At 63.2% G+C, this 220,907-nt stretch carries 223 protein-coding genes and 1 riboswitch (1 of these 224 running past the window's edge); of the genes, 108 read left to right on the forward strand and 115 right to left on the reverse strand.

Going from position 1 to position 220,907, the window contains the following annotated elements:
- Positions 1–102 precede the first annotated feature (102 nt).
- Positions 103–1,440, reverse strand: a complete 1,338-nt coding sequence (gene hslU, locus Q0P52_RS08035) for an ATP-dependent protease ATPase subunit HslU (protein WP_293760368.1) — start codon at positions 1,438–1,440, stop codon at positions 103–105.
- A 51-nt stretch (positions 1,441–1,491) separates the two neighbouring features.
- A complete protein-coding gene (gene hslV / locus Q0P52_RS08040; protein ID WP_293760371.1) occupies positions 1,492–2,049 on the reverse strand; it encodes an ATP-dependent protease subunit HslV in 558 nt (185 codons plus the stop codon).
- 207 nt (positions 2,050–2,256) lie between these two features.
- On the opposite strand from hslV, the gene Q0P52_RS08045 reads away from it, so the two are divergent.
- The 7 genes from Q0P52_RS08045 (at position 2,257) to Q0P52_RS08075 (ending at position 9,382) form a co-directional block, all read left to right on the forward strand.
- Positions 2,257–2,916 (forward strand): energy transducer TonB, encoded by a 660-nt coding sequence (locus Q0P52_RS08045; RefSeq protein WP_293760374.1) that lies wholly within the window; start codon positions 2,257–2,259, stop codon positions 2,914–2,916.
- Positions 2,917–2,918: 2 nt separating this feature from the next.
- Complete coding sequence (locus Q0P52_RS08050) at positions 2,919–3,602, forward strand: MotA/TolQ/ExbB proton channel family protein (RefSeq protein WP_293760377.1); 684 nt, start codon at positions 2,919–2,921, stop codon at positions 3,600–3,602.
- The gene (locus Q0P52_RS08055; protein ID WP_293760380.1) at positions 3,583–3,993 is read left to right on the forward strand and encodes a biopolymer transporter ExbD; all 411 of its coding nucleotides are present in this window, start codon (positions 3,583–3,585) and stop codon (positions 3,991–3,993) included. Before Q0P52_RS08050 ends, Q0P52_RS08055 begins: the two co-directional genes overlap by 20 nt.
- Positions 3,994–4,156: 163 nt before the next feature.
- Positions 4,157–6,343 carry a TonB-dependent siderophore receptor gene (locus Q0P52_RS08060; RefSeq protein WP_293760383.1) on the forward strand — a complete coding sequence of 729 codons (2,187 nt, stop codon included), beginning with the start codon at positions 4,157–4,159 and terminating at the stop codon, positions 6,341–6,343.
- 242 nt (positions 6,344–6,585) lie between these two features.
- Positions 6,586–7,266: a Fe2+-dependent dioxygenase gene (locus tag Q0P52_RS08065; RefSeq protein WP_293760386.1), complete on the forward strand. Its 681-nt coding sequence runs from the start codon at positions 6,586–6,588 to the stop codon at positions 7,264–7,266.
- Positions 7,267–7,397: 131 nt separating this feature from the next.
- Positions 7,398–7,946 carry a PAS domain-containing protein gene (locus Q0P52_RS08070; RefSeq protein WP_293760389.1) on the forward strand — a complete coding sequence of 183 codons (549 nt, stop codon included), beginning with the start codon at positions 7,398–7,400 and terminating at the stop codon, positions 7,944–7,946.
- Complete coding sequence (locus tag Q0P52_RS08075; protein WP_293760392.1) at positions 7,946–9,382, forward strand: methyl-accepting chemotaxis protein; 1,437 nt, start codon at positions 7,946–7,948, stop codon at positions 9,380–9,382. Before Q0P52_RS08070 ends, Q0P52_RS08075 begins: the two co-directional genes overlap by 1 nt.
- A 1,308-nt stretch (positions 9,383–10,690) precedes the next feature.
- Here Q0P52_RS08075 and adh read toward each other — a convergent pair.
- The gene (gene adh / locus Q0P52_RS08080) at positions 10,691–12,196 is read right to left on the reverse strand and encodes an aldehyde dehydrogenase (protein WP_293760395.1); all 1,506 of its coding nucleotides are present in this window, start codon (positions 12,194–12,196) and stop codon (positions 10,691–10,693) included.
- Positions 12,197–12,486: 290 nt separating this feature from the next.
- Between adh and Q0P52_RS08085 the strand changes: the two genes are divergently transcribed.
- Both Q0P52_RS08085 and Q0P52_RS08090 read left to right on the forward strand, forming a co-directional pair.
- Positions 12,487–14,355, forward strand: coding sequence for a sigma-54-dependent Fis family transcriptional regulator (locus Q0P52_RS08085; protein ID WP_293760398.1), 1,869 nt, complete (start codon positions 12,487–12,489; stop codon positions 14,353–14,355).
- 272 nt (positions 14,356–14,627) lie between these two features.
- Complete coding sequence (locus tag Q0P52_RS08090; RefSeq protein ID WP_293760401.1) at positions 14,628–14,972, forward strand: rhodanese-like domain-containing protein; 345 nt, start codon at positions 14,628–14,630, stop codon at positions 14,970–14,972.
- 27 nt (positions 14,973–14,999) lie between these two features.
- Here Q0P52_RS08090 and Q0P52_RS08095 read toward each other — a convergent pair whose 3' ends face one another.
- Complete coding sequence (locus Q0P52_RS08095) at positions 15,000–15,719, reverse strand: 16S rRNA pseudouridine(516) synthase (protein ID WP_293760404.1); 720 nt, start codon at positions 15,717–15,719, stop codon at positions 15,000–15,002.
- A gap of 88 nt (positions 15,720–15,807) precedes the next feature.
- Between Q0P52_RS08095 and Q0P52_RS08100 the strand changes: the two genes are divergently transcribed.
- Positions 15,808–16,785, forward strand: coding sequence for an FUSC family protein (locus Q0P52_RS08100; protein ID WP_293760407.1), 978 nt, complete (start codon positions 15,808–15,810; stop codon positions 16,783–16,785).
- On the opposite strand, the gene Q0P52_RS08105 is transcribed toward Q0P52_RS08100, so the two are convergent.
- The 5 genes from Q0P52_RS08105 to Q0P52_RS08125 form a co-directional block, all read right to left on the reverse strand.
- Positions 16,767–18,653, reverse strand: coding sequence for a diguanylate cyclase (locus Q0P52_RS08105; RefSeq protein WP_293760410.1), 1,887 nt, complete (start codon positions 18,651–18,653; stop codon positions 16,767–16,769). The genes Q0P52_RS08100 and Q0P52_RS08105 overlap by 19 nt on opposite strands.
- Before the next feature lie 411 nt (positions 18,654–19,064).
- Positions 19,065–20,378, reverse strand: a complete 1,314-nt coding sequence (locus Q0P52_RS08110; RefSeq protein WP_293760413.1) for a hypothetical protein — start codon at positions 20,376–20,378, stop codon at positions 19,065–19,067.
- A gap of 71 nt (positions 20,379–20,449) precedes the next feature.
- Positions 20,450–20,995, reverse strand: coding sequence for a YbhB/YbcL family Raf kinase inhibitor-like protein (locus Q0P52_RS08115; protein ID WP_293760416.1), 546 nt, complete (start codon positions 20,993–20,995; stop codon positions 20,450–20,452).
- Positions 20,996–21,103: 108 nt separating this feature from the next.
- Positions 21,104–21,943 (reverse strand): helix-turn-helix transcriptional regulator, encoded by an 840-nt coding sequence (locus Q0P52_RS08120; protein WP_293813696.1) that lies wholly within the window; start codon positions 21,941–21,943, stop codon positions 21,104–21,106.
- 41 nt (positions 21,944–21,984) lie between these two features.
- Positions 21,985–22,887, reverse strand: coding sequence for a diguanylate cyclase (locus Q0P52_RS08125; protein ID WP_293760421.1), 903 nt, complete (start codon positions 22,885–22,887; stop codon positions 21,985–21,987).
- 164 nt (positions 22,888–23,051) lie between these two features.
- On the opposite strand from Q0P52_RS08125, the gene Q0P52_RS08130 reads away from it, so the two are divergent.
- Positions 23,052–23,678 carry a TetR/AcrR family transcriptional regulator gene (locus Q0P52_RS08130; RefSeq protein WP_293760423.1) on the forward strand — a complete coding sequence of 209 codons (627 nt, stop codon included), beginning with the start codon at positions 23,052–23,054 and terminating at the stop codon, positions 23,676–23,678.
- On the opposite strand, the gene Q0P52_RS08135 is transcribed toward Q0P52_RS08130, so the two are convergent.
- Complete coding sequence (locus Q0P52_RS08135) at positions 23,644–24,444, reverse strand: transporter substrate-binding domain-containing protein (RefSeq protein WP_293760426.1); 801 nt, start codon at positions 24,442–24,444, stop codon at positions 23,644–23,646. The genes Q0P52_RS08130 and Q0P52_RS08135 overlap by 35 nt on opposite strands.
- Before the next feature lie 167 nt (positions 24,445–24,611).
- A complete protein-coding gene (locus Q0P52_RS08140; RefSeq protein WP_293760429.1) occupies positions 24,612–26,084 on the reverse strand; it encodes a DEAD/DEAH box helicase in 1,473 nt (490 codons plus the stop codon).
- Positions 26,085–26,302: 218 nt separating this feature from the next.
- Here Q0P52_RS08140 and Q0P52_RS08145 point away from each other — a divergent pair, with 218 nt between their 5' ends.
- Complete coding sequence (locus Q0P52_RS08145) at positions 26,303–27,007, forward strand: MliC family protein (RefSeq protein ID WP_293760432.1); 705 nt, start codon at positions 26,303–26,305, stop codon at positions 27,005–27,007.
- 48 nt (positions 27,008–27,055) lie between these two features.
- Positions 27,056–27,598 (forward strand): YaeQ family protein, encoded by a 543-nt coding sequence (locus Q0P52_RS08150; RefSeq protein WP_293760434.1) that lies wholly within the window; start codon positions 27,056–27,058, stop codon positions 27,596–27,598.
- A gap of 97 nt (positions 27,599–27,695) precedes the next feature.
- Here Q0P52_RS08150 and Q0P52_RS08155 read toward each other — a convergent pair whose 3' ends face one another.
- From Q0P52_RS08155 to Q0P52_RS08170, 4 genes are all read right to left on the reverse strand, one after another.
- The gene (locus Q0P52_RS08155) at positions 27,696–28,325 is read right to left on the reverse strand and encodes an FMN-binding negative transcriptional regulator (protein ID WP_293760437.1); all 630 of its coding nucleotides are present in this window, start codon (positions 28,323–28,325) and stop codon (positions 27,696–27,698) included.
- Between the two features lie 3 nt (positions 28,326–28,328).
- Positions 28,329–28,634, reverse strand: a complete 306-nt coding sequence (locus Q0P52_RS08160; protein WP_293760450.1) for an antibiotic biosynthesis monooxygenase — start codon at positions 28,632–28,634, stop codon at positions 28,329–28,331.
- A 12-nt stretch (positions 28,635–28,646) separates the two neighbouring features.
- Positions 28,647–29,078, reverse strand: coding sequence for a carboxymuconolactone decarboxylase family protein (locus Q0P52_RS08165; protein ID WP_293760452.1), 432 nt, complete (start codon positions 29,076–29,078; stop codon positions 28,647–28,649).
- Between the two features lie 97 nt (positions 29,079–29,175).
- Positions 29,176–29,805 (reverse strand): LysE family translocator, encoded by a 630-nt coding sequence (locus Q0P52_RS08170; RefSeq protein ID WP_293760454.1) that lies wholly within the window; start codon positions 29,803–29,805, stop codon positions 29,176–29,178.
- Positions 29,806–30,082: 277 nt separating this feature from the next.
- Between Q0P52_RS08170 and Q0P52_RS08175 the strand changes: the two genes are divergently transcribed.
- The 3 genes from Q0P52_RS08175 to Q0P52_RS08185 are packed head-to-tail and all read left to right on the forward strand — an operon-like array spanning position 30,083 to position 31,652.
- The gene (locus Q0P52_RS08175) at positions 30,083–30,526 is read left to right on the forward strand and encodes an Lrp/AsnC family transcriptional regulator (protein ID WP_293760456.1); all 444 of its coding nucleotides are present in this window, start codon (positions 30,083–30,085) and stop codon (positions 30,524–30,526) included.
- 58 nt (positions 30,527–30,584) lie between these two features.
- The gene (locus tag Q0P52_RS08180) at positions 30,585–31,133 is read left to right on the forward strand and encodes a GNAT family N-acetyltransferase (RefSeq protein WP_293760458.1); all 549 of its coding nucleotides are present in this window, start codon (positions 30,585–30,587) and stop codon (positions 31,131–31,133) included.
- Between the two features lie 12 nt (positions 31,134–31,145).
- Positions 31,146–31,652, forward strand: a complete 507-nt coding sequence (locus tag Q0P52_RS08185; protein ID WP_293760460.1) for a YgjP-like metallopeptidase domain-containing protein — start codon at positions 31,146–31,148, stop codon at positions 31,650–31,652.
- On the opposite strand, the gene Q0P52_RS08190 is transcribed toward Q0P52_RS08185, so the two are convergent.
- The 3 genes from Q0P52_RS08190 to Q0P52_RS08200 form a co-directional block, all read right to left on the reverse strand.
- Positions 31,653–32,591, reverse strand: a complete 939-nt coding sequence (locus Q0P52_RS08190; RefSeq protein ID WP_293760462.1) for an alpha/beta hydrolase — start codon at positions 32,589–32,591, stop codon at positions 31,653–31,655.
- Between the two features lie 248 nt (positions 32,592–32,839).
- Complete coding sequence (locus Q0P52_RS08195; protein ID WP_293760464.1) at positions 32,840–34,081, reverse strand: MFS transporter; 1,242 nt, start codon at positions 34,079–34,081, stop codon at positions 32,840–32,842.
- A gap of 76 nt (positions 34,082–34,157) precedes the next feature.
- Positions 34,158–35,108 carry an HD domain-containing phosphohydrolase gene (locus Q0P52_RS08200; protein WP_293760466.1) on the reverse strand — a complete coding sequence of 317 codons (951 nt, stop codon included), beginning with the start codon at positions 35,106–35,108 and terminating at the stop codon, positions 34,158–34,160.
- Positions 35,109–35,209: 101 nt separating this feature from the next.
- On the opposite strand from Q0P52_RS08200, the gene Q0P52_RS08205 reads away from it, so the two are divergent.
- The 3 genes from Q0P52_RS08205 (at position 35,210) to Q0P52_RS08215 (ending at position 38,732) form a co-directional block, all read left to right on the forward strand.
- Entirely contained in the window at positions 35,210–36,226 is a 1,017-nt protein-coding gene (locus Q0P52_RS08205; protein WP_293760469.1) for a class I SAM-dependent methyltransferase, read from the forward strand.
- A 181-nt stretch (positions 36,227–36,407) separates the two neighbouring features.
- Entirely contained in the window at positions 36,408–36,602 is a 195-nt protein-coding gene (locus Q0P52_RS08210; RefSeq protein WP_293760471.1) for a Lar family restriction alleviation protein, read from the forward strand.
- Positions 36,603–36,872: 270 nt separating this feature from the next.
- Positions 36,873–38,732: an ABC transporter ATP-binding protein gene (locus Q0P52_RS08215; RefSeq protein ID WP_293760474.1), complete on the forward strand. Its 1,860-nt coding sequence runs from the start codon at positions 36,873–36,875 to the stop codon at positions 38,730–38,732.
- 76 nt (positions 38,733–38,808) lie between these two features.
- On the opposite strand, the gene Q0P52_RS08220 is transcribed toward Q0P52_RS08215, so the two are convergent.
- Entirely contained in the window at positions 38,809–39,024 is a 216-nt protein-coding gene (locus tag Q0P52_RS08220; protein WP_293760477.1) for a DUF465 domain-containing protein, read from the reverse strand.
- A gap of 259 nt (positions 39,025–39,283) precedes the next feature.
- Between Q0P52_RS08220 and Q0P52_RS08225 the strand changes: the two genes are divergently transcribed.
- Positions 39,284–40,348 (forward strand): GGDEF domain-containing protein, encoded by a 1,065-nt coding sequence (locus Q0P52_RS08225; RefSeq protein WP_293760480.1) that lies wholly within the window; start codon positions 39,284–39,286, stop codon positions 40,346–40,348.
- Between the two features lie 58 nt (positions 40,349–40,406).
- On the opposite strand, the gene metH is transcribed toward Q0P52_RS08225, so the two are convergent.
- Complete coding sequence (gene metH / locus Q0P52_RS08230) at positions 40,407–44,120, reverse strand: methionine synthase (RefSeq protein ID WP_293760483.1); 3,714 nt, start codon at positions 44,118–44,120, stop codon at positions 40,407–40,409.
- A 119-nt stretch (positions 44,121–44,239) separates the two neighbouring features.
- On the opposite strand from metH, the gene Q0P52_RS08235 reads away from it, so the two are divergent.
- Entirely contained in the window at positions 44,240–45,004 is a 765-nt protein-coding gene (locus Q0P52_RS08235) for a transporter substrate-binding domain-containing protein (RefSeq protein ID WP_293760486.1), read from the forward strand.
- Positions 45,005–45,229: 225 nt separating this feature from the next.
- Positions 45,230–45,796 (forward strand): YqiA/YcfP family alpha/beta fold hydrolase, encoded by a 567-nt coding sequence (locus Q0P52_RS08240; protein WP_293760489.1) that lies wholly within the window; start codon positions 45,230–45,232, stop codon positions 45,794–45,796.
- Here Q0P52_RS08240 and Q0P52_RS08245 read toward each other — a convergent pair.
- Both Q0P52_RS08245 and Q0P52_RS08250 read right to left on the reverse strand, forming a co-directional pair.
- Complete coding sequence (locus Q0P52_RS08245; protein WP_293760492.1) at positions 45,771–47,168, reverse strand: ATP-binding protein; 1,398 nt, start codon at positions 47,166–47,168, stop codon at positions 45,771–45,773. The two genes, Q0P52_RS08240 and Q0P52_RS08245, sit on opposite strands and share 26 nt — an antisense overlap.
- Positions 47,165–47,704, reverse strand: a complete 540-nt coding sequence (locus Q0P52_RS08250; RefSeq protein WP_293760494.1) for a heme NO-binding domain-containing protein — start codon at positions 47,702–47,704, stop codon at positions 47,165–47,167. Before Q0P52_RS08250 ends, Q0P52_RS08245 begins: the two co-directional genes overlap by 4 nt.
- A gap of 222 nt (positions 47,705–47,926) precedes the next feature.
- Here Q0P52_RS08250 and Q0P52_RS08255 point away from each other — a divergent pair, with 222 nt between their 5' ends.
- Positions 47,927–48,901, forward strand: coding sequence for a quinone oxidoreductase (locus Q0P52_RS08255; protein ID WP_293760497.1), 975 nt, complete (start codon positions 47,927–47,929; stop codon positions 48,899–48,901).
- Between the two features lie 84 nt (positions 48,902–48,985).
- Here Q0P52_RS08255 and Q0P52_RS08260 read toward each other — a convergent pair whose 3' ends face one another.
- Positions 48,986–49,357, reverse strand: a complete 372-nt coding sequence (locus Q0P52_RS08260) for a hypothetical protein (protein WP_293760499.1) — start codon at positions 49,355–49,357, stop codon at positions 48,986–48,988.
- A 66-nt stretch (positions 49,358–49,423) separates the two neighbouring features.
- Positions 49,424–49,636, reverse strand: coding sequence for a hypothetical protein (locus Q0P52_RS08265; RefSeq protein ID WP_293760502.1), 213 nt, complete (start codon positions 49,634–49,636; stop codon positions 49,424–49,426).
- A 207-nt stretch (positions 49,637–49,843) separates the two neighbouring features.
- Between Q0P52_RS08265 and ompR the strand changes: the two genes are divergently transcribed.
- Both ompR and Q0P52_RS08275 read left to right on the forward strand, forming a co-directional pair.
- Positions 49,844–50,569 carry a two-component system response regulator OmpR gene (gene ompR, locus Q0P52_RS08270; RefSeq protein ID WP_293813697.1) on the forward strand — a complete coding sequence of 242 codons (726 nt, stop codon included), beginning with the start codon at positions 49,844–49,846 and terminating at the stop codon, positions 50,567–50,569.
- Positions 50,570–50,575: 6 nt separating this feature from the next.
- Positions 50,576–51,883, forward strand: coding sequence for an ATP-binding protein (locus Q0P52_RS08275; RefSeq protein ID WP_293813698.1), 1,308 nt, complete (start codon positions 50,576–50,578; stop codon positions 51,881–51,883).
- Positions 51,884–51,893: 10 nt separating this feature from the next.
- Here the strand turns inward: Q0P52_RS08275 and Q0P52_RS08280 are convergent, their stop codons facing one another.
- The gene (locus Q0P52_RS08280; protein ID WP_293760511.1) at positions 51,894–52,754 is read right to left on the reverse strand and encodes a DMT family transporter; all 861 of its coding nucleotides are present in this window, start codon (positions 52,752–52,754) and stop codon (positions 51,894–51,896) included.
- A 312-nt stretch (positions 52,755–53,066) separates the two neighbouring features.
- On the opposite strand from Q0P52_RS08280, the gene Q0P52_RS08285 reads away from it, so the two are divergent.
- Positions 53,067–53,474 carry a ribonucleotide reductase subunit alpha gene (locus Q0P52_RS08285; protein ID WP_293760513.1) on the forward strand — a complete coding sequence of 136 codons (408 nt, stop codon included), beginning with the start codon at positions 53,067–53,069 and terminating at the stop codon, positions 53,472–53,474.
- Positions 53,475–53,706: 232 nt separating this feature from the next.
- Here the strand turns inward: Q0P52_RS08285 and Q0P52_RS08290 are convergent, their stop codons facing one another.
- The 7 genes from Q0P52_RS08290 to Q0P52_RS08320 form a co-directional block, all read right to left on the reverse strand.
- The gene (locus tag Q0P52_RS08290; protein WP_293760515.1) at positions 53,707–54,744 is read right to left on the reverse strand and encodes a histone deacetylase family protein; all 1,038 of its coding nucleotides are present in this window, start codon (positions 54,742–54,744) and stop codon (positions 53,707–53,709) included.
- Between the two features lie 81 nt (positions 54,745–54,825).
- Positions 54,826–55,869, reverse strand: a complete 1,044-nt coding sequence (locus tag Q0P52_RS08295) for an extracellular solute-binding protein (RefSeq protein WP_293760518.1) — start codon at positions 55,867–55,869, stop codon at positions 54,826–54,828.
- A 27-nt stretch (positions 55,870–55,896) separates the two neighbouring features.
- Positions 55,897–56,685 (reverse strand): ABC transporter permease, encoded by a 789-nt coding sequence (locus Q0P52_RS08300; protein ID WP_293760521.1) that lies wholly within the window; start codon positions 56,683–56,685, stop codon positions 55,897–55,899.
- Position 56,686: 1 nt separating this feature from the next.
- Positions 56,687–57,574 (reverse strand): ABC transporter permease, encoded by an 888-nt coding sequence (locus Q0P52_RS08305; RefSeq protein ID WP_293760524.1) that lies wholly within the window; start codon positions 57,572–57,574, stop codon positions 56,687–56,689.
- On the reverse strand, positions 57,567–58,649 hold the full coding sequence (locus tag Q0P52_RS08310) for an ABC transporter ATP-binding protein (protein ID WP_293760527.1): 1,083 nt from the start codon (positions 58,647–58,649) through the stop codon (positions 57,567–57,569). The genes Q0P52_RS08305 and Q0P52_RS08310 overlap by 8 nt, the downstream gene beginning before the upstream one ends.
- Before the next feature lie 420 nt (positions 58,650–59,069).
- Positions 59,070–60,116 (reverse strand): AraC family transcriptional regulator, encoded by a 1,047-nt coding sequence (locus tag Q0P52_RS08315; RefSeq protein WP_293760530.1) that lies wholly within the window; start codon positions 60,114–60,116, stop codon positions 59,070–59,072.
- A 104-nt stretch (positions 60,117–60,220) separates the two neighbouring features.
- Positions 60,221–61,126 (reverse strand): DMT family transporter, encoded by a 906-nt coding sequence (locus Q0P52_RS08320; protein WP_293760532.1) that lies wholly within the window; start codon positions 61,124–61,126, stop codon positions 60,221–60,223.
- 119 nt (positions 61,127–61,245) lie between these two features.
- Here Q0P52_RS08320 and Q0P52_RS08325 point away from each other — a divergent pair, with 119 nt between their 5' ends.
- Positions 61,246–61,719 (forward strand): Lrp/AsnC family transcriptional regulator, encoded by a 474-nt coding sequence (locus Q0P52_RS08325; RefSeq protein WP_293760535.1) that lies wholly within the window; start codon positions 61,246–61,248, stop codon positions 61,717–61,719.
- Between the two features lie 280 nt (positions 61,720–61,999).
- On the opposite strand, the gene Q0P52_RS08330 is transcribed toward Q0P52_RS08325, so the two are convergent.
- From Q0P52_RS08330 to Q0P52_RS08340, 3 genes are all read right to left on the reverse strand, one after another.
- Positions 62,000–62,602 (reverse strand): CBS domain-containing protein, encoded by a 603-nt coding sequence (locus tag Q0P52_RS08330; protein ID WP_293760538.1) that lies wholly within the window; start codon positions 62,600–62,602, stop codon positions 62,000–62,002.
- Between the two features lie 256 nt (positions 62,603–62,858).
- Positions 62,859–63,206: an antibiotic biosynthesis monooxygenase gene (locus Q0P52_RS08335; protein WP_293760540.1), complete on the reverse strand. Its 348-nt coding sequence runs from the start codon at positions 63,204–63,206 to the stop codon at positions 62,859–62,861.
- Between the two features lie 11 nt (positions 63,207–63,217).
- Positions 63,218–64,222 (reverse strand): hypothetical protein, encoded by a 1,005-nt coding sequence (locus Q0P52_RS08340; protein ID WP_293760543.1) that lies wholly within the window; start codon positions 64,220–64,222, stop codon positions 63,218–63,220.
- Positions 64,223–64,296: 74 nt separating this feature from the next.
- On the opposite strand from Q0P52_RS08340, the gene Q0P52_RS08345 reads away from it, so the two are divergent.
- Complete coding sequence (locus Q0P52_RS08345) at positions 64,297–64,986, forward strand: helix-turn-helix transcriptional regulator (RefSeq protein ID WP_293760545.1); 690 nt, start codon at positions 64,297–64,299, stop codon at positions 64,984–64,986.
- Positions 64,987–65,145: 159 nt separating this feature from the next.
- Here the strand turns inward: Q0P52_RS08345 and Q0P52_RS08350 are convergent, their stop codons facing one another.
- Positions 65,146–66,534, reverse strand: a complete 1,389-nt coding sequence (locus Q0P52_RS08350; protein ID WP_293760548.1) for an aminopeptidase P family protein — start codon at positions 66,532–66,534, stop codon at positions 65,146–65,148.
- 203 nt (positions 66,535–66,737) lie between these two features.
- Here Q0P52_RS08350 and Q0P52_RS08355 point away from each other — a divergent pair, with 203 nt between their 5' ends.
- Positions 66,738–68,144, forward strand: a complete 1,407-nt coding sequence (locus Q0P52_RS08355) for a CoA transferase (protein WP_293760550.1) — start codon at positions 66,738–66,740, stop codon at positions 68,142–68,144.
- An 8-nt stretch (positions 68,145–68,152) separates the two neighbouring features.
- Here the strand turns inward: Q0P52_RS08355 and Q0P52_RS08360 are convergent, their stop codons facing one another.
- The gene (locus Q0P52_RS08360) at positions 68,153–69,370 is read right to left on the reverse strand and encodes a benzoate/H(+) symporter BenE family transporter (protein ID WP_293760553.1); all 1,218 of its coding nucleotides are present in this window, start codon (positions 69,368–69,370) and stop codon (positions 68,153–68,155) included.
- A gap of 109 nt (positions 69,371–69,479) precedes the next feature.
- Here Q0P52_RS08360 and Q0P52_RS08365 point away from each other — a divergent pair, with 109 nt between their 5' ends.
- From Q0P52_RS08365 to Q0P52_RS08395, 7 genes are all read left to right on the forward strand, one after another.
- A complete protein-coding gene (locus Q0P52_RS08365) occupies positions 69,480–70,910 on the forward strand; it encodes a PLP-dependent aminotransferase family protein (RefSeq protein WP_293760556.1) in 1,431 nt (476 codons plus the stop codon).
- Between the two features lie 5 nt (positions 70,911–70,915).
- Positions 70,916–72,013 (forward strand): NAD(P)/FAD-dependent oxidoreductase, encoded by a 1,098-nt coding sequence (locus Q0P52_RS08370; RefSeq protein ID WP_293760559.1) that lies wholly within the window; start codon positions 70,916–70,918, stop codon positions 72,011–72,013.
- Between the two features lie 41 nt (positions 72,014–72,054).
- Positions 72,055–72,531 (forward strand): DUF4188 domain-containing protein, encoded by a 477-nt coding sequence (locus Q0P52_RS08375; RefSeq protein ID WP_293760562.1) that lies wholly within the window; start codon positions 72,055–72,057, stop codon positions 72,529–72,531.
- Positions 72,528–73,121 (forward strand): MOSC domain-containing protein, encoded by a 594-nt coding sequence (locus Q0P52_RS08380; RefSeq protein ID WP_293760565.1) that lies wholly within the window; start codon positions 72,528–72,530, stop codon positions 73,119–73,121. Before Q0P52_RS08375 ends, Q0P52_RS08380 begins: the two co-directional genes overlap by 4 nt.
- 85 nt (positions 73,122–73,206) lie before the next feature.
- Entirely contained in the window at positions 73,207–73,968 is a 762-nt protein-coding gene (locus Q0P52_RS08385) for a DeoR family transcriptional regulator (protein WP_366062105.1), read from the forward strand.
- A 255-nt stretch (positions 73,969–74,223) separates the two neighbouring features.
- A complete protein-coding gene (locus Q0P52_RS08390; protein ID WP_293760569.1) occupies positions 74,224–74,772 on the forward strand; it encodes a peroxiredoxin in 549 nt (182 codons plus the stop codon).
- A 71-nt stretch (positions 74,773–74,843) separates the two neighbouring features.
- Positions 74,844–75,644 carry a carboxymuconolactone decarboxylase family protein gene (locus tag Q0P52_RS08395; protein ID WP_293760572.1) on the forward strand — a complete coding sequence of 267 codons (801 nt, stop codon included), beginning with the start codon at positions 74,844–74,846 and terminating at the stop codon, positions 75,642–75,644.
- 62 nt (positions 75,645–75,706) lie between these two features.
- Here Q0P52_RS08395 and Q0P52_RS08400 read toward each other — a convergent pair whose 3' ends face one another.
- The 5 genes from Q0P52_RS08400 to glpK form a co-directional block, all read right to left on the reverse strand.
- Entirely contained in the window at positions 75,707–76,591 is an 885-nt protein-coding gene (locus Q0P52_RS08400) for an EamA family transporter (RefSeq protein WP_293760575.1), read from the reverse strand.
- A gap of 44 nt (positions 76,592–76,635) precedes the next feature.
- A complete protein-coding gene (locus Q0P52_RS08405) occupies positions 76,636–77,385 on the reverse strand; it encodes an AraC family transcriptional regulator (RefSeq protein WP_293760578.1) in 750 nt (249 codons plus the stop codon).
- An 84-nt stretch (positions 77,386–77,469) separates the two neighbouring features.
- A complete protein-coding gene (gene glpD, locus Q0P52_RS08410) occupies positions 77,470–78,996 on the reverse strand; it encodes a glycerol-3-phosphate dehydrogenase (protein WP_293760581.1) in 1,527 nt (508 codons plus the stop codon).
- A 237-nt stretch (positions 78,997–79,233) separates the two neighbouring features.
- Positions 79,234–79,938 (reverse strand): MIP/aquaporin family protein, encoded by a 705-nt coding sequence (locus Q0P52_RS08415; protein ID WP_293760583.1) that lies wholly within the window; start codon positions 79,936–79,938, stop codon positions 79,234–79,236.
- Positions 79,939–80,036: 98 nt separating this feature from the next.
- Positions 80,037–81,533 carry a glycerol kinase GlpK gene (gene glpK / locus Q0P52_RS08420; protein ID WP_293760586.1) on the reverse strand — a complete coding sequence of 499 codons (1,497 nt, stop codon included), beginning with the start codon at positions 81,531–81,533 and terminating at the stop codon, positions 80,037–80,039.
- A 586-nt stretch (positions 81,534–82,119) separates the two neighbouring features.
- On the opposite strand from glpK, the gene pyk reads away from it, so the two are divergent.
- The gene (gene pyk, locus Q0P52_RS08425) at positions 82,120–83,529 is read left to right on the forward strand and encodes a pyruvate kinase (protein ID WP_293760589.1); all 1,410 of its coding nucleotides are present in this window, start codon (positions 82,120–82,122) and stop codon (positions 83,527–83,529) included.
- Between the two features lie 387 nt (positions 83,530–83,916).
- Positions 83,917–86,097: a methyl-accepting chemotaxis protein gene (locus tag Q0P52_RS08430; RefSeq protein ID WP_293760591.1), complete on the forward strand. Its 2,181-nt coding sequence runs from the start codon at positions 83,917–83,919 to the stop codon at positions 86,095–86,097.
- Between the two features lie 43 nt (positions 86,098–86,140).
- Here the strand turns inward: Q0P52_RS08430 and Q0P52_RS08435 are convergent, their stop codons facing one another.
- Entirely contained in the window at positions 86,141–86,560 is a 420-nt protein-coding gene (locus Q0P52_RS08435; RefSeq protein ID WP_293760594.1) for a MerR family transcriptional regulator, read from the reverse strand.
- 236 nt (positions 86,561–86,796) lie between these two features.
- Between Q0P52_RS08435 and Q0P52_RS08440 the strand changes: the two genes are divergently transcribed.
- The gene (locus Q0P52_RS08440; protein ID WP_293760596.1) at positions 86,797–88,035 is read left to right on the forward strand and encodes an NADH:flavin oxidoreductase/NADH oxidase family protein; all 1,239 of its coding nucleotides are present in this window, start codon (positions 86,797–86,799) and stop codon (positions 88,033–88,035) included.
- A 31-nt stretch (positions 88,036–88,066) separates the two neighbouring features.
- Here the strand turns inward: Q0P52_RS08440 and Q0P52_RS08445 are convergent, their stop codons facing one another.
- The gene (locus Q0P52_RS08445; protein ID WP_293760598.1) at positions 88,067–88,528 is read right to left on the reverse strand and encodes a GNAT family N-acetyltransferase; all 462 of its coding nucleotides are present in this window, start codon (positions 88,526–88,528) and stop codon (positions 88,067–88,069) included.
- A gap of 51 nt (positions 88,529–88,579) precedes the next feature.
- Positions 88,580–89,497, reverse strand: coding sequence for an alpha/beta fold hydrolase (locus tag Q0P52_RS08450; RefSeq protein WP_293760601.1), 918 nt, complete (start codon positions 89,495–89,497; stop codon positions 88,580–88,582).
- A gap of 135 nt (positions 89,498–89,632) precedes the next feature.
- On the opposite strand from Q0P52_RS08450, the gene Q0P52_RS08455 reads away from it, so the two are divergent.
- The 3 genes from Q0P52_RS08455 (at position 89,633) to Q0P52_RS08465 (ending at position 92,770) form a co-directional block, all read left to right on the forward strand.
- A complete protein-coding gene (locus tag Q0P52_RS08455; RefSeq protein WP_293760604.1) occupies positions 89,633–91,525 on the forward strand; it encodes an NAD(P)-binding protein in 1,893 nt (630 codons plus the stop codon).
- Positions 91,526–91,539: 14 nt separating this feature from the next.
- Positions 91,540–92,046 carry a hypothetical protein gene (locus Q0P52_RS08460; protein ID WP_293760607.1) on the forward strand — a complete coding sequence of 169 codons (507 nt, stop codon included), beginning with the start codon at positions 91,540–91,542 and terminating at the stop codon, positions 92,044–92,046.
- A gap of 409 nt (positions 92,047–92,455) precedes the next feature.
- On the forward strand, positions 92,456–92,770 hold the full coding sequence (locus Q0P52_RS08465) for a hypothetical protein (RefSeq protein ID WP_293760610.1): 315 nt from the start codon (positions 92,456–92,458) through the stop codon (positions 92,768–92,770).
- A gap of 155 nt (positions 92,771–92,925) precedes the next feature.
- Here the strand turns inward: Q0P52_RS08465 and Q0P52_RS08470 are convergent, their stop codons facing one another.
- Positions 92,926–93,327: a very short patch repair endonuclease gene (locus Q0P52_RS08470; protein WP_293760613.1), complete on the reverse strand. Its 402-nt coding sequence runs from the start codon at positions 93,325–93,327 to the stop codon at positions 92,926–92,928.
- A 121-nt stretch (positions 93,328–93,448) separates the two neighbouring features.
- Between Q0P52_RS08470 and Q0P52_RS08475 the strand changes: the two genes are divergently transcribed.
- Positions 93,449–94,606, forward strand: a complete 1,158-nt coding sequence (locus Q0P52_RS08475; protein ID WP_293760616.1) for a DNA cytosine methyltransferase — start codon at positions 93,449–93,451, stop codon at positions 94,604–94,606.
- Positions 94,596–95,522 carry a DUF4928 family protein gene (locus tag Q0P52_RS08480; protein ID WP_293760619.1) on the forward strand — a complete coding sequence of 309 codons (927 nt, stop codon included), beginning with the start codon at positions 94,596–94,598 and terminating at the stop codon, positions 95,520–95,522. Before Q0P52_RS08475 ends, Q0P52_RS08480 begins: the two co-directional genes overlap by 11 nt.
- 83 nt (positions 95,523–95,605) lie before the next feature.
- Here Q0P52_RS08480 and Q0P52_RS08485 read toward each other — a convergent pair whose 3' ends face one another.
- From Q0P52_RS08485 to Q0P52_RS08495, 3 genes are all read right to left on the reverse strand, one after another.
- On the reverse strand, positions 95,606–96,223 hold the full coding sequence (locus tag Q0P52_RS08485; protein ID WP_293760622.1) for a LysE family translocator: 618 nt from the start codon (positions 96,221–96,223) through the stop codon (positions 95,606–95,608).
- Between the two features lie 236 nt (positions 96,224–96,459).
- The gene (locus tag Q0P52_RS08490; protein WP_293813699.1) at positions 96,460–97,260 is read right to left on the reverse strand and encodes an AraC family transcriptional regulator; all 801 of its coding nucleotides are present in this window, start codon (positions 97,258–97,260) and stop codon (positions 96,460–96,462) included.
- Complete coding sequence (locus Q0P52_RS08495; protein WP_293760628.1) at positions 97,257–98,012, reverse strand: alpha/beta fold hydrolase; 756 nt, start codon at positions 98,010–98,012, stop codon at positions 97,257–97,259. Before Q0P52_RS08495 ends, Q0P52_RS08490 begins: the two co-directional genes overlap by 4 nt.
- 98 nt (positions 98,013–98,110) lie before the next feature.
- Here Q0P52_RS08495 and Q0P52_RS08500 point away from each other — a divergent pair, with 98 nt between their 5' ends.
- From Q0P52_RS08500 to Q0P52_RS08510, 3 genes are all read left to right on the forward strand, one after another.
- Positions 98,111–98,683 carry an alpha/beta hydrolase gene (locus tag Q0P52_RS08500; RefSeq protein ID WP_293760631.1) on the forward strand — a complete coding sequence of 191 codons (573 nt, stop codon included), beginning with the start codon at positions 98,111–98,113 and terminating at the stop codon, positions 98,681–98,683.
- Between the two features lie 235 nt (positions 98,684–98,918).
- Positions 98,919–99,461 carry a DUF2059 domain-containing protein gene (locus Q0P52_RS08505; protein WP_293760633.1) on the forward strand — a complete coding sequence of 181 codons (543 nt, stop codon included), beginning with the start codon at positions 98,919–98,921 and terminating at the stop codon, positions 99,459–99,461.
- Positions 99,462–99,526: 65 nt separating this feature from the next.
- Positions 99,527–99,916, forward strand: coding sequence for a VOC family protein (locus tag Q0P52_RS08510; RefSeq protein ID WP_293760636.1), 390 nt, complete (start codon positions 99,527–99,529; stop codon positions 99,914–99,916).
- Positions 99,917–99,968: 52 nt separating this feature from the next.
- Here Q0P52_RS08510 and Q0P52_RS08515 read toward each other — a convergent pair whose 3' ends face one another.
- Positions 99,969–100,544: an XRE family transcriptional regulator gene (locus Q0P52_RS08515; protein ID WP_293760639.1), complete on the reverse strand. Its 576-nt coding sequence runs from the start codon at positions 100,542–100,544 to the stop codon at positions 99,969–99,971.
- 79 nt (positions 100,545–100,623) lie between these two features.
- On the opposite strand from Q0P52_RS08515, the gene Q0P52_RS08520 reads away from it, so the two are divergent.
- Complete coding sequence (locus Q0P52_RS08520) at positions 100,624–101,517, forward strand: DMT family transporter (protein WP_293760642.1); 894 nt, start codon at positions 100,624–100,626, stop codon at positions 101,515–101,517.
- Positions 101,518–101,614: 97 nt separating this feature from the next.
- Here Q0P52_RS08520 and Q0P52_RS08525 read toward each other — a convergent pair whose 3' ends face one another.
- Complete coding sequence (locus Q0P52_RS08525; RefSeq protein ID WP_293760645.1) at positions 101,615–103,105, reverse strand: C69 family dipeptidase; 1,491 nt, start codon at positions 103,103–103,105, stop codon at positions 101,615–101,617.
- A 324-nt stretch (positions 103,106–103,429) separates the two neighbouring features.
- Here Q0P52_RS08525 and Q0P52_RS08530 point away from each other — a divergent pair, with 324 nt between their 5' ends.
- Genes Q0P52_RS08530 through Q0P52_RS08545 form a run of 4 tightly spaced genes read left to right on the forward strand, consistent with a single transcriptional unit; the run spans position 103,430 to position 106,121 of the window.
- A complete protein-coding gene (locus tag Q0P52_RS08530) occupies positions 103,430–104,020 on the forward strand; it encodes a uracil-DNA glycosylase family protein (RefSeq protein WP_293760647.1) in 591 nt (196 codons plus the stop codon).
- Positions 104,017–104,643: a LysE family translocator gene (locus Q0P52_RS08535; RefSeq protein ID WP_293760649.1), complete on the forward strand. Its 627-nt coding sequence runs from the start codon at positions 104,017–104,019 to the stop codon at positions 104,641–104,643. The genes Q0P52_RS08530 and Q0P52_RS08535 overlap by 4 nt, the downstream gene beginning before the upstream one ends.
- Before the next feature lie 32 nt (positions 104,644–104,675).
- Entirely contained in the window at positions 104,676–104,975 is a 300-nt protein-coding gene (locus Q0P52_RS08540) for a superinfection immunity protein (RefSeq protein WP_293760651.1), read from the forward strand.
- Between the two features lie 9 nt (positions 104,976–104,984).
- The gene (locus Q0P52_RS08545) at positions 104,985–106,121 is read left to right on the forward strand and encodes an SLC13 family permease (RefSeq protein WP_293760654.1); all 1,137 of its coding nucleotides are present in this window, start codon (positions 104,985–104,987) and stop codon (positions 106,119–106,121) included.
- A 58-nt stretch (positions 106,122–106,179) separates the two neighbouring features.
- Here Q0P52_RS08545 and hutH read toward each other — a convergent pair whose 3' ends face one another.
- From hutH to hutC, 6 genes are all read right to left on the reverse strand, one after another.
- Positions 106,180–107,712 carry a histidine ammonia-lyase gene (hutH, locus tag Q0P52_RS08550; RefSeq protein WP_293760657.1) on the reverse strand — a complete coding sequence of 511 codons (1,533 nt, stop codon included), beginning with the start codon at positions 107,710–107,712 and terminating at the stop codon, positions 106,180–106,182.
- Positions 107,713–107,820: 108 nt separating this feature from the next.
- Complete coding sequence (gene hutU / locus Q0P52_RS08555; RefSeq protein WP_293760660.1) at positions 107,821–109,491, reverse strand: urocanate hydratase; 1,671 nt, start codon at positions 109,489–109,491, stop codon at positions 107,821–107,823.
- 154 nt (positions 109,492–109,645) lie between these two features.
- Positions 109,646–110,578: a formimidoylglutamase gene (gene hutG, locus Q0P52_RS08560; RefSeq protein WP_293760662.1), complete on the reverse strand. Its 933-nt coding sequence runs from the start codon at positions 110,576–110,578 to the stop codon at positions 109,646–109,648.
- The gene (gene hutI / locus Q0P52_RS08565; protein ID WP_293760665.1) at positions 110,578–111,825 is read right to left on the reverse strand and encodes an imidazolonepropionase; all 1,248 of its coding nucleotides are present in this window, start codon (positions 111,823–111,825) and stop codon (positions 110,578–110,580) included. Before hutI ends, hutG begins: the two co-directional genes overlap by 1 nt.
- A 206-nt stretch (positions 111,826–112,031) precedes the next feature.
- Entirely contained in the window at positions 112,032–112,856 is an 825-nt protein-coding gene (locus Q0P52_RS08570) for an undecaprenyl-diphosphate phosphatase (protein ID WP_293760667.1), read from the reverse strand.
- A 74-nt stretch (positions 112,857–112,930) separates the two neighbouring features.
- Positions 112,931–113,647, reverse strand: a complete 717-nt coding sequence (gene hutC, locus Q0P52_RS08575; RefSeq protein WP_293813700.1) for a histidine utilization repressor — start codon at positions 113,645–113,647, stop codon at positions 112,931–112,933.
- Between the two features lie 121 nt (positions 113,648–113,768).
- Between hutC and Q0P52_RS08580 the strand changes: the two genes are divergently transcribed.
- The 3 genes from Q0P52_RS08580 (at position 113,769) to Q0P52_RS08590 (ending at position 115,810) form a co-directional block, all read left to right on the forward strand.
- Positions 113,769–114,188, forward strand: a complete 420-nt coding sequence (locus tag Q0P52_RS08580; RefSeq protein WP_293813701.1) for an Mpo1-like protein — start codon at positions 113,769–113,771, stop codon at positions 114,186–114,188.
- Positions 114,189–114,283: 95 nt separating this feature from the next.
- On the forward strand, positions 114,284–115,132 hold the full coding sequence (locus Q0P52_RS08585) for a D-hexose-6-phosphate mutarotase (RefSeq protein WP_293760675.1): 849 nt from the start codon (positions 114,284–114,286) through the stop codon (positions 115,130–115,132).
- 99 nt (positions 115,133–115,231) lie between these two features.
- A complete protein-coding gene (locus Q0P52_RS08590; RefSeq protein ID WP_293760678.1) occupies positions 115,232–115,810 on the forward strand; it encodes a hypothetical protein in 579 nt (192 codons plus the stop codon).
- A 91-nt stretch (positions 115,811–115,901) separates the two neighbouring features.
- Here the strand turns inward: Q0P52_RS08590 and Q0P52_RS08595 are convergent, their stop codons facing one another.
- The gene (locus Q0P52_RS08595; RefSeq protein WP_293760681.1) at positions 115,902–116,627 is read right to left on the reverse strand and encodes a 16S rRNA (uracil(1498)-N(3))-methyltransferase; all 726 of its coding nucleotides are present in this window, start codon (positions 116,625–116,627) and stop codon (positions 115,902–115,904) included.
- A 233-nt stretch (positions 116,628–116,860) separates the two neighbouring features.
- Between Q0P52_RS08595 and Q0P52_RS08600 the strand changes: the two genes are divergently transcribed.
- Positions 116,861–117,646 carry an inositol monophosphatase family protein gene (locus Q0P52_RS08600; RefSeq protein WP_293760962.1) on the forward strand — a complete coding sequence of 262 codons (786 nt, stop codon included), beginning with the start codon at positions 116,861–116,863 and terminating at the stop codon, positions 117,644–117,646.
- Between the two features lie 13 nt (positions 117,647–117,659).
- Here Q0P52_RS08600 and Q0P52_RS08605 read toward each other — a convergent pair whose 3' ends face one another.
- The 8 genes from Q0P52_RS08605 to rarD form a co-directional block, all read right to left on the reverse strand.
- Entirely contained in the window at positions 117,660–118,265 is a 606-nt protein-coding gene (locus tag Q0P52_RS08605; RefSeq protein WP_293760684.1) for a hypothetical protein, read from the reverse strand.
- Between the two features lie 65 nt (positions 118,266–118,330).
- The gene (gene gmhA / locus Q0P52_RS08610) at positions 118,331–118,924 is read right to left on the reverse strand and encodes a D-sedoheptulose 7-phosphate isomerase (RefSeq protein WP_293760687.1); all 594 of its coding nucleotides are present in this window, start codon (positions 118,922–118,924) and stop codon (positions 118,331–118,333) included.
- A 105-nt stretch (positions 118,925–119,029) separates the two neighbouring features.
- Entirely contained in the window at positions 119,030–119,920 is an 891-nt protein-coding gene (locus Q0P52_RS08615) for a DMT family transporter (RefSeq protein ID WP_293760689.1), read from the reverse strand.
- 77 nt (positions 119,921–119,997) lie between these two features.
- The gene (locus Q0P52_RS08620; RefSeq protein ID WP_293760692.1) at positions 119,998–120,639 is read right to left on the reverse strand and encodes an alanyl-tRNA editing protein; all 642 of its coding nucleotides are present in this window, start codon (positions 120,637–120,639) and stop codon (positions 119,998–120,000) included.
- Entirely contained in the window at positions 120,636–121,562 is a 927-nt protein-coding gene (locus tag Q0P52_RS08625) for a class I SAM-dependent methyltransferase (protein ID WP_293760695.1), read from the reverse strand. The genes Q0P52_RS08620 and Q0P52_RS08625 overlap by 4 nt, the downstream gene beginning before the upstream one ends.
- A gap of 40 nt (positions 121,563–121,602) precedes the next feature.
- Positions 121,603–122,049, reverse strand: a complete 447-nt coding sequence (locus Q0P52_RS08630) for a GNAT family N-acetyltransferase (RefSeq protein WP_293760697.1) — start codon at positions 122,047–122,049, stop codon at positions 121,603–121,605.
- Positions 122,050–122,286 carry a hypothetical protein gene (locus tag Q0P52_RS08635; protein WP_293760699.1) on the reverse strand — a complete coding sequence of 79 codons (237 nt, stop codon included), beginning with the start codon at positions 122,284–122,286 and terminating at the stop codon, positions 122,050–122,052.
- Positions 122,287–122,470: 184 nt separating this feature from the next.
- On the reverse strand, positions 122,471–123,421 hold the full coding sequence (gene rarD, locus Q0P52_RS08640; protein WP_293813702.1) for an EamA family transporter RarD: 951 nt from the start codon (positions 123,419–123,421) through the stop codon (positions 122,471–122,473).
- Positions 123,422–123,767: 346 nt separating this feature from the next.
- Here rarD and Q0P52_RS08645 point away from each other — a divergent pair, with 346 nt between their 5' ends.
- Entirely contained in the window at positions 123,768–127,253 is a 3,486-nt protein-coding gene (locus Q0P52_RS08645) for an indolepyruvate ferredoxin oxidoreductase family protein (protein WP_293760705.1), read from the forward strand.
- A gap of 163 nt (positions 127,254–127,416) precedes the next feature.
- Here the strand turns inward: Q0P52_RS08645 and Q0P52_RS08650 are convergent, their stop codons facing one another.
- Positions 127,417–127,653 carry a hypothetical protein gene (locus Q0P52_RS08650; RefSeq protein ID WP_293760707.1) on the reverse strand — a complete coding sequence of 79 codons (237 nt, stop codon included), beginning with the start codon at positions 127,651–127,653 and terminating at the stop codon, positions 127,417–127,419.
- 134 nt (positions 127,654–127,787) lie between these two features.
- Here Q0P52_RS08650 and Q0P52_RS08655 point away from each other — a divergent pair, with 134 nt between their 5' ends.
- Both Q0P52_RS08655 and Q0P52_RS08660 read left to right on the forward strand, forming a co-directional pair.
- The gene (locus Q0P52_RS08655) at positions 127,788–128,678 is read left to right on the forward strand and encodes an NYN domain-containing protein (RefSeq protein ID WP_293760710.1); all 891 of its coding nucleotides are present in this window, start codon (positions 127,788–127,790) and stop codon (positions 128,676–128,678) included.
- Between the two features lie 151 nt (positions 128,679–128,829).
- Entirely contained in the window at positions 128,830–129,354 is a 525-nt protein-coding gene (locus Q0P52_RS08660) for a GNAT family N-acetyltransferase (RefSeq protein ID WP_293760712.1), read from the forward strand.
- A gap of 177 nt (positions 129,355–129,531) precedes the next feature.
- On the opposite strand, the gene pyrI is transcribed toward Q0P52_RS08660, so the two are convergent.
- The 5 genes from pyrI to Q0P52_RS08685 all read right to left on the reverse strand — a co-directional run bounded on the left by pyrI (position 129,532) and on the right by Q0P52_RS08685 (position 134,324).
- Entirely contained in the window at positions 129,532–129,990 is a 459-nt protein-coding gene (gene pyrI / locus Q0P52_RS08665; protein ID WP_293760715.1) for an aspartate carbamoyltransferase regulatory subunit, read from the reverse strand.
- A 17-nt stretch (positions 129,991–130,007) separates the two neighbouring features.
- Complete coding sequence (gene pyrB, locus Q0P52_RS08670) at positions 130,008–130,928, reverse strand: aspartate carbamoyltransferase (protein ID WP_293760718.1); 921 nt, start codon at positions 130,926–130,928, stop codon at positions 130,008–130,010.
- 281 nt (positions 130,929–131,209) lie between these two features.
- Entirely contained in the window at positions 131,210–131,614 is a 405-nt protein-coding gene (locus Q0P52_RS08675) for a LysE family transporter (RefSeq protein WP_293760721.1), read from the reverse strand.
- A 182-nt stretch (positions 131,615–131,796) separates the two neighbouring features.
- Positions 131,797–133,872, reverse strand: coding sequence for a methyl-accepting chemotaxis protein (locus tag Q0P52_RS08680; protein WP_293760724.1), 2,076 nt, complete (start codon positions 133,870–133,872; stop codon positions 131,797–131,799).
- 197 nt (positions 133,873–134,069) lie between these two features.
- Positions 134,070–134,324 carry a YkgJ family cysteine cluster protein gene (locus tag Q0P52_RS08685; protein WP_293760727.1) on the reverse strand — a complete coding sequence of 85 codons (255 nt, stop codon included), beginning with the start codon at positions 134,322–134,324 and terminating at the stop codon, positions 134,070–134,072.
- 162 nt (positions 134,325–134,486) lie between these two features.
- On the opposite strand from Q0P52_RS08685, the gene Q0P52_RS08690 reads away from it, so the two are divergent.
- Entirely contained in the window at positions 134,487–135,701 is a 1,215-nt protein-coding gene (locus Q0P52_RS08690) for an HD-GYP domain-containing protein (protein ID WP_293760730.1), read from the forward strand.
- 68 nt (positions 135,702–135,769) lie between these two features.
- Here Q0P52_RS08690 and Q0P52_RS08695 read toward each other — a convergent pair whose 3' ends face one another.
- The 5 genes from Q0P52_RS08695 to Q0P52_RS08715 all read right to left on the reverse strand — a co-directional run bounded on the left by Q0P52_RS08695 (position 135,770) and on the right by Q0P52_RS08715 (position 138,890).
- Entirely contained in the window at positions 135,770–136,579 is an 810-nt protein-coding gene (locus Q0P52_RS08695) for a mechanosensitive ion channel family protein (RefSeq protein ID WP_293760732.1), read from the reverse strand.
- Positions 136,580–136,653: 74 nt separating this feature from the next.
- On the reverse strand, positions 136,654–137,391 hold the full coding sequence (locus Q0P52_RS08700; protein WP_293760734.1) for an NAD-dependent protein deacylase: 738 nt from the start codon (positions 137,389–137,391) through the stop codon (positions 136,654–136,656).
- Between the two features lie 64 nt (positions 137,392–137,455).
- Entirely contained in the window at positions 137,456–137,815 is a 360-nt protein-coding gene (locus tag Q0P52_RS08705) for a nucleotide pyrophosphohydrolase (RefSeq protein ID WP_293760737.1), read from the reverse strand.
- 95 nt (positions 137,816–137,910) lie between these two features.
- A complete protein-coding gene (gene gstA, locus Q0P52_RS08710; protein ID WP_293760740.1) occupies positions 137,911–138,528 on the reverse strand; it encodes a glutathione transferase GstA in 618 nt (205 codons plus the stop codon).
- 83 nt (positions 138,529–138,611) lie between these two features.
- A complete protein-coding gene (locus Q0P52_RS08715) occupies positions 138,612–138,890 on the reverse strand; it encodes a VF530 family protein (protein ID WP_293760743.1) in 279 nt (92 codons plus the stop codon).
- A gap of 339 nt (positions 138,891–139,229) precedes the next feature.
- Here Q0P52_RS08715 and Q0P52_RS08720 point away from each other — a divergent pair, with 339 nt between their 5' ends.
- The gene (locus Q0P52_RS08720; RefSeq protein ID WP_293760746.1) at positions 139,230–139,721 is read left to right on the forward strand and encodes a Spy/CpxP family protein refolding chaperone; all 492 of its coding nucleotides are present in this window, start codon (positions 139,230–139,232) and stop codon (positions 139,719–139,721) included.
- Between the two features lie 84 nt (positions 139,722–139,805).
- Here Q0P52_RS08720 and Q0P52_RS08725 read toward each other — a convergent pair whose 3' ends face one another.
- The 3 genes from Q0P52_RS08725 to Q0P52_RS08735 are packed head-to-tail and all read right to left on the reverse strand — an operon-like array spanning position 139,806 to position 142,719.
- Positions 139,806–140,273, reverse strand: a complete 468-nt coding sequence (locus Q0P52_RS08725; protein ID WP_293760749.1) for a DMT family transporter — start codon at positions 140,271–140,273, stop codon at positions 139,806–139,808.
- 54 nt (positions 140,274–140,327) lie between these two features.
- Positions 140,328–140,735, reverse strand: a complete 408-nt coding sequence (locus tag Q0P52_RS08730) for a YkgJ family cysteine cluster protein (RefSeq protein WP_293760752.1) — start codon at positions 140,733–140,735, stop codon at positions 140,328–140,330.
- Between the two features lie 7 nt (positions 140,736–140,742).
- Positions 140,743–142,719 carry a U32 family peptidase gene (locus Q0P52_RS08735; protein WP_293760755.1) on the reverse strand — a complete coding sequence of 659 codons (1,977 nt, stop codon included), beginning with the start codon at positions 142,717–142,719 and terminating at the stop codon, positions 140,743–140,745.
- Between the two features lie 409 nt (positions 142,720–143,128).
- On the opposite strand from Q0P52_RS08735, the gene Q0P52_RS08740 reads away from it, so the two are divergent.
- On the forward strand, positions 143,129–144,829 hold the full coding sequence (locus Q0P52_RS08740; RefSeq protein ID WP_293760757.1) for a methyl-accepting chemotaxis protein: 1,701 nt from the start codon (positions 143,129–143,131) through the stop codon (positions 144,827–144,829).
- 233 nt (positions 144,830–145,062) lie between these two features.
- Here Q0P52_RS08740 and Q0P52_RS08745 read toward each other — a convergent pair whose 3' ends face one another.
- The gene (locus tag Q0P52_RS08745) at positions 145,063–145,296 is read right to left on the reverse strand and encodes a DUF2789 domain-containing protein (RefSeq protein ID WP_293760760.1); all 234 of its coding nucleotides are present in this window, start codon (positions 145,294–145,296) and stop codon (positions 145,063–145,065) included.
- A gap of 89 nt (positions 145,297–145,385) precedes the next feature.
- Here Q0P52_RS08745 and Q0P52_RS08750 point away from each other — a divergent pair, with 89 nt between their 5' ends.
- Positions 145,386–146,627, forward strand: a complete 1,242-nt coding sequence (locus tag Q0P52_RS08750; RefSeq protein ID WP_293760762.1) for a winged helix-turn-helix domain-containing protein — start codon at positions 145,386–145,388, stop codon at positions 146,625–146,627.
- An 8-nt stretch (positions 146,628–146,635) separates the two neighbouring features.
- On the opposite strand, the gene Q0P52_RS08755 is transcribed toward Q0P52_RS08750, so the two are convergent.
- The 5 genes from Q0P52_RS08755 to thiC all read right to left on the reverse strand — a co-directional run bounded on the left by Q0P52_RS08755 (position 146,636) and on the right by thiC (position 152,420).
- The gene (locus Q0P52_RS08755; protein WP_293760764.1) at positions 146,636–146,953 is read right to left on the reverse strand and encodes an EthD family reductase; all 318 of its coding nucleotides are present in this window, start codon (positions 146,951–146,953) and stop codon (positions 146,636–146,638) included.
- A gap of 93 nt (positions 146,954–147,046) precedes the next feature.
- A complete protein-coding gene (locus Q0P52_RS08760; protein WP_293760767.1) occupies positions 147,047–147,493 on the reverse strand; it encodes a GNAT family N-acetyltransferase in 447 nt (148 codons plus the stop codon).
- Positions 147,494–147,560: 67 nt separating this feature from the next.
- Positions 147,561–147,740 carry a hypothetical protein gene (locus Q0P52_RS08765; RefSeq protein WP_293760769.1) on the reverse strand — a complete coding sequence of 60 codons (180 nt, stop codon included), beginning with the start codon at positions 147,738–147,740 and terminating at the stop codon, positions 147,561–147,563.
- Between the two features lie 423 nt (positions 147,741–148,163).
- Complete coding sequence (locus Q0P52_RS08770; RefSeq protein WP_293760775.1) at positions 148,164–149,813, reverse strand: NRAMP family divalent metal transporter; 1,650 nt, start codon at positions 149,811–149,813, stop codon at positions 148,164–148,166.
- A 696-nt stretch (positions 149,814–150,509) separates the two neighbouring features.
- A complete protein-coding gene (gene thiC, locus Q0P52_RS08775) occupies positions 150,510–152,420 on the reverse strand; it encodes a phosphomethylpyrimidine synthase ThiC (RefSeq protein ID WP_293760777.1) in 1,911 nt (636 codons plus the stop codon).
- A gap of 73 nt (positions 152,421–152,493) precedes the next feature.
- Positions 152,494–152,646: riboswitch (TPP riboswitch) on the reverse strand.
- 125 nt (positions 152,647–152,771) lie between these two features.
- Between thiC and Q0P52_RS08780 the strand changes: the two genes are divergently transcribed.
- The 4 genes from Q0P52_RS08780 (at position 152,772) to Q0P52_RS08795 (ending at position 156,068) form a co-directional block, all read left to right on the forward strand.
- Positions 152,772–153,431 carry a protein-L-isoaspartate O-methyltransferase gene (locus Q0P52_RS08780; protein WP_293760780.1) on the forward strand — a complete coding sequence of 220 codons (660 nt, stop codon included), beginning with the start codon at positions 152,772–152,774 and terminating at the stop codon, positions 153,429–153,431.
- Entirely contained in the window at positions 153,431–153,757 is a 327-nt protein-coding gene (locus Q0P52_RS08785) for a rhodanese-like domain-containing protein (RefSeq protein WP_293760783.1), read from the forward strand. Before Q0P52_RS08780 ends, Q0P52_RS08785 begins: the two co-directional genes overlap by 1 nt.
- 108 nt (positions 153,758–153,865) lie before the next feature.
- On the forward strand, positions 153,866–154,588 hold the full coding sequence (locus Q0P52_RS08790) for a uracil-DNA glycosylase (protein ID WP_293760786.1): 723 nt from the start codon (positions 153,866–153,868) through the stop codon (positions 154,586–154,588).
- Positions 154,589–154,751: 163 nt separating this feature from the next.
- Positions 154,752–156,068 carry a hemolysin family protein gene (locus Q0P52_RS08795; protein ID WP_293760789.1) on the forward strand — a complete coding sequence of 439 codons (1,317 nt, stop codon included), beginning with the start codon at positions 154,752–154,754 and terminating at the stop codon, positions 156,066–156,068.
- 146 nt (positions 156,069–156,214) lie between these two features.
- On the opposite strand, the gene Q0P52_RS08800 is transcribed toward Q0P52_RS08795, so the two are convergent.
- Positions 156,215–157,420 (reverse strand): cation:proton antiporter, encoded by a 1,206-nt coding sequence (locus tag Q0P52_RS08800; protein WP_293760792.1) that lies wholly within the window; start codon positions 157,418–157,420, stop codon positions 156,215–156,217.
- A 313-nt stretch (positions 157,421–157,733) separates the two neighbouring features.
- Here Q0P52_RS08800 and Q0P52_RS08805 point away from each other — a divergent pair, with 313 nt between their 5' ends.
- A complete protein-coding gene (locus Q0P52_RS08805; protein WP_293760795.1) occupies positions 157,734–158,411 on the forward strand; it encodes a hypothetical protein in 678 nt (225 codons plus the stop codon).
- Here Q0P52_RS08805 and Q0P52_RS08810 read toward each other — a convergent pair.
- The 3 genes from Q0P52_RS08810 to Q0P52_RS08820 are packed head-to-tail and all read right to left on the reverse strand — an operon-like array spanning position 158,392 to position 160,680.
- Positions 158,392–158,916 carry a GNAT family N-acetyltransferase gene (locus Q0P52_RS08810; protein ID WP_293760797.1) on the reverse strand — a complete coding sequence of 175 codons (525 nt, stop codon included), beginning with the start codon at positions 158,914–158,916 and terminating at the stop codon, positions 158,392–158,394. The two genes, Q0P52_RS08805 and Q0P52_RS08810, sit on opposite strands and share 20 nt — an antisense overlap.
- A gap of 52 nt (positions 158,917–158,968) precedes the next feature.
- Positions 158,969–159,946, reverse strand: coding sequence for an NAD-dependent epimerase (locus Q0P52_RS08815; protein WP_293760800.1), 978 nt, complete (start codon positions 159,944–159,946; stop codon positions 158,969–158,971).
- On the reverse strand, positions 159,943–160,680 hold the full coding sequence (locus Q0P52_RS08820) for a glycosyltransferase family 2 protein (protein WP_293813703.1): 738 nt from the start codon (positions 160,678–160,680) through the stop codon (positions 159,943–159,945). The genes Q0P52_RS08815 and Q0P52_RS08820 overlap by 4 nt, the downstream gene beginning before the upstream one ends.
- 517 nt (positions 160,681–161,197) lie before the next feature.
- Here Q0P52_RS08820 and waaC point away from each other — a divergent pair.
- The 8 genes from waaC to Q0P52_RS08860 all read left to right on the forward strand — a co-directional run bounded on the left by waaC (position 161,198) and on the right by Q0P52_RS08860 (position 170,605).
- Positions 161,198–162,160, forward strand: coding sequence for a lipopolysaccharide heptosyltransferase I (gene waaC, locus Q0P52_RS08825; RefSeq protein ID WP_293760965.1), 963 nt, complete (start codon positions 161,198–161,200; stop codon positions 162,158–162,160).
- Between the two features lie 9 nt (positions 162,161–162,169).
- Positions 162,170–163,432: a lipid IV(A) 3-deoxy-D-manno-octulosonic acid transferase gene (waaA, locus tag Q0P52_RS08830; RefSeq protein WP_293760806.1), complete on the forward strand. Its 1,263-nt coding sequence runs from the start codon at positions 162,170–162,172 to the stop codon at positions 163,430–163,432.
- A gap of 127 nt (positions 163,433–163,559) precedes the next feature.
- A complete protein-coding gene (locus Q0P52_RS08835; protein WP_293760808.1) occupies positions 163,560–164,204 on the forward strand; it encodes a TetR/AcrR family transcriptional regulator in 645 nt (214 codons plus the stop codon).
- Positions 164,201–165,187 (forward strand): secretion protein HlyD, encoded by a 987-nt coding sequence (gene hlyD / locus Q0P52_RS08840; RefSeq protein ID WP_293760811.1) that lies wholly within the window; start codon positions 164,201–164,203, stop codon positions 165,185–165,187. Before Q0P52_RS08835 ends, hlyD begins: the two co-directional genes overlap by 4 nt.
- The gene (locus Q0P52_RS08845; RefSeq protein ID WP_293760813.1) at positions 165,180–166,925 is read left to right on the forward strand and encodes an ATP-binding cassette domain-containing protein; all 1,746 of its coding nucleotides are present in this window, start codon (positions 165,180–165,182) and stop codon (positions 166,923–166,925) included. The genes hlyD and Q0P52_RS08845 overlap by 8 nt, the downstream gene beginning before the upstream one ends.
- Positions 166,922–168,052 (forward strand): ABC transporter permease, encoded by a 1,131-nt coding sequence (locus tag Q0P52_RS08850; RefSeq protein ID WP_293760815.1) that lies wholly within the window; start codon positions 166,922–166,924, stop codon positions 168,050–168,052. Before Q0P52_RS08845 ends, Q0P52_RS08850 begins: the two co-directional genes overlap by 4 nt.
- A 1-nt stretch (position 168,053) precedes the next feature.
- Positions 168,054–169,151 (forward strand): ABC transporter permease, encoded by a 1,098-nt coding sequence (locus Q0P52_RS08855; protein WP_293760818.1) that lies wholly within the window; start codon positions 168,054–168,056, stop codon positions 169,149–169,151.
- Positions 169,151–170,605 (forward strand): efflux transporter outer membrane subunit, encoded by a 1,455-nt coding sequence (locus tag Q0P52_RS08860; RefSeq protein WP_293760820.1) that lies wholly within the window; start codon positions 169,151–169,153, stop codon positions 170,603–170,605. Before Q0P52_RS08855 ends, Q0P52_RS08860 begins: the two co-directional genes overlap by 1 nt.
- 138 nt (positions 170,606–170,743) lie before the next feature.
- On the opposite strand, the gene Q0P52_RS08865 is transcribed toward Q0P52_RS08860, so the two are convergent.
- From Q0P52_RS08865 to thiD, 3 genes are all read right to left on the reverse strand, one after another.
- Positions 170,744–171,196, reverse strand: a complete 453-nt coding sequence (locus Q0P52_RS08865) for a GNAT family N-acetyltransferase (protein ID WP_293760823.1) — start codon at positions 171,194–171,196, stop codon at positions 170,744–170,746.
- Between the two features lie 310 nt (positions 171,197–171,506).
- Entirely contained in the window at positions 171,507–172,124 is a 618-nt protein-coding gene (gene thiE / locus Q0P52_RS08870; protein ID WP_293760825.1) for a thiamine phosphate synthase, read from the reverse strand.
- Positions 172,111–172,971, reverse strand: coding sequence for a bifunctional hydroxymethylpyrimidine kinase/phosphomethylpyrimidine kinase (gene thiD / locus Q0P52_RS08875; protein WP_293760828.1), 861 nt, complete (start codon positions 172,969–172,971; stop codon positions 172,111–172,113). Before thiD ends, thiE begins: the two co-directional genes overlap by 14 nt.
- A gap of 52 nt (positions 172,972–173,023) precedes the next feature.
- On the opposite strand from thiD, the gene Q0P52_RS08880 reads away from it, so the two are divergent.
- The 12 genes from Q0P52_RS08880 (at position 173,024) to Q0P52_RS08935 (ending at position 184,046) form a co-directional block, all read left to right on the forward strand.
- Positions 173,024–173,188: a rubredoxin gene (locus tag Q0P52_RS08880; protein ID WP_293760831.1), complete on the forward strand. Its 165-nt coding sequence runs from the start codon at positions 173,024–173,026 to the stop codon at positions 173,186–173,188.
- Between the two features lie 37 nt (positions 173,189–173,225).
- The gene (locus tag Q0P52_RS08885; protein WP_293760834.1) at positions 173,226–174,047 is read left to right on the forward strand and encodes a M48 family metallopeptidase; all 822 of its coding nucleotides are present in this window, start codon (positions 173,226–173,228) and stop codon (positions 174,045–174,047) included.
- Positions 174,048–174,125: 78 nt separating this feature from the next.
- Entirely contained in the window at positions 174,126–174,542 is a 417-nt protein-coding gene (locus tag Q0P52_RS08890) for a CopD family protein (RefSeq protein WP_293760836.1), read from the forward strand.
- Between the two features lie 5 nt (positions 174,543–174,547).
- Complete coding sequence (locus Q0P52_RS08895) at positions 174,548–175,063, forward strand: hypothetical protein (RefSeq protein ID WP_293760839.1); 516 nt, start codon at positions 174,548–174,550, stop codon at positions 175,061–175,063.
- 194 nt (positions 175,064–175,257) lie between these two features.
- Positions 175,258–175,719, forward strand: coding sequence for a CYTH domain-containing protein (locus Q0P52_RS08900; RefSeq protein ID WP_293760842.1), 462 nt, complete (start codon positions 175,258–175,260; stop codon positions 175,717–175,719).
- Between the two features lie 136 nt (positions 175,720–175,855).
- Complete coding sequence (locus Q0P52_RS08905; protein ID WP_293760845.1) at positions 175,856–176,173, forward strand: thioredoxin family protein; 318 nt, start codon at positions 175,856–175,858, stop codon at positions 176,171–176,173.
- Between the two features lie 162 nt (positions 176,174–176,335).
- Positions 176,336–177,613 carry a glutamate-1-semialdehyde 2,1-aminomutase gene (hemL, locus tag Q0P52_RS08910; protein ID WP_293760848.1) on the forward strand — a complete coding sequence of 426 codons (1,278 nt, stop codon included), beginning with the start codon at positions 176,336–176,338 and terminating at the stop codon, positions 177,611–177,613.
- Between the two features lie 133 nt (positions 177,614–177,746).
- A complete protein-coding gene (locus Q0P52_RS08915) occupies positions 177,747–179,057 on the forward strand; it encodes a hypothetical protein (RefSeq protein ID WP_293760851.1) in 1,311 nt (436 codons plus the stop codon).
- A 105-nt stretch (positions 179,058–179,162) separates the two neighbouring features.
- Entirely contained in the window at positions 179,163–181,931 is a 2,769-nt protein-coding gene (locus tag Q0P52_RS08920; protein ID WP_293760853.1) for a DEAD/DEAH box helicase, read from the forward strand.
- A gap of 50 nt (positions 181,932–181,981) precedes the next feature.
- Positions 181,982–182,440 (forward strand): hypothetical protein, encoded by a 459-nt coding sequence (locus Q0P52_RS08925; protein WP_293760855.1) that lies wholly within the window; start codon positions 181,982–181,984, stop codon positions 182,438–182,440.
- Positions 182,427–183,242, forward strand: coding sequence for a DUF2145 domain-containing protein (locus tag Q0P52_RS08930; RefSeq protein WP_293760858.1), 816 nt, complete (start codon positions 182,427–182,429; stop codon positions 183,240–183,242). The genes Q0P52_RS08925 and Q0P52_RS08930 overlap by 14 nt, the downstream gene beginning before the upstream one ends.
- Positions 183,243–183,365: 123 nt before the next feature.
- Complete coding sequence (locus Q0P52_RS08935) at positions 183,366–184,046, forward strand: HAD-IA family hydrolase (RefSeq protein ID WP_293760967.1); 681 nt, start codon at positions 183,366–183,368, stop codon at positions 184,044–184,046.
- A 57-nt stretch (positions 184,047–184,103) separates the two neighbouring features.
- Here Q0P52_RS08935 and Q0P52_RS08940 read toward each other — a convergent pair whose 3' ends face one another.
- From Q0P52_RS08940 to Q0P52_RS08975, 8 genes are all read right to left on the reverse strand, one after another.
- Positions 184,104–184,469, reverse strand: a complete 366-nt coding sequence (locus Q0P52_RS08940) for a CZB domain-containing protein (protein ID WP_293760860.1) — start codon at positions 184,467–184,469, stop codon at positions 184,104–184,106.
- An 89-nt stretch (positions 184,470–184,558) separates the two neighbouring features.
- Positions 184,559–185,272, reverse strand: coding sequence for a WYL domain-containing protein (locus Q0P52_RS08945; protein WP_293760863.1), 714 nt, complete (start codon positions 185,270–185,272; stop codon positions 184,559–184,561).
- Between the two features lies 1 nt (position 185,273).
- Positions 185,274–185,513, reverse strand: coding sequence for a recombinase RecA (locus Q0P52_RS08950; RefSeq protein ID WP_293760865.1), 240 nt, complete (start codon positions 185,511–185,513; stop codon positions 185,274–185,276).
- A gap of 40 nt (positions 185,514–185,553) precedes the next feature.
- Complete coding sequence (locus tag Q0P52_RS08955) at positions 185,554–186,039, reverse strand: EVE domain-containing protein (protein ID WP_293760867.1); 486 nt, start codon at positions 186,037–186,039, stop codon at positions 185,554–185,556.
- 1 nt (position 186,040) lies between these two features.
- Complete coding sequence (locus Q0P52_RS08960) at positions 186,041–186,394, reverse strand: VOC family protein (RefSeq protein WP_293760870.1); 354 nt, start codon at positions 186,392–186,394, stop codon at positions 186,041–186,043.
- 184 nt (positions 186,395–186,578) lie between these two features.
- The gene (locus tag Q0P52_RS08965; protein WP_293760873.1) at positions 186,579–187,682 is read right to left on the reverse strand and encodes an aminotransferase class I/II-fold pyridoxal phosphate-dependent enzyme; all 1,104 of its coding nucleotides are present in this window, start codon (positions 187,680–187,682) and stop codon (positions 186,579–186,581) included.
- Between the two features lie 116 nt (positions 187,683–187,798).
- Complete coding sequence (locus tag Q0P52_RS08970) at positions 187,799–188,278, reverse strand: GNAT family N-acetyltransferase (protein ID WP_293760876.1); 480 nt, start codon at positions 188,276–188,278, stop codon at positions 187,799–187,801.
- The gene (locus Q0P52_RS08975; RefSeq protein ID WP_293760879.1) at positions 188,275–188,427 is read right to left on the reverse strand and encodes a lipoprotein; all 153 of its coding nucleotides are present in this window, start codon (positions 188,425–188,427) and stop codon (positions 188,275–188,277) included. Before Q0P52_RS08975 ends, Q0P52_RS08970 begins: the two co-directional genes overlap by 4 nt.
- Positions 188,428–188,493: 66 nt before the next feature.
- Here Q0P52_RS08975 and cyaY point away from each other — a divergent pair, with 66 nt between their 5' ends.
- The 9 genes from cyaY to Q0P52_RS09020 all read left to right on the forward strand — a co-directional run bounded on the left by cyaY (position 188,494) and on the right by Q0P52_RS09020 (position 196,135).
- Positions 188,494–188,814, forward strand: a complete 321-nt coding sequence (cyaY, locus tag Q0P52_RS08980; protein ID WP_293760881.1) for an iron donor protein CyaY — start codon at positions 188,494–188,496, stop codon at positions 188,812–188,814.
- Complete coding sequence (locus Q0P52_RS08985; RefSeq protein WP_293760883.1) at positions 188,814–189,227, forward strand: DedA family protein; 414 nt, start codon at positions 188,814–188,816, stop codon at positions 189,225–189,227. Before cyaY ends, Q0P52_RS08985 begins: the two co-directional genes overlap by 1 nt.
- Before the next feature lie 79 nt (positions 189,228–189,306).
- Positions 189,307–190,089 carry a 16S rRNA (adenine(1518)-N(6)/adenine(1519)-N(6))-dimethyltransferase RsmA gene (gene rsmA / locus Q0P52_RS08990; RefSeq protein WP_293760886.1) on the forward strand — a complete coding sequence of 261 codons (783 nt, stop codon included), beginning with the start codon at positions 189,307–189,309 and terminating at the stop codon, positions 190,087–190,089.
- Between the two features lie 283 nt (positions 190,090–190,372).
- Positions 190,373–191,278: a glutamate/aspartate ABC transporter substrate-binding protein gene (locus tag Q0P52_RS08995; protein WP_293760888.1), complete on the forward strand. Its 906-nt coding sequence runs from the start codon at positions 190,373–190,375 to the stop codon at positions 191,276–191,278.
- Between the two features lie 298 nt (positions 191,279–191,576).
- Positions 191,577–192,470 carry a transporter substrate-binding domain-containing protein gene (locus Q0P52_RS09000; RefSeq protein WP_293760890.1) on the forward strand — a complete coding sequence of 298 codons (894 nt, stop codon included), beginning with the start codon at positions 191,577–191,579 and terminating at the stop codon, positions 192,468–192,470.
- 65 nt (positions 192,471–192,535) lie between these two features.
- The gene (locus tag Q0P52_RS09005; RefSeq protein WP_293760893.1) at positions 192,536–193,279 is read left to right on the forward strand and encodes an amino acid ABC transporter permease; all 744 of its coding nucleotides are present in this window, start codon (positions 192,536–192,538) and stop codon (positions 193,277–193,279) included.
- Positions 193,279–193,950 carry an ABC transporter permease subunit gene (locus Q0P52_RS09010; RefSeq protein ID WP_293760895.1) on the forward strand — a complete coding sequence of 224 codons (672 nt, stop codon included), beginning with the start codon at positions 193,279–193,281 and terminating at the stop codon, positions 193,948–193,950. Before Q0P52_RS09005 ends, Q0P52_RS09010 begins: the two co-directional genes overlap by 1 nt.
- A gap of 5 nt (positions 193,951–193,955) precedes the next feature.
- Positions 193,956–194,690, forward strand: a complete 735-nt coding sequence (locus Q0P52_RS09015) for an amino acid ABC transporter ATP-binding protein (protein ID WP_293760970.1) — start codon at positions 193,956–193,958, stop codon at positions 194,688–194,690.
- 227 nt (positions 194,691–194,917) lie between these two features.
- A complete protein-coding gene (locus Q0P52_RS09020) occupies positions 194,918–196,135 on the forward strand; it encodes an EAL domain-containing protein (RefSeq protein WP_293760897.1) in 1,218 nt (405 codons plus the stop codon).
- A 157-nt stretch (positions 196,136–196,292) separates the two neighbouring features.
- Here the strand turns inward: Q0P52_RS09020 and Q0P52_RS09025 are convergent, their stop codons facing one another.
- From Q0P52_RS09025 to Q0P52_RS09035, 3 genes are all read right to left on the reverse strand, one after another.
- Entirely contained in the window at positions 196,293–197,915 is a 1,623-nt protein-coding gene (locus Q0P52_RS09025; protein ID WP_293760899.1) for a response regulator, read from the reverse strand.
- A gap of 191 nt (positions 197,916–198,106) precedes the next feature.
- Positions 198,107–199,243 carry a PilT/PilU family type 4a pilus ATPase gene (locus Q0P52_RS09030; protein WP_293760901.1) on the reverse strand — a complete coding sequence of 379 codons (1,137 nt, stop codon included), beginning with the start codon at positions 199,241–199,243 and terminating at the stop codon, positions 198,107–198,109.
- Between the two features lie 29 nt (positions 199,244–199,272).
- Positions 199,273–200,310 (reverse strand): type IV pilus twitching motility protein PilT, encoded by a 1,038-nt coding sequence (locus Q0P52_RS09035; protein WP_293760902.1) that lies wholly within the window; start codon positions 200,308–200,310, stop codon positions 199,273–199,275.
- Between the two features lie 158 nt (positions 200,311–200,468).
- Here Q0P52_RS09035 and Q0P52_RS09040 point away from each other — a divergent pair, with 158 nt between their 5' ends.
- From Q0P52_RS09040 to Q0P52_RS09070, 7 genes are all read left to right on the forward strand, one after another.
- A complete protein-coding gene (locus tag Q0P52_RS09040) occupies positions 200,469–201,167 on the forward strand; it encodes a YggS family pyridoxal phosphate-dependent enzyme (protein ID WP_293760903.1) in 699 nt (232 codons plus the stop codon).
- A gap of 83 nt (positions 201,168–201,250) precedes the next feature.
- Entirely contained in the window at positions 201,251–202,054 is an 804-nt protein-coding gene (gene proC, locus Q0P52_RS09045) for a pyrroline-5-carboxylate reductase (protein ID WP_293760906.1), read from the forward strand.
- A gap of 8 nt (positions 202,055–202,062) precedes the next feature.
- The gene (locus Q0P52_RS09050) at positions 202,063–202,644 is read left to right on the forward strand and encodes a YggT family protein (RefSeq protein WP_293760908.1); all 582 of its coding nucleotides are present in this window, start codon (positions 202,063–202,065) and stop codon (positions 202,642–202,644) included.
- Between the two features lie 77 nt (positions 202,645–202,721).
- Entirely contained in the window at positions 202,722–203,027 is a 306-nt protein-coding gene (locus Q0P52_RS09055) for a c-type cytochrome (protein WP_293760911.1), read from the forward strand.
- A 199-nt stretch (positions 203,028–203,226) separates the two neighbouring features.
- Positions 203,227–203,637 (forward strand): RNA polymerase-binding protein DksA, encoded by a 411-nt coding sequence (gene dksA / locus Q0P52_RS09060; protein WP_293760973.1) that lies wholly within the window; start codon positions 203,227–203,229, stop codon positions 203,635–203,637.
- 161 nt (positions 203,638–203,798) lie between these two features.
- Complete coding sequence (aroG, locus tag Q0P52_RS09065) at positions 203,799–204,875, forward strand: 3-deoxy-7-phosphoheptulonate synthase AroG (RefSeq protein WP_293760914.1); 1,077 nt, start codon at positions 203,799–203,801, stop codon at positions 204,873–204,875.
- A gap of 69 nt (positions 204,876–204,944) precedes the next feature.
- The gene (locus Q0P52_RS09070; protein ID WP_293760917.1) at positions 204,945–205,388 is read left to right on the forward strand and encodes a GNAT family N-acetyltransferase; all 444 of its coding nucleotides are present in this window, start codon (positions 204,945–204,947) and stop codon (positions 205,386–205,388) included.
- Here the strand turns inward: Q0P52_RS09070 and Q0P52_RS09075 are convergent.
- Positions 205,385–206,353 (reverse strand): DMT family transporter, encoded by a 969-nt coding sequence (locus Q0P52_RS09075; protein ID WP_293760920.1) that lies wholly within the window; start codon positions 206,351–206,353, stop codon positions 205,385–205,387. The two genes, Q0P52_RS09070 and Q0P52_RS09075, sit on opposite strands and share 4 nt — an antisense overlap.
- A 296-nt stretch (positions 206,354–206,649) precedes the next feature.
- Between Q0P52_RS09075 and Q0P52_RS09080 the strand changes: the two genes are divergently transcribed.
- Positions 206,650–207,588 (forward strand): LysR substrate-binding domain-containing protein, encoded by a 939-nt coding sequence (locus tag Q0P52_RS09080; protein WP_293760923.1) that lies wholly within the window; start codon positions 206,650–206,652, stop codon positions 207,586–207,588.
- Here Q0P52_RS09080 and mobA read toward each other — a convergent pair.
- From mobA to tkt, 9 genes are all read right to left on the reverse strand, one after another.
- Positions 207,539–208,123, reverse strand: coding sequence for a molybdenum cofactor guanylyltransferase MobA (gene mobA / locus Q0P52_RS09085; RefSeq protein ID WP_293760926.1), 585 nt, complete (start codon positions 208,121–208,123; stop codon positions 207,539–207,541). The genes Q0P52_RS09080 and mobA overlap by 50 nt on opposite strands.
- The gene (gene moaE, locus Q0P52_RS09090; RefSeq protein WP_293760929.1) at positions 208,120–208,578 is read right to left on the reverse strand and encodes a molybdopterin synthase catalytic subunit MoaE; all 459 of its coding nucleotides are present in this window, start codon (positions 208,576–208,578) and stop codon (positions 208,120–208,122) included. Before moaE ends, mobA begins: the two co-directional genes overlap by 4 nt.
- Before the next feature lies 1 nt (position 208,579).
- Positions 208,580–208,831, reverse strand: a complete 252-nt coding sequence (gene moaD, locus Q0P52_RS09095) for a molybdopterin converting factor subunit 1 (RefSeq protein ID WP_293760932.1) — start codon at positions 208,829–208,831, stop codon at positions 208,580–208,582.
- Entirely contained in the window at positions 208,828–208,968 is a 141-nt protein-coding gene (locus Q0P52_RS09100; protein WP_293760935.1) for a hypothetical protein, read from the reverse strand. The genes moaD and Q0P52_RS09100 overlap by 4 nt, the downstream gene beginning before the upstream one ends.
- Positions 208,969–209,174: 206 nt before the next feature.
- A complete protein-coding gene (gene fba, locus Q0P52_RS09105) occupies positions 209,175–210,239 on the reverse strand; it encodes a class II fructose-bisphosphate aldolase (RefSeq protein ID WP_293760938.1) in 1,065 nt (354 codons plus the stop codon).
- Positions 210,240–210,366: 127 nt separating this feature from the next.
- On the reverse strand, positions 210,367–210,993 hold the full coding sequence (locus Q0P52_RS09110) for a LysE family translocator (RefSeq protein WP_293760940.1): 627 nt from the start codon (positions 210,991–210,993) through the stop codon (positions 210,367–210,369).
- 51 nt (positions 210,994–211,044) lie between these two features.
- Complete coding sequence (locus Q0P52_RS09115) at positions 211,045–212,220, reverse strand: phosphoglycerate kinase (protein WP_293760942.1); 1,176 nt, start codon at positions 212,218–212,220, stop codon at positions 211,045–211,047.
- A gap of 393 nt (positions 212,221–212,613) precedes the next feature.
- Positions 212,614–213,627 carry a type I glyceraldehyde-3-phosphate dehydrogenase gene (gap, locus tag Q0P52_RS09120; protein WP_293760945.1) on the reverse strand — a complete coding sequence of 338 codons (1,014 nt, stop codon included), beginning with the start codon at positions 213,625–213,627 and terminating at the stop codon, positions 212,614–212,616.
- A gap of 105 nt (positions 213,628–213,732) precedes the next feature.
- Complete coding sequence (tkt, locus tag Q0P52_RS09125; protein ID WP_293760947.1) at positions 213,733–215,721, reverse strand: transketolase; 1,989 nt, start codon at positions 215,719–215,721, stop codon at positions 213,733–213,735.
- Positions 215,722–216,009: 288 nt separating this feature from the next.
- On the opposite strand from tkt, the gene Q0P52_RS09130 reads away from it, so the two are divergent.
- The gene (locus Q0P52_RS09130; RefSeq protein ID WP_293760949.1) at positions 216,010–216,768 is read left to right on the forward strand and encodes a BPSS1780 family membrane protein; all 759 of its coding nucleotides are present in this window, start codon (positions 216,010–216,012) and stop codon (positions 216,766–216,768) included.
- Here Q0P52_RS09130 and Q0P52_RS09135 read toward each other — a convergent pair.
- Positions 216,754–217,230: a GNAT family N-acetyltransferase gene (locus Q0P52_RS09135; RefSeq protein ID WP_293760952.1), complete on the reverse strand. Its 477-nt coding sequence runs from the start codon at positions 217,228–217,230 to the stop codon at positions 216,754–216,756. The genes Q0P52_RS09130 and Q0P52_RS09135 overlap by 15 nt on opposite strands.
- Before the next feature lie 100 nt (positions 217,231–217,330).
- On the opposite strand from Q0P52_RS09135, the gene parC reads away from it, so the two are divergent.
- On the forward strand, positions 217,331–219,706 hold the full coding sequence (parC, locus tag Q0P52_RS09140) for a DNA topoisomerase IV subunit A (RefSeq protein WP_293760955.1): 2,376 nt from the start codon (positions 217,331–217,333) through the stop codon (positions 219,704–219,706).
- A 2-nt stretch (positions 219,707–219,708) separates the two neighbouring features.
- Positions 219,709–220,907 carry the 5' portion of a HAMP domain-containing sensor histidine kinase gene (locus Q0P52_RS09145; RefSeq protein ID WP_293760957.1) on the forward strand. Its footprint extends 352 nt past the window's final position, so 1,199 of the gene's 1,551 nt are visible here — the first part of the coding sequence; it begins with the start codon at positions 219,709–219,711; the stop codon falls past the right edge of the window.

The raw sequence follows: 220,907 nt of genomic DNA on the forward strand, positions 1-220,907 counted from the left end.
TGGTGACACTGGCTGCCGGCCGGCTCTATGGAGTGTGCGAACCGGGCTGCCTTCTATAGAGAGGTTGGCCGAAGGCGGCCTCTTGATCAGGCCGCCAGCGCATTACAGTACGTAGCGCGCGAGGTCTTCCCGCTCCGAGACTTGCTGCAGCTTGCTGTCGACATAGGCGGCATCCACCGTGAACTGGCCTGCGCGAGCATCGTAGGACAGTTCTTCCAGCAGCTTTTCCATCACTGTGTACAGACGGCGCGCGCCGATGTTCTCGGTTTTCTCATTGACCTGCCAGGCAATCTCCGCCAGACGACGGATGCCGCTATCTGCAAATTCCAGCTCTACGCCCTCGGTGGCCAATAGCGCCTGATACTGTCGGGTCAGGCAGGCATCGGTACCGGTGAGAATTTCGGTGAAGTCGTCTACCGAAAGGGAGGACAGCTCGACGCGGATGGGCAGGCGGCCTTGCAGTTCCGGAATGAGATCGGACGGTTTGGACAGCTGAAAAGCGCCGGAGGCGATGAAGAGGATGTGATCGGTCTTCACCATGCCGTACTTGGTGGTGACGGTGGTGCCCTCCACCAGCGGCAGCAAGTCACGCTGCACGCCAGCGCGGGAGACGTCCGCACCCTGGCCTTCGCCGCGGCTGGTAACTTTGTCGATTTCATCAAGGAAGACGATGCCGTTTTGCTCGACGTTCTTCAGCGCTTCGGATTTGAGTTCGTCTTCATTGACAAGCTTGGCTGCCTCTTCGTCCACCAGCAGCTTGAGGGCCTCGGCCACTTTCAGCTTGGCGGCTTTCTTCTTGCCGGCGTTCATGCCCTGGAACATGTTTTGCAGCTGGCTGGAGAAATCTTCCATGCCCGGCGGGGCGAAGATTTCCATGCGCGAAGCCGCGGCCGCAACATCGATTTCAATTTCCTTATCGTCGAGTTTGCCTTCGCGCAGCATCTTGCGGAATTTCTGCCGGGTGGCGCCGTCCTCGGCTTTTTCCGTGGCGTCGGGTTCGCCGAAGAAGCCGGGGGTGGTGCGCGCCGGCGGCAAGAGCACGTCGAGGATGCGGTCTTCCGCCGCATCTTCGGCCCGTACGCGATTGCGTTTGATGGCTGCGTCGCGGGTTTCTTTGATGGCCACTTCCACCAGATCGCGAATGATGGTGTCGACATCGCGCCCCACATAGCCCACCTCGGTGAACTTGGTGGCCTCCACCTTGATGAAGGGCGCGCCGGACAGGCGGGCCAGGCGACGGGCGATTTCGGTCTTGCCGACGCCGGTAGGGCCGATCATCAGGATGTTCTTGGGGGTGATCTCACTGCGCAGCGGCTCGGCCACCTGCTGGCGACGCCAGCGGTTGCGCAACGCGATGGCGACGGCGCGCTTGGCGGCGTCCTGACCAACGATGTGTTTGTTGAGCTCGTGGACGATTTCCTGCGGGGTCATTTGCGTCATGACATTCTCCGACCCGGCGCGCGCCGGGCCATGGGGTTCGGATATGCCGGTTCAGCCGGCCTGCTGGGCCTCGTCGCCCAGGATTTCAATCACGTGGTTATGGTTGGTGTAGATGCAGATGTCTCCGGCAATCTCCAGCGATTTCTTTACCACCGCTTCCGGATCGAGTTCCGTGTTTTCAAACAGCGCGCGCGCCGCCGACTGGGCGTATGCGCCGCCGGAGCCGATGGCGGCAATGCCTTGTTCGGGCTCCAGCACGTCGCCGTTGCCGGTGATGATCAGCGTGTGGTCCTTGTCGGCCACGATCAGCATGGCTTCCAGCCGGCGCAGCATGCGGTCGGTGCGCCAATCCTTGGCCAGCTCCACGGCGGACACCAGCAAGTTGCCCTGATGTTTTTGCAGCTTGGCTTCAAAGCGCTCGATCAGGGTGAAGGCATCGGCGGTGCCGCCGGCGAAGCCCGCCAGCACTTTGCCGTTGTGCAGTTTGCGCACTTTTCTGGCCGAGGCCTTGATCACGATATTGCCCAGGGTGACCTGCCCGTCGCCGCCCAGCGCCACGCGCCCGCCGCGCCGGACGGAGACGATAGTGGTTCCGTCGAACTGCTGCATAGTGTTTTCCAGTCTATGAGGGACTTGCCCGCGCCTGCGGGCGGAATGTTTTCAATATGCTGGCAGTTGAACGGATTGCAAGCGCAATCCCCACGTGGACGACAGGGTTGGCCGTAGGCGGAACGCGCGCGGCGCCAGCGTGTTGACGCGGCCACATCTCTTAACAATCCTGTTGATAATGAGAATGATTCGTACTAGCATTGCAACATGTCTACTCGAACCTACCCTGCCGTGGCGATGCTGGGCACCGGCGGCGTGCATGTCGTGATGCTGCTGTTGCTGGGCGGCCTGCTGGCCCGGCAGACACCGATTACACCGCCGGAGTTGCCCGCATTGCAGCTGGTGAGCGCGGCGCAGGAAGCGCCGCCCAAACCCGTAGCGCAAGCACAGCCGCCCAAGCCGGCCGCACGCACACCGGAAACCAGACGGCAGTCGCGCCAACCCCAGCCCGTTCGCCCCGCTTCGGTCGTCAAACCGGCGCCCGCCCAGGCAGCCGCCCAGCCTTCGGCCAACAGCGTGACGGCTGCACCGCCGGCGCCCCCCGCAACCGAAGCCGCGCCCGCGCCAGCCGCGCCGGTGCAGGAACCGCTCTACAAGGGCGCCTATCTGGACAACCCCAAACCGGTGTACCCGCCCTTGTCGGTGGAGCTGTCGGAAACCGGCATTGTGCGGCTCACCGTCCATGTCAGCGCGGAAGGCTTGCCCACTGCGGTGAGCGTGGCGCACAGCAGCGGCTTTCCGCGGCTTGACCGCGCCGCCGTCACTGCGGTGCAGCGCTGGAAGTTCGTGCCAGCCAAGCGCGGCAAAGAGCCGATTGCCTACACCTTTATCGTTCCCGTGGAATTTTCCCTGAAAACCAAGCCTTGACCATGAATCTGCTTACCGTATTCCAACAGGGCGACGCCGTCCTGATGACCACTTTCTCCCTGCTGATCCTGATGTCGGTACTGACCTGGTATCTGATCATTTTGCGCGGGCTGCAATTGCTGCGCACCCGTAACGCCAACCGACAGGCTGAGGCGCTGCTGTGGGATGCGCCGGACTGGAAAACCGCCGAGGCGGCGCTGGCTGAATCGCGCGCGCCGGTAGCCAATCTCACCCGCCAGGGCCTGGCCGCCATGCGTCATCACCACGAACACGCCGACAAATCGCTGGGCAAAGCCTGCTTGCTGGACGAGTTTCTCACCCGCGCCATCCGCAAGGGCCTGGCGCAGGAGACCGCGCGCCAGGAGTCCGGCATGACCTTGCTGGCTTCTGTCGGCTCCACCGCGCCCTTCATCGGCCTTTTCGGCACGGTATGGGGCATTTATCACGCACTGGTGAATATCGGCAGCGCCGGTCAGGTAAGCATCGCCACCGTGGCCGGCCCCATCGGCGAAGCGCTGATCGCCACCGCCGCCGGCCTGGCCGCCGCCATCCCGGCCGTGCTGGCCTACAACGCCTTCATCCGCGCCCAGCGCTTGCATGCGCAGCATCTGGATCACTTCGCGCACGACTTGCACGCCCAATTGTTGACCCAGGCAGGAGAGCTCCATGGCGTTCGGCAGCTTTGATCGCGACGGCGGCGCGCCGATGGCGGAGATCAACACCACGCCGCTGGTGGATGTGATGCTGGTGCTGCTGGTGGTGTTCATCATCACAGCGCCGCTGCTGACCAACAGTGTGACGCTGGATCTGCCGCAAGCGGCCGCCAGCCAGCACGAGGACAAGCCGGAGCAGATCCGCCTGGCCATCGACGCCGCCGGCCAGGTGTTCTGGAACGACCAGCCCGCCCCGCGCGAACAACTGGCCGCCCGCTTTGCCGAGGCCGCGCGCCGCAATCCGCAAGTGGAACTGCATCTGCGCGCCGACAAATCCGTACGCTACGAACTGGTGGCCACCACGCTGGCCAGCGCACAGCAAGGCGGCATACAGAAAATAGGCTTCGTCACCGAAGCACCCTGATCCCCCTCGCCGGTCCGGCCCGTCAGGGGGATGACGCGGCCGACCGGCAATCCCACCCCTGATCCGCACGTCCCGCCCACCGGGACGCGAGGACGGCTGCGCGCCGTTTTCCGGATCAGACCGTCATCCGTGTTGACACTGCACACAGCTATTAGAGGACACCATGAAACACAGCCTGAAGCAGTCGCCCCATCTGGGCCGACAGAAACTGCCCGCGAGAATGGCGGCCGGCATGCTGGCCGCCGCCCTGAGCCCGGCGCTGGCGCAAGCGGCTGATGCGCCGCAACAGCTGGAAAAAGTAACCGTTGAGGGCGAAGCGCCCACCCGCGGCACCTACAAGACCGAGACCAGCAATATCGGCAAAACCAAGCAGGCGCTGCGCGACATTCCGCAATCCATCACCGTGGTGAACGAGCAACTGCTGGTGGACCAGAACGCCGCCACCATGAAGGATGCGCTGCGCAATGTGCCCGGCATCACCTTTGCCGCCGGCGAAGGCGGCCGCACCGGCGACCAAGTGGTGATTCGCGGCTTCTCCGCCGCCACCGACACCTATCGCGACGGCATGCGCGACATCGGCCAGTACAACCGCGACGCGTTCAATGATGAAAAGGTGGAAGTGCTCAAGGGCGCCAGCTCGATGCTGTTTGGCCGGGGCTCTACCGGCGGCGTGGTGAACCAGGTCAGCAAATCCCCCTTCCTTGGCGACAAGGGCGAGGTGGATTTTTCCATCGGCACCAACAGTTATGCGCGCGGCACGCTGGACGTCAACCGCATGGTGGGCGACAACGCCGCCGTGCGTCTGGCGGTGATGGACACCAAGGACGGCAGCGATCGCGGTCCGGCTGAAAACAAGCGCTGGGGTGTTGCCCCATCGGTGGCCTTCGGCCTGGGCCAGCCCACTACGCTGGTGCTGTCCTACTTCCATCAGGAAGAAAACAACGTGCCGGACTATGGCGTGCCGTACAACCCCAATACCCAGAAGCCGCTGGATGTGGACCGCAGCCGCTTCTACGGCCTGAGCTCGGACTTTGAAAAGACAACGGCCGACATTGCCACCGCCAAGCTGACCCACACCTTCGACAGCGGCGCCGAGCTGAGCAACCAGCTGCGCTTCAACCGCTTCTGGCGCGATGTGAGCCCTACCGCGCCGCGCCTGTCCGGCGTCAGTGCGGGCGTGCCGGTGACCGACAGCACCCGTATGAACCGCAGCAAGCCGCTGCGCGACGGCGTGGATCAGTCTTGGAACAATCAGACCGACCTCACCACCCGCTTCGCCACCGGCGACATCCGCCACACCCTGCTCACCGGCATGGAGTTCTCCCACGAAAGTTCGGACACCAGCCGTTACGCCCTGCTCAACACCGTTACCGGCACCACGGTGGGCAACCCCAACCCGGACGATGCCGTCAACCTGGCGCGCTATCGCACCAGCAACACCACCTTCACCGCCAATAGCGCCGCCTTGTACGCCATGGATACGCTGGAGCTGAACCGCCAATGGAAAGCCGTGCTGGGCGCCCGCTTCGACCGCTTCCAGGGTGATTATCAGGTTCGCGCCTTCAACAAGGACGGCTCGCTGGTCACCAACAGTTCGCGCAGCTACAACGCCAGCCGCACCGACAATGTCTGGAGTTGGCGCAGCGGCCTGATCTGGCAACCGGACCTCAACCAATCCTACTACGCCAGCTACGGCACCTCCTTCAACCCGTCCGGCGAAACCTACTCGCTGGACCCGGCCACCTCCAAAGTGGACCCGGAAAAGAACCGCAACATGGAAGTGGGCGCCAAGTGGGACCTGATGGATGGCGACGTCAGCCTGCGCGCCGCGCTGTTCCGCATCGAGAAAACCAACGAGCGCAATACCGATCCGCTGGAACCCAGCCTGGTGGTGCTGTCCGGCAAGCGTCACACCGACGGCATCGAAGTGGAAGGCAGCGGCAGACTGACCGAGCGCTGGGAAGTGTTTGCCGGCGTCACCTTCATGAAGTCGAAAATCGACAAGGCTGCGCCCGCCGCACTGGGCCAGACCGGCACCGAGGGCAAGATGCCGCGTTACACCCCGCGCGCCACGGCCAATCTGTGGACTACCTACAAGATCACCGATGCCGTCACTGGCGGTTTCGGCCTGACCTATGTGGGTTCGCGCTACGCCAACGAGGCCAACACCAACTACCTGCCGTCTTATCTGCTGGGCAACGCCATGCTGTCCTATGAAGACCGCAAATACCGCGTGCAACTCAATCTCAACAACCTGGCCAACGTGAAGTATTACGACGGTGCTTATGGCGGCCACGCCACCCTGGGCACCCCTCGTGAAGCCCAACTGACCGTGGGCCTGAAGTTCTGAACCCACGCGCCGGCTGCTAACAACACCCTTGGGCGTGAAAGTGCGGGACCCGGCAAAACCGGGCCCCGCAACCCGCTTGTTGATTCAGCAGCCATCTTTTTTTACTTCTGCGCCGCCCTTGCCCGGCAAGGGCCTCTCGCTTCCTGATCTGAAAGCGAGAGAGGTTTTGTCATTAATCCGGGCCGCCGCCCCGTGGCGGCGGCTTCGGCCAACCTTGTCCGACATTAGAGAAAGCCTGTCACATGCTGCTGCACATCCCCGGCGTACTGAGCGCCGAAGAGCTGGCCCATGGCCGCCAACTGTTGCTTAACGCCGATTGGGCCGATGGTCGCATCACGGCCGGCACCCAGTCGGCGCAAGTGAAGCGCAATCTGCAACTGCCCCAGCATCTGGACGCCGCCCGCGAACTGCAGGCCATGGTGGAGGCCGCCCTCAAGCGCAACAGCTTGTTCTTTTCTGCCGCCCTGCCCAAAAAAGTGTTCCCTCCCCTGTTCAACTGCTATCAGGGCGGCATGGATTTCGGCAACCACGTGGACAATGCCGTGCGCAGCGACCCCTTTAGCGGCGACTGGGTGCGTACCGACGTGTCTTGCACTCTATTCTTTACCCATCCCGAAGAGTACGACGGCGGCGAGCTGATCGTGGAAGACACCTACGGCCTGCACAGCGTCAAGCTGCCGGCCGGCGACATGGTGCTGTATCCCTCCACCAGCCTGCATCGGGTTGAACCCGTGACGCGCGGCGCGCGCATCGCGTCTTTCTTCTGGACCCAAAGCATGATCCGGGACGACGCAAAGCGTGGTTTGCTGTTCGACATGGACATGGCCATCAGCCGTTTGCGCGGCGCACAAGGCGACACGGAAGAACTGGTGACGCTGACCGCCACCTATCACAACCTGCTGAGAATGTGGGCGGAGCTGTAAAGCATTTGTGTCAGCACTGCTCTTGACTCATCGCAAGGGTCGCAGAATTTGCTTGGGTAGAGGCTGGAAGTGTCATGCTGTGCGGGTAATAATCTCTTATAGTCAGTCGGATACCCGCCAGAGAGAGAATAATGACAAACCCACCCGCCACCGGCAGCCGGGAGGTGATGCTTGAGCCTGACGAGCTGATCATCACCAAGACCGACCCCACCGGCCACATTACCTACGCCAATCGCATCTTCATGCGCATCGCAGGCTACTCGGAAGACCAACTACTGGGTCAACCGCACAACCTTATCCGCCATCCCGACATGCCGCGCGGCGTTTATCGCCTGATGTGGAAAACACTGCAAGCCGGCCAGGAATTTTTCGGCGTGGTGAAGAATTACACTTCCGATGGCAACTACTACTGGGTGCTGGCCAATGTAACGCCAGACTACGACAGTCAGCGCCGGCTGCAAGGCTATTTCTCCGTCCGCCGCCAGCCGACCAGACGCGCCATCGATACCGTAACGCCCATCTATGCCCGCATGCGCGACATCGAAGCCGCTGCCGGTAAGGCCGCCGCGCCGGATGCCTCGCTCGCCTGGTTGCAGGAAGAACTGGCCAAACAGGGCCACACTTACGACAGCTTCGCGCTCACTTTGCTGGATGAAACAGCGCAAGAAAGGAGTGCCTGATGGCCGTTACCCGCGTCAAAACCCCCTTCTTGCGCACCCGGCTGGCTGTCTGGCTGGTTACCTTCAATGCGCTCATTCTCATTGCCATGATGGCCGCCATTTTCCTGCCCACGGGCTGGAAATTCGCTGTCGACGCCATCGTACTGCTCGCCTCCCTTGGCTTGTCTTTATATATATGGGTGGGCAGCGGCTTCATCTTCCGCCTGCTCAATACCCTGCATCAGCAGCTGATGCAGGCCGGCGACGGCGAACTGCACCACCGCGCATCGCGCACCCGGGACATGGGTGAAGTGGGCCTTGTGGCCTGGGAGCTGAACGACTTTCTTGACCAGGTGGAAACCTACTTCAAGGAAATCAACACCTGCTTCCGCCGCGTCAGCGAGGGCGACTTTTCCCGCCGGCCGGTATCCCAGGCCCTGCCGGGCGAGTTTGCCGAATCGCTCGCCAACGTGGACACCGCCATCCAGGCCATGGCCGACAACGATGGTTACATCCGGCGCAACCGCCTATCTTCGCAGCTGGCTTCGCTCAACAACCCGCATCTGCGGCAGAATCTGGCCGGCTCTCAGGCCGACCTCTCCACCATCAGTGCCGCCATGGACAATGTGGCGGACATTACCCGCGACAGCGCTCAGGGCGCGCGCGCCAGCCTGGACAGTGCCGTGCAATTGACCGGCCACATGGACACCATCGCCACCAGCGTGGTGAGCATGAACGATGCCAGCACCGCACTTGCAGAGGAATGGACCGGCATTGAAACCGCGCTGGCCGATATTTCCGCCATTGCCGACCAGACCAACCTGCTGGCGCTCAACGCCGCTATCGAAGCGGCCCGCGCCGGCGAGATGGGCCGTGGTTTCGCGGTAGTTGCCGACGAAGTGCGCAAGTTGGCCGAGCGCAGCAAAACCACCGCGCACAAGGTGCAATCGGTACTGGGCAGCCTGTCTTCCCGCATTGACGACATGAAAACCCGTGCCGGCGAAGCAGGCGGCGTGGCCGAACAAGTCAAGAGCTCGGTGGAAGACTTCCGCAATATGTTCGCTCGTCAGGCCGAGCAGGCTGATCGCGTATTGGCGCAAGTGGGCCATGTGCGCGATAAATCGCAGGCCTCGCTGCAAAAGGTAGGCCATGTGATGCACAAGCAGATGGTGTATCACGCTCTGGAAGACGGCAGCGTCCTGCCGGCCTCACAAGACCTTTCCAGCTGGCTGGCCGGCGATGGTCGCGACAGTTTTGGCGACATGGCGGCTTTCGGCAAACTCCCCGCCTTGCAGCAAGACACCGAACAATTCATGGCCCAAGCCATGGCAAAAGCTGCCTCCAGCGGCGTACTGGACGAGAGTGGCATCGTGGACGCCATGCGTTCGCTGGAAGACAGCAGCGGTCGCCTGCTGCAGCTGCTCGACAGCGTGGTAGAAGAAAAGCACCGCCGCTAAGCACCCGCGCTCACCTCACAGAAACCCCGCGCCCCGGCGCGGTTTTTTTTGCACCTCGGCGGCTCGCCGGCACCGGCATGCAAGACACGGTGCGCCCAACCGGCGGCACCGCCCCGCTGAATCCTTCCAGCATGACGGCCCACTCACCCCATGGTTGCCGACAGGGCCAACCAGCCATGCCGCCTATCATCGGGCTGGCCTGTGCCTGCAGCGCCCTTCCCGCGCTCGCCTGTCCGCCAGCACCGCGTCGGCCAAGCTGGCTTTGCGGTCTCCAGATCAGCTTCGCCTTTTAAGACCCGCCAGCCCCCTTTGTGGCGTTACGAATCTTTGTCGTACAAGGGGTTCTACCAGTGCGGCGCGCGCTGGTTCAGGGCCTCTTCGTGGTTTTGTCTGCGGCGGCAAACCTGCACGCACCAATCTCGCCTGCACAGTATGATCCCGGCCCCATGCTGATCGGCTTGCCCGAGCAAAGAGCGTTCTCCTCGCAACTCCGCCGCCTTGCGCCAGTCGGCCCTTGCCGACAGGCAACGCCGAACGCCCCAAGGACTAGCAGCCGCATTGCATGCCTTATTGCGGGTGATCGGCTCGCCAGAACAACTGGCTGTAGTGCAGCAAACGCTCCCCCCCACCATCGCCGGAGGCTTACCTGCGGCGGACGACCCCTTGTCTCAGCAATGCCCGCATTGCGGCCGCTGTACAGACTGCTCCCCACCCTGCCGCCCTCGCACTTGTCGTAACTAGCTCTCACTTGTCTTTTTTGCTGATCGCCGCCGTCGCTCCCGCTGCAGCAAGCAAAGCCAAAGCCAGATTTTTACGTAAATAATTAATGTATATCGTTAATTAAATTACAAACATGTAAATTGCAAGCAGATTTTTGATAGCCTGCAGAAAACTGACTACTCTCAAATCAACCCTGGCAACTCCATGTCCAAGCCGCGAAACCGGCGAACCCGTCTCCCAAAAACCACACCGCAAAACTGCTCCCGCGCTGCCCCTCATACGCCTGGCGCACATGCTGCGGCAGGCCCGTTTCGCACCTCTGCAACCCTGTGCAGTCACTCATCGCCAGACAGATGCCAGGGGGAAATCCGATGCGCGGCATGAACCAGAACAAGCTGTCGGCATGCGCTCCAGCGGGCAGGTCGTCGCCCGAGGGGGCGCACAAGCCTCTGACGCAAAAGACAATTCGCCAGCCTGCGCAGAAGACGCATAAAAAAAGGCCGCCCGGAGGCGGCCAGAACTCGTGTCGATCAGGATGACACGATGGAGGGTTACATGAGAAAGGAGGCGGGCGATGCCCGCCCGGTGTCAGAAGAAGCCCAGCTTGTCTTCGGCGTAGCTCACCAGCAGGTTCTTGGTTTGCTGGTAGTGATCCAGCATCATCTTGTGCGTTTCGCGACCGATGCCGGACTGCTTGTAACCGCCAAACGCGGCATGCGCCGGGTAGGCGTGATAGCAGTTGGTCCATACGCGGCCAGCCTCGATGTGACGGCCCATCTGGAAGGCGGTGTTGATGTTGCGGGTCCATACGCCGGCACCCAGGCCAAACAGCGTATCGTTGGCGATGTGCAGCGCCTCTTCGGTGTCCTTGAAGGTGGTGACCGATACCACCGGGCCAAAGATTTCTTCCTGGAAGATGCGCATCTTGTTATGGCCGTGGAACACCGTCGGCTGGATGTAATAACCACCTTCCAGCTCGCCGCCCAGATGGGCGCGCGCGCCGCCGGCCAGCACTTGCGCGCCTTCTTCCCGGCCAATGCTCAGATAGCTCTGAATCTTGTCCATCTGCTCTTTGGAGGCCTGCGCGCCAATCATGGTACTCGGGTCCAGCGGATTGCCCTGTTTGATGGCGGCCACGCGCGCCAGCGCTTTCTCCATAAAACGGTCGTAGATGGATTCGTGAATCAGCGCACGGCTGGGGCAAGTACACACTTCACCCTGATTGAGCGCAAACATCACGAAGCCCTCAATCGCCTTGTCAAAGAAGGCATCGTCCTTAGCGGCCACATCGTCGAAGAAGATGTTGGGCGATTTGCCGCCCAGCTCCAGCGTCACCGGAATCAGGTTCTGGCTGGCGTATTGCATGATCAGTCGGCCCGTGCCGGTTTCGCCGGTAAAGGCGATCTTGGCGATACGCTTTGAACTGGCCAACGGCTTGCCAGCCTCCACGCCAAAACCGTTCACCACGTTAAGCACGCCGGCCGGCAGCAGGTCGCCAACCAGTTCCATCAACACCAGAATGGACAGCGGAGTCTGCTCGGCAGGCTTGAGCACCACGCAGTTGCCCGCAGCCAGCGCCGGCGCCAGTTTCCACGCAGCCATCAGAATGGGGAAGTTCCAGGGAATGATCTGGCCCACCACGCCCAGCGGCTCATGGAAGTGATAGGACACCGTATTGGCGTCGATCTCGCCCAGGCTGCCTTCTTGAGCGCGCACGCAGGCGGCAAAGTAACGGAAGTGGTCAATGGCCAGCGGGATATCGGCGGCGCGGGTTTCGCGGATCGGCTTGCCGTTGTCCCAGGTTTCCACGTTGGCCAGCAATTCAAGATTGGCCTCCATACGATCGGCGATGCGATTGAGGATGATGGCGCGCTCGGTCACCGGAGTGTGTCCCCAGCGGAAACGGGCGGCATGCGCGGCGTCCAGCGCCAGTTCGACGTCCTGCTCGTCGGAACGGGGAATTTCACACAGTACCTTGCCGGTGATCGGGGTGACGTTTTCAAAGTAACGGCCGTTGACCGGCGGCACCCATTGGCCGCCAATGAAGTTGGCGTAACGCTGTTTCAGATCGAAACCGGGGGTCAGTTGCGTCATGGTGAGTCTCCTTTGTAGCAATCATGGTTTTGTTGTCATGCCGACCCAGAGCGGGCTGATTGCAACAGTGCACAGAGCGTGCCAGCCGCTGCCGCCAATGCAGCGCAGCAATTGCCAATCCCTGTGTAATCAACACCTGAACGACATTCATTTTGCATTGCAGCATTTTTCTTGCAAAAACAATTGCTTGCAGCCGCACGCCAGCCCGCCATAATCAGGGGAAAAAACAAGCATGACTGTCCCGCGCTGACACAGCTGTGTCAGGACAGACGGGACACCCGGGAGACACTATGGAACAGCCTCAGGCGATCCCCCTCGCCGAAGCCCGCCGCCGCTTCTTCGACGGTCTGTCGCTGCCGTCGGGCAGCGTTTCCGAATCCATCCTGCAGTCCTGGCAGCGTTGTCGCGGCTTGGGCCTGCCCGCCAGCGGCATCCGCAGCGACCGGATGGACACCGGCGAGTTGTCGCAACGCAAGGAGGCCAATGCCGACTGGCTGCAGACCGCGCGTCCGCTGATCGACACCCTGTTCGAAAACGTGGTGGACGATGGCCACGTGGTCATCGTGGCCGACCGGCAAGGCGTCATCCTGGATGAAATGGGCCACCCGGCGTTTCTGGACAAGGCCGAGCGGGTGGCGCTGACGCCGGGCATGGACTGGAGTGAAGACCTGCGCGGCACCAATGCCATCGGCACTGCCTTGCGCCAGGGCGGCTGTACGCTGGTACGCGGCGGCGAACACTATCTGGACCGCAACCGGCTGCTGTCCTGCGTGGCCAGCCCTATCCTCGACCCCTTCGGCCAGACACTGGGCGCGCTGGACGTATCCGGCATGCCGCGCAAACTGGGCCAACAGCAGGCGCTCGCGGTACAGGCCGCCAGCCGCCTGATCGAGCAACGCCTGTTTGATCAACTGGCCCAGCATGTCCGCACCCTGTGGCTGCACGCCGACCCCGCCCAGCTCAATACCCCGCGCGCGGGGCGGCTGGCCTTTGATGAAGATGAAAAACTGCTGGGCGCCAACCGCCAAGCGCTGGCCTGGCTGAAAACCGGCTGGGACGCCGTGGGCCGGATGCGTTTTGCCGATCTCTTCGGCGAAACCCTGGAACACTGGCTGCACCGCTCAGGCAATCAGGTCGCGCTGCTGCAAGCCGGACAAAATCTGTACTCGGCCCGCTTGCAGACGCCGCCCGCGCCGGCGGTCGTCCGGGTGGCGGAGAAATCCGCGCGCGCTGTGGCCCGTCCCGCCCAAATGCCCAGCCCTTCGGCCAACCTTGACGACGCAAGCCTGCCGGGGCAATTGCTCGCCACTGCCATCAAACTGCTGGAGGCGGACATCCCCGTGCTATTGCTGGGTGAAACCGGCAGCGGCAAGGACCAGTTTGCCCGCCGCCTGCATCAGGGCAGCAGCCGGCAAGCCGCGCCGCTGGTGGCGGTAAACTGCGCCGCGCTGCCGGAAGGCCTGGTGGAAGCGGAACTGTTCGGCTACGAAGAAGGCGCCTTTACCGGCGCGCGGCGGCAAGGCAGCCGCGGTCGTTTGCGCGAGGCGCACGGCGGCATCCTGTTTCTGGACGAAATCGGCGACATGCCCCTGACCGTGCAAGCGCGGCTGTTGCGCGTGCTGCAGGACAAGGTGGTTACTCCTCTGGGCGGCGGCGCTTCGCATGCGGTGGACTTCCGCCTGGTGTGCGCAACGCACCGAAATTTGCAGGCGATGGTGGCGGAGGGCAGCTTCCGCGCCGATCTCTATTACCGGCTCTGCCATTACCCGCTGAGCTTGCCCGCACTGCGGGAGCGCGGCGACGTGGCCGTCATCGCCCAGCGCCTGCTGGACGCCGGCGGCGGCGCGCGGCGCGGTATTCGCCTGTCGGCGGCACTGGCCACCGCGTTTCGCCGCTATGCCTGGCCGGGCAATGTGCGACAGCTGGCCAATCTGCTCACCACCCTGTTGGCGCTGGTAGACGACCACACGGAACTGACGCTGGACCACTTGCCGCCCAGCCTGCGGGACGACATGAGCTCACAGACAACGCCGGCAACACACGCCGCGCCCTCGCAACTGGAAACCATGCTCAAACGGTTCGGTGGCAACGCCAGCGCGGCGGCGCGGGCCATGGGCATCAGCCGCAGTACGTTTTATCGCCGTCTGAAGCAGGGATAAGCGCAACGGACAGCACGTCCGAGGCGGGCGGCGACGCAGACCGCAGAAGAATGAGAGCGACAAGGCTCAACGCTGGCGCAACACGCATTGCCGGCGGCGTCATGCCTGACTGGGCGGGAGACTCACGTTTATTTACGTTTTGACGCAACTGTCTAGGTAGTTGCACTGATGCCCGGGTCGTAATGGCCATGCCACACTCATCAGGCTAACAAGGACGAATGCGGCAATGCCGCTTTGTCGCCCGCCTGTATGAACAAGACCCCGGATATCACATGCAACACCTGTTTGGCGCCCTGCTTGGCGGCGTCACCGCCGCACGATTCGCACAGAACCTGAACAGCCCGTCCGTTGGCCGCGGCAAAGTGCTGCTGGACGTCGGCTCGCCGGAGCAGTTCCAGCAGGATCACCTGCCCGGCGCGCGCCCCTTGCCCCTGGCCTTGCTGGTGGAGCAGGTGGAAATGCTTATCCCGGACAAGGCGCTGCCGCTGATGGTGTACTGTCGCACCGGCGCGGCGGCATCCGAAGCCACCGCCACGCTGCGGCGCATGGGTTATCAACAGGTGGAGTGCCTGGGCGGCATGGCGGAAGCGGCCGGCCGTTTGCCTGTCATGCTGTAACCACTCCGGCGACATCCCGTCGCCGGCTCACTCCGGCTTTGCGCCGAAACCGAAAGCCTGCAGCTCCGTCTCGCTCAAGAAGCGCCACTGACCCTCGTCCAGCGCCTCCAGGCTCAAGGCCCCCATCGACAGACGGTGCAGCTCCATCACGCGATTGCCGGCTGCCGCCAGCATGCGTTTTACCTGATGGTATTTGCCCTGGGTGATGGTCATGTGGATAGTGATTTCATCCACCACCGCCACGCTGTCTGCCGCCACCTTTTCGTTGTCGTCCTTGAGAAACACCCCGGCCAGCAAATGTTTCACCAAGTCGTCGGTCACCGGATGCTTGAGCGTGACTTCATAGCATTTGGGCACATGCCGCTTGGGCGAGGTGAGCGCGTGCACAAACTGCCCGTCGGTGGTGAACAGCAGCAGGCCCGTGGTATCCACATCCAGCCGGCCCACGGCCGAAACGCCCAGATTGCCGAATTGCCACGGCAACAGGCTATAGACGCTGGGGTTGTGCATGGGCTTGTGCGAAGTCTCGTAGCCATCCGGCTTGTTCAGCATCAGATAGACATGGCCGGTCAGCGGCGTCCAGGGCTCGCCGTCCACCACCAGCTCGCCGATGTCGGCAATCGCCACCGGCTGGCGGTAATCTTCCGCCGGCTCGCCGTCGATTTCCACCAGGCCATATTCCACCAGCTGCCGGCATTCCTTGCGGCTGCCAAAGCCCTGTTGCTGCAAAAATCTGTAGAGTTCCATGCCCGGCATGGTAGCACGCATGCCTGCAACCTTGCCCCGGCTTGGCTAGTCTGTAAGACATGACTCCACTTTCCGCACGCCCCGCCTCATGAGCTATTCCCGTCGCGCCCTGCAAGGGCTGGCCGCGCTGCATCGCGAGCGCGCTCGGCTGGCGCGCGCCACCGCCGCCAGCGGTCTGCTGTTCTTGCCGGCCGTGCTCATCGCCCTGGCCGGCCTGCCCGCAGACTGGATCTTTCCGCTGACCCTGAGCGCCGCTTACGGGCTGTTGATCCGGCTGCTGGCCTCGCGGCTGGAAACCGCCTCCCTGCTGGGCCTGCCCGCCATGCACATGCTGGGACAATTGTCCGCGCCGCATGTCTGGCTCGCGCTGCCGCTGCTGGTCTGGGCCTTGTGGACCATGGGGCGTCTGTCGCGCATCGGCCTGCACAAAGGCGCTCAATTCTGGGTATACAGCCTGTTGCTGGGCAATATGATGCCGCCGCTGGCTCTGCCTTACTGGCAACATGCCGGACTGATGATGGCCGGAGTGCTGTACGGCATTCTGATTGGCAGGCACGCGCTGGCAGGCTGGCAACGCGTGTTGCCCGGCGCAGCCAAAGATGACAGCCTGCGCTATGCGCGCCACTTGCTTGCCGGCGTCTGTCTGGCCTGGCTGGCGGCCGTCCAACTGAAATTGCCGCACACTTGGTGGCTGCCCATCATTGTGGCCGGCCTGCTTGATCCCTCGCCCAGCCGCATGCGCTGGCTGGTGCGCGAGCGTGTCATCGGCACCTTGATCGGCGCCGCACTGGCTCTCTTGCTGGCATGGTGCCAACTACCGCCCGCCTGGCACCTGCTGACCCTGTGCCTGGGCATGAGCTATGCCCTGATAAAGATGCAACGCAGCTTTCGCGGCTTCATCAGCGGGCTGACTTTCGTAGTGCTGTCCGTGATGCCTGAAACGCTGATACGGGCCGGCTCGCTGGAAAGGTTGGCCGATACGGTGCTGGTGGGCTTGCTGCTGATGGCGCTTGCCTGGCGGCTGGAGCGCCGCATGGAAGACGCGGCTCAGGACAAGGCGCGCTGATGCCTGAGCGCGACGCACACGCGATCGCGCCCTGACTGTTTGGCGGCGTAAAGCGCTTGGTCGGCGGCGTGCACCAGGCTTTCCGTATCCTCGCCGTGCAGCGGAGCAACGGCAAGGCCGATGGACAGGGTTACCGTCAGTGTCTGCTCCATGGTAACGATGGGCAGCTCCCTTACCGCATCGCACAGTTGCTGCGCCTTGGCGGCGGCGGCCTCCAGTTCGATGCCCGGCATCAGGATGCAAAATTCCTCCCCGCCATAACGGCACACCAGGTCGCCGCTGCGGAAGTGATCCCGCAAATAGGCCCCCAGCGCGCCCAGCACGGCATCGCCGCACTGGTGGCCGTAATTGTCGTTGATGCGCTTGAAATGATCCGCATCCACCATCATCACCGCCACAGGGCGCTGCAAGGCCAGCGAATGCGCCAGCAAGCGCGGCAGGGTTTCGTCCAGATAGCGCCGGTTGAACAGGCCGGTAAGCTGATCGCGGCGCAATTGCTCGCGCAGGCCGGCCTGCAAGCCTTCGATTTCCGTCACATGCGACTGCAGCGCCTGATTGGCGGCACGCAGGCTGCTTTCCAGCCGCTTGCGCTCGCTGATGTCGTTGACGCCGCTGATGACGAGCAACTCGCCGTCGCTATGGATGACAGAGCAGGAAATCAACGCCCAGAAACCGTCGCCGTCACGGGTGCGCAAGCGCACTTCATGGTCGCGCACCACTCCTTCGCCGCGCAGCATGGCGGTCACTGCTTCGCGGTCGGCCGGATTCATGTAAAAGTCCTGCACGCGCCGCGCCTCCACCCCGCTCAGCTGATGCCGGAACAGGCTTTCCGCTTGTGCGTTGGCGTAGATCAGTTCGCCGCCGTCCAAACGGTTCATCACCATGGGAAACGGCGCCGCGTCGGCCATCAATTGCAGCCGCGCCTCGCTTTCCGCCAATTGGCGGGTCCGCTCCGCCACTTTGTTTTCCAGCTGATGGTTTGCGCGGCGCAGCCAGTCTTCGGCAAACCTGCGCTCAGCCACCAGCGCCCCAAACACCAGCAGGCTGACCGATTGCACCAGCAGCATCATGCTGGCGGCCGCCACGCCGCTATTGCCCACATCGATGTAATAGCCATCGTTGCGCATGGCCACGCCGGCAAACGCCAGCAGCGCAATCAGGCTGGACAGCCAGTAAGCGTGCGACAAACGACTGCGCACCGCCATCCACAGCAACGGAATGATAAACAGCGAGGGTAAGGCGGCCATGAAACCGTAACGGCTGTCGGTCAGCAGAAACTGCGCCACCGCCAATACCGTGACCATCACCGCCATCAAGGCGGTTTCCCAGCGCCCAGCCAATGGGCGCACCAGCGTCGAAGGCTCGGCCACAATCAAATACAAGCTGGCGGGCGTTGCCATCAGCACCCCGGTCAACGCCGCCATGCCGCAGGCCATGAAATAGGGAAACCCTTCAAGAAAGCCGCTTTGCAACCGGTATGACCACCACAGTAGATGCCAGCCGGCCGTGGCCATGCTGAGGCCCAGCGCGCCAACACAGAGAAACAGCAAAACGCGCGACAGACGGAAAAAAGGCAGAACGCCGCCCCCGCGACGACGCATGAGGGCCGCTGCCGCCAGCGCGGCGACGGTGTCGCCAAAAGACAAGCCCAGCGCATCGGTCAGGGGCAGTGACAATCCGTGCGCATAAGCAAGCGCCGCTCCAAGCAGCAAACCCGGCCACACACGCCAGCCCCAGCGCATGGCCACTGCCAGGCCCAGGCCGACATGCAGCCAGACCGGCATCACCAACTGGCCCAGACCCGCCAGTTGCGGCATGGCGGCAGAAACGATCAGCGCCAGCCAGACGCCCAGGCCGATAATCAGCACCCGGACTCGTCCGTGCAACCATGGCCGCCAGGCAAAAGGAAATGTCGACACCCGCAGAGCCCCCCGGTCTCGGTGAAAAGCAGCCGTCAACACCCTGTTGGCAAACCCTGTCGTGCGCTGGCGCGGGCCGTACATCAGTACGATTGGCGCGAGGAGCAAGGCCTAAAAGGTATGATTGGCAGCGCTGACGTACCAGTCCCGCCCTCACCCGGCACTGTCTGTCATGGGCGAAAAGAATATATATACAATTGGAATAGCGCCATGCCCGCGCTGTATCAGCAGCGCGAAACCATGTTGTGTGTTGCATGGCGAATACAGGGAGGGGGCGGGCAGGATATCGCCGCCACGGCAAGCTTCGACAAGCTGCCGGACACGGCGCGGCGACAGAGGGATCAGTGAAAACCGCGCAGGCTAAGTCTGACTATACAAAGGGTTGCTCAATCGCCAGTAAGGCTGCTCGGCATGCAAGCGCGACAGCAGCGCATCCAGCTCGGCCTGCATCAGTCCGCGCAAGTGCTCGGCCAAGCCGGCCGGCTCTGCCGCATGGCCTTCGGCCAACCATTGACCGATGTCGACCGGAGCCGGTACCCGCAAGTAAAGATCGCGCGCGGCGGCGGGACGCGGAATGAAAGCATTGAGCGTGTCGCGCAAACGGCCTTTGCAATAGTCCTGCCGTACGCGTTTGACCGACTCTGCGATATGTTCCAGCGCGATCAAAGGCTTGTCGTAAGCCTCCGGCGGTATGCGGGTCAACCGCTCCCAAGCGGCCAGCAGCGGTTTGCCGGCCAGCGCCAGGCTCTCCTGACCGCTCTCGCGCAGGGCGCGGCTCCAGCGTCTGGGCAGGGGCAGGGCCGCATCCATTTGCGGACAGAGCGCGTCCAGCCGGGCGGCAATGCCCCGCATCAAGGACTCGCGGCGCGCGAAATAGCTGTGTTGCCGGCGCGACGGCACAGGCAGACCCAGCTTGTCGGCCTCGCGCTCCAATACGCCGCTTTGCAATTCGAACCATTGTTCCGGCAAAGCCGCATCCTGCGTTACCGACAGGTTCAAACGACGCGCGGTCCACAGCAGCTCCTTGCGCACGGCGCGCTCGGCATCGCGGCAGAAGCGCAACTTCCACAATACCGGCTGGATATACACCGGCTTGCCGCCGCCGCTTGCCTGTTCTTCCCGGTATGCCGCCATCGCCAGTTCGGCAATGCCGGTGAACAAGGGCGCAATCCAGTCCGCATGCCAGCCCACCGCGCCTTCGGGATGCAGCAGCACTGCATGTCCTTGCCGCGCCCAATCCACCGAATGCCGCTTGGCATGCTGGCCGCCTTCGCCCGGAATCTGCGCAATGAGGTTGTTGCGCAACCAGAACCGCTGCATGCGCGCTCCCATGCCATTGACCACGGTATGCGTGGCCCAACTGGCCATGCGCGGGGCAAAACGCGCGGACAGCTCCTTGTCTATCATCCAGTCGGTGAAAAATTCCGGATGGTTGGGGCCGATGAAGCAGACATGCTCGGGCCGGACGGTCTGGCGCAATCTGGCCTCGTCTTCGGCCGACACATGCCAGCGCCGGATGTCCGTCAGTCCGGAGAAGCCGGGCAAGCGTCCGAACCACGGCAAATCGCGCAGCAGGGGCAAGCCGTGCAGATTGAGCCAGCGGTTGACCGGCACCAGACGTCGCATCAGGGCGACGTCTGGTTGCGGCGCAACGAAGGTGGTAAGTCGGGACATGCCGGGCATCCTGAAATATGCGAAATGTCCGTCATGTTGCGCCACTGCTTGCCAATGTCAAGCCGGCGGCGTCAGGGGCGGCCGTAATAACCCGTCAGCGTGGCGCGACCCAGTTCGTTGGCCTGCAGCATGAAGCCCACCAGCGCCGGCATGGCGTCGGGCCCCAGTTCCAGCTTGTCGGTCTTCAGCGCATGCACTGTGAAAATGTAGCGATGCGGCTTGTCGCCCTGCGGCGGACAAGCGCCGCCGAAACCGGGCTGACCGTAATCGGTACGACTTTGCACAGCCCCGGCCGGCAGACTGGCGCCGTGGCCTATCCCGCCCGGCAGGCCGCGCGCGCTGGCAGGCAGATTGAACACCACCCAGTGCCACCAACCGCTGCCGGTGGGCGCGTCCGGATCATAAACAGTAAGCGCGAGGCTCTTGGTGCCGGCAGGCGGAGCGCTCCAGTTGAGGGCGGGCGAGAGGTTGCCGCCCTGGCAACCGAAACTGTTGAATTCCTGTGCTTTTGACAAAGCCTGACCCGGTTTGAAATCGGGGCTACTGAGTTCGAACGCCTGCGCCAATGGCGCAAGGCCAAGCGCGGCGACGGCAAGGGTAGACATGATATTGCGCATGAGGCGACTCCCTGAATGGCGGCATGCGGCGCATGCCCTACGCAAGCAGTTTGCGCCGGCGCGAAAACACCGGCTCGCCGCCAGCGCTCAATCTTTCGCCCGCAGCGCTCAAGATGGCGCAGAAACAGTGTCCGTCAGCCCCTGACTGGCGCGCAGCGCGCTGGGCAAAACGCCGAAACGGCGGCGGAAAGCTTCGGCGAAGCGCGAGGGGGATTGATAGCCGCAGGCAAGGGCGATGTCTGTCAGCCGCTCGCGTCCGGTCATCACTTGTCCCAGCGCCAGCCCCAAGCGGGTATCGGTGAGAATCTGACTGAAACTCTTGCCCTCTTCGGCCAACCTTCTGCGCAAGGTAGCCTGGCTGAGCGCCAGTCTTGTCGCCGCGTCTTCCAGTGTCCAGCCGCGGCCTGGCTCAAACTGGAACATGGCCTGCAGCCGCAGGGCCACGCCCTCCGCCGGCAGAGTCAGCAAGGCGCCGGCCTGACCCTGGCGCAGCAAGGCCAGCATCAGGCCCTGCCAACTGTGCTCGGCGATGGCCAGATCCAGCCCCTCGAGCGGCGCCGTCAGCGCAGCCATCAAACGCTCCAGCGCGACGCGACTGTCATCCGAGGGCGTGAATACCGGGGCGGATTGCGCCGCCGCCGCGACCAGTTGGCCGAAGGCGCGGTGAAAACGGGTAAGCCATTGCCGGTCCTGGCTGAGCGTGAACGCCAGATAGCGGCCGCTGACCGGGTCCGGCAGATTGACCACCTCCACCTCGCCGCCGGCCGGCAGCACCAGCCATTGACCGGCTTCAGCCTGATGCACGGCGTATTCGGTGCGGACCTCCTTGCGGCCTTCCAGCACCGCCACCAGCTGGGCCTGCCAGACAGGCACCCGCGCCATGCGCTGGCAGGAGCGGGCGTGATAAGTGGCCATGGGGGAGTTCAGTACGGGGATCAAGGTGCGCATCCCTGCATTGCACCGCGCGGCAGGCGCTTTGGCAAGCGGCGTCAGATCATCACTTCAATGCGATTGCGGCCATTCTGCTTGGCGGCGTACATGGCGCGATCGGCACGCAGCATCACGCTGTCCAGCACTTCATCGTTGCTGGAAGACAGGGTAACCCCCACGCTCATGGTGATGCACGCGTCCGCCGGCAGGTCGGACTGGCGAAGCGCGGCGGCAAGGGATTGCTGGATGCGCTGTACCACCGGCATGGCCTCTTCGCGCCGCGTTTCCGGCAACAACAGTCCGAACTCCTCGCCGCCCAGCCGCGCCACCACATCGCTTTCCCGCACAGAGGCCATCAATACCTGGCCGATCAATCTCAGCACGATATCGCCGGTCTGGTGGCCATGCCTGTCGTTGACGCGCTTGAAATGATCCAGATCCATCATCACCACGCTCAAGGGCTTGCCGTGGCGAATGGCCAATTGCAGGTATTTGGCGCCCACCTCGAAGAACATGCGCCGGTTGAAGAGCCCGGTCAGCTCATCCGTCACCGCCATGCGGTACAGGAGATCCTGCTGTTGGTGCCACTGGGTGATGTCGCGCTCGATAGCGACAAAATGGGTGATGGTGCCGCTCTCCCCATAAATGGGTCGGATGCTCATATCCACCCAGTAGCGCTCGCCGGCTTTGTTGTAGTTGAGCAGCTGAGCCCGGACGGCTTCACCGCGGGACAAGGCCTCGCGTATCTTGTCCAGCTGTTCGCGGTCGGTCAGCTCACCTTGCAGCATGCGGGGTGATTTGCCCAGTATTTCCGCCTCGCTGTAACCCGACAATTCAATAAAAGCCTTGTTGCAATACACCACCACCGGGCCCGGCTCATCCAAAGAGCCGGCCTCGGTCACTACGATGGCATCGTGCGCATTCTCCACGATTTGGCGGAATTCTCTCTGTTTTAACGCCATACCCCTGCCCGTTCGTCTTTCCCCTCCTTAGTGATACAAAAACCCTGTTGACGGCGCAAGATCAGAAAGCGCCTAGTCAATTTTTTATCTCACTGATTCCTTTGGTGTTTATTTAAATGATGCCTATCATTTGATAACTGTCTGACAAACATCATGAGCACCTCATGCGCTATCAACCGGAACACAAAGCAGCCATCCGCCAACGCATGCTGGACATGGCCGGATTGCGCTTCCGCGCCGAAGGCCTGGACAGCGTCGGCATCGCCAATCTGATGGCCGATCTGGGCCTGACTCACGGCGGGTTTTATTGCCACTTTCGCGACAAAGAAAGCCTGATTGCCGAAGCCTGCCGCCAAGCCATGCAAGAGCAGGCGGAGCAGTGGCGGCAATTGGCGGCGACAGCGGAGCCCGGCTACCGCTGCCAGGCCATTGCCGAAGCCTATCTGAGCGAATCCCACCGCGACTTCCCCGACACCGGCTGTGTGGCGGCGGCGCTGGCGGGCGAGCTGAGCCGCCATTCGCCGCAAGCGCGGCACGCCTTCACCGACGGGCTGGGCCGCTGGCTTGATCTGTTGGAAAGCTGCGCCGAGGCGGATGCCGGGAATGGCGCATCGCAGCCGCCGCCGGCGGCGCAATTGGCGCTGATGGTGGGCGCGATGGTGTTGTCGCGCGCGGTCAATGACGACGCGCTCTCGCACCGCCTGCTGCGGGAGGCCATGGCATGGCTGGAAGAAGAGAAACCGGCTGGAGCGCGCCTTAGCGAGCCAAGCAGGCCGTCCGCGTCTGGGTAAGCAGACGGTCAAACTCGCCGTCGTCCTGCAGCTCGCGCAGCCCCTGGTTGAAACGGGCCACCAGTTCCGGCGCGCGCGGATGGCGGCGCCAGATCACCACATGCAAGGGCGCCGACCAGAACGGCAGGCCGCTGACGGCAAACTGGCTTGCTTCGTGTGATGTGAAGTTCTGCTGGATCAGGTAATTGCCCACCTCTTCATCGATGGGAAACAGGTCGATGCGCTTGGCCAACACTTTGCGCAGATTGCTGATGTCGTCGCCCACTGACTCGGCCTTGAGTTTGCCGCTTTGCGTCAGCTGATCGAATTCGGCGCCGTAGTAATTGCCCAGCGTGACGCCGATGCGGAAGGATGACAGCTCCTCCAGCGCGCGCCAACGGATCGTCGGCCCGGCATGCTGGAAAAACACCATACGCGCCGACAGCACCGGGCGGGTGTAGAGCAGGTCTTTCTTGCGATCTTCATTCGGCGCCCAGCCCAGGCTGCCATCAACAGCGCCGCTGCGGGCCAGACTGAGGGTGCGATTATTGGGGTAGAAACGGTAGTGCACCCGGACGCCGCCGCGGGCGAAGGCCTCCTGCACCAGTCGGCTCAGGATGCCCTGATAAGGCAAGGCCTCGCCCATGTAAGGAGGCCATTCCTGGTTGCTCAGCACGATGTCGAGCGGCGCTTTCGCGCCCTGCGCCGGGCCAACCCGGCACAAAACGCAGCACAGCAGCAGCCCGGCGCGCAAAGCGCCGGCCCGCGACAGGATCGCACATCGCATGTCGCCACACCTCTTTAGGTTGCATTGAAGAACGACACTCCGTCCCACAGGCACCCGCATCGGATTGTCGCTCGTTCGCCATGCCTGAATGGATGGTCAGTCGGCAATCTCAACCTTCAGCATACGAAGCGAAGCGCCCTCATTCAATGAGGCGCGGCGAATATGGCTCAGCGCTTGGGCGGCGAGAACAGGGCCGCGCTTTGCTGGCGCGGCTGCTGCCGGCCGCGATTGCCCTGACCGGGGTTGGCCGAAGGCTGGCGCGCCGGCTGCCCTTGCGACTGACCCTGGCGCGGCTGTCCGGACTGGGGCTTGCGCGCTTCGCCCTGACGTGCTTGCTGGCCCTGGCCTTGCGGCTGGCGATGACCATGGCCGGTGGGCTTGGCTTGCTGTTCGTGGCGCGGCTTGCCCGGCTGACCCTGACGACGACCTTGCCCCTGGCCTTGCCCGCGACCGCGGCCGCTGTTGCCGCCCATGGGGATGGGTTCCGGCTTCACGGACAGATCGGCCTCGAAGCCCGGCACGGTGAAACGTTCGATGCTCTGGCGGGTGAGCTTTTCGATGTCGCGCAGGAAGCTGAATTCATCCACGCACACCAGCGAAATGGCTTCGCCGGTGCAACCTGCGCGGCCGGTACGGCCGATGCGGTGCACATAGTCTTCCGGCACATTGGGCAACTCGAAATTCACGACGTGCGGCAACTGGTCGATATCCAGACCGCGCGCGGCGATATCGGTGGCCACCAGCACTTGCAGCGTGTTGTCCTTGAAGTCGGCCAAAGCGCGGGTACGCGCGTTCTGGCTCTTGTTGCCGTGGATCGCCGCAGCGGGAATACCGGATTTTTCCAGCTTTTCAGCCAGACGGTTGGCGCCATGCTTGGTGCGGGTAAACACCAGCACCTGGAACCAGTTGTGTTCGCGCACCAGATGGATCAACAGATCGGTCTTGCGATCACGATCCACCAGATGCACTTTCTGCTGTACCAGTTCATTGGTGGTATTGCGACGCGCCACTTCCACCAGCTTGGGCTGGTCCAGCAGTTTGTCGGCCAGCGCCTTGATCTCGTCGGAGAAAGTGGCGGAGAACAGCAGGTTCTGCCGCTTGGCCGGCAGCAAGGCCAGCACTTTGCGGATGTCGTGGATGAAGCCCATGTCCAGCATGCGGTCGGCCTCGTCCAGCACCAGGATTTCCACGCCGGACAAATCCAGCGTGCGCTGCGAAACGTGGTCAAGCAGGCGGCCCGGGGTGGCCACCAGAATATCCACCGGTTTGCGCAGCGCGGAAATCTGCGGGTTGATGCCGACACCGCCAAACATCACCATCGAACGCAAGTTCAGATACTTGCCGTACTCGCGCACCGACTCTTCCACTTGGGCGGCCAGTTCGCGAGTAGGGGTCAGCACCAGTGCGCGCGGGCGGCCGGCCTGACGGGACGGCTGCGTCATCAGCAGTTGCAGCAGCGGCAGCGTGAAGCCGGCGGTCTTGCCGGTGCCGGTTTGCGCGGCGGCCAGCAAGTCGCCGCCCTGCAACACTTGCGGAATAGCCTGTGCCTGGATAGGGGTGGGCGTGGTGTAGCCGGTGTCGGCCACGGCACGCAGCAAAGGATCGGCCAAACCGAGGTCGGCGAAGGTGATTTCGGACATACTGCAACTCCTGCGACGGCCCATCGCAGCATGCGACACCAATCTAGGCAGACGGAAAAGGGGTGGAAAGAGGTAGAATGTTACGCTTGGATGCGACAACTCTGCGCCGATTGGCGGACGCGAAAGGCCGCAAGTTTACCGTCAAACCGGTTTGCAGGGAAATCATCCTACCCACTTCACCGCTTTATCTGGGCCATCCGTGGCATTGTGAACCGCTTATGTCCGTCTCCGTTTTTCGTCGGCTGTTGCCGACGCTGTTGCTGCTGACGCCGCTCTGGGCCATGGCTCAGAACAACGCCCATGCTCTGGGCGGGCCGCAGCGCGAGGGCAAGACCGGGCATCAGTGGGATCCGCAGCCCCAGCCTGAGCCCAGCCTGCCCGCCGTGCCCGCCACAGAATTCGATTGCGCCAATCCCGCCAATCCGATGGAGAGCATGATTTGCCAGGACGAAGGGCTCACCCGGCTGGACAACCGCTTGAAGAAAGTCTACGCCCAGGCCCAGGACAAGGCGCACCAGAGCAAGGGCGCGACAGCCTCCGCCAAACTGTTGCAAGAACAACGCAAGTGGGCGCGCAATCTGAAAGACTGCATGAAGAGCGACAACCCGCACATGTGTCTGGGCGATACCTATATCCAGCGCATCACCGAGTTGCAGGCCGCCTGGGAGTTGGCCCCGTCGTTGACCCCGCTGCGCTACCTGTGCGGCGGCAATACCGAAATCCTCGCCACCTTCTACCGCACCAAGCCCGCCACGGCCCGCTTGGTGCGCGGCAAGAATGAAGCCATCCTGCATCAGCAGGAACTGGTGGCCGGCGGCGCCCGCTACGCCGGCCAGAACGTGGAATTCACGCTCAAGGGCAAGGAAGCCGCGCTCAACTGGAAGGGCGACAACCTGCTGTGCATCAGCCAGCCCGAACACTGACCCCGGGCCGGCGCGCCGGCCCTCCCCTTACTGACCGGACTTTTCCCCATGGCTCTCACCGCCACTGTTTACAAGGCTGCGCTGTCGATTTCCGACATGGATCGCGGCTACTACGCTACGCACAACCTGACCCTGGCCCAGCATCCTTCCGAAACCATCGAGCGTATGATGCTGCGTCTGGCCGTGTTCGCCCTCAACGCCAGCGACATGCTGGCCTTCACTCGCGGCCTGAGCGCCGACGATGAGCCGGAGCTGTGGGAGAAAAACTACCGCGACGAAATCGAGCTGTGGCTGGATTTGGGCGAGCCGGATGAAAAGCGCCTGAAAAAGGCCTGCAGCCGCTCCGAGGCCGTGCGGCTGTACAGCTACGGCGGCCGCGCCAGCGAAGTCTGGTGGACCGGCATGGAAAGCAAGCTGTCGCGCTTGGACAAACTCAGCGTGTACCGCGTCAGTCCCGACACGCTGGCCGAACTGGTTGGCCTGTGCCAGCGCAGCATGCAACTGACCGCCACCATTCAGGATGGTCAGATGTGGCTCGCCGACGACAGCCACAACGTGCTGGTGGAAGTGGAAACCCTCAAGGGCCACTGACCCCTCTGCCCCAACCGGCGGCGCAGCCCGTCGTCAGGCAAACTCCGCAAGGCCGCCAGCGCAGGGCGGCCTTGTTGCTGCATGGCCAGGTATCCGGCTAACCGCCTCTTCGGCCAGGCTTCAGCGCCTCGCGCATGGCGGCCGCCAAGCGCAGCGACTCGGGCGATCCCTCCTGCGTCAGCGCCGTCATCACGCCGACGACGTCTTCCGGCAGCCGGTTCTGACTCAGCTTGTTCTTCACCTCCACCCGTTGTGGCCGGAAACGGAAACCGACAATGCCGCGTCGCATGGCGGCCAGCGCCTTTTCCGGCACCGCAGTCATGCGCCAACCCTCCTTGCCTTCAAACCGGCTCACCAATTGCGCCAGCAACGCGTCCAGCGCCTCATCCGCCACCTGTTCCGCGCGACCGGTCAGATGCGCCACGCGGTAGTTCCAGGTGGGCACCAAGGGCAGGCCGGAGACATACCAGGCCGGCGATACATAGCCATGCGCCCCTTGCAGCACCAAGGTGCTGTCACTCACCAGCATCGCTTGGGCATGAGGGTTGGCCGAAGCCAGATGCCCCAGCAGGCAAGCCGCGTTGTCCGGGTCGGGCTGCACCACCACATGGCTGATCCACGGTTCGCCCTCACCCGGCGTCACCAGCATGGCCAATGGGTTGTCGCCGAGGATGGCGGCGACGTCTTGCTCGTCGCCCGCAAAAGCGGGGGGAATGTACAGGGGCATGGTTCAGCTTTCGGTGGATGCGGCACGGTAATCACGCCGTACATCGGCAACCAGTACGCGATAATCGCGATACCAGCGCTCCCGACCCAGGCGCTGAGCCATTTGATGATCCGCATCCGCCTTCCAGCGGCGGATATGTTCTTGGCTCGGCCACCAGGACAAGGCCACCTCCTTGCCCTCCTCGCACACGGACATGAACTCCAGGCAGCCGAATTCCTGCAGGGCCCGCTCTCTTAGGCTCGCGGCAAGCGCGGCGTATTCGCCGTCCTGTACCGCTGCAGTGGCAATGAAAATCACAAGGTGCATCATGGGGCTCCCGCGTTATTGCCGCATGGCGATGGCCAAGCGGTTGAGCGCGTTCATATTGGCCGCCGCCATGGTGAGGTCGGCCACTTCCTGCGGCGTGAAGTGTTCCAGCAGCGGTAAATAAGCATCGTCGCCGGCCTGCGTGTCCGCGATGAGCGTCACCGACTCCGCCCAGGCCAGCGCAGCCCGCTCCCGCCCGGAAAAATGCGGGCTCAAACGCCAGCCGGCCAGCGTGTCCAGTCGCGCCGCCGTTTCACCCAGCGCGCGCAACGCCCGGGCGTGCATGTCCAGACAAAAGGCGCAGCCATTGATTTGCGACACCCGCAAATACACCAACTCCACCAGCGGACGACCCAGCGGGCTTTCCTGCAGGCCGGACTTGATGGCGCGCAGGTGGCTCAAGGCGTCGGCGGACAGCTCGACATAAGGTTGGCGCAAACTCGACATGGCGGGCTCCCGATTAAAGATGACCCGATCATTCTTGCGCAACAGCGGCTCCTGCAACAGGTCCACTTTCAGTCGACAATGAGGAACCAACTGCCCATCAGGCCATCAGCGTCCGCCACAGCATGGCCACCCCCATGACAGTGAGCAAGGCGCCACAGAGACGATCCACCCAGCGCCGGCCAACCGCGCCGAGCCGACGCAAAAGGCGGCCACCGGCAAAAGCCAGCACGCACCACCAGCTGGCCGAACCCGCAAAGATGCCGGCCACCATGATCAAGGACGCCAGCGGGCTTGGTTTTCCATTGCCAGCCAGGCTGGCAAATACCGCCAGGAAAGACAGAATGGTCATGGGATTGGTCAAGGTCAGGCCCAGGGCTGACAGCCAGGCCTCGCCCAACCGTCTGGCGTCCGGCGCGCTCGCCGCGGCCTGCGACGCAGCCGGCACACGCCGCCAGATGCCCACGCCGGTCCACAATAAAAACAGGCTGCCGCCCACCGCCAAAGGCGTGGACAGCCGCGTCAGCCAGGCAATCAGCACGCTCAGCCCCGCCGCGCCGACGGCGGCGTACAGCGCGTCTGCCGTGGCCGCCCCAAGGCCGGTGGCAAAGCCCACCCAGGGCCCACGGTGCAGGGTGCGCTCAATGCACAGCAAGCCGATGGGGCCAACCGGCGCGGCAATGGCCAGCCCTATCAGCCAGGCCTGTGCGAATAAGATCAAGATGTTCATGCGCTCTCGCCCTTGGTGTTGTCCCGCTTCGTCGGCCTTGTCGCCAGCAGGATTCAGATCCGCTGACAAAACCCCACCCTGCCTTGCGCCTTCTTGTCGTACTCCGTGTACTGCCTGCGGCGGCGCGCCTTGGCTCCGGCCCTGCCCGAGGTGTTGTCAGCGGCTCTCAGTATGACGGGGCATGGCTAGACGCCATATTTGTAATTTCAGGAAAAAAGCGGAACCTTCCTGAAATTTTCAGCACAAAATGCAAATAACCCTTAAACAAGGAAGACCCATGGAAATCGACGGCAAGTCCTGGAAGATTCTGGAATGCCTGCAGGACGACGCCCGCCTGTCGCTGACCGAGCTGGCGCGCGCAGTGGAGCTGTCGGTACCGTCGGTGTCGGAACGTCTGAAACGGCTGGAAGAAGCCGGCGTCATCCAGGGCTACCATGCGCGCCTGTCGCCGCAGAAAGCCGGCTATACCCTGTCGGCCATGGTGGGCATCACCGTGGCGCAACCTTACAAGAGCAAACTGTTGTCGCTGCTGGAATCCATGCCCGAAGTGGTGGAATGCCACCATGTCACCGGCGCGGATTCCTATTTGTTCCGGGTGCAGGCTCGCGATGTCGCCCATCTGGAAGCACTGGTGTCGCGCGTGAATCATCTTGGGGAAACCAGGACCTCCATCATCCTGTCCACCCCCATCAGCCAACGCCCGCTGCGCGCGCCACGCTAAATGCCCACGTCATTAAAATTGTCTTACACTGAAGCCTGTCGCCGCCATGAATACCGCCATGAACCAACTGCAACTGCGCGAAGCCACTTTTGACGATGCCAACCTGATTGCCCAGCTGCACACCCGCAGCTGGCAAGTGGCCTACCGCGACATCCTCCCGGCCCACTATCTCAACAATGTCGCGCCCGTCGAACGCGAAACACTGTGGAAACGCCGGTTTCACTACGACAACCACTTGTGGGTGACGCTGGCGCTGTGGGAGGGCGAACCGGTGGGATTCGTCTGCGTGCTGCCCGATGGCGAGCCGGAGCGCGGCATCCTGCTGGACAACCTGCACGTAATGCAAGGCCAGCAAGGCCGCGGCATCGGCAAACGCCTGCTGCTGGCCGCCGCCGCTTACGTTCACCAGCACTTCCCTGGCAAGGCCATGCATTTGTGGGTGTATGAGGACAATCACGAAGCCCGCCGCTTTTACAGCCGCATGGGCGGACAGATGGTGGACCGGGAAAAAGTGGTGACGGCAGCTGACAGCAAGGCGGTGGCGCTGTGCTACCGCTGGAGCCCGGAAGCCGTGGCGGAACGGGCGCAGGACATGGCCGCCGCCTGATACACTGGCGGAATGCCCACGCTAGCCTATCTCGCGCATTACCCCGCTCATCTGCAGGCCCAGGTGCAAGCCCGTCTCGATGACGGCAGCCTGGGCCGCATCTTGGCCGCCCGTTACCCGGAGCGGCACGATATCCAGACCGACCGCCAGCTGTACGATTACGTCTCCACGCTGCGTCAGCGCTATCTCAAAAACGCCCCCGCGCCGGACAAGGTGCTGTACGACAGCCGCCAGCACCCGGTGCAGGGTACGCTGGGCACCAATACCCGCGTGGCCCGCGTGCAGGGCGGCAAGTTGAAAACCAAGCATGAAATCCGCATCGCCAGCTTGTTTCGGGACGCGCCGGAGGCGTTTTTGCGCATGATTACGGCGCACGAGCTGGCCCATCTGCGCGTGCGCGATCATGACAAGGCGTTTTACCAGCTGTGTTGTCACATGGAGCCGGACTACCACCAGCTGGAATTCGACCTTCGGGTGTGGTTGACCTGGCGGGAGCTGGGCGCGCCCGCCGACGCCTGATCAGGCCTTGAGGAAGTCGCCGATGCGGCGGTAAGTCTGCCGGCAGGCGTCCGGCACCATGCTTTCCATATTGAGAAAAGCGTGGATCATGTCCGGCAGATGCAGGTGCTCGCACGCCGCGCCGGCCTCGCGCAGCTTGCGCTCATAGGCGAAAGCCTCGTCCCGCAACGGATCGAAGCCGGCCGACACCAGCAAGGTGGCCGGCATGGCCGCGCTCACCGGCATGTTCAGCGGAGAAGCGGCGGCGCGATCCTCGCCGTGCTGGAAGTAATTGTCGAAATACCAGGCGATGCGGCTGGTATTGAGAAAATAGCCGCTGCCGTTGGCCTCCATCGACGGAAAGCTCATGGTGTAGTCCACGCTGGGATAAATCAGCACTTGGCGGTGCAAGGCGATTTCCTCCTGCAGCAAGCCGCATACCGAGGCGGACAGCGCCGCGCCGGCGGAGTCGCCGCCAATGGACAAGCGGCGTTCAAAAGCCAGGCCGCGCCGTTCCAGCGCCGCGAACACGCCCCGCGCCGCCGCACACGCGTCCAGCACACCGGCCGGGTAGGGATTTTCCGGCGCCAGACGGTATTCCACCGACACCACCACATGACGGCAGGCTTCGGCCAACCTGCGGCAGATCGGGTCGTACACGCTGACGCTGCCGGCGGTGTGACCGCCGCCATGCAGATACAGCAACACGGGCAGCGCCGCCTCGGGCTGCGGATGATAGATGCGTACCGGCACGGCATAGTCGTCGCCGTCTATCAGTTCATCATTGACCCAGGCCACGGCAGGACCGGGCGGCACAAACTGCGCGGTCAGCCCGGCCAGGGCTTCGCGCGCGCCGATGGCGGTAGCCTTGTACCCTGCCGCTTGCAAGCGGGCCAAGAGACCGTTGAACTGTTCCAGCCAAGGCCCCAACTGCGGGCTGACGTCCTGCGCCGTGTTCATGAGCAAACTCTCCGCGATGACGGAACCACCGACGGGCGCGTATTCGCGCACACTGCCCTTCGTCCTGCATGCCAAAGCGATGGCGGAAGAAAACGGCGAATAAACGGCACGAACAGCAACACATCCTGCGTTTTGAAACCGTTTCCGACACCGCAACGCCACAGCTCAGCGGACTTTGAACAGCGTCTCAGTCGTTCCTGGCAAAAAATGATGCGGCACAATATACCATCATCATTTCATTTGACCAGTCAGCGCGGTTCCTCACTGACCAGCCGGTCACGCGCCGCCAGTTGCGGAAACCACTTCATCCACAACACCACCACCAACAAAGTGCCTACCCCGCCCGCCACTACGGCCGGCACGGTCCCCATCAGGCCCGCCGTCATGCCGGACTCGAACTCGCCCAACTGGTTGGATGCGCCGATAAACAGGGAATTGACCGCGTTTACCCGACCACGCATCTCGTCCGGCGTTTCCAGTTGCACCAGCGTGCCGCGGATCACCACACTGATCACGTCCGCAGACCCCAGCACCATCAGCGCCAGCAAGGACAAGGGGAAGGAAGTGGACAGACCAAAGACGATGGTGGCAAGACCAAACACCGCCACCGCGAAAAACATCACCCGGCCGGAACGACGATGCACCGGGTGCCGCAGCAACCAGGCCGACATCAGCAGGGCGCCCACTGCCGGGGCGGAGCGCAGCAGGCCCAGCCCCCAGGGCCCGGTTTTCAGGATGTCGTGCGCGTACACCGGCAACAGCGCCGTGGCGCCGCCCAGCAAGACGGCAAACAGATCCAGCGAGATGGCGCCGAAAATGTCTGGCCGGCTGCGGATGAAACGCACCCCGGCCAGCAAGGATTCCACGGACACCCGCGCCGGCTTGCCCTCGCGCCGGCTGGCCGGCAGCGACGACACCATCAACAGGCAGAGCGCGAAGCTGAACGCCGACAGGCCGTAGGTGAACGGCGCACCCAGCGCAAACAACAGGCCGCCCAGCGCCGGCGCGACAATGGTGGCAGCCTCGTTGGCCGAAGCCGCCAGCGCGATGGCCTGCCCCAGCAAGCGCTGCGGCACGATGCTGGGCAACAGCGACTGCATGGCCGGCATGTCGAAGGAACGACAGGTGCCGATGAGCAGCGACAACGCAAAGATCAGCTCGCGACTGATGGCGAACAGCCCGCCCAGATTGCCGGCCAGCAGGATGGCGGCGGCGGCGGCCTGCATTGCCAGACTGACGCCCACCACCCGGCGGCGGTCAAAACGGTCCGATACCGCCCCGGTCAGCAACACCAACAGCACGCGAGGGAAGAACTGCAGCAGTCCGACCAGGCCCAGGTCGTAGGCACTGCCGCTGAGCGCGTACACCTGCCAGCCGATGGCGACGGTAATGACTTGAAATCCGCTGGTGAGCAGGACGCGCGCCAGCCAGAAGCGCCAGAACGGCGCACAATGCCGCAATGAGGCGGCGGAGGATGAATCGGAAGACATGCGGAAAATCGTTTTGATGAGAATTGATTCCGCAGACTACCGTCCCGCCTCCGCCTTGACCAGCAGCTTTACCTTTTCAGGCGAACACCTGCCGCCACCAGCGCGGCGTCCCCTCAGCCAACAGAAGGCCCGCCTCCGCCGTCAGATCAGCGATGAGGTCGTGATCCACCAGCGGCCGCGCGGCTTCGGCGGCATCCTGCCGCCCGGTGGGCGTCACCGCCAGCCCACCAGGCTGGCGGTGTAGGCGGAATTCCCCGCTGCACGACGGGCAGTAGAGCAAATCGCCGTCGCGCTTGCGGCGGGACACCGCCATGGTGGGGCCGCAGGACGGGCAGCGCTGCACCGGAATGCCCGGCTCGCTGTGGCCGACGATATGGCTCAGCCGGCCGGCCCGGCCCAAGGCGATAAAGCGCTCGCCCAGCGCCGCATCGAACTGGCTGCCCAGATGCTCGCCGATGATGTCCAGCGCCCGCGCCTCGGGCATGCCGGCGCGGTAGGGCCGGCTGCTGGTCATGGCGTCGTAGGCGTCGGCCAGACCGACAATGCGCGCGGTCTGCGGGATGTCCTCGCCGCGCAAGCCGGCCGGATAACCGCGCCCATCTGGGGTTTCGTGGTGCATCAGCACCGCTTCCATGGCCAGCGCCGCCAGCGGATGCTCGGCCAGCAAGTCCGCCCCTACCCGCGGGTGGGTCTTGATGATGGCGTATTCCTCATCGCTCAACCGGTCGCGCTTGTTGAGGATGGCGTCTGGCACGCCTACCTTGCCCAGATCATGCAGAAAGCCGCCCAGCATGATTTTGCGCACCTCGGCAACCGGCAGACCGAGGTCTTCGGCCAACAGGCCGGCAAACCGCGACACCCGCCACAAATGACCGCCGGTGTAAGCATCGCGCGCCTCCACCATCATGGCCATGGCATACAGACTTTTCAGTAAATCGATTTGCGCTTGCACGCTGCCCTCGCTGACATAAGGTTGGCCGAAGAGCGTCGTCGCGCTCTCGATCCGACATGGAGTGATGTTTTCCAATTTAGTCGTCCGGCGCGCTCCGCGCTTACGCAACGGCGGCGTTTTTGTGCCGCAGGCTGGAAAAGCTTACAATTCAGGGCATTGTTGAAAGAAAGACCTTCATGTCCACTACCCTAGACGCCCTGCTCGAGGCGGCCGCGCAACGCCGCGCCGGCCTGTTTGAACGCCTCGCCGCCGAGGAAACCGATTCCTACCGTCTGTTCCACGGCAGCGTGGAAGGCCTGCCCGGCCTCACCGTGGACCGCTACGGCCCGCTGATGCTGGTGCAAAGCTTCCATGCCGCCCTGTCCGCCGACGAGCTGGCCGTCGTCACCGCTTTCTGCCGTCGCCACCTGCCCGAAGCCAGCGTGGTGTACAACGACCGCAGCGAAAGCAACTCCCGCGTCGGCAACGCCCTGTCGCTGGCCGAACAGGCCGAAGCGGAGCAGGATCACATCGCCCGCGAGCTGGGCATCCGCTACCACATCCGCGCCCGCCATCGCGGCCAGGACCCGTGGCTGTTCCTCGACCTGCGCGCCGGCCGCCGCCGCGTGAAGGAGCTGGCCGCCGGCAAGAGCGTGCTGAACCTGTTTGCCTACACCTGCGGCATCGGCCTTGCCGCCGCCAAGGGCGGCGCGCAGTTCGTGCAGAACATCGACTTTGCCGAGTCCAGCCTGTCGGTGGGCCGCGCCAACGCCAAGCTCAACGAGCTGGCCACCCGCCCGCGCTGCGTGCAGAGCGATGTGTTCGCCGCGCTGCGCCAGCTGTCCGGCATTGGCCAGCCCAAGATGGTGCGCGGCCGCAAAATGCCGCCCTTCCCCACGCTGGAAGCGCGCCAGTTCGACCTGGTATTCCTTGATCCGCCGCGTTACGCCAAGAGCCCCTTCGGCGTGGTGGATCTCATCAACGACTACCAGGCGCTGTTCAAGCCCGCTTTGCTCACCACCGCGCCGGGCGGCACGCTGATCTGCTGCAACAATGTGGCGCAGGTGGACGCCGAGGCCTGGCTGGAGTCGCTGCAACGCTGTGCGGAAAAAGCCGGCCGCCCGATTCGCGCCGTGCGCTGGATCACCCCGGACGAGGACTTCCCCACCCCCGACGGCAAGCATCCGCTGAAAATCGTCGAACTGGACGTCTGACCCAGTCCAGCGCCTGTCCCGCCCCTCGCGGATCATCAACAGGCGCAGACCCGGCCGCCCCGGGATGCCTGACCTCCAGATAGCGCGCATTGGCGCGGCATCATGGCAACAGGCTCCCGGGGCGCTTTTGTCTTTCACGATCTGGTCTATCATCCAGACACCGCCTTGCAGGAAGCCCGACATGAGCGAAACCCCATCAGCCCCCGCCCTCAAGCCTTGCCCCAAATGCGGCTCGCCCGCCCTGCTGATCAAGGCCGGCTCCCGCCGCTTGTGGGTGCAGTGCAGCCGCTACCCGGACAATGGCAATTGCAGCGCCATCGGCGCACAGGCCGACAATAAAAAAGAAGCCATCCACAACTGGAACAATAAACGCTGAAGAGCACGCCCGCGAACGACTGTCCGGGCACGAGCATACGACGAGCGCGCATGAGCATTTTGAATACCGGCTTTCATAGCGCTTCACCCTGGCGCAACAGCCCGAATCCCTGCGCTGCCCACGCTGGCAAGGCCGGAGCCCGCCTTCGGCCAACCTTCTCGCCGGCATTCCTACGTGACATTCCGCAATTGCTAAGCCCACCGGTTTCGGGCTATCGTCATCACCCCATACAACCTCGACGGGTCACAAGCCCGGCAAAGGACGATCTTTATGTTTTCCTGGTTTGAAAAACGGGTGGAGGTCTACCCGGACTCCCCGCCCGAGCAGCCCCCCAAGGGCTTCTTCCCCTTCATCTGGTCCGCCACGCGCGGCATGCGCCCCTTCATCCTGGGCATGACCCTGCTGACCGCCTGCATCGGCGCGTTCGAAGCCATGCTGTTTTCCATGCTGGGCTCCATCGTGGACTGGCTGAGCCGCACCGCGCCGGACAAGCTGTGGACGCAGGAACGCGAACACCTGCTGTTGCTGGGCGGCATCCTGCTGGCCAGCCCCTTGTTGATCGCGCTGCAGGCGCTGTTCAAGTACCAGAGCCTGTTCGGCAACTTCCCCATGCGGCTGCGCTGGAATTTCCACCGCCATCTGCTGGGCCAGAGCATGAGCTTCTATCAGGACGAATTCGCCGGCCGCGTGGCCGCCAAGGTGATGCAAAGCTCGCTGGCGGTGCGCGACACGGTGATGATCATGACCGACATCCTGGTGTTCGTCGTGATCTACTTCGTCACCATGGCCGCCGTGGTGGGCAGCTTCGACCGCTGGCTGCTGTTGCCCTTCCTCGGCTGGGTGTTGCTGTACATGCTGACGCTGAAGTTCTTCGTACCGCGCCTGGGCAAGGCGTCCAGCCGTCAGGCCGACGCGCGTTCGCTGATGACCGGCCGCATCACCGACGCCTACACCAATATCGCCACGGTGAAGCTGTTTTCCCATGGCCAGCGCGAAGCCCGCTTCGCCCGCGGCGCGATGGAAGAGTTCATGCGCACCGTGCACGGGCAGATGCGTCTGGTCAGCGGTTTTGAAATCGCCAACCACATCCTGAGCATGCTGCTGATCGCCAGCACCGCCGGCGCCACGCTGTGGCTGTGGACGCGCGGCGAGGTGGGCGTGGGCGCGGTGGCAGCCGCCACGGCGATGGCGTTGCGCCTCAACGGCGTGTCGCACTGGATCATGTGGGAAATGTCCAGCCTGTTTGAAAACATCGGCACAGTACAGGACGGTATCACTACCCTGTCGCGGCCGGTGGCCGTGACCGATGCGCCGGATGCCGGCGCGCTGCGGGTAACGCGCGGCGAAGTGCGCTTCGACAAGGTGCGCTTCACCTATGGCGGCGAGCGCACGGTCATCGACGACCTCAGCCTGACAATCCGCCCTGGCGAGAAAATCGGTCTGGTTGGCCGAAGCGGCGCGGGCAAGTCCACCATCGTCAATCTGCTGCTGCGTTTTTATGATCTGGACGGCGGCCGTATTCTGGTGGATGGACAGGACATTGCCGGCGTCACGCAGGACAGCCTGCGCGCCCAGATAGGCATGGTGACGCAGGATACCTCCCTGCTGCATCGCTCGGTGCGGGACAACCTGCTGTACGGCCGGCCCGATGCGAGCGACGAAGACATGATCCACGCCGCGCGTCGCGCCGAGGCTTACGACTTCATCCAGTCGCTGACCGACCCCAAGGGCCGCAAGGGTTTTGACGCCCATGTGGGCGAGCGCGGCGTGAAGCTGTCCGGCGGCCAGCGCCAGCGCGTGGCCATTGCCCGGGTCATGCTGAAAGACGCGCCCATTCTGTTGCTGGATGAAGCCACCAGCGCGCTGGACTCTGAAGCGGAGGCCGCCATCCAGAGCAGCCTATACCGGTTGATGGAAGGCAAGACCGTGGTAGCCATCGCCCACCGTCTGTCCACCATTGCCGCCATGGACCGGCTGATCGTGCTGGACCAGGGCCGCATCGTGGAGGAAGGCGATCACGCCAGCCTGCTGGCCAAGGGGGGGCTGTATGCCCGGCTGTGGGCGCACCAGAGCGGAGGCTTCCTGGGAGAGGACGCCGGCGATGAGGCGGAACCCGCGCTGGCGGGGTAACGCCGTCAAGCGTCGCGCAAGGTATCGCCACAATGAAAAACCCGCCGGAAGGCGGGTTTTTTTGCTTGCCGTCCGCTCAGGCGGCGGCTTTTTTCAGAATGGTGTACAGCTCGTCTTTCAGCTTCAGTTTTTCTTTCTTCAGCACTTCCACTTCTTGCTGGGTAGCCAGTTCGATCGAAGACTCGATGTTCTTGATCTTCTGGTCCAACTCGTTGTGCTTGTTGAAAATGCGGCTGAAGTGGTCGTCTTCGGTTTTCAGCTTGCTGATCAGGTCGCGGAATTCGGGAAACATCGGGTTCTCCTTGGTGGGTGGGGCCGGCTCATGCCATCCGGCTACGATTTCATCGTAGCGCCGCCATCAACCAGGGTTGTTGATCTGGCTCAGATACGAGCCGCACGTAGCGGTTGCAAGAATCGGCGCTTTGATCTTAAATCATCATATTCTTTCAGAATAAACCGTAACTTTCTTATGGCAAGCTTTCACAATGACTTGCCCGCTCTACTCTCTGTCGCATCACGCAACACCCTCAAGCCGGACAAGGAGATGAGCAATGACTTTGTTTGACGCCGGCGACGCCGACTTCCAGCAGCAATCCTTGCTGGAATTGCGCCCCATCTCGGTCTGGACGCAGTTGTTTGGCGTAGCTTGCTGGCTGGCTTCGCTGGTGATCAGCCCCACCGGCTTCCACTTTCCGCTGGCATGGGCCGCCGCCCTGACGGGCTGGATGCTGCTGGGAACGCTGTTGTCGCAATGCGCACGTCAGCTCTGGCAGATGACGCTGGGCATCCTGCTCAACATCACCGCGCTGGCCACGGCTTTCCGTCTGTGCAGCCTGGCGACCACCGATCTTGTCGCACTGCTCTTGCCCATTGCCGTCTGCATCACGCTCACCATGGCGCCGGTGTTCAACAACACCCTGCCGTTTCTCTGCGGGTCGGCAATGGTATGGGGCATCCTGGATCACGACGTTCTCACCCGCACCCGCATCCACGGCGGGCCCAACTGGATTCTGCTCTTGATTGCCGCCGCCATGTTGTCGGGGCTGATCCTGCAATTGCTGTTCCGCCGCTTGCGGCTCAACGGCTACCGCCTGCGCGCCGAGCTGCAAGAGCTGGCGTATCAGGACCCACTGACCGGCATCGACAACCGGCGCAGCCTGCTGGAAAAACTGCAGGCGCAGTATCTGCGCGCCCCAGGCCACTTCCTGATGCTGGATGTAGACGATTTCAAGCAAATCAATGATCAATTCGGCCACGAAAGCGGTGATCTGGCGCTGCAGGAAGTGGCCGCCGTTCTCAACGGCCATCCCGCCGCCGCGCTATGCGGACGGCTGGGCGGCGAGGAGTTCGGCCTGTTTATCGCCGAAAGCGATCCGCTGCGGGTGGCGGCAGCCGCCAAGGACATCATCCGCCAGGTAAACGCCTGCAAAGTGGGCAGCCAGTCGCTGGGCATCAGCATCGGCGCAGCCTGGCTGGACAGCCGCACCGGCCTAGCCGCCTCGCTCAAACGGGCCGACGCCGCGCTGTACGAAGCCAAGCGCTCCGGCAAGAACCGCATGGTGCTGGCCCTGCGCCACTCGCCGCAAGAGGTTCGCGCCCACCGCCGCGCCAACTGAGGCCGGCATGAAAAAAGGGCCGCGCAATGCGGCCCTTTTCGGTCTTCGGCAACCTGGATCAGGCGTCGTAACCCAGATTGGGCGCCAGATCCCGCTCGGCCTGCGCCACGCTGACGCCGCGACGCTGAGCATAGCTTTCCACCTGATCCTTCTCGATCTTGCCCACGCCGAAATAACGCGCCTCCGGGTGGCTCAGATAGAAGCCGGACACCGCCGCCGTAGGCAGCATGGCGTAGCCTTCGGTCAGGGTCATGCCGATGGCCGGCGCGTCCAGCAACTGGAACAGATCGGTCTTCACCGTGTGATCCGGACAGGCCGGGTAGCCCGGCGCCGGACGGATGCCGCAATACTGCTCATCGATCAGCGCCTCGTTGTCCAGCGCCTCTCCGGCCGCATAGCCCCAGAACTCGCGACGCACACGGCTGTGCATCAGTTCGGCGAAGGCTTCGGCCAACCTGTCGGCCAGCGCCTTGAGCAGGATGGCGGAGTAGTCGTCGTTGGCGGCTTCGAAACGGGCCACGTGCGGCTCGATGCCGAGGCCGGCGGTGACGGCGAAGGCACCGATGTAATCCTGCACGCCGCTGTCCTGTGGCGCGATGAAGTCCGCCAAGGCCCAATCCGGCTTGCCGTCGGCCTTGGGCAATTGCTGGCGCAGACCCACCCAGGTCATCAGGGTGGCGCTGTTGTCGGCGGTGCGGATTTCAATATCGTCGTCGTTGATGCTGTGGGCCGGGAACAGACCGATCACCGCATTGGCGCTCAGCCATTGCTCTTCGATGATCTGCGCCAGCATGGCCTGCGCATCGGCGTAAAGGCTGCGGGCGGACTCGCCGACGATCTCGTCATCCAGAATGCGCGGGAAGCGGCCTGCCAGTTCCCAGCTCTGGAAGAAGGGGGTCCAGTCTATGAAGGCGGCGATTTCCGCCAGCGGGTAATGCTCGAAACGGCGCACGCCCAGCCACTTCGGTGCGGGCGGCGTGTATTGCGTCCAGTCGATGGCGGTCTTGTTGGCGCGGGCGGCGGCCAGGCTCATGGTTTTGCGGCCGGCCTTGTTGGCGTGACCGGCGCGAGCCCGGTCTTGCTCGGCCTGGTTCTCGGCCACGAAGCCATCACGAAGGGTGTCTGACAACAGGTTGGAACACACGCCCACCGCGCGACTGGCGTCCGGCACGTACACCACCGGGTGCTGGTAGTGCGGGGCGATCTTCACCGCCGTATGCACCTTGGAGGTGGTGGCGCCGCCGATCAGCAGCGGGATGTCAAAACCCTGGCGCTGCATTTCCTTGGCCACATGGCTCATTTCTTCCAGGCTGGGGGTAATCAGGCCGGACAGGCCGATGATGTCGGCCTTGTGTTCGCGCGCGGCGTCGAGGATGGTCTGACACGGCACCATCACGCCCAGATCGATCACCTTGTAGTTGTTGCAGCGAAGCACCACGCCGACGATGTTCTTGCCGATGTCGTGCACATCGCCCTTCACCGTGGCCATGATGATGACGCCCTTGGCCGGCGCGTCAGCCAGGCCCAGCGCAATCTTTTCTTCTTCGATGAAGGGTTCCAGATGCGCCACGGCGGCCTTCATCACGCGGGCGGATTTCACCACCTGCGGCAGGAACATCTTGCCCTCGCCGAAGAGGTCGCCCACCACGTTCATGCCGTCCATCAGCGGGCCTTCGATGACATGGATGGGGCGGGCGCTCTTCTGCCTCACTTCTTCCGTGTCTTCGACGATATAGGTGGTGATGCCTTTCACCAGCGCGTGCTCCAGCCGCTTTTCCACCGGCAGCGCGCGCCAGGCTAGGTCTTCGGCCTTCTTCTCGCCCACGGCGTCGCCCTTGAAGCGTTCGGCCAGCGCAATCAGGTGTTCGGTGGCGTCGCCGCCCTCTTTCGGCGCGCGCATCAGCACCACGTCCTCGATGCGTTCGCGCAGCACCGGATTCACCTCGTCGTACACTTCCAGCGCGCCGGCGTTGACGATGCCCATGGTCATGCCGCGCTTGATGGCGTGGTAGAGGAACACCGCGTGAATGGCTTCGCGCACCTTGTTGTTGCCGCGGAAGGAGAAGGAAACGTTGGACACACCGCCGGAAATCTTGGCGTGCGGCAGATTGTCGCGAATCCAGCCGGTGGCTTCGATGAAGTCCAGGCCGTAGCGGGCGTGTTCTTCAATGCCGGTGGCCACGGCGAAAATATTGGGGTCGAAGATGATGTCTTCCGGCGGAAAGCCCACTTCATCCACCAGCAGACGATAGCTCTTCTCGCAGATTTCCACCTTGCGGGCATACGTGTCGGCCTGGCCCTGCTCGTCAAAGGCCATCACGATTACCGCCGCGCCGTAGCGACGCAGCAGGCGGGCCTGCTCCTTGAACTTGTCGACGCCTTCCTTCATGGAAATGGAATTGACAATGCCCTTGCCCTGGATGCATTGCAGCCCGGCCTCGATCACGTCCCACTTGGAAGAGTCGATCATGATGGGCACGCGGGCGATGTCCGGCTCGGACGCAATCAGGTTGAGGAAGCGCACCATGGCCGCCTTGGCGTCCAGCATGCCCTCGTCCATGTTGATGTCGATCACCTGCGCGCCGTTTTCCACCTGCTGCCGCGCCACATCCAGCGCCGTGCCGTAATCGCCGTTGAGAATCAGCTTGGCGAAGGCGCGGCTGCCGGTGACGTTGGTGCGTTCGCCCACGTTGACGAAGAGATCATGATCGCCAATGTTGAAGGGCTCGAGGCCGGACAGGCGGCACTTGGCTTCGATCTGCGGCAGCGGACGCGGCGCAATGCCGTTGACCGCCAGCGCGATGGCGGCGATGTGTTCCGGCGTGGTGCCGCAACAGCCGCCCACGATATTGATCAGGCCGGATTCGGCCCACTCGCGCACATACTCGCCCATGGCGGCGGGCTCGAGATCGTAGCCGCCGAAGGCGTTCGGCAAACCCGCGTTGGCGTGCACCGACACATAGGTGGCGGACACGCGCGACATTTCTTCCACATAGGGACGCAGCAAGTCCGGACCCAGCGCGCAATTGAGGCCGAAGGACATGGCGTCGGCGTGCGACAGGCTGTTGTAAAAGGCCTCGGTGGTCTGGCCGGTCAGCGTGCGGCCGGACTGGTCGGTAATGGTGCCGGACACCATGACCGGCAGCGGCGCCAGTTCGGGATGATCATCAAAATAACGATGAATGGCGAACACCGCCGCCTTGGCGTTCAGCGTGTCGAAAATGGTTTCCACCAGGAGGAAATCCGCGCCGCCGACCACCAGACCGTCAATGGCTTCGGTATAGCTTTCCACCAGCTCGGCAAACGTCACGTTGCGGTAACCCGGGTCGTTCACGTCCGGGCTGATGCTGCAGGTGCGGTTGGTGGGGCCGAGCACGCCGGCGCAGAAGCGCGGCTTGGCCGGGTTGGCCTCGGTGGCCTTGCGGCACAGATCCTTCACCAGCTTCGCCGCCGCGTGGTTGATTTCCCACACCAGCGACTCCATGCGGTAGTCGGCCATGGCAATGGACGTGGCGTTGAAAGTGTTGGTCTCGATGATGTCGGCGCCAGCGTCCAGATAGGCCTGATGAATGCCGCCGATCACGTCCGGGCGCGTCAGCGCCAGCAAGTCGTTGTTGCCTTTCAGGTCACAAGACCAATCGGCAAAGCGCTCGCCCCGATAGTCGGCCTCCTGCAACTGATGGCGCTGGATCATGGTTCCCATGCCGCCATCCAGAATCAGGATGCGACGGGAAAGCTGCTGGTATACAGGGTGGGCGGTGTTCTTGTGCATGATAGGCGAGCTGGTTTCGTCTAAAACGGAGAATGGCATATGCCATGCGCAGTCGGCCATATTACCATTGGGCGTGGCACCGCCAGACACATAACGTAAGAAGAAGAGAGAACAAGCTTATGGTTCGCCCCTATAAAGCCGTCGTCATCCTGCTGTCGGGGATGGGCATGACGATAGGCGCAAGCGCCGCAGGCGCGTTGCGGATAGGCGTTTCCGATTCGGATGCGCCGCCCATCGTCATCCTCTCGCCGGACAATCAGTTGCTGCAGCCCAGCCTGACCAAAAACCTGCTGGACCCGCTGGCCGCGGAACTGGGCATGAAGCCGGCGTACACCGTCATTGCCCGCAAGCGCATCGAAAACGCGCTGGAAACCGGCAAGGTGGACATCATCTGCAACGCCAATCCGGAGTGGTACGCCAACGCGTCCCGCTTGGGCTGGACGCGGGAGTTCTATCCGCAGATCGAGCGTGTCATCTCCCTCAAGGACGTGGCGGACATCCGTCAAGTGGACGATATGGCAGGCCGTCGCATCGGCACCATCCGCGGTTACAGCTATCCGGGGCTGGAGCATTTGTGGGCCGCCGGCCGCACCGCCCGGGTGGATGAGTCGCGACTTGATTTTCTGGTCAAGTCGCTGCAAAAACATCTGACCGATGTCGCCATCTCCTCAGAGCTGGAAGTGGCCTGGTGGGCCAAGTCCAACCCGCAGGAAGCCAAGCTACTGAAACAGCACCCGGTTACCATCAGCTACATGCCCACCATGTGCGCGGTCTCCCCGCACTCCACGGTAAGCGTGGAGCGACTGAATCAGGGCATAGAGGCGCTGAAGCGCTCCGGCAAGATCAATGCGGTATTGAAGAGCTATGCCTGGCAGGCGGAGTAAGCGCGGCTGACCAACCCCGGATGCTGCGTTGCGCCGCCGGAACGTACCTCGCGTACGGCCTGCCTCGGCGCGCCTTGCTTCAGCCGCGAAACTGATTCTGCTTAGCCGCGCAGGGACCCGCCGACTGGCAACCGCCGGTTTCACGTGGAACCACCAGTACGCAAAGCCAACAGTTTCACGTCAAGACAAAAAAGGGCAAACTGCGGTTTTGCCCTTTTTTCCATCATGCACATTGTCTATCTGCACGGCTTCAATTCCGGCCCCAAGTCGCTGAAAGCGCATGAAACGGCGGACTATCTGCGCCGCCATCATCCCGACTGCGAGTTCCATTGCCCTCAACTGTCGCCGCATCCGGCAGAAGCAGCGCATCAGGCGGAAACCCTGCTGCAAGGTTTGCCGAAGGACACACTGTTGATCGGCAGCTCGCTGGGCGGGTTTTACGCAACTCATCTGGCGGAGAAACTGGGTCTGCGCGCCGCGCTGATCAACCCGGCGGTCACGCCGCATGCCGATCTGTCGCGTTTTCTTGGCCCGCAAGTCAACCCCTATACCGGCGAAGCCTACACACTGAGCGAAGCGGACATGGCCGCACTGATGGCCTTGCGCGTCAGCCACCCGTCAGCACGGCGCTACTGGCTGTACCTGGGCACCCGCGACGAGGTGCTGGACTGGAAAGCCGCCGCCCGCCACTACCGCAACAACCACCAGACGGTATTCAACGGCGACGATCACCGCCTTGCCCGCTGGCCGGAATGCCTGCCCGGCCTCATGGCGTGGGCGACGGCAGCCTGATGCCCTGACGGCCGCGCTCCAGCGCGGCCGACAAACGCTCCAGGTTCACCGGCTTGGACAGGAAATCGTCCATGCCGGCGGCTTCGCACCGCTCGCGATCCTCGGTAAAGGCGTTGGCGGTCAAGGCCACGATGTGCGGCTGCCGCGGCAAATCCAGCAAGCGAATGGCACGGGTGGCATCCAGGCCGTCCATTTCCGGCATCTGCATGTCCATCAGTATCAGTTCGATATCGCCTTGCCGGGCGCGCTCCAACGCTTCCCGCCCGTTGCCGGCCAGCTTCACCTCGCGATGGCCCAGTTTTTCCAGCAATTTGAGAATCAGCTTCTGGTTCACGGAGTTGTCCTCCGCCACCAATATCGACAAGGGCTCCGTGCTGACAGCCGTTGCCGGCGACGGCCCCGGCGAGGGTGCCGCTTCAGCGCTCACGCTGGCAGCCTCTTGCGCCCTTTGCGCCTCCCAGGACAGGACAAAGGTGCTGCCCTCGCCCAGACGACTCTCAACGGCAATGCCGCCGCCCATGGCTTCGGCCAACCTTTTGCAGATGGCCAGCCCCAAACCGGTGCCGCCATACCGCCGAGTAGTGGAAGAATCCGCCTGTTCAAAAGCGCTGAAGATCTTGCCCTGCTGCTCTTCGGTCAAACCGATACCGGTATCCGTGATGGACACCCTCAGCAGCATGCGATCCATCAGCACCTGATCTTCTTCCGCACCGACTTCCACCGTAACGCCGCCTTGCGGCGTGAACTTGATGGCGTTGGACAGCAGATTGCTGGTGATCTGCCGTACGCGGGTGGCATCGCCCATCACCCAGGCGCTGCCTGAAGGGCGGCGCCACACCAGCTTCAACCCCACCTCGCCTGCCTTGGGCACGAACAGGTTCACCACGCTGTCCACCAGGGCGTACAGATTGAACGGCTCGTTTTCCAGCGTCATTTTGCCGGCATCGATCTTGGAGAGGTCCAGAATGTCGTTGATCAGCGCCAGCAACGACGTGCCGCACTCTTTCAGGGTGGCTACCTGATCATGCTGTTCCTTGGTGAGATCGGTATGAGACAACAGCTCCGCCATCCCCAGCACTCCGTTGAGCGGAGTGCGGATTTCATGGCTCATCACGGCCAGGAATTCGGATTTGGATTTGGCGGCGGTTTCCGCGCGCAGCAGGGCTTCCGACAGCTGCGACATCCGCCACTCGACAATCTTCTCCAACTGGGCCGCCACGGTGGATAGCTCGAAATTGGCCGCATGCAGCTCGCGGCTGCGCTGCTCCAGCAAGCCCTCCGCCTCTCGCCGCGCCTTCTTTTCGCGCTCGTAGCGGCGTTTGAAGCGATCCAGCTGCTCGGCAAGCCCGGCTTCCTCGTCCTGCCCGCTCATGTCAGCTCCACGGTGAAACGCATGCTGCTGCCATCTGCCTTGAGCGCCTCTTCGCGAATGACGCCGCACTCGTGGTAGTGATCCAGCGCCCCCTGGATCAGGCCCTTGGCCAGCTCGCCCAGGCAGCGCGGCGAGTCATAGCGCAGCACCAACGTCGTATCATCCATGGATTCCACCGCGAAACGCGGCAGCTCCGCCTCCGGGTACAGTTTCAGCACTTCCACATGGATGGAGTTTTCGATACAGCACAACAAACTGAACGTGTTGTCCTTGCCCACAAGGCTATCCGGATACACCTGCGCAAAACGGCCAAACAGGTAGTAGCCGAATGCATGGATCAGCGCGCCGGCCGGCTGCCCGGAGGCGCGCGACAAGGCCCCCACCAAGGCCGCCATCTCCTGGAACGGATAGGTGCCTACCGAGGTATAAGCGCCGCCGGAGGCCAGATCGGCGTCATCAATGATGTCATCCACCATGTTGGCCGAAAAACGGCTTTCCACCATGTCGAGGAATTCGGTAAAGACCACGCCTTTCATGCCACCTCCCGCAGTGCGAACCTGCTTGCGCCTACCGTTGCGCCCCGGATGGGAGCGATCCGATCTGTTTGATTTCACTCTAGAAATATTCATCACAAACGCCAAGGTCGACATTGCTTCGTCATAAACAGATACTGAACAGTCTGTTCAGCATTGCCGCTTGAAGTCGCTCGCGCTCGCATACAGACTGACAACTCACAGGGAAAATGGAGGCCAGCCAGGATGGACAAACAAATCCGATTTCACGCCACGGGCGGACCGGACGTGCTGCAACTCGAAGACCTCGCCGTCGGCGAACCCGGTCCTGGGCAGGCGCGCGTCAGACACAGCGCCATCGGCGTCAACTTCATCGACATCTACCATCGCACCGGCCTCTATCCATTGAGCCTGCCGTCCGGGCTGGGCAGCGAAGCTGCGGGCGTGGTGGAGGCGGTAGGCGAAGGCGTGACGCATGTCGCCGTGGGCGATCGCGTGGCCTATGCCGGCGGCCCGCTGGGCGCATACAGCAGCGCGCGCGTCATGCCGGCCCAGCCCCTGGTGAAACTGCCGGACGCCATCAGCGACGACACCGCCGCCTGCATCATGCTGCAAGGCATGACTGTCGAATACCTCACCCGCCGCACCTACCCGGTCAAACCCGGCCAGACGGTCTTGTGGCACGCGGCTGCCGGCGGCGTGGGCCAGATCGCCGCGCAATGGCTGAGTTCGCTTGGCGTGGAGGTCATCGGCACGGTGGGTTCGGATGAAAAGGTGGAGGTCGCCCGGCGACTGGGCTGCGCCCACGTCATCAATTACAGCCGCGAGGATGTGCCGGCCCGCGTACGCGAACTGACCGGAGGCAAAGGCGTGCCGGTGGTGTACGACTCGGTGGGCAAAAACACTTTCCAGATGTCGCTGGACAGCCTCGCGCCGCGCGGCATGTTTGTCAGCTTCGGCAACGCGTCCGGGGCGGTGCCGGCTTTTGAAGCGTTGCAACTGACGCAGCGCGGCTCGCTGTTCTTCACCCGCCCCAAACTGGCTGACTACATCGGCACCCGCGCCGAGCTGGAAGCCTCCGCCGCCGCCCTGTTCGAACGCATCGCCGCCGGCGCGGTGAAGGTAAGCCCCTCCGCCAGCTATGCGCTGGCCGAAGCAGCGAGCGCGCATGCCGATCTGGAGGCTCGCCGCACAATCGGGTCAATCATCCTGCGACCTTGAACCGCCGGGAAATACACGCAGAGCGCACGGCAACAAAAAGGCCCGGGCATTACGCTCGGGCCTTGTGTTTTTCGCTGCGGCGGCTCAGTTTTCCGGCGCGAACGGGTCCACGCCTTTCTGTCGCTTGTCGCGCCAAAAGTGGCGCTGGCCTTTTTCAGGCTTGGGACCCAGCCGGCCGGGCTTGCCGTCTACCGGCGCGCCTTGCCACTCCTGTGATCCGCCATGCCCCTGGTCGCCATTGGGGGCGGCCTCTTTCAACCGCAGGTTGCGCATGCGCCGCGCGGATTCTTGCGAGGCGGCATCGCCCTGCATCCGCGGTGCGTGACGCTCCTGCTTCCATTCCTGTCCGCCGCCCGGCGGCTCCCCGTTGTCCGGCACGCGCGGCCCCGCAGCGGCGGGCAAGCTCAGCCCGGCCAGTACGGCAAGCATGACGATTTCCAGACAACGGTACTTCATGGCGATCACTCTTCTCCGAAAAACACGGAACGACAGGCAACGCGGCCCGTCAGTCTGACTGACATATTACTTTTCGCTGATCGGACGACGCATGGACTCCGGCGCCGCGGCGGCCGGTGCACTTTGCGCCACATCCGGGCTGGTGCTGACCGCCGCTTGCGCCGCCATCTGGCGGGCCTCGCGGATATCGGCGCCATTACCGCCGCGCTCAGCGTGCGCAGCAGCGGACAACACAGGCAAGACGCCGGCGAATGCCAGCATAATCAAGGTCTTGTTCATGACTCTCTCCATCTGGGGTTGATTTTCTGTGAGTCTAAAAACAAGGCATTGCTGATCCGTGTTGCCAATGTTACCAAATGTTAATGACTGTAAACCCTGGCGAAGTGTTAACAGAAATTCACGACGCCCTCTTCGCCCAGCCCGCCCCGACAGGGTAAGCTGCCGTCATTCAAGATGACGCAACCCAGCCTGGGAGCCGCTATTCCTATGGAAAACAACAAGATTCTGGTGGTGGACGACGACGCCAAACTGCGCGACCTGCTCACCCGCTACCTCACAACGCAAGGCTACACGGTGGAAACCCTGCCGGACGCCCGCGATCTGGACCGAAAACTGGCGCGCAACCGTCCCGACCTGATGGTGCTGGACGTCATGATGCCGGGCGACGATGGGCTGGCCGTGGTGCGCCGTTTGCGCGCTCAGGGCGAGATGATACCCGTGATCATGCTGACTGCGCGCGGCGAAGATGTGGACCGCATCCTCGGCCTGGAAATGGGCGCGGACGACTATCTGCCCAAACCCTTCAATCCGCGCGAGCTTACCGCCCGCATCCAGTCCGTATTGCGGCGCCATCACGCCACACCGGCAGTGGCGGCCAAGCATGAAGCGGACGATATGGTGGAATTTGGCGACTTTGTGCTCAGCCTCGGCCGTCGTGAACTGCAGCGCAGCGGCCAGACCCTGCCGCTGACCACCGCCGAATTCGCCGTGCTGTCGGTCCTGGCCACGCACCCGCGCCGCCCGCTCACCCGCGAGCAGCTCATGGAAATGGCGCTGGGCAAGGGTAATGGCGAATCGCTGGACCGCAGCATCGATGTGCACATCTCGCGTTTGCGCAAAACGCTGGAGAGCAGCGACAGCAGCCTGCGCTTCATCCAGACGGTGTGGGGCTATGGTTATGTCTTCGTGCCGGACGGCACGGTGCGGGAGTAAGCGGCCTTGTTACACAGAGTGACCGGCTCCCTGCTGTTCCGGCTGGCGATCCTGGTGGTGATCGTGGTGCTGACCACCCAGATGGCCACCATCTGGATGGCGGCCGGCGAGCGGCGCAAGCTGGTGGACAAGCAAATCTACGCGCAAGTGGTGGACACGCTGGCCTTCATGGAAGGCTCGATGGACGGCATGGACACCCCCGAGCGGCTGGAATTCCTCAACAGTTACAACCGGCCGGGCCTCACCCGCCTGCTGTTGCCCGAAGCCGCAGAGAAAGTCACCTTCGACGATGATCTGCCCCGCCCGGCGGTGGCCCTGATCAGGCATCTGGGCATGGGACTGGATGAGAAGATCGAAGCGCACATGGTGCAGCAAGGCGAGCGCAACGAGCTGTGGCTGCGCGTGCACGTGCTGGGCAAACCATACTGGTTGGCCATTCCCTTTGGCCGTTATTCCGACCGCCCCATTCTCTCCATCATCCAGGCGGCCATTCTCGCCTCGCTGTTCGCCACCCTGCTGGCCTCGCTGGTGGCCTGGCGCATCACACGGCCCATCAGCCAGGTGGTAACGGCCTCTCGCCAGTTGGCCAAGGGCAACATGCCGTCCCGCATCGAGGAGTGCGGCCCGCGCGAGTTGCAGGCGCTGGCGCGCGGCTTCAACCAGATGGCGCAGGCGCTGGACACAGCGGCGCGCGAGCGGCGCTTGATGCTGGCCGGCCTGTCGCATGACCTGCGCACGCCGCTAACGCGCATGAAGCTGATGGTGGAGATGCAGGAGCCGGGGCCGGACACGCAAGACATGCTGTCCGACATCGATGAGCTGTCGCGCATCGTGCAGCAGTTCATCGACTTTGCCCGCGCCGAAGAAACCGTCAAGCGCGAGCCGGTGGCGCTGGCCGAGCTGGCCGACAGCGTGGTGGCGCGCTTCCGCCGCGATGGTCTGGACATCTCGCTCAAGCGCGAGGCGGAGCCCGAACTGATGGGCGACGCGCTGGCGCTGGAGCGCCTGCTCTCCAACCTGCTGGAAAACGCCCGCCGCTATGGCGCGCCGCCGGTGCGGGTAGAGGTGGCGCAACAGGCCGGCTTCGCCAACCTCAGTGTCGTCGACCACGGCAACGGCATTCCCGCCTCGCTGCGCGAAACGGCGCTGGCACCGTTTGAAAGGTTGGCCGAACACCGCGGCACCGACGGCGGCAGCGGCCTTGGCCTTGCCATTGTTTCCCGCGTGGTGAAGCAGCATCACGGCCAGTTGTCGTTCGAGAACGAGGCGGGCGGCGGTTTCCGCATCCGCATACGCCTGCCGCTGCAAGCCTGAGGCAGGCGGCTCAGCCGCCACGCTTCCAGCCCAGCAACACCACTCCGCCCAGAATCAGCCCGGCACCGGCCAGCATGGTCGGCGTCAGCGGCTCCGCCAGCCACATCGCCCCCCACATCACGCCGAACACCGGCACCAGATACGTCACCGCGCTGGCGCGCGTGGCCCCCAGCCGGTCGATCAACCGATAGAAAATCAGATAGGCCACGGCAGTGCTGCCCAAGGCCAGCAACACCACCGACCACCAGACGGCGGCCGGTGCGGGGGCCTTCGGCCAACTCAGCAAGGCCAAGGGCAACACCAGCACCGCGCCGCTGAAAAGGCTGCCGGTGGCGGTGACCAGCGAGGGCAAACCCGGCAGCCAACGACGCGCCATATGGCCGGACCAGCCATAGCAGGCGGTAGCGCCGAGCATGGCCAGCACCGGCCACCACGACGCAGCGCTAAAGGCCGCGCCCCGTCCCAGCATCAGCACCGCCACGCCGGCCAACCCCAGGCCCAGCCCGGCCACGCGCTGGACGCTCAGCCGCTCGCCCGCCAGCGGCACCGCCCACAACGCCGTCATCAGCGGCGTGGTGGCGTTGAGCACCGAGGCCACGCCGGCCGACAGGCTCAACGTGGCCCAGGCAATCAAGCAGAACGGCAACGCGGATAAAAACACCCCGACAATCGCAATGCGCAACCAGTTGTCGAACCACAACTTCATGCCGCCGCGCAGGGCCAGCACCGGCACCAGCACCAGCGACGCCAGCCCCAGCCGCAAGGCGATCAGCGGAAACGGACCCAGGGCCGGCGCGGCCACGCGCATGAACAAAAACGACCCGCCCCACAAGGCGGCCAGCGCCACCAGCAATATCCTGTCCTGATTCATGCTCCCCTCCTGTTTCTTGTCTTTAGCGTCACGCACAAAACCCAGCGCCAAGGAGCGCCGGCACAAGCGGTACACGAAGTACGGCAGGAGGCGCAGCACGGCATCAGCGATGTTGTTGGCGGGTCTTGTGCCAGCCCACAGCCTACCCTGTCCGCCTTGTGCCGGCACGTTGTCGCTTGCGGTCAAAACCCGATGCGCCGGAACGCCCCCTCCCCCTTTTGCCGCATTGACCTAGGCTATCCGGCGGATGGGCAAAACCGGGCGCCGCCCGCACACTGGCGACACCCACCCCCCTTGACGATGGATGCAATCATGGAAATCCGCGACTTCGATTCGCTGTTGGCTGCCGCGCGCGCGCAGGCGCAACCCCAGCGCGTGCTGATGGTGTTTGCTCACGCCGCCTTGCACGACGACCACAGCCCCGCCGAGGCGGATCGCTACGCCCGGGGCGAAGGCGGCATCCTGCTGCCGATGATGTGCCTGGACCGCCCGGCGGCGGAAATGACCGACTTCGCCGCGCTGGCGGCGGAGGCTGCCGGCATGGCGCAACCCTGGCAGGTCATGTTCGTGGCCTGCCTTGGCGGCGACAAGGGCGTCGTACCCAGCGCGGCAGAAGCGGAAGCGCCGCTCAAGCGCATGATCCAGACCATACAGACCGGCGGCGATGTGGCCCGCTATCTGGCGTTTGATCGCGAAGGCCGTCCACTGCTGTTCGGTTGATCATACCGCCGGGACTATTCACCACGCCTTCCCCTTGTCCGGGCAGGAAGCGGGGCACCCTTGTAGGGCCAGCACGGGGGAACAAGGAATAGACGGGACGGCGGCGGCGGCAATAAGCCAGTTGAAAGGCCCGGCTGTGCCGGGCCTTTCACCATACTTGCCGAATGACCTTGTCAGCCGCCGGAGCAGCCGCCTTATTGCATGAGGGCTATCGGCATGGCGCCAGCACGCTTCAGGCCCCTGCCTCTTCAAAGCCGGTGAGGACATTGACAGCGTTGATGCCGATGTCCTCCACCGCATATCCCCCTTCCATCACGAACAGGGTGGGCTTGCCCAGCCGGCCTATCATTTCGCCCATCTTGAGGTAGTCGGCGTTTTTCAGACGGAAGCGCGAGATGGGGTCCTGCTCAAACGTATCCACCCCCAGCGACACCACCACCGCGTCCGGCGCATAGGCGGCAATCTTGCCGCAGGCGTCGGCCAGCGCGGTTTCATAAACCGCCCAGTCGGTGCCGTGCGCCAGCGGGTAATTGTGGTTGTAGCCCAGCCCGGCCCCTGCGCCCGGCTCGTCGGCATAGCCGAGAAAATAGGGGTATTCCACCGCCGGATCGCCATGCAGCGAGACAAACATCACATCGGCGCGATCATAAAAAATACTCTGCGTACCGTTGCCATGGTGGTAATCCACATCAAGCACGGCCACGCGTTGCGCGCCTTTGTCGCGCAGCGCCTGCGCCGCGATGGCGGCATTGTTGAGGTAGCAATACCCGCCCATGTAGGCGGCGGCGGCATGGTGACCCGGCGGCCGGCACAAGGCAAAGGTGCTGCGCCCGGACACCAGCATCTCGTCCAGCGCGGTCAACGCTACGTTGGCCGAAGAGCGGACGGCGCGCCAGGTGCCGGCCGTGATGGGCACGCCGGCGTCGAAGGCGTAGTAGCCCATGAGGCCATCGATGTCTTGCGGTTTGCGGTCAATGCGCAAATCGCGCACCGGCCATACCAGCGGCAAGGCGTCGTGTTGACGCCCGGTAGCCTGCCAGCGGCTCCAGGCGGTTTCCAGAAATTCTACATAGCCGGCGTCATGAACGCGCAGGATCGGCTCCAGCCCGTACTCGCGCGGGCCGGCCACATCGCCCAGCCCTACCTTGCGCACCCGTTCCAGCACCATGTCGGCGCGGCTCGGCATCTCGAAGCAGGGTTTGAGCGTGCCGTCTATCAGCTCGGCGTTGCCGTGGTGCAGGCGGTGGTCGTCACTGTAAATCGTCAGCATGAGTCTCTCCGCAGCCGGGCCCAAGCGGGCGCGGCTGTTGTGGGGTGGGTCAGGGAAAGGCCGGCGTTCAGCCGGCGGGACTTACTTTTTCAACTTGGTCCAGACGCGGTCGCGCAACTGGTTGGCCTTGGCCGAACAGTTTTTGTTGGGCACGAACAGGGCGCGCATGGCCGGCGTGGGGTTGATGGCCGGGTCGGCTTTGAGATCGGCGACGAAGAAGGCGCTGGAGCCCTTGATGGCGTTGTTGTAACCGGTGAAGTTCGACGCCTCGGCAATGTTCTTCGGGTCCATCATCCAGTTGATGAAACGCAGGGCGTTGTCGCGGTTCTTGGCGCCCTTGGGCACTACCAGATTGTCGTTCCAAAAAGGGATGCCCTCTTTGGGATAGACGAAGACGGCGGACTTGAGCTTCTGCCGGGTGCGATAGGCGGCGCCGTTCCACTGCTGGTGCATGATGACTTCCTGGGCCTGCATGCGCTCGATGGTGCCGTCGGAGTTGTACATGGCCAGCATGGGTTTTTGCTGCTCCAGCAGATCCTGAATCTTCTTGGCGTCTTTCGGGTCTTCGGTGCACTGGTCCACCTTCAGGTAGATGGCGGCGGCCTTGTACAGTTCGGCCACGTCGTTGAGCGCCACCACCTTGCCCTTCAGCTGCGCCGGCGGCATGAAAAAGCTCTTCCAGCTGTTGTCCAGCTTGCCGCCCGGCACGCGACTGGCGTCATAGGTAAAGCCGGTGACGCCCCACATATACGGCGCTGAGTATTCACGCTTGGGGTCGAAATCCGGTTTGTTGAGCGGAGCCTGCACCAGCTTGAAGTTGGCCATCTTGCTGACGTCGATTTTCTCCAGCAGGCCTTCCTCCACCATGATCTTCACCATGTAGTCGGACGGCACCACCACGTCGTAGCCTTTGGCCCCCGCCTTGAGTTTGGCCAGCAGCGACTCGTTGGAATCGAATACGTCCAGATTCACTTTGACGCCTGTTTCCTTCTCGAAGCGCTTGAGCAGGTCCTGCGGGATGTAGTCGGACCAGTTGTAAAGGTTGAGCTCCCCGCCCGCCATGGCGGCGCCGGAGGCGAACAGCCCGATGGACAGGGCCAGCAATGTCAGCTTGCAGTGTTTCATACCGTTTCTCCTTGCTACGTTTTCACATCAGGATTGGCGCTTGCCCAACCAGTAGGACAGCGCGACGAAGGCCATGGAAACCAGCAACAACAGCGCGGATACCGCATTCACCTCGGGCGTGATCCCCATGCGGATCAGGCCGAAGATATACACCGGCAGGGTGGTGGCACCCGCCCCCGCCACAAAGAAAGTGATGACGAAATCGTCCAGCGAAACGATGAAGGCCAGCATGGCGCCGGACAGGATGCCGGGCAGGATCAGCGGCAAGGTCACCCGACGGAAGGTGGCAAACGGACCGGCGTACAAATCAGCCGCCGCTTCGGCCAACCTCGGGTCCAGCCCTTCCAGCCGGGCGCGGATGGGCAGATAGGCGAAGGGGATGCAAAACACCGTGTGGGCGATCAGCACCGTCACCAGGCCCAGCTCCATGCCCAGCGCGAGAAAGAACAGCAAGGACGCCACCGCGGTGACAATCTCCGGTACCAGGAGCGGCAGCCCCAGCATGGCGTTGATGGCCGCCATGCCGCGAAAGCGCCGCCCGCTCATGGCCAGCGCAGCCATGGTGGCGAACACCGTGGACAGCGCCGTGGCGCCGCAGGCGATGATCAGCGAGTTGCGGGTGGCGCGCAGGATGTTTTCGTTGTCCATCACCTTGAGGTACCAGTCCAGCGAGAAGCCGGTCCACAGGGTGGCGATGCGGTTGGCGTTGAAGGACAGCGCCACCAGCACCACGATGGGCAGATAGAGGTAGACGAAGGCGAACAGCGCCGTACTGCTCACGCCGCGAAAACGCCAGAGTTTTTGCGAAGCCTGCATGTCACTCTCCCGGCGGGCGCTTGAAACGCGCGGTGTAAATCCACAGGCTGACCATCACCAGCGCCAGCAGCATGAAAGACAGGGCCGCGCCGAATGGCCAGTTGCGGGCGGTGCCAAACTGGTTTTGCACCAGGTTGCCGATCATCAGGCTTTTGCCGCCGCCCAACAGCTCGGGGATGTAGTAGGAGCCGATGGCCGGAATGAACACCATCAGGCAACCGGCGGCGATGCCCGGCATGGCCAGCGGCAGGATGACCCGGCGCAAGGCCTGCCAGCGGTTGGCGCCCAGATCAAACGCCGCCTCCACCAGCCGCCAGTCCAGTTTTTCCAGGCTGGCGTAGATGGGCAGGATCATGAAAGGCAGAAAGGAATACACAAAACCGATGGCCACCGCCGTGGGCGTGTACAGCACGTCCAGTTCGCCCTGGCTCAGCCCCAGCACGGATAAGGCGCTGTCGATCAAGCCGCCGTTGCGCAACAGCAAGATCCAGGCGTAAGTGCGCACCAAGAGATTGGTCCAGAACGGAATGGACACCAGCAGGATCAGCCGCTGGCGGGTTTTCTCGTCTTTCAGCGCGATATAAAGCGCGGTGGGGAAACCGATCAGCAGCGTCACCACCGTGGCGAAGCCAGCCAGCAAAAAGGAGCGGCCGAAAATGGCGAGATAGTCGCTGTTGAGGGTGAGGCTGTCGTCCAGATCGCGCTCGTACAGAAACTGCACATAGGCATCCAGGCTCCATTCCTTCCAGCGCACGCCGCCGTAGGTGTCCGGCGCCAGCACCGACATCCAGGCCATCAGCACCATCGGCAACAGCATGAACACCAGCAAGGTAAGCGTAGTGGGCGCCAGCAGCATGGACTGGCGCAAACGGGTGCGGATGTCAGACATGGGCCGCCTCCCGCAACAGATGGAAAGCACCCGGCTCGGCGGTCAGCCTTACCGTCTGCCCCACTTCGGCCAACCTGGCGGCGCCCAGGCTGTTGGTCTTGCGCACGCGACAGGGCTGACCGTCGGCCAACTGCACGGTGTATACGGTGTCCACCCCGCGATACACCACTTCGGACACCACGCCGGCGATGCCCTGCCCGTTGCCGGCAATCTGCAGACGCTCAGGCCGCACGGCCACCGCCGCCAGCCCTTCGCGATGACTGTCCAGCACGGCGGCGGGCAAGCTCCCCGCCTCGCCGAAGAGCAGCTGGTCGCCGGCGATGAGGCCGGAGAGGAATGAGGTTTCACCGATGAAGTCGGCCACAAAGCGATTGGCCGGCCGGTCGTAGATGTCTTCGGGCCGCCCCACCTGCTGCAGCTTGCCGCTCGCCATCACCGCGATACGGTCCGACATGGTGAGGGCTTCTTCCTGATCGTGGGTGACAAAGACAAAGGTGATGCCGGTTTCGCGCTGCAAACGCTTGAGCTCCACCTGCATTTCCTTGCGCAGCTTGAGATCCAGCGCGGACAGCGACTCATCCAGCAGCAGCACTTGCGGATGCGGGGCCAAGGCCCGCGCCAGCGCCACCCGCTGCTGCTGGCCGCCGGACAGCTGGTGCGGACGGCGCCGGGCGAAACCGGTCAGCTTTACCAGCTCCAGCATGCTTTCCACCCGTGGGGCAATGTCGTTCCTGGCCACACCGCGCATTTCCAGACCGAAAGCGATGTTCTCCGCCACGGTCAGATGCGGAAACAGCGCGTAGCTCTGGAATACGGTGTTGACCGGCCGCTGGAAAGGCAGCTTGCCGGTCAGCGAATCGCCATACAGGCGGATATCCCCGTCGCTGACGTCTTCGAAACCGGCAATCATGCGCAGCAGCGTGGTCTTGCCGCAGCCGGACGGCCCCAGCAGGGTGAAGAATTCGTTTTCGCGGATGGAAAGCGACACATGATCCAGCGCGACGACGGCATGTTCGCCGTCGCCAAAGCGTTTGACGACCTGGTCGATCTCGATGGCGGCTCTGTTTTCAGGCATGGCGGGGGCCTCCTGTGCCATAGGCAAAGGTTGGTGGGCAAGGCGGAAATTCAGCCGATGGACGGCTGGCGTGAAAACGGGGTCAGCGGCGGACGCGGCGCGGCTGCGGAACAGGACGGGGAACGGAATGCGGCGAAGGGCGAGCGATGGCGCTGGCTGGCATGACGGTGTCTCCTCTTTGTCGATGTCGGACGACGGCCCCCGCCTTCGCGCTTGTGGCGCAAGCATGGCGAGACAGGGTGCCGATAATGAGCGGTCCGTGTTTTTTCAGACATTCTGCCTGCAAGAGGGCGCAGGCATGGCAGAGGGAAAGCGGTCAAGAAAGGGACTTTTCCGGCCAATCATGCCGAATGGCCAGCATGCTGGCGGCCGCCGGCCAGGCAGGCGGACACACGAACCGAATGCCGTTCGCGCCGACGGTCAGCGGCGCAAATCAGATGGCCGGCGACCGGTCCAGCGGGCGAAGGCGTGGCGGAAACTGGCCGGTTCGGCAAACCCCAGGCGCTCGGCGATGCGGGTGATGGGCAGCGAGGTATGGTGCAACAGATGCAGCGCCTGCTGGTGGCGCGCCTGGTCCAGCAAGGCCTGAAAAGAAGTGCCCAGCGCAGCCAGCTTGCGGCGCAAGGTGCGTTCGGACATGTGCATGGCGGCCGTCAGTTCCGCCACGCTGGCGAAGCGGGCCGGGTCGGCCTGCATCAGGCCCTGTACGCGGGCGATCAGCGCCGAGCCTTCGCTGTTGAGCCATTGCGTTTGCTGGCGCTCGCATTGCTCCAGCGCCATGTGAAAGCTCACCGCGTCCGCCAGCGGTTGCGGCCGGTCCAGCCATTTGGCCGGAAACAGTACCGCGTCCTCGTCCGCGCCGAATTGCCCGGCCTGGCCGAACATGGAAGGGTAAAGTCCGGCGTGACCCGGCTCGGCAAAACGCATGCGCACGGCGGTGGGCGCCCAGCGCACGCCCATGCAGTCGCGGATGATGCTCCACATCGACGACAGGCACATTTCGGCGTTGAACCGGTAGAGATCGGCGTGATAGGCGTAGTCGCAGGCGCGCAGGCGCGCAGTCTTGCCCTCTTCCGTCACTTCCAGCCGGAAATAGCTGCCCAGCAATAAGGGAAAGCGGATGGCGGTGTCCAGCGCCACCCGCACGGTGGGACTGACCAGCATGGTGTAACCGAGAATGCCGTAACTGGACACATGCATGGCCTTGCCCAGCAGCAAACCCAGCGACTCGTCGCCCGTCAGTCGGCGAGCGTTGTCGAACACCGTCAGCTCTTGATGATGGCTGATCAGCCTGGCCGGCTCCTGCAGGCGCTCCGGCGGAATGCCGCTGCCTGCCAGCAGCGCCTCTACCGGTACGCCGCGCTCAGCCGACAAGGCTGCCGTAGCCACCACCCCGTGCATGGATACGGGGCGGCTGGCCGGCGAGGCCTGGGGCGCAAGGGAAGCGGCAACGGGATCGGCGCGCATGGCGGCATCATCCTGAAAAGCGATGGCTCACTGTAACGCCGCCGGCGGGAATCGCCCAGCGCGATGGCCGGATAAGTCCGGCCCGCGTGGCGGGAGCGCGACGCTCAGCGCCGCGCGATCAACAGGATGCCGGCGCCGATCAGCAGCATGCCGCCCTGCTCGCGCAGCGGCGGCCATTCGCCCAGTTGCGCGGCGGCCATCAGTACCGCCAGTACCGGAATCACCAGCGCATTGAAACTGAGCGTGCTGGCCGACAAGCGGCGCAACAGCCACAGCCAGGCCAGCCAGCCGGCGGCGCTGGACAGCAGGCCGGCATAGAGCATGCCCAGCACAAAGCCCGGCGACCAACGAATGCCGGCAAAATCCGCCCAGGGCAGCAACAACAGCATGGGCAGAAAACCGATGACGGCCTGCCAGGCGGAAAAATTCAGGCTGTCCAGACTCATGCGCCGGGTAGCGCGTTTGGTCAGCACCGAGCCCAGCGCCCAGAAGAAACCGGCCAGCACCGCCAGCGACATCGGCAACAAACCGCTTACCCCCTGCCAGGGCGCGACAATCAGCATCAGCCCGGCAAAACCCGCCGCCAGCGCCCAGCGCGCCGGCCGGCTGAAGGGTTCGGCCAACAGCCCGCGCGACAACAGCGCCACCCAGAACGGCATGGTGAACACCAGTACCGAGGTGCGGCCGGCCGCGCCGGCCACCAGCGCCAGCGTGACCGACAAGCTGTAGAGCAAGGTGGTGGACAGGCCCACGGCGGCGGCTTGTCGCGGCGCTTGCGGCCTCACGGCCCGCCCGCGCGCCAGCAGCACGCCCAGCAAGGCCGCGCTGCTCATGCCGGTGCGCAAGATCAGATGGGTGATGGGCGTTGCGGCCTGCAAGGTTACTTTCATCACCACATAGTTGTAAGCCCACATCAGCACCAGCACGATAAACAGGCACCAGGGCAGCCAGGGCGCGTCGGCAAGGCGGCCTGCGGCGGGACGGGGCAAGGCGGCGGTGGATACGGTCATGACGCTCTCCTGAGAATGCCGCCAGTGTAAGCAGCCGACCGCCTTGCCTCGCTGCGATTTCCTGCGCCAGAATGCATGCAACATGCAATTTTCAACACATTGACGCAGGAATCCTGAGCATGCCGCCCGACCACCCGCTGGACGCCTACGACCGCAAACTGCTGGCGCTGATGCAAGAGGACGCCCGCCGCACCCATGACGCCTTGGCCGAAGCGGTCAATCTGTCGCCCACTGCGGTCACCCGCCGCCTGAAACGCCTGCGCGAGGCCGGCCATATCCGCCGAGAAGTGGCGCTGGTGGACCCGGCACTGCTGGGCCGCAGCCTGCGGCTGGTGGTGAACGTGATTCTAGAACGGGAACAGACGGCGCTGGTGGATGCGTTCAAGGCCGCCATCCGCGCCGCGCCGGAGGTGGTGGAGTGTTACCACGTGACAGGGCGGCCTGATTTTGTGCTGGTGGTGCTGGTGCGCGACATGGCGGACTACGAGCGCTTTGCCCGTCAGCACCTGATGGGCAACGACAATGTGCGGGAATTCGAATCGCTGGTGGTTATGGAAACCACCAAATACAGCACCGCCGTGCCACAGGACTGAGCGCCGCCGGCAAAAGCCCGCGAGCCATTCCGCCAAGGCGCGCCGGCGCAGGCAGCGCACGGCCAGGTATCTCAACGCCGGTGCAGGTTTTTCAAGCGGGCCTGAAGCGGCCGGCCTGGGTGGACATCCACCAGGTCAGGCGGATCGCGCGGCGTTTTCCCCGCTTGCGTCCGCGCCCAAACGAAAACAGCTGCGAAAGCGCCGCAACCCTCATGGATGCGCGTTCCGCAGCCGCTTCCCTTACCGCCAATGCCAGGCGCGACAGCCTGTAAGCCGGCTCTTAACCTTCATGCAGCAGCGCGTGCTGTATCTCCGACAAGGCCTGCGGCACGCGGATGAAATTCAGCGGCATGCCCAGCCGGCGCGCCATGTGCGAGGTGGAAAACAGGCCGCAAAGCTGATAGTGGCCGCTGCTGACATCCAGCTCGGCCACCAGCGCGTGCTGACGGCCCATTTTCTTCAACGTGGCCACCATATGGCCCACTGTCGCGTGCGACACATCTGCATAGGACAGCATTTCTAGCTCGGTGCGGGTGCTCATCACATCGCGCACCAGCACGTCATGATGACGCTTGCCATGTTCCTGCATGCGCTGCACCGGCCGTTCGCCCAGAATATCCGACGCGGTGATGATGCCCACCAGCCGGCTTTCGTCGTCCTGCACAAACAGCAGGCGGATACCACGGCTCACCATCAGGTTGTGCGCCACGCGCAGTGGCTCGTCCTGATCAATGCTGACCGGATCCACCACGCGCAGGTCCGTCATCACCTCCAGCGCCGGGCTGCTCAGGTTGATGGGCCGCAAGGGCCGTTGGTCCAAATGAATGAGGTCGGTATGCTTGGGCATGGGCATGCTGGGAAGCGGCTGAAATGTGTTTTCCATGTTCTCTCTCCGGCTTGGCTTGATGGCGTGCGATGATCCGGCCGATGCCCGCCGCAAGACGCGCTGGCGCGCCCTGCCGGGCTCGATCGGCACTCCCGGCCCCCTCCCGGCCGGGTTTGCGGCAAACCGGCGGCTGTGCAGCGGGCCGGTTTGAACGCGATGAGGGTCAAGCTACCCGGATGGGCATTGCTGACCTTCCGATTTTCATTCTAGGCAGGATTTTCAATCCGCAAGCACCAAGTTGGCCGAAGACGGTTCAGGCCGCGTGCCAACCCCGGCTGTCCGGCGGCGCTTCATCGCGCGCCTCAAGCCCGTAGTCGCGCAGGACGGCGGCCACGCGCAAACGATAGGCGGCGAACACGCCGGCACGACCAAGCTGCTGGGCCTGGCGGTGTGCCGAGTGCTGCCGCCAGACCGCCACCGCAGCTTCGTCGCGCCAGAATGACAGCGACAGCAACTTGCCCGGCTGGCTCAAACTCTGGAAGCGCTCCACCGAGATGAAGCCATCCATGCGCTCCAGCGCCGGGCGCAGCATGGCGGCTTCGTCCAGGTAGGCGGCCTCCGCGCCGGCGGCCGGTTCCACTTCAAAAATCACGGCGATCATGCTGTCTCTCCTCAGTAAAATTCCGGCACGCGGGCATTGGGCGAGCGTCGCCAGCGGTATTGGCGCAATGCCGCCGCAGGCAAACCCGCGCGGCGCAAGGCGCGCCAGCCGGCCAGTGCGATGATTTGCGCCCACGCGGCGCCCGGACACGCGTGCGGCCCGGCGCCGAAAGCCAGCCCGCCTTGTTCATCCTCCCCGTCCAGCGACAACACGAGCCCCTCCCCCGGCGCGTAGCGCTCGTCGCCCAGCCGGAACGCCGCCGCCGGAAAACGCCGCGTGTTGCGGATGGGAGGCGTGTTAGCCAATACCTGTTGCATGGCGGCGTACGGACACGCATCCGCCTTGTCCGCCATCTGCAACAACATCATGCCCAGCAAGCCGGCGCACCCTTCGCAAGCCTGAAACAGCAAACCCATCGCATTGGCTGTCAGCCAGTCCTCGTCGGCCGCCAAGTCTTGCCGCGCCATCGCCTCCGCCAGCCCGCGCATGAGGTCGCCCGGCGGCATTGCATGCAAGGCCGCGAGCAGCCGCACGGCAGCCGCTTTGCCGGCGTCGATTTCCGCATCGCTGCCGCCCGGCGCGATGCAACGCACAAAGGCAAGCGCATCCTCGCCCATAGCGCGCAGCTGATGGTCCGGCGCGCCAAACCCTTGCGCCAGCGTCATCCCCGGCAACAAGTAAAGACAGTCGGTCAGCGCTTGCGCCGTGAGGGGAACATCCGCCGTCAGGGTGGCGGCGGCGCGATCCGCCCAAGCTTGCAAAACGTCCGGGGCAATGCCGTCCAGCGCTTGTTGCAAGGCCTTCTTCAAGGCCTGATGCGTCTGGCCATCATTCATACGCGCCAGTCGGCCAAACACCACGCCGGCCAGGCTGCCTTGCAAAGCAGGCGGCACCGGCAGGCCGGGGGGGCGTACCCGGCAATCGGCATGCGTCAGCGCCTGGCGCACCAGCGCGGGCGAAGCTACGGTTCGGCCTTCCCCGGCCGATGAGGCGATGCAGTGTGGATGCAGGCGCACGGTCAGACTTTCATGCTGTGGAAAGCGCCACCTTAGCGGGGCCGCGCGCGGCTTGCTTCGGCTATCATCGAAACATGGATGAACACTTTCTCGAGACCAGGCTGGCGCAAACCGCCGCCGCCATCGCCGACAAAACCCGGGCCACCATGCTGTGCGCCCTGATGGACGGCCGCGCCTACACCGCCACCGAGCTGAGCGCGCTGGCCGATGTGGCGGCCTCAACCGCCAGCAGCCATTTGAGCAAGCTGACCGAACAAGGATTGGTACAGTGCCTGCCGCAAGGCCGGCATCGTTATTTCCGGCTGGCCGACGCGCAAACTGCGCACGCGCTGGAAAACCTGATGGGCCTGGCGGCCGCGCGTCCCGCCCCGCCGCGCGTCTCCACGCCGGCGCCTTTGCGGCATGCCCGCACCTGTTACGACCACATGGCAGGCGCGGTGGCGGTGGCGCTGCATGACCACCTGCTGGCGCAGGCCTGGCTCCAGCCCGACGACTACAGCCTGAGCGCTGAAGGCCAGCGCGTACTGACGGCGCTGGGCATGACCTTGCCGGCGCAAGCGACGCGCCGACGCTTCGCTTGCGCCTGTCTCGACTGGAGCGAACGACGGCCCCATCTGGGCGGCGCGCTGGGTGCGGCGCTGCTGCAGTGCCTGAAAACGCGCGACTGGGTACGCGCTCACCCGGACAGCCGCGCGCTCAGCCTCACTGCGGCCGGCCGCGCCGCGCTGGAAAACCGGCTGGGGCTTGGTTTGCCGAAGCCATGAAAAAACCGCCGGTCAACGGCGGTTTTTTTTGGGCAGGCAAAACAGCGGCGATGCCTGTAGTCGCTTGCAAAAGCTCCGAAAGCCCCTACCGGCGCAAACCGTACAAAACAAACGACAAGGCAGTGCAAGGCACAAGGGCAGAGATTCTGTTAGCGGGCCTTACATGCGCATGATGGCTTCGATCTCGTCCACCGTCTTGGGAATGGGTTCGCCCAGCACGCGGGAACCGGTTTCGGTCACCAGCACATTGTCTTCGATGCGGATGCCGCCCATACCCAGATACTCGCGGAAACGTTCGTAGTTGATGTAGTCGCGATGACGGCCTTCCGCCTCCCACGCGGCCACCAGCGCCGGAATGAAGTACACGCCCGGCTCCACCGTCAGCACCATGCCAGCCTTGAGCGCCTTGCCCAGTCGCAGGTAACCCAAGCCGAACAGCGGGCTGCGCGCCACATCGTCGCCATAGCCCACCAGGTCTTCGCCCAGGCCTTCCATATCGTGCACGTCCATGCCTATCTGGTGGCCCAGCCCGTGCGGAAAGGCAATGGCGTAGGCGCCGGACTCCACCACGTCTTCGGTCTTGCCCTTGAAGAATCCCAGTTCCGCCATGCGTTCCACCATCACGCTGGCGGACAGCTTGTGGATATCCAGATAGCGCGCACCCGGGCGGATGGCGGCAATGGCGGCTTCCTGCATCTCCAGCACGATGTTGTACAACTCGCGCTGCTGCACGGTGAAGCGGCCGCCCACCGGGAAGGTGCGGGTGATATCGCTGGCGTAACCCTCGCCCGAGGTACAGCCGGTATCGTTCAGCACCAGATCGCCGTTTTGCAGCACATTGTCGTGATGATGGTTATGCAGCACTTCGCCATGCTTGGAGAAGATGGACGGATAGGCCAGATGCCAGTCATGGCGGCGCATGATGCCCTCCATGATGCCCACCACCTGATGTTCCAGCACGCCGGCCTTGGACGACTGCATGGCCGCCACGTGCATCGCGCCGGTCACCGCCAGCGCGGCTTCCATCTGGGCGATTTCCTCCTCGCCCTTGATCTCGCGCAGCGCTACCACTGCCTGGGTCAGCGGCACGGAGAAACCATCCTTCACCTCTGCCGGATGCGCGCCCAGCAAGCGGCCCAGTTCAATCTTGGTTTCCCCTCGATAAGGGGCCAGGTAATGGATGGCGCGGCCGGCGGCGCGGGCTTCGGCCAACACCGTCGCCAGTTGGGCGTAGGGCTGGCTGCGCGTCAGCGCGGCGGAGGCGGCGCGCTCGGCCAGCGACGGCAGCGGGCCGGTCCATACCACATCGGCCACATCCGGATCAGTGCCGAACAGGACGGCCTCACCGCTGTCGGCGTCGATCAGTCCGGCCAGGCCCGGCTCGTTCAGACCGAAGAAATAGCGGAAGCTGGAATCCTGCACGAAAGGCAGAGTGTTGTCGGCGTAATTCATCGGCGAATCAACATTGCCGAGAAACAACAGCAGGCCGGACAGACCGGCCGCTTGCAGGTTTTGGCGGCGTTGCAGATAGATGTCGGGTGCGAACATCGGCGGCTCCTTGACTGCGCCCTTCCGCGACAAAAACGAAAAGGCGGCGTGAACGGGGTGAATCCGCGCGAACGGATTGTATACAAAGTCCTACTCTACACGCCCAGCCCTCGGCCTGCCAATTTATCGCGCCGACATGCAGCATTGACATGGCATGTCAGGTCAATCACGCTTACCTTTCCCCTTCAGGACAGGACAACGACATGAACCGCCTCCTCGCCCCCAATGCCGCGCTGGCCAGCTTGTGGCAGGCCGCCGGTTTGCCTGCCGATGCGCTGGGGCGCGTTTCGCTCACCGGCAACGAACCGGCGCTGCCATCCTCTTTCGCCTGCGGCACCGCAGCGCAGGCCAGCATCGCCGCGGCGGCGTTGGCGGCTACTGAAATCAGTGGCTTGCGCGGCAGCGCCCCGCCCGGTGTCGCAGTGGACATGGCGCACGCGGCGGCGGAATTTCGCAGCGAACGCTACTTGCGCGTGGATGGCCAGCCGGCGCCGGAATTATGGGACCCCATCGCCGGCATTTACGCCTGCGCCGATGGCTGGGTGCGCATCCACACTAATTTTGCCCACCACCGCGACGGCATGCTGGCCTTGCTTGCCTGCGGCAACGACAAACACAGCGTGGCGCAAGCCATGCGCAAATGGCATGCGGAAGCACTGGAACAGGCAGCCGCCGAAAGCGGCCTGGTAGCCACCAAACTGCGCAGCTTCGACGAATGGGATGCACACCCGCAAGGGCTGGCCGTGGCGACGCAGCCCTTGATCGCGCTGGAAAAACTGGACGACTCGCCGCCGCGCCCGCTGCCGCCGCTGGCGGCGGGACAGGCGCCGCTGCACGGTCTGCGCGTGCTGGATCTCACCCGCATCATCGCCGGCCCGGTGGCCGGCCGCGCGCTGGCCGCGTATGGCGCGGACGTGCTGCACATCAGCGCGCCGCATTTGCCGGGCATCCTGCCGCTGATCATGGATACCGGGCGCGGCAAACGCTGCGCCGCACTGGATCTGGACCAACAAGCCGGCAGAGAAACACTGGCGGCGCTGGCAGCCGGCGCGGACCTGTTCTTGCAAGGCTATCGCCCCGGCGGACTGGCAGAGCGCGGCTTTGGCCCGGCAGCGCTGGCCGCGTTGCGCCCCGGCATCGTCTGCGCGTCCTTGTCGGCCTATGGCCACACCGGGCCTTGGGCGGGCAGACGCGGTTTCGATTCCCTGACGCAAACCGCCAGCGGTTTCAACCTTGCCGAGGCCACCGCCGCGGGACAGGACACCCCCCGCGCCTTGCCGGCTCAAGTGCTGGATCACACCGCCGGTTATCTGCTGGCGCTGGGCATGCTGGCCGCGCTGCGCCGCCGCGCCACGGAGGGCGGTAGCTGGCATGTGCGGGTGTCGCTGGCGCGCACTGGCTTGTGGCTGCGCAGCCTGGGACGGGTAGCGCAGGGACTGGCCGCGCCGGACCCGACACTGGAAAGCGTCGCGTCTTGCCTGGAAGACGCGCCTTCCGGCTTCGGCCAACTTCGCGCAGTGCGTCATGCGGCGGCGCTGTCCGGCGTGGCGGCAGGCTGGCGCTTGCCGGCTATGCCGCTGGGCAGCCACGCGCCGGCATGGATAGATTGATCCGCCGCTCAGACGCGACGTTTTTCCAGCAGCCAACCCGCAAGGCCGCCGGCCAGCACCGCCCACAAAGGCGCGCCCAGACCGGCGATGCTGACGCCGGAAGCGGCTACCACAAAGGTAAGCAACGCTGCTTCGCGGTGGCTTTCATCGCGCAAGGCGGCGGCCAAGGCACTGGCCAGGGTATTGAACAGTGCCAGCCCGGCGGCAGTCACCACCAGCGCCTTGGGCAATTGCAGCACCATGCCGGCCAAGGCGCCGCCGGCGACGCCCAGCAGGATGTAGAGCACGCCGCACACCAGCCCGGCCACATAGCGACGCGACGGGTCGGGATGCGCTTCCGGCCCGGTGCAGATGGCGGCGATAATGGCGGCCAGCGTCACACCATGCCCGCCGAAAGGCGCGCTGAGCAGTGAAGCCACGCCCAGCGTGGTGACCGGCGAGCGGGCCGGCACGTCGTAGCCCGACGCCTTAAGCACCGCCATGCCGGGCAGAAACTGGCTGGTCAGCGCCAGCACCGCCAGCGGCAACCCCAAATTGACGAAGGCCGTCCACGACCAGGCCGGCGTAGTCCAACTGGGACCGCTGCTGCCTTGCCAGGCCGCGCCAGCGGCAAACTGCCCGCCCGCGCCGGCTATCGCCAATCCCAAGGCAATGGCAGCCAGCAGGGCAAAACGCGGAAACCAGCGCCGGCCGACAAAGAACAGCGCCGCCATCGGCCCCACTAGCATGGCCTGCTGATTGGCCGCGGCCGCCACATCGGCCACGAAATGAAACAGGATGCCGCCCAGCAAGGCGGCCGCCAGCGGCGCTGGAAAGCGTTGCATCAGCCGGTCAAACGCGCCGCTGACGCCCACCAGCGTCACGATGAGGCCGGCGGCCAGGTAAGCGCCTACCGCCTCGCCATAGGGCACGCCCGGCAGGGCTGTCAGCAGCAGCGCCGCGCCCGGCGTGCTCCAGGCGGTGATAATCGGCATTTTCCAGCGCCAGCTCAGCCAGAAGCCGGCCACGCCTGAAGCCACCGACACCGCCCAGATCCACGAACCCAACTGGGCGGCGCTCAGGCCTGCCGACTGCGCAGCGTGGACAATGATGAGAAAGGGGCCGGAATAACCCACCAGCAATGCCAGAACGGCGGCCAGTCCGGCCGAGGGCGAAAAGTGGGACCAGCTGAAAGCCGGGGTCGCCGGCAGGCGGGCCACCGCTTCTCGCGGGGGGAAATCAGACATGTCTTGCTCCATATGACGAATGTTCTCAGACTAGCCCGCCCTCGCCGCGCCGGCATGCCACACGCCGGCAAACAGCCGCCAGCCAGGGGAATCTGTTATATATAACAGCATGGAAGACCTGCCCCGCTACCTCGCCATCGCCCGCCAACTGGAAGCCCTGCTGGACAGCGGCGAACTGCCGCCCGGCAGCCGCCTGCCCCCGGTGCGGCAACTGGCCGCCCAACACGGCGTCAACACCCTGACCGCGCTGGCCGCCTACCGCCATCTGGAAGAACGGCAACGCGTGGTGGCCCGGCCGCGCGCCGGCTTCTTCGCCGCCCTGCCCGGCGCGGACGCGGCCGGGCGCGCCGAGCGGCCCACGCCCTCGGTGGCCACGCTGGTGGATGTGGAAAGCCGCATGAGCAACCTGATCCGCCTGTCCGAGTCGCCCATCCGTCAGCAATTGCACATGGCCGAAGCGCACAACAGCCTCTACCCGGCGCTGGAACTGTCGCGCCGTGTGCAACAGACGCTGGCGCGGCAACCGGAGCTGATCGGCGCTTACCTGCCCGCGGCGCGGCAAGCGTTGTTGCACCAGCAAATCAGCCAACTGGCGGCCGAGTGGCAGCTGGACATCCCGCAGGACCGCATCCTGTTTACCGGCGGCATTACCGAGGCCATCAGCCTGTCGCTGCGCCTGCTGACCCGGCCGGGCGACACGGTGGCAGTGGAAACGCCGGTATATTTCGGCCTGCTGCAAACCCTGCAGACACTGGGCCTGAAAGCGCTGGAGATTCCTTGCACGCCCGACGCCGGCTTGTCGCTGGAAGCGCTGGAATTCGCCCTGCGCCACGGCGCGCCGGTGAAGTGCCTGGTCACCGTCACCAACTTCCAGAACCCCACCGGGGCATTGATGCCGGAGGACAACAAAAAGCGGCTGCTGCAACTGGCCCGTCGCCATGGCCTGCCCGTCATCGAAGACGATGTCTTCGGCGAACTGTATTTCTCCGGCGCTCACCCCCCGCCACTCAAGGCCTGGGATCGCGACGGCGACGTCATCTACTGTTCCTCGTTCACCAAGAGCTTCGCACCCTCCTTCCGGCTGGGCTGGCTCTCAGGCGGCCGCCGGCACGCTGATCTGGCCCGCCAGCGCGAAAGCAGCAGCCTGGTCAGTCCGGCCCTGCTGCTTGGCGTGCTGTCCGACATGCTGGCCAGCGGCGACTACGCCCGCATCAGCCAGCGCATTCGTCAGCAACTGGCCCGTCAGCTCGACCAACTGGCCGATGCGGTGCTGGCGGCCTTTCCGCGCGACACCCACGTGCGCCGGCCGCAAGGCGGCATGCTGTTGTGGGTGGAAGGGCCGGAGGGCCTGGACAGCCGGCAACTGCTGCAGGCGGCGCTGACGCACTCCATCAGTTTTGCACCCGGCCTGCTGTTTTCCGCCGAACCACGCTTCGGCCACTGCCTGCGCCTCAACTTCGGCCAGCCCTGGTCGGCGCAACTGGCCGAGGACATCCGGCTGCTGGGCAGTCTGGCCCAGCAGCAATTGCAAACGAGTTAATGTCTATGGATACCCTGGATTGCGTCGTGATCGGCGCGGGCGTCATCGGCCTCGCCATCGCCCGCGAACTAGCCTTGCGCGGCCGTGACGTCATGCTGGTGGAGACCGAGGCCGCCTTCGGCCAACATGCCAGCAGCCGCAACAGCGAAGTGTTGCACGCCGGCATCTATTACCCGCCCGACAGCCTGAAAGCCCGTCTCTGCGTGGCGGGTCGCCGCCGGCTGTACGACTATTGCGCCGCCCGCGCCATCCCGCACCGCCGGCTGGGCAAGCTGCTGGTAGCCAGCCATGAGGACGACCTGCCGCGCCTGCAGGCTTTGCACGCCAACGCCGAGGCCAATGGCGTGGAGGATCTGCAATGGCTGGACGCCGCCGACGTCCGTCGGCTGGAACCGGCGCTGGCGAGCGCGGGCGCATTGCTGTCGCCGTCCACCGGCATCATCGACAGTCATGCGCTGATGCAAGCCCTGTTGGCGGACGCGGAAGCGCACGGCGCTCAACTGGCGCTGCGCTCGCCGCTGGAAACCGGCGCGATAGACACCCACGGCGCGACTCTGCGCATTGCCGGCTGCGACATCCGCGCCCGGCTGGTGATCAATGCCGCCGGCTTCGGCGCACAAAGCGTGGCCGCCGCGCTGGCGGGCGTTCCACGTGAAACCATTCCGCCGCTGCGACTGGCGCGCGGCGTGTATTTCAGCCTTGCCGGGCGCTCGCCCTTCACGCACTTGATCTATCCCTTGCCGGAGCCCGGCGGGCTGGGCACGCACCTGACGCTGGATCTCGGCGGCCAAGCGCGCTTCGGGCCGGACGTGGAATGGGTGGACAGCCTGGACTACCGGGTAGACCCGGCCCGCAGCCGCGCCTTTGAAACCAGCATTCGTCGCTGGTGGCCCGCGCTGCCCGACGGCGCGCTGCAAGCCGCCTATGCCGGCATCCGTCCCAAGTTGACCGGCCCGGGCGAACCGGACGCCGACTTCCAGCTACAAGACATGGCCGCGCACGGTCTGCCGTCGCTGATCAACCTCTACGGCATCGAATCGCCCGGACTGACCAGCTGCCTCGCCCTGGCCGAGCTGGTGGCGGATACTGTGCAAGGCCGGTAAGCGCCGGCCAGTCGCGCTGAACACAGAAGGAGCACCGCCGGATGATCCACACTCAACGCATGTCCGCCGCGCTGCAAGGTGATTTCGTACTGTTTCTCATCGGCATGCGCATCAATAAACCGCTGCTTGCGCACAAATGGCTGCCCGTGATGCGGGCCATGCCCGGCATGATCGCCGAACTGACGCACCAACCGCAGCGCGGACTGTTGCACGCCGAGATGTGGTTCGGCCGCACCACGCTGATGATGCAATACTGGCGCTCTCTGGATCAGCTGCTGGCCTACGCCGCTGACCGGCACAGCCGGCACCTGCCGGCCTGGCGCGACTTCAACCGCCGCATCGGCACGGACGGCTCGGTGGGCATCTGGCACGAAACCTATTGCGTCAGCGCTGGCCGCTACGAAAACATCTACGTCAACATGCCGCCTTTCGGGCTGGGCCGCGCCGGCGAACTCGCGCCGGTGGGTCCCGGCCGCCACAGCGCGCGGCAACGCTTGCACCCGGAGCCCGAGCAATGAGCCCGTATTGTCGCATCCACGCCGTCTGCACCGCCAATGTCGCCCCCATGGACATCGACGGTCGCCGCATCATGAGCGGCATCGCCAAAACCGCTGTCAGCCACTCAGCGCTACCGGCGCGCATTGCGGTGGGCAAGCTGGGACTGGCGGGCGACGAGCAGGCCGACCCCACCGTGCATGGCGGGCTGGCCAAAGCGGTATATGCCTATCCGCAGGAACACTACCCTTTCTGGGAAGACGCCTGCCGCCGGCACGGCGCCGCGCTGCCCCTGCCTTTGCCGCCCGGCGCGCTGGGCGAGAACCTGCTGATCAGCGGTCTGCTGGAGGGCGATGTCTGGGTGGGCGACCTGATCCGTTTCCCGGATTGCCTGCTGCGCGTCAGCGAGGCGCGCCAGCCTTGTTTCAAGTTTCAGGCGCGCATGGGCTTCCGTCTGGCGCCGAAACTGATGGCGCAAAGCGGCCATTGCGGCTTTTATCTGGCGGTGGAAACCCCAGGCACGCTGGGCGCGGGTGATGAAGGCGCGCTGGAACCCGGCCCCCGCCGGCAAGACCTGCCCGGCCTGTTCCGCCTGCGCATGCGCGGTCGCTGACATCGGCATATGGCAAGCGCGGCCGCTCATGTAGAATCAGTTGTCCGCTTTGCGCGCCCCCACCAACCAACTGCATACCGACATGATCATCCTCAACCATCGTCAGCAAGAACTCCTGGGCATTGTCCGCCGTGAAAGCTATGTGACGGTGGAAAAGCTGGCGGCCCATTTCGGCGTAACGCACCAGACCATTCGCCGCGACATCTCGCTGATGGCCGAGCACCAGCTGCTGCAGCGCTACCATGGCGGGGCCAGTGTGTTGTCCAGCGTGGAAAACGTGGCCTACAACGCCCGTCAGGTGCTGTGCATCGAAGAAAAACGCCGCTTGGCGGCGCTGCTGGTGAAGCAAATTCCGGACAACGCCTCGCTGTTCATCAATATCGGCACCACCACCGAAGAAGTGGCCAAGGCGCTGCACCGGCATCGCGGCCTGCGCGTGATCACCAACAACCTGCATGTAGCCGACATGATGGCCGATTACGCCGACTGCGAAGTGATTGTGCTGGGCGGCGTGCTGCGCAAGCGCGACCGCGGCGTCACCGGCGAAGCTACCGTGCAGCAAATCCGCCAGTTCAAGGTGGACTACGGCATCATCGGCATCTCCAGCATCGAGAGCGACGGCGTGCTGCGCGACTACGACTACCGCGAAGTACGCACCTCGGAAGCCATCATCCAGCAATCGCGCCAGGTGATGCTGGCGGCCGACCACTCCAAATTCGGCCGGCCGGCGCTGGTGGAGCTGGGTCATCTTTCGCAAGTTCACGCGCTGTTCACCGACAAGCCGGTGCCGCCGGAAATGGAAGCCGTCATCGCCGAGGCGGGCACCGAACTCTTCGTGGCGGAATAAGCGCCGCCAAGCAAAGTCCGTTGCACGGAGGATGCAAAGTTGGCCAATACTGGCCGAGCGCGGCGTTCAAGCAGAAGGCGCAATGCGACGGCAGGCATTTGTCCGCCGCTGCAGGCACCGCGCAGCCGCAAAGCAATCTCCTCTCCGCCCTGCGGCAAACCCATGAGGCAACAGCGGAACCCGCCCTTGCCGACTATTCTCAAAGCCCTTATGCCCGGCCCGCAGCCGGGCCAACTTGAATTCAGGAGACCGATCATGCCGCTTTCCCGTCTGCTGCGCTTGCTGCCGCTGTGCGCGGCGCTGACCGCCCTGCCCGCCGCCGCCGCGCTGGTCAACGGCGCCATTGCGCCGGACTTCACCACCACCGCCGCCAAAGGCGGCGACAGCTTCCGTTTTTCCCTGTACGAAGCGCTGAAGCAAGGGCCGGTAATTCTCTATTTCTACCCGGCCGCCTTTACCAGCGGCTGCACGGTGGAAGCCCACCTGTTTGCCGAAGCCACCGATCGCTTCAAAGCGCTGGGGGCCACCGTCATCGGCGTATCCAATGACAATATCGACACGCTCAAGCGCTTTTCCGTGTCCGAATGCCGCAGCAAGTTCGCCGTGGCCGCCGACGGCGACAAGGCCATCATGAAAGCCTATGACGCGGTGATGGTGCCCGGCCTGGGCTACGCCAGCCGCACGTCTTACGTCATCACGCCCGATCACAAGGTGATTTACTCCTGGACGGCGCTGGACCCGAACCAGCACGTGGAAAACACCATGAAGGCGCTGGAAGCATGGAAAGCCGGCAAACAGCCCTGATCAACCGGCCCGGTTCCGCTGCGTACAAAGCCGCTTGACTTCGAGCGCACTCGAAGCCGCACCCTGACGCCATGGACACTCTTCTCAGCATCCGCGAGACAGCCGCCCGCACCGGTCTTACCGTGCACACGCTGCGCTATTACGAGGACATCGGTCTGATCGACCCGGTGCCGCGCAATGCCGGCGGGCAACGGCGCTACCGTCAGGCCGACCTCGACTGGATCGCCTTCCTGCTGCGCCTGAAAGCCACCGGCATGCCTATCCGGCACATGCAGGCTTACGCCGCGCTGCGGCGCGAAGGCAGCACGCTGGCCAGTGTCCTGGCGCGTCGGCGGCTGCTGGAAAGCCATACCGACGAGCTGGAAAGGCAATGGGCCGAGCTCGCCGACCATCTCGATCTGCTGCGCAGCAAGATCGCCCTGTACCGGGAGATGGAAGCCGCTCTTGCCTCCCCGAGCACAAGCGACAAGGAGCCGCAGCATGACCCCCCCCCCCGCTACCAACAGGGCCTGGCCCGACTGCATGAAGTGGACGGCGAGGCCGGCCAGCGCGTCATCGACAGCCTGGCCGACATCGCGCCGGATCTGGCGCGCTACATCATCGAGTTCGGTTTTGGCGATGTGTATTCCCGTCCCGGCCTCAGCCTGCCGCAGCGCGAGCTGGCCACCATCGCCGCGCTCACCGCGCTGGGCAACGCCGCGCCGCAACTGAAAGTGCATCTGCACGCCGCCCTCAATGTGGGGCTCAGCCGCCGGGAGATCACTGAAACCATCTTGCAGATGGCGGTGTACGCCGGCTTCCCCGCCGCGCTCAACGGCATGTTCGCCGCCAAGGAGGTGTTTGCCGAACACGACGCCCGCACGGCGGCCTAGCCGCGCGGATCACCGTCCCGCGCCAAGCGGCGCGGGACTGCCGCCCTTCGGCCAACCTTGCCTCAAGCCGCCCGCGCCGGGTTGCGCGCCAGCCCCGTCAGCAGTGCGCCGCCAACAATCAGCAAGCAGGCCAGCAGCAAGCTCAGACTGGCCGTCGTTTCTCCCATCAAGCACAGCGACAGGGTAGAAATCAGCGGCGCTGCGTAAGCCAGCACGCCCAGCAAGGGCAGATTGCCGCGCTTGACCCCCACATCCCAACAATAGAAAGCCACGCCCACCGGCCCCAGGCCCAGGGCCAGCACGCCCAGCCACTGGCCTGCGCCATCCGGCCAGACGGTCTTCTCCCAAAGCAGATGGCAAAACAGCCCCAGCAAGGCCGTGACGGCACAAAATCCGCCAGTGGCCTCGGAAGGAGCCGCCGCTGTCAGACGGCTGAGCACGGAATACACCGACCAGATCAGCGCGCAAGCCACCGCTAGCACATAACCCGACAGATAGCGCGCGTCAAAACCGCCCTGGCCGCCACGCAACAACAACCAGCAACCGGCCAGCGCAGACAGCGCGCCGGCCACATGCGCGCCACGCAGGGCATGGCCGGGCAAGCAGGAAGACAACAGCACGATGAGCAAGGGCCAGAGATAAGCCAGCAAGCTGACTTCCACCGCCGGCGCCTGCCGCATGGCGAGGAAATAACAGAAGTGATAGCCAAACAGGCCGCCTATGCCCAGCAGCCACACGCGGGCAGGCAATTGACGGCACGCCGCCAGCGAAGCCGGCCGCCGCACCCAGCCGCTGGCAGTCACCAGAAAACCGATGGCGAAGGTCATGGCCAGCAACTGAAAAGGCGGCACGGCCTTGCCGGCCAAGCGGGTCAGCGGCGCCAGCAAGCCCCAATTGAGAATGGCCGCCGCGCCGATCAGCGTGGCAGTGCGAGAGGAAAGCGACATGGATGTTCCTGCGGCAAAACCCCAGTGTCGCGGGAAAAACGGGCTCAGTCTTTGTCGATCCGGCGCTCTGTTTTGCCGTGCCGGCGATAGTGGGTGGGGCTTTGCCCGGTATGGCGGGCAAAGCGGTCGCTGAAGGCGGCCAGGCTGCCGTAGCCGCAAGCCTCGGCCACTTGCTGCACCGGCAGACGGGTGCTTTCCAGCAGGCGGCGCGCCTTGTCCATGCGCAGGTTTTGCAGATACTGGCCGGGCGACACGCCCAGTTGCCGACGGAACAATTCGCTGAGCTGCCGCGGACTCAAATGCACGTCGCGGGCCAAATCGGCCAGCTTGCAGTCTTCGGCCAACCTTGCCTCCAGCCAGGCGCAAGCCCGCCGCAAGCGCGGGTCCGGCGCGGCATCGCCGCCGGGTAGAAGCTGCAGCAGCAAGGCCAACATGCTCAGCTGACAAGCGGGCGTTGCGGTCTGGCCGGCCATGTCGCGCAGAAAAACCAGATAGCTTTGCAGCGGCGGCGACAGCGGGCGAAATGGCGCGGCCGCCAGCCAGGCGCCGCTCATGGACAGCGGCACGTCGGCTACCAGAAAACGGTTGTCGCCGCTGGCGGCAAAGCCGTGGCTGGCGCCCGCCTCAATGACGGCAAGACTGCCGGCGTCCACCCGGCCGCCGCGCCCGTCCACCTCCAGCTCCAGACAGCCCCGCACCGGCAACACCAGCTGATGGTGATCATGCTGGTGGCTGTGACATTCGCCGGGATAGCTGCGCAAGCTGAGCCCGGGCTGGAGGAGCGGAGCGGTCATGGCGCGATGATAGCCGGAAAAACCGGCAAAAAAATGCCCCGCCGGGGGATGGCGGGGCAAATGGAGCGACAATGCAACAACAAATCAGGCAGCGCGGCCGGCGGCCTTCTCCAGCAGGAGGCGCGGGCCGCCGCCGCGATATTCCGCAATCCAGTCGTCCAGCACGCTTTGCGCATGCGCCGGCAAGTGCAGTTTGAGCTTGCTGCGCCGCCAGAGGATATCCTCGGCGCGGGTGGCCCATTCCTGATCCACCAGATAGCTCAATTCGGCTTCATACACGCCGGGCAACACTTCACGGCCCATCTGGTCCAGCCCGGTGGCGCTGCCGATCAGGGTGTCCAGGCGAGTGCCGTAGGCGCGGGCGTAACGTGTCAACAGCGCCGCAGGCATCCAGGGGAAACGCTGGCGACGCACATTCAGGAAGCGTTCGAAACTGTCCATATCGCCGCCGGGCAAGGCTTCCTGCGCGGTGCCGCTGGGCTTGTTGTTGCCCAGCAGCGGCGCCAGGCGATCCACCGCCTCTTCGGCCAACTTGCGGAAGGTGGTGATCTTGCCGCCAAACACCGACAACATGGGCGCGCCTTGCGCATCCAGCTCCAGCGAGTAATCACGGGTAACGCTGGCGGCGCTGGCGGCTTCGTCGTCCAGTAGCGGACGCACGCCGGAATAGGTGCTCACCACATCGGCCGGGCTGATGCTGCCCTTGAAATAGCGGTTGGCCATCTGGCACAGATAGGCGATTTCATCGCCGTCTATCGCCACCTGACCGGGGTCGCCGTGGTATTCGATGTCAGTGGTGCCGATCAGGGTGAAATCCTGCTCGTAGGGAATGGCGAAAATGATGCGCTTGTCCGGGTTCTGGAAGATGTAGGCATAAGGGTGGTCAAACAGCTTCTTCACCACGATGTGGCTGCCCTTCACCAGCCGCACCGATTTGGGAGACGGCAAGCCCAGCGTGTCCTTGAGCAGGCTCTCCACCCACGGGCCGGCGGCGTTCACTACGGCGCAGGCGCGTACTTCTTCACGCTCCCCGCCCGCTTTCTCCAGCGTGCACACCCAGTGCTCGCCGTCGCGCCGCGCCGCCACACAGGCCGTGCGCGTAGCAATGCGCGCGCCATGCTCGGCCGCGGACATGGCGTTGAGCACCACCAGCCGGGCGTCTTGCACCCAGCCGTCCGAATAGACGAAACCACGTCGGAAGTCCGCCTTCAGCGGGCCGCCGGCCGGATGGCTGGCAAAGCTGACGGTTTCCGAGCCGGGCAGAATCTCGCGCCGCGCCAGATGATCGTAGAGAAACAGACCGCAGCGGATCATCCACTCCGGACGCTGGCTCTTGTCGTGCGGCATGACAAAGCGCAGCGGCCAGATGATGTGCGGCGCGGCTTTCAGCAGCACTTCCCGCTCCTGCAGCGCTTTGCGCACCAGGCCGAACTCGTAGTACTCCAGATAGCGCAAGCCGCCATGAATCAGCTTGGTGCTGGCCGAAGAAGTGTGCGAGGCCAGGTCGTCCTTCTCGCACAGCATGACCGACAAGCCGCGGCCGGCCGCGTCGCGGGCAATGCCCGCGCCGTTGATGCCGCCGCCTATCACCAGGAGATCGTAGAGTTTCACTGCTGTCGCCTTTCCATTGCCTGCCGCGCGCGGGCGGCGTGGTACATGCCATGAGCTTAGTCAAAGCCCAACATCAATTCAACATTTTATGTTCGTTTATTTTCGTTTTATGCACTGCAACGTGGGTTTTTGCCACATTAAATTTTCGTTATTCCGCGATACGCGTAAGCAAGACGTAAAAAAAGCCACCCGAAGGTGGCTGCCGGCCCCGCCGGAGCGGGGCTACCAGGAGCAAACTTACAGATTGGTATAGATCAGCGCCGCCAGCGTGCCGCCCAGCAAAGAGCCCACCACCGGCACCCAGCTGTAGCCCCAGTCGCTGCCGCCCTTGCCCGGGATGGGCAACAGTGCGTGCATGATGCGCGGCGCCAGGTCGCGCGCCGGGCTCATGGCGTAACCGGTGGTGCCGCCCAGCGACACGCCGATGCCCAGCACCAGCAAGGCCACCGGCAAGGCGTCCATCGCGCCCAGCGACAGCTTGGGCGCCACCATGCTGAGAATGGCGAACACCAGCACGAATGTGGCCAGCACTTCGGACAAGAGATTGCCCGGCAGACTGCGGATGGCCGGCCCGGTGCAGAAGGTGGCCAGCTTGAGTCCCGCATCGTCGGTGGTTTCATAATGCTGGCGGTACATCAGCCATACCAAGAAGGCGCCGGCCATGCCGCCCAGCATTTGCGCCAGCACATAGCCCGGCACCTTGCTCCAGGCAAACTTGCCGGCTACCGCCAGCGCCACGGACACCGCCGGGTTCAGGTGCGCGCCGCTGATGGCGGCCACGCTGAACACGCCGACAAACACCGCCATGGCCCAGCCGAAAGCGATGACGATCAGACCGCTATTGTGGCCCTTGGTGTTTTTCAACAGCACATTGGCGACAACGCCATTGCCCAACAGCACCAGCAAAGCAGTGCCGATGAACTCTCCAAAAAGGGGATTCATTTTTGTTTCTCCGGGACGGGGGCGCGCCGGCCCCCGGTTCGACAGTCCGCCCGCCGCGCCTCGGGCGAGGCGGCGGGCAACGGTTTTTCAGCAAACGATCAAGCGTCGGCCCAGGCTTTGGCGGCCATGACGGCGCGGTTCCAGCCGGCCACTTGCCGCGCCACCTCTTCGGGGGTCTGCTGCGGCTTGAAGCGGCGGTCCAGCTGCCACTGGCCCTGGATGTCTTCCACGCCCTGCCAGTAACCCACCGCCAGACCGGCCAGATAGGCCGCGCCCAGCGCGGTGGTTTCAGTGATGCGCGGACGCACCACGTCCACCGACTGGATGTCGGACTGGAACTGCATCAGCAGTTCGTTGACCGTGGCGCCGCCGTCCACGCGCAATTCGGCAATGGCCATGCCCGCGTCGGCCTCCATGGCCTTGAGCACATCCATGGTCTGGTAGGCGATGCTGTCCAGCGCGGCGCGGGCAATATGCGCGGCGCGGGTGCCCAGGGTGGCGCCGACGATGGTGCCGCGCGCATTCGGGTTCCAGTGCGGCGCGCCCAGACCGGCAAAGGCCGGCACCAGGTACACCCCGTCGCTGCTGTCCACTTCCTGCGCCAGCGGGCCCACATCGGCCGAGTGACGGATGATGCCGAGACCGTCGCGCAGCCATTTCACCACCGCGCCGCCAATGAAGATGGAGCCTTCCAGCGCGTACTGCACCTTGCCGTCCAGTTGCCAGGCAATGGTGGTCAGCAGGTTGTTGGAGGAGGAAATCGGCTTGTCGCCGGTGTTCATCATCATGAAGCAGCCGGTGCCATAGGTGTTCTTCACCATGCCCGGCTGGGTGCACTGTTGGCCGAAGAGCGCGGCCTGCTGGTCGCCCGCCACGCCGGCAATGGGAATCTCCACGCCCAGATGCGCGGCATGGGTATGGCCGTACACCTCGCTGGAGCTTTTCACCGCCGGCAGCATGCTGACCGGAATGCCCATGATGTCCAGCAGCTCGGCATCCCACTGCAGGGTATGAATGTTGAACAGCATGGTGCGCGAGGCGTTGGATACGTCGGTGACGTGCACCTTGCCGTGGGTGAAGTTCCAGATCAGCCAGCTGTCCACCGTGCCGAAGGCAAGCTTGCCTTGCTGGGCGCGTTCGCGCGCGCCGGGCACGTTGTCCAAGATCCATTTGATCTTGCTGCCGGAGAAGTAGGCGTCCACCAGCAGACCGGTCTTGGCGCGGATGGCGTCCGCCAGACCGCGCTCTTTCAATTCGTCGCAAAAGCCGGCGGTGCGGCGATCCTGCCAGACGATGGCGTTGTAGACCGGGTGCCCGGTTTCACGGTCCCACACGATGGTGGTTTCCCGCTGGTTGGTGATGCCGATGGCGGCGATGCTGCGGCCATCAATGCCGGCTTTGGCCACGACTTCGGCGGCTACGCCCGCCTGGCCGCCCCAGATTTCCAGCGGATCGTGCTCAACCCAGCCCGGCTGGGGATAAATCTGGCGAAATTCTTTCTGGGCCAGGGAAACAATGTCGCCGGCCTGATTGAACAGGATGGCACGCGAACTGGTGGTGCCCTGGTCCAGAGCGAGGACGAGTTTGTCGTTCATGAGGGTGTCTCCTTTGCAATCGAAATGGCGTAAAGCCTGAGCGCTGCTTTTTTTGCTGTCTGGTAGGTACGGCAATCCCCATCGCGCCCTTGTTGCTGCGCGTTGTGGTTTGCATTTTTGTTGTTATTTGTTCGTTTTATTTTCGTGCAATTCTAAATTGCGGTCGGGTTCTGTCAATTGACATGGCATTCTGCGACAAGTGATCACCGCTGTAATCTGGTAGTAATGACGCTTCATTTTACGCAGTCGTCATCCGCAACGCACAAAGGAAGCGGCTTAAATCCTTGTCTGACAAGGGCCACGCACCATGCTGCATGGCAGCATTTAAAAACACAGCCAGCACTTTGAAAACGCGGCAAAATCGCAACAAAAAAGCAAAAAATCGTACATTAACCAAGCATGATTTTCCATACTCATATCGACTGAGCCGCTGCTCGCCGCATCAGGTCAAACAAGCCGCGGAGTAGTCAAGCCACTACATTGCAGTTATGGCAGCATGCAGAAAACACACCAGAATCCGCCCCTCGTCCATGCCGGCGCGGGGCGTCGAGGCAGGCTGGAGACCCTGCCGCCAGAAAGGACCCCCATGCTTCGCAACACCAAGATCGTCGCCACCCTCGGCCCCGCGTCCAGCGCGCCGGACCAGATCCTCGCCCTCGCCCGCGCCGGGGTGAACGTGTTTCGCCTCAACATGAGCCATGGCAGCCACGATGACCACCGTGCCCGCCTCTCCGCCATTCGGCAGGCGGAGGCCACGCTGGGCCGTCCCATCGGCGTGCTGATGGACCTGCAAGGCCCCAAGCTGCGTATCGGCACCTTCAAGGAAGGCCCGGTTTCGGTATTCAACGGCCAACCCTTCCGCTTTGTGCTGGACCCGGTGGACGGCGACGCTACCCAGGTGACCCTGCCGCACCCGGAAGCCTTCGGCGCCTTGCAGCCGGGCCATCACATTCTGGTGAACGACGGCAAACTGTCGTTCCACGTGGAACACGTTGACGGCCACACCATTCACACCCGCGTAGTGGTGGGCGGTGAACTGTCCGACCGTAAGGGCTTCAACCTGCCGCAAACCCTGCTGCCCTTGTCCGCCATCACCGAAAAAGACCGCAAGGATGTCGCCTTTGCCCTCAGCGAAGGGACGGAATGGATTGCGTTGTCCTTTGTGCAAACCGCCGAGGACGTGCGCGAACTGCGCAGCCTGATCGGCAACTCGGTAGGCATTGTGGTGAAGATCGAGAAACCGTCCGCCGTGGACCAACTGGAAGCCATTGCCGAATTGGCCGACGCGGTGATGGTGGCGCGCGGCGATCTGGGCGTGGAACTGCCCACGGAGGACGTGCCGGTGGTACAGCGGCGCATCGTGCACCAGTGCCGCCACCTGGGCCGTCCGGTCATCGTGGCCACCCAGATGCTGGAATCCATGATTTCCTCGCCCACCCCCACTCGCGCTGAAGCCAATGACGTGGCCACCGCCGTGTACGAAGGGGCAGACGCGGTCATGTTGTCGGCCGAAACCGCCGCCGGCAGCTACCCGGTGGAAGCCGTGCAAATCATGGACCGCGTGATACGCCGCGTGGAAGGCGCGCCGGACTACCGCAAAGTGATGTCGCTGGACCACAGCGCCGCCGACGCGCCGGATCAGGCCGACGCCATTGCCGCCTGCGTGCGCAAGGTGGCCTCGCTGCTGCCTGTCACCGTCTCCGCAGCCTTTACCACCAGCGGCTCCACCTGCCTGCGGCTGGCGCGCGAGCGGCCATCCACCCCCATCATGGGCATCTCGCCCCGGCTGGATACCGCACGCCGCCTGACGCTGGTTTGGGGTGTGGTGGCCTACAACGGCCCGGATGCGGAAAACCTGGAAGACATGGTGGTAAAAACCACGTTCTGCGCCACCAAACTCGGCCTGGCCGAGCAAGGCAAGCCGATGGTGATTATCGCCGGCGTGCCTTTCGGCACCCCTGGCGCCACCAACCTGCTGCGCATCGTCTACCCCTGATCGCCCAGCCCCGCCGCCGGCTGCTTCCATGCCGGCGCGGGTAGCTACGCCAAAACATCAAGGCCGCCCATGGGCGGCCTTGATGCTGTTCCAGCCGACGTCTTGCCAATGCCGTCAGCCAGCCTGTTTCCATCCCGGCGAATCCTGACCCTGCAAGGGTGAATTTAAGCCACAACAGCTTGTTTCAAGCCATTGCACGCCGCCCTTTCACCCTCCCAAAGCAATATCCGCACTCTCGACAGTTATTGCCGCAACATAATTTGTCGGCTATCAACAAGCTGTCGGCGTCGTGTTTTTTCGCACCGCCAAGAGGGGCTTTCCCTCGCCCCGCCGGCAAGCCATAAACAAAAATCTCCGTGCAGAGCAGGTAACTCAAGGGGTAATACCATGCCGCTCAAGGGTAAGGGCAAGCTCATTGGCTTGACGGCGAAATGCGCCGCCGTCAGCGGGATCTTCCTGTTGGGCGGGGCTGCAGGCTATGCCTGGCTGGACTCAAAATTGCAGACGGATCTGGCGGCATCGCGCAAGCTCGTCATTGATCAGCAGGCGAATCACCTGCTGACAAGCAAGCAAGCCGCCATTGAAGGCATTTTCAATGCCATGTACCAGAACATCCGTACCATCAGCCTGCTGCCCAGCGTACGCGCCATCAATGGCGGCAACCGGACGGACGACAAACAGGATATCGTTGCCGAACACCGTTTCTCGGCAGACGCCTTCAATACTGTCCAGCAAATTTTCAATAACCTGGCCACCAAGGCCAGTGTTTCCGAAGTGTATGGCGTCATGCTCGGCCTGGACGCCGGCAAGGGGCAGGTTCCGTTTTTCATGTTTGACACCGTGCATCTGACGCCCGGCGAAAAAGAACCCGACGAGCCCGAGTCCAAAGACCCGGACAAACCCAAGGAAGTGGAAGACGAGGAATACAGTTACTTTCCAAAGCAGATGGCCCAGCTGCAAGCGAGTTATCCCGGCTTCACCTTCAAGTCGCTGGATGACATTCCGGCCGCTACCTCGCCCATCATGCGTACCTGCGACAACAAGCAGTACTACTCGATCAAGCTGTGCAATGTGTACGATGCGCGCGGCATGTTGTATTCCGTCCCGGTGTACAACGCGGAAAACCGCATGTCCGGCGTCATTTCCTCCATCATCCGCGCCAACGCCTTTGAGGCCGCATTGCTCGACGTGCCATTTCTGGTGCTGACCCCGAAAGACAAGGAAGAAGCCAACAAGATCGGCTTCAAGATGCCCGCCGAGCCCGGCACCTTTGTGCTGAGCAATCCGGAACGCGGCATTCGCATTTACGACCGGCGCAATGCCGAGCTGGACGGCGTGCTAAAGCACCCGGAGTCGGTTCAGCAGCAGGGCGGCAGTCTCATCGATCGCAAGCTGCAGGTTCACAGCGACAGCCCATGGGTTTTGTCTTACTACTTGTCCCCGGCCATGCTGGACAAAGCGCTGGCCGGCGTGCGCCAAACGCATCACGAACGACTCACCACCCTGGCGGGCATCTGGGCCGCCTTGCTGGCCGCCAGCCTGTTCGCGGTATGGCGCAGACACCGCTCCGGGATTGAAATCCGCGATTTGCGCCGGATCGAAAAAACCATCACCGCTGTGGCCACCAGTTTCGACCTCACCATACGCGTCAGCGAAACGGACAGCCCCAAGGTGGCCAGAACGGCCGAGGCCCTCAACAGGCTGCTGTCCGTATTGCAGAAACACATGCAAGGGGTGGAAGAGAGCACGCTGCGCTTGCGCGACGCCAGCCATCACATGCAGGACTCGGCGCAGCGGCTGTCTCACTTTTCCGATGCCGGCAACAAGAGTTCATCGCATATCGACCGCGAACTGGGCGAACTGAGTCACGCCATGCAGGACATTTCCCTGCGTGGCGAAGAGGCCCGCATGCTGATGGTTTCCTCTGCGCAAACCGCGCGCGACAACGATGCCATGCTGCAAGAGGTGCATCGCGACATCCAGAACGTCGCCTCCTCCGTCAACAAGACCGCCGCTTGCCTGGACGGGCTGGAACACTCGAGCGAGAAAATCACCCAGATTGTCGGTGTCATCGAATCGCTGGCCGCGCAAACCAATCTGCTGGCGCTGAATGCGGCCATTGAAGCGGCCCGCGCCGGAGAAGCCGGACGCGGCTTTGCCGTGGTGGCTGACGAGGTGCGCAAGCTGGCGGACAGCACCAGCAGCTCCACCAGTGAAATCGACAATATCGTCCAGTCCATCCGCAGCCAGGTGGCCACCAGTGTTGGCGATATCCGCCAAGTGGAAGAACGTGTCTCCACCGGCCTGGACAGCGTGGGGCAGGCCAGCGCGGCCATGAATCAGATCCGGGCGCAATCAGACCAGATGCTGCAGCTGGTGGCCGCCATGAGCCACAGCGTCAATACGCAGCAACAAAGCTGCCTCGGCTTGTCCGACGAGGTCAGCGGCATCTCGGATAACGCCCGCCAAACCGGACAGGTCGTGCTCACCACAAACGAAACCGCGCAAAGCCTCAACCATCTTGTGGCCGAGATGCAAAGCATCGTCTCGCAATACCGCTTGAAATAAGCGGTCATTCCAACGCCACGGCTGGCCCTTCCTTCGGCCAACCTCAGTCCGGCTGCTCGCGACCCGCCCCCAGGCTGGCCAAGACGCGAGCGGCATTGGCCTGGCAGTCCATATCGTCGGGTTTCGCGTCAATCAGCGCCATCAGCGACTGGATGTGCGCCTTGCTTTGCGCCAGCCTCGCCTCCAGCACCTCGATATCCGCCACCTTGTCCCGCAAGGCGGTCATCAGCTCGGCATGCCGCCAGACGGCGGCATCCGTCGGCAACAGGCGCTTGATTTCATCCAGCGTAAAGCCGGCTTGCTGCGCATCCATGATGATGCTCAACAAGGACAGCGCTTCCGGCGGGTAATCCCGATAGCCATTGCTCTGTCTGCTAGCCGCCTTCAGCAGACCCTTGCTTTCATAAAAGCGGATGGCCGATGCCGCCAACCCGCTGCGTTTTGCCAGTTCGCCTATTTTCATGCCGCTTCCTTTTGCCTGTCCGCCCCCGGGCAGCCGCGCCAGCCAAGGCATGCCCGAACCCAGGCTTTACGCTGTCGCCCGGTTGCCGCAGCAAGCCATGCTAAGCTTCAAGCTCGCCTTAATGTCAACGCCCTGAACACTGCGCGTCATAACGCTTTTGCCGTGGCGCGACCGCGCTTGACCTTCAAGCGAACTTTAACCTTATCGTGCGGGTATCACCTGCCGAGAACCGCGCCATGACGCCCTTTTCCCCCCTCACGCTGCCCAATGGCAGTCAACTGGCCAACCGCCTTGCCAAAGCCGCCATGGAAGAAAACATGGCCGACCCGCAACACGCGCCTTCCGACGCGCTGATCCGCCTGTATCAGACCTGGGCCGAGGGCGGCGCTGGTCTGCTCATCACCGGCAATGTCATGGTAGACCGCCGCGCCATGACCGGCCCGGGCGGGGTGGTGCTGGAATCAGGGCGCTTCGGCCAACGTTTTGCCGCCTGGGCCGCCGCTGCCCGCTCGCACGGCGCGCAGGTGTGGATGCAGATCAATCACCCCGGCCGGCAAATGCCGGCGGCGCTGGGCCAGCCCACGCTGGCGCCTTCGGTCGTACCGATGGATCTGGGTAACTTCTCCCGCCAGTTTGCCGCGCCGCGCGCCATGAGCGAGACCGACATCGACGAGGTGACGTCCCGCTTTGTCCGCACCGCGCAGCTGGCGGAGCAATTCGGCTTCAACGGCGTGCAGATCCATGCCGCACATGGCTACCTGCTCAGCCAGTTTCTCTCCCCGCTCACCAACCAGCGCAACGACCGCTGGGGCGGCAGTCTGGAAAACCGCGCGCGCTTGCTGCTGGAGATTGTGCGAGAAGTGCGCAAGGCCTGCGGCGCGGGCTTTGCCGTATCAGTCAAACTCAACTCGGCTGATTTCCAGCGCGGCGGCTTCAGCGCCGCTGACGCCAGACAAGTGGTGGCCTGGCTCAACCCTTTGGGGGTGGATCTGGTCGAACTCTCGGGCGGCAGCTACGAAGCGCCCGCCATGCACGGCCAGGCTCGCGACGGCCGCACGCTGGCGCGGGAAGCCTATTTTCTGGAGTTTGCCCAAGACATCGCCACCGTGGCGCGGATGCCGTTGATGGTGACCGGGGGCATCCGCCGCTATGCCGTGGCGGAGCAGGTATTGCAAAGCGGCGTGGCGGTGACCGGCATGGCCACCGCGCTGGCCATCAGCCCGGACCTGCCGGCGCGCTGGCGTCGCACCCCCGCCTTTGCGCCGCAATTGCGCGCCATCACCTGGAAAAACAAGGTACTGGCCTCGATAGGCTATATGGCAATGGTGAAATACCAGCTGTTGCGACTCAGCCGGGGCCAAACCACCCAGCCGCGAGTGTGGCCGGCGCTTGCCCTGCTGTGTCAGCAGTGGGATACCCAACGCAAAACGCGCCAGTACCGGCGCTGGATGCAAGCGCAAGCCGCCGGGCATTGAACACAGCCTCAAGCCCGCGCCGGGCAAATGCCTACCACTCCCGGCTGTAAACGATGAAACCCTTGTGCTGCGCCAGTTTGTCGTACAGCGCGCGCCCGGCCTGATTGCTTTCATGCGTTTGCCAGTAAACCCGACGGCAGCCGGCGGCTTGCGCCATGGCGCATACCGCCTCGATCAAGGCGCGGCCTATTCCCTGCCCGCGCGCGGTTTCATCGGTATAGAGGTCCTGCAGATAACACACATCTTCCAGGCGGGTAGTGCTGCGATGAAAAACAATATGCGCCAGCCCCGCCACGCGGCCTTTCGCCTCGGCCACCAAGGCCGCCAGCGGTTCCGCCGGCGCAAAAAACCGCGCCCAGGTTTGCGCGGTGATGTTGTCATCCAGCGCGGTGGCGTCGTACCGGCCATAAAAACGGTTATAGCCATCCCATAATGGTCGCCAGGCGGCATAGTCCGCCTCTACCACCGCTCTCACTCGAATCGCATCGCCCATGTTTGCTCCCAGATGCATGGCCCGCCTTCGGCCAAGCTTGTACACCAGCAATCAATAGCCGATGGTGGCCAGAAACTCATCTAGCCAGCCCGACCAGTAACGCGCCGCGTGCCGGCTCAAACCATGCCCGTCGCCGTCCGGCACTGGCGGCGCGTGTACCAAGCGCGTCGGGCTGCCGCCGGCGCTGAACGCCGCATGCCAGGCCACCGGCGCTTCCGGCCCCCAGTACTGGTCGTTTTCCGCGTAGATCCACAAGCTGGGCATGCGGGTGCGCTTGCCCCACTCGGCAAACATGGCCTGCAAGGCTTCCGGGTGACACATGCGGCCGGGCGAGCGCTCCGGATTGCCGCCGCTGCCGCCGGCAAAATTGATGTAGCCGGCCACCCCCTCGGGGCGCGTCGCCGCCACGGCGGCACTGGTGAAGCCGCCCATGGATTGCCCTGCCAGCACAATGCTGCTCGGACGCGCCCAGGGCTGCGTCTTTACCCAGTCCAGCGCGGCCTGCGTCACTTTAACCACTTGCGCTTCGGCCGCATGATAATCCAGCCGTTTTTCGTCGCCGCACTCGCCGTGCGTACCGTAATACTGCCCGCTCGACTCCTGGTCCTGCCCGCCGGTTTCGCCATAACCCGGCCGGATGGGCGCCACTACGGCAAAGCCCTTGCCAGTCCAGTAGGCGATTTGCGACTTGCTCACCGGGTAGCTCAACTTCAGCCGCTCCGCCTGCGAACCAGCCCTGCCATGGGAAAACACCAGCACCGGATAAGGCGGCTGGCCCTGCGCGGGCAGATACACCAGCGTCACCATGTTCAGGATTGAATCCGGCTGCCCTGCGCCAGTAACGGGGATGGGGTACTTGCCGGCCTCCGGAATGGCGCTCTGCCCGGTTGCGGCGGCAGAGGCGTTTACGCCGGCGGCAAATCCGGCAGGGGACAGTAAAGTCAGCAGCAACAGGACCATGGCGCGCATGAAAGAGATATCCGGCGGCAAAATCATGACTCTAGCATGATGCGCGCAGGTGCAGCGCAAGCTGGCGATGCGCTCACCGAATCAGTACATTAGCACTCGCGGCCGGCCAGCCGCCTCATTCCGCACGAGACCGACATGCCGAACATTACCCGCCGCGACTTTCTCAACGGCATCGCCCTGCTGGGCGCAGCCAGCGCCCTCAAACCCACCAGCGCTCTTGCCGCCAGCGATGCCCCGTACCCGCCCGCCCTTACCGGCCTGCGCGGCTCGCAGCCCGGCTCCTTCGAACTGGCGCACAACCTGGCCTGGGCCGGCCAGCGCGATTTCGGCCCGCTCGCCGCCCCGCCGGAACAATACGACCTCATCGTGATCGGCGCGGGCATCAGCGGCCTGTCGGCGGCGCATTTCTATCGCAGCCAGATCAAGGCGGACGCCCGCATCCTGCTTCTGGACAATCATGACGACTTCGGCGGCCACGCCCGTCGCAACGAATTCACGGTCGATGGCCAGCGCTACCTGAGCTATGGCGGTACCCAGTCCTTCGACACCCCCTCCGCCTACAGCAAGGAAGCGCTGGCGCTGCTCAAGGAGCTGGGCATCAGCCTCACCCGGCTGGAAGACGCCTACGACATAGACTTCTTCGGCCAACATCAGCTCACCGCCGGGGTGTTTTACGATGCGGCGGACTACGGCCGCCACGCCCTGATCAAGAGCAGCCCGCCCACACAGGGACAGGCCGCCAGAGACATCCGCCAATGGCTGCCCGGGCTGCAGACGCCGCCCGCCTTTCGCGACACGCTGGCCGCCGCGCCGCTTACCCCCGCCCAACGCAACAAGCTGCGCGAGGTGCTGGCCGGCTCGAAAAAAGCCGTCGCCCATTTCAGCGGCGACGCCGGTGAAAAACGCTTCTACCAGGGGCGCTACGTTGCTTTCCTGCAAACGGTGTATCAAGTGCGTGACCCGGCGCTGCTCAAACTGCTGTCCATGAGCCTGGCGGAAGAAGCCGCGCTGGGCGGCAACGGCGTATCGCTGCCGCTGGCGCAAGAAGGCGGCCTGCCCGGTTTGCCGGACGGCAAAACCCTGGCGCGACTGCTGGACGACGACTCGCTATTGCCCGATGACGAGGATGACGAAGGCGACGCCTACGTCTATCACTTCCCCGACGGCAACGCCACGCTGGCCCGCCTGCTGGCGCGCCGGCTCATCCCCTCGCTGGCCAGCTTCAGCAGCCCCGAAACCTGCCTCACCGCCCGCTTTGACTACAGCCGGCTTGACCAGCCCGGCCAGCCGGTGCGTTTGCGCCTCTCCAGCCTGGCGGTTAAAGCCGACAACGTCGGCAATGGCACGGCGGTGCAATACGTGAACCAGGGCAAACTCCATGAAGCGCGCGCCCGCCATACCGTCATGGCCGGTTGGCACATGATGGCGGCGCACATCATTCCCAGCCTGGGCGCGGAACAGAAAGCCGCCATGCGCGCCAACATCAAGATGCCGCTGCTCACTGTACAAGTGGCCTTGCGTCGCTGGCACGCCATCAAGCAAAGCGGCGTGGCCGCCGCCTACTGCCCCGGCTCCTACTTCCAGTTCGTGCAGATGGATTTTCCAGTCAGCATGGGCAACTACCAGCCCGACCGCTCGCCGGACAAACCCATCACCTTGTTCCTGTCGCGCATGCCCTGCCCTCCCTTGGCCGACGGCAGCGTGGAAGACCTGCTGCGCCAGGGCCGGGCCGACATCCTCGGCACCGACTTCGCCACCTATGAAACCCGCATCCGCCAGCAACTGGCCGCCATGTACGGCCCTTACGGCTTTGACGCCGAGCGGGACATTGCCGCCATCACCGTCAACCGCTGGCCGCACGGCTACACCTACGAAGACGCCATGTACAAAGGCCGCCCCGCCTGGCAACTGGCCAGCAAACGCCATGGCCGCATCGCCATCGCCAATGCCGACGCCACCGGCCGCGCCTACACCGACGCAGCGATAGACGCCGCCTGGCGCGCGGTGCAAGAGCTCAAGCGCGTCTGATGCCGGCCCGCCCCATGCAAAGCTTCCGCACCGGCCTGCGACTGGCCGGCTTTCTGTCGCTGATAACGCTGGTGCTCGCCAGCTGGATATCCTGGGACATTTATCATGACCCGTTGAGCAGCCAGTACCACGATTTGCCCGGTCTGAGTCTGTTGGTCGCCGGCTTCTGCGCCATACAACTCGCCATCGCACTGAGCCTGTCTTTTCAGCGCATCAAGCTGGACAGCGCCAAGCAGAAACTGGCCTACGCCACCATCGGCACCCTGCACCGCTGGCGAGAAATTCCCGTGGCGGACATCCGGCGCATCAAGTTTTATCGCGCAGCCAACAGCTACCGGGGCATGGTGGACAAACTCGCCATCGGCTATGTCAGCCCCGCCGCGCAGCCAACCGAGCAATGGGTGGAGCTGCTCGACAAGCGGATGATGTCGCTCAGCAACCAGCCCTCCGACTTTTTCGACGCCATCATCGACTTTGTCCGCCAGCACAACCCGAGCGCCGAACTCCCGCCGCAGCGCTAACGGCCTTGTGCCCGCCGCCACCGTCTAGCGTCCCGGCCGCCTCGGGAAACGCCTACCCAACCCGCCCCCGCACGCCGCCGCGGCCCAGTGCCTCCAGCCTGCCACCGCCCCCCGCGTGAACGCGGCAGCCATTACCCGCTTTTCTTGCCTGCCCGACCATCCCCGCCGATACCCCCCGTGCCGTTCAATAGCGGCATCAGGTTTGGCGACCTGAACCTAAGACGGACTGACGCAGCTGCGACTGCGTATTGTCCGACTACACCATTGCTTCGCAGCATCCATGACGGGCCTTGGTGGGGATACCCTCGGGTATGCCGGTTGTTAGGTCCGGTTCGCCAACCCTCCCTTGCGCCCGCCACCTCCGCTTGGCGACATGTGGCATGGCGAATCACCTGAGGAGGGTTTTGCCATGAGCGATACACCCCGCAATGCACCGCGCCCCCAGTGGCCATCCATCCCGTCCCTGCCCCTCGATTCCCACAGCCTGGCCGACCCGCGCTTTGCCCTGTTCCTGCAGCAGCTCGGCTTGGGCGAAAGCCCGACGCCAGAAAGCCGGCAGGCCCTCCTGCTGATCCACCACGCCTGCCACATCCTCGATGCGCGGCTGGAGAAAGTGCGCTACCTCATGAACGACAGCGCACAACTGATGAACAAGCTGCTGGCCATGCTGGACAGCAAAGAAGTGGCAGGGCTGGAGCAATACGACCGCTACATCCTGCTCTAGCACCTGCAGGGCGGACTGGATCAAGCCCGCAACGAGCTGCAGCTGGCTTAAGCCCAGCGCGCGCCCCCATGTAAAAGCCCCCGACCATGCGGCGCGGGGGCTTTTGGTCGGCGGAAGGTTGGCCGAAGAGTTGTGGTCGAGCATGGTCGCTGACTCTATTGTAAAAAGTTCTCCAACTTCGCCCTCAGCGCGTCTTCGTCCTTGATCATGCACTCCCAGAGGATAAGAACCGACCAGCCCGCCTCACGCAAAGCAAACTGGGTTCGCGCGTCTCTTTCCACATTGCTCTTAATTTTGGCCATCCAATATTCTGTTCTGGTTTTCGGTATGCGGCAGCGGCCGCAATCATGCCCATGCCAAAAACACCCGTGTACAAAAATCACCTTGGCTTTCCGACGAAACACTAGGTCCGGCTTGCCGGGCAGCTTGGCTACATGCAAGCGGTAGCGAAAGCCCATGGAGAAAACTAAGCGCCGGACCTTCATCTCCGGCCCGGTATTCTTGCTGCGAACCCGAGACATGAGCTTGCTTCGCTGCTGCCGCGTCAACGTGTCCATGGCGTCCCTCTGGCGACGGCTTCGCCTCGGGCGGAGCCTTTACGGATGTGTGATACTATACGCGCCGGCCTTCCAAGAGGGCCGAGACATTGGCAGAGGCTTGATTATTAAGGAGGGTTGAATGGACTACGTGAATGAGCCGGATACGGCGCTCTATTCGCCGAGTGTCGCCTCCCCCATGGCCAGCCCCGTCGGAACAAAACGCCGCAAACCCGCCTTTCATGAGTTCTTCGCCGGCAGCGGACTGGTTTCCCACGCCTTGGCTCCCTATTTCGATGTAGTTTGGGCCAACGACATCAGCGCTAAGAAAGCCGCTGTTTACACGGCGAATCATGCTCCGGGCAAATTCCAATTGGGATCCATCACCGATGTCTACGGCGGGATGCTGCCCAGCGCGACATTGTCTTGGGCGAGCTTTCCTTGCCAGGATCTTTCCCTTGCAGGACAAACGGCCGGCATTGACGCGGAGCGCAGCGGCTTGGTTTGGCAATGGCTGCGCATTATTGACGAGGCCATCGAGCCGCCGCCGCTGCTAGTCGCTGAAAATGTGGTGGGCCTAGTGTCCGTCAAAGGCGGCGCGCATTACCGCGCGCTGCATGAAAAGCTTCGCCAGCGGGGTTATGCGGTGGGCGCGTTGATGCTGGACGCTGTCCGTTGGGTCCCGCAGTCGCGCCCTCGCATTTTCGTTGTGGCCTTTCATCAGGATTTCCCCATCCCGGCGGAGCTCACCGCCGCCGGACCAACTTGGGCTCATCCCGCAGCCGTCGTCAACGCCGCTCAAGGCATTTCCGACTGGGTGTGGTGGCGCTTGCCTGAACCCGAGCCGCGCAAAAAGGATCTCGCAGACATCATCGAATGGGACGCTCCTTGCGATCCACCGGAAATCGCAGCGCGCAATATCGCGCTTATTCCCGATCATCACCGTCGCATGCTAGATGCCCTGGATACTTTCGCAGCGCCCGGCTACAAACGCACGCGCGCCAACGGACAAACGCTAGAACTGCGCTTCGACGGCGTAGCCGGCTGCTTGCGAACCCCAAAAGGGGGCAGCAGCCGTCAGTTTTTAGTGCTCAAGCGCAATGGGACGCTGTCCACCCGATTGCTGACGGTAAGAGAAACCGCACGCTTGATGGGCGCTCCGGACTCTTTCCAATTGCCGGGCACTTACAACGACGGCTATATGGCGATGGGCGACGCGGTCGCCGCTCCTGTGGCCGCGTATCTGGCAAAGCATCTTCTGTCCCCTCTCGCAAAGGCGCTGCATCGCGATGACTCTTGAACAAAGCCTGCGTCATTATCAAAAAGACAAGCGGCTAAAGTCCAAAGGCCAGTTGGCAACTATGTTGTACGTCTCCAGGAAGGCGAGAACGCTCGGCTTACCGCTTGATCCCTCTTTATTGCTAACGAGCAAGCAGGGGCAGATCAATGGCCTGAGCAAAAGAGCCGTGCAAGCCATTCTTGCGGAATACGGCGAAACGCGGGTGTTGGCCGAAGAATGCGGAAGAACCAGCCGCGGCAGCTTGGGCAACATGCAGGATTACGTCGCCTTTCTCAACGATATTCATGCGAAGGGTTTGGCCGATTTAAGCAAAATCGAAGCATGGTGGGTGGAGCGCATCCGCGACTTCTTCGCCGCTAAACCATTCAAACTGAAGTACGACACCAGCAAGTCTTTTCGCGGCATCATCCGCGATCTGCTGCAGCAAGCGGAAAAACGGCAAAAGGACAATCCCGGCACGATGTACGCCGGCGCGGTGCTTCAGCATCTGGTCGGGGCCAAACTTACGTTGGCCCTGCCGGAGACCAGCATCGCCATGAATGGTTTTTCCGTTGCGGACGCCGTTAGCGACCGCAGCGGCGATTTCGTCATTGAGGATGTTGTGGTGCATGTGACCACCGCGCCGAGCGAAGCCTTGATGCGCAAGTGCGCGGCAAACTTGCAAGCCGGCTTGCGCCCTTTAATCGTCACCACCTATCGCAGCGTGCCGGCGGCGGAGTCTTTGGCGGAAATTCAGGGTATTGCCGATCGGTTGGACGTACTGGACGCGGAGCAATTCATCGCCGCCAATATCTATGAATTGAGCGGCTTTCAGGCAATGCGACGCAAACCTACGTTTGACAAACTAGCCGAGACTTACAACGCCATTGTGGACCGTTGCGAGACCGACGCCAGCTTGAAAATTGCCGTAGATTAAGCAGGTATAACTCCCTCATGGAATAAGCCCCCGGCCATGCGGCGCGGGGGCTTTTGGTCGGCGGAAGGTTGGCCGAAACCCTCTTACGCCAGCCATTGCCACGCCAGGCTGCCCGAGGCCAGCCACATGAACACTGCCGCCGCGCGGTGCAAACGGCCCAGTTGCGCGGCAAAGCGCCGCATGACTGTCGGGTGACCGGCCGCCCACGCCACCAAACCATCCCATAGCAACACCGCCAGCAACATCCACGCCCCGCAGGCGGCCTGCCAAGCCAAGGCCATGCCGCGCGCGCAGAGCAAGCCAAACAAGGTGGCGTAAAACAAGGCGTTCTTGGGGTTGAGCGCGCCGGAGAGAAAGCCGGCCAGCCAGGCGTTGCGCTCATGGCTTGATGCAGCGGCACTGTCAGCCAATGAGGCCGGGGCCGCCGCGGCGCGCCAGAACGCCCAGCCTAGCCAGGCCAGATAGACGGCCCCCGACACCAGCAGCCATCGGCTGAAACCCGCGTGTCTAGCCAGGCCCTGCAAGCCGGCCAGCGCCATGAGGATGTACACGCCGTTGGCCGCCGCAATGCCCAGCGCCGTGAGATATCCGCGCCGACGGCCGGCCGCCAGCGACTGTCGCACCAGCAGGAAGAAATCCGGGCCGGGACTCAACAGCGCAAGAAAATGCGCCCCAGCCACCAACAAGAACAATTCAAGCATCGCCATTCCTTTAACGAAACGTCGACACCCCTTGCTGCGCGCCGCCCAAGGGCGATGCGCGCGGGTTGTCGACACCAGAGAAGATGGCGGCAGCATGCGACCGCGGCGCGGCGGCGTATTGGAGAAAAGTGCTCGGAAACGCTTGCAGTCGTCTGCGCGCGGCAAGCGGCAAGGGCGACATCAGCGGCTCGTGCGCGCCTTTGCTGTCGTCACCGGCCACGAACGGGCAGGATGGTTCAATCCGCCCGGCTGCGGTACTGCTCGGGGGTGGCGGCCACGCGCTGACGGAATGCGCGCTGGAAGTGGCTTTGGTCGCTGAAACCCAGCTCCAGCGCCAGTTCGGCCAACGTGACTGGTTGGCGCAGCCGCTGACGGGCAATGTTGATGCGGCAGTCCAGCAGATAGGCATGCGGGGTCTGACCCTGATGGCGCTGAAACTGGCGGATGAGGTGGAAACGGCTGACACCGGCGCGGCGGGCCAGCTCGGGCAACGGCCAGGGGCTGGCGCAATCTTTCCGTATGGCGTTGCATAGCGCCTGCAGCCAGTCGGGCGCGGGTTCGCGCTGCGGCAGGCCCTGCTCCTGCGCCAACAACGACAGCAGGGCGAGCAGTTGCTGCTCGCGTGCGTCCGGCTCGGCCTCGCTCAAACTGGCGCGCAGCATGACGTCAACGGCGGCGTACAGGGCCGGATCGGCCCGCCACAAGGGAAACGCATCGGCGCGCAAGGCGGGGCTTTCTTGCGCCAGCGCGCCAAACCAGTCGTCGCGCAGATAGAGCATGCGGTAGCTCCAGCCACTGCCGGGCCGGGGGTTGCAGCGGTGCACCCGCCCCGGCGGGATCACCACCACATCGCCGGCCCCCAGCGCTTGCGGCGGCAAGTTTTCCAGCGTCAGTTCGGACGCGCCGCCGTCCACCAGCCCGACGGACAGCGCCGGATGTGAATGCGGGTGGTAACAGGCGCGGCTGTCGCGGGCCTGGCGATATTCCACGAAGGGCAGCGCCGGATCGCGCAAGAAGCGATGCACGGACGGTCTCACGCCAGCCTCGCCAGCAAACGGGCCAACTCGTCCGGATTGTCTTCGCTCATGGCGTGGCCGGCGTCCGGCAATACGGCTACCGCCACGCCAAGGGGCGGCAGGCGGTGCAAGTCCTCATCCGGCAGCGAACGTTGGCCGAAGACCACACAGCGCGGCAGACGCAGCACCAGCAGTTGTTCCCGCCAGGACGGCTGCGCACCGGTCACCAGCGACACCGCGGCGCGGTGCACGGCCTGCGGCGCGCAGCTGGCCAGCGTGCCGGCCCACAGCTTGCTGCCCTCTTTCGCCGCCATGGCCGCCATGCGGCGCTGGCCGGTTTCGGCAAACCGCGCTTCGCTCTGTGCCGCCACGGCGCGGCTGAACACACCGCCGCCAGCATCAAGATTGGGTTCCAGCAGCGTTAGCGCGCTGGCGCGCTCGCCCAGCAGGCCCGCCAGCTCGATGGCCACCGCCCCGCCCATGCTGTGGCCCACCAGCCGGACCGCCGGCAGCGCCAATGCCTGCAGCAGATCATGCAGGGTGCGCGCATGGGCGCTGATGCTGTAGGGAAAATCCGCCGGCTTGTCGCTGAAACCGCTGCCAAGCAAGTCCACGACCAGCCGCCGATGGCCGGCCAGCGCCGGATGCGCGGCGACGCCCGCCCAGTCGGCGGAACCGGCGCAGCCTAGGCCAGGCACAAACAATAGCGGAACGCCCTGTCCGGGCCAGTCGTGATAGCGCAGGCCGCCGTGGCCGGTGTCGAAATAGTGCATGGAATACTATATGGAATAAGAAAACAAATTTTTATTACTTTGCGCAATAAAAGCAGCAAGCAATAATGAGATCAACAACATAGCAAGGAGACAGCCCGATGACGAGACTGTCTGAAGATTTCGATTACATCATCCAACCCGGCTGGCGCAATTCCGGCCCCACGCACTGGCAAAGCCATTGGGCCGACAAGCTGAACGCCATCCGGGTGCAAAACGATAACTGGGAAACCCCGCAGCTGGAAGACTGGCTGCACGGGCTGGATCGCGCGCTGGATCAGGCCCGCCGCCCGGCCATTGTCATTGCCCATAGCCTGGGCTGCATCGCCACCGCCCATTACGCCCTGCGCCACCCGCGCCGCATTGCCGGCGCCTTGCTGGTGGCCCCGGCCGATGTGGAACGCGCCTTCGTCCCGCGCGAACTGATGCCCTTTGCGCCCTTGCCGCGCCTGCCCCTGCCGTTTCCGGCGCTGGTGGCCGCCAGCGACACCGACCCCTTCTGCCAACCACCGCGCTCGGCGCGGCTGGCCGGTTACTGGGGCTGCCCCATCCGCTGGCTGCCGGGCGCCGGCCACATCAATGTGGATTCCGGCCATCACCAATGGGAAGACGGCTTTGCCCTGCTGGAAGCGGTAAACCGGCGCGCCGCGCTGCATCGCCAGCTGGCGGCCTGAACGCCATAGGAGCTTGTGCGCCCAGGAAGAAACTCAGCCGGGAAAGCACTGCGGCCTGTGCATTTTGCTGGCGTTTTCTACGTCTTGACCTTGCTGCGCGGCCCGATTTGCACAGCGGCTGACAACGATATGACGGGAACCTTGCGGCCGGATGACAACTCCATCCGCTTTTGACCATCGGCGGCTGGAATGTCACACTGCCGCATCCGTCTTGTCTTTCCATAAGGAAACGCCCATGTTTGCCGTACGCCAACTTGCCGCCGGCCTCGCCGTCGCCGCCCTGTCCATGCCGATGCTGGCCCACGCCGACGCCGCTCAGGACGCCGCCGCCAAGGAGCTGGCCCAGACCATCGGTCTGAACAACATGCCCACAGATCTGGCGCAGCGCACCACCGCCTCCGCCGGCCCGCTGCTGCAGGAATACTTCGTCAAGAACAAGATCAACCTGTCGCCGGAACAGCAGAAGAAAGCCCAGGACGGCTTCAAGACGTATGCCGAAGGCGTACACAAGTCCGCCGTGGACTACTTCAACTCCGCCGCCGTGAAAAAGCAGTTTGAAGACGAAGTGGCCAAGTCTTACAGCGCCAAGTTCAGCGCCGACGAACTGAAGCAGATCGCCGCCTTCTACAAGACGCCGGCTGGCCAGAAGATGATCAAGGAACAACCGGGTGTCATCGACAACATCGCCAAGAACATGCTGGCCAGCGCGGAAAAAACCCTGCTGCCCAAAATGCGCACCGCCGCCGAGAAATACGGCAAAAGCGTTTCCGCCAAGTAAGGCTGCCGTTGTTTGACGCTTAGCCTTGCGCGGTGCGCTGCGCAGGCCAACAGGGAGTCGAGGGCATGGTGAAGTTGGGCTATCTGATCAGCTATGTGGACAATGTGGAAGCCGCGCTGACGTTTTTTGAACAGGCTTTCGCCTTCAAACGACGGCTGCTGGTGGAAACCGGCGACTATGGCGAACTGGAAAGCGGCGACGCCGTGATCGCCTTCGCCGCGCATTCGCTGGGCCGCGACAACCTGCCCGCCGGCTATGTGCGCATGGATGCCTCCGCGCTGCCGCTGGGCATGGAACTGGCGCTGGTCTGCGACGACCTGGCCGCCACTCATCAGCGCTGTTTGCAGCACGGCGCCGCCGAACTGCAGGCCCCCGCGCAAAAACCTTGGGGCCAGACGGTGTCTTACCTGCGCACGCCATTCGGCCTGCTGCTGGAATTGTGCACCCCGCTCTAAGCGCTGCCCGGCTGCACCGCCTGAATCAAACGGCCCCCTTCGGGGCCGTTTTTCATGGCTGCGGCAAGGGCACCATGATGATGCTTTTGGTGAAGGCGACCGTGTCGTCGCCGGCATTGAGGTAGTCGTAAGGGATGTCGGAAGCGAAAGACAACGCCTGACCGGCCGCCAGCATCGCGCGGCGGTCCGGCAACACCACTTCCAGCGTGCCCCGATAGACATACAGCATCTCGTGACAACCCGGCGCGTCCGGCTCCGCGCGATAACCATCGCCCGGGCCCAGCTGCCAGTGCCACAGCTCGAACACCATGCCGGGGCGGGGGATGGTTTCCATCAGACTGGCGTGACTGTCCGTATGCGCGCCCTTCCAGATGCGCAGCGGCAGGGCCAGTTCCGGCACGGGCATCGGCGGGCGCACCGCTTCGGCAAACGTCAGCCCCAGCGCGCCGGCCAGCTTGTCCACCGTGGCGATGCTGGCGTTGTTTTCTCCTGCTTCGATGTTGACCAGCATGCGCCGGCTGACGCCGGCCAGCTCGGCCAGTTTTTCCTGACTCCAGCCCTTGGCCACCCGAGCCTGCCGGATATTGGTCGATACGTGCTGGATGACAGACAGCGTGCCGTTGCTCATAGAGTTTGTGCAATATATTGCGCCATGATTGACATGTGCATTATATTGCTCACACCCCTACCTGACAATCGCACCCGCCATGAACACCACGCTTAGCGCCGCACCGCCACAGGGCGGCCACTCTTCCCGCTTGCCGGACTTGGTGCTGATCGGCATCACCATGATCTGGGGCTTTACCTTCCTGACCGTGCAGCACGCCTTGCAATGGGCCGGCCCGCTCACTTTCGTAGCGCTGCGCTTCGGCGCGGCGGCGCTGATCGCCGCGCTCTACGGCTGGCGACAACTGGCCGGCCTCACCCGCCGCGAGCTGCTCACCGGCGCGCTGGTGGGCTGTGTGCTGTTTGGCAGTTACAGTCTGCAAACCATCGGCCTGCAATACATCCCCAGCAGCAAATCCGCCTTTCTCACCGGGCTGTATGTGCCGCTGGTGCCCTTGATCCAGCTGCTGCTGTTCCGTCGCCATCCCAAACTTGCCGCCTGGCTCGGCATCGCCGTGGCCTTTGTCGGCCTTACCCTGCTGTCCGACCCGCGCGGCATGACACTGACGCTGGGCAAGGGCGAATGGCTGACCATTGCCGGCGCGGCGGCCATTGCGCTGGAGATCAGCCTGATCAGCCGCTTCGCCAATGGCGTGGAGGCGCGCCGGGTAGCGGTGGTGCAGTTGTTCACCGTGTCCTTGCTGGCCGGGCTGGGATCGCAACTGAGCGGCGAGGCCGCACCGCAGTGGAACCCGGTGCTGCTGATCAGTCTCTTGGGGCTGGGGCTGGCTACCGCGCTGATCCAGATCGCCATGAATTGGGCGCAGAAAACCGTGCCGGCCACCCGCGCCACCATCATCTACGCCATGGAGCCGGTCTGGGCCGGGCTGGTGGGCGCGCTGGCCGGCGAAAATCTCAGTGCGATGGCCATCACGGGCGCGGCGCTGATCGTGGCCAGCGTGCTGATCAGCGAGCTGGGCGGCGCGTCTGACTGACAACCGCATGCCAGCCACATGGAAAAAGCCCGCGTCTGCGGGCTTTTTCTTTGCTGGCGTTTCCGCCGCATCACGCGAATCAGATACGGCGCAGCGCTTACAGCGCCTTGATTTTCTCCAGCTCCGCCGGGCTGTACTTCTTCTCGGTGGATTTGGTGATGTCGGTCATCAGGGTGCTGTTCAGATCATGCGCGGACTGCACCGCCCACAGCATATTGCCGTTGCTCCATTGGTTGGCGAAGGCCAGCGCAGCCTCCGGAGAGCTGGCGTAGAGCGAGCGCAGCATGGCATCCACTGCCGGCTGCTGGGTGACGAGGCGCGCTTCCAGCTTGCCTTGCCAGGCCTTGAGCAAGGGGCCGTACTTGGCCGGCTGGGTTTGCGCCAGCGTGGCGTTGGCGCGGAATGCCCAGTAGGCGGAGGTGGTGTCGTAGTTGGCCGAACCGGCGCGCATCGGCTGCGGCACGTCCTTGAGCGCGCCCTCGTACAGGGGCACGAACAGCGCGCCCGCCGGGCTGCCGAAGGACTGCCAAGTCAGCGCGCCCAGCTCCGCCGGCATGTCGGCGCGCAACTGGATGATATGGGTTTCGATGGTGCGATCCACGCCCATAGGCCGGTCGGCATCCTTCACCGAGGCCAGCGGCGTGCCGTCAAATCGGGCTCGCAGCACACGGGCGGCGTCCGCCACACCGATGGCCTTTTCGGGCTTCATCACCAGCGGATACTGCTGCTGGCGAATCTTTTGCGCCGTAGCGGGGTTGAGCAGGTGCTGGCCCAGCCATTCACGGTCCACATTGTAGCGATCGCCCACCACGCCAAAGGCTTTGGCGAAGTTGAAGCGGTGACGATCCACCTTGTCCAGCAGGCCGTGTTTGGCGACAAAATCCGCCAGACCGGGGCTGGCGATCACATTGGCGCTGTCATCCAGATCGATATCATGCAGGCGCAGACCGTTGGCCACCATGATGTAGCCGTCCTGCGGCACGCGGTAGGCCAGATAATGATGGCCGGAGCCGATTTCCATATACCAGGCTTCCTTGGTATCGGCGATCAGCACGCCGTTGCCCTCGCCCGCGCCGAAACGGTCGATGTAAGCGGCCAGCAGCGTCACCGCTTCGCGCGCATCGCGGGCTTGCGGCAGCAACAACGAAGGAATCACCGCTTCCACCACGCCGCTGTCCACCAGCGGGTCGGCCTTCTTGGCGCGCTCGTTCACCTCGGCGCTGTTGGTGGCGGATACCGCCACATTGCGTTCGTTCACGCCGCGCTCTTCATACAGCCCATCGCCGCCGGCGGTATCGCCATTCCAGTCCATCAGGCCGCTATAGCGCAGGAAGTTGGCCGGCGCCGGCACCTTGAGCCCGTTCTTGAAGCTAAGGGTTTCGTCTTTGTCCGCCACCCGCGCCGGATGCAGCACCAGCCGCTTGTTCCAGTTGTTGATGTAATAGTCTTCGTTGCGGGCAATGATAACCGAGCCGTCGGCGGAAGCTTTGCTGCCCACGATCAGCGAGGAGCAGGCTTGGGCGAGGTCGCTGCCCAGCAGTGCCAGCGCGGCAAAGGAAATAGCGGTAAGTCGTGAAAACTGCGACATGATGCTCTCCAGATTGGCAAGATAACTGGAATGAAATGCTAGTCTTGCCGCAGCCAACATGCACTGTCTGCCATGACGCCAGCTTGACCCCCGTCAATAATATGAAAACATCCTGATATTCAAACTTTCACTTTTCAGTATCAAGCACTTGTTATTTCAGACTTTTCTCGGCATAAATACGGACTACCCATCGGCAGCCGCGCCTCATGCGCCGACGGGCTGATGCCGCCCCGCGCTTTCCCTCCGCCGACAAGAATCAGTGCTCTGGCGGGGGCGCAACGCTGCATCAGGTGTTTGTTAGCCGCTCTTGAGTCTTGCCGCGCCATGAATCCGCCATTTGATCGCCTGCTGGCCGACGTGCTCGCCTGCCGCCATTGTGAAGCCCTGTTGCCCGAAGCCCCGCGCCCGGTGCTGCAATGCCATCCGGACGCACGCCTGCTGATTGCCGGCCAGGCGCCGGGACGCAAGGCGCACGCTGCCGGCAAGCCGTTTGCCGACGCCAGCGGCGACAGGCTTCGCGACTGGCTTGGGCTGGATGAAGAGACCTTCTACAACCCGCGCCGGGTGGCGACTCTGCCCATGGGCTTTTGCTATCCGGGCAGTGGTCGCGCCGGTGATTTGCCGCCGCGACCGGAGTGCGCGCCGAGGTGGCGAGCTGCGTTGCTGGACGCGCTGCCCGCCGTACGCATGACGCTGGTGATCGGACAATACGCCCTGCGCTGGCATCTGCCCGGCAGCGGCAGCGTGAGCGAGGCCGTCGGCAACTGGCGTGCGTACTGGCCCCGGCCGGCGCCCTTGCCGCACCCTAGCCCGCGTAACCAACTGTGGTTGCGTCGGCACCCCTGGTTTGAAACCGATTTGCTGCCCGCGCTGCGTGCTGAAGTGGCGCGGCTGATGGAGGACCCTGCGGCATGAGCCACGCTTTTGCACTGTACACACTGACCTGCCTCGCCCTGGTGGCGGCGCCGGGCCCGGATAACTTGCTGGCCATCGCCCGCGGCCTGTCGCAAGGCAAGCAGGCCGCCGCCGTGTCGGCGCTGGCCTCCGGCGCGGCCATCTTTACCCATGTCAGCGCCGCCGCGCTGGGCCTGACTGCCTTGCTGATGGCCTCCGCCGCCGCCTTCATGGTGGTGAAACTGATTGGCGCGGCCTATCTGCTGTGGCTGGGCGTGCAGGCCATTCGTCACCGCTCGCTGGTGCGCTTCGGCCAACTGCAGCCGCTCCCCTTGTGGCACGTGTTCAAGAGCGGCTTTCTGTCCGGCAGCCTGAATCCCAAGGTGGGGATTTTCATCATGGCCTTCGTGCCGCAGTTCATCCCGCCAGCGTCTGCCAACGTAGGCATGCAAATGCTGTTGCTGGGCGGCTGGTTCGCCCTGCTCACCACGCTGGGCTTCGCCGCCATGGGACTGTCCGCCAGCCTGCTTTCGCGCTGGCTGACGTCTCGGCCCCGCCTGATTGCCGGCCTGAACGTGGGCGCGGGCCTGGCTTTCATTGCAGCCGGCTTGTCCGTCGGGTTTGCCAAGGCGCGGCAAAGCTGATTACCCTTGCGTTTTCCCCCTCCTGTCGCGCCATGAAAGTACTCGAACTGATCAAGCTGCTGGCCTTTGGCCTGCTGGGGCTCAGCTGCCTGCTGTGGGTGTACGGCACCTTTGCCGGCCAGCCGGGTTTTGTCGACATTGCCATCTATATCGGCGACGCAGTCATCATGACCGGCGCCTACCTGATTCCCAGCTTCACCGCCGCGCTGGTGAAAACGCCGCGACTCAAACTGGTGGTGCTGATTAATGTGCTGGGCGGCTGGCTGATCCTGCCATGGATCATCGCCATGGGCATGGCCTTGAAGCGCGACGACCTGCGCGAGCAGCACTGACTCCGCCGCATGCCCCTTTCCACGTTTGCCGAAGGCTGCCGCGCCCTGTGGCGGCCCTTCGCGCGCGACCGTCTGCTGCACGCGCTGCTCCTGTTTTTGCCCCTGTTGTGGTGGCAGGCCCCGCCGCCGGCGCGCGCCTTGCGCGGCGCGGTGGACTGGCCCACGCTGGCCACCTTGTCCGGCTTGCTGCTGCTGACCCAGTGCGTGCAACAAAGCGGCTATCTGGATCACCTCGGCCGGCAAATCCTCAACCGCCTGCGGCATGAACGCGCGCTGGCGCTGTTTTTGATCAGCGCCGCCGCCGCGCTGTCCACCGTGCTCACCAACGATGTCGCCTTGTTCGTGGTGGTGCCGCTGACGCTGGGCCTTGCCGGCGTGCCGGGCCTGCCCGTGGGACGACTGGTCATCTTCGAGGCGTTGGCGGTCAACGCCGGCTCGCTGCTGACGCCCATCGGCAATCCGCAAAACATCCTGCTGTGGCAAAAAAGCGGCCTTTCCTTCGCCGCCTTCACCCTGCAGATGGCCCCGCTGGCGCTGGGCTGCTTCGCCGCCTTGCTGATTGCCGCCTGCTTCGCCTTTCCCGATCAGCGCATCGCGCCCCACGTATCCGGGCAGGCCGGCGGCTATCACGGCGGTTTGCTGGCCCGCGCGCTGGCGCTCTACGGGCTGTTTCTGCTGACGGTGGACAGCGGCCACGCCGGGGCCGGCCTGCTGGGGCTGGCGCTGGTCTTGCTGCTGACCCGGCGCGCCGTGCTGCTGGCGGTAGACTGGAGTTTGATTGCCGTCTTTCTGCTGATGTTCGTGGATATCCACTTGCTGGCATCGCTGCCGCTATTGCGTGAAGCTCTGGCGGCCCTGCCCGCCTCCGGCCCGGCCGGGCTGTATCTGGCGGGGCTGCTGGGCTCGCAAGTGATCAGCAATGTGCCGGCCACCATGCTGCTGGTGGATCGCGCCGGCGATTTGCGTCTGCTGGCTTATGCCGTCAACGCCGGCGGCTTCGGCTTTGCGCTGGGTTCGCTGGCTAATCTCATCGCCCTGCGCATGGCGGCCGAACCCGGCCTGACCCGGCGCTTTCATTACTGGTCGCTGCCAGCGCTGGCGCTGGCCGGTTTTGCCGGCTGGTGGCTGGCGCAACTCACCACATAAAAAAGCCGACGCCCGCAAGGACGTCGGCTTTTTCTGAACGCGCTATCCGCGCAGCGGCTTACAGGGACGGCAGCATGCCGGCGCCGACAAAGCGGTTGTAGCTGCCGCTGGCCACCAGGGCGGCGGCTTTCTCGATGTCCGGCGCAAAGTAGCGATCCTTGTCGTAGAAAGTCACGCGCTCTCGCAATTCAGCCTTGGCCTGCTCCAGCTTGACGCTAGTTTTGTTGGGGGCGCGGAAATCCACGCCCTGGCACGCCGCCAGCAACTCCACCGCCAGAATGCCGGCCGTGTTGCCCGCCATGTCGCGCAGACGACGGCCGGCGAAAGTGGCCATGGAGACATGGTCTTCCTGGTTGGCCGAAGTGGGCAGGCTGTCCACCGAGGCCGGATGCGCCAGCGATTTGTTCTCCGAGGCCAGCGCGGCGCTGGTGACCTGGGCGATCATGAAGCCGGAATTCACCCCGCCGTTGTTCACCAGGAAGGGCGGCAGCTTGGACAGATTGCTGTCGATCAGCAAGGCCATGCGACGTTCGGACAAGGAACCGATTTCAGCAATGGCCAGCGCCAGGTTGTCGGCGGCAAACGCCACCGGCTCGGCATGGAAGTTGCCGCCGGACAGGATGTCATTGTCTTCGGCAAACACCAGCGGGTTGTCCGACACCGAGTTGGCTTCCACCTCCAGCACGCTGGCCGACTGGCGGATCTGCGTCAGGCAAGCGCCCATCACCTGCGGCTGGCAGCGCAGGCTGTACGGGTCCTGCACCTTGCCGCAGTTTTCATGCGAGCCTTCGATTTCGCTGTGTTCCAGCAGCTCGCGGTAGGCGGCGGCGGCGTCGATCTGCCCCTGATGACCGCGCACGGCGTGAATGCGGGCATCAAAAGGCGTGCGGCTGCCCAGCGCGGCTTCCACCGACATGGCGCCGGCCACGACGGCGGAAGCAAACAGGTCTTCTGCGGCAAACAGGCCTTCCAGCGCAAAGGCGGTGGAGGCCTGGGTGCCGTTCAGCAGGGCCAGCCCCTCTTTCGGCGCCAAGGTAATCGGCTCGAGGCCGGCGGCGCGCATCGCCTCCGCGCCGGACACGCGCTGGCCGGCGACAAAGGCTTCGCCTTCGCCGATCAACACCGCGCTCATGTGCGACAGCGGCGCCAGATCGCCGGACGCGCCCACGGAGCCCTTCTGCGGAATCACCGGATAGATGCCCTTGTTGAACAGGGTGACCAGCGCTTCGATCACCAGACGGCGAATACCGGAAAAACCGCGCGACAGCGAGTTGATCTTCAGCGCCATCACCAGACGCACGGTGGCGTCGCTCATCGGCTCGCCAATGCCGGCGGCGTGCGACAGCACGATGGAACGCTGCAGCAGTTCCAGCTCTTCCGGGGCGATGCGGGTATTGGCCAGCAGGCCGAAACCGGTGTTGATGCCGTAAGCGGTGCGGCCTTCGGACAACACGCGCGCCACAGTGGCGGCGGAGGCGTCGATGCCGGCATGGCAGGACGGGTCCAGCTGCAGGGTAAGGCCTGTTTCACGTGAAACGCGGCGCAGGTCGGCCAGCGTCAGGCGGCCCGGTACGATGTTGAGAACGCTCATGGTTTCTGTCTCTAGTGTTGTTCTGTGACTCAGGGAGGTTGGCCGAAGGGCAAGCTTCGGCCGGACAGTGACCGGCAGTGTACGCCGCCGGCCGCCGTCAGTCCCTGCTTACTTCAGCATCGGCAGGTCTAGACCCTGCTCTTTGGCGCAATTCACGGCGATATCGTAGCCGGCGTCGGCATGACGCATCACGCCGGTACCCGGGTCGTTGCGCAGTACGCGGCCCACGCGCTTGGCGGCTTCGTCCGAACCATCGCACACAATGACTACGCCGGAGTGCTGCGAGAAGCCCATGCCCACTCCGCCGCCATGGTGCAGCGACACCCAGGTGGCGCCGCCGGCGGTGTTCAGCAGCGCATTCAACAGCGGCCAGTCGGATACGGCGTCAGAGCCGTCCTTCATGGATTCGGTTTCACGGTTGGGGCTGGCCACCGAACCGGAATCCAGATGGTCGCGACCGATGACGATCGGCGCTTTCAGTTCGCCGTTCTTCACCATTTCATTGAAGGCCAGACCCAGGCGGGCGCGGTCTTTCAGGCCCACCCAGCAGATGCGCGCCGGCAAGCCCTGGAAGCTGATGCGTTCGCGCGCCATGTCCAGCCAGTTGTGCAGGTGCGGATCGTCCGGAATCAGCTCTTTCACCTTCTGGTCGGTCTTGTAGATGTCTTCCGGGTCGCCGGACAGCGCCACCCAACGGAAGGGGCCGATGCCCTCGCAGAACAGCGGGCGCACATAGGCCGGCACAAAGCCCGGGAAATTGAAGGCATTCGCCACGCCCTCTTCCAGCGCCATCTGGCGGATGTTGTTGCCGTAGTCCAGCGTGGCCGCGCCGCGTTCTTGCAGCGCCAGCATGGCGCGCACTTGCACGGCCATGGATTTCTTGGCGGCGGCGGTGATTTCCGCGGCGGCGGTCTTTTGCTTGGCGCGCCATTCTTCCACCGTCCAGCCCTGCGGCAGGTAGCCGTGCACCGGATCGTGAGCGGAAGTCTGGTCAGTCACCACATCGGGGGTGATGCCGCGGTTTACCAGTTCGGTGAACACGTCGGCGGCATTGCCCAGCAAGCCGACGGACACGGCCTGACCGCTTTGCTTGGCGTCTTCGATGATGGCCAGCGCCTCGTCCAGCGTCTTGGCCTTGCGGTCCACATAACGGGTTTTCAGGCGGAAATCGATGCGGGTTTCGTCGCATTCGACGGCGATCATGGAAAAACCGGCCATGGTGGCGGCCAGCGGCTGCGCGCCGCCCATGCCGCCCAGGCCGCCGGTAAGAATCCAGCGACCCTTGGGTTCGTTGTTGAAGTGCTGCTTGGCCACCGAGAAGAAGGTCTCGTAGGTGCCTTGCACGATGCCCTGGCTGCCGATGTAGATCCAGCTGCCGGCGGTCATCTGGCCGTACATCATCAGGCCTTTTTTATCCAGCTCGTTGAAGTGCTCCCAGTTGGCCCAGTGCGGCACCAAATTGGAGTTGGCCAGCAGCACGCGCGGCGCGTCGGCGTGGGTCTTGAACACGCCCACCGGCTTGCCGGACTGGATCAACAGCGTTTCATCGTCTTCCAGGCGCTTGAGCACGTCGAGGATGGTGTCGAAGCATTCCCAGTTGCGGGCGGCGCGACCGATGCCGCCGTACACCACCAGGCTTTGCGGATGCTCGGCCACTTCCGGGTCGAGGTTGTTCTGGATCATGCGGTAGGCGGCTTCGGTGAGCCAGCTCTTGCAAGACAGTTCGGTACCGTGCGGGGCGCGGATGACGCGGGACGGGTCGTGGCGGGGATCGGTCATGGTGTTCTCCTAAAAGACTTCTTCAGACTGCTTTGTTGTCGTACAGACACGATGGGGCGCGGCGTAGCGCTGCTGACAAAACCTCGTAGAGGCCTGAGCCAAGGCGCGCCATCGCAGGCACGCAACGCAGGTTCAGGGGTGTTGTCAGCGAGGCTTAGCGCGCCAGATGTCGTGTGAGGGTCCAGGCCAGCCGGGCAGCGGTCTTCGCGCCATGGCCATCGATATCGAAATGCGGGTTCAGCTCCACCAGATCGGCGGCGGCCAGCTTGCCGCTGGCGGCGATCCGGCGACAGAGCGCCTCCACCACCGGCAGTTCCACGCCCATGGCGGCGGGCGCGGAGACGGCGGGCATGACCGAGGCGGGCAGCACGTCCAGATCGATGGTGAGGTAGACGATGTCCACCTTGTCGATAAAGGACTGCAGCGCATGGTCGGCGGCCGGCAGGTCGGCGGCGGTCAGCTGGCTGTCCAGCAGCCATTGCACGCCCAGTGTTTCCGCACGGGCGAACAAGGCGCGGGTGTTGGATGGTTCGGCCACGCCCAGGCACAAGTAATGGAAAGGGCGGTCCTGACGCTGGCACTCGGCGGCAATCTGCGCAAACGGCGTGCCGGAGGTGGCCTCCGCCGCTTCGCGGATATCGAAATGGGCGTCGAAATTGATGATGCCGATCACCTGATCCGGCGCCGCCGCCGCCAGTCCGCTCCAGGTGCCGAAGGCGGTTTCATGACCGCCGCCCAGTACCAGCGGAAAGTGGCCGGCGCACATCAGTTCGCGCACGGCATCTGCCAGCCGCTGGTGTGCGGCGGCCAGATCGCCGTCGGTGCAGGCCACATCGCCCTTATCGCACAGCGGTTGGGCCTGGTGCCAGGCCAGATTGGCCAAAGCCTTGCGCAGCGTCTGCGGCGCGGCGGCCGCGCCCACGCGCCCCTGATTGCGGCGCACGCCTTCATCGCAGGCAAAGCCGATAATGCCCACGCCCTTCGGCAAACCTTGCGCAAACGGCGCCACTTGCTGGTGCCAGCGGCGCGCCAGTTCGCCTTCGCCGGCATCCACGCGGCCGGTCCAGATGCTCATGTCGGGTGTCATTACGCGTTTTCCTTGTGCTGGCGGCGACCGCGAAACACGCGCTCGGCCAGCGGATTGACGCCGAGTCCGTAGACGATTTCGGCGGGGTGTTGGATGTCCCACAGCAAGAGGTCGGCCACGCAGCCCTCGGCCAGACGGCCATGGCTGCCGGCCCGGCCCAGCGCTTGCGCCGCATGGCGGGTGACGCCGGCCAAGGCCTCTTCCGGCGTCAGGCCAAACAGTACGCAAGCCTGATTCATGGTCAGACGCAGCGAGGCAAAGGGGCTGGTACCGGGGTTGAGGTCGGTGGACACCGCCATCGGCACGCCGGCGGCGCGCAACAGCTCCACCGGCGGTTTGCGCGTTTCACGCAGAAAATAAAACGCGCCGGGCAACAGCACGGCCACGGTGCCGGCGGCCTTGAGCGCCGCCACGCCGGCCTCGTCCAGATATTCGATATGGTCGGCCGAAAGGCCGCCGAACTCGGCCACCAGCGCCGCGCCGTTCAGATTGGACAGCTGCTCCACATGGCCTTTCACTCTCAGGCCATGCGCCGCGGCGGCGGCAAACACGCGGCGGGTTTGCGCCGGAGAAAACCCCACGCTTTCACAGAACACGTCCACCGCCTCGGCCAGGCCTTGCTCCGCCACCGCCGGCAGGATGTCGCGACAGACATGCTCGATGTAGCCGTCGGCGTCGCCGGCGAACTCCGGCGGCAAGGCATGCGCGGACAACAGGGTGGGGGCGATTTCCACCGGCAGGGTCTCGCCCAGCCGGCGCGACACCTGCAGTTGCTTGATTTCTTCGGTCAGGCTGAGGCCGTAGCCAGATTTGCTTTCCAGCGTGGTCACGCCTTCGGCCATCAGCGCCCGCAAGCGCGGCAGGCTGGCGTCGTACAGCGCCCCGGCGCTCAGGGCGCGCGTGGCGCGCACCGTGGAGACAATACCGCCGCCCTCGGCGGCGATTTGCTGATAAGGCACGCCTTTGAGGCGTTTTTCCCATTCGGCGGCGCGGTTTCCGCCGTACACCAGATGGGTGTGGCAATCGATGAAGCCCGGCGTGATCCAGCGTCCCCCCGCGTCCACCACCTCGCCGTCAAAGCGGGCAACGTCCACATCGGACTCCGGCGACACGGCGACAATGCGGCCATCCTCCACCACCAGCGCATGCCCCTCCAGCGCGCCATAAGGCGCCTCATGGCGAGGATCCAGGGTGGCCAGCCGGGCGTTGCGCCACAGGCTGCGGGGGGTTTGCTGCTGTCGGGTCATGGTGCTTGCTCCTGATTTGTATATACAAATAGCCGGATTAGAGCAGACTGTCAACGACAATATTTTGGATACACAAGTTTCAGACTAGTTGATAACCCCATTAATACAACAGTTTGGCCAATAAAAAAGGGAAGCCGCCGGCTTCCCTTTGAGAAAAAAACGCAACATAAATTTGTATAGTCAATTAATGCCGCCACGCGGCAGCATCAGCTGTCCACCCAGTTGACGAGGCCATAGTGCCAGGTCAGCAACACCACCAGACCAAAAGCAATGCGGTACCAGGCGAAAGCGACAAAACTGTGGCTGGAAATGAAACGCAGCAACCAGCGCACACAGAAGAAAGCGGAGATGAAGGAAAAGGCCAGCCCCACCGCCCACACCCCCAGATCGTCCGCCGACAGCAGGGCGCGGTCTTTGTACAGCGAGTACAGCGAGGCAATGATCAGCGTTGGAATGGCCAGAAAGAAAGAAAACTCGGTAGCCGCCTTGCGCGAGAGGCCGAACAGCATGCCGCCGATGATGGTGGCCCCGGAACGCGACGTGCCAGGCACCAGCGCGAACGCCTGGGCGCAACCCACCTTCAGCGCGTCCAGCGGCGTCATTTCCTCCACCGTCATTACCCGTATCCGGTGCTGGCGGCGCTCGGCCCACAGAATGACCAGCGCGCCGATGATGAACATGGTGGCCACCACCGGCGCGTTGAACAGATGCGCCTTGATGGCCTTGCTGAACAGGAAACCCAGACCCGCCGCCGGGCAGAACGCAATCATCAGGTTGAGGATGAAACGCTGCGCCGCGCGGTCCTTGAACGCGCCCCCCACCACGGCGGCGATACGGGCGCGATATTCCCACATCACGGCAAGGATAGCGCCGGACTGGATGACGATTTCAAACAGCTTGCCGCGCTCGTCGTTGAACTTGAGCAGTTCGCCGGCCAAGATCAGGTGGCCGGTGGAAGAAATCGGCAAAAACTCGGTCAGCCCCTCGACAATGCCGAGAATGGCCGCCTTGATCAGCAGCAGGGTATCCATGGGTGGTCAGGACTCATCATGAAAAAGGCCACGGTGGGCGTGGCCGGTTGGCAACAGCAGGCAGTGCCTGCGCGTCATTTCTTGACCCGCGTTTGCGAACGCAGCTTGTAGCGGCTGCCCGGGTGCACCAGCCGGGCGAAGCTCACCAGATTCTTGTAGGACCACGTGCGGCGCAGCACCAGCAGGCAAGGCTCATTGTCCGCCATTTCCAGCAGATTCACTTCGCGCGCACTGGGCGTTACCGCTTCCACCGCGTGCTCGATATCGGTGAGCGGACAGGTTTCCATCAAATAGTTGTTGGGCGTGCGACGGCTGAAGTCCTGCTCCAGGTAGTCCGGCGCCCAGGCCGGGTTGACGTAACGGTCTTCCAGCTGGATGGGTACGCCGTCCTCCCGATGTACCAGCACCGAGTGGAACACCAGCGCCCCCACCTTCACGCCCAGTTGCAGCGCCACATCCTCGCCGGCCAGCACGCTTTCCAGTAAATGCACATCGGCGCTGTGCGCATGCCCGCGCGCCTCTACCTCGGCCGAAATATTGTTGATGTCCAGCAAAGGCGATTCGGCCTTGCGTTCAGCCACATAGGTGCCGTCGCCGGCGAAGCGCAACAGGATGCCGGCCTCGGCCAGATCGCGCACGGCCTTGTTCACCGTCATGCGGGAGACGGAAAACTGTCGCGCCAGCTCCAGTTCCGGCGGAATCTTGCTGCCCGGCAAAAACTGACGGCTGCGGATGCCTTCCAGAATGTATTCCTTGATGCGCAGATAGCGCGGTTGAGCTGTGGCGGACACCTTGTTTTCCATGTAAAACGTTTGAATACCGCGATTCTAGCCTGCAATGGCCGCTTTCCGGCTGATCCAGCGCAGAAAACGCGCCTTCGGCCAACCTTACGACAGAAAGCGAGGCACTGTCATGACGCTGGAGCAATGGCTGGCGGAATACGACCTGAGTCACCGCCACCCGGTCAACATCCGCATCCACAAGGTGTGCGTGCCGCTGATCCTGTTCAGCGTGCTGGGCATGCTGGCCGCGCTACCGCTGGGGCCGGTCAACGCCGGCTGGCTGGCCGCGGCGCTGGGTCTGGCTTACTACCTCAAATTGTCGCCGCGCGCCGCGCTGGTCATGGCCGCCATTGTCGTACCGATGTTGCTCATCGCCGGGCAAATGCCTCACTGGGGCGCGCCGCTGCTGCCGGTATGCGCCGCCATCTTCGCCCTGGCCTGGGTGGGCCAGTTTGTCGGCCACAAGCTGGAAGGCAAAAAACCGTCGTTCTTCCGCGATGTGCAATTCCTGCTGATCGGCCCCCTGTGGACGGTGCGCGGCATGCTGTAGGCTCATCGCAACCTTGCCCGCCAGCGACAGTTCGGCGACAAGCGCTGCGCGGCTGGTTATCATCCCGCGATACCCCGAAATACCCGGTATTCGCCATGACCCTTTCTTTGCCCGCCGGCGCCTCGCTGGCCCGTCTTGCCGACAGCGTGGATGTCCTGCAACTGGACTCCCCGCTGTTTAGCGCCCGCATCGCCCTCTTGGGCGGCCAGTTGATTGACTTCACCCCGACCGGCGACCGGCCCTGGCTGTATCTTTCGCCCAAAGCCGCCTTCCAGCCGGGCAAGGCCATTCGTGGCGGTGTGCCCTTGTGCTGGCCTTGGTTCGGCCCGCATCCGCAAGACAGCGCGCAGCCGGCACACGGCGTGGCGCGCAGCCAGGCATGGCGGCTGGACACGGTGGCGCGAGAAGGCGAGGCGTTTCACGTGGAACTGTCCGGCCCGCGTCACGCCGGGCTGGCCGCCGTCATGCGTTATCGCCTGGCCCCCGACGGCGTGGACATGACGCTGACTACCCGCAACCACAGCACCGCCGACCTCGCCTTCAGTGCGGCGCTGCATACTTACCTTGCGGTCAGCGATATTGCCGGTATCACGCTCGGCGGTCTGGAAAACGCGCCCTGCCACGACAAACTCAGCGATACACGCGCCACCCTGCCCGCCGGGCCGTTGCGTTTTGACGGCGAACGGGACGCCATCGTCTACAGCACACAAGATGTCTCACTGGACGACGCCGGCTGGGCGCGCCGCCTGCTTGTCAGCCGCACCGGTTCGGCCAGCGTGGTGGTGTGGAACCCTTGGCAAGACAAAACCGCACGGCTCGGCGATCTGCCGGCCGATGGCTGGCGTCATTTTGTCTGCGTGGAGGCCGCCAACGCCGGCGATGACAGTCGCACCCTGGCGCCGGGCGGCTGCCATCAGTTGGTCTGCCGTCTGCGCAAAGGATAGACGAGACGCCCGCAAGCAAACTGCTCAGGCCGCGCCGCAGGCGGTATACTGTGGCGCGTTATCCCGTCGCCAGAATGCGACATCAGCTAGACAGGCAGCATGGCTCAATACCACCCGATTTCCCGATATCTTCCGGTCACCTTCCCCAACGGCAACCGCGTGCGCCGCTTCGGCAAACACTGTCCGGCCTGCCGCAAGATGGTGGGCTGTGAAAACATGTTCGGCATCGCCACGCTGGAACAGGACAAACTGTTCCTGGCGGCGCAAGCTCATTGTCCGGCCTGCGGCCATCGCTTTCCCGTGGCCTGCGTCATCAACGACAACAAGCACGTCAATCGCGTGGCCTTGCCGATGTGGCTGTTCCGCTTCTGGCTGAAAATGATCACCCGCAATCGTCCCTTGCCGCCGCAGGTGGAAAGCTGGGAACTGTCGGACGCCGAAGCGGCGGCCGCGCCCAGCGGCGCGATTGTGGAAAAAATGAGCGATGTGGTCTGCTCCGAAGACGTGCTGGGCCGTTTTGACAACCAGCCCATCTGCGCCTGGGTGGAATACCAGGGCCGGCGCTTCGAATTCGAACGCACCGCGCCGCCGGGCGGCAAGTGGCAACTGAACGCCAATGAACTATTGCTGGAAGGCCGGCTGATCTACCGGCTGCCCTCCGTGGAAACCACCGCCTGAGCGCTTGCGCGCATCGTGCCGTTTCGCGCATGAAAAAGGTTGGCTCTTCGGCCAACCTTTTTGTTTTTGCCGCGCGGAATCAACAACCGGCTTAGCAGTAATCGCCCCACACGCTCTGAATGGCCGCCACCGCGGCCAGACCGGCCGTTTCCGTGCGTAGAATGCGCGGCCCCAGCTTCAGCGGCGTCCAGCCCGCCTCCAGCGCGGCGGCTTCTTCGCGGGCGGAAAACCCGCCTTCCGGCCCCGCCATCAACCAAGCGCGACGGGGGGCGGCGGCCATGTCGGATAAGCGCTGCGTGCCCAGCGGCGACAAAATCAGCCGCGCATCCGCCTCCCGCTGCTGCCGCAGCCAAGCCTCCAGCGTCAAAATGGGCAACACCGCCGGCACAGTATTACGGCCGCACTGTTCACAGGCGGACTGCACGATCTCCTGCCAGCGGCCGATGCGTTTGTCGGCGCGATCGCCAGCCAGCTTCACCACCGAACGTTCGGCGGCGATGGGCTGAAACACCGACACCCCCATTTCCACGCCCTTCTGCAGGGTGAACTCCATGCGGTCGCCGCTGGAAATGCCCTGCGCCAACCCCAACCACACGGGCGACTCGCGCGAGACGTCGTCGAAACGCTCCACGCGACAATGCGCCTCGCGTTTCATCAGCGCGGTCAGCACCGCCTGATACTCGCCCCCGCGACCGTTAAAAAGGGTCAGCGCGTCGCCCTCGCGCAAACGCAGCACCTGCGCATGGCGCACCACCTCGTCGGGCAGCGTCAGACTCTGGTCGACGCGGAGGTCGCCATCGATAAAAAACCTTGGCATAACGTATTGAAAGTCGCTGTTGATAACGGTATTTTGCTTTGTTTGCTGCAGTTGCAACAAGTCGCGCCTTGCCGGGCACATCCCGGCCTCAGGCAGCGCCCAGCCCGGCCCATCAGACCGGTGCGCCGCGCACCCCGTTTCGGCCCGCCCCGCAACCCGGCGGTCAGGCCGTCCCCGCAGCCGATTCGCCTCGGCCTGCGCTTTCACGCTGACGCTGGAGATGACGAATGCAGGTGGTAGAACAGGTAATGCAGCTTGTCCGCGACGTGGCCGCCCATGAGGTGATGCCGCGTTTTCTGCGCGTCGGCAAAACGCGCAAGGACGACGGCTCGCTGTTCACCGAAGCCGATCTGGCCTGTCAGCAAGCACTGAGCGAACGTCTGCCCGCCATTCTGCCGCATCCGGTGCTGGGTGAGGAGATGACGCGTGAAGAACAGGATGCGCTGTGGGACGGCAATCGCAACGGTCTGTGGGTAGTGGACCCTATCGACGGCACCACCAACTTCCTCAATGGCCTGCCGTACTTCGCCATTTCCGTGGCCTGGATGGTGAATGGCGTCAGCCAGCTGGGCGTGATCTACAACCCGGTGTCCGACGAAATGTTCTACGCCCGGCGCGGTCACGGCGCTTGGCTCAACCAGCAGCGCCTGCCCTTGAAAACTACCCGCAACAGCATGGGCGACGCCATTGCCGCGGTAGAAGTGAAATACCTGCGCTCCGGCAAGCTGGCTTCACGCATGAGCAGCGTGGCGCCGTTCGGCAGCCAGCGCAGCATGGGCTCCAGCACGCTGGACTGGTGCTTTCTGGCCGCCGGCCGCTACGACCTCTATCTGCATGGCGGACAGCGGCTGTGGGACTACGCCGCCGGCGCGGTGATCCTGGAAGAGGCCGGCGGCCGCGTCGCCAGCCTCAATACCGACGACTACTGGACCGACACGGTATGGAAGCGCTCGGTGATTGCCGCCATCGACCCGGAGCTCTATGCCCAATGGCATCGCTGGGTACGCGCCAACCAGTAGCGCCTGCATGCGCTCAAGGCGCCGTGCGGTAATCCACCAGCTCGGTTTGCTGCCAGTTGAAACGGCCGCCCTTGCTGTTGAAGTCGCTGTATTCCGATTTGACGATGTGGCCGATGGCGGGCGCGTACCAGGTAGTTTCTTCAAAGGGCCCGGAATAGCTGTCAAATGACCACTGTCCTTTGCGCACCAGCTTGTAGGCCATGAATTCGCCGGCCTTCACTTTGACGCTTTCCTGCCCCTTCACCATCACTTCGCCCTTGAACGCTTCATTGCCCAGCTGGAATTCGAAAGGCATGCGCCCGCCTTCGCGCAAAGGCCAGAAGAACAAAGGAATCACCTTGGCCTTGCCTGTGGCCGGGTCTGCGATATAACGGTTGAAATCGGCATCGCGCGGGCTCTGACAAGGGTTTTGCTGATTCTCACACAGCGTGAACTGGTACTTGCCGCCCTTCATGGCGCGAAACACAAATACCAAATGCTGGACTTCCTGGTGGCTGTAGCCATCGTACACCGCGTATTCGAAACGGCTGCCCGGCTTGAGCTCGGGCCGCATGATCTCTTCGGCAAACGTCGCCGCCGCGGCACCCAGCATGGCAAGGCCCAAAAGCAATGTCTTCATGTCGGCTCCGAAAATGAAAATGTCATTGTCAGCAGCCCAACATGTCCCTGCAAGAACCCGCGGCATCAGGCCTCGGTATAGTTCTCCGGGCAGAAATGCCGCTCCACCAGCTCGATGAGGATATGCAGCACCTTGATGTGCAGCTCTTGCACGCGGTCGGCGTAATGTCCGCCCGGGGTATTGACGTACACATCGGCCAGCGGCTCCAGGCGGGTGCCGGCGCGACCGGTGAGAATCACCACCTTCATGCCCAGCTCGCGCGCCGCTTGCGCCGCGTTGACGATGGTCTGGCTATTGCCGCTGGTGCTGATGCCGATCAGCACGTCGCCGGCGCGGCCATGGCTTTCCAGATAGCGGGAGAACACGTACTCATAGCCGTAGTCGTTGGCCACGCAGGTCAGGTGGCTGGGGTCGGCGATGGCGATGGCGGCCATGCCGCGACGGTTGTTGCGGTAGCGGCCGGTCAGCTCTTCCGCAAAGTGCATGGCGTCGCACATGGAGCCGCCATTGCCGCAGGAAAAGATGCGCCCGCCGGCCGCCAGACTGGCGATCAACGTTTGCGCCGCCGCTTCGACGCTGGCCAGCGCGGCCGGATTGGCCAGCAAATTGTCGAGCGCGCTCTGCGCTTCCTTGAGGCTGTTCTGGATATGTTGAAGCATGGCAACTCACCGTCTGGCGCCCCTGCCGGGGCCTGAAACAATAAAAAACCGGCCAACTGGCCGGTCCCTATCATACCCTTGCGCCCTGATTCTCGCTTGCGCCTGTCAGCGGGCGACGATCAGCGCCGTACCGGCGCAACTGATCAGCGCGCCCAACCAGGCCAGCGCGGGCGGGGGCTGCCGCGTTGCCGCCCACAGCATGGGCAGGATCAGCACCGGGCTGAGCGCGGAGAGCATGCCCACCGTGGCCACATTGGCGCGCTGCAAGGCCAGCATGATCAACGTCATGCCCAAGCCCAGCGCCACCAAGCCGTTCAGCGCGGTCAAGCCCAGCATGCGCGGGGTGTAAGCGCCCCGGCTGCGCGCCAACCGCACACCGGCCAGCAACAACACATAGTGCGCGCCGCAGCTGACACCCATGCGCAAGGCGGAGGCGGTAACGGGTTCCAGCCCGGCAGCCATTGCCGGCTTGGCGAAAAAGGTGCCCAGCGCCTGACACAGCGCGGCCAGCAAACCCAAGGCCACGCCTGCCGCCAGATGCTCGCTGCGCTCCCAGGCGTGGTTGTCAGCCTGACGTTTGCCGAAGGCCACCGCCAGCAACACGCCGCCAAACACCAGCACACTGCCCAAGGCCGCTGTCAGGCTCAGCCTTTCAGACAAAAACAGTACGCCCAGCAACACGGAAAACACGGAGTGCGTGGCAAACAGCAAGCCGGCGCGACGGGGCCCCAGACGGTTCATGGCGGCAAAATACAAGGTATCGCCAAAGAAAATGCCGGCCAGGCCGGACAGCAAGGCCGGCGGCAGGTTGGCCGAAGACAGGCTGTGCCAGCCGCCGCTGATCAGGCTGATACCGCCCAGTACCACGGTCAGCAAAGTGAGCCGCAAACGGGTAAACGCGAATGGACCGAAGTGACGGGACGGCGTGGCGCCCAGCATGGCGCCGAAAGCCCAGCATGCGGCAGCGCCCACGGCGGCCAGATCGTAAAGCAGCATGATGTTTTTCTGTTGGTTAGCGTTGTCAGGGGGCGGGCCAGGCAGCAAGGATCAGCGCCCGGCATCCGTCGTCGGCATCAGACGAGGGTAATCTCCACCCGCTCCTTGCCCTTGCCCACATTGCGCCGCTTGAGCGCGATGCGCCCCACCTCGCCGGTGCGGGCCGGATGGGTGCCGCCGCAGGGTACGCGGCAATAGTTTTCCACTTCCCAGTAGCGCCGTCCGGCAGCCTCGTCGGAAAACGCGCTGATGACGGGCAAGTCGGCGTCTATCAGGGCCTGCACCTTGGCGGCGATGGCCGGCAAATGAGGCGTGATGGGCTCGGATAAGGCGAAATCGATGCGCGCTTTGTCTTCGCCGATATGCGCGCCGATCTTCTCTACAGCGGGCAACTCGCGGCAGAGGGTTTCCAGTGTCAGCTCGGCGGCGAAATGCAGGCGGATCAGCCGGTCGCGCCGCGCACCGTCAATTTGCACGTTCACCACATCGCCGGCCGCCAGGCCATGCCCGGCCGGCAGCAGGTAGGCGATATCGTCGCCGCGCTTTTCCGCCGCCAGCACCTCCTGCCCGCCGATGCTGCCGCGGTCGCTCTCCTGACCGCCGCTGAAAGCGAAGAAGATGGTTTCGGCCAGATACACCTCATCGCCGGCCACCCGGCTGACGGTGGTCTGCAGTGACAACTGGCGCGGTGCGCGCCAGAACAATTTTCGTGTGCTCATAACAGACGGGAGAGATAGTCGATCAGGCTCATCGGATAGTGAAAGGGATGTCCAGTCAGTTGCTGGTACGCCTGCTGGTAATCCACGTTGCGCGGCTGCAGCACCAGCGCCTGGGTCAGCGATTGCGCCGCGCAGGCCGGATCTCCCGCCTGCCAGCGGCACATGGCATGCATGAACCAGGCCTCGTGCACGCGGAAGTTGAGCGACAGCACCTCGGCGGCGCGCTGCTCGGCCTCCGCGTAGCGCTGTTGGCCAAAATGGCCGCTCAAGGCCTGCGCCGACTCAGCCAACGGCGGCAACTCTGCCGTTTTTCGCAAGACCAGCGTGTGACCGTTGCCGACATTGCTGTCGGTTTCCTCCTGCGCCAGCAACAGCCAGCCGCCCATGCCCTGCTGGTTGAACCAGTTGAGCGCGGCCAACAGGCCCTGCAGGGTGAACACATGATAATGCGTGCGCCAGGGCAGTCCCGGAAACAGATTGTCCGGCGTCAGTCGCCGCTGGAAGGCATCGATGTGCGCCTCCAGCCCGGTGATGGGCCGCACGCTGTCCTCGGTGGTGGCATCGCGCTTGGGAACGATCATGAAATTCACGCCGCCAGGCTTGAGCACCCGCCACCACTCCAGCCAGGCGGTAAAGATGTCCGGCACATGCTCCAGCACATGCGACGAGGCGACGTAGTCCAGCTCGCCGTCGGCAAACGGCAGCGCCGTGGCTTCCGCCACGACATCCACGCGCGCGGGTTCACGCCCGTGCCGCGCCTGCTCCGCCACATACACCTTGTAGTCTTCCAGATCGCGCGAATCCACCGCGGTGACGCCATCCGACGGCGCTACGCTGAGACAGTCCGCCGGCGCCAGCGGGTTGTGCGCGGCGCGGCCCAGCTCGATGCCGCGTCCACGCAGCCAGTGTTCGGCCAATTGCATGCTTTTCCCCTGCGGGCGGCGCAAAACCGCCCTCTTGCGGTCAGCCAGCGGTTTTCGCCAGCTTGCGATAAATATCCTGGTCCAGCTTTTCCATGAGCCGTTCTGGCTTTGACAGCGCGGTGAAGCCGAACTGCCGGTACAGTTCGTGCGCGTCCGCCGTGGCCAGCATCATGCGCCTCAGGTGCTGCAGATCGGGATGTTGCCCGATGAAGGCCATCAAGGCCTTGCTGACGCCTTGCCCGCGCGCGTCCGGCCTGACGAACACATCGGCAAGATACGCAAAAGTGGCCTTGTCGGTGATCATGCGGGCAAACGCCACCTGCTTGCCGTCGCGATAGACGCCAAAGCAAAGCGACCCGGCCAGCGAGCGCTCGAAGATATCGCGCGGAATGCCGCGCGCCCAGTAGGATTCCTCGCTGAGATAGCGAAACACCATTTCGCGGTCCAGCCGCGCGATATCGGTGTCGAATTCCAGTGATTGCGGCATTCAGCCCTCCTTGCCAGAGTCATTGGCCATTGTGACCGATAGCGGGGGCTTGCGCACCACGGCTTTGCCGCGCATGCGCGCGAAAGCCGCTGCCAGTCGCCGCCAGAGGCTGCGCCGTACGGCGACCACCGGATCAAGGCGGGCTTCCAGCAGGGCGGCCCGGTCGCGGGCCACGAGTTCGTCGGGAATGAGGTCGCGCTGTCTGTGGCGCGACAGATGCTTAAAGATCAATGCCATGATGGCGGTACCTGTAAAGAACGATAAAGAACAGTGGCCCGCAAACGGATGAGGCGGGCCGCACATGCCGCCATCGCGGCGGCACGCCGGCAGTATCAAATCAATGCCATGCGCATGTCAATGTCGGGATACAAAAAAGGCATGCCATGGCATGCCTGCATTTGTGGGCGCCGGACGCCGCCTCTCACGCGGCGGAAGCGCCGCGCGCCGCGCGCATCTGCCAGAAACCAGCCGCGGAATACAGCACCAGCGCCGTCCAGATCAGGGCGAAGCCGGCCAGCCGCGCGCTGTCGAAAGGTTCGCCGAACAGCAGCACGCCCAGGCCCAGCTGGATGGAGGGGCCTACATACTGGATCAGCCCCACCGTGGCCAGCTTTAGCCGGCGCGCGCCAGAGGCGAACAGCAGCAGCGGAATGGCGGTCACCACGCCTGCGCCCATCAGCAAGCCGTCCAACAACGAGCTGATGTGGCCGTAAGCGCCGTCGCCCCGTCCTTCAAACATCAGCAAAGCCGCCAGGGCCAGCGGCGCCATGAGGAAGGTTTCCAGCGCCAGCCCTTCCAGCGACGCCAGCGGGGCCTTCTTGCGCAACAGTCCGTAAAAACCGAAGGTGGCCGCCAGCGACAGCGCCACCCAGGGCAAAGCACCGGCAGAGAAAGTAATCCAGGCTACGCCCAGCGTGGCCAGACCCACGGCCAGCGATTGCGGCAGGGTAAGCCGTTCCGACAGAAACAGACGGCCCAGCAACACGTTCACCAGCGGGTTGATGAAGTAGCCCAGGCTGGCTTCCACCACTCGCCCCTGGTTCACCGCCCAGATGTAAATGCCCCAGTTCATGGACAACAGCAAGGAAGACAGCGCAAAAATGCCCAGCTTGCGCGGGTCTTTCACCGCCGCCGGCAGCCAGGCCCATTGTTTGCGCACCAGCAGGATGCCGGCGACAAACAAGGCAGACCAGACAATGCGATGGCAAAGGATTTGAAGCGCCGGCACTTGATGCAGCGGTTTCCAGTAAAGGGGAAACAGGCCCCAGATGACAAAGGCGACAAAGGTGTACAGCACGCCTTGCGTGGCGTGCTGTCGATCGGATGCGGAGGACATGGCGGGCGGATACAGCTTGTAGTGAGTCAGTATCACAGCTTACCGGCTAGTGCCCTGCGCCGAAACCATGACGGATGCACAGGGTGTTCTGGATACAAAACAATGCCTCTGCCGCATGCTGCGTTGGCACAATCGCCGCAGTCAGCGCGGCAATCGCGTCAATCTCTTTGACGTTGACGTAAACGTAACTTATATTCCGCCCACAGCCGCCCCGACAAGGCGCGATCCGGCGACATCACCCGCATTCGGGCCGAATCCGGCCTACAACAGAAGAATAAAACCGGACGCGCACCCTGGGCGCCACACCACGCCACAAGCGAGAAATCGACCGCAGCCCTTCGGCCACCATGCCGGAGAGAGTCGTGCGGCAGGAGGAGAAAGCATGTCGATCCGCCATGTAGATCTGGAAGAAAAGTACACCGCGGCCACCGGCCAGGTACTGATGACCGGCATTCAGGCGCTGGTGCGCCTGCCCATGCTGCAACAAGAGCTGGACCGCGCCGCCGGCCTCAATACCGCCGGCTACGTCACCGGCTACCGCGGCTCGCCGCTGGGCAACGTCGATCAGGCCATGCAAAAAGCCGAGGCCTATCTCAAGCCGCACAATGTGGTGTTCCATCCCGGCCTTAATGAGGATCTGGCCGCCACGGCGGTATGGGGCACGCAACAGGTCAACATGTTCGAAGGCGCCAAGTACGACGGCGTCTACGCCATGTGGTACGGCAAGGGGCCGGGCGTGGACCGTTCCGGCGACGTGATCAAGCACGGCAATGTGGCCGGCACCTCGCGCCACGGCGGCGTGCTGCTGGTGGCTGGCGACGACCACGCCGCCAAATCCTCCACCTTCCCGCACCAGTCCGACCATATTCTCGCCGCCAGCATGATTCCGGTGCTGTCGCCCTCCGGCGTGCAGGAGGTCATCGATTTCGGCCTGCACGGCTGGGCGATGAGCCGCTATTCCGGTTGCTGGACCGCCATCAAGGCCATTTCCGACACCATCGAAAGCTCGGCGGTGGTGGACATCTCGCCGGAGCGCTTCCAATTTGTCATCCCGGCGGACTTCCCCATTCCGGAAGGCGGCCTGTCCATCCGCTGGCCGGATCCGCCGCTAGTGCAGGAAAAACGCGTACTGCATCACCGCCTCTACGCCGCCCTCGCCTACGCCCGCGCCAACAAACTCAACCGGGTCACGCTCGATTCGCCCAAACCGCGCCTGGGCATCATCACCTGCGGCAAGAGCTATCTGGACGTGATGCAGGCGCTGGACGATCTGGGCATCGATGAAAAACTGGCCGCCGACATCGGCCTGCGCATCTTCAAGGTGGGCATGGTATGGCCGCTGGAGCCGGAAGGCGTGCGTCAGTTTGCCGAAGGCCTGGACGAGATTCTGGTGGTGGAAGAAAAACGCCAGATCATCGAATACCAATTGAAAGAACAGCTCTACAACTGGCGCGACGACGTGCGTCCGCGCGTGGTGGGCAAGTTTGCCGAAAAAGGCGAATGGGCGTTGCCGCACGGCGACTGGTTGCTGCCCGCCGCCGGAGAACTGACGCCGGCCATGATTGCGCGCGCCATCGCCAGCCGCTTGGCGCTGATCTTTGACAGCCCGGTGATCCATGACCGGCTGAAGTTCTACGACGAAAAAGAAGCGCAGTTGGTGAAGCCGCGCGAAAACATCGCCCGCGTGCCGCATTACTGCTCAGGCTGTCCGCACAACACCAGCACCCGCGTGCCGGAAGGCAGCCGCGCGGTCGCCGGCATTGGCTGCCATTACATGGCGCACTGGATTGAAGGCGACAGCACCAAAACCTTCACCCAGATGGGTGGCGAAGGCATCACCTGGGTGGGCCAGGCGCCCTTCACCCATACCCGCCACATTTTCACCAATCTGGGCGACGGTACTTACTTCCACTCCGGCATTCTGGCCATCCGCGCCGCCGTGGCGGCCAAGGTCAACATCACCTACAAGCTGCTCTACAACGACGCGGTGGCCATGACCGGCGGCCAGCATGTGGACGGCTATCTCGATGTGCCGATGATTACCCGCCAACTGGCGGCCGAGGGCGTGAAACGCATCGTTATCACCAGCGACGATCCGGACAAATACCGCGGCGCGCACGGCCCGGTGACGGGGTTGGCCGAAGGCGTGGACATTTTTCATCGCCGCGAGCTGGACCGTCTGCAACGCGAGTTGCGCGAGACCGAAGGCGTCACCGTGCTGATCCACGATCAGACCTGCGCCGCTGAAAAACGCCGCCGCCGCAAACGCAAAGAGTTTCCCGATCCGGCCAAACGCGCCGTCATCAACGAGCGCGTCTGCGAGGGTTGCGGCGACTGCGGGCAGAAATCCGGCTGCCTGTCGGTGTTGCCGGTGGAAACCGCGCTAGGCCGCAAACGCCGCATCGATCAGTCCAGCTGCAACAAGGACTTCAGCTGCGTGGAAGGCTTCTGTCCCAGCTTCGTCACCGTGGAAGGCGGCCAGTTGAAGAAACAGGCCGGCGCTTCGGCCAACCTTGCCGACATGCCGCCGCTGCCCGCCCCGGCCATTCCGGCGCTGGATCAGCCCTACGGCATCATGGTGACCGGCATTGGCGGCACAGGCGTGGTCACTATCGGTCAGGTGCTGGGCATGGCCGCGTATCTGGATCACAAGGGTGTCACCGTGCTGGACATGGCCGGCCTTGCGCAAAAGGGCGGCTCGGTGTGGTCGCATGTGCGTCTGGCCGCTTCGCAAGAACAGCTGCACGCCGTGCGCATCGCCGCTGGCGACGCCAACCTGGTGCTGGGCTGCGATCTGGTGGTCACTGCCTCGGAGGAAGCGCTGGCCAAAATGCGCGAAGGCTTCAGCCAGGCCATCGTCAACAGTTACGAATCCCCTACCAGCGCCTTCCTGAAAAACCCGGATGTGCGTTTCCCGACCCGCGCCATGAAGGACGCCATCGTCGAATCCGTCGGCAACGGCAGGTTTGCCGAAGTCAACGCCACCCGCTTGGCCACCTCGCTGATGGGCGACGCCATTGCTAGCAATATGTTCATGTTGGGTTACGCCTGGCAGAAGGGGCTGGTGCCCGTCAGCGAAGCCGCGCTGATGGAAGCCATCCGCCTCAACGGCGCGGCCGTGGCTTTCAACCAGCAGGCCTTCCTCTGGGGCCGTCACGCCGCGCACGACCCGGCCCGGGTTGAAGCGCTAGTGACACCGTCCTCGGTGGTGCAGTTTGTTCCACGTGAAACGGCGGACGGCGTCATGCATCACCGCGCCAAGGAGCTGACCGCTTACCAGAACGCCGCCCTGGCCGAACGCTACAAGGCGCTGGTGGAGCAAACCAGCCACAAGGAAACCGCGCTCAACCCGGCCAGCAACGCACTGACGCTGGCCGTGGCCCGCGCCTACTACCACGTGCTGGCGTACAAGGATGAGTACGAAGTGGCGCGCCTGTTTACCGACGGCGAGTTCCAGCGCGAGCTGGCCAGCCAGTTTGAAGGCGACTACCAGCTGCGCTTCCACATCGGCGCCAGCTGGGTCACCGGCGGCCATGCTCGCAAGATCGCCTTCGGCCCCTGGCTGTTGCGCGGCATGAAGTTGCTGGCACGGCTGCGCTTCCTGCGCGGCAGCGCCTTCGACCCCTTCGGCTGGCAGAAAGACCGCCAGCTGGAGCGCCGCTTGATTGTCGAGTTCGAATCGCTGGTGGAAAAACTGCTGGCCGCGCTGACGGTGGACAACATCGCCAATGCCGCCGAGGCGGTGCGCCAGTTCGACAGTGTGCGCGGCTTCGGCCACGTGAAAGAGAAGAACTGGGCGCAAGCGCAGTCGCGCATCAAGGCATTGCTGGAAGGCAACAAGGGCAACGCTCGCCGTCAGGTAGCCTGACCGGCAAGTTGCAGTGTGGTGCGGGCAGTGCAGCGTTTCCTGTCTCAGTCAGGGGAAACCGCTGCCTGTCCGTACGAGGGTGGTTAGGCGCGGGCCGGGGTCCGCGCCCTTTTTTTGCCCGCCGTTTCCCCACGTCGGGGAAAACCGGCACCATAATCAAGCATCAGGACAGCATCAGGCTGAGCCGCTTGGCCTCGTCCAGCGCCTGATCCACGCCGCTGTACTCGTCCTGCCAGACCCAGACGCCGTGCACTACATCCAAAGCCTCCACCAGCCATAGCCGGCCTTCGCTGCCCAGCGCCACCTGACGGGCGCGCACCGGGCGACAGTAGTTGAACATCACCACCTCGTTGGTTTTGTGAACCGTGGGGTGTTTGCGGGGTGTGGAGAAAAACGGCATGATCGGCCTCCTTTGCAAGGGCGGTATCCACCCCTGAACCAGCAAACCCCGTGCCAGCTTGCTGCGCTGCGGCAATTTTGACGGCCACCGGGCGCAGGCTTAGCATGGCCGGGACCGTCCTAGAGGAGCGCAACATGGAAAACCGCAAGCTCGCGGTGCTGATCGATGCCGATAACGCCCAAGCCAGCCTGGTGGCGGAACTGTTGGCCGAAGTGGCCAAATACGGCACCGCCGTGGTGAAGCGCGCCTACGGCGACTGGACCACCACCCAGCTCAAAGGCTGGAAAGCCGTGCTGCACACCCACGCCATCCAGCCTATCCAGCAGTTTGCCTACACCAGCGGCAAGAACGCCACCGATTCGGCGCTCATCATCGATGCGATGGACCTGCTCTACACCGGCAACTTCGACGGCTTCTGCCTGGTGTCCTCCGACAGCGACTTCACCCGCCTGGCCACCCGCCTGCGCGAAGGCGGCCTGACCGTGATCGGCTTTGGCGAGCAAGCCAAAACGCCGCGTCCCTTCATCGCCGCCTGCGACAAATTCGTCTTCACCGAAATCCTCAAGCCGGAAAAGGCCAAACCCGTCGCGCAGACCGACAAGCCCAAAACCCGCGCCACGCGCGCCAAGGGCAAACCGGAGCCGGTGCGCGAGCCGGAACCTCACCCGCTGCAGGCCATGTTCACCAGCGCCATCGAGGCGGTGGAACGCGACAGCGGCTGGGCGGAGCTCTCGGTAGTGGGCTCTTACCTCGCCAAGAACGACCCCTCGTTCGACCCGCGCAATTACGGTCATTCCCGCCTGTCGCAAATGGTGAAAAAACTGGATTTCCTCACCGTGCAAGAGCACCGCAACGGCTCCAAACTGCACTGCGAGATCCGCATCAAGCACGACGGACACACGCCGGAAGCCGCTCCGGCCCCGGAAGTCCGCCCCGCTGCGGAGCCCAAACCCCAGCCGGCAAAAGACGCACCGCGCAAACGCCGCGTCAGCCGCAAGAAAACCGACGCCGGCCCGCAGGACTAAGCACCGCGGACAAAACCTCGCAGAGACCCTGAGCCAAGACGCGCCGACGCAGACAGCACACCTGCAAGCGCAGGGGCTTTGTCGGGGGGTACGGCCACCACAGAACACAGGCGGCGCACACGGAGCGCCCGCCAGCACAAAGGAGCAAACCATGCAGATTCGAGATGCGCGACTGGAAGACCTGGCAGTCATTCTGGACATCTACAACGAGGTTATCGCCACCACCACCGCCGTCTACAACGACGATCCCCTCAATCCGGGTGAATTCGCCGTCTGGTTCCAGGACCGCCTGGAAGCTGGTTACCCGGTGCTGGTGGCCGAAGACGGCGACGGCCGCATTCTCGGCTTTTCCAGCTTCGGCGATTTCCGCCCCCGCCCCGGTTTCCGCTTCACGGTGGAGCACAGCGTGCACCTGGCGCCGGAAGCGCGCGGCAAGGGCATCGGCAAGGCGCTGGTCAGCGCCCTGTTCCCGCGCGCGCAGGCGCTGGGCAAACACACCATGATCGGCGCGGTGGACGCCGCCAACGAGGCTTCCATCCGCTTCCACGAAAAGCTGGGCTTCATCCGCGTGGGCACGCTGCCGCAAGTGGGCTTCAAGTTCGATCGCTGGCTGGATCTGGTTTACATGCAGAAATTCATCGAAGGCAGCGGCGACGCGCCGCCAGTGACGGCCTGAACGGGAAAGCCGACTGAAAGGCCAGGCAAGGAAGTTGGCCGAAGGCCGGTGAAACGGCTGGAGAAAGCCGGAAAATGAAAAACGCCGCAGTCCCCCTGCGGCGTTTCCCTTTTTGGTACATCGCTGTTGAATCAGCGTTTTATCTTGATGCTGCTCTATTTCTGTCCTCTGTACGACTTAGCGCACGACTGCAACGATATCCTTACTGAACACCTTTTCGCAATACTTGCATTTCATTTTTGTGTCTTTTTGTTGCGGCTTGACGTAGAAGAAGCTCTTTACCGGCTCTTGATGCGAAATGCAGTTGGAGTTGGGGCAAGCGAAAATGCCTTCGATGGTGTCCGGTAATTCCAGCTTGTGCTTCTTCACCACTTCGAAGTTTTCAATGACGTTGACCGTGGCCTTGGGAGCAAACAGCGCCAGCTCGTTGGCCTGGTCTTCCGTCAGCGCCACGTTCTCCACCTTGATGATGTCCTTGGCGCCCATGTGGCGCGAAGTCAGGTTCAGACCGACGGTGATGCGCTCGCCGGTTTCGGCCAACTTGAACAGACGCAGGATGTTCACGCCCTGGCCAGCCGGAATGTGATCAATGACAGTGCCTTCTTTCAGGGCTTCTACGGTACGGGTGTATTGCATGATGGATCTCCCTGAGCTTAGACGGTTTCGTTCAGTACCAGCGACAGCAGCGCCTGGCGGGCGAAAACGCCGTTCTTGGCTTGCTCGAAATAGTAGGCATGCTGCGTGGCGTCGACATCCACGTGGATTTCATCCACGCGCGGCAGCGGATGCAACACCTTCATATTGGTGCGGGCGTTCTTCAGCATCTCGGCCTTGAGCACATACTTGCCCTGGATTTTCTTGAAGTCGGCTTCATCGAAGCGCTCGCGCTGCACGCGGGTCATGTAGAGGATGTCCACCTGCGGGATCACATCGTCCAGACTGCCAACGATGGTGTATTCGATGCCCTTCTCGTCCAGCTCTTCGCAAATGTAGTCCGGCATGGCCAGTTGTTCGGGCGCCACAAAGTAGAAACGCGCGCCAAACAAGGACAAGGCCTGGGTCAGCGAGTGCACGGTGCGGCCGTACTTGAGGTCGCCGACGAAAGCCACGGTGAGGTTTTCCAGCGTGCCCTGGGTTTCACGGATGGTGAACAGGTCCAGCAGGGTTTGCGTGGGGTGCTGATTAGAGCCGTCGCCGCCGTTGATCACCGGCACCGGAGAGAACTCGCTGGCCAGACGCGCCGCGCCCTCCTTCGGATGTCGCATCACCACCGCATCGGTGTAGGAGCTGATGATCTTGATGGAGTCCGCCAGGGTTTCGCCCTTCTTGGCGCTGGTATTGCCGCCGTCGGCAAAGCCGATCACCGTGCCGCCCAGACGCTGCACAGCGGTTTCAAACGACAGGCGGGTGCGGGTGGACGGCTCGAAGAAGCAGCTGGCCACCAGCTTGCCTTGCAGCAGATCGTTGCGCGGTTCGCGTTTGAGCTGACCCGCGGTCTCCACGACAAGCTCCAGTTCCTCGCGGGAGAAATCCGGAATGGAGATGATGTTTTTCCTGTATAGCGGGTTGGCCATGATGGGGTTCCTTGTTATGTCTGCTGTCTGTTGCCCATAAAAAAAAAGCCCCTGAATAATCAGGAGCTTTTCTTCTGGAAATACGCGGGTTCGGGAAATACGCCTACTCGCAGCAACGATGCCGCGCCGCCCTTGCTGGCGGTGCTGGCGACAAACGGGATCGATGCGAAAGACTGCAAGTGGGTGCTCTCCGAACAAACTGCTGGATTCTAATCCCAAACCCGGTCGCTTGATAAGACCCGTGTCGCAAAAACCGATTTTTACGGCACGATTGGACAAACTCACTCCGCCGCCAACAATCTTATCCCCAGCGCCAAGTACAAGCCGCCGGCAACGCGGCCAAGCCAGCGCCCGGTCGGCAAACGACTCCCCACCACCCCTGCCAGCCGGCAAAGCAGCAAAAGATACGTTGTGTTGATCAGACAAAACACCAGCCCCAACAGCAGGAATCCACCCAGGTTGGCCGAAGCCGGCGTCAGGAAGGCGGGGAAAAACACCATGAAGAACAACACGGCCTTGGGATTGCCCAAGGTGATCCACAGGCTGCGACGAAACGGCTCACCGCTGCCCGGCGCCATATGGGCAGCGTCGCCCGAGGCCCGCCAACAGCAACAACCCAACCATAGCAGGTAGGCCGCGCCGGCCCAGCGCACTCCGGTGGCAAACACCGGATGCGCAGCCAGCAAGGCCGCCGCACAGTGCGCTCAGCAGCGACAGTGTTCCTGCGCCTGGCGTGGCGGCCAGCAACAAGGCGGCGGGAAAAAACAGACTCCAGTGCATGGCGCGCTCCGGTGGCAATGTCCGCTCATGATGCCGGAAAACAAAACGCCGCACAGCGTGCGGCGTTGATGCGGGCAGCGACTGGCGATTACAGCCGGAAATTGCTCACCAGACGCTCCAGATTGGCGGACAGCTCTTTCAGCTGCGACACCGACGCGCTGACCTGGCTGACCACGTGGCTGTTGCCCATCGCCATATTGCTGATGCGCTCCACGTTCTGCGCAATCTCCTGGCTGGCCTGCGACTGCTCGCGGGTAGAGGCTGCGATATCCACAATGCTGGATACCAGTCCCTGGCTGCGATCCAGCACATTGTTCATCGCCGCATTGGCTTGCGATGCAATTTCCACGCTCAGGCTGACCTGCTCGCGGCTGGACTTCACATCAGCCACCGCATCGCGGGTTTCATTGCCAATGGCGCTCACAATGCGCGTGATTTGCACTGTGGCTTCCGCCGTGCGACCCGCCAGATTGCGCACCTCGTCCGCCACCACAGCAAAGCCGCGGCCCATCTCGCCGGCACGCGCGGCCTCGATGGCGGCGTTGAGCGCCAGCAGATTGGTTTGATCGGCAATGTCCTTGATGACGCGGACGATGGTGGACACCTCCTCCGAACGCTCGCCCAGACCGTTCATGCGTTCGGCCAAGGCGTGCATGCTGTCGGTCATGCGGCGGATTTCTTCCGTCACCCTGCCCACGGTGGCGACGCTCTCCACGGTCAGCTCGCCGGTTTCGCGTGCGGCGGACTCTGCCTCCTGCGCCGTGTTGGCAATGTGCTGCACACTTACGGTCACTTCTTCCACGCCGGCGGCGGTGGCGCTGGCGGCATCGGACTGGTTGGCCGAAGCCTGTTCCACCTGACTGGCGGACTCGGCCAGGGAAATGGCAGCGGCCGACACTTCGCGGCTTTGCTCGCGCACGTCGACAAACATGTCGCGCAGGCTACTGATGAAGCGGTTGAAGGCGTCGGCCGTACGGCCGATTTCATCGTTGTTGGCAATCTGCATGCGGATGGTGAGATCGCCCTTGCCTGACGCCAGTTGATCCATGGTGTCGGCCAGCTGGTTGAGCGGACGCATCAGCGCGCGCACCACGCCGGTCAGCACCAGCAAGATGGCAACCAGCGCCACCACGCCGATCAGTACAGCCGTCAGCCCCTGCTTGCGCGCGTCGGAAGTAATGGCGTCCGTCGGCACGGTCACGCCCAGCGACCAGTACTGGCCGGTCTTGCCTACCCGCACCGGGTGGAAAAAGTGGGTGAAGCCGCCTTCTTCATAGACGAAGCTGTCGCCTTTCTTAATCTGCTCCAGATGCGAAGCCAGCGCGTCGTCCTTGGGCACCGGTTTGCCCAGCAGCTCGGACTTGGCGTTGACCACATACAACCCGCCTTCGGACACCATGCGCACATAGCCGGTTTCATACAGGTGGATGTCGCCGAAACGCTTCTGCAGCTGATCCAGCGCCACGTCGGTAGCGGACACGCCCAGCAGCTTGCCGCTGTCGTCCTTCATCACGACGGCCAGCGAGCTTTCCAGAATCTTCTTGCCTTGCACTTCATAAGGGAAGGGCTCGGTGATGGTGTCGCGGCCCCGCTGCTTGGGCACGTAGTAGAAGTCGCCCCAGCCCGGCTTTTCGTAATCGGGCTGATAGGTTTCCGGGTGCTCCTTGTATTTGGGAAATTGCTTGACGCGATCGCTGTCCACCATCACATCCATCTGCGCCTTGCCCTGGGCGTTGCGCGTGATGTAGGGCTGATAGCGACCGGAGGGGTCATGGCGCGGCCAGTCCAAGCGGAAGGCGTTGTCGTTGCCGTCAAAGGCGTTGGGCTCCCACAACATCCACAAGCCAACTGATTGCGGCGCGCCATCCAGCATCTGCAGAATGATGTTGTCCGCCACTTTGCGATCCGGCGGGTTGACGCGTTTGATGCCGGAAATGGTGTCGGCCAGATGCTTTGGCAGGGCAAAACCAGTGTCGAAATCGGACTCGGCGTCCTTGGCATAACTGCTGGCCTGCTCGGAAGCCAGTTTGTAACCCGCATCAACGGCCGCGTTATAACTTTGCCAGACGATCAGACCGATCATCACTGCAAAGCCGATGGCGATCGCCCCCGCCGCCACGATAATGATGCGCGTACTCAGGTGGCCCCATTTTTTCTGGCTCATGTTTCTTTCTCCCCGCCTGCCGGCTTTACTTTAAAACTTATGCACGATTTTCAATTGTGCATAGGTATTTTTTTGCATGACATTCAAGTCATGATGAAAGTGTAGGGGGGAAGAGGCAATGACGCCGGACAAACAGCCGCCGGAATGAAACCGGCGGTTTTTTCATGCCATCGCATTAAACCATTATCTGGAAAGGGTCAGGGCCGGGTACTGCGTTCCAGCGCCTCCAGCCAGACCATAGCGTGGCTGTTGCTTTCGCCGCACATTTCCATGGAAGGCTTCAGGCCTCCGCACACTGTGGGGCGCTCCGGACTACCAAACAGGCGACACAGGTTGTCGTCGTCCAGCTGCGCGCAGCGCACCCCTGCCGGCTTGCCGTCCGGCATGCCCGGAATGGGCGATGAGATGGAAGGCGCGATGCAACAAGCGCCGCAATGCAGTCTGCAGTCCATTGTTTCTTCAAGATCAAACGGGACGACACCATACCATAGGAGAAAAAGCCCATCAGCCGATTTCTCGCCGTCCCCTCTATGGAGATACCGTTAATTCCCTATAATGAGAAAATAACAAGAAATTTCTGTTCTCCAAATATCACCACAGCCAGAGCCAGAAGAATGATCAAGTGCATCGACGTGTCCGACCTGAGGGTCGGCATGTACATTCACGACCTCAATTGCGACTGGATGTCGCACCCTTTCCTGCTCAAGCGGTTTTTGGTCAGCGATGAGGCGCAGATACACAAAATCCGCGACTCCGGCATCCACGAGGTATACATCGACACCAAGAAGGGCATGGACATGGCGCACGCGCCTACCGTGACCGAGGTGAAGAAAAAGCTGGAACGCGAAATCATCGAATTCGCGCAGCAAGAGGCGCCTGAGGAGCGCCAGGTAGAAGCGTCGGAAGAGTTTGGCCGCGCGCAGCTTATCCACAACGAAGCCAACCTCATCATCAAGGGCATCCTGCAGGATGTGCGCCTGGGCAAGCAGGTGCAGCTGGAGCAGGTGGAACCCTCGGTGGAGCGCATGACCAGCTCCATCTTGCGCAATGGCGGCGCGTTGCTGTCGCTGTGCCGCATCAAGGACAAGGACGACTACACGTTTCAGCATTCGGTCAGCGTGGGCGCGCTGATGGTGAGCTTCTGCAAAGCCATGGGCATGAGCAAGGAAGTGATCCATCACGCCGGCATCGGCGGCATGTTACACGACATCGGCAAGATGAAAGTGCCGGACACCATTCTCAACAAGCCGGGCAAGCTTACCGAGCAGGAATTCGCCGTGATGAAATGTCATGTAGTGGAAAGCAAGCGCATCCTGCTCTCCACCAGCGGCATTTCCGATACGGCGGTGAAAGTGGCGGCGCAGCACCATGAACGCCACGACGGCAGCGGTTATCCGGAAGGCCTGAAGGGCGAGGAAATTTCCCAGCTGGGTCAGATGGCCGCCATCGTCGACGTATACGACGCGCTCACCTCCGACCGCTGCTATCACAAGGGCATGCCGCCCACCGACGCGTTGCGCAAGATTTTCGAGTGGTCCAAATTCCACTTTAATCCCTCGCTGGTGCAAGCCTTCATGCGCTGTATCGGCATCTATCCGGTAGGCACGCTGGTGCGACTGGAAAGCGGCCGGCTGGGCGTGGTGATCGAACAGAACGACAACAACCTGGTGTCGCCCAAGGTGAAGGTGTTTTTCAGCTCCAAGAGCAATACCTATATTCCGCCTGAAATTGTCGACCTATCGCGCGGCGTGGGCGCGGGCGGCGGCGACAAGATCGTCAAGCACGAGCAGCCGGAAAAGTGGCGGCTGGACCCGCTGCGCTTCCTGTAAGCGCCTTCGGCCAACATGACAAAGCCCGCGCAAGCGGGCTTTGTCATTGCATCACGCACAAGCCGGTATCAGACTGCGTGCTGACGCACCACCATGGCCTGTTCCGGCGACGGGAAGTTGGCGGCGGACAGGGTTTCGCGGATGGTGCGGTTGCTGTCGAAATACACCTGCCAGTAATCCTCCGGCTTGCAGAACGGGCGCACCGCCAGCACCGGGCCCAGCGGGGTGAACTCCAGCAACGCCACATCGGTAGCCGGTTCGGCCAGCACATTGGGAATGGCGGCGATCTTGTCCTTGAGCAGGCTGATGGCCAGCGCGTGATCCGCCGTGGATGCCAGCTGTGCTTTCAGGTCCACGCGGCGGTAGCCATTGGCGCTGTAATTCTGGATGGTGTCGGAGAAGATCTTGTTGTTGCCGATCAGCGTCATCACGCCGTCCGGGGTATCCACCACGGTGGAGAACAAGCCGACCTCCTTCACCGTGCCGGTGACGCCGGCCACGCAAACCGCGTCGCCCACCTTGAACGGCCGCAGCACCACCAGAAAGATGCCGGCGGCGAAATTGGCCAGCAAGCCGCTCCAGGCCATGCCGATGGCCACGCCGGCGGCGGCGATGATGGCGGCGAAGGTTGTGGTTTGCACGCCGAAGAAGCCGAGGATGCCGATCACCAGCACCACTGTCAGCGTTACAGACAGAAAAGAATGCGCGTAGCGGCGCAGCGTGGGGTCCAGATTGCGACGTCTGAGTTGATCGTCCAGCATGCGGGTGGACAGCGAGATCAGCCAACGGCCCACCAGCCACAGCAGAATGGCGGACACGATGTTGATGCCGGCCTGGATGGCCAGATCGGTCCAGTGGGAAAGATTGATTTTGTCCATGTTCATCCTGTTATTTCAGTTGAAGGGTCAACTGAAAAATAGAATGCTCATGGCAAAAATGCCAGTTTGCGCGGTCAGCGCGCCAAAACCGGCGCCAAAGCCCGGCACGTATCGCCAATACCGCCTTGCACACACAGATCAAACACCCGGTCCATGCGCGTGGGCGTGTAGTTGATCAATACCGTAGCCACCCCGGCCCGGCCTGCTTCCACCGGAATCAGATTCACTGGCGACACCTCCAGCGAAGAGCCCATCACCAGCAGCAGATCCGCATCCATCGCCGCGTCGAACGCCTCTTCCAGATGCGGCACCGCCTCGCCGTACAGCACGACGTCCGGCTTCAGCACATCCATGCAATAAGTACACAGCGGCAATTCGTGGTGGTTGATGTATTCCAGCGTGTGGCGACGGCCGCAGGACGGGCAGCTGGAAGTAAGCAGCGTACCGTGCAGTTCCAGCACCCGGCTGCTGCCGGCGCGGGTGTGCAGGCCATCGATATTTTGCGTCAGCACCGTCACCTCACGCCCGCTCCGCTCCAGCGCCGCCAGGAAAAGATGGCCGTCATTGGGCTGGTAATTGCCCAGCAGCTTGGTGTGGAAAATCTGCTTGAAGCCTTGCCAGAAAGCTTCGGGCGAAGCGCGGAAATAGTCGATGGACACCATTTCTTCCAGCCGCAAACCTTGTTGCCACAAACCTTTGGCCGAACGGAAATCCGGTATGCCCGATTCGGTGCTCATGCCGGCGCCGCTCAGCACGGCAATGCGGCGCGCTTCGGCCAACATGGCTGCCAACTGCTGCAAATTGTCGTTCATTGTTGTTGTCTCCCTGCCATCCGCGCCAGCTTAGTCAGCCAGCATGCCACGGGCAAGAACGCGCTCAAGGCTGTTTGTCCTGGCTCAAATCGGCCGCTGGCGGCGGATATTTCCTGGCGTTCTTCACCAGTTTGTCCGCTACCGCAGCGTTCATGTCCACGCCCATCACCGTAGCCAGCCGCATCAGGTACAACAACACATCCGCCATTTCTTCCTGCAAATGAGTAAAACGCGACGGATCCTCGCGCAAACGGGCGGCTTCATCGTCGGTCAGCCACTGAAAAATTTCCGCCAGTTCGCCAACTTCGCCGGTCAGCGCCAGCACCAGATTGCGCGGCGTGTGGTAGCGCGGCCAGTCGCGCTCTTCGGCAAACCTTGTCAATGCCGCCTCCAGCGCCGTCGTTTCCAACAGTCTTGTCGTCATGCTTTTCCTCGCCGACCAAGGCCGGTTTCACGTGAAACGCCAAACAAAAAAGCGCTTGTGCGTTACAAGCGCTTTGCTTTGCCCTGCGGGCAGCATCAGTCGCGCAGCAGGCCTTCGGCGCGCAGCGCGGACTGCACGGCGGGCAAGGCCGCCACACGCGCCATGAAGGCGCTGATGTGCGGGAAGTCCGCCAGCGAGCGCTTCACCATGCCGGCCCAGTTGAGGCAGGTAAACAGATAGGCATCAGCCACGCTGAAATGGTCGCCGGTCAGATAAGCCGTCTTGGCCAGTTGCGCTTCCACAACCGCAAAGCGAGCGGTGAGCTTGGCCCAGGCGGCGTCTTTGGCCTCATCGCTGCCCGGGTAGAACAGCGGCGAGAAACTCTTGTGGATTTCGGTGGCGATGTAGTTCAGCCACTCCTGCAACTGGTAGCGCGCCAGCGTACCGTTGGCCGGGGCCAGACCCTTTTCCGGCGCGAGGTCGGCCAGGTACTGCACAATGGCCACGCCCTCGGTCAACACTTGCCCGCTGTCCAACACCAACGCCGGCACGTAGCCCTTGGGGTTGATGGTGGAAAAGTCGACGCCGCTCTGAGTGGTGTGCGGTTGCGCGCGCAGATTCACTTTTTCCGCGTCGAACGGCAGGCCGGCGGCAAACAGCACGATATGCGGGGAAAGGGAGCAGGCTCCCGGCGAGAAGTAGAGCTTCATCATGCCTCCAGATCAGGATGTGAAACAGCGAAGCGCCCCAAAACGGCGGCGCGGGTCGACTTTACGTGGGTGCGGACACCGGCATTTCAAGCCGAAGGTTTGCGGCCGAACAGGCGTGGCCGGTTGTCTGCGTCGGGTTTGGGTTCGGGCCGGGTTTTCATCGATACATACAAGGCTTCCACCTGTGTTCGCGCCCACGGCGTGCGACGCAGAAACACCAGGCTGGAGCGAATGCCGGGATCGTGATTGAAGCAGCGGATATTGATGCGACGACCCAACTCCGGCCAACCATACTGCGCCACCAGCTCTTCCAGCATGCGCTCCAGCGTCACGCCGTGAGTGGGATTATTGGATTGGGCCGTCATGGATTACTTTCTGTGGATAACTTCATTGCCTGATAAAATCTGTGGATAACCTTGCTCGCCGGTGCAAAACCGGATTGCCGTCGGCAAACGCTTCACAAGACCGTTCCGGCGCGAAGTGTAGACCGCCGCCACCCAGCCCGCCAGTTTTTGCCCTGATGCCGATAAGCACGGCGCGGTGGCAAACACTGCATGAAGCAGTCGGTCGCATCGCCGAAGCGCAAGCGTCAGCATCGCTTATTAAAATTTGCTAACACATGCCCCTGATTTACTCACATTTGGCAGACATTTGCTTTTCATAGTGGGAGAGTTATCAAACCGACTCAGTGAAGGAAAGCCAAGATGAAACCGTTCAAGACTCTGCTCGCCGCTGGTTTGCTTACCGCCGCCGCTCTGGCCGGCACCGCCTACGCGGAAGGCGGCCCCTGCCCAGCAGGCCCGGCTGACGGCAAGGCCTCCAACTGTAAATTCGACCCTGCCAAGATGGAAGCACGCATCGCAGAGCATCAAAAAGCGCTGCACGACAAACTGAAGATCCAGCCCAATCAGGAAGCCGCCTGGAAAACCTTCAACGATGCCATGAAACCGCAAGGCATGACGATGGAACACCCCAAGATGGACGGCAACGCCACCACGCCCGAACGCATGCAGGCCCATGTGGACATGATGCAGAAGCATCTGGACGCCATGAAGCAGCGCGCGGACGCCACCAAAACCTTCTATGCCCAGCTGACGCCGGAACAGAAGAAAACCTTTGATCAAGAAGGCAACCGCATGCAACAGCGCATGCGCGAGCACATGATGCGCAAGCCGATGGCCAGCCAGCCCAAATAAGCCAATCCGCGCATCAACACAAAGGCAGCCTCGCGGCTGCCTTTGTCATGTCCGCGGCAAAGTATCGCCGCCAAGATCAGGGGATCAGCCCTTGGGAAACCACTTGTCGCCGAAATTGACCAGCAACACACCGCCCACCACCAGCAAGGCCCCCATCAAACGGGGCGCAGTGACGTCGCGCAGCGGCATGGACAACCAGCCGAAGCGGTCAAACAGCAATGAAGCGGTCACCTGCCCGGCGATGATCAAGGACAGCATCACCGCCACGCCGATGCGCGGCGCCAGCAAGGTAGTGCCAAATACAAAGAACGCGCCCAGCGCTCCGCCAAGAAACATCCACCACTCGCCGCGCGCCAATTGGCCAAAGCCGCTCCATTTTTGCCCGGTGGCCAGCGCCACCACGCACAGGGTAAGACAGCCCACGGCGAAAGACACCAGCGCCGCCAGCACGGTGCTGCCGCCAATCAGCAGCTTGAGCTGATTGTTGATGGCGGCCTGCAAGGGCACCACGATGCCGATGGCGAAGGCCATGAGCGGGAAAATCGGGTTCATGCGCAATCCTTGGAAAATGTGCGACGGGTTTCACGTGAAACCGTCGTCTATGGTCTACAGCGCCTTGACCGGAATGGTCTTGCCCGCGCGCGGATTGCGCGTGTAAGCGCAAAAACCGGGTCGCGGACCCACCTTGGGATGGTTGCGACAGGTATTCGGCCGTTGTTCGTAAATGGTGCACAGCCGGGTTTGCTGATCCAGGTACTGACAGTCGCCATTGGCGCGTCGTCCCAGCGTAAACAAGCCGTGCTTGAAATTGAAATGCTGGATTACCCGCTGCTTTTCCAGCCGTTTGGCGATGTTCTTTACCGGCTCATCCAGCTCGAATTCATCCACCACGCCCATGCGCACCAGATCGGGCAGGCGCACTTCCACCGGCATCGAGCAGCAGCTGCCCATGCAATCGGCGCACAGCCCGTTGCGATAGCGGGTCCAGGTATCCAGTCGTTCGATATCCGCCATGACTGCCTCAGTCCGGGCGCTTGCGGAAGAAAGTCATGGGCGTGGTGTAAGGCACATCGCTGGGCGCCGGGCTTTTCAGCACGTGCTTTTTCATCTTGCCCATGATGTGCATTTCACACGGGCGGCAATCAAACTTCAGCGTATAGGTTTCGTTGCCCGACTTCAGCGTCATCGGATCGGCGCGCACCTGACCCATTACACCCTTCACGCCCTTGGCCTGCTTGGGGCAAAGATTGAACGAGAAGCGCAGACAGTGCTTGGTGATCATCAGGCTCACCTCGCCTTCCTCCTCATGCGCCTCGTACGCCGCGTCCATCACTTCCACGCCGTGCTTGCGATAGAACTGCCAGGCAAGCGGGTTGTAGACATTGGCCAGGTAGCTGAGCGTGGTTTGCGGATAAGCCACCGGCGGCTCCACCGCCGCCTTGCGTTGCGGGCGCTGCCAGGCCGCCAGCCGCTCGGCCTCCAGCTTTTCCACCGCCTCGCGGCGCAGGCCGTTGAGTGCGGACGCGGGTACAAACCACATCCGGCTGAGCGCCAGAGATACATCATGAGCAATGAACATGGTATTGCCGAGGCGCGACAAGCCATCCACAAGGTTGGCCGAAGCGCGCTCTTCGTCGCGCGCGGCTTCCAGCGCCAGTTCCGCTTCCGCCGCGCCGCTGCAGCCGTCCTCGTCGGTGATCACCAGCCGCAGACCCTTGCCGGTTTCCGACAGGGTGAGCCAGACGCCCACTTTGCGTTCGGCCGACTTCTTCAACAGCGACAGCTCCCAGGCGTGATCGCGATTGCGGTTCAGCGGCGTACCGGGCTTCAGGCCGGCCAATAGCGCCGGATCATTGGGATGGCACAGCCACAGGCGATCACCGCCCGGCACCTTGCCGATTTGCTTCACGGTGTTGAGCTGCATGCCCACCACTTCGCGCTTTTTCATGAAGTTGACGCCGTCGCCGTTGCTCATGTCCTCGGGCGTGGCCACTTCCAGCCAGTCCGGCCCCACCCGGTGCGCCAGGCCCAGCGGCACGCCGACGAATTTGGGCGAATCGAAAGCGCCGATGTCGATCTTGCGGCCGGTGGCAAAGTAATCCGTGGCGCCACGGTGGAAGGTCTTGTCCGGGTCGGGCGCAAAAAAGATTTCGCTGCCGCCACTGGAGGCGCGGCCCAGTTCCGGGCGGCGCTCGATGATTTCGTCCAGCAACAGGCGGTAATGCGCGGTGATGTTCTTGACGTAGGACACGTCCTTGTAACGGCCCTCGATCTTCAGCGAGCGCACGCCGGCGTCCAGCAGGGTTTCCAGATTGTTGCTCTGGTTGTTGTCCTTCATGGACAACAAATGCTTTTCAAAAGCCACCACGCCGCCGTTCTGGTCGGTCAGCGTGTAGGGCAGACGACAGGCTTGCGAGCAGTCGCCCCGGTTGGCGCTGCGGCCGGTTTCAGCATGGCTGATGTAGCACTGGCCCGAGAAAGCCACGCACAGTGCGCCGTGAATGAAGTATTCGATGGTGGCGCGATCGCCGACGGTGTCGGCAATCTTGCGAATCTGCGGAATGGTCAGCTCGCGCGCCAGCACCAGTTGCGAGAAACCGGCATCCGCCAGGAAAGACGCCTTGTCCGCATCGCGGATGTCGCACTGGGTGGACGCATGCAGCTCGATGGGCGGCAGGTCCATTTCCAGGATGCCCATATCTTGCACGATCAGCGCATCCACCCCGGCGTCGTACAGTTGCCAGATCAGTTTGCGCGCCGGCTCCAGCTCCGCCTCATGCAGGATGGTGTTGAGCGTGGCAAAGATGCGCGCATGGTAGCGGTGGGCAAAGCGGGTGAGCGCCGCGATGTCTTCCACGCTGTTGCAGGCGTTGTGCCGCGCGCCAAAGCTGGGCCCGCCAATGTAAACGGCGTCAGCGCCGTGCAGGATGGCTTCCCGCCCGATCTCGGCGGTTTTGGCGGGGGACAACAGTTCGATCTGGTGCGACAGCAGACTCATGACAATTCCTGGCTACAGCTAGGGTTTTTCTGAGTGAAAAACCCACGACGAAAAGGCCGGAAGTATAACGTAATCAGTAGCTTATGAATAGCGCCGATTATTCCTGCGTTCTAACGCCCTTGTTTTTCCATTGGCATTAATTTTTATTAATTATTTATAACAAGCCATATTCATCTACGTATGGATACTTATTGACGCATTTTTCACTTGCGACCTTTCTCCCCCGCGGACTACAACCTCAAATACCACTCTATTACCAATTTAACGTTGAGCACCGCTGACAGGGCCTCGTGGAAGCGCCGCGAAAATGCGCCAACGCAAGCTGTACACACCGAACGGCTTGAACAGGCGCGTCGCGGGGCAGGCTTTGTCGGTCGGACTTACCCACAGGGTTTCGGGAGAATTCGTCATGCTTACCAGGCTGACCATCGGCCAAAGGCTGTTTGCATTGATCATGCTGCTGCAATTGGTCACCGTTATCGTCGGGGGCTATGGCTGGTATACCCAGCAACGCATCCTCGATGACTTCGCCACCACTTACAACGACCGGGTAATCTGCCTCAAGCAGCTGAAGACCGTCGGCGATGGCTACGCAGTCAGCATTGTGGACGGCGCGCACAAACTGCGGGCCGGCGTCATGACGCCCGAGGCGCTGCTGCAAGGACTGGATCAATCCCAGGCCGCCTTGAAAAAGGAATGGGGCGACTACCGCGCCACCTACCTCACCTCGGAAGAAAAGACGCTGGCGGATCAGGCGGAGAGCGCCATGCGTCAGGCGGACGGCACCGTGCAGCATCTGCGCGCCATTGCCCAGTCGCGCGACACCGCCGCGCTGGCGCAGTTTGTCGACAAAGAGATGTACCCGCACATCGACCCCATCTCCAGCAACATCAACCAGCTGATCGACCTGCAGTTGCGCGTGGCGGCGGAAAACTTCGCCAGCTCCACCGACAAGGCCCGGCTTTGCGCGCGCATCTCACTGGCCATCCTGGTGTTCGGCCTGCTGCTGGGCGTGGTGTGCAGTTGGCTGATCATTCGCGGCCTGTTGGCCGAACTGGGCGGCGAACCGCATGACGTGGTGGCCTTGGCCCGTCGCATCGCGCAAGGCAATCTCACTCAGAAACTGACCGTAAAAAGCGGCGACGACAACAGCATCGTCGCCTCCATGTCGCACATGCAGAGCGAGCTGATCCGCTTGGTGCGCCAGATCAACGGCATTACCTCCAACCTCACCGTGCACGCCTCGGAGCTGGCCAGCGCTTCGGAACAAGTGGCGGTGAGCGCGGAAGAACAGACCCGCGCCGCGTCTTCCATGTCGGCCTCGGTGGAGCAATTGTCAGTCAGCATCTGCTCTGTCAGCGACAATGCCCGCGATGTGGCCACCGACTCCACGGCATCGGGCCAGCTGGCAGCCGAGACGGAACACATGATCAACCAGACGCTGGACACCATTCAGTCGGTGGCGGACAAGGCCGAGGAATCTCGCCAGCAAGCCGACCTGATGGGCGACAGATCGCAGAAGATCTCCAATGTGGTGGCCATGATCCGCGACATCGCCGACCAGACCAATCTGTTGGCGCTCAATGCCGCCATCGAAGCCGCCCGCGCCGGGGAACAGGGTCGCGGCTTCGCCGTGGTGGCGGACGAAGTACGCAAGCTGTCGGAGCGCACCGGCCAATCCACCACCGAAATCAGCGAGATGATCAAGGAAATGCTGGAGAGCAGTCAGCAGGTGATCGGCAATATCCACGATACCGTCAGCCGCATGGACACCGGGCTGGCGCAGGCCAATCAGGCGCGCGGCTCGGTCTGCCAGATCGCCGGCAATGTGCAACGCATCCAGCAATCGGTGGGCAGTATTTCCATTGCCCTGTCCGAGCAACAGGCCGCCGGCAGCGGCATCGCCAACAATGTGGAACAAGTAGCGCAAATGTCGGAAGAAACCAGCACCGCCGCCAGCCAGACTGCCGCTTCAGCCACCGCCATGGAGGGCATGGCGCACGAACTGCAAGCCGCCATCAGCCACTTCGCCCTGCCCGGCCCCGGCCAGGTCAGCGACACCGACGCACCTCGCGCCGAAGGCCTGCCGCGCTTCGCGCTGGCCGGCTGACCGCTGACAGCTCCGCAAGCTGAACAAAGCCCGCGTCAGCGGGCTTTCTGACTGCCGGCAAAGTGATTGAATGAGATGGGGCTAGGCCCGGCCTTGCCCCATCCGAATAGTCCCCATTTCCCCGCTCTTTCCCTGCAAGGAAACCTCGCTTTCCACCCAGAAAGCGAGGGGGCGCTCATCCGAACGCCCGCATCCGCAGGCTTGCCTGTTCCGCTCCGGCTTACCCCGCCGTTTCAACGACTGCTGAGCAACACCGCCAGCTCGTCGGCCGCTTCCGACCACTCCGCGTCGCAAGCCAGCGCCTGACGCAAAAAAGCCGCCTGCGACGCTTTCCAGAACGGCGCATCCGGCAGCGCCGCGCCAGCGGGCAAACGATGCGCGGCGACAAAAGCGCGGATATCCGCCTCGCCCGCAGGCAGGCCAAGCTGGGCAAACAATTGGGGCAACTGATGAGCACCGGTGTCCATGATTATCCTTTCCTGACCGTCGCCGAAGACGGCACACAGTGAACGCGAGAATGGTTATAGTCGACTTCTCCTCACCCCATCGCAAGCCCATGACCACACATCTCCCCTTGCAGCAGGCGCGCAACCTGCATCTGATCGCACAAGGCATGCTGACGCCGCCGCGGCGCAAGGCCGGCAAAGCAGATGTGGCCGCCGCCATCCGCCGCATGGCCCTGTTGCAGATCGACACCATCAGCGTGGTAGCGCGCAGCCCCTATCTGGTGTTGTACAGCCGGCTCGGCCCCTACCCGCCAGTGTGGCTGGACGAAACGTTGGCCGAAGGCGCGCTGTTTGAATACTGGGCGCACGAAGCCTGCTTTGTGCCGACGGAAGACTACCGTCTGTTGCGCCATCGCATGCTGAACGCGGAAAGCCTGGGCTGGAAATTCTCCGTCAATTGGTACCGCCAGCATCAGGCCGACATCGAAGCGCTGGAAACGCGCATTCGCGAACACGGCCCGGCGCGCTCGGCCGACTTCGCGCGCGAGCAGGGCAAGGGCAGCGGCTGGTGGGACTGGAAGCCGGAAAAACGCCATCTGGAAGCGCTGTTCACGCTGGGCAGGCTGATGGTGAAAGAGCGGCAAGGCTTCCAGCGCGTCTACGATGTGGCCGAGCGGGTGCTGCCCGGTTGGGACGATCAGCGCCATCTGCCCAGCCTGGAAGACGCCCGGCTGGACATGGTGCGCAACAGCTGCCGGGCGCTGGGCGTGGTGAAAGCCGGCTGGGTGGCGGATTACTACCGCCTTGGCCGAGGCCGCTTCGACGAGGACTTGCACCGGCTGGCCGATGCTGGCGAGTTGCTGCCGGTGCGCATTGAAGGCTGGAAGCACGATGCCTTCGTGCATCACAGCCTGAGCGCCGAGTTGGCCGAAGCCGAAGCCAACCGCCTGAGCGCCACCCGCTGTGCGGCCCTGTCGCCGTTCGACCCCATTGTCTGGGACCGCAAGCGAGCGCTGGAGCTGTTTGATTTCGACTACAAGATCGAGTGCTACACCCCGGCGCCCAAGCGCCGCTTCGGCTATTTCTCCTTGCCCTTGCTGCAGCGGGGCAAGCTGGTGGGCCGCATGGACGCCAAGGCGCACCGCCAGCAGGGCATTTTCGAGGTGAAAAGCCTGTACCTGGAAAGCGGCGTGCGCGAAAGCGGACGGCTGGCGACAGACCTCGCGCGCACACTCAGTCAGCTGGCCGGCTGGCACGGCACGCCGCGCCTGCGCTTCAATCACGGGCCGGCCGGTTTACTGGCCGGCATTCAGGCGCAGCTCGCTGAAGGCGAAACCGACGCTGCCGGCTGAAACGGGCGTTACTCGGCCAGCAACACCTGGCTGAACTGGATTTGCGGAGCAATATCGGTGTAGTTGGCAATGTCGCCCTGCAACTGGGCCGCTACCGGCTGGAAGGCCGTCACGAAGGCGTCCACAGAATCAAAATGCAGGTGACACAAGGCAGTAAAAGCGGCGGCGCTGCCCGGCTCGGCCCCGGCCAGGCCTTGTTCCACTTTCATGCCGCGCAAGGCCGGCGACAACAAGCGTCGCGCCAGCGGCATGTGGTGGGCGAGGTAGTAATCGAAATCGAAACGGCTGCCGGACTGCGCGGGGTAGAGAATGCTGACGGTAATCATGCCTGACGGCTCCTTGCGGCTTCGGCCAACCTCTTTTCCGAGACTGGCCGTCGGGTGGAAAAACATCCACCCGCAGCATAATCCATCCGCCGCTCAGGACAAGTTCTTGCGATACTGGATGTAGCCCAGATTGTCCGCCAGGGTGTCGTACAAGCTCCGCGCAGTGGCATTGCTTTCATGGGTCAGCCAGTAAACCCGACCGCAACCGGCCGCTGCCGCGTGGGCATACACGGTTTCAATCAGGCTCTTTCCCACACCACCGCCGCGACAGGCCGGGTCCACGTACAGATCCTGCAGATAGCAGTAGTTGCCGGTCATCCAGCTGCTGCGGTGTTCCACGGTATTGACCATGCCCACCGCCTTGCCGTCCTGCCAGGCCAACCAGCTGTGCATGGGCTCGGCCGGGTCGAGAAAGCGCTGCCAGCTCACTTCGGCCACTGCGGCCTGGTACGGCGCCTGATAAAACGCCAGATAGCCCTGCCACAGGGGCAGCCAGTGTTCATAGTCCTGCGGGCCGACGGGCTTGATGACGACGCTCATGTCTTGATCTCCGTTTGAGGGGTTAAGCCCCAGCATGCAAGCGCGCCGGTTCTCTGCACAGAGCCAGTCAGCACTTATCGGATGGAACCACTCCACCTGCCGGCGTATGCTCATCGGCCGGTACGTCTTCACGGCTGCGCACGATGAACAAACCGATCAGCCAGGCAAACTTGACCAGCGCCAACAACATGGCCAGCACGCTCAGCAATGCGGAGGGGGAACGCAGCAATTCAGTGATCAGCAACATGATGGTCTCCTGTGAATGGGTGAGACCATCTTGCGCGGCGCAGCTTATGGCTGGCTTAAGATCCGCTGACAGATCTTATCCACGGCGTCGCCTGCCCATACCAGCGCTTGCCGCCATGCGACTGGCTGCGCCTAAACGCCATCATCACATTGTCATGCTAGGCTGTCCGGCATTGTTCATTCCGCCGCACACCGTTCCGCATCATGCGCAATCTGCTTCTTTTGCTGCTGGCGCTATCCTTGCCCGCAGACGCCGCCCCGCCCGCTTTGCTGAGCGCGCCGGTGGCTACAGCCACCAAATCCACTAACCGCGCCGTCGGGCCGCTGCGCTTTCCTCGCCGCGTCTGGCGGCGTATCGCCGGTAAATTCCAGTCATGAAAAAAGCCGGGTTGCCCCGGCTTTGTCCGTGCTGGATGGTTGGCGCTCAAGCCGCCAACGCCAGCTGCGCCACCCGCCAGATCACCATGATCATGGCCACCAGCAGGTAGCCGCGCAGCACGCTCATCCACAATTTGTTGCGGCTGGACAACGCCACCGGCGCCAGTTTTTCCAGCGGCGGCATGCGCCAGCTGTACTTATGCTGCAGCTCGCCCTTCTTGTGATGATGATGTTGCGGCTCGTCCTCCTGTCCCACCGTCTCGCGCGCATGGATGACGTTCATGGCGATGGCCGTTACTAGGCCCAGCACGCCGCCGACAATCAGGATGTCGGTAATGGTTTCGCCCGACATGTCGGGAAACACCACCGCAGCGGTCAGGATGATCGACAACAGCACCAGTACGGCGACGATGGCGCCGGTAATCAGATTGGTGAAACGACTGTTCACCCATGGCCCCAATACAGCCTTGTCATTGCACAGCAGCAGCAGGAATACCGTGGCGCTGGGCAACAGCACGCCGGCTAGGCTCTGCACGGCGTTGGTCAGCAAACCCAGCGGCACGCCCGGCAGCAACACCAGCGCGGCGGCCAGGACGATCAGGCCGCAATACATCGCGTAGAAGGCCGGCGCGTCGGTAGGCTTGCGGTGCAGGGAATGCTTCAGGCTCAGCACATCGCCCAGCGCATAGGCGGTGGATAGCGACACGGCCATTGCGCCGATGATGCTGGCGTCGATCAGGGCCACCGCAAACAGCACGCCCGGCAGCTTGCCATAGTATTTGGCCAGGCCGTGCGCCACTGCGCCGGCGTCCTGAAAATGACCGAACTCCGGCTTGCCGGCAAACACTTGGGCGGTAAAAGCAATCATCGCCACCGCGCCGATCACCACCAGCGCGATGCCCAGCCACAGATCGGCCCGCTCGTACTTGATGAAGCGCGGCGTGATGCGCTTGTCGATGATGTAGCTTTGCTGAAAGAACAACTGCCAGGGCGCAACGGTGGTGCCGACAATGCCGATGATCAGCAGCACCACGTCCGACAGCTTGCCGCCCGCCGGCATTTGCGGCACCACAAAATCATGGGCGATCTGCGTCATTGGCGGATGCACCATCACCAGAATGGGCACCAGAATCAGGCTGCCCGCCACCAGCGTCAGCGAAAAACGTTCGAACCGACGGAAGTCGCCGGTGCTGGCGGACAGCATGATGAACACCGCCGCCAACCCCACGCCGATGATCTTGGGCACGCCGAGAAACGCCATCCCCAGGCTGATGCCGATGAACTCGGTGACGATGGTCAGTGCATTGAGCAGGAAAAGATCGATGGCGCTGAACGCGCCCCAGAACTTGCCATAGCGCTCCAGAATCAGCCGGGCATGGCCCACGCCGGTGACAGCGCCCAGGCGCAATACCATTTCCTGGTTCACGTACAACACGGGAATCAGCAGCGCCAGCGTCCACAGCAGCGCAGTGCCGTAGTTCTGGCCGGCCTGGGCGTAGGTGCTGAACGCGCCGGCGTCGTTGTCGCCCACCATCACGATCAGGCCCGGCCCCAGAATGGCCAGCAGCGTTTTGAAACGCGCCATCCAACTGTTGCGCGGGGCGGTATCGTCATGGCGGATGGTGCCTAGGGCGCCACGAATGTCGCCCACGTGTGCGCTGTCCAGCACAGCGGCTTCGGTTTTATTGTTGGACATGAAAACTCCCTGATTCTATTTTTTGCGTCGCCGGCGCTGTCCGTCGCAGCCATGCGAACCGGCTGCGGACACTGACAGGACAAGGCCAGCCTGAGCCCTCGCGGGCTGGCTTTTGGGGAGGTCATGCTTGACCGGGGCTGGCCGCGTACGGCCGCCCGGCGCTTGCCCGTCTTACGCGGACAAGCCCTTGCCGGTCGGCATGACCGGTCTTATGGGGTAAGGGTCCATGAGGTTTCCTTTTCTGGCTGAAGGGCAAAGCCCTCGTCAGCAACAGCTAAGGCTTGTCCTGTCCGCGCCAAAGCGCGGCAAGGTCGGACACGAAGGGTTTTGACGCCATGGCGATGAACGCGCGACAGGCAGGCGCACAGGCAAAAAAACCAACGACAGGGAAAGGATGAGTAGACGTGGCGCTCACCGCTTGCCAAGGCAAGACAGCGGCGCGGAAGGCGCGCGAATGTCTGGCCGGATCAGTCGGAAATCATGTCGGAATGACGACTGGGACAGTCCAAGGCTGCGGCCTCCAAGTAATGAGATGCGCGATTGTAGTGAGCTTGCCGAAAGCGAGTCAACGAACACGAACAATCCGACTGCAAACATTGTTGCATGGCACAAACAAAGCACGTTTCACCGGCGCGAAACTGAAAAAACCCGCCGCTTCCGCACGGGATGCGACGGGTTTGCCACTTCAAGAACGGATCAGATGCGGTCATACAGCTTGCCGCCGCCCTTGACGAACTCGACGGCCTTTTCCTGCATGCCGGTTGCCAGCGCGGCATCGGTACTGATGCCCTTGCTGGCGGCAAATTCGCGCACATCCTGGGTGATCTTCATACTGCAGAAGTGCGGGCCGCACATGCTGCAAAAATGCGCTACCTTGGCACTGTCCTTGGGCAGGGTTTCATCGTGGAAGCTGCGCGCCTTGTCCGGATCCAGCCCCAGATTGAACTGGTCTTCCCAGCGGAATTCAAAACGCGCCTTGGACAAGGCGTTATCGCGGATCTGCGCGCCCGGGTGGCCCTTGGCCAGGTCGGCGGCATGCGCGGCCAGCTTGTAGGTGATGATGCCGTCCTTCACATCGTCCTTGTTCGGCAAACCCAGATGTTCCTTCTGGGTGACGTAACAGAGCATGGCAGTGCCGTACCAGCCGATCTGCGCCGCGCCGATGGCGCTGGTGATATGGTCGTAGCCCGGCGCGATGTCGGTAGTGAGCGGGCCAAGCGTATAGAACGGCGCTTCGTGGCACCACTCCAGCTCCTTATCCATGTTCTCCTTGATCAGCTGCATCGGCACATGGCCGGGGCCTTCAATCATCACCTGCACATCGTGCTTCCAGGCGATGGCGGTCAGCTCGCCCAGGGTTTTCAGCTCACCCAGCTGCGCCTCGTCGTTGGCGTCCCACACGCTGCCCGGACGCAAACCATCGCCCAGGCTGAAGGCCACGTCGTAGGCCTTCATGATGTCGCAGATGTCTTCAAAGTGGGTGTAAAGGAAGTTTTCCTTGTGATGCGCCAGACACCACTTGGCCATGATGGAACCACCGCGCGACACGATACCGGTCATGCGGTTGGCGGTCAGCGGCACATAACGCAGCAGCACGCCGGCGTGAATGGTGAAGTAATCCACCCCCTGCTCGGCCTGCTCGATCAGCGTATCGCGGAAGATTTCCCAAGTGAGGTCTTCCGCCTTGCCGTTCACTTTTTCCAATGCCTGGTAAATGGGCACGGTGCCAATGGGAACCGGGCTGTTGCGCAGGATCCACTCGCGCGTTTCATGGATGTTCTTGCCGGTGGACAAATCCATGATGGTGTCGGCGCCCCAGCGGATGCCCCAGGTCATTTTGTCCACCTCTTCGGAGATGGACGACGTTACCGCACTGTTGCCGATATTGCCGTTGATTTTCACTAGGAAGTTGCGGCCGATGATCATCGGTTCCGATTCCGGGTGATTGATGTTGCAGGGAATGATGGCGCGGCCGGCCGCCACTTCCTGCCGCACAAATTCCGGCGTGATTTGTTCCGGCAGCGCCGCGCCGTAAGACTGGCCCGGATGCTGGCGGCTGAGCAGCTCCACCAGGCGGGTATTATTGCCGCCCGCCTCGCGCAGGCTTTGCAAATAGGCCTGCCGGTTGAGGTTCTCGCGGATGGCCACGTATTCCATTTCCGGCGTCACGATGCCCTGGCGCGCGTAATGCATCTGCGTCACATTGCGGCCCGGCAAGGCGCGGCGCGGCTGGCGCTGGAGGTTGAAGCGCAAATCGTCCAGCCGGCTGTCGGCCTCGCGCTGGCGGCCGTATTCGCTGGACAGGCCCTCCAGCTGCTCGCTATCGCCGCGCTCGGCGATCCAGCCCGCGCGCAAGGGCGCGAGGCCGTTTTTTACATCGATGCTGACGGCGGGGTCGGTATACGGGCCGCTGGTGTCGTAGACAAAAATCGGCGGATTGGCTTCGCCGCCAAACTGGGTGGGCGTGGCGCTCTGGCTGATTTCGCGCATGGGTACGCGGATGTCCGGACGGCTGCCTTCAACATGAATCTTGCGGGAATTGGGCAAAGGCTGGATGGCGGCGGTATCAACCGTCATCGCTTCATTGAGCTTGGTGGGCGCGTTCATCGGTGTCATCTCCTCAATCGATGAAGCGGCGCAAGGAGCGTTACCGGTACTGCCGGCTGCATGGTTGGCCGAAGGCCTGCAGAGTGCGCTTCCCTACGCCGGTATTATCCGGGTCAGGTTCGGAGGGTATTTCTCACCCGCGCAACATGGCTTCTGTAGTGTCGGACATGCCTCAACATGCTGCCGATACCGCAAAAAGCGCCGCGCAGGACCCCTAGCGATGCTGTGAAGGTAAGGTAAATGTGGGATAATCGCAAGTTATCGTCATGACCCGTTGCCGGAAAATCCGCCTTGTTTTTCAAGCCACAAGGCGGGGCGCCGCCGGCAGCCATTTCCCTCCGGAGTGAGCAGATGGATTTTGAAAACGCCCGTTTCAACATGGTTGAACAACAGATTCGTCCCTGGGATGTGCTGGACACGAAAGTGCTAGACCTGTTGTTTCACGTGAAACGCGAGGAGTTTGTCAGCGCCGACAAGCGCCTGCTGGCTTTTGTCGATACTGAACTGCCGCTGGCCGATGGCAGCAAGATGCTGCAGCCCAAGCTGGAAGCGCGTCTGGTGCAGGATGCCGGCGTCCAGCCGCAGGACAAGATCCTGGAAGTGGGTACCGGCAGCGGTTACATGACCGCCTTGCTGGCCAAACTGGGCCGCCATGTTTACAGCGTGGAAATCAACGCCGCCACCCGCGAAACCGCTGCCGCCAACCTAAAAAAAGCCGGCATCGGCAACGTTACGCTGGTGGAAGGCAACGGTCTGGAAGGTTTGAAGGAACAGGCCCCGTTCGATGTGATCATCGTCGGCGGTTCGCTGCCGGTAGTGCCGGACAGCCTCAAGGCCCAACTGGCCGTGGGCGGCCGCATGATCGTGATCGTGGGCGATTTGCCGGTCATGAGCTGCAAGCTGGTGCGCCGCGACAGCGAAAACGCGTTCAGCGAAACGAATCTGTTCGAAACCTGTATCGGTCGTCTGGCTGGCTTTGAAGCCATCGAGCCGGAACGCTTCGCTTTCTGATGGTTCGCGAAATCGCCGCGCCGGATCTGGCCGCCTGGCTGGTGGACGGCCAACAGGAACCGCCGTTGCTGCTGGATGTGCGCGAAGACTGGGAATACCAGCTGGCGCACATCAAGGGCTCGCTGCACATCCCGATGAACCTCATCCCGCTGCGCTTGAGCGAGCTGCCGGACGACAGGCCCATCGTAACCATCTGCCACCATGGCGTGCGCAGTTACCAGGTGGGGCTGTATCTGGCCAACGCCGGTTTTGACGATGTGATCAGCCTGCGCGGCGGCGTGGAAGAGTGGGCCTCGGTGGTGGACACCGGCATGGCGCACTACTGACAAGGCCTCGGCTCTGACATAAGGCCATTCCCCAGGGAATGGCCTTTGCTTTTGAACCCGCCCCTTGCCGGGCAGTCCCACCCCGGACTCAATCCAGACTGCAAACGCATGACCGCTCTGCCCTATCTCTCCCCCGCTCTTGCTCCCATCCACCCGGACTGGGAAACCGTACTGCGCGCACCCGCGGTGTTCCGCCGCCTGGCCGCCATCGACCGTCAACTCAACGAACTGGCCGCACAAGGCAAAACCCTGTTTCCCGCTCGCGAAAACATCTTCAACGCGCTGCGCTTTGCTGCGCCGGCGGATGTCAAAGTGGTGATTCTGGGCCAGGACCCCTATCACGGCGATGGCGAAGCCATGGGGCTATCGTTTTCCGTCCCCTCCGGCGTACGCGTGCCGCCTAGCCTGCGCAACATCTATAAGGAACTGGCGGCCGATCTTGGCGGCGGTCAGGCGGCCGATGGCGATCTCACCCACTGGGCGAGCCAAGGCGTGTTGCTGCTCAACAGCGTGTTGACGGTGGAAAAGGACAAAGCAGGCAGCCACGGCAAGCTTGGCTGGCAGGAAGTCACCGACGCCCTGATCGATGCCGTCAACCGGCAAAACCCCGGCTGCGTGTTTCTGTTGTGGGGCAATTGGGCGCAGGGAAAGGCCGATCGCATCGACGCTGCCCGCCATCTGGTGCTGACCGCCGCGCACCCGTCGCCACTGTCCGCCAGCCGGGGCTTTCACGGCTGCCGCCATTTCTCGCAAGTCAACGCCTGGTTGGCCGCACGCGGCCGCGCTACCGTGCAATGGAACCGACAGGCGCTGCAGAACAGCCTGTTCTGAACAACGACGATTCAGCCAGCGACTATTACGCCTGGTATGGCCAGCCCTCACCGGCGCAAGCCATACCAGGACGCACGCAACCCAATCCGGTAAGGGATTCGTGCTTTCCATCCCCCCCTCATTGCCCTAATCTAGCAAGGGTCATTACTTTCTCTCGCCCATCGTGGATATTCTTACCCTCTTCGTGCTGATTCTGATCAACGGCGTGTTCGCCATGTCTGAAATCGCCGTGGTGTCTTCTCGCAAAGTCAGACTGCAGCAATGGGCGGAGGAAGGCCGGCGCGGCGCGCGCTCGGCCATCCGCTTGGCCGAAGAGCCCACACGCTTCCTCTCCACCGTGCAAATCGGCATCACCAGCATCAGCATCCTGTCCGGCGTCTATGGCGAAGCCGCGCTGTCAGACCATCTGCGCCAGTGGCTGGAAAGCACGTTTCCGCAGTTGCATCCCTACAGCCACCCGCTGTCTTTCGTACTGATGGTGGCCATGGTGACCGCGCTGTCGCTGGTGTTTGGCGAGCTGGTGCCCAAACGGCTGGCCATGCTGAATCCGGAAGGCATCGCCTGCACCCTGTCGCCACCCATGCTGGCCTTGTCGAGGCTCACCTCGCCGCTGGTGCGACTGCTCAGCCGCATCACCGATGCCCTGCTGCGCCTGATCGGCGCGCGTAAAAGCGACGAACCCTCCATCACCGAAGAAGAAATCCGCGTCTTGATGGAGCAAGGCGCGGACGAAGGCGTATTCGATCGCGCCGAACAGGAACTGGTGGAAAACATCTTCCGCCTGGACGACCGCAAGGTAGCGGCAGTGATGACGCCCCGCAAAGACATCGTTTCCATCGATATCGAAGACAGCTTCGACGACAATCGCCGCTTGCTGGTGGAACACGGCTACAACCGCTTTCCGGTATGCAAGGGCGGCATGGAGCAGGTGCTGGGCATTCTCGACACCAAACGCATGCTGGATCGCCTGCTGACCGGGGAAAAAGCCGACTTCATCGCGGATCTGGAAGAACCGCTGTATGTGCCGGCCACCGTTACCCTGATGCAACTGATGGAGCAGTTCAAACTGGCGCGCACGCATCTGGCGCTGGTTGTGGATGAATACGGCGAACTGGAAGGTCTCGTCACCATGAACGACGTGCTGGAAACCATTGTGGGCGACATGCCGGCCGCCTCGCTGGGCGAAGACGATGAAATCGTGCAACGCGAAGACGGCAGCTATCTGGTGGATGGCATGGTGACGCTGGACGACTTCCGCCAGTACTTCGACGTGGACGAGCTGCTGCCCGGCGAGGACACCGGCAACATCCATACCCTGGGCGGCGTCATGATGTACCAGCTGGGACGCGTACCGGCGGTGACCGACCGTTTTGACTGGCTGGAATTCAGCTTTGAAGTGGTGGACATGGATCGCACCCGCGTGGACAAACTGATGGTGATCCGGCGGGAAGCCGACACGCTGGAGCGCAATGACAACTGAAGCTGCTTGCCGCAGCACCCCATTAAGCGCGGCTAACAAAAATCACTATTACGGCTGAGGCGCAATGCAGCATCAGCAATGTTGTTAGCCGCTCTGAACGACAAAGCCCGCGCAAGCGGGCTTTGTGCTGACTGGCTACGCGGTTCTTACCCTGGAGTCGCTTCCGCCCGCCGCAGGCGATCCACCGGAATAAAAGCAAAGGGATTGAGCAGGATGGAAACAATGGCGCCGGCCAGCACCAGCGATTGCGCCAGAGAGCCCATCAGGCCCAGCGTTACCCCCAGCCCCGCCAGAATGAAAGAGAACTCGCCAATCTGCGCCAGGCTGGCCGCCACCGTCAGCGCCGAATGATGCGGTCGCCGGAACAAGCGCACGATCAGATACGCCCCAGCCGATTTTCCCAACACAATGATCAGCACCGTGGCCAGCACTTCCGGAAAATGCTTCAACGCCACTTGCGGGTCGAACAGCATGCCCACCGAAACAAAAAACAGCACCGAAAAAGCATCCCGCAAGGGCATGGTTTCCTCGGCGGCGCGATGCGACAAGGGCGACTCCGCCACCACCATGCCGGCGAAGAAGGCTCCCAGCGCAAAAGACACGTCAAACAACAAGGACGCGCCGTAGGCCACCCCCAGCGCCGTGGACAACACTGCCAGACGGAACAGCTCCCGACTGCCGGTATAAACAATCCGCTCCAGCATCCATGGCAAAAAACGCCGGCCCACCAGCAACATCAGCGCCACGAAAGCCGCCACCTTGCCCAGCGTCAGGGTGATAGTCCACAGCACCGCGCCGCCGCTCACCCCGGTTTCGCCCTTGCCGCCCAACACACCGGAAAACACCGGCAGCAACACCAGCGTCAACACCATCACCAGGTCTTCCACCACCAGCCAGCCCACCGCAATCTTACCGTCTTCGGTCTGCTCCATCTCCCTGTCCTGCAGCGCCTTGAGCAACACCACCGTACTGGCGGTGGACAAGGCCAGACCAAACATCAGCCCCTCTCCCAGCGGCCAGCCCAACAGCCAGCCAAGGCCGCAACCCAGCAAAGTAGCGAGGACAATTTGCACTAAAGCGCCGGGCAGCGCGATAGATTTCACCGATAAAAGATCTTTGACCGAGAAGTGCAAACCAACGCCGAACATCAGCAAAATAACACCCATCTCCGCCAATTGAGGCGCAATCTGGCTATCTGCGGTAAAGCCGGGCGTAAACGGCCCAACCAGAATGCCGGCCATGAGATAGCCCACCAGCGGCGGCAGTTTCAGGCGCAGGGCGAGTATGCCCAAGGCAAAGGCAAACACCAGGCTGCCGACGATGGTGGTGATGAGTGGGGTGTGATGGAGCATGGCGCGGGTCCTCCCCGATTACTGGCGACTCTCTGACAGAGAGTGTCATCCAGTGATGGTTCCGACCGAATTTATGATTTCGCGCAAAAAACAAAGAATCAGTACAAAGTCATTATCTTTGAAACAAGCGAGTCTCTCGCGTGGCCTGCTTGTCGTCGGCAACGCCATCGCCCCTTGCTTGTTGTGTTCAGGCAAAAACACAGGTTATCCGGGATAACGGGCTTGCATAGGAAACAGCTGCGGCCGGTGAAAACGCTTTCTTCCCGGCGGCGCGCGACGTATGCTGCCTCCACGCCGCCCTCAAGGACACAGCATGCCCACCTTTCGCCTGCCCGCCATCATTTTGCTGTGCGTTTGCGCCGTCAGCCATGCCGAGGAAAAGGTACGCACCGCTACGCTGAGTCTGGCGGGCAACGCTTATCAAACCGCCTCCGGTCAGGCCGGCAAACTGCAGCTGAATCTCAATCTGCGCCACGACACAGCCTACGGCAGCCTGTTCATTCAAGACGGCGAAGCCGGCATCGCGTTTCCGGCGCCGGCGGGTTGGGTGTCGCTGGGCCTGGCCAACGAAGCGCAATGGCCGCTGGGCGGCCCCACCGGCCATATGATGAGCGTGCTGCGCTATGGCGTGGACTTGCCCGACGACGGCTCGATCTCGCTGGGCTGGGCAGACCGGGTAGGCAAAGGCCGGCCAGGCCAGTTGTGGGTGATGAACGCCGAGATTTCCCTCGGCCATTACGCAGGCCAGCGTTTCAGCCTGCAAGGCTGGGCCAGCCGCGGCGACGGCCAGCGTTCGGTCTCAATGGGTTATCAGCCCGCAGACAGCGGCGGCAGACTGGAGCAGGCCAATCTGCTGCTCATGATGCGCCACATTATCGACTCGCGCTGGTCGCTGGATGTGGGCGCCGGCAGCCGTTGGCAAGCCGATGTGAACCAGAACCACACATCAGGCTGGCAGCTGGTATCGCTGCTCAACTACAAGCTGTGGTGACGCTGGCCGGGTCCAGGTAGCGCCCGCACACCGCCGTGCGGCGCGAACCATGGTTGCGCCTTTCGTCTTCAAACGCGCCGAGCACGGCAAAACCCGCCTTGCGCATCATGCCGGCCGAACCGGCATTTTCTTCATGCCTGTCCGCGCACACCCAGCGTGCTCCTTCTTCGGCCAACCTTGCGCAGGCAGCCAGCAGCAGCCGGCTGCCCCACCCTTGCCCGGCAAGACGCCTGCTGACCACTGCTTCAATCACGTAAGCCGCCTGTTCCGGCGGAATGCTCGACGGTCGGTAAGCAGGGTAATGATCGGCGCGACAGTACAGCATCACGCCCAGCAATTCCCCCTCCGCTTCCAGTACCACACCAGCCACCTCGCCAGAGGCCAGCTGCGCGGCTGTTTGCCGAACGCCATCTTCCGGCAGCCAGTTCCAGGGGTTGGCACCCTCCTGCAGGATGAACGCCGGCAACAAGGCCGCGTCCGACGGGGCGGCAGATCGAATCCGCATGTCAGTTCCTTGGGGATAAAGTCAAAAAAGCCGGCTATCCGCCGGCTTTATTTCAGCACTGATGGTAATCGCGATACCAATCGACAAAGCGCTGCATGCCTTCCGCCAGCGGCGTATCCGGCGAGAAACCCACCGCGGCGCGCAAGCGGGCGGTATCGGCGTAAGTTACCGGCACATCGCCATCCTGCATCGGATGGTAGCTTTTTACCGCCTCACGGCCGCATGCAGCCTCCGTAGCGGCGATAAAGTCCATCAGCTGGGCCGGATTATGGTTGCCGATGTTAAACAGCGCATAGGGCGGTTTCTGGCCCATATCGGCCGGGATGTGTGTCATCACCCGCAGCACCCCCTCGACGATGTCGTCGATATAGGTGAAATCGCGCTGCATTTTGCCGTGATTGAACACCTTGATGGTGTCGCCTTTGAGAATGGCTTCGGTAAACAGCCAGGGCGCCATGTCCGGACGGCCCCAGGGGCCGTACACGGTGAAGAAGCGCAGCCCGGTAACGGGCAAGCGGTACAGATGGGCGTAACTGTGCGCCATCACCTCGTTGGCTTTCTTGGTGGCGGCGTAGAAGCTTACCGGCTCGTCCACCCGGTCATCCTCGGAAAACGGCACTTTGGCGTTTTTGCCGTACACGCTGCTGGAGCTGGCGTAAACGAGGTGGCGCACCGGGTGGCGGCGGCAGGCTTCCAGCATATTGGTCATGCCCAACAGATTGCTCTGCGCGTACACGTGCGGGTTCTGGATGGAATAGCGTACGCCGGCCTGGGCGGCCAGATGAATGACGTAATCAAAGCCGCCTTCGGCAAACAGCACGTCCAGCGCCTCCCAGTCCGCCAGATCCAGCTTGTGAAACACAAAGCCTTCCCGGCCCGTCAGCGTTGCAAGACGGGCATGTTTCAGGCTTACCGCGTAGTAATCATTGAGATTGTCCACGCCGGTAAGCGATACACCGCCCTGATCCAGCAGCTTTTCACACACAGCGCGACCAATGAAACCGGCGGCGCCGGTAACCAGTACTTTCATTTTTCTCTTTCCAGCCGGTGCAGCTCGTTGAGCTTGGCGTATTTGATGTAGCTGTTGAAGCAGCCAATGCTGATGTGGACCAGACCCGGCAAACCGTCGAGAAATCCCCGTCTTACCAGATAAAACTTGATGAAACGCAGCAGGGGGCTGAACACCAGCCGGCCCCATCCCGCTTTTTTCCCGCGTTTATACAAGGTTTCCGCCTGCAGGGTGGTGTAGCGGTTCTGCTTGTTCAGATAGAGGGCGATGTCTTCACCGGACTCGTGCATCAGGTCGCCGGTCAGCGCGGCGACGGGTTTGTCGGTCTGCACATATTCATGCACCAAGTCGTCAGACCAGCGCGCGGCTTGTCGGTTGAACAAGCGCAGGCTCCAGTCCGGATAGCCTTCGCCATGCTTGAGAAAACGACCCATGAAACGGTTGCTGCGAGGAAAACGATAGGCCTCCGCCTGTGGATTATTCAGCACATCCTTGATTTCATTGGTCAATTTTTCAGACGGCCACTCATCCGCATCCAGGCACAGCACCCAGTCATGGCTGGCTTTTGCTACCGCCAATTGTTTCTGCGGACCGAATCCCAACCAGTCCTGGTGGATAACTTTGGCCTTATAGGCAGAAGCTATCGCAACAGTGTCGTCTGTACTGCCCGAATCCACTACTACGATTTCATCTGCCCATTGCACGCTGGCCAGTGTTTTTTCCAACTGACTGGCTGCGTTTTTGGTAATGAGCACGACAGAGAGCGGTCTTCGCATCTTTTCTTGATTTACCCATTTATATAAAGAAGATACTGGTAGAAGTGCGTCCACTGCTGTGGATAAGCCAGTTTTCAACTTTGTTTTCAATGATTTGCGCGCTGTGAGTTCTTGTTGAACGAGCGACTTTTCTCTGACTGACTAATTGTGGATAACTTTGGCGTCAGACAAATGCGTCTGCTTATGCACAGTCTGTCAGACGGCTTTGCAAACTGGCTTGTGAACGGCGTTTTTCACGCTGTCATTTCCTTACTATCTTTGTCCCATTGTATTTAGAAGATAATGTAGAAGAGGCTGTCCACATGTTGATAACCCTGAAAAACCCTAAAAGGTTCAGATACTTGTCCTGTTGATGGGCTTGGGATTATTCGGGTGCGTCGCAGCATGACAGATTGTGGATAAATCGACGAGACATTATTCACAGGCTGTTATCCACAGTTGCTGCCTGCTGATTTTACTTGGTTAACCACAGGCCCGCTCGGGTACAATGCGCGCCATGATGAATGTGCTGATCGTGCGCACCTCGTCGATGGGCGACCTTATCCACACCTGGCCGGCCATTACCGAGCTGAAGGCGCATTACCCCAATTTCCGCATCAGTTGGTTGGCCGAAGAAGGTTTCGCCGATATCGCCCGTCTGCATCCGTCTGTGGATGAGGTGATTACGCTGGCCTGGCGTCGCTGGCGCAAATCCTTGTTCCAGCGCGCCACTTGGCGCGAGATGGCCGCGCTCAGACACAAGTTGCGCGATACCCGCTGGGAGCTGGTGGTGGATTGCCAGGGCCTGCTCAAAAGCGCCTTGCCGGCCAAGATCACACGCGCGCCGCTTACCGGTTACGACAAACACAGCATTCGCGAACCGCTGGCCTGTCTGTTTTATGACAAGAAACACGCGGTGAGCTGGGATCTGTCGGCGGTGGAACGCTGCCGGCAGCTGTACGGCAAGGTGTTCGGCTATCAACCGCAAGGCGCGCCGGTGTTTGGCGTGCCGCCGGGCGAGCGCCCGGCCTGGTTGGCCGAAGGGCGTTACGCGGTATTGCTGCATGCCACCAGCAAGGCTTCCAAGGAATGGCCCGAAGCCCTGTGGATAGCGCTGGCCGATCGTCTCTGCGCTGAACATGGACTGACCATGGTGTTGCCCTGGGGGAGCGCAAAAGAAAAGCAGCGCGCCGAACGCCTCGCCGCCGCCATGGGCCAGGCGGTGGTTGCCCCTCGCATCAGCCTGAAAGAAGCGGCCGGATTGATTGGTCGCGCCGCCGCCGTGGTGGGTGTCGATACCGGCCTCACCCATCTGGCCAACGCGCTGAATGTGCCGCTGGCCGCCATCTATACCGATACCGATCCGGCGCGCACTGGCGTGGTGGAAACGCCGTGGGCCGTCAATCTGGGTCATATCGGCCGCTGCCCCTCGGTAGACGACGTGATGCAAGCGCTGCAATCGCGCCGCGATTTTGCATAAGGACAAGCAATGAGCTGGCAACGGTCGCTGTACTCGCTGGTGTGGCGGCTGGCAACGCCTCTCATTCGACGTTATCTCAAGCGACGGGCGCGCAAAGCTCCGGCCTATCTCCAACACTGGGACGAACGCTTCGGCGCGACGCTTGAGCCGCAAGCCCGGGGCGCTATCTGGATCCACGCCGTATCCGTGGGAGAAACCCGCGCCGCCTTGCCGCTGGTGAAAGCCTTGCGCCAGCGCTGGCCCGACGCGCCCTTGCTGTTGACCCAGATGACGCCCACCGGGCGCGCTACTGCCGCCAGCCTGTATCCGGACGCGGAAATCCGTTATCTGCCTTACGACTACCCGCAAGCCGCGCGTGATTTTCTGGCGGCGCATCAACCGCGTTTTGGCGTGCTGATGGAAACCGAGTTGTGGCCCAATCTCATCCATGCCGCGCATGAGCAAGGTTTGCCGCTGTTTCTCGCCAATGCCCGCTTGTCGGAAAAATCGCTGCGCGGCTATCGCCGCATTCAGGGTCTGATCGGCCCGGCGCTGCGCGAGCTGGCCGGCATCGCCGCGCAAACCAGAGAAGACGCGGGACGTCTGCTGGCGCTGGGCGCAGCGGATGCCGTGGTTTGCGGCAACACCAAGTACGACTTCACCCCACCGCAGGCCATGCGGCCCTTGGCGGAACAATTCCGCCAGTGGACGGGCGGCCGGGCCTTGCTGGTGTGCGCCAGCACCCGCGACGGAGAAGAAGCACTGATTCTGGCCGCCTGGCGGCAAGCGCAGGCCAGGGTAGGCAATACCCTGCTGCTGATGGTGCCGCGTCACCCGGAAAGGTTTGCCGAAGTGGCCGCTACTGCCGAAGCGCAGGGCTTTATCGTGCAAAAGCGCAGCGAAGGCGGCCCGGTGCGGCCTGATACGCAAGTGTGGCTGGGCGACAGCATGGGCGAGTTGTTCGCCTATTACGGCGCGGCCGATCTGGCGTTTGTCGGCGGCAGCCTGCAAGCTTTGGGCGGGCAAAACCTGATCGAACCGGCCAGCCTCGGCCTGCCGGTATTGTTTGGCCCCTCGATGTTCAATTTTGCCGACGCCAGCGCCAAGGCGTTGGAAGCCGGCGCCGCCATGCAGGTGGAAGACGCCGGCGCGCTGGTGGACGCCGCGCTTGCCTTGTTGGCGGATGAGACGCGGCGGCAGACCATGGGTGCCGCCGCGCTGGCGTTTACGCAAGCGCACCAAGGCGCCAGCCGGCGCATAGTCGAACTGATAGCCGCCCGCCTTGCCGACTGACCCCGCCGCCGCGGGGTTTTGTTTTTGTGGTGCGCACACGACGCTGCAAGCGGTTTTTCTTGCGGCGACACATCCTTTGCCGATGTGGTGATTGACAGTTTTATACGCATGTATAAATACTCGCCGCATGCAAAACGCAAGTTCACTTCATCCCACCCGCCAGCTGTTGCTGGACAGCGGGCTCGCCATGGCGCGGCAAACCGGCTTGCGCGGGCTCACCGTGCGCGGCTTGTGCCAGCAGGCGGGGGTCAATACCGGCAGCTTCGTCTATCACTTCGGCAATCGCGAAAGTTATCTGAGCGAGCTGATCGAAAGCTGGTACACGCCCTTGTTTGATGGTTTGCAAGCCAGGCTGGTGGAAGACGGCGCGCCGCTCGCGCGCTTGCGCGCCATGCTGGGTCAGCTGATGGCTTTCGCCGCTGGCGAAGGCGGTTTCATCAGTCAACTGATCATGGACGCGGTGGCCGGTGAAGCGGCGGTGCAGGTTTTCATCGCCGGGCTGGCGCCGCGTCATCCGCGCCTGTTGCTGCAATGCCTGGAGCAGGCGCAGCAGGCGGGTGAAATCGACATCGCCCCGCCGGTGCATCAATTCATGTTTCTCATGTCGGCGCTGGGTTTTCCGGTGCTGATGTCCCATCTCATTGGCGGCAAACCCGGTTTGCCGGCGCTTTTGCACTACGCGCTGGAACACTTCGCCGCCGAACCGGATGCCCTGCAACAACGCCTGGAATGGGCGATCAGGGGACTGACTCCCCAGGAGCGCAAAGCATGAAAAAACGTCCCCTCATCATTGGCGCGCTGGCGCTGGCCCTGTTTGGCGGCGCTTACGCGCTGTGGCAACGCCAGCAGGCGACGCAAACCCCTGTTCTGTCCGGCAATGTGGATATCCGCTCGGTGAATCTGGCCTTCCGAGTGGGAGGCAGGCTGGCCGAACTCGCGGTGGACGAAGGGGCTACCGTCAAGACCGGGCAAGTGTTGGGCCGGCTGGACGAAGAGCCGGCGCGTCATGCCCTGGCCGACGCGGAAGCGGCGTTGTCGGCGCTCAAGGCGCGACAGTCGCTCTACCATCAGGGCTATCGCAAGGAAGATGTCGAGCAGGCCCGCGCCACGGTGGATGCTCGCGCCGCAGCGCTGGCGGATGCGGAAAGCACATTCAAGCGGCAACAGGAACTGGCCGGTACCGGCGCGGCGGCGAAGAAGGCGCTGGACAGCGCGCGCGCCGGCTTTGAACAGGCTCGCGCCCAACTGGATGCCGCGCGCCAGCAATACCAAGCCATGAGCAAGGGCTACCGACCGCAGGAAGTGGCCGAAATCGACGCCAATGTGAAGCGCTCTGAAGCGCAGCTGGCCAGCGCGCGCTTGCAATTGGCCGATACGGTGCTCAAGGCGCCGGCGGACGGCGTGGTCATGACGCGCGCGGTGGAGCCCGGCAGCATGCTGAGTGCCGGCGGCACGGTGTACACCTTGTCCTTGCCGTCGCCGGTATGGGTGCGCGCCTATGTGGCGGAACCGCATTTGGGCGATTTCGCGCCGGGCTGCGCGGTGACGGTATACCGCGACGGCCGCGAGCAGCCCTATGCCGGTCGCGTTGGTTTTGTTTCGCCCACCGCCGAATTCACCCCGAAGAATGTAGAAACCACCGATCTGCGTACCGCGCTGGTGTATCGCTTGCGGGTGGTGGTGGACAAGCCGGATGCCGGCTTGCGCCAGGGCATGCCGGTAACGGTGAAACAGGCTGATTGCCGCCATGAGTGAGGATATCGCCATCCGCCTGGAAGGCCTGTGCCAACGCTTTGGCGACAACATCGCCTTACAGGGGCTCAGCGCCGGTTTGCGGCGCGGCGTCATCACCGGTCTGGTGGGGCCGGACGGCGCGGGCAAAACCACGCTGATGCGGCTGATGGCCGGCCTGCTCAAACCCAGCGAAGGCAAAATCAGCGTCGAAGGGCTGGACCCCATCGCCGACGCCGAGGCAATGCGTTTGCAACTGGGCTACATGCCGCAAAAATTCGGCCTGTATGAAGACCTCAGCGTGTTGGAAAACCTCACCCTGTACGCCGATTTGCGCGGCGTGCTGGGAGAGGCCCGCCGACAGAGTTTCGAGCGGCTGTTGGCGTTTACCGATCTGGCGCGTTTCACCGACCGGCTGGTTGGCAAACTTTCCGGCGGCATGAAACAGAAGCTGGGCCTGGCCTGCACCTTGCTGGGCTCGCCGCGCGTGCTGCTGCTGGACGAACCTTGCGTCGGAGTGGACCCGATCTCCCGCCGCGAACTATGGAAAATGGTCAGCACGCTGGCGGATGGCGGCATGTGCGTGGTGTGGAGCACGGCCTATCTGGACGAGGCCGAGCTGTGCGACGACGTGCTGTTGATGAACCAGGGCAAGCTGGAATACAGCGGCTCGCCGCAGGCGCTGATGGACAGCATGCAGGGCCGCAGCCTGCTGTTGAAAGACATCAGCGGCAATCATCGTCTGGTATTGCAACGCGCACTGCGCCAACCGGAGGTGATAGACGGCGTATTGCAGGGCGCGGCGGTACGACTGGTGCTGAAGCAGCACGCCGCCTGGCCGGATCTGACCCCGCTGGCAGCCGGCCCGACCGCGCGGCTGGAAGCCACCCGGCCGCGACTGGAAGACGCTTTCATTGACCTGCTGGGAGGGGGGCCGGGTGGGGATTCGCCGCTGACCCGGCATATGCCGGAAGTAAGGTTGGCCGAAGGGGTAGATCCGGAAGCCGTGATCGAAGCGCGCCGGCTAACCCGTCGGTTCGGCGATTTCATTGCCACTGACCAAGTGGATTTCCGTATTCGGCGCGGCGAGATTTTCGGCCTGCTGGGCCCCAACGGCGCTGGTAAATCCACCACCTTCAAAATGATGTGCGGCCTGCTCAAGCCCAGTGAGGGCGAGGGGCGCGTGATGGGGCTGGATCTGAAAAAAAGCGCCAGCCAGGCACGCCAGCAACTGGGTTATATGGCGCAGAAATTCGCGCTGTACGCCAACCTCAGCGTGGCGCAGAACCTGACGTTTTTCTCCGGCATCTACGGCTTGCGCGGCGCTGAGCAACGCCAGCGCATGGATGACATGGTGCAGGTGTTTGCGCTGGGCGACATGCTGGACATGAACGCCGGCGAACTGCCGCTGGGTTTCAAGCAGCGGCTGGCGCTGGCCTGCGCGCTGATGCACAGGCCGCCCTTGTTGTTTCTGGATGAGCCCACTTCCGGGGTTGATCCGGTAACCCGCCGTGAATTCTGGACCCACATCAACGGGCTGGTGGATAAGGGCGTCACCGTGATGGTGACCACCCACTTCATGGACGAGGCGGAGTACTGCGACCGCATCGGGCTGGTGTATCGCGGCAGGATGATCGCCGCCGGCACGCCGGACGAACTGAAAGCCATGGTGGCTGGCGAGGCCTTGCCCGAACCCACCATGGAAGACGCCTTCATCGAGTTGGTGACCCGCGACGACAGGCAAAGGGAGGCAAGGGCATGAGTGTCAATCTGCGACGGCTAACGGCCTTGTGCCGCAAGGAAACCCGACAGATCGTGCGCGACCCCAGCAGCGTGCTGATCGCCTTCGTGCTGCCGGTTATTTTGCTGTTCATCTACGGCTACGGCATCAATCTGGACGCCAACCGTGTGCGGCTGGGCATCGTCTCGCTGGATCAGGGTGCGGAAGCCGTGCGTTTTGTCGATACGCTCAAGGGCTCGCCCTTTATCGAACCCCATGTCGGCAACAGCGTGCCGGCCCTGCTGGAAGAAATGAAAATGGGCCGCGTGCGTGGGCTGGTGGTGCTGCAAGACGATTTTTCCGCCAAGGTGCGGCAAGGTCGGGGCGAGGCTGCCATCCAGGTGCAAACCGATGGCGCGGAGCCCAATACCGCCAATTTTGTCGCCAGCTATGTACAGGGCGCGGCGCAGCTGTGGTTGGCCGAACGGCGGCAGGACCTGGGCCTGCCCGCGCCGCCGGTCATCGAGGTGCAACAGCGCTTCTGGTTCAACCCCACCACGGTCAGCCGCAATTATCTGGTGCCCGGTTCCATTTCGGTGATCATGACCATCATCGGTGCCCTGCTCACCTCGCTGGTGGTGGCGCGGGAATGGGAGCGCGGCACCATGGAGGCATTGCTGTCCACGCCGGTGACCCGCGCCGAATTGCTGCTGTCGAAAATCCTGCCCTACTACCTGCTGGGGCTGGCGGCCATGTGCCTGTGCGTGGCGGTGTCCACGCTGATCATGGGCGTGCCCTTGCGCGGCTCGTTGGTCATGCTGCTGGTGGTCACCAGCCTGTTTCTCGGCAGCGGCCTCGGATTGGGCCTGCTGCTGTCCACTGTAACGCGCAACCAGTTTGTCGCGGCGCAGGGCGCGCTGACCGCCGCCTTTCTGCCGGCCATCATGCTGTCCGGCTTTGTGTTCGAGATCAAAAGCATGCCCTTGCCGGTGCAGGCCTTTACCTATCTGGTGCCGGCGCGCTATTTCGTCAGCGCCTTGCAAACCTTGTATCAGGCCGGCGAAGTGTGGGCCATCCTTTTGCCCAATATGCTGTTTTTGCTGATTTCCGCCCTGTTCTGGCTGGGCCTGACCGCCGCGCGCACCTGGCGCAGACTGGATGGCAACTGAGATGTGGTACCGGCTCCTCACCCTTATCCGCAAGGAAATGCAGTACCTGTTGCGCAACGAACAAAGCCGGCGGCTGATGATCGTGCCGGTAATCCTGCAACTGGTGTTGTTTCCGCTGGCGGCCACGCTGGAAGTGAAAAACAACTCGCTGGCCATCTACAACCAGGACAGCGGCGCGCCGGCCATCGAATTGGTGCAGCGGCTGTCGTCCACCCAGGCCTTCACCCATATCGAGATGGTGCATGGCGAGGGCGAATTGCGCGCGCTGATCGACCGGCAACAGGCGCTGATCGGCATTACCATTCCGCCCGATTTCTCGCGCAAGCTGGCGTCCGGACAATCCGCGCCCCTGCAGGCCATCATTGACGGGCGGCGCTCCAACAGCGCGCAGATCGGCTACGGCTATGCCTTGCAGGTGGTGCAGGCTTTCGGCGCGGACCTGGCCGCCGCGCCTACGCCGGCCAGTGTGTCGGTGCGCCACATCTATAACCCCAATCTGGAATACCGCTGGTTTGTGCTGCCCAGCCTGGTGGCCATCATCACCACACTGGGCAGTTTGATGATTACTGCGTTGTCGCTGGCGCGCGAGCGGGAAGAAGGCAATTTCGAGCAGCTGATGGTGTCGCCGCTGACGCCCGCCTACATCATGGTGGGCAAGGCCGTGCCGGCGCTGTTGGTGGCGCTGATGCAAGGATCGGTGATCGCGCTGGCGGCGGTGTGGATCTACGGCATGCCCTTTACCGGCTCGGTGCCGCTGTTTGTGCTGTCCATCCTGTGCTACGGCTTGTCGCTGGTGGGATTCGGCCTGTTCATTTCCGCGGTCAGCAGCAGCCAGCAGCAGGCCTTCTTGGGCAGCTTCGCCTTCATGGCGCCGGCGGTAATCCTGTCAGGCTATGTGGCGCCGGTGGAAAACATGCCGCTGCCGCTGCGCGCGGTCAGCATGGCCGATCCGATCACTCATTTCATCATCATCGTCAAAGGCCTGTTTCTCAAAGGCTACGGCATGGCGGAGGTGTGGCCGCATTTGTGGCCCTTGCTCGTCATTGCCGCCGCCACGCTGGGCCTGGCTTATTACATTTTTGTCAGCAGGAGCCAGTGATGCCGGCATCCCCATTCTTCTTTCGCACCGTCTTGTCGCTTGCCCTGCCTTTGGCGCTGGCCGCCTGCGCCGTGGGTCCGGATTATCAGCGGCCGGATCCGGCCGCGCGCTTGCCCGCCGCTTACCACGGCGAGGCCGCCAGCCCGCGCAGCGCGCCGCTAAACTGGTGGACGGTGTTTGACGACCCGGCGCTGGATGCGGCGGTGGACCGCGCCTTGCAGGCCAGCCAGGATGTGGCGGCGGCGGAAGCGCGGGTGCGTCAGGCCCGCGCCAGCCTTGGCGTGGTGGACAGCGCCTTGTGGCCGCAACTGAACGCCGGTGGACGTGTGGGCCGCGATCAACTGAGCCGCAACAGCGAAAATTTCGCCAACATGCCCCTGCCTCATCCGCAAACCAGCTTCACGGATTACCGCGTCGGTCTGGACGCCTCTTGGGAGCTGGATCTGTTTGGCCATGCCCGTCGGCAAAGCGAAGCAGCCGGCGCGCGCCTGGGCGGCGCGCAAGCGCAGCAGGCCGATGCGCAGTTGCGGGTAGCGGCGGAAACGGCGCGCAATGTGATCGATTTTCGCGGCTGGTCGGCGCGGCTGGTCAATGCCGAAACCATGGCGACCGACAGCCGGGAAAACCTGCGGTTGATCCAGCTGCAGCAAGCCGCCGGCCTGGTTTCGGACAATGAAGTCAGCCAAGCGCGCGCCGCCGCCGACAATGCCGCTGCGCAGTTGCCTCCCTTGAGAGCGGCGCGCGGCGCGGCGCTCAATGCGCTGTCGGTGTTGCTGGATGAGCCGCTGGATAAGGTATCGGCCCGCTTCGCCGCCAGCCGGCCAATGCCGGCGGTGTTGGCCGAAGCGCCGGTGGGTTTGCCGGCCGACCTGTTGCGCCGTCGACCGGATATCCGTCTTGCGGAGCGCAATCTTGCGGCCGCCAGCGCCGATGTGGGCGTGGCGGTGGCCGAACAGTATCCGCGCCTGACGCTGGTAGGCAGCGGCGGTTGGGACAGCATACATCCGGGCAGCCTCACCGAGGCTGCCAGCCGTTTCTGGAATGTGGGCCCGCAATTGAGCCTGCCCCTGTTCAATGCCGGTCGTTTGCACAATCAGGTCAAGGCTAATGAAGCCGCGCGCGATCTGGCGCTGGCCAATTACCGCCAGAGCGTGCTGACGGCCCTGGCGGATGTGGAAACCACCTTGTTGCGTTATGGCGAGGAAAACCGGCGTGAGGCTGCGCTGGCCGCCAGCCTGCACGAGAGCGAACGCCAGACCGCGCTGGCCGAGCAGCGGGTGCGGGTGGGCGAATCCGCCCAGACCGACACCTTGGCGGCGCGTCAGATACAAGCGCAGGCGCGCGAGCAATGGCTGGCGTCGCGCCAGGCGCAAGCGGCAAACCTGGTGGCGCTGTTCAAGGCGCTGGGCGGCGGCGCGCAGGTGGAAGGCAAGGAAGCGTCTGCCGCGCGCTGAGCGCCGCATCGTCTGCTTCGGCCAACCTTGCGCGGGCCAATCCTGGGCGCGACGGTAGGCAAAACAAAACGCCGCCCGCTTCAACAAGCGGACGGCGTTGTCTCATGTTGTCCCAGCGACTATTACCGGCCGTGTTGATCAGGCCGCCATGCGCGCCGGCTGACGCAGATAGTAGTGATCCCACTCGCCGTCGTATTGATGCATATAACCGTGTTGCTGGTAGAAAGCGTTGGCCGGGCTGCCTTTCAGCACTTCCACCTTGATGCTCTTGCCGTCGCGGTCGGCCTGCTCGTTGATGTATTGCAGCACGCGCGTACCCCAGCCCTGACCCTGTTTGGACGGATGGATGTAGAGCATGTCCAGCTGCAGGCCTTCGCCTTCCGGCCGCACGGCCACACAGCCGATGCGGTGCCCGTTCACCACGATGTGATGACAGTATTCCGGTTTGAAGTTGTCGACAAAACGCTGGCGGGCGCGCATGGGATCGTAGCGGCCAAGGGCTTCCAGGCTGGCGCGCATGGCGCGCAGGCGCAGCCAGAGCAGGTCGTCGAAATCGGCGGCGATAGCGGGGACAAGGGTGAAGTCGGTCACGTCGGGTTCTCCATGCTGCAAGGTGAAAAACCCCTGTCCTTAGACGCTGTTCAAATGCGCGCGAGCTAGAGCGAAACAAGGCAAAAACGGCGGAAGAGGCGGAATGTACGGGGGTACATGCGCATTCCGAGGCCGTTTTTAACGCCATGTCGCCGACGCGCAGCCGGCTTTGAGCAGGTTCTTGGGCAAGCCCTTCGCCACTGAACGCAGCCACGCCATGGCAGCTTGTCAGGGGAAATCGTGCGATCGGAACGAGGGGGTTAACAAAACCGGCGGGAAAGGTCGGTTTGGTTAGCCTCCTGCGGCCGCCTCAGGCCGGGAACAGGCCGGCGAAGGCGCGGGCGGCGGCGGCGGGGTCCGCAACGTCGAACAGGCCGCCGATCACGGCAATCGCGTCGGCGCCCGCCTCGACGACGGAGCGCGCATTATCCACGGTAATGCCGCCAATGGCGACCGCCGGAATGCCCCACTGTCGCGTTCGCGCGAATAGCTCAAGCGGCGCCCGCGGGGCATGCGGTTTGGTGCTGGATGGGAACACCGCGCCAAAGGCCACATAGCTGGCGCCGGCCTGGTGCGCGATGCGCGCGCGGTCGATGTCGTTGTAACAAGAGACGCCGATAACGGCCTCGCTGCCCAGTACGCGACGGGCTTCGGCGATGCCGGCGTCGTCGCGGCCCAGATGCACGCCGTCGGCTTCCACCGCCCGCGCCAGCGGGATGTCGTCGTTGACAATGAAGGTGACGCGGCGGCTTTTGCACAAGCTGGACAGCAGGCTGGCCTGTCGCAGCCGGCGCACGGTGTTGTCGCTTTTGTTGCGGTATTGCAGGATGCGCGCGCCATTGTCCAGCACCAGACTGACGCGGGCGATCAGATCATCGCTGTTGTCTGTTTCCGGAGAAATGGCGTACAGCCCCTCAAGCTTGTTCATTCTCGTTTCCCTCTTCGCCGCGCGCCCAGAACATCCGGTCCGGGATGAACTGGCCCATGCCGGGGCGGAATGCGCCCACCAGTGTCTGGTAGGTGTATTCCTGCGCCTCGCGCACGGCTTCGGGCAACAGGAGGCCGCTGGCCAGCATGCCGGCAACGGCGGAGGCCAGCGTGCAGCCGGATCCGTGATAACTGCCGGGCAGCCGTTCCCAGCGGTCGGAACGCACCATACCCTCGGCACTGTACAAGGTGTTTATGACTTCTTTTGTATTCTCGTGGGTGCCGGTGATCAGCACGTGCGGGCAACCCAGCGCCAGCAGGCGGTTGGCGCATTCTTCCAGCGTGAGGTCTTCGTCTTCGTCCGGGTCGTTGGTGGCCAGCCGGCGCGCTTCCATGCTGTTTGGCGTGATGATGGAAACCTGCGGCACCAGCATGTCGCGCATGGCGGCGATCAGGTCGTCGTCGGCCAGTTCGTGGCCGCCGCCGCTGCGCAACACCGGGTCCAGCACCACTGGGATGTCGGGGTAGTCGGCGATCAGTTGCGCCACCACCGCTACGTTTTCCACACTGCCCAGCATGCCGATCTTGAAGGCGGCCACCGGGATGTCTTCCATCAGGAAGCGCGCCTGATCGCTGACCCAGTCGGACTCCATCACAAGAAAATCATCCACCCCCACCGTGTCCTGCACGGTAATGGCGGTGATGACCGACAAGGGATGGCAGCCCAGGCTGGCCAGGGTGAGAATGTCGGCCTGAACGCCCGCGCCGCCCGAAGGGTCGGAACCGGCGATGGTGAGAACAGCGGGAGGGGGAGGCAGGGTGGACAAGTCGGTAACCTCTTTGGTCATGAGCGGCGACAACAATTAGAATGTTCATTTTAACCGAGCTTGAGGTAAACGTATGCGCACCTGGATGTGTCTGATCTGCGGTTTCATCTACGACGAAGAAGCCGGCAGGCCGGAAGACGGCATCGCACCGGGTACGCCCTGGGAAGATGTGCCGCCCAACTGGTCCTGTCCGGATTGCGATGCGCGCAAGGACGACTTCGAGATGGTGGAAATCTGATCCGGCGCAAGCCGGGAGGAGCAAGGCGGAAACGGTGATGAAAACTTCATGGAAACGGGGACTGGGCGCGTTGTTGCTGGCGGCCGCGCTGGCCGGCTGCGCTCAGGTGAACACCACCAGCGGCGGCGCAGTGGGGGTCAACCGCACTCAGACCATGCTGCTCTCCGAACAGGAAGTGGAGCAGATGTCGGCCAAGTCGTATTCCCAGGAAGTGGGCAAGGTGCGCACGGCGGGCCGGCTCAATACCGATCCGGCCCTGACCGCCCGCGTGCGGCGTGTGGCGCAAAGACTGATTGCGCAGACGCCGGTGTTTCGCCCGGACGCGGCGCGCTGGAAATGGGAAGTGAATGTGGCCGACGTGCCCGAACTCAATGCCTACGCCATGGCCGGCGGCAAGATCATGGTGTACAGCGGGCTGGTGAAGCAGCTTAAGTTGACCGACGATGAAATGGCGGCGGTGATCGGCCATGAAATCTCGCACGCCCTGCGCGAGCACAGCCGGGAAAGCATGAGCCAGGCCTACGCCCAGCAGATGGGGCTGTCTGTTGTCGGCGCGCTGGCTGGCCTCAATCAGAGCCAGATGAATGCCGCGGCCATGGTCAGCGATGTCACGTTCTCCAAACCGCACAGCCGCACCATGGAGTCCGAGGCGGACATCATGGGGCTGGAGCTGATGGCGCGCGCCGGCTACAACCCCAACGCTGCGGTCAATGTGTGGAAAAAGATGATGAGCGCTGGCGGCGGCAACGGCCCGGAATTCCTTTCCACCCACCCCTCCGGGCCCACCCGCATTCAGGATCTGCAAGCGCGCATCCCGCTGGTGATGCCCTTGTACCAACAGGCGTTGAGCAAGCGCTGACGCCGTGTTTCACGTGAAACGGCGTCGCCCGGAACGGTTTCATGTTCCGGGTGCGATGCCGGCAAGGGAGCAGTTCAAGTGGCTTATCTCTATACCAAGGCTTTCCACATCATCTTTGTCACCTCCTGGTTCGCCGGCCTGTTTTATCTGCCGCGCATCTTCGTCAATCTGGCCATGGCTGACAACGAAGCGGAAACCGGGCGGCTATTGCTGATGGCGCGCAAGCTCTACCGCTTCATGACGCCGCTGGCGGTACTTGCGGTGATGCTGGGCCTGGCGCTGTGGCTGCATTTCGGCATAGCCGGTGCCTGGCTGCATGCCAAACTGACGCTGGTGGCGCTGCTGATCGCCTATCACCTGTACTGTGGGCGGTTGTATCAGGCGTTTGCCGAAGGCCGCAATCAGCGCAGCCATGTCTGGTTCCGCTGGTTCAATGAGATTCCGGTGCTGCTGCTGGTGGCGGTAGTGATTCTGGTGGTGGTCAAACCGTTCTGAACAACATGACGTCTATTCGCAAACTGGCGCTGTGCGCGCTTGCCCTCACTTCGCTGGCGTTCGCGGGCGCCGCGCCCAAAGTCGCGCCGGCCTCGCCGGTCGCACTCAGCCTGAAGCAGGATGATCAGCAAGCCCGCTTGCTGGTGTGTCCGGATGCGCGCGGCAAGCTCGCGCTCGATCGCGAACTGCCCTTCGGCAAACTGCAATTTGCCGGTCAGTTGTCCCGCGTGCCGGGCCATGAGGAACCGCTGCTGGAGTTCACGCTGACGCTGGCCACTAACGCCGGCGCCCAACCCTTGCGGCAGAGCCTGCTGCTGACCACCCAGCCGCAGTTGCTGGGCACGCAGGTGGTGATCATGGGGCCGACGCCGCATGCGGAGGCATCCACGCCGACGAAGAAACAGAAGCCCATGGCCAGCGCGCCGCTGGGTGCGGAAAAAATTACTTTCCGCCAGCAGGGCATGGTCATGATTTACGCGGCGGATGCGGCGGGCGCGGCCTGTCCGGCGCCCGCTCAATAAGAGCGGCTAACAACACCTCGCAGAGACCCTGAGCCAAGGCGCGCCGACGCTGGCAGTACTTGAGTACGACAAGGAGGCGCAACGCAGGATCGGGGGTTTTGTTCGCGGGTCTAAACACGTCAACGAAAGCCCGGTCCGGCTTGCGCTCTGGGGTTCATGCGCAAGCCTCTCGAAGGCTTCGGGAAAGAAAATCAATGGGTCTGGAAATTGAACGCCGCTTCCGCGTGAACGGCGATGCATGGCGGGGGTTGGCCGAAGGCGTGGCTTACCGTCAGGGTTATCTGTCGGTGGAAAAAGAACGCACCGTGCGCGTGCGGGTGGTGGGCCAGCAGGCCTGGCTCACGCTGAAAGGCAATATCAGCGACATCAGCCGCCACGAGTTTGAATACGCCATTCCACTGGCCGACGCGCAAACCATCATGGCGGCCATGTGCCCCATGGTGGTGGACAAACTACGCCACCGCATCGAGTACGCGGGTTTTATCTGGGAAGTGGACGAATTCTTTGGCGACAACGCCGGCTTGGTGCTGGCCGAGATCGAGCTGCCGGACGAGAATACGGCCTTCGACAAACCGGCATGGGTGGGCGAGGAAGTCACCATGGATGGCCGCTTTACCAACGCCTATCTGTCCAAGAATCCTTTCACCCGCTGGTAAGCCCGCAGACAACACCCTGGCCCTGGCTTGCGCCTCCTTGCCGTACTCCGGGTACGGCCTGTGCCGGCTCGCCTTGGCTCAGGGCCTTTGTCCCCGGCGCCACATCTCGACAAGCCGAAGGCATTGCATTTCATTCATGTCCTACACAGCACACTATTCTGCCGACGCGCCTGACTTCGACTGGCTGGGCTATCAGCCCGGACGCATCCTGCTGGAGTTCGGCGCCGGCTGGTGCCCGCACTGCCAGCAGGCGCAAAGCGCCATCGAACAAGCGCTGGCCTCGCACCCCGGCATTCGTCACATCAAGGTGGAAGACGGCAAGGGCCGCCGGTTGGGGCGGCAATTCAGCGTGAAGCTGTGGCCAACGCTGATCCTGCTGGACCACGGCAAGGAGCTAGGCCGCGCGGTGCGCCCGCAAACCCTGGCCGAGCTGTTGCCGCTGCTGGCCGCTTGATGCCCGGCAACGCTTTGTGGTTTTTCCTGCGCCGGCTCTGACTCGGGCGCATGGATTGTGGGAAAATGATCGCCGTTTCGCGACGGCTCCGGCCTCGCCCCCCCCTTACCGATACGCGCCTCGCTCCGCAGCTGCGGCAGGCCGCCAGACAAGGAAGACAGAATGTCCCGCAATCTCGAACTGTTTGAACGTGGCAAGCAAGTGATCCCCGGCGGCGTCAATTCGCCAGTGCGCGCCTTTGGCCAGGTGGGAGGCACGCCGCGCTTCGTCAAGCGCGCCGAAGGCGCCTGGTTCTGGGACGCCGACGACAAACAGTACCTGGACTACGTGGGCTCCTGGGGGCCGGCCATTCTCGGCCACGCTCACCCCGAGGTGGTGAAGGCCGTGCAGGACGCCGCCGTCGGCGGTCTGTCTTTCGGCGCGCCCACCGAAGGCGAAGTGGCCATCGCGGAAGAAATCTGCAAGCTGTTGCCCTCGGTGGAACAAGTGCGGCTGGTGTCTTCCGGCACCGAGGCCACCATGAGCACCATCCGTCTGGCGCGCGGCTTCACCGGTCGCGACCTGATTGTCAAATTCGAAGGTTGCTACCATGGGCATTCCGATAGCCTGCTGGTGAAGGCGGGTTCCGGTTTGCTGACCTTCGGCAATCCCTCCTCCGGCGGCGTGCCGGCCGACTGCACCAAGCACACGCTGGTACTGCAGTACAACGACGTGAACCAGCTGAGCGATACTTTCAAGGAACTGGGCGACAAGATCGCCTGTGTCATCCTCGAACCCATCGCCGGCAACATGAACCTGATCAAGCCGTCCGCCGAGTTCGTCAAGGCGCTGCGCGCGCTCACCGAGCAATACGGCGCGGTGCTGATCTACGACGAAGTGATGACCGGCTTCCGCGTGGCGCTGGAATGCGCGCAAGGCCTGCATGGCATCACTCCCGACCTCACCACGCTGGGCAAGGTGGTGGGCGGCGGCATGCCGCTGGCGGCCTTTGGCGGCCGCGCCGACATCATGGGCAAGATCGCCCCGCTGGGTAATGTTTACCAGGCCGGCACGCTGTCGGGCAATCCGCTGTCGGTGGCCGCAGGCCTCGCCACGCTGCGCCTGATCCAGCAGCCCGGCTTCCATGCCGCGCTCGGCACGCGCAGCGCCCGTCTGGCGCAAGGCTTGGCCGAGGCCGCGCGCGAAGCCGGGGTCCCGCTTAGCAGCGACAGCGTCGGCGGCATGTTCGGTTTCTATTTCAGCGAATCCGTGCCGGCCAGCTATGCCGAAGCCACCCGTTGCGACATCCCGCGCTTCAAGGCTTTCTTCCACGCCATGCTGGACGAAGGCGTTTACCTCGCGCCGTCCGCTTACGAGGCCGGCTTTATCTCCATCGCGCACACTGAGGCCTTGATCGAGGACACCATCGCGGCGGCCCGCCGCGCTTTCGCTAACATTTAAACCTGTTTGGCAGACCAAAGGGAGCCGACGGCTCCCTTTTGCTTTGTCCGGCACGGCATATTCATTTTGGGATTTATCGTTTCAAAGCAATTTCGTATCGAATTTTTGGCAGAGTTGTCACTGGAAAGCAGAGATGGAAAAAAAGACGAAGAAACGCTGGCTGATCGGAGTGGGCGTGGTTTTGCTGTTGCTGGTCGCTGCGGTATGGGGACTGGCCAGTCTGGACAGGCCGTTCAAAGTGGAGCGCCTGGCGCTGGATGGCGAGCCCGGCCAACAGTTGGCGGCGGATCTCATGGACCGCTTTTACGGGGCCAAACAGCATGATGAAGACAACCACTGCTGGCGCTCGCGCAACAAGGAGGGCGACAGCTTCTGCCTGCAACCGGTGGCGCTGGACCGGGTGGATACCGGCGATCAAAAGCGCTTGTACCTGTTTGCCAGCGGTAGCAAACGCGGGGCCGACGAGGAAGAAATTGGCGCGCTGGTGGGCGCCTTCGTCGTCAATGCCGACACACAGGAACTGATTGCCGGCAGCAAGGCGATCCCATTCGCCAACGACGGCGCGCAAGGGCCCGAGCACGTGCAGTTGCTGCCCTTGTCCGCCAACGGCTATATGGCGTGGTTCGCCAACGGCTACCAGTCCGGGGAGGAAGGCGTGATGGCTTATCCGCAGTTCTTCGCACCCAAGGGCAAGAAGGTGGCGAACATCAGCGGCGAGCTGTTTGCCCAGTACCCGCAAGACCAGGAAGACCTGCAGTTTGAATATGAGATCGACGCCAGTCGCGCCGACGTCAAGGTTTACCCGCTGCAAGTCAGTGTAAAAGACAGCAAGGGCAAGGAGCTGGCGGCGTTCAGCTTCCGTTTCGATCAACACCAGTGGGCGTATGTCTGCGTCGACAACGCCTGCCGCCGCCGCACAGGCATTCCGGGCAAGGCTGAACAACCGTTGCCGCCGGTCAACGAAAAGCAAGACCGGCCCACCAACGCCAACGAAGCCTTGTTCGGCAGCGGCGGCCGCAGCTTGTCCGAAGCCGATTTGAAAGAAGTGATGTCCCAGCTTGATGCCCGCTTCGTCTCGCGCGACGACAATGCCGGCTTCGTCGGCAAGTCCTGCGATACGCCCTACTCTTTGTCAGGCGAGTTCAAGCGCGACGGCGAGCAAGAGCAACTGTGGGTATCCGGCGGAGATACCTGCACTTCGGGCGCGACGGGCAACAGCATCTGGGTATTCGTGCGCGACGAAGGCGGCCATTTGCGCGCCAACCTTGGCGTGCCAGCGGCCGAAGCGAGGACGATCAGCGAACAATCCGCCGGCGTGCATGACCTGCGCCTGAGCGGTGCCGGCTACTGCGACAGCCAGTGGCGCTGGAACGGCAAAGAGTTCGCCCATCTGAAAAACATCGCCACCCAGCCGAGCGGTTGCGACAAAGCCGGCGCGCCCTGAGCCGGCGTCATCAACAAGGGCGGCAGCCGCCGCCCTTGTTGTTTCCCTTTGCAGTTGAGCGCGAATACGGCAACAATCGCGCGATTGTTGCCGCCTTGATAACCGATGACCGATCCCGCTCTTGAACCCCGTCTTGCCTGGTTGCTGCGCATCAGCGAATTCGGCGTGCGTATTCAACCCGTTCTGCAAACCCGCGGCGTAGGCGGCTGGGGCCGCGGCAAGCCGCTGCCCTTGGCCGAACTGCTGCGCCATGCCGACGAATGGGATTTCTTGCTGGCGCAAGACCGGCGCGTGGCCGCGCTGATCCAGCTGACGCACGAAATGCAGGACGGCAGCGCGCTGGCCGAGCTGGAAGGCGAAGCTGCCCTGCCCCTGCTGGCGGGCCACCCAGCGCTGTACCGCGACGACAGGCAGTTGGAACCCTTGCGCATCGAAGCCGGCCGCGTCGTGCTGGAACTGAACCGGCAGGCGGATCAACTGGTGCTGCAGCTGGCGCCGCAGGGCATCGCCGCCCGGCGCTTCGGCATCTGGCGCTGGACGGCGTCGGATTGCCTGGTGGTGTATACGCTGGATGGCGAGTTGCGCCAGATTGCCGACCTCATCGGCCACCGCCTCGCCGTGCCGGCACAGGCCAGCTACAAACTGTTGCAGGCGATTCGCGATCTGGCCCCGGATTTGCCCATGCAAAGGGTGGATGCCGAGCCGGACCCGAACTTGCCGTGCGTCCCCGCAGATCAAAAGCTGTATGCACTGATCACCCCGTTGGCCGAAGGCCTGCGCTTGCAGATGCGCGTGCGACCGGCGCTGGAATCCGGCTGGCTGGCTCCCGGCGGCGGCGCGGAGCGGCTGCTGGCGGAGCGCGAGGGCGAGCTGTGCCAGGTAGTGCGAGACAAACCGGCGGAAAAGCGTCTGTTGCAAGCCTTGCGCGCCGGCTGCCCGCTGTGGGCCGATTGGCCGGCGGAAAGCGGCGTGGCCGCCGAGTGGCGGCTGAACCGGCAGGACGCCGCGCTCAGTGTGCTCGACTACTTGCAAGCCCAGCCGGAAGCGCAGCTGGCCTGCGTTTGGCCCGAAGGCCAGCGCCAACGCATCAGCGCTGCTGACGCGCCGCAACTCACGCTGCGTGTCAAACGCAAGGGCGGCTGGCTGGAAGCGGGCGGCGAACTCGCCATCGACGACGAGCGCGTGCTACAGCTGCGCCATCTGCTGGAGGCCATCACCCATGCGCCGGGCCGCTATCTGCGGCTGTCCGGCGAGGACTGGTTGCTGCTGTCGGACAGCCTGCGCGGCAAACTGGCCGCTTTGGCCGGATTGGTGGATCACGCCGGCCCGGATGGGCTGGCCATCAGCCCGCTGGCGCTGCCGGCGCTGGCAGGCTTGGCCGAGGACGCCGCCAGTCTGGAGCTGGACGCGGCGACGCAGCAGCAAGCGGCGCGCTGGCGTGAACTGGGTGATTTCCAGCCAATGGTGCCCACCACGCTGCAAGCCAGCCTGCGGCCCTATCAGCTGCAAGGCTTCGCCTGGATGGCGCGGCTGGCCCACCTGGGCGCGGGGGCTTGTCTGGCGGACGACATGGGCTTGGGCAAGACCGTGCAGACGCTGGCCTTGCTGCTGGATCGCGCCGCGCTGGGCCCGCAACTGGTGGTGGCCCCCACCTCGGTAGCGCTCAATTGGTTGGCCGAAGCGGCCCGCTTCGCGCCGTCCTTGCGCGTGCGTCCTTTTCAGCAGCAACGGCGACTGGATGATGTCGGCCCCGGCGATCTGGTGGTGGTCAGCTACGGCCTGCTGCAACGCGAACAGCAAGGGTTTGCCGAGGTGCACTGGGCCAGCGTGGTGCTGGACGAAGCGCAAGCCATCAAGAATGCCGCCAGCTTGCGGGCGCAAGCGGCGTTCGCCCTGCGCGCGGATTTCCGTCTGGCGGCCAGCGGCACGCCGGTGGAAAACCATCTGGGCGAATTGTGGAGCCTGTTCCGCTTTGTCGCGCCGGGCCTGCTGGGCGGCGAAGAGCGCTTCCAGCAACGCTTCGGCCAGGCCATAGCAGAAGGCGACGACAACGCCCGCGCGGCGCTGAAAACATTGATTCAGCCCTATCTCCTGCGGCGGACCAAGGCGCAGGTGCTGACCGAACTGCCGCCGCGCACCGACATCACCTTGCGCGTGCCGCTGTCCGACGCCGAACGCCATGTGTACGAAGCCATGAGACAGGCCGCGCTCGACCGGCTGGCGCAAGAGGCCGCCCAGCGCGGCGAGGCGGGCCGCGAGAGCGGGGCCATGCAGGTGTTGGCCGAACTCACCCGGCTGCGCCGTTTCTGCTGCCATCCGGCACTGGTGCAACCGGACTCCGCCCTGCCCGCCAGCAAGTTCGACGCTTGTCGCAAGCTGATTGCCGAGGTGCTGGACAACGGGCACAAACTGCTGGTGTTCAGCCAGTTTGTCGACCATCTGGCCCTGCTGCGCCCCTGGCTGGAAGAGGCCGGCATCGCCTACCAGTATCTGGACGGCGGCACGCCCGCCAGCCAGCGCAAGGCCGCCATGGACGCCTTCCAGCGCGGCGAGGGCGAGGTATTCCTTATCAGCCTCAAGGCCGGCGGCACCGGGCTCAATCTCACCGCCGCCGATTACGTGCTGCACCTGGACCCATGGTGGAACCCGGCGGTGGAGGACCAGGCCAGCGACCGCGCCTACCGCATGGGGCAGCAACGGCCCGTCACCGTTTACCGGCTGGTGGCGGAAGACAGCATCGAAGAAAAGATCGTCGCGCTGCACGCGGAAAAACGCGCGCTGGCGGACAGCCTGCTGGAAGGCGGCGACATCGCCGCGCGGCTGGATGCCGCCAGCCTCATGGCCTTGCTTTCCGGCCACGCCCCCTTGCCCTGAATATGACATTTGTGTGATGTTGTCCTCTTTGAACGGATAAGGACATGCACATGCGATACCACTGCCTGCTCGCCGCCCTGCTGGGCTTGGCCGTCCTGCCGGCCATGGCGGATTCTGTCAACGTAACCGGATCCGAGCGTGTGTCGGTAGGCGCGCTATCGGTAGTCGCCGCGCCGGTGGTCAGTGTCACCGGCAGCGCTGGCGGGCACGGTGAATCCGCGCTCGGTCCAGTGCTGGCCGTCACCGGCAGCGGCTACATTATTGTCGGGTTGGCCGAAGGCGCGGGCGATGTGGTCAAGGTGATGCTGGAATCGGTCAAGGGCGGCGCGCGGCTGTCGCTGGACATGTCCAAAAGCGCGTTCAAGGCTTCCGGCGCCGCGGTGGGCGCTTCGGTGCAAGTGACTGCGGTGGCCAGCGGCACCCTGTTGGTGGCATCCGGCAAAGTGCTGGCCTTTGTACCCAACAAACTGGGCGAAACCTTGCTGGAGCATAGCCGTGTCCCATCCTGAAACGCTCAAGCGCCTGTTGGTCGCACTGATGCTGGGCCTGACCTTGCAGGCCCAGGCGGGTCAAGCCTGTGAAGAAAAGCCGCTGACGGTGGATACCTTCAAACTGGCCATGGGCGCGGCGGAGAACCTGGCCACCCGGCTGGATCAGATGGGCGGCGACGTGTACGTGATTGGCCGCATGGGACAGGACCTCAGCAAATACGATCTGCGCTACACCCATGCCGCTTTCGTCTACAAGCAGGCTGACGGCCACTGGCGCGTTGCGCACTTGCTCAACGACTGCGGCACCGATCACTCGGACCTGTGGTACGAGGGGCTGGGCAATTTCTTCATGGACGACATGTTCCGCTACGATGCGGTGGTGATAACGCCGCCGCCCGCGCTGGCCGAGCGGCTCAAGCAGCGCCTGGACAAAGGCGGCATGTTGCGCAGCCTGCATACCCCGCGTTACAGCCTGACGGCTTATCCGTTTGCCACCCGTTACGAAAACTCCAATACCTGGGTGCTGGAAAACTTGGCGGCGGCGACCAGCGTCGAGACCCGCATCGGCAGTCGCGAGCAGGCGCAAATGTGGCTGAAGCTCAACAATTACACGCCGTCGGAACTCAATATCGGCGCCATGACCCGGCTGGGCGGTCGCATGTTCAAGGCCAACGTGGCCTTTGACGATCATCCCAACGAGTTGCGCTACAAGGACCGTATCCAGACAGTGTCCGTAGACTCCATCATCCGCTTCTATCTGGATCGCAATGAAGGCTGGCAGGTAGTGGAAGTGCCGGCGCCCTTGAGCAAGCACTATTGAGCGATAGCGCCGGCCAGTCCGGCGCTTTTCCTCGTCTTCACGCCAAATGCCCCGGACCGCTTGCCCACGCTTTGCGCTTTGTGTGATGGTGCCGGTTCCAGTTGAGAAGGGGCTGTGTTGAAAGTGGAAAAACCGGATTATCGCTGTGTGATTTTTGATTGCGACGGCACGCTGGTGGATAGCGAGCTGTTGGGGCATGTGGCCTTGGCGCAGGAGTTGCAAGCGCTGGGCATAACAGAAACCGCCGAGTCGCTGTGCGAGGGGTTTCGCGGGGCTCGTTTGCAGACGGCGCTGGATGCCTTGCAAATCAAACATCAGGTGCAGTTCAACGAAGCGTTTGTGGAAGCCTACCGGCAAAGCGTGGAAACCCTGTTTGCCGAAAGACTGCAACCCATCGCCGGCATCCATGCGCTGCTTGAGGGCTTGCAAGCGCCCCGTTGCATCGCCTCGGGCGGTCCGCTGACCAAAATCCGCCAATCCCTGGGCCTGTGCGGCTTGAGCCGTTATTTTGGCGACCGCCTATACAGCTCCTACGAGATTGGCTCCTGGAAACCGGCCCCGGGGCTGTTTCTGCATGCGGCCAGCCAAATGGGTGTGGAACCGGCGCAATGCATCGTGGTGGACGACAGCCCGATAGGCATTGAGGCCGCCTTGGAGGCCGGCATGCGCGCCATCTGGTTTACCGGAGACCGCCGCGATTTGTTCCCTCATTCGCAGGTGGACCGGTTTGCGACGATGGCTGAGGTGGGCGCGCATCTTGCGCGGCTGCTCGGGCAAGACGAGGGGATGACGCCAGACTGTTGAGCCTGGAGCGAGGTGAAGGGTGCCCGGGCAGACCAGAGCCGGCCTTGCCGGCGCGTTTCAGCACACTTGCTGTGCCAGCAGTTTGCGCAATTCCGCAATTCCGCTGCCCACGGCGGAAGACAGCCGGCTGTACTCGGACGGCCCTACCGCGATGGCGTCTTCCGCTTCCTGATACCGGCCGGCATTGATCAGCTCGGCCACTCTGCCCGCTTCGAGATGGAAAAGGCGATGGTTTTCCACCAGCTGCGCATAGCCGGGGAAATGCCCACAGTTGATTCTGCCCTCGTGTTCCAGCCAGTGACCGAAGTCACAGCCACAGGTATCGGCGATCTGCGTCGCGTCCAGTTTTTCCTGTTGCAAAATGGCGGTACGGAATGTCAGTTTCCATTCGAAATGGGTGAGCAAGGCGTCTTCCAGACTCATGCTCCCATCCTTGTTATGACTACCCCCGACTACCCAATATAGACGCAAAATATGCGTTTGAGATGGCGCGATGACAAACTCGCGTCATGTCATGACCGATGCCAGGGCTGTTGGTTCTGTCTCGCCACTTTCTGCCGCGTGGCGTGGCCGGCCTGCGCGTTTTCGAGAAAGGCGTCCAGGCTGATGCCCGCCGGCCAGGGGTCGGCCCGTGTGGCCCAGGCTGTCAGACGGTCCACGCGGAAATGGCGATAGTCCCGACGCAGGGCGCACCAGGCAGCCAGCGTCCAGCGATCTCCCCAGAAAAACAGGCCCAGCGGCGCAACGCGCCGCTGACTGGCGCGGCCGTTTTCATCCTGATAGGCAATGTCCAGCCATTGGCCTTGCCGTATGGCCTGCGCCAGCGGCGTCAGCCGCTCACAGGGGTAGTCGTGCAGGGCGGGCGCATAAAGCGGGGTGGGCGGCAGGCCGCTGGAACCCAGCACGGCATGGATTTTGGCCAGCGCGCTGGCTGCCGCGCCGGCGGTGTCCGGATCGGCCCAGGCGGCCAGCATGCGCGCGGCCGCCTCCAGCGCGGACAGTTCGGCGGCGCTGAAGCTCAGCGGCGGCGGCTGGAAGCCGGCTTCCAGCCAGTAGCCCTCGCCTGCTTCGCCGTTGACCGGCGCGCCGCTGGCCATCAGGTCGGCCATGTCGCGGTAGACGGTGCGCGGCGATACTTCCAGCCATTGCGCCAACTGACTGGCCGTGGTGCGGCGTCGCCCGCGCAGCAATAGCAGGATTTCCATCAGTCGGTCGGCCCGGCGCATGTCAGTCGTCCTCGCCCCGCGCCAGCCGGATGACGGCGCGCAGGCTGTTGCGGGCCATCGGGCTGGTTTGCCAGCAGCGCGAGCCCAGCATGCCGCCGATCAGGCTGGCTAGCTCTTCCGCTTCCAGCGGCACCAGCTGCGCCAGAACGTCGAAGCCGGCTTGCTCCAGCCTTGCCACCACAGTGGGGCCAACGCCCTTGAGCGCCAGCAGTTGCTGTCTTGCGTCCTGATTGAACGGCATGGATTCTCCTGACATGGCCTTCGGCCAACCAACATACCGGCTATGCGCCGCTAACGATATCCCCGCCCTGATTTTCCAGTGCAGCGGCAAAGTTTTCGTTGAGCGGGTTCGCCTGCATGGCATGCGCGATCAGCTGGAAATCGGCGGAGGAAACCGACAGAAAACCGAAGCGAAAAGCCTGGCCCCAGCGGCGAGGGTCGGGGATGCAGGCCAGGCTGGTCAACAAGGGGCGAATGTCGGCTTCTTGTGCCGGGATAAAGCAGATGTCGCGCCGCCAAGGGTGAAAATCATTGCCCATGTTTGCCTGATAAGCCTCGCCGGGCAAGACCAGGCCGATGGCGGTGAAGCGTTGGCAGGGCGCGGCTTCGGCAAACTTTTCACGCGGCGAGTAGTAGATCAGGCCGTCGCCAGGCCGCATGCGGCGCAGCGGCGAGGCCTTGCCGTGGCACAGTTGGGCGAAACCGCCCGCGAGGCCGCGTGCGACATGGTCGCGGCTGGCCACGCCTATCCAGTAGCGGCGGCTCATGTCAGGGCTCCCGGTGCAGGCCGACCAGATTGCCTTCGCTGTCGATGATGCGCGCGATGTCGCCGTTGCCGTCCGGCAGCCGTGTCAGCGGCAAGGCCACCACGCCGCCGGCAGCCTCAACGCGGGAGAGCAGCTGTTCCAGCTGTTCGCCGCCGTCCAGATAAAGGCGGGTGCCGGTCTGGCCGGGCGGCAGATGGCCGGTCTGCATCACGCAGCCGCTGCTGTCCGGAAAAACGGCGATGCGGTCGTCCATGAAGTCTTCACGGCGCAGGGCGATGCCGAATACCTGTTCGTAAAAGCGCACGGCGCGGTCGAAGTCGGCGGCGGGAATCTCAAACCAGTGTACGAAAGCCATGACGTTCTCCTCCTGTGCCTGCCGGCGTGCGTCTACGGGATCCGCCGGAGCAGGTTGTAGCGGCGAAGTTGCCGCAGACACAGCATGCGCCACCCCTGCTGACAGCATTCGGTCAGCAGGAAACGGCGGGAGAGCATCAAGGGTGTGGGGATGAAAGCGCCTTGCCCGGCTGGGGGGCGAACCCTTATGGCTCCAACTGGCCGGCCAGTGCGTTCAGGACGCGGCTGCTGGTGGCTTGCGGGTGGGCGGTGATGCGCAGCAGATGGCGCGTTGCCGGGTGTTGCGGACGGTGGATGGCGATGCCGTGCGTCAGCAGATGTCGCTGTATGGCTTCGGCCTGCATCGGGTCGGCGTAGGGCACGCTGACGAAATTGGTGTGCGAGGGCAGCGGCGTCAGGCCCAGATCGTACAGCTCGTGGCTCAGGTGATGGCGCAGGGTGAGGGTGTGGGAAATCAGCCGGCGCGAGTAGTCCGGGTCGTCCAGCACGATCTGTGCCGCCGCCTGCGCCACGCTGGAGAGCGCGAACTGCGGACGGATCTGGTCGGCCTTGGCGATCAGTTGGGCCGGTGCGATGGCGTAACCCACCCGCATGCCTGCCATGGCATAGGCCTTGGACAGGGTGCGCAGGCGCAGCGTATTGGGCAGCGGGCCCGCCGGCGGCGCGTCTTCCGCTTCGGTGCAGAAATCCACATAAGCCTCATCCAGCAGCAGCAAGGTGTGCAGCGGCAGGGCCTCGCGCAGGGCGCGGATATCGTCCGCTTGCCAGTAGTGGCCGGTGGGATTGTCCGGGTTGGCCAGATACAGCACGGAAGCGTGCTCGACGCGGGCCACTTCGGCCAGGCGTTTGAGATCCGGCTGCAGGCGATCGCCTTGCGTCAGGTAAGGCACCTCCAGCACCCGCGCGCCCACGCCTTCGGCGAAATAGCGAAACGTGGGATAGCTGCCGCCGGTCGTCACCACGGCGTCGCCGGCATTGCAGGACAAGCGCAGGCCCAGCAGGATAAGGCTGTCGGCACCGGTGTCGAACAGCACTTCATCGGCCGACACGCCGTTAAGCGCGGCGGCGCGCTGGCGCAGCGCGTGAGCGTAGGGGTCGGGATAAAGGCGCGCCAGCTCGGCCAGGGCCTTGCCGAACTCGCCGGCCAGCGGCGATACCGGATCGGGCAGACTCTCGTTGGAACCGATGCGGGTCTTGATGCGGTGTCCGAGCGCCGCTTCCAGTTTCACGATGCCGGGAAACGGATTCACGATGGTGTGATGTTCCAGATGTCGGGCAAAACGGGTCATGGCGTTTCTCGTCCGCGAAAAAGGGGGGATTGTAAAAGGCCGCGACCGGCGGCCAAAGCACATCTGACGCTAAGAATATGAAGCAGGCCCGCAGGCCGGGCAAGACGCCATTGCCGTCAGAGGGGTTTTTCCAGCATCAGGTGCGGCAAGCCATCCGGATGGCTGTCGCAAAAGCCCGCCGAGCGATACAGCCGCCGCGCGGTCTGATTGTCCGGGCTGACTTCCAGCGTCAGCCGCGCGCAAGCCAAGCGGCGCGCCTCTTCCTCCACCGCCGCCAGCAGACGTCGGGCAAGGCCGCGGCCACGAGCCGCCGGGCGTACCGCCAGATCGTGCAGGTTCATCACCGGCGCGGCGCGATAACTGGAAAAGCCCAACATGCACAGCGCATGGCCCAGCGGCTCGCCGTTTTCTTCGGCCAACCAGGCTAGCAAGCCCGGGTGCGTCGCCAGCGCGGCAGGCAGGGCTGCCGTCACGCTCGCGTCCAGCGGCGTGCCGCGTGCTTCTGCTGCGTATTCGGCAGTCAGGCGGGCCAGTAGCCGGCTGTCGGCCGGCTGGGAAAGGTCAAGCCGGCGAATGCCGACTGCCGCAGGGTTCATTGGGCGGCGGAGGCTGTCGGCGCGGAGGCAGTTTTGGCCATCGGCGCGGAAGCGGCGTTCGGGGTGGGTTTGGGCAGATACAGATTGCCTTTGTAACCGCAGGCAACCAACAACAAACCGGGCAGAGCAAGGATAAGCAGGCGGCGCATGAGGAGAATCTTGTCCGATGTGGCAAAATCCCGATACTAGCACACCGCCCACCAAGGATAGCCGCCATGACCGAGAGCGAATTTCTAGATATTACCGACACCATCTTCCGCCGCATCGAAGAAGCCATCGACGACGCCGGCGTGGATGCCGACTACCTGCGCAACGGCAATGTGCTGGAAATCGAATTCGACGACGGCGACAAGATTGTCGTCAATCGTCACACCGCCAATCTGGAGCTGTGGATAGCCGCCAAGAGCGGGGGGTACCACTTTGGCTGGCGTGATGGCCAGTGGGTTGCCTCCCGCGACGGCAAGGAGTTCTTTTCCACGCTGGCGGATGCTGTGCGCGCCGCAGCCGACGACGCCGATCTGGAACTCGATTTCTGATGCAGGCCGCCCTGTTGGGCTTGGGCGGGCTGGCGGTGTCGGCCTTCACCTCCTCCACCATTCTGCCGGGCAATTCCGAAGTGGTGCTGGTGGCCTTTCTCTACAAATGGCCGGACTGGCTCTGGAGCGCGCTGTTGATCGCCACCGTGGCCAATACCGGCGGCAGTGTCACCAGTCTGTGGCTGGGGCGGGTCGCGCCGCGCAAGGAGCTGTCGCCGCGCGTGCAGGGCTGGTTCAGCCGCTTCGGCCCGGCCGTGCTGGTGTTGTCATGGGTGCCGGTCATCGGCGACGCCCTGCCGCTGGCCGCCGGCTGGCTGCGTTTGCCCTGGCTCTCCAGCCTGGTCTGGCTCACCCTCGGCAAGGCCTTGCGCTATGTGGCGCTGGCCTGGGGCACCCTGGCCGTGTTGCATTGATTCGCGCCGCGCCGGACAGAGGTTGGCCGAAGGCCGCGCCGACGGTTTACAATCCGTGCAGACATACAGAAAAGCTGACATGAGCCAACATATCCCCCGCAAGCGCTTCGGCCAGAACTTCCTGCAGGACGCCTCGGTGATCGAGGGCATCGTGCATGCGGTCAATCCGCAGCCGAGCGACGTGGTCATCGAGATCGGCCCCGGCCTCGGCGCCATCACCCGCCCCTTGCTGACGCGCCTGCCGCATCTGCACGTGGCGGAGATCGACCGCGACATTATCTCCCGCCTGAAAGCCGAGTTTCCGCCGGAACGCCTCACCATTCACGAAGGCGATGCGCTGAAGTTCGATTTCGGCTCCATCACCGACGGACCGTTCAAGATCGTCGGTAACCTGCCGTACAACATTTCCACGCCCTTGTTGTTTCACCTGGCTTCTTTCGGCCAACGGGTGGTGGACATGCACTTCATGCTGCAAAAGGAAGTGATCGACCGCATGGTGGCCGAGCCGTCCACCACTGATTACGGCCGCCTCAGCGTGATGCTGCAATACCGTTTTGAAATGGAGCGTGTGCTGAACGTGCCGCCCGGCGCGTTCTGGCCGCCGCCGAAGGTGGATTCCGCCGTGGTGCGCATGATCCCCGCGCCCGGCCGTTGCGGCATCGCCCGCGACGAGGCGCTGCTGGAAGACCTGGTCACCCGGGCTTTCTCCCAGCGCCGCAAAACGCTGCGCAACAACCTCAAGGGGCTGGTGGACGCCGAGGCGCTGGAAGCGCTGGGCATCGATCCCGGCCTGCGCCCGGAAAACATTCCAGTGGAAGATTACGTCCGCCTGGCTAACTTTCTGAGCGAAAACAAGGCCTGAACGGCCATAACTGTCGTATAAAACATCAAACGCGGCACGCGATGGTCAGGCAGGCTTGCCTCCGTCGCGGTCGCATTGCAGAATCGCAGCTTTTCGCCGACAGGCGAAAAATCAGGGAGAGCCGTCCGACAGAGACGGCAACCCGGCCGCAAGGCAAACGCGCCCGCAAAGCGCCGGAGCCGGGCCGACGGCCCGCCGGAAGGCGAGCCGACAAAAGCAAGAAGCGCCAACCGGACCACCGGCTTGGCAGAGTCAACTACAAGGACCCCCAGGAGAAACATCTATGCGTTTCAGCACCCGTCTCATTTCCGCCGCCACTCTCGCCGCCTTGATCGCCGCTCCGGCCATCGCCGCCGAACCCACCGGCACCCTGAAGAAGATCAAGGACTCCGGCGTCATCGTGCTGGGTCACCGCGACTCCTCCATCCCCTTCTCCTACCTCGCCACCGAGCAGACCCCGATCGGCTACTCGCACGACCTGCAACTGAAAGTGGTCGAGGCAGTGAAGAAGGAACTGAAAATGCCCAACCTGCAGGTCAAGTACAACCTGGTGACCTCGCAGACCCGCATCCCGCTGGTGCAGAACGGCACTGTGGACTTGGAGTGCGGCTCCACCACCAACAACCTGGAACGCCAGAAGCAAGTGGCTTTCTCGGTGGGCATCTTTGAAATCGGCACCCGTCTCCTGACCGCCAAGAATTCCGGCATCAAGGACTTCGCCGATCTGAAGGGCAAGAACGTGGTCACCACCGCCGGCACCACGTCCGAGCGTCTGATCAAGGCCATGAACGTTGAAAAGCAGATGGGCATGAACGTGATTTCCGCCAAGGATCACGGCGAGTCCTTCCTGATGCTGGAATCCGGCCGCGCCGCCGCCTTCATGATGGACGATGCCCTGCTGTACGGCGAAATGGCCAAGGCCAAGAACCCGGGCAACTGGCAAGTAGTGGGCAAGCCGCAGTCCTATGAAATCTACGGCTGCATGATGCGCAAGGACGACGCCGCCTTCAAGAAGGTGGTGGACGACGCGCTGAAGGCCACCTACAAGTCCGGCGAAATCAACAAGATTTACGCCAAGTGGTTCACCAGCCCGGTACCGCCCAAAGGCCTGAACCTGAACTTCCCGATGTCTGAAGACATGAAGACCCTGCTGGCCAAACCGACCGACAAGTCGGCCGAACAGCAGTAAAACGGGAAGCGGTTGACGCCGACGGTTCCGGCTGTGGCCGGAATCGTCATATCGGCGTCTGTTTGCGGGATATCAACAGAGGTAATCGGGAAACTCGGTCACACTCGACATGCGCCAGCCGGTCAGCATCCGCCGCCCGGCTGCGCGACGTTCGCCTGAACGCTGCTGCGAGAACGAAGGAGAAACGCCTCCCATGGCCCGGACAACAGGGCCAGCGAGGTCCGCGCATTGAAGCACGCGCACTGGCGCCCTCCCGGGGCCAGGAAAGTTCACTACAGCAGAAATTCAGGAGTTACACATGTCGTACCGTCACAGCCTGCTGACCGCAGCCGTTTTGGCCGCCGTCAGCCAGACCGTCATGTCCGCCGAACTGTCGGGCACGCTCAAGCGCATCGATCAGAACGGTGAAATCGTGCTCGGTTTCCGTGATTCGGCCATTCCCTTTTCCTACCTTGCCAACGGCAAGGAGCCGGTAGGCTATTCCGTGGACATCAGCCGCAAGGTGGTAGAGGAAGTTCGCAAAACACTCAACAAGCCGGGCCTTCGCGTCCGCTACAACATGGTGACCGGCCAGACGCGCATCCCGCTGTTGCAGAACGGGACCATCGATCTGGAATGCGGCGCCACCACGAATAACGCCGAACGCCAGCGGCAAGTTGACTTCTCGCTGGCGTTTTTCGAGGTGGGCACTCGCCTGATGACGCGCTCCAGCGCAGGCATCGGCGATTTTCCCGACCTGAAAGGCAAGAACGTGGTGGTGTCTGCTGGCACGACATCGGAGCGTTTGCTGCGCGCCTACAACGCCGATCGCAAGCTGGGCATGAACATCGTGGCCGCCAAGGACAACGGCGAGTCTTTCCTGATGTTGCAGACCGGCCGCGTGGCGGCGTTCATGACCGACGACGCCATGTTGTACGGCGAGCGGGCCAAGGCCGCCAAGCCGCAGGACTGGGTGGTGACCGGCCAGCCGCAATCGCGCGAGCGCTACGGCTGCATGTTGAGAAAGGGCGATCCGGCCTTCAAGGCCGTGGTGGACCGCGCCATTGCGAACACGTTCAAGAGCGGCGAGATCAACACGATCTACCGCAAGTGGTTTGAACAACCTATACCTCCCAAGGGGCTTAACCTGTCTTTCCCGATGTCGCCTTCCTTGAAGGCCATCATCAACAAGCCGACTGACCAGCCGGCCTGAACGGGCCGCCGGGTCGCATCGTTGCAAGGCGGGGCGGCAACGCCCCGTCGTGACGGGAGGAAAACATGAATTACCACTGGGACTGGGGCGTGTTCTTCAAGTCCACCGGTGTGGGCAGCGAAATCTATCTCAACTGGTTTGTCACCGGTTTGGGCTGGACCATCGCCGTCGCGCTGGCGGGCTGGATCATCGCCTTGGCGCTGGGGTCCGTACTGGGCGTGATGCGCACGCTGCCGGGCAAGGCCCTGCCCGCCATTGCCTCCGCCTATGTCGAACTGTTTCGCAATGTGCCGCTGCTGGTGCAACTTTTTGTCTGGTACTTCCTGGTGCCGGATCTGCTGCCCACGCCATTGGAGATGTGGTACAAGCAGGGTCTGAGCCCAATGCAATCGCAGTTTCTAGCCGTTGTTATCTGTTTGGGCCTTTTCACTGCAGCTCGAGTCTGCGAACAGGTTCGTACCGGCATTGAGGCCTTGCCGCGCGGTCAGCGCAACGCCGCGCTGGCCATGGGTTTCTCCACGGGCCAGACCTATCGCCATGTGTTGTTGCCGCAGGCTTTCCGCATCATCATCCCGCCGCTCACCAGCGAATTCCTGAACATTTTCAAGAATTCCTCGGTGGCGTCGCTGATCGGCCTGATGGAACTGCTGGCGCAAACCAGGCAGACCGCCGAATTTTCGGCCAACTTCTTCGAAGCTTTCACCATGGCCACCGTCATCTACTTCGTGCTCAACATGAGCCTGATGACCTTCATGGGCTGGGTGGAAAAGCGCTTGCGCATTCCGGGCATGATGGGAGGTAGCAAATAATGGCGCTCGATTTCAGTCAGATCCTGCCTACCCTGCCCAGCCTGATCGACGGCATGACGCTGACGCTCAAGCTACTGGTGATGGCGGTGGCGGGCGGCGTCGGCCTCGGCACCTTGCTGGCGCTGGCGCGCCTGTCCAGCAATAACATGCTGGCGTTCGCGGCCAAATTCTACGTCAATTATTTTCGTTCTATCCCTCTGTTGCTGGTCATCTCGTGGTTTTACTTAGCAGTGCCCATACTGCTGTACTGGATCACCGGCAACCTGACTCCGGTGGGCGCGTTCACCTCTTGTTTGGTGGCCTTCGTAATGTTCGAGGCGGCGTATTTCTCCGAAATCGTCCGCGCCGGCATCCAGGCCATTCCCAAGGGGCAGCTCAACGCCGCCTACGCGCTGGGGATGACTTACAGCCAGGCCATGCGTCTGGTGATCCTGCCGCAGGCCTTCCGCAAGATGACGCCGCTGCTGTTGCAGCAAAGCATCATCCTGTTCCAGGATACCTCGCTGGTGTACGCCGTGGGTCTGATGGACTTCCTCAACACCGCCCGCTCCAAGGGCGACATCGTTGGTCTGCCGCATGAGTTCCTGCTGTTTGCGGGCGCGGTATACTTCGTGATCAGTTTCAGCGCGTCCCAAGTGGTGAAGCGCTTGCAGAAAAGGTTGGCCGTATGAGCAAGATGATCGACATCAACAACGTCAACAAGTGGTACGGCGAGTTCCAGGTGCTGACCGACTGCACCACCTCCGTCAGCAAGGGCGAAGTGGTGGTGGTGTGCGGTCCGTCCGGTTCCGGCAAATCCACGCTGATCAAGTGCGTCAACGCGCTTGAACCCTTCCAGAAGGGTGAGATCATTGTGGATGGCATTTCGGTGGGCGACCCGAAAACCGATCTGCCCAAACTGCGCAGCCGCGTAGGCATGGTGTTCCAGCATTTCGAGCTGTTCCCGCACTTGTCCATCACCGACAACCTGGCCATCGCCCAGATGAAAGTATTGGGTCGCGGCCGTGAAGAGGCGATGGATAAGGGGCTCAAGCTGCTGGATCGTGTGGGTCTGAAGGCCCACGCCGCCAAATTTCCCGGCCAGTTGTCAGGCGGTCAGCAGCAGCGCGTCGCCATTGCACGCGCGCTGGCCATGGACCCGATCGCCATGCTGTTCGACGAACCCACCTCCGCGCTGGACCCGGAGATGATCAATGAAGTGCTGGACGTGATGACCGAGCTGGCTCAGGAAGGCATGACCATGATGTGCGTGACTCACGAGATGGGCTTTGCTCGTCGCGTGGCCCATCGCGTCATCTTCATGGACAAGGGGCATATTGTCGAAGACTGCGCCAAGGACGAATTCTTCGGCAATATCGACGCCCGCTCCGAGCGCGCCCGCCAGTTCTTGTCCAAGATCCTGCAACACTGATCACTGCTCGTTGCTTCGGCCAACGCCGCCCGCCTGCAAAGGCCGGCGGCGTTTTTACATGGTTCGTTTACGAACCGTTGCATGGCTGGCAACAGAAAGCTTGTTAATAGAATTTCTTATAGGAGATTAAATTAAATTTGTATTATTATTGGGCAAGATTCCCTGCTAACCTCACACACCAGAGCCTACACTTAACGAGAGCGCGACTTTCCTACTCCTGCCCGTCCATGTACTCCACACACTATCTGGGCCGCCAGCCCATCGTTGACGCCCAGCGGCAGCTGGTAGCTTACGAGCTGCTTTTTCGCTCTAGCCAGAACAATGTCGCCCGCGTCAGCGATGACTTCATGGCCACCACCGCGGTGATTCGCCACGCATTTGTCGATCTGGGCGTGGGCGAGGTGCTGGGCGATCGTCTGGGTTTCATCAATGTGAACGAAACCTTGCTGATGGACGATATGGTGGACATCCTGCCTCGCGACAAAGTGGTGCTGGAAATCCTGGAAACCGTGCAGGTGAGCCCGCCCCTGCTGTCCCGCTTGGCCGAGTTGCGCCGCCGGGGATTCAAACTGGCGATGGACGACGTGATTGCGCTGGATGACAACTGTCGCGCGCTGATGGACTACGTCGACATTATCAAGATCGACCTGGTGGCACTGTCGCTGATGCAGTTGCGCGAACTAGTGGCCGCGCTGTCCGGCTTCAAGGGCATCCTGTTGGCGGAGAAAGTGGACACCGTCGAGCAGTTCGAACTGTGCCGGGAGCTGGGCATACAGTGGTTCCAGGGATATTTCTTCGCCCGTCCTACCGTGCTGACCACCCGCAAGGCCAACGCCAGCCAATTCGCGCTGCTCAATCTGATGGGTCTCATCATGAGCGACGCCGATATCGATGAGCTGGTGAAGGCTCTCAAGACCGCCCCGGACATGGTGCTGACGCTGATGAAGCTCAGCTCTACCGCCGGAGTTAGCCGAAGCAAGCCGGTGTCCTCGCTGCAGGAGGCCATCATGGTGCTGGGGCGCGCCAAGATCAAACGCTGGACCATGCTGCTGATGTTCGCCGGCGGCGAGCAGTCTGGCGATGCGCGCCATCAGCGCAACCCGCTGCTGGAACTGGCCGCCACGCGCGGCCGCATCATGGAACTGTTGGCCGAAGAGTGCTATCCCGGCGATCGTACCGTGCTGGAGCGGGCCTTCATGACCGGCATGCTTTCGCTGGTGGATGTGCTGGTGCAGCAGCCCAAGGAGGAAGTGCTGGCCAGCCTGCCCATTGACGAAGGGGTGAAGGAGTCGGTGCTGGAAGGCAAGCATGTGCTGGGTGAATTGCTGCGCGTCGCCCTGTCGCTGGAAGACAATGCCACGCCTTACCCGGAAGGCTACTCCCCGGAAGTGCTGATGCGGGTGGAAACCCAAGCGCTGGACTGGGTAAACCACATGTGGGAATAAGCGGTGCCTTGGCGCAGCCAACTCCCTTAATACTGCGCTTTCTTGTAGGGCTCCGTTTACCGCCTGCGTCGGCGCGTCTTGCCTCTGCCGTAAAACTTATTTTTGTCAGCCGCAATGCAGATGTTTTCTGCGCCGGCAGCGTGACGCAAAGCGTTGGTCAACGCGTCATCGCGTCTTCGTTGTCCTTGTAGAGCTTGGCCAGGAAACCCTGCACGCGTTCATTGTCGCGCGGCAGCCACTCCAGCATGTCGCGCAACATGTTCTCGTATTCTTCCGTCGCTTCGCCCTTTTTCTTTTTTTGATCCCTCACCCGCAGCAGCAAGGCGCAGGCATTCATGCCGGTGCGCTCGTTGAATAGCCGCATTGCCATCTCATAGAGCATGGCGCCGGCGTCGGCTGTTTTGCCTTCGGTAGTCAGCTCCACTGCACGGTTGTTCTGCGCCTGCAGCTCAGCGTAAGACTGTTCGATCAGCTCGCAGCAGCGAGGGTGCTTGCGGGAAATCTCCTGCAGCGTGGACAGCTCGTGGTGGGTGTTGGCGAAGCGCTGGGTGATGGTGCGGCTCCAGCTTTCCAGCAACGCCGGATCGGGCAGGTTCTCCGGCAAACGCACCAAGCAGCCCAAAAAGCGTTGCGCGCCTTCGAAATTGACGTGCGGTTTGAGCAGCTCGTCCGCCACCTCGTTGAGCTGGGCCAGCGCTTCTTCCGGGCGGCCCTGCGCCAACGAGGTAAGTGATTTGCAGGTGCTGATGGTGAAGCGGGCTTCAGGTCGGTCGGCCATGGCGGCGGAGATTTCCGCCTGCAGGCGGTCCAGACTCTGCGTGTTGCCGGTTTCACTGTAGGCCTGCAGCAGGTCCACCAGCACGTCGGGACCAAAGAAGTTGTTGTTGCGGCCGATTTCTACCGCTCTTTGCAGGTACTGCGCGCCCTTTTCCGGATCGCCGGAGCGCAATGCGGCAGTACCGCAACTCTTGAGCCGATGGAAATTCCGCGGGGAAATGCTGACGGCTTTTTCCAGCACCGCTACCGCCTGCGAATACTGTCCTTCATCAATCAGGTTCTGCGCCAACAGGTCATAGGCATCGGTGTACAGCGGCGCGTCCTGGATGATTTCCTGCAGGATCTCACTGGAGTCGCCCTGCAGGCCCTGATCTGCCTTGATGCGAGCCACGCCCATGCGGGCCCAGGGGATGACTTTCTGCTCCAGCAATTCCTGGTAAATGTTCAAGGCTTCGCTCTGGCGGCCTTCGTTCACCAGTAGTTCGGCGCACAGGCGGTTGGCATCCAGCCGGAAAGAGGGGTTTGGCGCTTCCCGCACCAGCCCCTGCAAAGCGCCGATGGCGCCGCTGCGGTTGCCCTGTTCCAGCATCTTGTGCGCCGGGGCCAGAAACTGTTTGCGCTTGGAGGCGCTGGTCATGCGTTCCAGCAACAAATTGGAATTGAAAGGCTTGAGGATGTAGTCGTCCGGGGCCATCTCGGCGGCGGCCACCACGCGCTCGTATTTGCGCTCGCCGGTAATCATGATCCAGATGGTGGACAGCGGCAGCGTGCCGGTTTTGCGCATCGCTTCCAGCAGTTCCTGGCCATCCATGCCGTCGCCCAGGTTGTAGTCGCACAAGACCACGTCGAAGCGCTTGCCCTTGAGCCGCGCTCTCCCTTCCGAGGCGTTGCTGACGGCGTCGGAGCGGGTAATGCCGGCCATGGAGAGCATGGTTCTCAAGCCCTGGCGCACGGTCAGCGAGTCCTCGATGATGAGAACCGTGGTGTTGGCGTCGAAATACATTGAAGCCGTCCTGCTGGTGTCCGGCCGGTGGCGCGGTCCGGGCTGTCGTCACGGTGCGTGACCTGCCGGTCACTCCCCCTTGTACGGCGGCGAGCAAGATTCCCGCTGCGTTAACGCCACCAGATGGTGGATTGCGGATTCTTGTCAGCCGCTTCTTGTCACCCGCAGGCGGTCTGCGCCGCCCCGGGGCGTCAGACGATATCGAGGTGATCGATACCGTCCAGCGGGTCGACATTCTTGCCCGACTCGCTATACAGCTTGATCTTCAGACGCAGGTCGTTGATGGAGTCGGCATTGCGCAGCGCATCCTCATAGCCGATCCAGCCTGCTTCGAAGAGGTCGAACAGCGACTGGTCGAAGGTTTGCATGCCGGACTCGCGCGAGCGCGCCATGACTTCCTTCAGGCTGGCCACTTCGCCCTTGAAGATCATGTCCGAAATCAGCGGTGTGTTGAGCATGATTTCCACCGCCGCAATGCGGCCGCGTCCGGTCTTGATCGGCAGCAGGCGCTGGGAAATGATGGCGCGCATGTTCAGCGACAAATCCATCAGCACCTGCTGGTGGCGCTCTTCCGGAAAGAAGTTGAGGATGCGGTCCAGCGCCTGGTTGGCGTTGTTGGCGTGTAGGGTGGCCAGGCACAGGTGGCCGGTTTCGGCAAACTGCAGCGCATAGCCCATGGTCTCGCGATCGCGGATCTCGCCCATCAGGATCACGTCCGGCGCCTGGCGCAGGGTGTTTTTCAGCGCGATGTCCCAATCCTCGGTATCCACCCCCACCTCGCGCTGGGTGACGATGCTCTTTTTGTGCTGGTGCACATACTCGATCGGGTCTTCGATGGTGATGATGTGATCCTGGGCGTGGCTGTTGCGCCAGTCCACCAGCGCAGCCAGCGAGGTGGATTTGCCCGAACCGGTGCCGCCGACGAAAATCACCAGCCCGCGCTTGATGAGCGCGATGTCCTGCAACACCTCCGGCAGGTTCAGCATGTCGAAGGTGGGGATCTCGGTGTTGATCTTGCGCAGCACCATGCCGGCGCAGCCCTGCTGGATGAATGCGCTGACGCGGAAGCGACCGATGCCCGGCGGGTTGATGGCGAAGTTGGCTTCCTTCTTCGATTCGAATTCTTCCGTCTGCCGGTCGTTCATCACCGAGCGCACCAGTTCCTTGGTGTGCTGGCCCGACAGCGGCTGCGGCGCTACCGGTGTGATCTTGCCGTCTATCTTCATTGCCGGCGGAAAATCCGCCGAAATGAAGATGTCGGACGCGTTCTTGCCTACCGCGTGTTTCAGCAGGTCATGGATGAATTTCGAGGCCTGGTCTTTTTCCATACGCTACTCTCAGCAATGCGCGCCGGGGGTCAGAAAGCATCCTTGGAAGCCGCTTTCAAACGGGCTTCGTTAGGCGCGACAATATTGCGGCGAACCAGCTCTTGCAGGCACTGGTCCAGTGTTTGCATGCCGTACTGCTGGCCGGTCTGGATCATGGAATTGATCTGCGCGATCTTGTTCTCGCGGATCAGGTTGCGGATGGCCGGGGTGCCGATCATGATCTCGTGCGCCGCCACGCGGCCATTGCCGTCCTTGGTTTTCAGCAAGGTTTGCGAGATCACCGCGCGGATGGATTCTGATAGCATGGAGCGCACCATTTCCTTTTCGCCGGCGGGGAAGACGTCGACGATGCGGTCGATGGTTTTCGGCGCGGAACTGGTATGCAGGGTGCCAAACACCAAGTGGCCGGTTTCTGCGGCGGTCAGCGCCAGCCGGATGGTTTCCAGATCGCGCAATTCACCCACCAGGATCACGTCCGGGTCTTCACGCAGCGCGGAACGCAGGGCATTGGAGAAGCTGTGCGTCTGCAGGCCCAGTTCGCGCTGGTTGATCAAGCTCTTCTTGCTTTCATGCACGAATTCGATTGGATCTTCCACCGTCAGGATGTGCGAGTAATTGTTCTCGTTGACGTAGTCCACCATGGCGGCAAGCGTAGTGGATTTACCGGAACCGGTCGGGCCGGTCACCAGCACCAGGCCGCGCGGATAGTCGGAAATTTCCTGAAAAATCTTCGGCGCACCCAGTTGCTCCAGCGTCAGCACCTTGGACGGAATCACCCGGAACACAGCGCCCATGCCGCGGTTCTGAACAAAGGCGTTCACCCGGAAACGGGCGATGCCGGGCAATTCGAAGGAAAAGTCGCACTCGTAATCGTCTTCGAAAATCTTGCGCTGGTAGTCATTCATGATGTCGTACACCATGTCGTGCACATCATGATGGTCCAGCGGCGGCAGGTTGATGCGGCGGACATCGCCATGCACACGGATCATCGGTGGCAGACCGGCGGAGAGGTGCAGGTCTGATGCCTTGTTCTTGACGGTGAAAGCCAAGAGCTCGGAAATTTCCATTTATAATTCTCCACGATTACGCAGCCACAGGCGCTAACCTGTCCGATTGAGCGATTGTAAGCGCAAGAAGCGGCAGAATGATATGCCAATGGCGCTTTTCCCCGCAGCGGTCCACATCTTCGTTGTAGAGACCGCCCGCCCGCCTCACAAGGAACACCATGACCGACACGCTGGCCCATTCCCTCCATGCCGTACAGGACGCCATTCGCCAGGCGGAAGCCGCCGCAGGCCGGCCTGCCGGTAGCGTAGCCCTGCTGGCCGTCAGCAAGACCTTTCCCGCCGCCGCGGTGGCGGAGGTGCATGCCGCAGGCCAGCGTGCCTTTGGCGAAAACTATGTGCAGGAGCTGGAAAGCAAGGCCATTGAGTTGGCGGCGCTGGACATCGAGTGGCATTTCATCGGCCCGCTGCAGTCAAACAAAAGCCGCATCGTGGCCGAGCACGCGCACTGGATGCACTCGGTGGACCGCTTGAAGATTGCCGAGCGGCTGTCGGCGCAACGCCCCGACGCGCTGCCGCCGCTCAATGTTTGCGTGCAAGTGAACGTGTCGGGCGAGGACAGCAAGAGTGGCTGCGCACCGGAAGAAGCGCTGGCGCTGGCGCGCGCGGTGGCGGGTTTGCCGAAGCTGCGTCTGCGCGGGCTGATGTGCATCCCCGAGCCTACCGAAGACCAGCGGAAGCTGGCCGCCCAGTTCGCCAGCCTGCGTGAATTGAAAGAAGCATTGCAGGCGGAAGGCTACACATTGGATACTTTATCCATGGGTATGTCCGCAGACATGGCGCTCGCCATCGGCGAAGGCGCCACCATGGTACGCGTCGGCACCGCCATCTTCGGCTCCCGCGCATATCATTCACACTGAGAGCGGTCACGCGGTGCGTTGGCCATGCCGGAATTAAAGGCTGGCTGGCGCAGGCAAGGCGACAACAATACAAGGGGAACATCATGCAGATTACTTTCATCGGCGGCGGCAATATGGCCACGGCAATCATTGGCGGGCTGGTCAAACAGGACGACCACCGCATCCACGTGGTGGATCCGAACAGCGACAAACTGGCCGAGCTGGCGCGCGACTTCGGCGTCACTACCGGCAATGCCCTGCCTGAGACGCTGGGCGCCGACGACATCGTGGTGCTGGCGGTCAAGCCGCAGCAGCTGCGCGAAGTGTGTCAGACGCTGTCTTCGCGACTGAATGGCGGTATGGTGCTGTCCATCGCCGCCGGCATCCGTGTCGACGCCATGGCGCGCTGGCTGGGCAGCGAACGCATTGTGCGCGTGATGCCCAACACGCCGGCCATGGTGGGTAAAGGCGTATCCGGCCTGTTTGCCGGCGCGGCGGTGGGAGAGCAGGACCGCGAGTCGGCCGAAACCATCATGCAGGCTGCCGGCATCACCGTGTGGCTGAAGGATGAAGTGGGCATCGACGACATTACCTGCGTGTCCGGCAGCGGCCCGGCTTATGTGTTCTATTTCATTGAAAGCATGATCGAAGCGGCGCGTCAGGTCGGCTTTGACGAGGCCGAAGCGCGGCGACTGGTGCTGGCCACTTTCGACGGCGCAGTAGAACTGGCTCGTCAAAGTCCGCTACCCGTGGCAACCTTGCGTACCAATGTGATGTCCAAAGGCGGCACCACCGAGCGCGCCATCGCCCGCTTCGAGGCCGAGGGCGTCAAGGCGGCCATCGTCGCCGGCGCCATGGATTGCCGGGATCGCTCCATTGAAATGGGCCAACAACTCAGTCAGGACTGAAAATCACCATGCTTGCGGAAACCCTGCAGTTTCTCATCAGAACACTGGCCGACCTGTTCGTGCTGGTGTTGCTGTTGCGCTTTTACCTCCAGGTGGCCCGCGCGCCCTTCAAACATCCCTTGTGCCAGTTTGTGATGGCGGCCACAAATTTTCTGGTGCTGCCGGCGCGCAAACTGATTCCGTCGCTGAAGGGCTACGACAGCGCTACGCTGGCGCTGGCTTGGCTGACCAGCCTGCTTGCCAGCGCCGTAGTGCTGGCGCTCAATCCCTTGCCGTACAACTTTGCCGCGCCGGAAACCTGGCTGGGGCTGACCTTGCTGGCGGTGCTGGATGTGTTCAAGCAGTCGCTCACCTTGCTGATGGGCGCAGTGATCGTACAGGCGGTGTTGAGCTGGGTGAATCCCTATAACCCGCTCAGCCCGGTGCTGGATGCGCTCACCCGGCCCTTCCTCAAACCGTTTAGACGCTTCGCCGTCGGCGGTGTGGACCTGTCGCCGCTGATCCTGTTCCTGATCATTCAGGTGATCCTGATGCTGCCTGTGCGTATGCTGGAGGCAAGCTTCTTGACGCAACTCAAGGTGGCGATGTGACATCTATGGTTATTTGTCATGTTTTGCCGTTGTCCTTACGGGCGGCGGCGACTTCCTCGTAGACTTGGAGAATCGTGATGAAAAAAACACTGCTCGCCGCCCTGCTGCTGGGTGTGATGGCCGCTCCGGCCATGGCCAACCTGCAACTGGCGCAAAAGAACAACTGCCTGTCCTGTCACGCTGTGGACAAGAAGGTGGTTGGCCCGGCTTATAAGGATGTGGCCAAGAAATACGCCAGCGACAAGGGCGCGGAAGCCAAGCTGATCGCCAAGGTGAAGGCTGGCGGCTCCGGCAATTGGGGACCGGTGCCGATGCCGCCGAACGCCCAAGTGAGCGACGCCGACGTCAAGACCCTGGTCAAGTGGATTCTGTCCCTCAAGTAAGACACGGGTTACATTTCAAGGCGGCTTCGGCCGCCTTTTTCATGTAACAGACTTGTTACCGTGCGCGTTAGGCGCTATACCGAGTTTCAGCGACAGGTCAACACGTAGTCTTACCCATGATGCGCGCAGTTGCACAAAATCGATACCGTGGGTAATCTTCTTCGCCTGTCTGCCAACTCACATGCTGGAAGCACCAATTATGGCCAAGCTGACCGAACAGGATATTCTCAAATGGGAAGGCGATGATTACATGAACGCCGACCATCTTGAGTTCTTTAAAGACCTGTTGTTGCAAATGCAGCAGGAGTTGCTCAATAACGCCAACGCCACTGCCAACCATCTGCAGGAACAGGAAGCGACGCCCGATCCGGCCGACCGCGCCACCCTGGAAGAAGAGTACGCTCTCGAATTGCGCACCCGCGATCGCGAGCGCAAGCTGCTGCAGAAAATCCAGGCTTCGCTGCGTCAGATCGATGACGGCTCCTACGGTTTCTGCGAAGACACCGGCGAACCGATCGGCCTGCGTCGCCTGATGGCCCGTCCCACCGCCACCTTGTCGGTAGAGGCTCAGGAACGCCGCGAGCGCATGAAGCGTCAGTACGCTGACTGATCGTACCGCGACGCAGCAATGCAAAAGAGCGCCACCCGGAAACGGTGGCGCTTTTGTTTTTTCTATCACGTCGCAATCAGGTATAGGGGCTTGTCCTGTCCGACAGAATAAGGGTATCTTGCTGCTAAGCAACGTAGAAAACGATATCGCAAGGGACAAACATGCAACGCCAGACAGACGACGTCAGAATCAGCGAAATCAAAGAGTTACTTCCGCCCATCGCCCATCTGTACGAACTCCCCATCACCGAGACCGCTTCCGAAGTCATTTACAGCACCCGCAAGGACATCGCCGCCCTGCTGCGCGGCGAGGATGACCGCCTGCTGGTCGTGATCGGCCCCTGTTCCATCCACGACGCCGACGCCGCCATCGAATACGCTCGTCGTCTGTCCGCGCTGCGCAACAGCCTGGCCGGCGAGCTGGTGGTGGTGATGCGCGTGTACTTTGAAAAGCCGCGCACCACGGTGGGCTGGAAGGGTCTGATCAACGACCCGCACCTGAACGAGTCCTACGACATCAACACGGGCCTGCGCATGGCGCGTCGGCTGCTGCTGACGCTCAACGACATGGGTATTCCGGCGGCCACCGAATTCCTCGACATGATCACGCCGCAGTACTTCGCCGACCTGATCAGCTGGGGCGCCATCGGCGCGCGCACGACGGAAAGCCAGGTACACCGCGAACTGGCCTCCGGTCTGTCCTGCCCGGTGGGCTTCAAGAACGGCACCGACGGCAATCTGAAGATCGCCGTGGACGCCATCCGCTCCGCCAGCGTGCCGCATCATTTCCTGTCGGTGACCAAGACCGGTCACTCCGCTATTGTCGCCACCGGCGGCAATCCGGATTGTCACGTCATCCTGCGCGGCGGCAAGGAACCCAACTATTCGGCCGAGCATGTGCGCGCCGCCGCCGCCGAACTGGCCGCCGTAGGCTTGTCGCAAAAACTGATGGTGGACTTCAGTCACGCCAACAGCCGCAAGGACTACCGTCGCCAGATGGAAGTAGCGGAAGATGTGGCCGGCCAAATGGCCAGCGGCGATACCCATATCTTCGGTGTGATGGTGGAAAGCCATCTGGAAGAAGGCCGTCAGGATCTCAAGCCGGGCTGCGAACTGAAGTACGGTCAGAGCATTACCGACGCCTGCATCGGCTGGGACGATACCGAGAAGCTGTTGCGCACGCTGGCGGACGCCGTCAAAGCGCGACGCGCCCGCGTGGGCGAGCCGGCCGGCAAGTAACACCTTGCGGCGTCGCCATGAAAAACCGCCTTGCAATGCAAGGCGGTTTTGTCATTTCAGGGAGGGGTGATGATAACCATCAGGCCATTGAACGAGCAGGACTTGCCTGCCCTGCTGTCGCTGTATGACGAGTTGCATCCAGGGGAGGCGGGCAGGTCGGCAGATGAAGACGCGCGGCGGCAGTGGGGTCGTCTAGTCGCGCATGAGGGCACCGTGTGTCTGGGGCTATTCCGGGCCAATCTGCTTGTCGCAAGTTGTGTTTTGCACGTTTTACCCAACTTGACGCGGGGCGGGAGGCCATACGCCTTGTTGGAAAATGTCGTCACCGCCAGTGCGCATCGCCGTCTGGGGTTTGGGCGCCAGTTGTTGATTGCCGCACAGGAAGCCGCCTGGCGACAAGGTTGCTACAAAGTAATGTTGCTGACGGGCAGGCTGGATGAGGGAACCGCAGCTTTTTATCGGACTGCCGGCTTTCTTGATAACGAGAAAAAAGGATTCATTGCACGGCCTTAGCCCGCCTGACGCGCAGGTGCCAGCGGCATATCGTCCCGAAGCGCAGGCCTGGCGTGGCAGCGGGCGGCCCAGCAGACGCCGCCCAAGAGCAACAGCAAGGAGGCCAGCTCCAGCGGCTTCGGCCAACGTTGCAGCCAGACAAAGCCATACAGCAGGGCAAAGACCGTTTCAAATACGATGAGCTGGCCGGACAGGGTGGGCGGCAGGCGGCGCGCGGCGGCATACCAAAGCGCGTTGGCCAGCCAGGAGCCACCGAGCGCCATGCCGGCGCAGGCCAGCCAGAACGCCGCCCAGTCGCCGCCGTTCGCTGCGCTGCGCGTCAGCGGCAGGCCGGCCGCCAGCGCGGCGGCGCCCAGCAGCAGCGCGCCCAGTCCCGTCATCATGCCCAGCAGAATGGACCATTCGTGGCTGTCGAAACGCGGATGCCGGCGCAGGTGGCGGGCATTGCTGGCGGCGAAGTGGCTCCAGCAGGCCAGCGCGCCCAGCGCGCAGGCCACGCCGCTTAAGCGCTCGGAGAGCGCATGGCCGGCGTCCGGCAGGGCGAAGGTGTCGATGTTGATGCAGACAATGCCCGCCAGCACCATCAGCAGCGGGCCTTTGAGATCGGACAGCGCTATGGCACCCTCGTCGCCACGGCCCAGCAGGGTGATGGTGACCGGCAGCACCCCCACGATCAGCGTGGCCGGCGCAATGCCCACCAGCTGGATGGCGGCGGCTAGCAGGATGAAGTAAAGCAGGTTGCCGCTGATAGACAGCAGCGCCAGCGCGCGCATATCGCTGCGGCCAACCTTGGCGCGCAGCGTATGGCGCAGCGGCCAGGCCAGCAGCAGCGATGCCAGACCATAGAGCGCGAAACGCGTTACCGTCAGCAGCCAGGGGCTGAATCCGGGCAGCCATTGCGGCACCATCAACACCAAACCCCACATTGCGCCTGCCAGCGCCGCGCTGGCGATACCCCGCTTCATGTTCCGCTTCCTTTTGTGCTGGCCGGCCCCCGCATGGCGGACCGGCGTGTCAGACTGATCGTGTGCTGACCGAAGCGCCGGGCAAGCCGCTATCGGCGCGGCTTGCTGGGTGGTCAGTGGCGTACAGCCTAAAGCGGCTACTGTTGGGGCGACAAAGGATATCGCGGCATGTGTGCATTCCCTGTGGGAATGGCTTGTGCCGTCATGCCTGTTTTTTCATGATGCAAAGCCCAGTATGAGATTCTCTGTGGGAATGCCAAGCTCTCCGGGTAAGCACTTGCCCAAGGACCAATGCCATGAGCCGTTATCTGAAAAACCTGCCGCCGTTGGACACGCTGATCCACTTTGAGGCCGTGCTGCGCAACGGCAGTTTCACCAAGGCGGCTACCGAGCTGTGCGTAACGCAAAGCGCGGTCAGCAAGCAGGTGCGCGCGCTGGAAGACTGGCTAAAGTTGCCCTTGTTCGAGCGCCAGGTGCGCGGCATCACGCCCACGCCGGCCGGGCATGCGCTCTACCGGGAGCTGCAACCTCTGTTGCAAGGCTTGCTGCGCGGCGTGGCGCGCCTGCAGGCGGAACACAACAGGCACACGCTTACCGTCAACTGCACACACGCGGTGGCGCAGTTTTGGCTGTTTCCCCGGCTGGTGGCTTTTTCCCAGCAGCACCCGGACATTACCGTCAACATCCACGCCAGCAACAGCATGGATGAGGCCAGCGTGGCCGAGTACGACTTCGCGGTGTTTTACGGCGATGGCGGCTGGAGTTCGCTGGCCGCCGAGCCGCTGTTTGCCGAAGAGGTGTACCCGGTGCACAGCGCCCGCCTGCAGTACCCGGACATTGCCGCGCCGGAAGAGTTGGCGGCGCTGCCGCTGATCCAGCTGGATTCCTCCGCTTGGAACTGCATCAACTGGCATGACTGGTTTGCGCACTTCGGGCGGGAATACACGCCGCCGGAACGGGCGGTGATGTTCAATCAGGTGACGCTGGCGTTCAACGCCGTATTGCAGGGGATGGGCATCGGCCTTGGGTGGGCCTTCATGTGCGAGGACTTGCTGGCGCAGGGCGCGTTGCGGCGCCTGGGGCCGTACGCCTTTGTCAGCGGCAAGCAGGATTTTCTGGTGCATCCGAAGCACAAGACGCTGAGCGACAACGCGCGCCTGTTCAAGAACTGGTTGCTGGAAAGCGTCAGTCAGGCCAGTGCGCCGCCAGGGTCGCCAGCGCTGCTGGCGTATTGAGATTGGGCAGCGGTTCTGCGCTGTATACCGTTGTGTGGCGCAGGCTTTGCAGCCAGCCGCGGATGGAGCGCCCCCCCTCCCGCAAGTAGCTGCTGAGCGAGTCTTGCAAGCCGCCGCGAGCCAGCAGCACGCCGGGCTGCCAGCCGTCGTCATCGCGCAGGCTGACCACATCATGGCCGTTGGCCAGCGCATCGGTCAGGCTTTGCGCCAGCTCCTTCGGCAAACGTACCGCGTCGCAAGGCACGGTCAGCAGGCGGCTGCCGGGTTCCGCCTGCATGGCGCTGAGCAGGCCGGCCAGGGGGCCGGGAAAATCCGGCAGGCTGTCCGGCAGCACCGGGAAGCCGAAGCGGGCATAGTCGTCCAGATGGCGGTTGGCGGAAATGAGGATGCGCTGCGGCGGCAGGCTTTGCGCTTGCAGGGCAGCCAGCGCGTGCGCCGTCAGCGGCCGGCCCGCCAGCGGCAGCAGTCCCTTGTCGCGGCCTTGCATGCGCAGCGCGCGGCCGCCGGCCAGGATCAGCGCGGTATAGGCGGTCATTGCCAGCGCACGGCCGCGCTGTCGTCGCTGGCCTTGGCTTCCACCCACAGGCTGGCGCCGTCGCGCAGGATTTCGCGCTTCCAGAACGGGGCGCGGGTTTTCAGAAAGTCCATCAGGAATTCGCAGGCGGCAAAGGCATCCGCGCGGTGCGCGCTGGCGGTGACCACCAGTACGATGGGTTCGCCCAGCGCCAGCCGGCCCACGCGATGAATGAGGGTGGCGGCCTGCAGCCGCCAGCGTTCGCGGGCTTCTTCCACAATGGCCGCCAGCGCTTTTTCCGTCATGCCAGGATAGTGTTCCAGTTCCAGCGCCGTTACGTTTTCGCGGTCGCCGTGATCGCGCACCAGGCCGCTGAAGCTCACTACCGCGCCGCAGGCGGGGTTGGCCGAAAGCCGGTTGATTTCTTCGCCCGCGTCAAAGCGGGCTGCTTGCACTTGTATGGTAAAGCCCGACATTTCAGCCCCCGGTGACGGGCGGGAAGATCGCTACTTCGTCGCCGTTGCTCAGTGTGGTGGCCGGCACGGCGATGTCCTGATTCACCGCCACGCGGAACACCTTGCCGGCGGCCAGCTCTTCCGCCCACGCGCCGCCGCGCAAGCGCAGCTCCACCAGCAGCTCTTCAACTGTGGCGGCCTCGGTGTCGAGTTTTTCTCCGCTCTGGCCGAATGCTTCGCGTAGGCGGGCGAAATACAGCAGGGATAGTGTCATGGCGCGTCTGCCTCGTCGTGTTGGCGTTTGCCGTGGCCCATGAGCATGACCCACAGGTGAAAACCCAGCCCGGCCAGCGGCACCAGCGCGAGCAGGATGACGAAAAACCACTCGAAAGGGGATAAGAGTTCGCTCATTGCCCGAGTGTAAGCAATCGGCGCAGGCAAGCCAATGCTGCCGATGGCGGAGGCGCGGCGACGAAAGGACTAGACGCCGGGGTTGGCGACGGGGCGCAGGCAATGAAAAACGCGGTGGCGCGCAGGAGCGCGGCACCGCGTTGCAGCTTTGCCGGAGCGGTTCGCACGCTGGTCGGGATACTGGCCGACAAGGCGCGAACCGGGTCTTATTTGACGATCTGGGTCAGCTGGCCTTTCAGGTATAGATTGGCCATGGTGTCCAGGTTGACGGCCTTGATCTTGCTGGCCTGACCGCAGGCGCCAAAGGCTTCGTAACGGGCGATGCAGATGTCGCGCATGGCGTCGGTGGAGGCCTTCAGGTATTTGCGCGGGTCGAATTCCTTCGGGTTCTGCGCCATGAAGCGGCGGATGGCACCGGTGGAGGCCAGGCGCAGGTCGGTGTCGATGTTCACCTTGCGCACGCCGTGCTTGATGCCTTCCACGATCTCTTCCACCGGCACGCCGTAGGTCTCGCCCAGCTCACCGCCGAATTCGTTGATGATTTTCAGCCATTCTTGCGGCACGGAAGAGGAGCCGTGCATCACCAGGTGGGTGTTGGGGATGCGAGCGTGGATTTCCTTGATGCGGTCGATGCGCAGCACATCGCCAGTGGGCTTCTTGCTGAACTTGTACGCGCCGTGGCTGGTGCCGATGGCGATGGCCAGTGCGTCCACGCCGGTATCCTTCACGAAGCGGGCGGCTTCTTCCGGGTCGGTCAGCAGTTGGCTGTGATCCAGTACGCCTTCCGCGCCCACGCCGTCTTCCTCGCCGGCCATGCCCGTTTCCAGGCTGCCCAGGCAGCCGATTTCACCTTCCACCGACACGCCGCAGGCGTGAGAGAAGTTGACCACGGTGCGGGTTACTTCCACGTTGTAGTCGTAGTTGGCCGGCGTTTTGCCGTCACTTTTCAGCGAGCCGTCCATCATCACGGAGGAGAAACCCAGCTGGATGGAGCGTTGGCACACGTCCGGGCTGGTACCGTGATCCTGGTGCATCACTACCGGGATGTGCGGGAATTCTTCCACGGCGGCCAGGATCATGTGGCGCAGGAAGGGCGCGCCGGCGTATTTGCGGGCGCCGGCGGAGGCCTGCACGATCACCGGGGCGTCGCACTTGTCGGCGGCTTCCATGATGGCGCGCATCTGTTCCAGATTGTTCACGTTGAAGGCGGGCAGGCCGTAGCTGAACTCCGCCGCATGGTCCAGCAGCTGACGCATGGATACGAGTGCCATGAAAGTCTCCTGATTGTCGGCGCAGCCCTGATGGCGGCGCCGGGTCTGTTCGAATGACCAGCGCGTTAGCGGCGCGCCGGCCTGATGTGAAAATCGTTGCCGGCACGGGGCCGGCGTGTTGTGGCGATCAGTGGCGCGAGACGCCGGTCAGCAGCACTCCGGCGCCCATGAAGGCGCCGCCGGAGACCTTGTTCACCATTTTCAGCCGGCTGGCGGTATTGAGCCAGCCTGCCAGCCGCGCCCCGCCGCTGGCGTAGGCAAACTGCCAGGAGGCCTCGATCACGTAGAACGTGGCGGCCAGAATGGCCAGCTGCGGGCCTTGCGGCAGTCGCGCGTCCATGAACTGCGGAAACAGCGCGGTAAAGAAAATGAAGGCCTTGGGGTTGCTCATCGCCACCAGAAAGCCGGTGCGGAACATCATCCACGGCGTGTGGGCGCTGTTGTCGTCAGCCACTTCTTGCACTTGCTTGGGTTCTGCGCGCCAGGTTTTGATGCCCAGCCAGATCAGATAAGCCGCGCCGGCGTATTTTACCAGCGAAAACAGCTTTTCCGAGGCAGCCAGCAGCGCGCCGAGGCCGGCGGCGGAGCCCAGCATCACGATGCCCAGCGCCGTCATCAGCCCAAGGCAGGTGACGGTGGTGCGGCGCACGCCGTGATGAATGCCGTGGGTCATGGCCAGCAGCATATTGGGCCCGGGAGTGGCGGATACAAAGAAAACAGTGGTGACAAACAGCAGCCAGGTGTTGAGCGGCATCGCGGATCTCCTTCAGGTGGGTGAACGGGGCCGTAGCCCCGGCTGAATGGATCAGGCTGCGCGTTCGGCCAGAATGGCTACCGCCGGCAGTTCCTTGCCTTCTAGGAATTCCAGGAAAGCGCCGCCGCCGGTGGAGATGTAGCTGATGTCGTCGGTAATGCCGAATTTGGCGATGGCCGCCAGCGTGTCGCCGCCGCCGGCGATGGAGAAAGCCGGCGAGGCGGCAATGGCTTGGGCCAGGGTCTTGGTGCCTCCGCTGAACTGTTCGAACTCGAACACGCCCACCGGGCCGTTCCATACCACGGTGCCGGCCTTGGCGATGATGGCGGCCAGCTCGGCGGCGGAGTCCGGACCGATGTCCAGAATCATGTCGTCGGCGTTGACTTCGGCCACGTTCTTGCGGGTGGCGACGGCGGTTTCGGCAAATTCGGTAGCGCATACCACGTCGCTGGGCAGCGGCACATCGCCGCCGCGCGCGCGGATTTTGGCGATGACCTTGTGCGCTTCCTCAACCAGATCGGCTTCCGCCAGCGATTTGCCAATGGCGCGGCCTTCGGCCAACAGGAAGGTGTTGGCGATGCCGCCGCCCACGATCAGTTGGTCCACCTTGTCGGCCAGCGCTTCCAGGATGGTGAGTTTGGTGGATACCTTGGAGCCGGCCACAATGGCCACCAGCGGGCGGGCCGGCGCTTGCAGGGCCTTGCCCAGTGCTTCCAGTTCGGCGGTCAGCAGCACGCCGGCGCAGGCGGCCGGGGCAAACTGGGCCACCGCGTGGGTGGATGCTTCCGCGCGGTGAGCGGTGCCGAAGGCGTCGTTGACGAAGACATCGCACAGGGCGGCGTAAGCCTTGCCCAGTTCAGCATTGTTTTTCTTCTCGCCCTTGTTCAGGCGCACGTTTTCCAGCATCACCACATCGCCGGCGGCCACGTTGAGGCCGGACTGCCAGTCGGCGGCCAGACGCACCGGTTTGCCCAAGAGGGCGGACAGACGCTCCACTACCGGGGCGAGACTGTCTTCCGGCTTGGGCTCGCCTTCGGTGGGGCGGCCCAGGTGGGTCATCAGGATGACGCCGGCGCCGGCTTGCAAACAGTGTTCGATGGACGGCAGGCTGGCGCGGATGCGGGTATCGTCGCCGATCACGCCGTTTTTGACGGGCACGTTCATGTCCACGCGGATCAGGACGCGTTTGCCAGCCAGGTTTTGTTCGGTGAGCTTGTTGAATTTCATCGCTAACTCGCTTTTAGGGGGATGGATGCAATGAGCGAACGCCGCGTCGGCAAGGACGCCGGCGCGCCGCCGGGATGCTGGTTGCGGGTTGTTTCATCACCCGCCTGCCTGCGTTGTCAACTACTGTAACGGCCTCGCCGACACCTTGAACAGATGCCAGATCAAGTAGTGTATTTATTACAGCAGCACCTCCCGACGGGGTCGCGGCGCGGCCATGGTCATCGCTTGCTGTCCTTGGCCGGCGGGAGCTGCGCTCCACCGTGCCACCGCCAGAACCGGCCCGTTGGCCGAAGGCCGCGTTCGCGGCGGCGTGCGAGCCGGTGACAAGACAAGGGGCGCCCTGCGCACCCCTGTCCGGATACAGCGCTTCCGGCGCAAGGCCGTAAGCGGGTCTTACTGGGCGGCGAACATGGCGCGAGCGGTTTTCAGCATCTGGTTGCTGAAGCCCCACTCGTTGTCGTACCAGGCCAGCACTTTCACCATATTGCCGCCGGTCACCTTGGTCAGGGTGGCGTCGAAGATGGAGGCTTCGGTGCTGTGGTTGAAGTCCATGGAGACCAGCGGCAGGGTGTTGTAGCCCAGCACGCCCTTCATCGGGCCTTCCGCGGCGGCCTTGAGGATCTCGTTGACTTCTTCCTTGGTGGTGTCGCGACCGGCCTTGAAGGTGAGGTCCACCAGCGAGACATTGATGGTGGGAACGCGCACGGCGAAACCATCCAGCTTGCCCTTCAGTTCCGGCAGCACCAGACCCACGGCCTTGGCCGCGCCGGTCTTGGTGGGGATCATGTTTTCCGTTGCAGAGCGGGCGCGGCGTAGATCCTTGTGGCGCACGTCGGTCAGCACCTGGTCGTTGGTGAAGGCGTGGATGGTGGTCATCAGGCCCTTGCCGACGCCGATGGTGTCGTTCAGCGCCTTGGCCACCGGGGCCAGGCAGTTGGTGGTGCAGGATGCGTTGGACACCACGGTCATGCCGGCGGTCAGTACCTGATGGTTCACGCCGTACACGATGGTGGCGTCGACATCATCGCCGCCCGGCGCGGAGATCAGCACTTTCTTGGCGCCGGCGGTCAGATGCGCCTGGCACTTTTCCTTGCTGGTGAAGGCGCCGGTGCATTCCAGCACCAGATCCACGTTCAGCGCGGCCCACGGCAGTTCGGCCGGGTTGCGGGTGGAGAAGAAGGGGATTTTCTCGCCGTTGATCAGCAGGTTTTCTTCATCGTGACCGATGTCGGCGGGGAAGCGGCCATGCACGGTGTCGAACTTGGTCAGGTGGGCGTTGGTGGCCAGATCGCCGGAGGCGTTGACGGCAACTACCTGGAAGTCGTTGTGCAAGTTGTATTCGTAGATGGCGCGCAGCACCTGGCGGCCGATACGGCCGTAGCCATTGATCGCGATACGGATGGTCATGCTATTTACTCTCCCGGAAAAGCCGGCGGCTCCCTGCTCAGCGCAGGTCAGATGGAGCCGCCTGAAAATAAGGCCGCCCCGGTTCGGGTGCGGCCTGTGTATTTCTTATTTGAGTACGGCGCGGGTCTTGGCGACCACGTTGTCGACGGTGAAGCCGAATTCCTTGAACAGTACGCCGGCGGGAGCGGATTCGCCGAAGTGGTCGATGCCCACCACGTCGCCTTCCAGGCCGACATACTTGCGCCAGAAGTCCGGCACGCCGGCTTCGATGGCCACGCGCGGCAGACCGGCCGGCAGCACGCTGTCGCGCCAGGTCTTGTCTTGCGCGTCAAAGACGTTGGTGCAGGGCATGGACACCACGCGCACCGCCACGCCTTCGGCCGACAGGGCTTCCTGCGCCTTCAGCGCCAGTTCCACTTCGGAACCGGTGGCGATCAGCACGGCGCGCGCGCCTGCAGCGTCGCGCAGCACATAGCCGCCGCGGCGGATGTCGGCGATCTGACCGGCGTCGCGCTGCACGAACGGCAGGTTCTGGCGGCTGAGGATCAGGCTGCTCGGTGTGGTTTTCTGTTCGATGGCGTGTGCCCAGGCCACGGCGGCTTCGGTGGTGTCGCACGGACGCCAGGTGTGGTGATTGGGGATCATGCGCAGCGTGGCCACTTGTTCCACCGGCTGGTGGGTGGGGCCGTCTTCGCCAAGGCCGATGGAGTCGTGGGTGAACACGAACACCGGGTTGATCTTCATCAGCGAGGCCATGCGCAGGGCGTTGCGGGCGTATTCGCTGAACATCAGGAAGGTGCCGCCATAGGGGCGCAGACCGCCATGCAGGGTCATGCCGTTCATGATGGCGGCCATGCCGAACTCGCGCACGCCGTAGCTGATGTAATTGCCTTGGCCTTCAGCGTTGATCCACTTGGAGCCGGACCAGTTGGTGAGGTTGGAACCGGTCAGGTCGGCCGAGCCGCCAACGAATTCCGGCAGGCTGGGGGAGAACGCTTCCAGTGCGATCTGGCTGGCCTTGCGGGTAGCCACGGTTTGTGCGGCGTCCACGATTTTGGCGATAGCGGCGTCGCGGGCTTCGGCCCAGGCGGCCGGCAGTTCGCCCTGCATGCGGCGCTCGAATTCGGCGGCCAGTTGCGGGTGGTCGGCGCGGTAGGCATCGAAGCGCTTTCGCCATTCGATCTCGGCCAGCGCGCCCTTGTCGCGGGCGCTCCAGGCGGCGTAAACGTCGGCCGGAATCTCGAACGGCGCGTGCGGCCAGTTGAGGGTTTCGCGCGCGGCGGCGATTTCAGCCGCGCCCAGCGGCGCACCGTGCACATCGTGGCTGCCCTGCTTGTTGGGCGCGCCAAAACCGATGGTGGTCTTGCAGCAGATCAGAGTCGGACGGTCAGCGCTCTTCTTGGCGGTGTCGATGGCGGTAGCCACTTCCACCGGATCGTGACCGTTGACGTTGCGGATCACCTGCCAGCCGTAGGCTTCAAAGCGGGCCGGGGTATTGTCGGTAAACCAGCCTTCAACGTGGCCGTCGATGGAGATGCCGTTATCGTCCCAGAAGGCGATCAGCTTGTTCAGGCCCCAGGTGCCGGCCAGGCTGCAGGCTTCATGGCTGATGCCTTCCATCAGGCAACCGTCGCCCAGGAACACCCAGGTGCGGTGGTCAACGATGTTGTGACCGTCGCGGTTGAACTGGGCGGCCAGCATTTTTTCGGCCAGCGCCATGCCGACGGCGTTGGTGATGCCCTGACCCAGCGGGCCGGTGGTGGTTTCAACGCCCGGCGCATAACCGTATTCCGGGTGTCCCGGGGTTTTGGAGTGCAGTTGGCGGAAGTTTTTGAGGTCGTCGAGGGAGAGGTCGTAGCCCGAGAGGTGGAGCAGGCTGTAGATGAGCATGGAGCCGTGGCCGTTGGAGAGCACGAAGCGGTCGCGGTCGGACCATGCGGGGTTGGCGGGATTGTGCTTCAGATAATCGCGCCAGAGCACTTCAGCGATGTCTGCCATGCCCATCGGGGCGCCGGGGTGACCGGATTTTGCCTTTTCCACCGCGTCCATGGACAGAAAGCGGATGGCATTGGCTAGCTCGGTTCGGGTGACCATTCGGAGAACCTCAAAAACAATGTAAGGGGGCGTGATGCAAGCAGGCGACGGAGAAACGGGCATCGCTTGTGGCGACAAACCGGATTAACCGTCGCGAAATCATGGAATTATCGCTGATTTTGTCGCATTGCGGCAACTGAAATGGCCGCTGTAGCGCAACGTTTTCATGAAGTTTCAGCCGGTGGCCATATGGTTTTCCACCCGGCTCCGCGCGGCAGGGAAACCATGTGAGGCCCGGCGCTGTCATGTACCATCCGAAACATCAACGGGCATCTGGGGAGGCCAAACATGAGCACATGGGAAACGCAGCCGGCGGAAAAACTGCCGGCCCGAGTGGCGGGAGGCCGCGGCTGGCGCTGGCTGGTGGAGGCGTTCTGGCTGGTGCGCAAGCAACCGCTGAGCTGGGTGGCCATGGCGGCCGGCTACTTGCTGATTCATTTTCTGGTGGCGCGCATCCCCATGGTGGGCGCGCCGCTCACCTTCTTCATGGCGCCGGTGTTTGCCGGCGGTTTCGTGCTGCAGGCCGATCGCGCGGCGCGCGGCGAAACGGTAAAGATGGCCGGCATGTTCGATGGCTTCCGGCTGGCTCTGCGGCCGCTGCTGAACGTGGGGATGCTGTATCTGGGGCTGATGATGCTGGCCATGCTGGTGCTGGGCGTCATCGGCGGGGCGATGGGCATCACCGTGCAGGGCGAGGGCGGTCCGGAAGGATTGCCGCAGTTGGGCGGCCCGGTGCTGGCGTTCATGCTGGTGACCGGCGCGCTGATGTTTGTGCTCAGCCTGTGCTACTGGTTTGCGCCGGCGCTGGTGACGCTGGACGGCATGGGCGCGTGGGAGGCGGTGCGCCTCAGCCTCAAGGCCGGCCTGGTTAACTGGCGCGCGGTGTTGTTCAGCGGCCTCATGCTGTCGCTGATGCTGTTTCTGGCGCTGCTGCCGCTGGGCCTCGGCCTGCTGTTGTGGTTTCCGGTGCTGTACGTCACCGCGTTTACCGGCTGGCGCGATGTATTCGGCGGCCAGCCGGTGCTGCCTGAACTAGTGGTGGACTGAGAGGCCGCCGCGCCGCATGTCGATGTGGAGGATGCCGCCGTCGTCGTAAGGCTCGGACACCGCCACGAAGCCATAGCGCTCGTACAGCCCTTGGGCATTGACCTGCGCCGACAGCATCACCGGATGTTCCGGCCACAGGCGCAGGCAGTGATGGAGGGCTTCGGCCAACAGTTGACCGCCCAGCCCTTGGCCGCGCGCCGTGGGCGCCAGCACCACCCGGCCAATGGCAACGGCGTCCGGGTATTTGCGGCCCGGCGCGATCAGCCGGGCATAGCCCACCAGCCGGCCCGCGCCGTCGCGGCCGCACAAGTGATGGCAGACGAGGTCCTCGCCGTCCACATCGCCGTAGATGGATTGTTGCTCCACCACGAAAACCTGGTCGCGCAGCTGCAGGGTTTCATACAGCGCGCGCGGGGAAAAGCCGTCGAAATCGTGGCATTGCCACTGCAAGAGGCTGGCCATAGTAGAATTGCCCTCGATCGAGTCGCCGCGCTCGCCGCCAGTCGGCCCGGCGCGGCCATGAACCAAGCCACAACCCTATCACACAAGCTGACCCTGTCCCATGAACAGCAACGATCTCTTTGACGAGCCGCCGGCCGCCGTTTCGGCCAACGTACCGCCCGCGCCGCCGGCTCAGCCGCCGGCTGCCGAAGACGCCGGCGACTGGATTCCGCTGGACCTCTACGCTGAACGCGCCTACCTCGAGTACGCGATGAGCGTGGTGAAGGGCCGCGCCCTGCCGGAAGTGGCCGATGGCCAGAAACCGGTACAGCGCCGCATCCTGTACGCCATGCGCGACATGGGCTTGGTGCACGGCGCCAAACCGGTGAAATCAGCGCGCGTGGTGGGGGAAATCCTCGGTAAATACCACCCGCACGGCGACAGCTCGGCTTACGAGGCGCTGGTGCGCATGGCGCAGGATTTCACCCTGCGTTATCCGCTGATCGACGGCCAGGGCAACTTCGGCAGCCGAGACGGCGACGGCGCGGCCGCCATGCGTTACACCGAGGCGCGGCTGACCCCGATCGCCGAATTGTTGCTGTCGGAAATCGACATGGGCACGGTGGATTTCATCCCCAATTACGACGGCGCGTTTGAAGAGCCGCGTCTGTTGCCCGCCCGTCTGCCCATGGCGCTGCTCAACGGCGCTTCCGGCATTGCGGTGGGCATGGCGACGGAAATTCCGCCGCACAACCTCACAGAAGTAGCCAACGCCTGCGTGGCCCTGCTGGACGACCCGACGCTGGACACCCGCGCGCTGATGGGCTTTATCCCCGGTCCGGACTTCCCCGGCGGCGGCCAGATCATCACCCCGGCCGACGACATCCTGTCGGCCTATGAAACCGGCCGCGGCAGCGTGCGCGTGCGTGCGCGCTGGGAAGTGGAAAAGCTGGCGCGCGGTCAGTGGCGCATCATCGTCAGCGAACTGCCGCCGGGCTCCTCGGCGCAGAAAGTGCTGGCGGAAATCGAAGAAGCCACCAATCCCAAGATCAAGGCCGGCAAGAAGGCGCTGACGCAAGACCAGCAAAACCTCAAGAAGCTGATGCTGGATCTGCTGGATCGCGTGCGCGACGAATCCGACAGCGAAAACCCGGTGCGGCTGGTGTTCGAGCCCAAGTCCAGCCGGCAGGACCCGGACGAGTTCATCAACATCCTGCTGGCGCAAACCAGTCTGGAAGGCAATGCCTCCATGAATCTGGTGATGATCGGCCTGGACGGCCGGCCGGCTCAGAAAGGGCTCAAGTCCATCCTCAGCGAGTGGATCGATTTCCGTCGCACCACCGTCACCCGTCGCTTGCAGCATCGTCTGGGTCAGGTGGAAAAGCGCATTCACATTCTGGAAGGCCGCATGGTGGCCTTCATCCACATCGATGAGGTCATCCGCGTCATCCGCGAGGCGGACGAACCCAAGCCGGAGTTGATGAAGGCGTTTGGCCTCACCGACATCCAGGCGGAAGACATCCTCGAAATCCGCCTGCGCCAACTGGCGCGACTGGAAGGCTTCAAGCTGGAGAAGGAGCTGTCGGAGCTGCGCGAAGAGCGCGAGGGTCTGCGCCACATTCTGGCCACGGCGGACGCGCTCACCAGCCTTATCCGCGATGAAATCCTGGCCGACACCGCCAAGTACGGCGACAAGCGCCGCACCGAAATCAAGGCCGCCGAGCGCGCCGTGCTCACCCAGACCGTGGCCGACGAGCCGGTCACCATCATCCTCTCGCAAAAGGGCTGGATCCGCGCCCGCGTCGGCCACAACGTGGAGTTGTCCACCCTTGCCTTCAAGGATGGCGACGGCCTGCACACTGTGCTGGAAACCCGCACCGTGTGGTCGGTGATCGTGCTGGACAACAAAGGTCGCGCCTACACGGTGGACCCGGCCGATGTGCCCACCGGTCGCGGCGACGGCGTGCCGGTCGCCTCGCTGGTGGATTTGCAGGACGGGGCCAAGCCGGCGCAGATGATCTCCGGCAAAGACGACGAACGCTTCGTGGTGGCCGGTTCGGGCGGCTACGGCTTCATCGCCAGAATCAGCGATATGGCCGGCCGGGTCAAAGCCGGCAAGGCCTTCATGACGCTGGACGCCGGCGAAGGCGTGCTGCCGCCGGTGGCCCTGCCCGCTTCGGCCAACCTTGAGGCGCTGCGGTTGGTGGCCGCCGCCGACAACGGCCGCCTGCTTGCCTTCCCCGCCAGCGAACTCAAAGAACTGGCCAAAGGCCGCGGGCTGATGCTGATGGGGCTGGAAACCGGCGAGGCTGTCACCGCCGTTGGCCTGGTGGCTGGCGACAAGGCCCTGCTGTCCACGGTATCGGTGCGCGGCAAGGCGGCGGACGAAAAGCTGGCGCTGGCGGAGTTCGACGCCAAGCGCGGCCGCAAGGGTAAGCTGATGCCGAAGAAGTGGGCGGTCAGCCGCATCATTGATATCCCGGTGGCCGACAGCTGATCATGTTCGAACGCTCCCTGCCCCTCACCCCGGACAAAACGCTGGTGTTCGTCAACGGCTTCCGCGCCGTGATGTTGCTGGTGCTGCTGGTGATGTCCACCTTGCAGGGCGGCGAGGGCAGCCCGCTGGTGGGGGGCGGTTCGCACTTTTATCTGTGGGCCGCCTGCTACGGCGCCTTCATCGCTTGCTGGTTCGTACTGCGGCGCGGCAAGCTGGCGCACACCTTGCAACTGTCGCTGGCCATTGCCGCCGACATCGTGATGATTGTGCTGCTGATGGGGCTCAACGGCGGCGTCAGAAGCGGCTACGGCATGCTGTTGTTGCCGTATCTGGCGGTGGCCGGCTTGTTGTCCTCCGGCCGGTACGCCCTCTTCTACGCCTCCATCGCCACGGTAAGCCTGTTCGGCAACGTGGCTTACGATCATTACCGTCTCGGCGCCAGCGGCGGCACGGCCGATTTGTTCCAGAGCGGCCTCTTGTCGCTGGCCGGCTTCGTCACCTCGGTGGTCACCTATCAGCTGGCCCGCATGGCGCGCGAATCGGAAGCCCTGGCGCTGCAGCGCGGCGGCGAGATCGCCAACCTCAACCGGCTCAACGAACTGGTGCTGCAAAGCCAGCGCGACGCCGTTATCGTGCTGGACGAAACCGGCACGGTGCGCCAGTTCAACGGCCAGGCTGAGCGCTATTTCCCTGGCATGGGCCGCGGCATCCTGCTGCCCGAGCTGGTGCCGGTGGTGGAACGCTGGCGCATCAACAGCCACTCTCCCCTGCCCGTTTTCATCGAACGCAATGTGCGCGGCCGGCAGCTGGCCGGCCGCATGGTGCCGGTGCTCACCGGCGAGCTGCGCGGCATGGTGGTGTTCCTGCGCGACATGGCCGACATGGCGGAAGAAGCCAAGCGGCTGAAGCTGGCGGCGCTGGGGCGGCTCACCGCCAACATCGCCCACGAAATCCGCAATCCGCTGGCGGCCATCTCGCACGCCGGCGACCTGTTGGCCGAAGGCGCGGAAGATCCGGCCGCTCAGCGTCTTACCCGCATCGTTCGCGACAACGCCCGCCGCATCAATGGCCTGGTGGAAGAAGTACTGATGCTGGGCCGGCGCGACCGGGTCAAGACCGACACCATCCGACTGTCGCAATTCCTGGCCGATTTTCTCGAGCAGTTCGGCATGGCGCAGCCGGAGGCCGCCGGCCGCATCCT

This window comes from uncultured Aquitalea sp. (assembly GCF_945957525.1).
Classification (GTDB): Bacteria; Pseudomonadota; Gammaproteobacteria; order Burkholderiales; family Chromobacteriaceae; genus Aquitalea.

What these genes read in the sequence shown, in the direction of transcription:
- Q0P52_RS08925 (WP_293760855.1), top strand. Translation starts at nt 181,982, where the DNA reads ATGCGATACCACTGCCTGCTCGCCGCCCTGCTGGGCTTGGCCGTCCTG.
- Q0P52_RS08715 (WP_293760743.1), bottom strand. Translation starts at nt 138,890, where the DNA reads ATGACGGCCCAATCCAATAATCCCACTCACGGCGTGACGCTGGAGCGC.
- Q0P52_RS08445 (WP_293760598.1), bottom strand. Translation starts at nt 88,528, where the DNA reads ATGGGCGATGCGATTCGAGTGAGAGCGGTGGTAGAGGCGGACTATGCC.
- Q0P52_RS08360 (WP_293760553.1), bottom strand. Translation starts at nt 69,370, where the DNA reads ATGTCTGATTTCCCCCCGCGAGAAGCGGTGGCCCGCCTGCCGGCGACC.
- Q0P52_RS09020 (WP_293760897.1), top strand. Translation starts at nt 194,918, where the DNA reads ATGTACTCCACACACTATCTGGGCCGCCAGCCCATCGTTGACGCCCAG.
- Q0P52_RS08060 (WP_293760383.1), top strand. Translation starts at nt 4,157, where the DNA reads ATGAAACACAGCCTGAAGCAGTCGCCCCATCTGGGCCGACAGAAACTG.
- Q0P52_RS08855 (WP_293760818.1), top strand. Translation starts at nt 168,054, where the DNA reads ATGTGGTACCGGCTCCTCACCCTTATCCGCAAGGAAATGCAGTACCTG.
- Q0P52_RS08745 (WP_293760760.1), bottom strand. Translation starts at nt 145,296, where the DNA reads ATGGACACCGGTGCTCATCAGTTGCCCCAATTGTTTGCCCAGCTTGGC.
- Q0P52_RS08475 (WP_293760616.1), top strand. Translation starts at nt 93,449, where the DNA reads ATGGACTACGTGAATGAGCCGGATACGGCGCTCTATTCGCCGAGTGTC.
- Q0P52_RS08260 (WP_293760499.1), bottom strand. Translation starts at nt 49,357, where the DNA reads ATGAAGTACCGTTGTCTGGAAATCGTCATGCTTGCCGTACTGGCCGGG.
- Q0P52_RS08755 (WP_293760764.1), bottom strand. Translation starts at nt 146,953, where the DNA reads ATGATTACCGTCAGCATTCTCTACCCCGCGCAGTCCGGCAGCCGTTTC.
- thiC (WP_293760777.1), bottom strand. Translation starts at nt 152,420, where the DNA reads ATGAACGCGCCCACCAAGCTCAATGAAGCGATGACGGTTGATACCGCC.
- Q0P52_RS08440 (WP_293760596.1), top strand. Translation starts at nt 86,797, where the DNA reads ATGACGCCCTTTTCCCCCCTCACGCTGCCCAATGGCAGTCAACTGGCC.
- Q0P52_RS08955 (WP_293760867.1), bottom strand. Translation starts at nt 186,039, where the DNA reads ATGAGCCGCCGCTACTGGATAGGCGTGGCCAGCCGCGACCATGTCGCA.
- Q0P52_RS08695 (WP_293760732.1), bottom strand. Translation starts at nt 136,579, where the DNA reads ATGGACAAAATCAATCTTTCCCACTGGACCGATCTGGCCATCCAGGCC.
- Q0P52_RS08705 (WP_293760737.1), bottom strand. Translation starts at nt 137,815, where the DNA reads ATGACGACAAGACTGTTGGAAACGACGGCGCTGGAGGCGGCATTGACA.
- Q0P52_RS08585 (WP_293760675.1), top strand. Translation starts at nt 114,284, where the DNA reads ATGACCCTTTCTTTGCCCGCCGGCGCCTCGCTGGCCCGTCTTGCCGAC.
- Q0P52_RS08285 (WP_293760513.1), top strand. Translation starts at nt 53,067, where the DNA reads ATGGAAATCCGCGACTTCGATTCGCTGTTGGCTGCCGCGCGCGCGCAG.
- Q0P52_RS08310 (WP_293760527.1), bottom strand. Translation starts at nt 58,649, where the DNA reads ATGCCTGAAAACAGAGCCGCCATCGAGATCGACCAGGTCGTCAAACGC.
- hemL (WP_293760848.1), top strand. Translation starts at nt 176,336, where the DNA reads ATGTCCCGCAATCTCGAACTGTTTGAACGTGGCAAGCAAGTGATCCCC.
- Q0P52_RS09135 (WP_293760952.1), bottom strand. Translation starts at nt 217,230, where the DNA reads ATGGCCAGCCTCTTGCAGTGGCAATGCCACGATTTCGACGGCTTTTCC.
- Q0P52_RS08730 (WP_293760752.1), bottom strand. Translation starts at nt 140,735, where the DNA reads ATGGCGGATATCGAACGACTGGATACCTGGACCCGCTATCGCAACGGG.
- hslU (WP_293760368.1), bottom strand. Translation starts at nt 1,440, where the DNA reads ATGACGCAAATGACCCCGCAGGAAATCGTCCACGAGCTCAACAAACAC.
- Q0P52_RS08720 (WP_293760746.1), top strand. Translation starts at nt 139,230, where the DNA reads ATGAAACCGTTCAAGACTCTGCTCGCCGCTGGTTTGCTTACCGCCGCC.
- hutU (WP_293760660.1), bottom strand. Translation starts at nt 109,491, where the DNA reads ATGACCGATCCCCGCCACGACCCGTCCCGCGTCATCCGCGCCCCGCAC.
- Q0P52_RS08625 (WP_293760695.1), bottom strand. Translation starts at nt 121,562, where the DNA reads ATGCAATTGGCCGAACACTGGCTGCGTGGACGCGGCATCGAGCTGGGC.
- Q0P52_RS08090 (WP_293760401.1), top strand. Translation starts at nt 14,628, where the DNA reads ATGCAACACCTGTTTGGCGCCCTGCTTGGCGGCGTCACCGCCGCACGA.
- Q0P52_RS08225 (WP_293760480.1), top strand. Translation starts at nt 39,284, where the DNA reads ATGACTTTGTTTGACGCCGGCGACGCCGACTTCCAGCAGCAATCCTTG.
- ompR (WP_293813697.1), top strand. Translation starts at nt 49,844, where the DNA reads ATGGAAAACAACAAGATTCTGGTGGTGGACGACGACGCCAAACTGCGC.
- Q0P52_RS08995 (WP_293760888.1), top strand. Translation starts at nt 190,373, where the DNA reads ATGCGTTTCAGCACCCGTCTCATTTCCGCCGCCACTCTCGCCGCCTTG.
- Q0P52_RS08255 (WP_293760497.1), top strand. Translation starts at nt 47,927, where the DNA reads ATGGACAAACAAATCCGATTTCACGCCACGGGCGGACCGGACGTGCTG.
- Q0P52_RS08455 (WP_293760604.1), top strand. Translation starts at nt 89,633, where the DNA reads ATGCCGAACATTACCCGCCGCGACTTTCTCAACGGCATCGCCCTGCTG.
- Q0P52_RS08920 (WP_293760853.1), top strand. Translation starts at nt 179,163, where the DNA reads ATGACCGATCCCGCTCTTGAACCCCGTCTTGCCTGGTTGCTGCGCATC.
- Q0P52_RS08760 (WP_293760767.1), bottom strand. Translation starts at nt 147,493, where the DNA reads ATGAGCGTCGTCATCAAGCCCGTCGGCCCGCAGGACTATGAACACTGG.
- Q0P52_RS08985 (WP_293760883.1), top strand. Translation starts at nt 188,814, where the DNA reads ATGCAGGCCGCCCTGTTGGGCTTGGGCGGGCTGGCGGTGTCGGCCTTC.
- Q0P52_RS09010 (WP_293760895.1), top strand. Translation starts at nt 193,279, where the DNA reads ATGGCGCTCGATTTCAGTCAGATCCTGCCTACCCTGCCCAGCCTGATC.
- Q0P52_RS08155 (WP_293760437.1), bottom strand. Translation starts at nt 28,325, where the DNA reads ATGCCCCTGTACATTCCCCCCGCTTTTGCGGGCGACGAGCAAGACGTC.
- Q0P52_RS08570 (WP_293760667.1), bottom strand. Translation starts at nt 112,856, where the DNA reads ATGGATACCCTGCTGCTGATCAAGGCGGCCATTCTCGGCATTGTCGAG.
- Q0P52_RS08390 (WP_293760569.1), top strand. Translation starts at nt 74,224, where the DNA reads ATGCCGCTTTCCCGTCTGCTGCGCTTGCTGCCGCTGTGCGCGGCGCTG.
- Q0P52_RS08330 (WP_293760538.1), bottom strand. Translation starts at nt 62,602, where the DNA reads ATGGAAAACACATTTCAGCCGCTTCCCAGCATGCCCATGCCCAAGCAT.
- Q0P52_RS09080 (WP_293760923.1), top strand. Translation starts at nt 206,650, where the DNA reads ATGAGCCGTTATCTGAAAAACCTGCCGCCGTTGGACACGCTGATCCAC.
- Q0P52_RS08545 (WP_293760654.1), top strand. Translation starts at nt 104,985, where the DNA reads ATGCCCCTTTCCACGTTTGCCGAAGGCTGCCGCGCCCTGTGGCGGCCC.
- Q0P52_RS09025 (WP_293760899.1), bottom strand. Translation starts at nt 197,915, where the DNA reads ATGTATTTCGACGCCAACACCACGGTTCTCATCATCGAGGACTCGCTG.
- Q0P52_RS08735 (WP_293760755.1), bottom strand. Translation starts at nt 142,719, where the DNA reads ATGAGTCTGCTGTCGCACCAGATCGAACTGTTGTCCCCCGCCAAAACC.
- Q0P52_RS08655 (WP_293760710.1), top strand. Translation starts at nt 127,788, where the DNA reads ATGGAAAACCGCAAGCTCGCGGTGCTGATCGATGCCGATAACGCCCAA.
- Q0P52_RS08085 (WP_293760398.1), top strand. Translation starts at nt 12,487, where the DNA reads ATGGAACAGCCTCAGGCGATCCCCCTCGCCGAAGCCCGCCGCCGCTTC.
- Q0P52_RS08405 (WP_293760578.1), bottom strand. Translation starts at nt 77,385, where the DNA reads ATGACCGCTCCGCTCCTCCAGCCCGGGCTCAGCTTGCGCAGCTATCCC.
- Q0P52_RS08210 (WP_293760471.1), top strand. Translation starts at nt 36,408, where the DNA reads ATGAGCGAAACCCCATCAGCCCCCGCCCTCAAGCCTTGCCCCAAATGC.
- Q0P52_RS08485 (WP_293760622.1), bottom strand. Translation starts at nt 96,223, where the DNA reads ATGCTTGAATTGTTCTTGTTGGTGGCTGGGGCGCATTTTCTTGCGCTG.
- Q0P52_RS09055 (WP_293760911.1), top strand. Translation starts at nt 202,722, where the DNA reads ATGAAAAAAACACTGCTCGCCGCCCTGCTGCTGGGTGTGATGGCCGCT.
- Q0P52_RS08250 (WP_293760494.1), bottom strand. Translation starts at nt 47,704, where the DNA reads ATGAAAGGCGTGGTCTTTACCGAATTCCTCGACATGGTGGAAAGCCGT.
- Q0P52_RS08740 (WP_293760757.1), top strand. Translation starts at nt 143,129, where the DNA reads ATGCTTACCAGGCTGACCATCGGCCAAAGGCTGTTTGCATTGATCATG.
- Q0P52_RS08185 (WP_293760460.1), top strand. Translation starts at nt 31,146, where the DNA reads ATGCCCACGCTAGCCTATCTCGCGCATTACCCCGCTCATCTGCAGGCC.
- Q0P52_RS08965 (WP_293760873.1), bottom strand. Translation starts at nt 187,682, where the DNA reads ATGACCCGTTTTGCCCGACATCTGGAACATCACACCATCGTGAATCCG.
- Q0P52_RS08700 (WP_293760734.1), bottom strand. Translation starts at nt 137,391, where the DNA reads ATGAACGACAATTTGCAGCAGTTGGCAGCCATGTTGGCCGAAGCGCGC.
- Q0P52_RS08415 (WP_293760583.1), bottom strand. Translation starts at nt 79,938, where the DNA reads ATGAATCCCCTTTTTGGAGAGTTCATCGGCACTGCTTTGCTGGTGCTG.
- Q0P52_RS08205 (WP_293760469.1), top strand. Translation starts at nt 35,210, where the DNA reads ATGTCCACTACCCTAGACGCCCTGCTCGAGGCGGCCGCGCAACGCCGC.
- Q0P52_RS08915 (WP_293760851.1), top strand. Translation starts at nt 177,747, where the DNA reads ATGGAAAAAAAGACGAAGAAACGCTGGCTGATCGGAGTGGGCGTGGTT.
- Q0P52_RS08520 (WP_293760642.1), top strand. Translation starts at nt 100,624, where the DNA reads ATGAACACCACGCTTAGCGCCGCACCGCCACAGGGCGGCCACTCTTCC.
- Q0P52_RS08075 (WP_293760392.1), top strand. Translation starts at nt 7,946, where the DNA reads ATGGCCGTTACCCGCGTCAAAACCCCCTTCTTGCGCACCCGGCTGGCT.
- Q0P52_RS08750 (WP_293760762.1), top strand. Translation starts at nt 145,386, where the DNA reads ATGACCACACATCTCCCCTTGCAGCAGGCGCGCAACCTGCATCTGATC.
- cyaY (WP_293760881.1), top strand. Translation starts at nt 188,494, where the DNA reads ATGACCGAGAGCGAATTTCTAGATATTACCGACACCATCTTCCGCCGC.
- Q0P52_RS09005 (WP_293760893.1), top strand. Translation starts at nt 192,536, where the DNA reads ATGAATTACCACTGGGACTGGGGCGTGTTCTTCAAGTCCACCGGTGTG.
- Q0P52_RS08515 (WP_293760639.1), bottom strand. Translation starts at nt 100,544, where the DNA reads ATGAGCAACGGCACGCTGTCTGTCATCCAGCACGTATCGACCAATATC.
- Q0P52_RS08160 (WP_293760450.1), bottom strand. Translation starts at nt 28,634, where the DNA reads ATGATGCACCTTGTGATTTTCATTGCCACTGCAGCGGTACAGGACGGC.
- Q0P52_RS08960 (WP_293760870.1), bottom strand. Translation starts at nt 186,394, where the DNA reads ATGGCTTTCGTACACTGGTTTGAGATTCCCGCCGCCGACTTCGACCGC.
- Q0P52_RS08115 (WP_293760416.1), bottom strand. Translation starts at nt 20,995, where the DNA reads ATGCGCAATATCATGTCTACCCTTGCCGTCGCCGCGCTTGGCCTTGCG.
- Q0P52_RS09000 (WP_293760890.1), top strand. Translation starts at nt 191,577, where the DNA reads ATGTCGTACCGTCACAGCCTGCTGACCGCAGCCGTTTTGGCCGCCGTC.
- hutG (WP_293760662.1), bottom strand. Translation starts at nt 110,578, where the DNA reads ATGACACCCGACATGAGCATCTGGACCGGCCGCGTGGATGCCGGCGAA.
- Q0P52_RS08645 (WP_293760705.1), top strand. Translation starts at nt 123,768, where the DNA reads ATGTCGATCCGCCATGTAGATCTGGAAGAAAAGTACACCGCGGCCACC.
- Q0P52_RS08070 (WP_293760389.1), top strand. Translation starts at nt 7,398, where the DNA reads ATGACAAACCCACCCGCCACCGGCAGCCGGGAGGTGATGCTTGAGCCT.
- adh (WP_293760395.1), bottom strand. Translation starts at nt 12,196, where the DNA reads ATGACGCAACTGACCCCCGGTTTCGATCTGAAACAGCGTTACGCCAAC.
- Q0P52_RS08100 (WP_293760407.1), top strand. Translation starts at nt 15,808, where the DNA reads ATGAGCTATTCCCGTCGCGCCCTGCAAGGGCTGGCCGCGCTGCATCGC.
- parC (WP_293760955.1), top strand. Translation starts at nt 217,331, where the DNA reads ATGAACAGCAACGATCTCTTTGACGAGCCGCCGGCCGCCGTTTCGGCC.
- Q0P52_RS09070 (WP_293760917.1), top strand. Translation starts at nt 204,945, where the DNA reads ATGATAACCATCAGGCCATTGAACGAGCAGGACTTGCCTGCCCTGCTG.
- Q0P52_RS08435 (WP_293760594.1), bottom strand. Translation starts at nt 86,560, where the DNA reads ATGAAAATAGGCGAACTGGCAAAACGCAGCGGGTTGGCGGCATCGGCC.
- Q0P52_RS08245 (WP_293760492.1), bottom strand. Translation starts at nt 47,168, where the DNA reads ATGAGCGGGCAGGACGAGGAAGCCGGGCTTGCCGAGCAGCTGGATCGC.
- Q0P52_RS08350 (WP_293760548.1), bottom strand. Translation starts at nt 66,534, where the DNA reads ATGTTCGCACCCGACATCTATCTGCAACGCCGCCAAAACCTGCAAGCG.
- Q0P52_RS09075 (WP_293760920.1), bottom strand. Translation starts at nt 206,353, where the DNA reads ATGAAGCGGGGTATCGCCAGCGCGGCGCTGGCAGGCGCAATGTGGGGT.
- pyk (WP_293760589.1), top strand. Translation starts at nt 82,120, where the DNA reads ATGCTTCGCAACACCAAGATCGTCGCCACCCTCGGCCCCGCGTCCAGC.
- Q0P52_RS08125 (WP_293760421.1), bottom strand. Translation starts at nt 22,887, where the DNA reads ATGGCGTTAAAACAGAGAGAATTCCGCCAAATCGTGGAGAATGCGCAC.
- Q0P52_RS09030 (WP_293760901.1), bottom strand. Translation starts at nt 199,243, where the DNA reads ATGGAAAAAGACCAGGCCTCGAAATTCATCCATGACCTGCTGAAACAC.
- Q0P52_RS08065 (WP_293760386.1), top strand. Translation starts at nt 6,586, where the DNA reads ATGCTGCTGCACATCCCCGGCGTACTGAGCGCCGAAGAGCTGGCCCAT.
- Q0P52_RS08370 (WP_293760559.1), top strand. Translation starts at nt 70,916, where the DNA reads ATGGATACCCTGGATTGCGTCGTGATCGGCGCGGGCGTCATCGGCCTC.
- Q0P52_RS08725 (WP_293760749.1), bottom strand. Translation starts at nt 140,273, where the DNA reads ATGAACCCGATTTTCCCGCTCATGGCCTTCGCCATCGGCATCGTGGTG.
- Q0P52_RS08095 (WP_293760404.1), bottom strand. Translation starts at nt 15,719, where the DNA reads ATGGAACTCTACAGATTTTTGCAGCAACAGGGCTTTGGCAGCCGCAAG.
- Q0P52_RS08850 (WP_293760815.1), top strand. Translation starts at nt 166,922, where the DNA reads ATGAGTGTCAATCTGCGACGGCTAACGGCCTTGTGCCGCAAGGAAACC.
- moaD (WP_293760932.1), bottom strand. Translation starts at nt 208,831, where the DNA reads ATGACACTATCCCTGCTGTATTTCGCCCGCCTACGCGAAGCATTCGGC.
- Q0P52_RS08635 (WP_293760699.1), bottom strand. Translation starts at nt 122,286, where the DNA reads ATGGCATTGATCTTTAAGCATCTGTCGCGCCACAGACAGCGCGACCTC.
- Q0P52_RS08885 (WP_293760834.1), top strand. Translation starts at nt 173,226, where the DNA reads ATGAAAACTTCATGGAAACGGGGACTGGGCGCGTTGTTGCTGGCGGCC.
- Q0P52_RS08620 (WP_293760692.1), bottom strand. Translation starts at nt 120,639, where the DNA reads ATGAGCACACGAAAATTGTTCTGGCGCGCACCGCGCCAGTTGTCACTG.
- Q0P52_RS08295 (WP_293760518.1), bottom strand. Translation starts at nt 55,869, where the DNA reads ATGAAACACTGCAAGCTGACATTGCTGGCCCTGTCCATCGGGCTGTTC.
- Q0P52_RS08325 (WP_293760535.1), top strand. Translation starts at nt 61,246, where the DNA reads ATGCCGCCCGACCACCCGCTGGACGCCTACGACCGCAAACTGCTGGCG.
- Q0P52_RS08265 (WP_293760502.1), bottom strand. Translation starts at nt 49,636, where the DNA reads ATGAACAAGACCTTGATTATGCTGGCATTCGCCGGCGTCTTGCCTGTG.
- rsmA (WP_293760886.1), top strand. Translation starts at nt 189,307, where the DNA reads ATGAGCCAACATATCCCCCGCAAGCGCTTCGGCCAGAACTTCCTGCAG.
- waaA (WP_293760806.1), top strand. Translation starts at nt 162,170, where the DNA reads ATGAGCTGGCAACGGTCGCTGTACTCGCTGGTGTGGCGGCTGGCAACG.
- hslV (WP_293760371.1), bottom strand. Translation starts at nt 2,049, where the DNA reads ATGCAGCAGTTCGACGGAACCACTATCGTCTCCGTCCGGCGCGGCGGG.
- Q0P52_RS08765 (WP_293760769.1), bottom strand. Translation starts at nt 147,740, where the DNA reads ATGTTGCTGATCACTGAATTGCTGCGTTCCCCCTCCGCATTGCTGAGC.
- gap (WP_293760945.1), bottom strand. Translation starts at nt 213,627, where the DNA reads ATGACCATCCGTATCGCGATCAATGGCTACGGCCGTATCGGCCGCCAG.
- thiD (WP_293760828.1), bottom strand. Translation starts at nt 172,971, where the DNA reads ATGACCAAAGAGGTTACCGACTTGTCCACCCTGCCTCCCCCTCCCGCT.
- Q0P52_RS08355 (WP_293760550.1), top strand. Translation starts at nt 66,738, where the DNA reads ATGAACCGCCTCCTCGCCCCCAATGCCGCGCTGGCCAGCTTGTGGCAG.
- Q0P52_RS08320 (WP_293760532.1), bottom strand. Translation starts at nt 61,126, where the DNA reads ATGACCGTATCCACCGCCGCCTTGCCCCGTCCCGCCGCAGGCCGCCTT.
- Q0P52_RS08495 (WP_293760628.1), bottom strand. Translation starts at nt 98,012, where the DNA reads ATGCACTATTTCGACACCGGCCACGGCGGCCTGCGCTATCACGACTGG.
- Q0P52_RS09110 (WP_293760940.1), bottom strand. Translation starts at nt 210,993, where the DNA reads ATGCCGCTCAACACCTGGCTGCTGTTTGTCACCACTGTTTTCTTTGTA.
- Q0P52_RS08975 (WP_293760879.1), bottom strand. Translation starts at nt 188,427, where the DNA reads ATGCGCCGCCTGCTTATCCTTGCTCTGCCCGGTTTGTTGTTGGTTGCC.
- thiE (WP_293760825.1), bottom strand. Translation starts at nt 172,124, where the DNA reads ATGAACAAGCTTGAGGGGCTGTACGCCATTTCTCCGGAAACAGACAAC.
- hlyD (WP_293760811.1), top strand. Translation starts at nt 164,201, where the DNA reads ATGAAAAAACGTCCCCTCATCATTGGCGCGCTGGCGCTGGCCCTGTTT.
- Q0P52_RS09015 (WP_293760970.1), top strand. Translation starts at nt 193,956, where the DNA reads ATGATCGACATCAACAACGTCAACAAGTGGTACGGCGAGTTCCAGGTG.
- Q0P52_RS08970 (WP_293760876.1), bottom strand. Translation starts at nt 188,278, where the DNA reads ATGAACCCTGCGGCAGTCGGCATTCGCCGGCTTGACCTTTCCCAGCCG.
- hutH (WP_293760657.1), bottom strand. Translation starts at nt 107,712, where the DNA reads ATGAGCGTTCTCAACATCGTACCGGGCCGCCTGACGCTGGCCGACCTG.
- Q0P52_RS08045 (WP_293760374.1), top strand. Translation starts at nt 2,257, where the DNA reads ATGTCTACTCGAACCTACCCTGCCGTGGCGATGCTGGGCACCGGCGGC.
- Q0P52_RS08680 (WP_293760724.1), bottom strand. Translation starts at nt 133,872, where the DNA reads ATGAGCCAGAAAAAATGGGGCCACCTGAGTACGCGCATCATTATCGTG.
- Q0P52_RS08465 (WP_293760610.1), top strand. Translation starts at nt 92,456, where the DNA reads ATGAGCGATACACCCCGCAATGCACCGCGCCCCCAGTGGCCATCCATC.
- Q0P52_RS08940 (WP_293760860.1), bottom strand. Translation starts at nt 184,469, where the DNA reads ATGAGTCTGGAAGACGCCTTGCTCACCCATTTCGAATGGAAACTGACA.
- Q0P52_RS08580 (WP_293813701.1), top strand. Translation starts at nt 113,769, where the DNA reads ATGACGCTGGAGCAATGGCTGGCGGAATACGACCTGAGTCACCGCCAC.
- Q0P52_RS08785 (WP_293760783.1), top strand. Translation starts at nt 153,431, where the DNA reads ATGGTTCGCGAAATCGCCGCGCCGGATCTGGCCGCCTGGCTGGTGGAC.
- proC (WP_293760906.1), top strand. Translation starts at nt 201,251, where the DNA reads ATGCAGATTACTTTCATCGGCGGCGGCAATATGGCCACGGCAATCATT.
- Q0P52_RS08530 (WP_293760647.1), top strand. Translation starts at nt 103,430, where the DNA reads ATGAATCCGCCATTTGATCGCCTGCTGGCCGACGTGCTCGCCTGCCGC.
- Q0P52_RS08950 (WP_293760865.1), bottom strand. Translation starts at nt 185,513, where the DNA reads ATGCCGTTCAATCAGGACGCAAGACAGCAACTGCTGGCGCTCAAGGGC.
- Q0P52_RS08480 (WP_293760619.1), top strand. Translation starts at nt 94,596, where the DNA reads ATGACTCTTGAACAAAGCCTGCGTCATTATCAAAAAGACAAGCGGCTA.
- Q0P52_RS09100 (WP_293760935.1), bottom strand. Translation starts at nt 208,968, where the DNA reads ATGAGCGAACTCTTATCCCCTTTCGAGTGGTTTTTCGTCATCCTGCTC.
- Q0P52_RS08050 (WP_293760377.1), top strand. Translation starts at nt 2,919, where the DNA reads ATGAATCTGCTTACCGTATTCCAACAGGGCGACGCCGTCCTGATGACC.
- Q0P52_RS08790 (WP_293760786.1), top strand. Translation starts at nt 153,866, where the DNA reads ATGACCGCTCTGCCCTATCTCTCCCCCGCTCTTGCTCCCATCCACCCG.
- Q0P52_RS08805 (WP_293760795.1), top strand. Translation starts at nt 157,734, where the DNA reads ATGCCCACCTTTCGCCTGCCCGCCATCATTTTGCTGTGCGTTTGCGCC.
- Q0P52_RS08450 (WP_293760601.1), bottom strand. Translation starts at nt 89,497, where the DNA reads ATGCGCGCCATGGTCCTGTTGCTGCTGACTTTACTGTCCCCTGCCGGA.
- Q0P52_RS08380 (WP_293760565.1), top strand. Translation starts at nt 72,528, where the DNA reads ATGAGCCCGTATTGTCGCATCCACGCCGTCTGCACCGCCAATGTCGCC.
- Q0P52_RS09035 (WP_293760902.1), bottom strand. Translation starts at nt 200,310, where the DNA reads ATGGAAATTTCCGAGCTCTTGGCTTTCACCGTCAAGAACAAGGCATCA.
- Q0P52_RS08525 (WP_293760645.1), bottom strand. Translation starts at nt 103,105, where the DNA reads ATGTCGCAGTTTTCACGACTTACCGCTATTTCCTTTGCCGCGCTGGCA.
- Q0P52_RS08170 (WP_293760454.1), bottom strand. Translation starts at nt 29,805, where the DNA reads ATGAACATCTTGATCTTATTCGCACAGGCCTGGCTGATAGGGCTGGCC.
- pyrI (WP_293760715.1), bottom strand. Translation starts at nt 129,990, where the DNA reads ATGCAATACACCCGTACCGTAGAAGCCCTGAAAGAAGGCACTGTCATT.
- Q0P52_RS08345 (WP_293760545.1), top strand. Translation starts at nt 64,297, where the DNA reads ATGGATGAACACTTTCTCGAGACCAGGCTGGCGCAAACCGCCGCCGCC.
- Q0P52_RS08220 (WP_293760477.1), bottom strand. Translation starts at nt 39,024, where the DNA reads ATGTTTCCCGAATTCCGCGACCTGATCAGCAAGCTGAAAACCGAAGAC.
- Q0P52_RS08860 (WP_293760820.1), top strand. Translation starts at nt 169,151, where the DNA reads ATGCCGGCATCCCCATTCTTCTTTCGCACCGTCTTGTCGCTTGCCCTG.
- Q0P52_RS08845 (WP_293760813.1), top strand. Translation starts at nt 165,180, where the DNA reads ATGAGTGAGGATATCGCCATCCGCCTGGAAGGCCTGTGCCAACGCTTT.
- hutI (WP_293760665.1), bottom strand. Translation starts at nt 111,825, where the DNA reads ATGACCCGACAGCAGCAAACCCCCCGCAGCCTGTGGCGCAACGCCCGG.
- Q0P52_RS08300 (WP_293760521.1), bottom strand. Translation starts at nt 56,685, where the DNA reads ATGCAGGCTTCGCAAAAACTCTGGCGTTTTCGCGGCGTGAGCAGTACG.
- Q0P52_RS08365 (WP_293760556.1), top strand. Translation starts at nt 69,480, where the DNA reads ATGGAAGACCTGCCCCGCTACCTCGCCATCGCCCGCCAACTGGAAGCC.
- Q0P52_RS08650 (WP_293760707.1), bottom strand. Translation starts at nt 127,653, where the DNA reads ATGCCGTTTTTCTCCACACCCCGCAAACACCCCACGGTTCACAAAACC.
- Q0P52_RS08770 (WP_293760775.1), bottom strand. Translation starts at nt 149,813, where the DNA reads ATGTCCAACAATAAAACCGAAGCCGCTGTGCTGGACAGCGCACACGTG.
- gstA (WP_293760740.1), bottom strand. Translation starts at nt 138,528, where the DNA reads ATGATGAAGCTCTACTTCTCGCCGGGAGCCTGCTCCCTTTCCCCGCAT.
- aroG (WP_293760914.1), top strand. Translation starts at nt 203,799, where the DNA reads ATGCAACGCCAGACAGACGACGTCAGAATCAGCGAAATCAAAGAGTTA.
- Q0P52_RS08165 (WP_293760452.1), bottom strand. Translation starts at nt 29,078, where the DNA reads ATGTCGAGTTTGCGCCAACCTTATGTCGAGCTGTCCGCCGACGCCTTG.
- Q0P52_RS08835 (WP_293760808.1), top strand. Translation starts at nt 163,560, where the DNA reads ATGCAAAACGCAAGTTCACTTCATCCCACCCGCCAGCTGTTGCTGGAC.
- moaE (WP_293760929.1), bottom strand. Translation starts at nt 208,578, where the DNA reads ATGTCGGGCTTTACCATACAAGTGCAAGCAGCCCGCTTTGACGCGGGC.
- Q0P52_RS08660 (WP_293760712.1), top strand. Translation starts at nt 128,830, where the DNA reads ATGCAGATTCGAGATGCGCGACTGGAAGACCTGGCAGTCATTCTGGAC.
- Q0P52_RS08945 (WP_293760863.1), bottom strand. Translation starts at nt 185,272, where the DNA reads ATGCGCCGGGCCGACCGACTGATGGAAATCCTGCTATTGCTGCGCGGG.
- Q0P52_RS09050 (WP_293760908.1), top strand. Translation starts at nt 202,063, where the DNA reads ATGCTTGCGGAAACCCTGCAGTTTCTCATCAGAACACTGGCCGACCTG.
- metH (WP_293760483.1), bottom strand. Translation starts at nt 44,120, where the DNA reads ATGCACAAGAACACCGCCCACCCTGTATACCAGCAGCTTTCCCGTCGC.
- gmhA (WP_293760687.1), bottom strand. Translation starts at nt 118,924, where the DNA reads ATGCTTCAACATATCCAGAACAGCCTCAAGGAAGCGCAGAGCGCGCTC.
- Q0P52_RS08810 (WP_293760797.1), bottom strand. Translation starts at nt 158,916, where the DNA reads ATGCGGATTCGATCTGCCGCCCCGTCGGACGCGGCCTTGTTGCCGGCG.
- Q0P52_RS08780 (WP_293760780.1), top strand. Translation starts at nt 152,772, where the DNA reads ATGGATTTTGAAAACGCCCGTTTCAACATGGTTGAACAACAGATTCGT.
- Q0P52_RS08500 (WP_293760631.1), top strand. Translation starts at nt 98,111, where the DNA reads ATGACGAGACTGTCTGAAGATTTCGATTACATCATCCAACCCGGCTGG.
- Q0P52_RS08690 (WP_293760730.1), top strand. Translation starts at nt 134,487, where the DNA reads ATGATCAAGTGCATCGACGTGTCCGACCTGAGGGTCGGCATGTACATT.
- Q0P52_RS08815 (WP_293760800.1), bottom strand. Translation starts at nt 159,946, where the DNA reads ATGAAAGTACTGGTTACCGGCGCCGCCGGTTTCATTGGTCGCGCTGTG.
- Q0P52_RS08605 (WP_293760684.1), bottom strand. Translation starts at nt 118,265, where the DNA reads ATGAAGACATTGCTTTTGGGCCTTGCCATGCTGGGTGCCGCGGCGGCG.
- Q0P52_RS08470 (WP_293760613.1), bottom strand. Translation starts at nt 93,327, where the DNA reads ATGGACACGTTGACGCGGCAGCAGCGAAGCAAGCTCATGTCTCGGGTT.
- Q0P52_RS08905 (WP_293760845.1), top strand. Translation starts at nt 175,856, where the DNA reads ATGTCCTACACAGCACACTATTCTGCCGACGCGCCTGACTTCGACTGG.
- Q0P52_RS08315 (WP_293760530.1), bottom strand. Translation starts at nt 60,116, where the DNA reads ATGCGCGCCGATCCCGTTGCCGCTTCCCTTGCGCCCCAGGCCTCGCCG.
- Q0P52_RS08595 (WP_293760681.1), bottom strand. Translation starts at nt 116,627, where the DNA reads ATGCCAAGGTTTTTTATCGATGGCGACCTCCGCGTCGACCAGAGTCTG.
- Q0P52_RS08880 (WP_293760831.1), top strand. Translation starts at nt 173,024, where the DNA reads ATGCGCACCTGGATGTGTCTGATCTGCGGTTTCATCTACGACGAAGAA.
- Q0P52_RS08375 (WP_293760562.1), top strand. Translation starts at nt 72,055, where the DNA reads ATGATCCACACTCAACGCATGTCCGCCGCGCTGCAAGGTGATTTCGTA.
- fba (WP_293760938.1), bottom strand. Translation starts at nt 210,239, where the DNA reads ATGGCACTCGTATCCATGCGTCAGCTGCTGGACCATGCGGCGGAGTTC.
- Q0P52_RS08195 (WP_293760464.1), bottom strand. Translation starts at nt 34,081, where the DNA reads ATGTCTTCCGATTCATCCTCCGCCGCCTCATTGCGGCATTGTGCGCCG.
- dksA (WP_293760973.1), top strand. Translation starts at nt 203,227, where the DNA reads ATGGCCAAGCTGACCGAACAGGATATTCTCAAATGGGAAGGCGATGAT.
- Q0P52_RS08135 (WP_293760426.1), bottom strand. Translation starts at nt 24,444, where the DNA reads ATGCGATGTGCGATCCTGTCGCGGGCCGGCGCTTTGCGCGCCGGGCTG.
- Q0P52_RS08130 (WP_293760423.1), top strand. Translation starts at nt 23,052, where the DNA reads ATGCGCTATCAACCGGAACACAAAGCAGCCATCCGCCAACGCATGCTG.
- Q0P52_RS08685 (WP_293760727.1), bottom strand. Translation starts at nt 134,324, where the DNA reads ATGGACTGCAGACTGCATTGCGGCGCTTGTTGCATCGCGCCTTCCATC.
- Q0P52_RS08900 (WP_293760842.1), top strand. Translation starts at nt 175,258, where the DNA reads ATGGGTCTGGAAATTGAACGCCGCTTCCGCGTGAACGGCGATGCATGG.
- Q0P52_RS08140 (WP_293760429.1), bottom strand. Translation starts at nt 26,084, where the DNA reads ATGTCCGAAATCACCTTCGCCGACCTCGGTTTGGCCGATCCTTTGCTG.
- Q0P52_RS08150 (WP_293760434.1), top strand. Translation starts at nt 27,056, where the DNA reads ATGGCTCTCACCGCCACTGTTTACAAGGCTGCGCTGTCGATTTCCGAC.
- Q0P52_RS08145 (WP_293760432.1), top strand. Translation starts at nt 26,303, where the DNA reads ATGTCCGTCTCCGTTTTTCGTCGGCTGTTGCCGACGCTGTTGCTGCTG.
- glpK (WP_293760586.1), bottom strand. Translation starts at nt 81,533, where the DNA reads ATGAACGACAAACTCGTCCTCGCTCTGGACCAGGGCACCACCAGTTCG.
- Q0P52_RS09040 (WP_293760903.1), top strand. Translation starts at nt 200,469, where the DNA reads ATGACCGACACGCTGGCCCATTCCCTCCATGCCGTACAGGACGCCATT.
- Q0P52_RS08290 (WP_293760515.1), bottom strand. Translation starts at nt 54,744, where the DNA reads ATGCTGACGATTTACAGTGACGACCACCGCCTGCACCACGGCAACGCC.
- Q0P52_RS08305 (WP_293760524.1), bottom strand. Translation starts at nt 57,574, where the DNA reads ATGTCTGACATCCGCACCCGTTTGCGCCAGTCCATGCTGCTGGCGCCC.
- Q0P52_RS08110 (WP_293760413.1), bottom strand. Translation starts at nt 20,378, where the DNA reads ATGTCCCGACTTACCACCTTCGTTGCGCCGCAACCAGACGTCGCCCTG.
- tkt (WP_293760947.1), bottom strand. Translation starts at nt 215,721, where the DNA reads ATGGTCACCCGAACCGAGCTAGCCAATGCCATCCGCTTTCTGTCCATG.
- Q0P52_RS08190 (WP_293760462.1), bottom strand. Translation starts at nt 32,591, where the DNA reads ATGAACACGGCGCAGGACGTCAGCCCGCAGTTGGGGCCTTGGCTGGAA.
- Q0P52_RS08175 (WP_293760456.1), top strand. Translation starts at nt 30,083, where the DNA reads ATGGAAATCGACGGCAAGTCCTGGAAGATTCTGGAATGCCTGCAGGAC.
- Q0P52_RS08505 (WP_293760633.1), top strand. Translation starts at nt 98,919, where the DNA reads ATGTTTGCCGTACGCCAACTTGCCGCCGGCCTCGCCGTCGCCGCCCTG.
- Q0P52_RS08240 (WP_293760489.1), top strand. Translation starts at nt 45,230, where the DNA reads ATGCACATTGTCTATCTGCACGGCTTCAATTCCGGCCCCAAGTCGCTG.
- Q0P52_RS08800 (WP_293760792.1), bottom strand. Translation starts at nt 157,420, where the DNA reads ATGCTCCATCACACCCCACTCATCACCACCATCGTCGGCAGCCTGGTG.
- Q0P52_RS09130 (WP_293760949.1), top strand. Translation starts at nt 216,010, where the DNA reads ATGAGCACATGGGAAACGCAGCCGGCGGAAAAACTGCCGGCCCGAGTG.
- Q0P52_RS08895 (WP_293760839.1), top strand. Translation starts at nt 174,548, where the DNA reads ATGACGTCTATTCGCAAACTGGCGCTGTGCGCGCTTGCCCTCACTTCG.
- Q0P52_RS08535 (WP_293760649.1), top strand. Translation starts at nt 104,017, where the DNA reads ATGAGCCACGCTTTTGCACTGTACACACTGACCTGCCTCGCCCTGGTG.
- Q0P52_RS08510 (WP_293760636.1), top strand. Translation starts at nt 99,527, where the DNA reads ATGGTGAAGTTGGGCTATCTGATCAGCTATGTGGACAATGTGGAAGCC.
- Q0P52_RS08590 (WP_293760678.1), top strand. Translation starts at nt 115,232, where the DNA reads ATGGCTCAATACCACCCGATTTCCCGATATCTTCCGGTCACCTTCCCC.
- Q0P52_RS08180 (WP_293760458.1), top strand. Translation starts at nt 30,585, where the DNA reads ATGAACCAACTGCAACTGCGCGAAGCCACTTTTGACGATGCCAACCTG.
- Q0P52_RS08460 (WP_293760607.1), top strand. Translation starts at nt 91,540, where the DNA reads ATGCAAAGCTTCCGCACCGGCCTGCGACTGGCCGGCTTTCTGTCGCTG.
- Q0P52_RS08215 (WP_293760474.1), top strand. Translation starts at nt 36,873, where the DNA reads ATGTTTTCCTGGTTTGAAAAACGGGTGGAGGTCTACCCGGACTCCCCG.
- Q0P52_RS08395 (WP_293760572.1), top strand. Translation starts at nt 74,844, where the DNA reads ATGGACACTCTTCTCAGCATCCGCGAGACAGCCGCCCGCACCGGTCTT.
- Q0P52_RS08400 (WP_293760575.1), bottom strand. Translation starts at nt 76,591, where the DNA reads ATGTCGCTTTCCTCTCGCACTGCCACGCTGATCGGCGCGGCGGCCATT.
- Q0P52_RS08280 (WP_293760511.1), bottom strand. Translation starts at nt 52,754, where the DNA reads ATGAATCAGGACAGGATATTGCTGGTGGCGCTGGCCGCCTTGTGGGGC.
- waaC (WP_293760965.1), top strand. Translation starts at nt 161,198, where the DNA reads ATGATGAATGTGCTGATCGTGCGCACCTCGTCGATGGGCGACCTTATC.
- Q0P52_RS08430 (WP_293760591.1), top strand. Translation starts at nt 83,917, where the DNA reads ATGCCGCTCAAGGGTAAGGGCAAGCTCATTGGCTTGACGGCGAAATGC.
- Q0P52_RS08630 (WP_293760697.1), bottom strand. Translation starts at nt 122,049, where the DNA reads ATGCCGCAATCACTGGAATTCGACACCGATATCGCGCGGCTGGACCGC.
- Q0P52_RS08335 (WP_293760540.1), bottom strand. Translation starts at nt 63,206, where the DNA reads ATGATCGCCGTGATTTTTGAAGTGGAACCGGCCGCCGGCGCGGAGGCC.
- Q0P52_RS09115 (WP_293760942.1), bottom strand. Translation starts at nt 212,220, where the DNA reads ATGAAATTCAACAAGCTCACCGAACAAAACCTGGCTGGCAAACGCGTC.
- mobA (WP_293760926.1), bottom strand. Translation starts at nt 208,123, where the DNA reads ATGACCGCCTATACCGCGCTGATCCTGGCCGGCGGCCGCGCGCTGCGC.
- pyrB (WP_293760718.1), bottom strand. Translation starts at nt 130,928, where the DNA reads ATGGCCAACCCGCTATACAGGAAAAACATCATCTCCATTCCGGATTTC.
- Q0P52_RS08540 (WP_293760651.1), top strand. Translation starts at nt 104,676, where the DNA reads ATGAAAGTACTCGAACTGATCAAGCTGCTGGCCTTTGGCCTGCTGGGG.
- Q0P52_RS08120 (WP_293813696.1), bottom strand. Translation starts at nt 21,943, where the DNA reads ATGCGCACCTTGATCCCCGTACTGAACTCCCCCATGGCCACTTATCAC.
- Q0P52_RS08615 (WP_293760689.1), bottom strand. Translation starts at nt 119,920, where the DNA reads ATGCTGCTTTACGATCTGGCCGCCGTGGGCGCTGCCGCATGCTGGGCT.
- Q0P52_RS08235 (WP_293760486.1), top strand. Translation starts at nt 44,240, where the DNA reads ATGGTTCGCCCCTATAAAGCCGTCGTCATCCTGCTGTCGGGGATGGGC.
- Q0P52_RS08055 (WP_293760380.1), top strand. Translation starts at nt 3,583, where the DNA reads ATGGCGTTCGGCAGCTTTGATCGCGACGGCGGCGCGCCGATGGCGGAG.